This is a genomic window from Maritimimonas sp. 2405UD52-3, from assembly GCF_056591715.1.
On the sequence record NZ_JBWQOL010000001.1, the window covers coordinates 288358 to 519043 of the forward strand.

Sequence of the window (230686 nt, forward strand, 5' to 3'; positions counted from 1 at the left end):
CTTTTTCAGAAAAAGACTTCATTTTTTGAAGTGATTTTTCAACTTCAGGCATTACATTTTCACCTTCTACATAAACCGCAATATCAGATTGATTTCTTAAAGCGGTATGAAGGACCGCTCTATTTTCAGTGGCATTGATTTTTTCTCCAGAAAATAATTGTGAAATCCCATCTTTTAGATCAACCTCGTTGGCAAGATCAACAAGAAGTTCCAGAGTTCGTTCATTAATTCTATTTTTGGAAAAATCTAATTGAATAGCACCACTTTTTACGGAGAATTTATCCTTACGATCTTCATCTTTGAGAAATAAAGATTGCATGTTGATAGATTTAATCTCATTAAAATGATCAGTTAATGATCGCCAAGCTTTTGTGTTGGTAGGGTTTATTGATTTCAGGGCCATATGAACAAAATTGTTTTGCCAAAATTAAGATAAAAAGGGCACGAAAAATGAAGTCAGCAAAAAATTAATTTACGATAACGTTATCGTTAAATGTAATTATTCAAGAGGCATGTCATCTTCTGGAACTGTAGCCAAAGCTGAAGGTTCTTCTTCTAAAGTAAGTAAATCTAATTGTTGCTTTATAGGAGAAATAAACTGAAAATATTGATCTTTTAATGCCTCTTTTATAGGCTCTGCCGAAGGCAATTTTTGTTTGAATGGATCAACTTGTGAACCATTTTTCCAGAAACGATAACATACATGAGGCCCGGCAGTCGACCCTGTCATGCCTACAGTGCCGATAACATCGCCTTGTTTTACATAGTCGCCTCGTTTTACCAGACGCTTTCGCATATGCAAATATTGTGTACTGTAGGTAGAATTATGCTTTACCTTCACATAATTACCATTACCACCTCTTCTAGCGGATTCTACTACAGTTCCATTCGCTGTGCTTAGAATAGGAGTACCAATAGGTGCTGCAAAATCTGTACCCCTGTGAGGCTTCACGCGACCATAATACCTGATATATCTTTTTAAATTATATCGAGAGGAAATCCTGCTGAATTTTAAAGGTGCTTTTAAAAATTGCTTCCTTAGATTTACAGCTTTTTCATCATAAAAATCAGAAATGTTTTTCGTTGAATCAGTAACATAATTAAAGCCATAAATAGGTGTATTCTTATGTTCAAAATATGCAGCTTTTACATCACCAATACCTACATAAGTAGTGTCATCTACAAATTTTTCTTCATAAATAATCTTAAAATTATCACCTTTTTGTAAGTGAAAGAAGTCTACAGTCCATGCGTATATATCCGAAAGCTCATTTACAATATTATAATCTAACCCTTTATCACTTATAGCTTCAGAAAGTGTAGTTTCAATCTTTCCGGTAGCTGATTTAATAACTGTTTGAATTTCTTTTTTGTGATTTTGAGCCATGATAGAATCTCTAAAATCAATCACCACATATTCTGTTTTTCTAGGTTTGTAAATGAAAACCTGAGCCTTTTCAGTGGTGTCTTTAGAAGCTAAAATAGTATATGGTTTTCCGGCTCTTAGACGTCTCACATCAAAAGAGTCTTTAATTATCTCGGCAATCTTATATACTTCTGGTGAAGCTACATGGTTTCTGTCCATTATTTCTCCAAAACTTTCACCACTGCGAATGGTATCTTCAAGAACCTTGAAATTATTTAAAGTATAACCGTATTTTTTTTTAATCTTGGGTTTGATGACCTCAGCTTTCAGGGGAGCTTTTTCTACTTCTTTTTTACATGAAAAGAAGACAAATAAAAGCAGTAGGGGGAATAGTCGCCTCACAATTATTTGAATATTAGGGATAGAGTTGCGGCAAAGCTACTATTTTAAATGTAAATCTAAAAACAGGTGATTGTTAAAATATAACAGGGAAAGAATTAGCAAGCCCTTTGAACCCATCTAAATCAGCTCTTAATGAACCTACTGCCAGAGATGCCTTTACCCTTAATGGAATTTTATTTTTATCTGCACTTACCCAAACGGTTAAACTTTCACTTTCTTTAAAAACACGACCAGATTGTACCATAGGCCTAAATTTTAAAGAAGCTACTTTACCAAATTTGGTTTTGATGGTTTCTTTACCCAAAAAACGTAATCTAAAATTATAATTTTCCTCATCAAAAAACATAGTCAGAGCAATTTCGTTGCCAACTTTTAAATTGCTGAGATCCTTGTTTCTCATATAATATAAGGTTGAAACCATATCTTGAACCCCCTTTTTTGTACTAAAGTATTTTTCGGTTTTACGCTTATGATTTTTGACCAACGCCTTTTGATTAGGTTGATCAAAAAAGATCTCTTTGTTCTTCTTATACCCACCCTCATCTATTTTTCTAATGAAATGATAGGGTAGGATGTTGTCCTTATAAAAATAAGACTGGTAGTCATCTTTCACTTTAAAAAACCAACTGATGACACCAGTAGTTTTACCTTTACCTACAACATGGAATGCTTCTTGCCCTTTATGCCTTGCATTTTTTATTTGCAATGTCGCATTACCGGCATTTAAAAAATTGCTGTAGCTAATTCTAAATTTTAACCATTCCCCCTTTTTAAATGCGGGTACTTCAGATTGCGCTGAAGCCCCAATCGTTATTAATGATAGTATAAATATGAATAATACCCTTTTCATAATTTTCCCTTTTAAAATAGGAAATACAATTACTGTTCCAAAAATAAAAAACTCCTTTAAAGCATCGCTTTGAAAGGAATTTAAATTTATGTGATTAATTTCGTTTATTGTCTTTGATAAACTGTTGTATAGGTACCCTCCTCATCCGTTTCTGTAACACGGAATGTATTCTGATCTACGAAAATAACATTAACTGTGGTTGAAAAATCATCAGAGGAAGTAACAGTATAAGTACTATTGCTGTTCTTTAACCAAACTCCATCTATAACTTCCACTAAAACGCAGTTTTCTTGACCATCCTCTTCATAATCCTCAATAGTAAATGTAAAGTCAGATTTGAATTCTAAAATACCTTGTGAAGAGCAATCAAGTTCAATTTCTTGATCATTTTCAAATTCCTGTATAATTTTCCATTCACCTATTAATAGGTCAGCACTTGGAGAGTCATCATCACTACTACAAGAAGTAAAAAATAAGGATACTGACACAAATAAAAATAAGATTAATTTTTTCATAATTAGGTAGACGTTTTTTGATTTAACATAAAAATTCAAATATAATAGTTATGATAATATTTCGTAGGATGTCAAATTTGTAATACCCCAATTTTCTAGTTCTTTTTCAGACCATAAATAGGGGAAGAAGATTCTTTTTTGGAATTTAGGATGCATATACTTACCCCATTCACTGCCACCGGTTGAATCTTCACCGCCAATATATTTTATGGCTGTACGATAATGTGCCATCACCCATTTTACATTTACGGTATAATCGTAATGTCGCATGGCATTTTTTAGAGTTATATTTTCCTGATCTTTTTGAGGTAAAGATTTAAACTTGGTATATAAATTAACCGTATTATACTCCTGCATGGTTCTCAAAAACAGGTCTTTGTACTTTTCTTCAAATTGTTCAATTAGAAAAGTTTTTTTACCGGTCTTATGGTCTTTTCCTGCCGCTTGCCAGTATAAATGCTCAAAAGCGTGCTCAAAAGGTGTATCTCTATCAATAGAAGCTCTAAACCTATAATCAATTAAATTAATTAATTCAGTAGAGCAGAACTCAATGAGCCGGTATTGGGCGCTTTGAAATCCACTAGCTGGAGTCAGCGTATCTCTAAATTTCACATACTGCTCTAAATCCATACCCTCAGTCATAATATTAAATGACTCGGTAAGCATATCAAAATAACGACTGATACGCTTTAAGCGTGAAACGAAGAAATCAGTAGTAAGATTCTCGTTATATGATACCTGGCGGATTTCCCACAAGATCATTTTAAAAATTAGTTCATTGATTTGATGATACATAATAAACACCATCTCATCTGGATGAACAGTACGTTGTACTTGAAGATTCAATAATGCATCTGTTTGAATATAATCCCAATAAGTAATGGGTTTACTTTGCAATAAACCATCTAGATGTGTGTCGAGGTCTTGGCCTATGGCATCATATTTTTCTTTAAGAAGGCCAATACGTTTTTCAATTTCTTTATCCATCAATGGGAGAATTTATCGAACAAATATAGAAGAAAAACAAAGCTTATTTGTGATTTATTAACTCTATTTGCAAAGCTTTTTTTGAAGAAGAAGTTATTTTAAAACGATTATCTATTCGCCTTCCAACTATCCAAATGATTTTATCATCTGAGCAGAGTAACCATGTTGCTTCTTTTTCTAATAACGATAACTTTTCATCTTTAAAATACTTGCTTACTTTCTTCTTTCCCTGCATGCCTAAAGGATAAAAATAGTCACCTTCTTGCCATTTTCTAAGAACTAACGGGAAGTTAAGTTTGTCTAAATCTACAAAAATACTATGATCGTTTAGCGATAACTTAAATGAATTGTCTATTGATTTAAAACGTAAACTAAAATCATTCGTTTTAAGAATAGATTGTTCTTCTTCAATTAATAATGAAGTATTATTTTGATTGACGTGAATTTTGGATAATAATAAATAATCTCTATCCTTTAACAATCTATGCGTTTGACTAAATACTTGTTTCCCTGATTGACTTTCTAAAAGGTTGGTTACGTCTGTCCATTCACTAAAACCATAATCTTTCAATAATTCAAACAAATAAACTTTAGGATTTGGCAATTCTTTGACCTTTTGAATATCTATTTTAATAAGATTTTTCTCTTCATTGAAAAAGACATTTTTTTTAAGTTCAGAAACAGTGTTATTTATTATTTCTTGACTTTGTTGTAAATGTTGTAGGGTTTTTTGAAAAGAACCCTCAAAACCAGGGTTTAATTCTTTGAACAAAGGAATAATTTTATGCCTGATTTTATTTCGCACATATTTCGTTTCTTTATTGGACGCATCTTCACGCCACTTAAGACTATTTTGCTTTGCATAGTGTTCAATTTCAAGTTTTGAAAATGTTAGCAAAGGTCGGATGATATTATTGTTTGTTTCAGGAATTCCAATAAGTCCTTTTAAGCCAGTACCACGAGAGAAATTAATCAAAAAAGTTTCAATACTATCATCTAAATGATGGGCAGTAGCAATATAACTCAGGTTATGCTGCTCACAAATTTTTTGAAACCAATCATATCTAAGTTCACGTGCTGCCATTTGAGTGGATAATTTGTTTTTTTTGGCATATTCACTGGTGTCAAAAGAAAGAGTATAGGTTTTCAGTGATAATTCTTTTCCCAGCTCTTTAACAAAAACTTCGTCTGCATCGCTCTCTTTTCCGCGTAAGTGAAAGTTGCAATGTGCAAGTTCAATTTGATAACCAGATTCTTTCAGCAAGTAAGTAAGGGCTACACTATCAATCCCTCCGGAAATAGCAACAAGTAGTCTCTTATCTTTTAGAAAAGGAAATTTTGAATTAATATGTTTTTGAAATGTGTGTAACATCAAGACAAAGGTAAAATAATTCAATTGGCATTTTGAATGTAGAACGAATCTAAGAGAGAGGCTAAAGATTAATTGCGCACATCTAGAGCATCACGCAAGGCATTGCCAATTAGCATAAAAGCCATTACTAAACTCATAATTGCAAGACCTGGAATGACTGCCAAGTATGCCTTTCCCAGAATAATATAACTATAATGATCTTTGATCATCGCACCCCATGAAGGTGTTGGAGGTTGAGCACCTATACCCAGAAAACTAAGTCCACTTTCAATTAAGATAGCTGCAGCAAAATTAGCTGCTGAAATCACAATTACCGGAGCCATTATATTGGGTAAAATGTGCTTAAAAATGATACGCATATCTGAAAAACCTAAAGCTTTTGCCGCTTCTACATACTGCTGTTCTTTAGCACTAATAATTTGACCTCTTACTACTCTGGCAACTTCTACCCACATGGTTAAACCTACAGCAACAAAAACCTGCCAAAATCCTTTTCCTAAAGCCAGGGTAATAGCAATAACTAATAAAAGCGTAGGAATTGACCAGGTTATATTAATAATCCACATAATAAAAGTGTCTACTTTTCCACCATAATAACCAGCGATTCCACCAATAGTAATACCAATAACCAATGAAATGAAAACAGCTATAAAACCAATAAAAAACGAAATACGAGCACCAATGAGCATCCTACTTAATAAATCTCTTCCATACTTGTCTGTGCCGAGAATAAACTTTTTTGTTGAAACGTAATCCTTAGGGTTATTCTTAAATAAATTCAAGGAGTAACTTTTTATCTGCTGTATATTTTCACTATCAGAATAGGGTCTAATTTCTAAGCTATTGCCAGTTATTTGATAGTTTGAAATGGGAATTTCTGTTGAGGTATTTTGTTTACCCAACAAGAGTGTTTTCAGCCAATATTGTGTTTGAGTTTCCTCAGAAGGAATGGTCAGCATTTGAACTTCAAATCCTGGTTTTTTAGAATGAATTTCTAAATGCATCTGATTGGCATTGCTTGTCTTATCAGGAGAGAAGACATAGGCAAAAATTGCAACAATACCACAAAGAGCAATATATATTAAACTAATGAGCCCTGAACGATTCTTTTTGAATCTCTTCAGGGCTAATTGTGTAAGTGAATTTGACACTAGTATGTAAGTACTTTAGTTCTTAACTAGCGTTTGATATTTTTTTACTTTTAATTCAGAAAGCACATTTAAACCTTCCTCAACATAAATATCTTTGCTTAAATTTTTATGCCAAACTTCACGCTTTTTAGCCAGAACAGAGTCTTGCTCAATCAACGGAAGTTCATACTTAGGAGATTTAAATGTCAAATTATTTGAGTACTCATAAATAGGTTTGAATTCTTTACTTTCAGTCTCTCTTTTTTCTATATCCTTTGCATATTCCTCAAAGTTAAGAGATACAACATCATCTTCACGACCTTCTTTTAGCCACTTAGCATTTTTATCAATTAAGATGAAATGAGAGTTCGTACCTATACGCTTTTTGCTGTTATTTACCACCTGATCAAAATTCTCGTACCTATCCCAAGTCTTGTAATTAGCTCTTTCAATTTTATCCCATGCTAATGGGTTTTCTTCGTCACGCTCACCTATTTCTAAATAGGTATACCTGGTTGGCATAGCAACATCAGACACCACACCTTTTAACTGAGTAGAACCTCCATCAATTCTATAGAATTTTTGAATTGTCATTTTTAAAGCGCCTAAATCCTTGTCATATTTATGATAGTTATTCAACGGTAATAAATTTTGAACGGTGCCCTTACCAAAGGTTTGCTTACTACCAATAATAACTGCTCTATTATAGTCTTGCATAGCCGCTGCAAAGATCTCTGAAGCAGAAGCTGATAGTTCATTTACAAGAATTACTAATGGTTTGTTCCATCTAATTTTAAAGTCTTTGTCTTTTCTGATCTTTGGTTTACTTTGTCTGTACTTCACTTGAACAATAGGGCCTTCTTCAATAAATAGTCCGGCAATGGCAATGGCAGTTTCTAAAGATCCTCCACCATTATTTCTTAAGTCAATTAATAGACCTTCAACATTTTCTTGCTCCATTCGCTGGATTTCTCTAGCCATGTCTGTTGCAGAATTTCTAAAATTCTTTTGACTGAAGTCTATATAGAATTTTGGAAGATTAATGACTCCAAATTTTCGTTTGTCTTTTTCAACAACGCTTGTCTTTGCAAAGGTTTCTTCAAGCTCTACAATGTCTCTTATAATTGAAATAATTTGAGTAGAGCCGTCAATCTTCTTAACAGTTAAACGAACTTCGGTTCCCTTTTTCCCTTTTATGAATTCTATAGCATCGTCTAAGCGCATACCAACAATATCAAGGGGTTCACCATCTGCCTGAGCCACTTTTAAAATAACATCACCAACTTCCAATTCACCGCCTCTCCATGCAGGCCCGCCAGAAATTAATTCTGCAACAGTAGTATAATCTTCTTTTTTCTGCAATCTTGCTCCAATGCCTTCTAACTTACCAGACATCTCTACGTCAAAGCGTTTTTTGTTTCTTGGCGCAAAATAGGTTGAATGCGGATCAAAATTTCCAGAAATACTATTCACAAAAACTGAAAACCAATCAGTATCGTCTAGGTCATCCATAAAATTGAAGAAATCAGCTGTACTTTTCTTGGTTGCTTCTCTAGCTTCTTCTTCAAGTACTTTCATTGATTTTATTTCATAAGAAGCGTCTTCTTTCTTTTTATCCTCTTCAATCTCTAGTTTATTATGTAAACGAGAAATGGTATTTAGTTTTAACTGTTTTTTCCAGTTACGCATCAACTCAACTTTATTCTTAGCAAAGGCTTTATTTTCATAATCAATATTGATCTCTTCATCTTTTTCAAAGTCAAATGGATACTTCAATATTTCAGGATAGAAATTTCTAGCCTCACGCAAACGTTTGGCATATCTTGAGTAGACCATATTGTAAAAAGTAAGGTCTTCATTTTTTATTTGGTCGTCAATTTTATCTTTAAAAAATAAAAATTGGTTGATATCTTCTTGCGTAAAGAAACGTTTGGTAGGATCTAATCCTTGAATAAAATCGTCAAAAACACGTTCTGAAAATTCATCATTAATATCTTGAGGTTCATAATGCCCTTGAGTTAAGGCATATCGCACAAGACCCATGAGTATTTTGTCTTTTTCAGGATCAAAATTTCTTTTGATATTAAAACTCAATAGAACTCCTGCTAATAGCACCAACGGTACTATAATCTTATAATTTTTTTTCATAAACGTTTCTAATCTTTTCACTTAAATCTATCTACTGAACTACTAAAATAGTGCCATTTCTTCAATATACTGGCTATTTAACAGTTTTTTTGTATATCCCTTTAAAAAGTTGCTGAACCTTTTCGTTCTTTTTATTCAACACATCCCAAGTTTGAGTAACAGTGCCATCTTTGTTATTTTCCCAAGTGATTTGGTTGTAAAACTCTCCTTTGTCATTGGATTGTAAATCACTTTTTAACACCATCTTATTGTCAATATAACTACCTTTTAACGTTAAACTGAAGCCAGAATTGTCCACCCATACCTGATTCCATGTTTTTTCTTTAGAATTATAATAATTATAGCTGGTACCTCTATTCTTTCCTGATGATGTCCATTGTTCTTTGAGTACACAATTGTCATATTCTTTGGTAATTAGATTTTTCCCCACAATTTTTCCATCAACATCGTATACCATCCAGTCACCTAACCAAAAATCAAATGAATTATAATTGTCAGTACAACATGGGCAGGAATTCTTTGAAGCATCTTGTGCAAATGCACTGAAAACAAAAGATAAAAATCCTAGAAAAAGGAGAATTTTTCGCATAAATGTAGGGATTAAAGGCAGGTAAAAATACTGATTTTCAAATGGTATTTGTCCTAATGAAATGTTAAACCAAAATTGCTTTGCTTCCACTAAAAAAATGGTAGTTTTGTTACTTTAATAAAATTCTATGGCTGACAAACCTTTAATTCTGGTTACTAATGATGATGGAATTACCGCTCCTGGTATTAGAACTCTTATCTCTGTAATGAATGAAATTGGTGATGTGGTAGTTGTGGCTCCGGATAGCCCACAGAGTGGTATGGGTCACGCTATCACTGTAAATGATGTGTTACATTGCAATCCTTTGAATGTAGATGATGGTCCTCAACTAGAATATAGCTGCTCTGGCACCCCTGCTGATTGTGTGAAAATGGCAGTGAATGAGATTCTAAATAGAAAGCCTGACCTATGTGTTTCTGGAATTAACCATGGCTCTAACTCTTCTATTAATGTTATTTATTCTGGAACAATGAGCGCAGCTGTAGAAGCCGGTATAGAAGGCGTTCCTGCTATTGGGTTTTCATTATTAGACTACAATTTGAATGCTAATTTTAGACCCGCAAAAGAGTTTGTAAAGCGAATCACATTAAGTGTTTTAGAGAACAAATTACCCGAAAGTGTAGTGTTGAATGTTAATATTCCAAGGCTAAAAAAAGATGAAATTAAAGGCATTAAAATATGTCGTCAAGCCTATGGTCTTTGGAAAGAGGATTTTGACAAAAGAACCAATCCGCTTGGTCAAGATTACTACTGGTTGAGTGGTAAATTTGTAAACCTTGACCATGGTGAAGATACTGATGAATGGGCATTGGCCAATGGCTATATTTCTGTGGTGCCCGTTCAATTTGACTTAACGGCACATCATTATATTCAAAAATTAAACAACTGGGATCTGTAATGCGAAAGGAAATTTTAATAGGAATATTAGTTGGCTTGGCCGCCACCGCTTGTGGTTTTTATTTATATGTTGAGTTTGCATTGGATGGAACTTTTAATGAAGCTTTAAGCGTGATAAAGCAAAAGAAATTACTAGGAATGGTATTGAGTATTGCTGCTATACCAAATCTTGCGGCTTTTTTTCTGTTTATAAAGAAGCGACAAGATTACAGAGCCAGAGGTGTTTTGATTGCTACTTTTTTTACTGCTTTTTTGATTTTGATTGCCCAGTTTTTATAACAGATGAAGTACTATATCCTTGCCGGAGAAGCTTCTGGTGACCTTCATGGTTCTAATCTGATGAAGGCTTTACAACAACAGGATGCAAAGTCAGATTTCAGGTATTGGGGAGGTGATTTGATGCAACAAGTAGGTGGAGAACTTGTTACTCACTACAAGGAACGTGCGTTTATGGGGTTTGCAGAAGTCATAATGAATCTACGCAAGATATTCGGACTCATTTCCTTTTGTAAAAAAGATATTGCACAATGCAAGCCTGATGTGATTATTTTCATTGATAACTCTGGGTTTAACTTACGAATTGCCAAATGGGCGAAAAAATCAGGATTTAGAACGAACTATTATATCTCACCACAAGTATGGGCTTCGCGAGCCGGAAGAGTTGAAGCGATAAAACGAGATATTGATCAGATGTACGTGATCTTACCATTTGAAAAAGATTTCTACAAGAAGTATAATTATAATGTGAACTTTGTAGGTCATCCTTTATTAGACGCTATTGCAGATAAGCCTCAGGCAGGCGAGCAAACGATTAGGAAGGAATATGAATTGGGCGATAAACCCATTATAGCACTGCTACCGGGAAGTAGAAAACAGGAGATCACAAAGATGCTATCAGTAATGCTTCAAATGGTTGCAAAATTTGAAGAGTATCAATTTGTAATTGCAGGCGCACCAAGCCAAAACTATGAGTTTTATAAACAGTTTATTAAAGATACAGATGTAAAGTTTGTAGATAACAAAACCTATGATTTGCTATCAATAAGTCATGCTGCACTGGTTACCTCAGGAACTGCTACTTTAGAAACAGCGTTGTTTAAAGTTCCTCAAGTAGTATGTTATAAGGGTAGTGCTATTTCGTATCATATTGCCAAGAGAATTATCACATTAGATTATATTTCTTTGGTGAATTTAATTATGGATAAAGAAGTAGTAACTGAACTCATTCAAAATGATTTTAACAGTAAACGATTAAAAGAAGAACTTGCCAAAATATTAGATCAGAAACATAGAAGCCAGCTTTTTGAAGATTATAATGAACTTGAGCAGAAATTAGGAGGAAAAGGAGCAAGTGCAATAGCGGCAAAGCTGATTTACGAATCTATTTCTTAGATACTTACCTAATCCAAAGGTTAGGCGCTTAGAACTAACAACGTTCTAAGCTTTAATTTTCAACTAAATATTTCTTTCTAAACATAACAACAAGAATACCCATACGCAAAAGCATCCAAACGGTAAAGGCAATCCAAATACCATGCAATTTCAGATTAAAATAATCACCTATTAGAAGTACAGGAATAAACCCTAGAAAGGTGGCAACTAACAAAGTGTTACGCAATGTAACTGCTTCTGCTAATCCTTTAAATAGGCCATCAAACACAAAGGCAATAGCGTTAAGTGGTTGCATGAGAATAACAATCCAAAAAATGGCATAGAAAGAGTTTAAAACAAGATTATCCTGAGTAAAAAGTTGTCCAATAGGAAGATAAAAGATGAAACAAACAGCTCCTAAAATAATAGCTATAACTACGGCATATTTGGTAAGGTCTATACTCAGTAACCATAAATTTTTATAATCACGTTCACCTAGAAGCCTTCCAGAAATTATGTTACCAACACTGGAATAGCCATCAATAAAGAAGGCAAAGAAGAGCCATATTTGAAACGCAATAGTCTGCGCGGCTATATTATGATCACCATATTTTGTAGCATAGGCATTGGCAAAATAGAGCGCAATATTGAGCGCAGCAGCTCTGATAAATAGATTAAAACTAAGACTGATTAATCGTTTTATTTCTTTATTAAAAGGGAGTTTTAACTTAAGGGTAAAAGGAGTTTTTTGTAGCATCAATACTAAAGCAATAATGGCCATAACTCCTTGGGAGATAACACTAGCATACGCCGCTCCTTGGATATGCATGGCTGGAATAATATCTTTTATACCAAAGACAAGCGCAAAGTCTAAACCAATATTTAAAGTAGTACCAATAATGCTGATCACCATGGGCCAAAAGGTGTTTTGCATACCTCTAAACACGCCAAAAACAGAAAAGGTAAATAAAGTTAGAGGTAAACCAATAGCCCTAATTTTATAATAATCTGTTGCATAATTTAAGATTAACCCTTCTGCATTATAGAGCCTAAAAATACCTTCAACAAATAGAATAGTAATACCATAGATAAGAATACTTAGCACAACATTTATGGTAATGATCTGAGCAGGTAATGTTTTTACTTCTTCAAGTCGTTTGGCGCCTAAATATTGAGCAATAATTGCTGAGATAGCCGATCTAGTTTGAGCGAGTATCCAGAATAAAGCAGATAAAAAAGACCCGGCAATACCAACTGCGGCCAACGACTCTACTGGGTTTAATTCTACATTTCCCACAATAGCAGTATCAGTAATTGAAAGCAGCGGTTCTGCAATACCAGAAATAATTGCCGGAATGGCTAATTGATTTATTTGCTTAAATGAAATTTTTGATTTCAAATAAAGGTGCTTCTTTAAGCAAACGAATTTCGTAAATACAGATGGGATAAAAAAAGAAAGTCTCAATGACATGAGAAGCATTGAGACCTTAATTTAATAACTCTAAATTTTATCAGTAACTATGGGAACTCCTACATAACCATAGCACCAAATAGTTTTTGAATACTTCAAATGTAAGGGATGAACGCATTCAAAGGAGATGAAAACAACGATTCTAAAAGTTTTCCTAACAAATGGTTTGGTTTTTCAAACAAACGGTAATTGAAGGCCTTGAATACATAAAATGACTATTTTTAACTTAATGAAGCCATTTCAATATATTCCTTTACAGCTAACAATAAGTCTGGTTATCGGTATTATTATTGGATATTTTTTCAATATTGAAATAAAAGTAATCAGTACTATAGTTGGTTTTACCTTCTTATTGCTAATTGGGGCATACGTGATTTCAAAAAAGAAATCACAGAAGAGCTTTTTATTTATTGGTTTTACATATCTAACTTTTTGTTTGATAGGATTGGCATTGATGTCATTAAAGAATGAACGGAATTATAAGGACCACTATTCTCATTTTTCTTTAAGCGAACAACCAATTAATTTGGGATTAAGAATTAAGAAAGTCTTAAAACCGAACGATTATTATGATAAATATGTTGCCGAAGTGTTTCAAGCAGATTCATTTGAGGTTAAAGGTAAGTTGCTTATTAATTTTAAAAATAACTCTATTTATAAACAATTAAGAGTTGATGATTTTATTGTAACAAAAACTGAATTAGTAGAAATCAATGAGCCTAAAAACCCATATCAATTTGACTATAAAAAGTACTTAGAGAAACAGCAAATCTATCATCAAACTTACATTGGTCAAGAAGATGTTCTTAAGTTGGATAAGCGCGAGGTAAGCCTAAAAGGAATAGCACATCAATTTAGAGAGAACGCAAATAAGGCATTGAAGAATAACGGATTTTCTGGTGATGAGCTAGCCATTATCAATGCATTGCTGTTAGGGCAACGTCAGGAAATATCAAAAGACCTTTTAGACAACTATGCAAAAGCTGGAGCAATACACATATTAGCCATTTCTGGCTTACATGTTGGTATAATTTTGTTATTACTAAACTTTTTATTTAGGCCTATTGAACGGATCAAAAATGGAAGATATATCAAGCTGGCATTGGTTGTTATTTTATTATGGTGTTTTGCAATTATAGCAGGTTTGTCAGCTTCAGTAGTGAGGGCTGTCACTATGTTTACCGCTGTTGCCATAGGTCTTGCTGTGAAAAGAAAGAATGGTGTGTTTAAGAACTTGATCATTTCAATGTTCTTTTTACTACTATTCTATCCATATTACCTTTTTGAAGTCGGATTTCAATTGAGCTATTTAGCTGTATTTTTTATTGTTTGGCTACAACCTATCTTGTATAGTATTTGGAAACCTAAATTAAAACTTGTTGATTGTTTTTGGCAACTGTTTACAGTTTCAATAGCTGCTCAAATAGGCGTGCTCCCTTTGAGTCTGTATTATTTTCATCAGTTTCCAGCCTTATTCTTTGTGGCAAACTTGATTATTGTTCCAGCTCTTGGGCTTATCCTAGGAATGGGAATCGTCACTATTCTATTATCGTTATCTCAGCTACTACCCCTGTTTTTTGCTGACATTTTTGAAAAAGTAATTGCAATGATGAACAATATAATCGACTGGATAGCTCAACAAGAATCATTTTTATTTCAAGAGATTTCTTTTTCAATTGCATTAGTAGTTATTAGCTATATGGTGATTATCACTTTTTTTAAATTTTTTGAACATAAAGATGTCAAAAGATTAAGTTTTATGCTGATAAGTATTTCATTATTGCTTTCTGTTTTTCTTTATGAAAAATTTACATTGAACAGTAAAAGAGAGCTCATCATTTTTAATAAAAACAAGGAAACGTTGATTGGAATAAAAGAAAGAAATACTTTGAACTTATTCTCATCTGTAGATTCAGTAAATATTAGCATTTATACACCATATAAAATTGCTAACAGGATAAATACAGTACAAACAAACTCAATTCAAAATGTTTACCAGTTTAATGATCGAAAACTTATGATTATAGACAGTTTAGGAGTCTATCAAAATATTAAGAAAATAAAACCAGAGGTCTTGCTATTAAGTCATTCTCCTAAAATAAATTTAGATAGGTTATTGAACCTCTACCAACCTCAAAAAATTGTTGCGGACGCATCCAATTACAAAAGTTATGTCAAAAAATGGAAAGAATCCTGTAATAATAGAAACATTAAATTTCATTATACATATGAAGATGGCGCATGTATAGAAAGCTGGTAAGGAGTTAGAATTTGTTCTTTAGCACAAGATAAACAAGATGCTATCGTTACATAGTAAAGCCATTAAATTTGTGTAGCTTTGTGCGACTATAAAAAAGAGATACTTTCATGAAGATAATTGTACCTATGGCGGGCATTGGCTCGCGTTTAAGGCCACATACATTAACAGTGCCTAAACCATTGACTTTAATTGCTGGAAAGCCAATCGTACAGCGTTTGGTTGAGGATATTGTAAAGGTATTGAATCAAGATGTAGAAGAGATTGCTTTTGTTATTGGCCCTACTTTTCCTAAGGACACAGAAGAGAAATTATTGAATATTGCCTCAAGTTTGGGTGCAAAAGGTGTAGTTACTGTTCAGGAAACTGCATTAGGAACTGCTCATGCTATTCAGTGCGCTAAACAATCACTAGAAGGACCTTGTGTAGTGGCATTTGCAGATACCTTGTTTAAAGCTGATTTTACATTGAATGCTGACGCGGATGGCGCTATTTGGGTAAGGCAGGTTGAAAACCCAAGTGCTTATGGAGTTATCAAATTAAATGACGGTATAATCACTGATTTTGTTGAAAAGCCGACAGAATTTGTATCTGATTTAGCCATCATTGGTATTTATTACTTCAAGAATGGTGCTATACTAAGAGATGAGATACAGTATTTGTTAGATAATGATATCAAAGAGAAAGGCGAATATCAGCTAACCAATGCCTTAGAGAATATGAAGCAAAAGGGCATGCAATTTGTTCCTGGTAGAGTAGATGAATGGATGGATTGTGGAAACAAGGAGATTACTGTTGAAACGAATGGTAGGATTTTAAAGTTTGCGCATGCAGAAGGTCAAAACTTAGTTTCTGACTCTGTAATGTTAGAGAATTCAGAAATAATTCAACCTTGTTATATAGGCGAAAATGTAAAACTTGTTAATACAACTGTTGGCCCCCATGTTTCTATTGGAGATAATAGCACAATAGAGAACTCAACTATTAAAAATTCTATGATCCAAACAAATACAACTGTTAAAAATGCAAAGCTAGACAATGCAATGATAGGTAATAACGTTGTATATAATGGTAATTATACTTCTGTGAGTATAGGTGATTACTCTCAATTGGTTTAGAACAATGTTTGGGCGAATTATATATCTGTTATTTTTCTGTGTTTCCTTTATGGGATTTTCACAGAATGATTCGCTTGTACAAGCCTATGCTACTCAAAAGAATATAAAAGAACTTCAGGAAGAGCAACGGCTCTTAAATTTTGAGAAGAATTTTTTTAAAGCATTAAGTCAGAGGGCGATCGGTAATTATGATAAAGCTATTATGGCTTTAGACATCTGCCAATCTATAAAGCCAGATGATGTAGCAGTTAATTTTGAATTGTCAAAAAACTACTACGCTTTAGAAAAAAGCTTTGAAGCTACCTCTTATGTTAAAAAAGCGCTGATTGCAGAACCTCAAAATATCTTCATGTTGCAGCATTTAAAGGATATTTTAGTAACGGAAAGAAAATATCGAGAAGCTTTAGGTGTTCAACAGCAAATAGTTGCCCAAAACCCAATATATCAAGAAGATTTGATTATACTTTATATCAGAAATAATCAGATTGAAGAGGCTAGAAACTTATTGATTGAACTTGAAGAAAAAGGAATGCTCACAGAAAACCTAGTACCCTTCAAGCAATCACTTATGCCATCATCTAACAAGACAGGAAAAGTTGCAAAAACAGGTAAGCCAGTAAGTAAACAGACATTGGTTGAGTTAAGAGCTTCATTTAAAGAAAAAAAGACTTTTCAATTACTGAGTGAAATACTAATCAAAGAGTTTAAAGAAGAAGATTACCTTTCCTTGGAAAAGCATGGAGAACAAGGTATAGAACTATTTCCTGCACAACCCTTAGTTTATTTAATGTACGCAAAAGCATTAAATAAGTTAAAGAAATATGACAAAGCGGTCACTATTTTACAAAATGGTATAGATTATGTTATTGATGATTATATTATAGAAGCTGAGTTTTATGACCAATTGAGTTTATCTTATAAAGGTTTGGGGCAAAACATTCAAGCTTCTAAATATTATAAACAGGCGGCACAGGCCAGAGAAAAAGAATCACAATAAAATGATTAGAAAAATTACATATCTATTTATAGTCATTCTTTTCGCGGTATCTTGTAAGTCAAAGAAAGTAATCACAGATTCAACAATTAAAGCTATGTCAGCCAATAAGGTGATCAAAAATCATTATGCCAATAATTTTGATAAAGAAACCCTGACGGCAAGAATGCGAATCAAATATAAAGGGAAGAATGAGTTGCCAGGGGTTACAGCTTCATTGCGCATTAAAAAAGACAATACCATTTGGATAAGCTTATCTAAACTTGGATTTCCTATCGGCAAGGCTTTAATAACTAATAATAAAGTAAGTTATTACGAAAAAATCAATAAGACATATTTTGAAGGCGATTTTAGTTTGCTCAGTAGATGGTTAGGTGCAGACCTTAATTTTGAGAAAGTTCAGAATTTGTTATTAGGCCAGGCAATTCTTAATCTAAAAAATGAGAAATATGAAGTTGATTTAAAAGAGCGTGATTTTGAATTAACACCAAGGAAATCAGATGAATTTTTTGATTTTTTGTTTAGTATAAGCGGAGACCACTTTAAAGTTAATAGACAGCAAGTAACACAACTAGATAACGATACTACGTTGCAGGTTGATTATAAAAACTATGAAACAATAGAAGGGGAAACCTTTCCAAAGACCTTACGTATTGCTGCCCTTGATGGTAAATACAATACTACAATTGATGTTGATTACCGAACGGTGGAGTTCAATAAATCAGTAAATTTTCCTTTTGCTATTCCTGCTGGATATAAAGAAATCAAGCTAAAATGAGTTTCTTTTTAAGAAAAAAAATATTTTTGCATACATGAAGCTTCGATTGATTCTCTTCATGCTACTATCGCTAGCAGTTTCGTTCTCGTCTTTTGCTCAAACTAAAAAGGAGCTTGAGCGTAAGCGTAAACGTCTCCAAAAAGAGATGAAAGAAATTAATAATCTTCTATTTAAATCTAAACAACAAGAAGAAGCTTTATTATCTGAATTGGGCGATTTGAATAAAAAAATTGCCACGCGTTCAAGATTAATTAGAACCCTTGACCAAGAAGAGAAAAAGCTCACCTTAGAAATCACAGAAAATGAACTTAAGATAGTTGAACTTGAAACATCTTTAAAAAAATTACAAGATGAATATGCCAATATGATTGTACACTCTTACAAAACTAAGGCAAAACAAAACAATCTAATGTTCTTGCTTTCTTCTAAGAGTTTTGCGCAAGCATATAAGCGAATGCAGTATATCAAACAGTACAATAGTTATAGGAAATCACAAGGTGAGCAAATTAAGAAAAGACATCAACAAATAGCAACTCTCAATGACTCATTGACTAATAAAAAAGATGAAAAAGTATTACTCTTAGCCTTGCATACAAAAGAACAAGACAGCGTTAAGAGAGAAAAGAACTCACAAGAGCGTATGGTTCGGAGAGTTAAAGACAAAGAAAAGAAGTATATAGCTAGGGTACAACGGATTCAGAAACAAGAAAATGCCTTAAATAGGCAAATTGAAAAATTGATAGCTGAAGAAATTGCCAGATCTAAAAAGAAAAACACAAAATCACGTACATCGGGCATTGCCATGACACCTGAAGAAAAGCTAATAAGTAACGATTTTGTAGCGAATAAAGGTCGTTTACCCTGGCCCACAGAACGCGGAATTATTGTAAGAAAGTATGGCAAGCAAAAGCACCCTACACTAGCTGGAATTACTATTCAGAGTCATGGTTTGCATGTTGCTACAGAAGAAAATGCAAAGGCTCGCTCTATTTTTAAAGGCAAAGTATTAGCAATTCAGTTGCAGCCTGGTAGAAAGAAGATGGTTCTGGTTCAACATGGGAACTACATTTCTGTATATAAGAACCTCAAAAATGTAGTAGTAAAAAGAGGTCAAATATTAAAAACCAAACAAGAAATTGGTACCGTTCATACAGATGCTGTTACAGGGAAAACTATTCTAGAGTTTGGATTGTTTAAAAATACCAGTAAGCAAAATCCAGAACCTTGGATCAGTAGAGGCGGTGCAGTGGCATTAGCGAGTAAATAAAGCTCTTAATTCTGTAGCTTCGCTAGGGTTCATTCTACCCGATAAGACCAGACTCAATTGTTTTCTTCGCAAAGCACTATCATAGCGATCTTTTTCTAATTCAGTTTCCGGTTCTATAGCAGGAACTTTTACGGGTGTTCCGGTTCTATCTACGGCAACAAAAGTATAAATACCTTCATTTACCTTGGTTTTTTGCCCACTTTCACGGTCTTCTGTCCATACATCGGCATATACTTCCATTGAAGAAGAAAAAGCCCTTGATACTTTAGCTTCTACAATAACAACGCTACCAACTGGCACAGCCTTGTTAAATGCTACATGATTTACAGAAGCAGTAACTACAATGCGCTTAGAATGTCTTCTGGCAGCTATACTACAGGCTCTATCCATCCGTGCTAATAACTCACCTCCAAATAAATTGTTGATAGGGTTGGTTTCACTTGGCAAAACCAAATCGGTCATTACAGTTAAAGATTCTTTTGGCGTTTTTGCCTTCATAAAATAGATGTGTTTTTCGCTTTCGCGGAATGAAATAATTGGTCAAAAAATCGGGACAAAGATAGTTAAATCTAACGGAGATATTAAAGGTCTTGTACTAACAACCAGGCTTCATCATTCATAGTTTTTCTAACTACTTCTAATGACTTTAATGCTTCCCAACGATCGTCAAAACTGTCAAAGCATACTTGGGTAAGTCCCCATTGATTTACGCCTAAAATTCTGGCATTTTCAAAACCTTGCTCCTTCAATATGCGTACTTTTCTATCGGCATTTTCAGGAAAACGAAATGCACCGGCAATTACATGAAAAGGTAAAGATGCTCTTTTGGCATTTAAAGTAATTGAGGGTAATTGATCACTCACAATAAATGTAGCCTCTTGAATTTTAGCGTTTACTTTTTCCTGTTGCTTTTTCAAAGAGATAACCTGTTGTTTATTTTGATAGTCTTTATAAAGCACATTACCAAGCAAACCAATCAATGACAGGCCAATAACGAAAATAGCGGCATATTTTAGATAATCATGAGATTTTTTCTTTTCTTCAGTAACCAATATAGGAGGGACTTTTTCTTCAAGCTCTTCTACCTCTTTTACATAAGTCTCTCGTTTAATTTCAGGAGCAACAAATGAATCCAAACCAAAAGATTGTGTGAGGTAGTTGATCTTTTTTTGCGGTTCAAAAATAACATGCTCATTTTCTAAACTTAGCGTACCCACATTGTCTATGACAATATCTTCTTTTTGAAGCGTTTCTTTCCATTGCTGCACTTCAAAATTGATGAAGTTTATGGCAGATTTATAAGGCATCTTATCAACAGAAGCAATATAATTGGCTAGCAGACCATCATTGTTCTTAAGGTGATTATTAAATGATAATTGTTTAGAAGGAGGGTAAAAAGTCTTAGAATTTTCACCAATATAAGCTGACTTAGAATTGGCTACAAAGCCACCAAATTCGGGTACAATCACACACTCATAACGATAGAGTAAGTCACTAATATATTCGGCTAGCTTCATTACGAACAAAAGTAAAAAAAAATGAAAGCTAGTCAAGAGGTATACCTAATTTTTATTAACACAAACTTTACATACATTTGAGGTAATACTATGGCTTTAGGTACTGAAGAACTTTTTTATTTAATGGCACTTTCACAGATAGAAGGTGTTGGTGATGTCAATGCCAAGAAACTTATAAGACATTGTGGAAGTGCCGAAGCCGTTTTTAAGGAAAAGAAAGCTTATCTACGAAGGATTCAAGGCATAGGAGATAACATTATCAAAGCACTAAAGGATGAAGCTGTTTTTGAAAAAACTACCCAAGAGTTAAAGTTCATTGAAAAAAATAGCATTGAAGTACTCTCTTTTTACGACAATCATTATCCTGAGCGTTTAAAGCAATGTTATGATGCACCACTAATTCTATTTCAAAAAGGCAGGATGAATTTAGGTAATCCTCATATTATAAGCGTGGTGGGGACAAGGAAAATCACGGCCTATGGCAGAGATTTTCTAAAAGATTTATTTAAAGATTTAAAAGAGTTCAATCCAATAATAGTAAGCGGATTAGCATACGGGATTGATATTTTTGCACATCAGCAAGCTTTGGAATATAATTTACAAACCATAGCGGTCTTAGCACATGGCCTAGATAGAATTTACCCTCCCACACATCAAATAGAGGCAAAAAGAATGCAAGAATTCGGGGGATTATTTACTGATTTTTGGTCTGGCTCAAAACCAGATCGGGAAAACTTCGTAAAAAGAAATAGAATTGTAGCTGGTTTATCACAAGCAACATTAGTTATTGAATCAGCTGAAAAAGGTGGGTCGCTTATTACTGCCGATATTGCAAACTCTTATAATAGAGATGTATTTGCGCTTCCAGGAAGAGTTACTGATGCGTATAGCTTAGGTTGTAATAACTTAATCAAAACAAATAGGGCATCAGTACTAACATCAGCAAAGGATTTAGCGTATATTTTGAATTGGAAAAACCCTAAAGAGCAAAAAGAAAAGTCAGTTCAAAAACCACTGTTTATAGATCTAAATGATGATGAAAAACAAATCTATGAGTATTTGTTGAAGGAAGGGAAACAACAATTAGATATTATCGCTTTGCACTGTAATCATCCTATTCATAAAACAGCAACAGTATTGTTGAATCTTGAACTAAAATCTGTTATAAGACCTTTACCTGGAAAAATTTTCGAAGCTATTTAAATACTGTCATTCTGATCATAGTGAAGAATCTAAAGCAAGATATTTCGCTTTGCTCAATATGACATTCATATCACCTCTTTCTCTAAAAAATAGTTGACGATGGCTTCTTTCATGAGAATACTCTGTTCACCAGGTTTTAAAAAGGGTAATTCCTCTTTTACTTTATAATGAGGCCAACCATCACTATCAAAAAAATCAAATTCATAATAACCAAGAGGCTCTAAAAGTCTACAAATGGCAATATGCATTAGGTTAAGCTTTTCATCCTTTTTAAAAGTGCGATATCCTTGTCCTAATTCCTGAACACCAATCATATAAATGATACCATCAATATCTAGGTCTTCACCATCAGAAAATCTATCTGATAAAATGGCAACTAATTGTTCCCAGCGTTCTTTTAAAATCTCGTCTCTTGCCATAGTCAAATTTCTGACGGACAAAGTTAATCCTTCCTGATCAATTAGTCTCAGATTTCAATTACCTTTGTGCTAAGTAATTGACTAATTAAGAAAATCTAAATAGTATATGTACGGAAGTATACAACAGCACTTACAAAATGAAATTCAAGGTATTAAAGATGCCGGTTTATATAAAAAAGAGCGAATTATTACTTCACCCCAAGAAGCAGTGATTAAGATTTCTACAGGGGAAGAGGTCATTAATTTTTGTGCAAATAATTATTTAGGATTATCAAATCATCCAGAGGTAATTCAAGCAGCAAAAGACGCTATGGATACCCATGGTTTTGGAATGTCGTCTGTAAGATTTATCTGTGGCACACAAGATATTCATAAGGAGTTAGAGCAAAAAATCGCGAATTTTTATGGTTTTGAAGACACCATTTTATATGCAGCTTGTTTTGATGCCAATGGTGGAGTTTTTGAACCATTATTAACAAAGGAAGATGCTATTATTTCTGATTCATTGAACCATGCATCCATTATTGACGGCGTACGCTTATGTAAGGCTGCTCGCTACCGTTATGAAAATAATAATTTAGAAGAACTTGAGGCTCGATTAAAAGAGGCTAATGAAAATGGTGCTCGTTTTAAAATTATTGTGACGGATGGGGTGTTTTCTATGGACGGCATTGTAGCAAATCTTGATGGCATTTGTGATTTAGCAGATAAATATGATGCATTGGTGATGGTAGATGAGTGTCATGCTGCTGGGTTTATCGGCAAAACGGGAAGAGGAACACTTGAGTTAAAAAATGTTTTGGATAGAGTTGATATAGTTACCGGAACCTTGGGTAAGGCATTGGGTGGTGCTATGGGTGGATATACAACTGCTAAAAGAGAAGTTATTGATATTTTACGTCAAAGATCTAGACCATATTTATTTTCTAATTCTTTGGCTCCAGCTATTGTGGGTGCGTCTATTAAGGTTTTTGACCTGTTAGCAAATGACACATCATTGCGCGATAAATTAGAGTGGAATACTAACTATTTTAGAAAAGGAATGGAAGCTGCAGGTTTTGATTTAGTAGGTGCAGATGCAGCTATAGTTCCGGTAATGTTATATAATGCAAAACTGTCACAAGATATGGCAGATGCTCTTTTAGAAGAAGGTATTTATGTAATTGGCTTCTTCTACCCAGTGGTACCTAAGGAAAAAGCAAGAATCAGGGTGCAACTATCGGCGGCCCATGAAAAAGAACATTTAGATAAAGCCATCGCTGCCTTTATTAAGGTTGGGAAACAATTAAATGTTATATAATAGAAAATGAACCTTCAATCAAAATCTATAAGAGCTTTTATTGGGTCAAAGAATTATGAAGAGTCTAGATCTTTTTATAGAGAGTTAGGCTTTGAAGAGATTGAAATAGATAAAACTATGTGCTTTTTTATGGTAAGTGAAAAACTGGGGTTTTATTTACAAAACTATTATGTAAAAGATTGGATAGATAACTCTATGATTTTTTTAGAAGTTGACAATGTAGAGTCTTGTTTATTAGAATTGTCAAAAAAAGAACTTCATAAAAAATATAAGCGTGTTCGGTTTACTGAAATAAAGGAATTTGATTGGGGAAAAGAATTCTTCATGCACGATCCATCAGGAGTTTTATGGCATTTCGGTAAGTTTAATAAATAGGCTATTATGAGTATTATACGTATCACTAAACATTTTGACTTTGAAACTGCACATGCCTTGTATGGTTATGATGGTAAATGCCGTAATGTGCATGGTCATAGTTATCAGTTATATGTTACTGTTATTGGCAGTCCTATAAATGACCCTGAACATGTAAAAAATGGCATGGTACTGGATTTTGGAGATTTGAAGCATATCATAAAAACGCAGATAGTAGATGTATTTGATCATGCAACCATCCTGAATAAAAACTCACCACATGCAGAACTAGCTGAAGACATCAGGAAACATTCACCGAAAGTTATTTTGGTCGATTATCAACCTACCAGTGAAAATATGATTGCTGATTTTGCATCTATCATTCAACAACATTTACCGCAAAGTGTTAAATTGCATTCATTGAAATTATATGAAACACAAAATTCTTATGCTGAATGGTTTGCTTCTGATCAGCATTTAGATGAATATCAAAAAGCCTTAAACGTCTTTAAGTAAAGATGACCATCAATCTTCCAGCCAACAAGAAAGTATATATCGCTTCTGACCAACACCTGGGTTTACCTAACCATAAGGATAGTTTAGTACGTGAGAAAAAATTTGTTGCTTGGTTAGATGAAGTTAAGCAAGATGCACATACTATTTTGTTGTTGGGTGATCTATTTGACTTTTGGTTTGAATACAAAACCGTAGTTCCTAAAGGTTTTGTTCGTGTACTTGGAAAGTTAGCTGAGTTGAAAGATAGTGGAATAGAGATTCATTTTTTTGTAGGAAATCATGATTTGTGGATGCATGATTATTTTCAAATTGAACTAGGGATACCGGTGTATCATGAACCTAAAGAATTTGTCATAAACAATAAAGTTTTTTTGATAGGACATGGCGATGGATTAGGTCCGGGAGATAAAGGATACAAGCGCATGAAAAAGGTATTTACAAATCCTTTATCAAAATGGTTGTATAGATGGTTACACCCTGATTTTGGGATGAAATTGGGAGTGTATTTGTCTACTAAGAATAAGTTGATCTCTGGAGACGAAGACGCCAAATTTCTAGGAGAGGAAAAAGAATGGCTGGTACAATACTGCAAGCGAAAATTGGAAACCAAGCATTATGATTATTTCTTGTTTGGGCATCGGCATTTACCAATGACCATTGAGTTGAATAAAACATCAACCTATATCAATACCGGTGATTGGGTAACTCATTTTACCTTTGCAGTTTTTGATGGAGAAAAAGCTGAGTTGAAAAGGTGAATGTATTCAGAAACATAGAAACTAAGCTTAAAAATTTAGCTTTTAGATTAGGCGCAAAGCATTCAAAAGATAGGCCTCATTATCCTAATGAATTAATCAAATTTGAAGAAAGAAGGTTGGATTGGAATGATGAGGAAATTAATAAGGCGATTATTATACAACCGGTTTTTGAAGCCAAAGGAGTAAACCAAAAATTATGGAATTTCTATAATTTTGCTTGGACCAATGAGTTTAATGAATGGGGCAAGAGACCTGTCGTTGAAAAATTTTTAGTTGAAGAAGAAGGGTTTAAGTCAATTGAAAGTAACATTGATTCTTTGCTTAATTTATCTTTGGAAAATCTTTCTTCAATCAAAAGGGAGGATTTAAAATACTGAGTTGAAAAAGATTAATATTTGTCATTCCTGCGAAGGCAGGAATCCATTATAGAATTTGATATGGATTCTGAATCGAGTTCAGAATGACAAAGAACAAATTTTCGAGTAAATAATTTAACAGCCATAAATGCCTAAAACCAAAACTTCTTTTTTTTGCCAGAATTGTGGTACACAATATGCGCAATGGATTGGGAAATGCACTTCATGCAATGAATGGAATACCATTGTAGAAGAGGTTATTCAAAAAGAAGAAAAACGAGAGTGGAAGCAAAGTACTATTGCTAAAAAAGTTGCCAGACCTATCAAGATCAACGAGGTTGTAGCTTCAGAAGAAGATAGGGTCCATACTCAGAATAACGAATTAAATAGAGTTTTAGGTGGTGGCTTGGTAAAAGGCTCAGTTACATTGTTAGGAGGAGAACCGGGTATTGGTAAATCTACCCTATTATTACAGGTTGCATTGGCAATTATTAAAAAAGTACTCTATGTTTCAGGAGAGGAGAGTCAGTCGCAGATTAAAATGCGTGCTGATAGGTTGAGCAACCAAAATTCAAATTGCCTGGTACTTACAGAGACCAAAACCCAAAATATTTTTAAATCAATAGAGGAAAAGCAACCTGATGTTGTGGTAATCGACTCCATTCAAACACTGCATACTGATTATATTGATGCATCACCCGGAAGTATTTCACAGATTCGTGAAACTACTGCTGAGCTCATAAAATTTGCGAAGGAAACTGCTACTCCTGTTATTTTGATAGGTCATATTACCAAAGAAGGCAATATTGCGGGACCAAAGATTTTAGAACATATGGTAGATGTAGTTTTGCAATTTGAAGGTGATAGAAATCATACATACAGGATTTTGCGAGCTCAAAAAAATCGCTTTGGCTCAACTGCTGAGTTAGGTATTTATGAAATGCAAAGTGCCGGATTGAGAGAGGTAGAAAACCCTTCAGAAATCCTCATTTCAGAAAAAGATGAATCTTTAAGTGGCACGGCCATAGGAGCCACTTTAGAAGGGATGCGTCCGCTTATGATAGAAGTACAAGCCTTGGTGAGTACAGCAGTGTATGGCACACCACAGCGCTCTGCAACCGGATATAATATCAAACGACTACATATGATCTTGGCTGTTTTGGAAAAACGTGCCGGTTTCAGATTGGGTGCCAAAGATGTATTCTTAAATATTGCTGGAGGTATTTCTGTAGATGATCCGGCCATTGATTTGGCAGTGGTAGCTGCTATTTTATCCTCTAATGAAGATGTGGCAATTCCACAAGATATGTGTTTTGCAGCTGAGGTTGGTTTGGCAGGAGAAATTAGGCCAGTAAACAGAATTGATCAACGTATTTTGGAGGCAGAAAAATTGGGCTTTTCAACGATAGTGATTTCTAAATTTAATAAAATGGCCAAGAACAATTATAAGATAAAGGTTGTTTTAGCCTCAAAAGTTGAAGAGGTCTTTCAGCGGTTATTTTAATTTCTTCTCTGCCTTAACTACTTTACTCTTTAACTTTTCAATTTTTTCTTCCCAATTTTTATCATCTACAGGAGAGAGTTTCCCTTTCCCTTTTAATTTCTCATATTTTTTCTGAGCTTTTTCTAAACGATTTTGAGCATCTTTATAATTGCCTTCTAGTTTCTTTTGTCTCTTAGCTTCTTTCTCTGCTTTCTCTTGCTTTTTTTCTTTATTCTTTTCCTTTTTAACAGCCTTTTTTTCTTCTTTTTCCTTGTTTTTCAGGCTCTTGAATTTAGTAAAAATGGATTCCTTTTCTGAGTTGGAGAAAGTATCGGTTACATCCTTTCCGTCTAATAATATCTTTTTCCCCTTAATTTTATATTCCTTTCCCGCAAAGGTTACCTTTTGAGAGAAACATAGAGTTACAGCAAAGAATAATAAAATTGAAAGTGTAAACTTTAGATATTTCATAATGATTAAATTTATTGGTCAAACAAATGTAAATTATTTTCAGAAGATATATTTATGGGTATTACATTTAAAAAATGTGATGTAACTGATTATCAAAAGTTAGCTGAATTGTCCAGGTTAACTTTTATTGAAGCTTTTGAAAAAGACAATAACCCAGATGATTTTAAGATATATTTAGAGAGTGCTTTTAATAATACGATTATAAAAGAGCAATTAAAAAATGACAATTGCGAGTATTATTTTTATTATGTATGATGCCGTACTGACGGGATATTTTAAGCTAAATACTAGAGTTGCACAAACTGAACAACTTGAGGCTAACACAATAGAATTGGAAAGATTGTATGTATTAAAGGAATTTCAAGACAGGAAAATAGGAAAGAAAGCGCTCTTTAAAGCAATTGAGTTAGCTAAAGCATGTAAAGTAGAATTTTTATAGTTAGGTGTTTGGGAGCACAATAAAGCGGCAATTCGCTTTTATGAAGGCCATGGGTTTATAAAATTTGGAGAGCATGCATATATGCTAGGTAACGACAAACAAACGGATTGGCTAATGAAATATGAATTTAAAGTTAGTCATTCTTGACAGGTTCTGTACCCCACCCATCATAAGTTCCATAAAGTGCATTAGAAATAGTTTTTATAGTTCTAGTCAGTTTTGAAATAGCAGCAGGCGTTATAGAATCTTTTCTGGAAATTTTCACCTCATAAGGCAGTGACTTACCAACGTTATATTTAGCAGAGTCTATTTTAAAATTCAAAACCTGTATTTTATCAATAAATTTTTGCCTCCGCTTTTCACGTCTAAAATAAACCCAATGAGAAACCTCTCTTTCTTTAGCTAAATTATCACCTTCATAAAATAACTGACTTAAATATTCATGGTTGGCAAAGAAGTCATTTGAGATATCTTTTGGCCATAAGTTTTTAACGTAATAATCCCAACGTCCGTCTCGCTGTAACAGTAAATAATTTTTTGAATTTTTATAATTAGAGCTTAAAAATGAACTAAGATTATCTCTTAAATTTACCGTATCTTTCACATAAAACACATCAAAACCGGCACATTGGTAGGTTAAGATTCCAGCTAATTTAGCCTTGGTTGTTTTTCCAATAATGTTAGAAATAGAGTCAGAGAACGTATATAGATCTTCAAGACCTTCTTCTGTTGGATAGCCATTATTCAGACATTTAGTAGTATGTGTACCCACAATCAGTAGGTTTTTATAGTTAGGCCTTGCAAAACCAAGTTCCATATCTACTGTTATGGCCATATATCCTTTTTCCTTTTTAGCAATATAGGTTTCCCAACTTTCTTGTTGCTGTGCCAAAAAATGACCGGGCATTACAAAAATGAAAAAAGCAATGAATAGTAGCTTGAGGTAATTTCTATGCATAGAACTAAATTCTGTTAACATTCCATAAAGTTATCAAAAATGATGCCTTTATTTACGCTATTACAAGGAATTTAATTTTTTAGTTTTTGCATACTAAAAGGGTCTCTTTTTGAGTTATAATAGTTACTAAATCAATCTTTTATGAGAGCACTGTTACTATTTTCTACTATTTTGTTCTTGTCGTTCAATCAAGCAGACACCTTCGATAAGTGCATGTTGAACCTCACTGCTGAAGAATTACAGGCAGAAAAAATTGAATTGTATTGTGGCAATTTTAATGATAGCTACGCCTTTAATATCAAAGACTTTAGCATTAAGTTTCCTGGAAAACCTCCTTTAGTGGTTAAAGGGAGTAAGTTAGATTCGGAAACAAAGGTTTACATTAAGGAATTAAAACCGAATCATGTAGTCACTATTTTTGATATAAAAGAAGCCTATGAAGATGGCAAACTAATAGGTAAGGATAATATTCCTGCTTTTCATATTAAAATTGTTGAATAATATAAATCCCGAGTAGAAGACTCGGGGTTTTTCTTTTAGATTTTATTCAAAATTTCAGCAGCACGTTTTAATGTTCCATCTGTTTTAGCAAAACAAAAACGAAGCATTTTATCATCCTGATTATTTTCATTGAAAACAGATAACGGAATGGAAGCTATTTTCTTTTCAATTGTAAGTTGCTTTGCAAAATCTATGTCTGAATCATTTGTGATTTTAGAGTAACTGAGTGATTGAAAGTATGTCCCCTTAGACGGAATGAATTCAAATCTTGATTCTTTGATTAACTCCAAAAAGAGATCACGCTTTTGCTGATAAAACTCTGGTAAATATCTATAATTTCTAGGATCATCTAAATACTCTGCTAAAGCTACTTGCGTAGGATGATTGGCTGAAAATACATTAAATTGATGTACTTTTCTAAATTCTTGTATGAGCTCTTTAGGAGCGCAACAAAAGCCGAGTTTCCACCCTGTATTATGAAATGTCTTACCAAAAGACATTGTAATGAAGCTTCTTGATTTAAGCCCTGGAAATAAACAAGCTGATTGATGTTGCTCTCCATCAAAAATGATATGCTCATATACCTCATCACTCAAAACAATGATATCAGTACCATCTGTTAATTTCTGAAGTTGTAACATATCCTGATGAGTGAAAATGGTCCCGCAAGGATTTTGAGGTGTATTAATGATGATCATTTTTGTTCTATCATTCATCTTTTTTCTTACTTCTTCCCAATTAACAGAATAGTAGGGAGCGTTTAACTGAACTGAAATTGTTTTGCCTCCATTGAGTTTAATAGCTGGTTCATAGCAATCAAAGGCAGGCCTGAAAATAACAACCTCATCTCCCTCTCTTATGTAAGTTGAAATTGCAGTAAAAATAGCCTGGGTTGCTCCGGCTGTTATTGTGACCTCAGATTCGGGATGATAGGATGAATCGTATAGCAGTTCAAACTTTTTAGCAATGGCTTTACGTAAGGCTAAAACACCAGGCATGGGGGTGTACTGATTGTATCCATCGTTCATAGCTTTGGTTACCAAATCAATTAATTTTTGATCACTTTTAAAATTCGGAAAACCTTGTGATAAGTTAATGGCATTATGCTCTTTGGCTAAAGAGCTCATCACTGTAAAAATAGTAGTACCTACATTGGGGAGTTTTGAGGTGTGCCGCATAGTATAAAGCTAATAAAAAATCCCAAGTGTAAGCTTGGGATTTAATTATTTGAGTTAAGATTCTTCGTTTTCTCAGAATGACATTTATCCTTTTAAACTGGCAGCCATATATTCACGATTCATTCTGGCGATGTTTTCCAATGAAATCCCTTTAGGGCATTCAACCTCGCAAGCCCCAGTATTGGTACAATTACCAAAGCCTTCTTCATCCATTTGCTTTACCATATTCAATACACGGTCAGCTGCTTCTACTTGCCCTTGAGGGAGCAAAGCGAATTGCGATACTTTTGCAGAAACGAATAACATGGCGCTGGAATTTTTGCAAGTAGCTACGCAGGCACCACAACCAATACACGTAGCTGCATCAAAAGCTTTATCTGCATTTTCCTTTTCAATAGGTATGGCATTCGCATCTTGCGTATTTCCTGATGTATTTACAGAAATATAACCACCAGCTTGTTGAATACGATCAAAAGCCGAACGATCAACCACTAAATCCTTAATTATAGGAAATGCCTGTGCTCTCCATGGTTCAATATAAATAGTGTCACCATCTTTAAAACTACGCATATGTAACTGACATACAGTAATTTTGGTATCAGGTCCATGAGCACGGCCATTAATATATAACGAACAAGTACCACATATACCTTCTCGGCAGTCATGATCAAATGCCACGGGTTCTTCACCTTTATCTATGAGTTGTTGATTTAATACATCTAACATTTCAAGAAAAGACATATCAGGTGAGATATTGCTAAGGTTGTAATCTACAATTTTACCTTTATCGTTTGCATTTTTTTGACGCCAAATTTTTAATGTAAGATTCATAATCTTTTAGCTTTATAACTTCTTAAAAAGATTTTCAAACTTTTTAAATTTTATTTATAACTTCTTTCTTTTACCTCAATATTTTCATATTCAAGGGCTTCTTTATGATGCTTAGCCTCGCGAGGCTCGCCTACATATTCCCAAGCAGATACATATTGATACTTTTTATCACGTAAGGCCTCACCTTCTTCTGTTTGGTATTCTTCACGGAAATGCCCTCCACAAGACTCATTACGCTCTAAAGCATCTTTGGCAAATAACTCTCCTAGCTCTAGGAAATCAGCTACACGCCCGGCTTTAGCCAATTCTTCATTGTATTCATTTTCGGTACCTGGAACTTTTACATCTTTCCAGAATTCCTCACGTAAAGCTTTTATATCATCAATAGCTTCTGCTAAGTCTTTCGCATTTCTAGACATACCACATTTATTCCACATGATCTTACCCAATCGCTTATGAAAATGATCTACAGACTTCGTTCCATTGTTATTGATCAGTTTATCTAGACGCTCTCGCACATTTTTTTCTGCTTCATCAAACTCAGGAGTATCAGATGGAATAGGTCCTGTACGAATATCATCAGCAAGATAATCTCCAATGGTATATGGCAGCACAAAATAACCATCAGCCAAACCTTGCATTAATGCTGAGGCCCCTAAACGGTTTGCCCCATGATCAGAGAAATTCGCTTCACCAATACAGTACAACCCTGGAACGGTAGTCATTAAATTATAATCTACCCAAAGTCCACCCATGGTATAATGCACTGCAGGATAGATCATCATTGGGGTTTCATATGGATTTTGATCTACGATCTTTTCATACATCTGAAACAAGTTTCCATATTTATTGGCAACGACTTCTTTACCTAATTTTTGAACTGTAGCTTTATCGTCTTCGTTCAGGCCTTTAATATGTGCTTGCTCTTTACCATAACGCTCTATAGCCGATGCGAAATCAAGGTAAACAGCCTCGCCGGTTTTATTCACACCATAACCGGCATCACAACGTTCTTTGGCTGCACGAGATGCCACATCACGAGGCACTAAATTTCCAAAAGCAGGGTAACGTCTTTCTAAGTAATAATCTCTATTTTCTTCTGGTATTTCCGTTGGCTTTAGGCTTCCATTTCTAATTTTTTCAACATCTTCCTTATGCTTAGGAACCCAAATACGCCCATCATTACGTAGGGATTCGGACATCAATGTTAATTTTGATTGATGATCACCAGAAACGGGAATACATGTAGGGTGAATTTGCGTATAGCAAGGATTGGCAAAATAAGCACCGCGCTTATGTGCTTTCCAGGCTGCAGTTACGTTAGAACCCATAGCATAGGTAGATAGGTAAAAGGCATTACCATAACCTCCTGTACCCAAAACCACAGCATGTGCTGAATGACGTTCTATTTCTCCTGTTACTAAGTTTCTGGCTATTATACCACGTGCTTTACCATCAACAATAACCACATCAAGCATCTCATGACGGGTATACATTTTTATTTTACCACGACCAATCTGGCGGTTCATAGCCGCATAGGCACCTAATAATAATTGTTGACCTGTTTGCCCTTTAGCATAAAAAGTTCTGGACACCAATACACCTCCAAAAGAACGGTTATCTAAAAGCCCTCCATATTCCCTTGCAAAAGGAACCCCTTGCGCCACACATTGATCAATAATATTGGTAGAAACTTCAGCTAAGCGATATACATTTTCTTCCCGTGAGCGGTAATCACCTCCTTTTACGGTATCATAAAATAGACGATAGGTAGAGTCACCATCACCTTGATAATTTTTTGCGGCGTTAATTCCACCTTGAGCAGCAATAGAGTGTGCTCTACGAGGAGAATCTTGAAAGCAGAATGCTTTTACATTATAACCCAACTCAGCCAGGGTAGCGGCGGCAGAACCTCCGGCCAAACCAGTACCGACAACTATAATATCGATCAAACGTTTATTAGCTGGGTTTACTAGGTCAATTTTATTTTTATAATTGGTCCATTTATCTGCTAATGGGCCTTTAGGTACTTTAGAATCTAAAACAGACATATTTCTAATTTTTAATGCGTAAAGTGATGATAAATTGCAATGAAAATGAACAAAGCAGGAATACCAATTGAATATACTTTACTAAATCCTTTAATGGCTTGTGTGTATTTGTTGTTAAGTCCAACAGACTGAAATGCTGAGTCAAATCCGTGAAGCAGGTGTAGCGCTAATAGTACAAAAGCAATAACATAAATACCAACACGAACTGGGCTTACAAACTTTTCCCTAAGCTCTTCATAATATCTAAAACCAGAATCTGCGTTATCAGGATCAATGAGCCCTGACATATCGCCTTGTAGATACTTTACAGTCATTTCATGTACCCAGAAGTCATAAAAATGTAACACGAGAAAGGCAAGTATGACAATACCGCTTAATAGCATATTTCTAGACATCCAGCTAGAATTAGCACTTCCCTTGTTCACAACGTATTTTACATTTCTGGCTTGTTTGTTCTTGACTTCTAAAACAAATCCAAGAACAAAATGAAAGATAACACCAATTACCAGAACAGGTTGCATCAACCCTTGAATCAAAGGATTGGTACCCATAAAATGTGATAGGGTATTAAACAAATCTTCACTAAAGACTGATGTAAAATTTATGGAAACATGTACGATGAGAAAAATCATCAGGAAGAATGCTGAAAGAGCCATGGCAAATTTTCTTCCTATAGTAGAATTTAAAATTCCGCTCATTTTGATTAGTTTATTATGGTATACAAATGTAAGACTTAGGTTTTGCTATTGAAAATGAGAATAATCATTTTTTGTTATTTAGAACCGTTTTAAACATAAAAAAGTTTTAAATTCATATTTTTTACTAAAACAGGCAATCATGTACAGCCAGAAGATTCAATTTAAGAACAAACAAGGATTATCCCTAGATGGAAGTATTGACTTCCCAATAGATCATAAACCTATAGCTTTTGCTTTGTTTGCCCACTTTTTTACCGGAAACAAAAATTTCACAGCGGTTAGAAATATTTCAAGGGCATTGACAAAAAAGCGAATTGCAGTCATGCGTTTTGATTTTATGGGTTTAGGAAACAGTGAAGGTAATTTTGCAGATTCAAATTTTTCTACAAATGTTGATGACCTTGTATCTGCCTCAGAATACTTGAAAGCTAATCATCAGTCACCAAAAATTATTATAGGTCATTCCTTGGGCGGCGCAGCAGGAATTTTTGCAGCAGATACTATTGATTCTATAGAAGCTATTGTAACTATTGGTTCCCCTTCAAGACCATCTCATGTTGAGCACTTGTTTGAAGAGCATCTTGAAGATATAGAATCAGAAGGTGAGGCTATTATTGATATTTCAGGACGTCAATTCACCATTAAAAAACAGTTTTTAGAAGATCTTGGGAATAAAGATTTACAACAGTTATTGGGTAAAATGCGAAAACCAATTCTTGTGTTGCATTCACCTCAAGATAAGATTGTAGAAATACAAAATGCCAAAGAAATTTATAATGCCGCACACCATCCTAAAAGCTTTGTTTCTTTAGATGGTGCAAATCATTTGCTGACCAATAAAGATGATTCGTTTTATGTGGGTGAAGTCGTTTCAAGTTGGGCAAAGCGTTATGTGTCTTTTAGAGAAGATAAAGATTTGGAAACAGATAAACAGACGGTGGTCAGGATAGGCCGCTCTAAATACAGAACAGAAATTGCAGCACGCACCCACGCTATTATTGCTGATGAACCTAAGAAGTATGGTGGTCAAGATGCTGGGTTTACGCCATATGAATTATTGCTTTCTGCTTTGGGTTCATGTACAGCGATTACTTTACGCATGTATGCGGATAGAAAAAAATGGGATTTAGATGAAGTGTTGGTACACCTTGAACATTTTAAACAACATGCTGAAGATTGTAGAACGTGTAGTGATGATAGAACCTCAAAAATCGATAAGTTTGTCAGAACTATTGAGTTAGTTGGTAATTTAACTTTTGAAGAACGAAGACGACTGCTAGAAATTGCCAATAGATGTCCTGTACATAGAACACTTGAAAACAAAATTGAAATAGACACAGTACTGCGCTAATCTAACCCGATGAAGATATTTGTACTTTCTGTAGGCGAAAACATTTATTCTACCAAGCGTTTGGTTGACGAGGCCGAAGAACGTGGTCATGACGTGCGCGTTATCAATCATACCAAATGCTCAGTGTATTTAGGTAAAGGAAGGCCTCAAATTATTGTTGCCGGAGAGAATGTAATAGACAAAGTTGATGCCATTATTCCTAGAATAGGCGCCTCAGTAACTCGACATGGAGCTGCAGTTGTAAAGGAATTTGAAATGAACGGTGTTTTTAGTACTGCGCGTTCCTTGGGAATTTTAAGAGCAAATAATAAGGTGCGCACACTACAGATTTTAAATAGAAAGAATTTGCCAATTCCTCAAACGGTGTTTTCAACGGATGCTAAAAGCATCAGTGAGCAAATAGAGTTGTTAGGTGGGCCGCCAATTATTATAAAACTGCAGGAGGGAACACAAGGCTTAGGAGTTATTCTTGCTGAGACTAAAAAGTCGGCTAAGTCTATTATGGATACCTTTTATAATATGAATGCCAGTTTTATGATGCAGGAATTTATAGAAGAATCAAATGGTGAAGATATTCGAGCGATTGTTGTTGGTAACCAGGTTGTAGCTGCAATGAAACGTAAAGGAGAAGTAGGTGAATTCAGATCAAATATTCATCGTGGAGGAACAGGTGAAATTGCAGATATTACTGAAAAGGAAAAGAAGATAGCTGTGCGTGCCGCCAAGTATTTAGGCTTACCTGTGGCCGGAGTAGATATGATTCGTTCAAAACGCGGGCCATTACTGATTGAGGTAAATGCTTCTCCCGGATTTCAAGGAGTAGAGGCCTACACCAAAGTGAATGTAGCGGAGCATGTAATAAAATTTTTAGAAAAGAATGTTCGATACAAATTTTCGAAACGAACCCGTTGAAATTCGTGGACAGGTAGTACAGTTAGGTGAAGATAAGCTCATAAAAGTAGAGATTGATCGGTTACCTACAGGTACAGTTATAGAAATTCCGGTATACGTTTTTAATGGTAAAGACCCTGGACCTACGGTTTTGGTTCAAGCAGGATTGCACGGTGATGAAGTAAACGGTATTGAGTCAGTTAGGCGCATGCTGTCACGAAAGTATTTTAAGGTTCAGCAGGGCTGTGTTATTGTTTTGCCACTTTTGAATGTTTTTGGTTTTTTGAATATGTCTAGAGATTTACACGGTAAAGACCTGAATAGAAGTTTTCCAGGTAGTAGAACAGGCTCTTTAGCAAGTAGAATAGCTTATTTTCATATTCGTGAGATTGCCAATAATGTTGATTTTGGTATTGATATACATACCGGAGGAGCGCAGCGAAGTAATTATCCTCAAATACGATATACACCTAATTGCGAACGGAGTAAAAAATTGGCAGAGATTTTTAATGCACCATATCAATTTCCGTCAAAGCTGATTCCTAAGTCTTTTAGAAAAGAAGCACATAAGCATGATGTACCTATTATAGTTTATGAAGCCGGAGAATCCTTGAGATTGGATAAAACAGCCGTAAAACATGGTGTTGAGGGTATCCTAAATGTGCTGGAATATTTTGAAATCATCCCAGAAAGGGAAGATAGACCCACACCTAACAAAACGGTTAAGCTTACGCAGAGAAAATGGATTCGCGCCAAGATAGCCGGAATGTTTAACCTAAGAATAAAGAATGGGGAGGCTGTTGAAAAGGGCCAAGTATTAGGATATATAACAGATACCTATGGAGAAACCGCAACAAGTGTAAAGGCTCCTTTTGATGGTTATATTTTTGCTGTGAATCACTTCCCGATAGTGAATAGAGGAGATGCTTTAATGCATATTGGTAAAAAAGTGTAAAGGTTTGTATTTTTAACGTCTAATAGCAATATTTTTTTATGCCAGAAATCAAAGAACATATATTGAATCCTGATAAATGGGTAGATCTACATTCTGATTATTTATTTAACTATACCATTACACGTATAGATAGTCAGGAAGTAGCTAAAGATATTGTTCAAGAAACATTTCTTTCTGCTTTAAAAGCAATGAAGAATTTTAGAGGTCAGGCAGCAGAACGCACTTGGTTAATCTCTATATTGAAGCGTAAGATCATAGATCACTACAGGAAGATCAATTCTGCTAAAGGCAAGGCCGAAGTGAAAGTTAATTTTTATGAGGAAGGAGATAGAAAGGGTAGTTGGATAGAAGAACGAGTGCCTAAAACATGGGATAATGAAGCAGAGAAAGACATTGAAAATGTAGAATTAAAAAATGTAATTGATGCTTGTATTGCAAAGCTACCAGAAAAGTACCGCTCAGTTTTTTTATTAAAAAATATACAGCAATACGAAACCGAAGAAATATGTAATGAACTAGGCATTACGGCGTCTAACCTCTGGGTGATTATCCATAGAGCCAGGCATCAATTAAGAAAGTGTTTAGAGAGTAACTGGTTTGCAAAGTAAATTAGAATGAGTAAATTATTTATTAGTTGTGATGAGGCAACCACTATTTGTACAAAAAATCAGTACAAGGAAGCCACATTCTGGGAAAAGATTAAGTTAAACATTCATTTGTTGACTTGTAAAATATGTGGTTTGTATTCAAAACAGAATGCAAAACTAACTGAAGTATGCAACCAACATGTACATAAAACCGAGTGCGAGCATAAACTTTCTAATGAAGATAAAGAAGTATTAAAAAAGAAACTCACAGAGGTAGACAAATAAATAAAAATTACTACAAGCTATGGAAAGCGGTACTGAAAAGTGCCGCTTTTTTATTATAATTTTGAATTAAAAACAAAGAACTATGCATTTCTTACCTGATAATATTGACACCTACGCTGTAAATCATTCTGAAAATGAACCTGAGTTGCTCAAACAATTGTCGAGAGAAACTTGGCAAAAGGTTTTAGCTCCCAGAATGTTGAGCGGTCATTTTCAAGGAAGAATTTTATCAATGCTTTCAAAATTAATGCAACCTTCGTCAATTTTAGAGATTGGCACTTATACTGGATATTCAGCATTGTGCTTGGCTGAAGGCTTACAAAAAGAAGGAGTACTTCATACCATAGATACAAATGAAGAATTATTTGATCTTCAAAGAAGATATTTTGATACATCTGATTATAGCCATCAAATCAAACAATATTTAGGGAAAGCTTTAGATATTATTCCTGAGCTGAATACAACTTTTGATTTGGTGTTTATTGACGCTGATAAAAGCAATTATATTAATTATTTTCATGCCGTTATTGATAAAATGAATAAAGGAGGTATCATCTTATCTGATAATGTGCTGTGGAGCGGGAAAGTAGTAGAAGAGGTAGATGAAAAAGATTTAGATACCAAAGCAATTGTGGCTTATAACAAATTACTGAAGGAAGATGATCGTGTTGAAACGGTGTTATTACCTATTCGAGATGGTTTAACAATTTCAAGAGTTAAATAAGGGTAATATTGAACAGATTACTTTATTTTGATATTAGCCGCTAGGAACTTTATTAAGAAGGACCACGCTAACTTTATAGAACGTGTAACCAATTAGTATACCTAATAACATTCCTATAAAAATATCTACCGGAAAGTGTACGCCAACATAAATACGACTATAGGCAAAAAGAATAGGCCAAATGAGTAATAATTGTGGGTGCTTGTAAAATTGGCGAAGGGTTAAGATCATAAATGTAGTAATCGCAAAAGAAGTGGTAGAATGCCCAGAAACAAAGCTAAAACTGCTGGGTCGTTTTAAGATGCGTATTATCTGATTGATACTAGGGTCATTATTAGGGCGCAGTCTACCAAAATAGTCTTTTATAAAATTCACAAACTGATCAGAAAAAGTAACCAATAAAGCAGCAACAATTACAAGTGCTACCCCTTTTCTCCATCCGTAAGCTCTGAAAATGAGGTAGAACAATAGAGCGAACAAAGGAATCCAGCTAAACTGATTGGTAACGATCATCCAGAATTGATCCCAAGATTCTACACCCATAGCATTTAAATACACAAAGAGTTCTTTGTCTTTAACCAGAATATCTTCTACAAGTTCCAAGCCTAGAGATTTCGTTTTATAGGGCGAGTAATTTCTTCTACATCTTCCTGAATAGTATTTACCTGTTCTTCTATGTTTTTGGTGAGTTCGGTATCAATACCATGTTGCTCAGCAGTATCAGTAATCTCACGCTTAATTTCATTGGTAGCATCTTTTAATTGACGCATACCCTTACCCAAACCACGTGCAATTGTTGGTATTTTATCTGCACCAAAGAGCATAAGTACGATCACTAAGATGACGAATATTTCAGCACCGCTGATAAATAGAAAATGCATAGGTTTATCTCTTACGTCATTGCGAGTGATAGCGTGGCAATCTGTTTGTTAAGAGATTCCTTCACTTTGTCCGGAATGACGATTTTATTGTTTGTAAAGATAGGATAATTGAGGTATTAAATATTGTTAAAATTACTTCCCTGTCAACATCCGTTTAATTTCATTCAATTTCATTAAGGCTTCTATAGGAGTTAAGGCATCAATATTTGTGGATAGAATTTCTTCTTTAATATCTTCTAACAACGGGTCATCTAACTTAAAAAAACTTAGCTGTAGATCTTCATCTACAGCTTGCTGTAGTTTGTCTTTAATTTCATCAGAAGTATGACTTTGCTCTAATTTCTTTAGCATTTTATTAGCTCTGTGAATTACTGATCCAGGCATACCTGCTAATTTGGCCACATGAATACCAAAACTATGTTCACTGCCACCAGGCACTAATTTCCGCAAGAAGATGACATTGTCTTTTAGTTCTTTGACGGAGACGTTAAAGTTTTTAATACGGTCAAAAGTTTCGGTCATATCATTGAGCTCATGATAATGCGTAGCAAAAAGTGTTTTTGCTTTTGTTGGATGCTCATGTAAATATTCGGCAATGGCCCAAGCAATAGAAATACCATCATAGGTGGAAGTACCACGGCCAATTTCATCTAGCAACACCAGGCTGCGTTCAGAAATATTATTTAAAATACTGGCAGTTTCATTCATTTCTACCATGAATGTTGATTCACCCATAGAAATATTATCACTGGCACCTACACGTGTAAATATCTTATCAACAACTCCAATCCTCGCCTGCTGAGCGGGGATATAACTGCCCATTTGCGCCAATAATACAATCAAAGCCGTTTGTCTTAATATAGCAGATTTACCACTCATATTAGGCCCCGTAATCATAATTATTTGTTGTTGATTTCTATTAAGTACTACATCATTAGCTATATATTCTTCACCAATAGGCAATTGTTTTTCAATGACAGGGTGACGCCCATTTTTAATTTCCAGATCAGTACTATTATCCAGCACAGGACATACATAGTTGTGATCTTTTGCAGTTTGTGCAAACGAACATAAACAATCTAAATATGCTATCAGTTGCGCATTTTGTTGTACTTCCTGAATGTAACCTAGCATGAAATGAAGTAATTCTCCGAATAATTGCTGTTCTAATTGGGCTATCTTTTCTTCAGCGCCTAAAATTTTGGTTTCGTATTCTTTTAGCTCTTCAGTGATATAGCGTTCAGCATTTACTAATGTCTGCTTTCTAATCCATTCTTCTGGCACTTTGTCTTTATGTGTATTTCGCACTTCAATATAGTAGCCAAACACATTATTAAAAGCAATTTTGAGACTAGGGATGCCCGTACGCTCTGTTTCTCTGGCGAGCATAGCATCTAAATAATCTTTACCGGAAGTAGCAATATTTCTAAGCTCATCTAATTCGGTTGAAACACCATTGGAAATAGTATTGCCCTTGTTGATGTTAACCGGAGCATTGTCATCTATAGTGGTTGAAATTTTAGCAATAAGTTCCTGACAGGTATGTATCTTTTTGCCTAAACTTTGAAGTGTTTTGTTGTCACTTTTAGAGGCGAGTTCTTTAATAGGAAGAATGGCTTTTAAGGAATCTTTAAGCACAACCACTTCTCGTGGATTGATCTTCCCGGTAGCCACTTTTGAGATCAAACGTTCAATGTCACTAATCTGCTTGATTTGATAGGTTACAGTTTGATAGAAATCGTCGTTATTGATGAGGTATTTTACTATCTCATGACGCTTTTGAATCTGTTTAAGATTTTTTAAGGGTAAAGCCAACCATCTCTTTAGAAGTCTTCCGCCCATGGGTGAGATCGTTCTGTCAATAACATCTAGCAAGGTTACTGCCTCTGGTGAAGACGAAAAATACAATTCAAGATTTCTGATGGTAAATCGGTCCATCCAAACATAGTGATCTTCCTCAATTCTATGAATGGATGAAATATGCTCAAGTTTGGTATGTTGTGTTTCTGACAGATAATATAAAACAGCTCCTGCCGCTAAAATACCTTGTTGTAAATCATCAACACCAAAACCTTTTAGTGATTTAATCTTAAAATGATTGGTCAAGCTTTCATGTGCATACACTTCTTGAAATACCCAATCATCTAAATAAAAAGCATAATACCCTTCACCAAAATGTTCTTTAAATTTTGACTTGTATTGCTTTTGAACCAATACTTCGCTTGGTTGAAAATTTTGAAGTAGCTTATCTATGTATTCATCATTACCTTCAGCTACTAAAAACTCTCCTGTAGACACGTCCAAAAAAGAGATGCCAATCAATTTTTTACCAAAATGAATAGCAGCCAAAAAATTATTAGACTTTGAAGATAAAACCTCGTCATTTAATGCCACCCCTGGAGTCACTAATTCAGTAACACCGCGTTTTACAATTTTCTTAGTGAGTTTCGGGTCTTCTAACTGGTCACAAATGGCTACTCGTAAGCCCGCTTTTACCAATTTTGGCAAATAGGTATTTAAAGAATGATGCGGAAATCCTGCAAGAGCTGTTTCACTTTCACTACCATTACCACGTTTGGTAAGTGTAATGTTGAGAACTTGCGCCGCTTTAATGGCATCTTCACCAAAAGTTTCATAAAAATCGCCTACTCTAAATAACAACATAGCATCAGGATATTTCGCCTTAATACTATTGTATTGCTTCATTAAAGGAGTGACTTTTTTAGCCGTGGTTTTTGCCAATTGTAGCGTAATTAGATTAGTTTTGCGAAGTTAAATATTCAGATGTAAACTAAGCATTTTTTATGCGAAAATTGAAAAATAGTGAGCTGGAACGATTAGACAATGAGCGTTTTAAAAAAGCGAAAAAAACGCCATTAATTGTTATTCTTGATAATATTAGAAGTTTAAATAATATTGGTTCTGTTTTTAGAACCAGTGATGCCTTTTTGATTGAAAAAATCTATTTGTGTGGTATTACGGCTACACCACCACATAAAGATATTCATAAAACAGCTTTAGGCTCTACAGATTCTGTTGATTGGGAATATGCTGAAGACACAATTACATTAGTAAAACAATTACAACAAAGTGGTATTCTAATTGCTTCTATCGAACAGGCAGATAAAGCTACCATGTTGCATGAATTTTATCCAGAAAAGAACAAGAAACTAGCTGTTGTTTTTGGTAATGAGGTTAGAGGCGTGCAACAAGAGGTGGTTACTGCTTCAGATTTTTGTATTGAAATCCCGCAATTTGGCACCAAGCATTCTTTAAACATTTCAGTGAGCTGTGGTGTGGTGCTTTGGGATTTATTTAACAAACTAAAGTATTAGATTTTATTACTTTTGGGTGTGGATGATTTCAAACTATTTCTTGAGTTAGCATTTCGTCATGTACTTGATTGGAATGCTTACGATCACATTCTTTTTTTTATTGTACTAGCTGTAGTATATACTTTTAAAGATTGGAAAAAAGCGTTGTGGCTTATTACTTTTTTTACCATTGGTCATACCATTACCTTAGCATTATCAGTCTATGAAGTTGTACAGATCAAAACTTCTTTGGTTGAGTTTTTAATTCCCTTGACCATCTTTATCACAGCTTTTGTTAATCTGGTTACCATTAAAAACAAAAACTTTCACCAATCGAATATCAATCAAATTTTCGCTTTATTTTTTGGTTTGATTCATGGTTTAGGCTTATCGAGTTTGTTAAAAATGACCATAGAAACCGCTGAAAGCAAATTAGGACCAATACTTTACTTTGCGCTGGGCGTAGAATTAGCGCAAATAGTGGTAGTTATTGTCATTTTAATTGCAGGATTTATCGCACAAGATTTCCTTAAAATCAAAAAAAGAGATTGGGTACTAATTTTATCCTCAATAGTGATAGGTATTGTGTTGCCTATGCTTTTTGAGCGCAAATTTTGGTAAAACTTTAACAATCAAGCTCTAAAAATTCTGTGTACTTTGCTATTACAAAATAAACGGCTATTTTAGAAGTTTAATTTACACTGACCAAAGGGGAGTAAAACCAAGCATATTTTAATGACGGAAGAGAAACAGCGTAAATACGATGTAGCATATTTGAAGATGGCGAGAGAATGGGCAAAGTTATCGTATTGTAAGCGTAAGCAGGTGGGCGCATTGATCGTAAAAGACAAAATGATCATTTCTGATGGTTATAACGGAACACCTACCGGCTTTGAAAATATCTGTGAAGATGATGATAATTACACCAAATGGTATGTATTGCACGCCGAGGCCAATGCCATTTTAAAAGTAGCTTCTTCTACTCAAAGTTGTAAAGGTGCTACCTTGTATATTACAATGTCTCCATGTAAGGAATGCAGTAAATTAATTCATCAATCAGGTATTAAACGGCTAGTATATGCTGATGCGTATAAGGATGACTCCGGATTAAAATTTTTGAAAAGAGCAGGTGTAGAATTGGTACATATTAATGAACATGAATAAAAAGAATATATATATTCCTTTATTACTTTCAGTGGCTGTAGCCTTGGGTATTTTTATTGGGAGCACTCTTAATTATCCTAAGAAGAAGAATGTAATGCTCTTTAATCAAACACCACAGGAAGAGAAGATCAAACGACTTATAGATTATATTCAATATGATTATGTAGATAAAGTAGATACTGATAGCCTACTTGATGGTACTATTAAACAAATTTTAGGAAAGTTAGACCCACATTCTGTGTATATCCCTGCTAATGATGCTGACGATATCGCCGAACGCATGAATGGCGAATTTGTAGGTATTGGAGTTCAATTTAGAATTTATAGAGATACCATTGCTGTTATAAAAGTGTTGGATGATGGTCCGAGTAAGCGGGCGGGATTATTAGCAGGAGATCGTATTTTGATAGCTGACCTTGATACCCTTTACGGAAAGAAGCTCAATAATGATTATATCATTAGTAAACTGAAAGGAAAACCAAAGACCAAAGTAGACCTTACCATTTACAGAAAAGCTGAAGATAAACTGCTAAATGTAACTATTAAACGGGGTAAAGTTCCTATTAAAAGTGTGGATGCAGCCTATATGATTAATGATTCATTGGGGTATATTAAGGTAGACCGTTTTGCTGCAACTACCTATAAGGAATTTAAAGAGGATTTGGATGAAATGATTGACAATGATATGAAAAGCCTTATTCTTGACCTCAGAGGAAACCCAGGAGGGTATTTAGGAGTTGCCACAAAAATGGTAGATGAATTTTTAGAGGATGATAAACTCATTGTTTACACCAAAAATAAAGGAGGTAAGGTTGATAAATCATTCGCTACCTCAAAAGGTGATTTTGAAAATGGTAAAGTGTATGTGTTGATTGATGAAAACTCAGCATCGGCAAGTGAGATCATTGCAGGTGCTTTACAGGATAATGATAAAGGTATTATCGTTGGACGACGCTCATTTGGTAAAGGATTAGTACAGCAAGAAATGGGCTTAGGAGATGGCTCTGCAGTTCGTTTAACAGTATCAAGATACTATACGCCTACCGGACGCTCTATTCAAAAACCTTATGAAGGTGATGATACTAAAGAATATTATAATGACAATTTTAGAGAACGCTATTTGAGTGGTGAATTGATGACAGCTGATAGCATAAAAGTGGATGACTCTTTAAAATATACTACACCGAAAGGAAAGGTTGTATATGGCGGTGGCGGTATTATTCCTGATGTGTTTGTAAGCATAGATACCACAGCTTTTTTTGCTACATTTCATGTACGTGTGATGAATAATTTTGTATTCAATTATGTAGATAATCACAGAAAAGAATTAGAGCATTTTACTTTTAAATCATTTTTAAAAGATTTTGATAAGGATGAAAAAATCTTGAATGAGTATTTGAATTTAATCCGTCAGGATATTAAAGGTGAAATAGATAATATTCCTTATATCAAACGCTATTTAAAATCACTATTTGCGCAATATTTATTTGGCGATGATGAGTTTTTTCTGGTTTTGAACCAGAATGATAAAATGATTGAGCAAGTAAAAGAACTAGAACAGAAAATAAATTTTGTCAAACACTAAAGTTTGTCATGTATCTTAACATGTTCACCATTGTTCCACAATGTAAGAATATCAGTGGCAACAGCTGCTCCGCTTCCAGAAGCAATGGCAAACTGACTTCGCCATCCAGCTAAAGTACCAGCAACGTAAATACCATTGGCTACCAAATGATCATTATTTTTTAGTTGAATACGATCTTTTTCAGGCCTTGCTTTTTGATGAGGCTCTATATATTGGACAAGACCTTTAATATGAAAAGTGTTGGTATAACCTACAGCAACAACAATGATCTTAGTCTGAAAGGTATCTTTATTTGTAGAAAGGGTAAAATGATCATTTTTTTCTTGAACCTCAAGCACTCTTTGATTTAGAATTTGATCTACATGTGGGTAAAGACTAGAAAGCTGATCCAATCCGTTTATAAGAATAATTTCACCCAATGTCTTAGGTGAAAGCCCCAGCACATTATTAAATAATGCGGTTTGTAAATGAGAAGCTTTTTGATGAGCGATGACACCTATTTTTTTTCCTTGTGCAAAAGGCTTGTTGACAGCCGAACCTAGAACCAAAGCACAAGACATGCCTGCTGCTCCACCTCCTATGATCAGCACATCATACATCAAGCAAAAAGTAATTTTATATTGGCAGCAAACAACTTAACTGAAATTGCTAATAAAATGACCCCAAATACTTTACGAACAATTTTAATACCATTAGATCCTATCAAACGCTCAATTTTAGCTGAGGTTTTAAGTACTATATAAATTAAAAGCACATTTACTAAAACGGCAATAATGATATTTTCTATGTAAAATTCAGCACGTAAAGAAAGTAATGTAGTCAAACTTCCTGGGCCTGCAATTAAAGGAAATGCTAATGGAAAAACCGAGGCGGTGATATTTCCTTCATCTTCATCCTTATATAAAGTAATACCCAATATCATTTCAAGAGCTATAAAGAATAAAATGAATGCACCGGCAACCGCAAATGAATTTACGTCTATGCCAATGAGGCTTAATAAGCTTTGTCCTAAAAACAGAAAAATGATCATAATTACACCAGCTATAAGCGATGCTTTTTCTGATTCTATATGTCCTACTTTTTTACGTAAATCTATAATGATAGGTATATTACCTATAATATCTATCACTGCAAATAACACCATAAAGGCCGTAAAAATTTCTTTAAGATCGAAGTTCATTATATCCCTTTTATTTTCGCGGCAAATGTAGGTAAACCCATCTATTTTTTCATATTAAATTAGTGTAAAGTTACATAGAAAAAATAAGTACTTTTGAAGCATGTTTCAGCTAGGAAAAACCATTGTTTCAGAAGAGATTCTAGACAACGAATTTGTCTGTAACCTATCGGCATGTAAAGGTACTTGTTGTATTGACGGAGAGGCCGGCGCTCCATTAGAAGAGGAAGAATTAAAGATCCTAATGGATATCTACCCTAAGGTAAAACCTTTTTTAACCCAACAAGGTATTGAAACTATAGAAGATCAAGGTCTTTTTGTAACAAGAAATGGTGAGTATGAAACCAATTTAATCCCTGAAGATGATAGTTGTGTGTATATTAATTATGATGAAAAAGGCATTGCTCAATGTGGTATAGAACAAGCCTATAACGAAGGAGAGGTAAGCTGGAAAAAACCTATTTCGTGCCACCTATATCCAGTTAGGGTACAACAATACTCTGAATTTGCAGCTGTGAACTACCATCAATGGAGTATTTGTGATGATGCCTGTACTTTAGGCAAAGAATTACAGGTACCCGTCTATAAATTTGTAAAAGAAGCGCTCATTAGAAAGTTTGGAGAAGATTGGTATGAGGAACTTGAAAAAATAGCCCAGAAACGAACAAAAGGTTGATCAACTTTTTGGTTACCTAATCTCATTTTAAGAAGAATTTTAAGAACCCCAGTAAATACTGCTTGTGAGCGAATGTTTGATATTTTAAAATATTGATAATCAATATTTTAAATGTTAACTTAATGTTAAGAAAAATAGCACATTTTTAATTTTTTGTTAAAAACTTGCCTTGATTTGTGGATAATTAGGAGTTTTTTTTCTCAATGAAAAAATGAATATTTGTCAATGTCAATTTTATCTCAAATTTTAGAGAAAAATTACTAGCGTTTATTTGTAAATGATCCTTAAAACTCAATTATTGATTCCAATTTTTGAGTCTCGAAATTGTTTTGCTTAAAATGTCGCTTTACCCTTTTTAACTACTGAAATTATGGAAATAACTGAAATTATTAAAAGAGATTATAAAACAACTCCTTTTGTTTTAAAGAAAATTACAGATGCCATTGAAAGGGCAATGAAATCAGTAGAGAATGGTACAAGAGAAGATGCCGAAGCAATTTCTGATACAGTACGTGAAGCGCTTATAGAACGAAAAATAAAAGACGCCAACTACATCCCTACAGTAGAAGAAGTGCAAGACATTGTTGAAGATAAGTTAATGGACAGTACTTTTCACGATGTAGCTAAAGCCTATATACTTTATAGAGACGAGCGCGCTAGAAATAGAAAGACAAATATTTTTGAAAAGCGGGTTAATTTGAAACCGTATGAATACCCTCAGTTGTATGAGTATGTAGACGCCATAAGACATTCGTATTGGATTCATACTGAATACAACTACACAAGCGATATTCAAGATTTTAAGACAGGCCTTGATGATGTTGAAAAAAGCGCTATAAAAAATACGATGTTGGCTATTTCACAAATAGAAGTAGCGGTAAAATCATTCTGGGGCGATATCTATCATAAAATGCCAAAACCCGAAATAGGATCTGTAGGCGCTACTTTTGCTGAAAGTGAGGTAAGACACCATGATGCCTATTCGCACTTACTAGAAATTCTAGGACTCAATAATGAGTTTAAAAAATTAAAAAAGAACCCGGTAATCATGAGAAGGGTTCATTATTTAGATACAGCATTGAAAAATGCCAAAAGTGAAGATATTAAAGAATACTCTGAGTCTATTTTACTGTTTTCATTGTTTATTGAGCATGTATCACTTTTCTCGCAGTTCTTAATAATCATGGCATTCAACAAACACAAAAATGTATTGAAGGGTGTTTCTAATGTGGTTGAGGCAACTTCAAAAGAAGAGCAAATTCATGGTGATTTTGGTATTGATGTCATTAAGATAATTAAAGAAGAAAACCCATCTTGGTTTGGTGAAGACTATAACTTAATAGTGCAAGACTTATGTAGAGAGGCTTATGATGCAGAACGCAGAATTGTTGATTGGATTTTTGAAAAAGGAGAACTAGAATTCCTGCCAAAAGTGGTAATTAATGAGTTTATAAAGAATAGATTTAATAATTCACTAGAAAGCATTGGCATTGATAAGGTATTTGATATTGATGAAAAACTATTAGAGTACACAGAATGGTTTGACGATGAAATTATAGCTACCAAACATGGAGATTTCTTTGTGAAACGATCTATTAACTACAGTAAAAGAACAAAAAGTATAACTAGCGACGACCTATTTTAATGATGAACCAACAAAAAACCCTGCAAGAGCAGCAACTTACTGACGAAGAACTCTTATTGAAGGCAAGACAAGAAGCCCTCAAAAAAAACCAAGAAACACCTGAAATTAAATGGCTGACAGAAAATAGCCGAAAATTTTTAGAATCTGGTTATTTAACAGAAGGAACAACGCCAGAACAACGAATAAAAGAGATAGCTGACAGAGCAGAGGAAATACTTAAAATTGATGGTTTTTCTAAAAAGTTCTATAACTATATGGCAGAGGGCTATTTTTCATTAGCTTCCCCTGTATGGTCAAATTTTGGTAAAGAAAGAGGCTTACCAATTAGCTGCTTTGGTTCGCATATTGCTGATGATATGGGTGATATTTTATTCACACAATCTGAAGTGGGTATGATGTCTAAATTAGGCGGGGGTACCTCAGGATATTTTGGTAAGATTCGCCCAAGAGGAGCAGAGGTAAAAAATAATGGTTCATCATCAGGATCGGTGCATATTATGCAGCTATTTGAAAAAATGGTTGATGTAGTAAGTCAAGGTTCTGTAAGAAGAGGAAGATTTTCTCCGTATTTACCAATAGACCACAAAGACATCAATGAATTTTTAGAAATAGGAACAGAAGGAAACCCTATTCAGGAATTGACACATGGTGTAACCGTGGGGAATGAATGGATGCAAGAAATGATTGATGGAGATACTGATAAAAGGGCTATTTGGGCTAAGGTTTTACAGCGTAGAGGTGAAATAGGCTATCCGTATATTTTCTTCAGGGATAATGCAAACAATCAAACGGTAGATGCTTATAAGGACAAGAATCTAGAAATTTTTGCTAGTAATTTATGTACTGAAATCATGTTACCTTCTAATGATGATTGGTCATTTGTTTGCTGTTTGTCTTCTATAAATGTATTGCATTATGATAAATGGAAAGATACCGATGCTGTAGAGACGTTGACCTATTTCTTAGATGCGGTGATGGAGGAATTTATTACGAAGCTAGAGGTATATAAAGACTCTGATAATCGTGATGACAAACAGACCTTCCTTTTCATGGAAAAAGCCTATAATTTTGCAAAGAATAACAGGGCACTAGGTTTAGGCGCCTTAGGATGGCATTCATTTTTACAATCTAAAATGTTAGCATTTGATAGCCAGGAAGCCTATAATTTAAATAATGAGATTTTTAAAACCATTAAAGAAAAGTCATATAAGGCTTCAGAAGAACTGGCAGAACTTTTAGGTGAACCTGAGGTTTTAAAAGGTTACGGAAGACGTAATGCAACATTAAATGCTGTAGCGCCTACTACTTCTTCAGCGTTTATTTTAGGACAAGTATCTCAGGGTATTGAGCCTATTTGGTCCAATTGTTATGTAAAGGATATAGCCAAGATCAAGACAACAATCAAGAACCCGTTCTTAGTTGAACTTTTAGAAGAAAAAGGTAAAAATACAAATGAAGTTTGGAGAAGTATTCGTGATCGTGATGGTTCCGTTCAGCATTTAGATTTCTTATCTGATCATGAAAAGGATGTCTTCAGAACCTATTCTGAATTAGATCAATTAACTATTGTTTATCAGGCGGCAACGCGCCAAAATCATATTGACCAAGGACAGTCGGTGAATTTAATGGTACATCCTGATATGCCGGTAAAAGACATTAATAAAATCTATGTAACCGCTTGGAAACTTGGCTTAAAGTCATTATACTACCAACATAGTATGAATGCAGCACAAAAGTTTAAGCAAAAGAAAGAGTGTACCTCTTGTGAAGCGTAGTAAAAAAATAAAGTGATCATTGCCATTGTAAAATTAACAAAGCAATGATTGCTTGATGTGTGGATCTTAATATAAGATTGAATTTAGTTTTAAATAGACGTTCATTTTTGAACGTCTATTTTTTTGTTTTGAATCTTGTGCCTATAGTTGTAGTTAACGATTTATTTACATTATATTTACACTAAGCTAACTTTAAATTAACATTTAACTTGGATTACGGGTTTTATGATGTACTGCAGCTTTTAGGTGCTTTAGGGTTATTTCTTTTCGGGATGAAAGTCATGAGTGATGCCCTTATGGATCTGGCTGGAGACAAAATGCGGAGTATCCTGGCTAGAATGACTTCTAATAGGTTCTTCGGGATACTTACGGGGTTTTTTATTACTTCTATCATTCAGTCTTCATCAGCTACCACCTTAATGGTGGTAAGTTTCGCTAATGCCTCACTTTTAACATTAACAGAATCTATAAGTGTTATTATGGGTGCCAACATTGGTACTACCATAACAGCTTGGCTAATTACTATATTAGGGTTTAAAGTAAGTATGAGCACCATTGCATTACCCTTAGTAGGTTTGGGTTTTGGATTGACATTTTTAAAAAAAGAGAACCTACAGAATTGGGGGAATTTCATTATAGGTTTTGCAGTATTATTTATTGGCCTGCAGTTTTTAAAAGATGCTGTACCAGATATTAAAAGTAACCCAGAAATTTTAGAATTTTTGAAGCGTTATACAGATCTTGGTTTTGTTTCTGTATTGCTTTTTTTATTCATTGGCACCTTGCTTACTGTTATTATACAATCATCAAGTGCTACTATGGCATTAACTTTAATTATGACAGCACAAGGATGGATTCCGTTTCCGTTGGCGGCGGCAATGGTATTAGGCGAAAATATAGGTACTACTATAACCGCAAATCTAGCGGCTATTGTTGCTAATTATCAGGCTAAACGTACTGCGAGAGCACACCTAATTTTTAATATTATTGGAGTTATTTGGGTATTGATATTATTCTATCCTTTTCTAAAGTTCATTGAGAAAATAGTAACTAATTTAGGTTCAGATTCACCTTATGTAAGTGCAGCAGCAATACCCGTGGCTCTATCACTATTTCATACCGTTTTTAATATTACAAACACATTTTTACTAGTATGGTTTGTGAAGCCTATAGCCAAAATAGTAGAAAGAGTGGTTCCTGAAAAAATAGAACCGGAGAAAGCTATTGATGAACCAAAATATTTAAGCAAAGAGGTTGCTAAATATCCAGAAACCTTGATCACATCGCTGGTTAAGGAATCTAAGTACTTGTATAAAAACGCCATTTTTGAGATTGTTGCCCATGCTCTGAATATTCATCGAAGCGATATCAAGTCAGATTTGAAGATCAAAAAAATAGTTAAGCAATCTAAAGAAGATATGGGTATAGATGTAGAAGAATTATATTATACTAAAGTAAAAAACATCTATGGGCAAATAATTAGTTATGCCACAAAAGCACAAAGCAAACTGAAATTAACAGAAGTACAGAACGATCATATTTCAGAAATTAAACTAGCAAATCGCTTGATGGTTGAAATCTTGAGAATTCTTAAAGAGCTCAATAAAAATGTAACAGGATATTTGAATTCTGATAATGCTAGCATTCGTAAAGAATACAATAAATTTAGAAAAAAGGTAGTAAAGGTACTTCGTGTTATTTACCTCTTTAGAACGAATGATGAAAAAGAAATATACTTTGAAAAGTTGATGCAATTAAAAAGCGAAGCTAAGGAAGCAATTCATAATAATAATAAATCTATTGATAAATTGATTAGAGATAATTTGATTACAGTAGACATGGCATCTTCATTGGTAAATGACAATGATAATGTGAATGATTTGATAAAAAAATTGATTACCGTGGCAGAATTACTTTATGTTGAAAAAGATGCCTTATTAGAAAACAACGATAAATAAAAAAGCGTCTTTAAAGACGCTTTTTTATTTAGTATTATTCAGCTGTTGAAGATTCTGAAGTCCTATTAAACTCATCATAATATAAATTCAGAAGATTTATATTTGATTTTATTAAATCTTTTGTTTCTAATAGAATACTAAAGTAAAGTGTTGTGTTTTTTGGACTTGATTCTTCAGTTCTAGTCCTTTCAACTTGATGTTGAATTGACTCTTCAACACTTTTCAGCAATTCTTGTTTTTCATCAACGATAGTCGGAACGATTCTGTCAAAACTTCTTGAGTCAAACACCTGTCTTATTTCATCAAAAAGATGTTTCAATCTATTATTAATTTCAAGCAATTCAGCTGCTTGCTTTTTCTTTAACTTCTTATGATTATTATTAACGTGTTTATGACTTACTTTGGCAATTAAACTAGACGATTGTGCCACATCTTGTAAACTTCCAATAACATCAATATAAAATTTACTAGCCCCCAGATAAGAATCATCTAAATCTTTAATAAAATAGAAAATATCACTTTGCAGATCTTCAATTTCTGATTCTAATTTTATAACAGTTTCTTTTGCCTTTTTAAGCCCTGATAAATCCTGATTTATTAACCCAGAAATAGTTGTTGTGTTAATTTTACTTACTCTTTTTAAAGCTTTAGAAATATTATCAGCACTTTCTTCAATAACCCCCTGAATTGAGCTGCTTTCAGCCTTGGTAAGGCGGTCTTCGGCTTTTAATTCTTTTGATTTTTGAGAGTGCTTAATATAATTTCTAGCTAAAAGTAAAATAGCAATTAATAGCAGTACAGCTATAGCCGCTGCCCCACCTAATTTAATAATGAGGGCCATAGTTCCCGATGCAATAAACGCAATTATAGCGGTACCAAACCAGCCTCCAATAACATTAAACACCCCTGCCACTCTATAAACAGCACTTTCACTTCCCCAGGCTCTATCAGCTAAAGATGTACCCATAGCCACCATAAAAGTAACATAGGTTGTAGAAAGAGGTAATTTCATTGAGGTAGCAATAGAAATTAATACACCTGCTACCATTAAGTTTACAGAAGCTCTTACTTGGTCAAATGCAGGTAATTCATGCATTTTATCTTTAGAAACAGTAACTACAGGTTTTTCAAACTGCTTTTCAATTTTGTTAAGTACTGAACTAGGAACCACTGTAGCAGTATACTTTGAAGCTAGCATTGTAAATCGTACAACTGCTCTTGATAGCATATTAGGTTGAAATTTTTCAGCACCTTCACCTTGACGAGCTAAGTTGATTTCAGTATCGGCTACTGTTCTTGCTTTTTTTGAAAACCAAAGAGTAAGTACCATAATACCACCTGCAATGAATAATAATAGTGGCTCTGTTGGAACTTTTTTATCTAGAACATCCATTGAAAAAGCTGTGGCCTCTACTCCTGAAGCTGACCATGCTTCATAAGAATGCCATGCAGCCATGGGTACCCCAATAAAGTTTACCAAGTCATTTCCAGCAAAAGCGAGTGCTAAACCAAAAGTACCAATAGCGATAATCGGAACGAAAATATTTTTCTTTAGCACGCCCATATAAAGTTGTGATAGCGCAGTCCATACAACAAAATTAATAGCAATGATCATGATTTCATTCCCCTCCAATAAACCTTTTAAATCACCGTAATAAGGTGTTCCTTTTAGGCCTTTCATAAAAATGAAATAGGTAATAGCAGTTAATGCACCTCCACCAAATAAAGCGCCGAGGTATTTTATCTTTTTATCATACTGAAAGGAAAAAATCAACCTCGATACATATTGTACAAATGCACCAATACTAAATGCAAAAACTACGGATAAAAGAATACCTGAAATAATTTCAAATGCTTTTTTAGTATTAATATATGTTGTTAAATCGGCAAATGTTTGAGTATCAGAAGCCCCTATTTTTATTAAAGCCATTGCTACGGCGGCACCCAACAATTCAAATACGATAGACACCGTCGTAGAAGTAGGCATACCGAGTGTATTAAAAAAATCTAGCAGTAGGATATCTGTGATCATCACTGCCATAAAAATGATCATGATCTCATTGAAGTAGAACTCACTTGGAACAAAAATTCCTTTACGGGCAACTTCCATCATACCACTTGAGAAAATGGCACCTAAGAAAATACCCAAACTAGCTACAATCATTATGGTTCTAAATGAAATAGCTTTTGAGCCAATTGCAGAGTTTAAAAAGTTAACAGCATCATTGCTTACACCCACCACCAAATCTGCAGCGGCTAAGACAACAAGTGCAATAATCATGATTAAGTAAATATTTTCCATCTTCTAAATTTTGTGTTGCAAAAATCTTGATTAAACTTTATTGGTATATTATCTAATTGTTATTTTTCATTAAAAATGAATATCAAATTGCAATCTGAACATGAGCTCATCCGTTCCACCGTCTACATCTAGATAACTTAGATCAGATTGGACTTTCAATTTATGACCAACAAGATATTTTGATACCCCAAAAGTGTACTGTGCTTCCGGATTTCGTTCTGTAAGAGCATCAAGATCTATTCCAGTATATCTACCCGAGATCTCCCAATTACTTGGAAACAAATAACCTGTTTGTATATTCAAACCACTGCCAACCAGCACTTTAGTTCCTGTTTCAGAACCATCACTGTTTTTAGCTATAGGGTCATCAGCTGTTCTATCAGCATATTCTACCATTAGAGAATAACCACTATATTTAAACATAGCATCAATAAACCAAGTATTTATATCCGTTTCATAAAAACCAGTGTCATTCACCATATACGATCCCTGATTACTTCTATTTTTAACTGCGTTATCGTTGTGGTCAAAAGTAGCGGCAAGCATTAATTTTGGAGTCTTTTCCCTTTTTAAATCGGCTCCACTATAATCACCTTTACCTTCAAACTTGCCAAAAGGTAACAATTCTAGTCTAGCGGTATATTGATGACCTCCTAAGTTACCTGAAGTAACATTTCTACCTTCACCTTGCGAAAATGCAATTTTTTCTCGCATAAAGAATTTTTCACCAATGGTTGTATGGTGCCTTAATTGAAGTCCCATATCGCGGTCAATATTAAATCGACTATTCACCAATGAGCGATCAACTTGCTGCATGTTTCCTGAAGAAATCACGCGCTCAATATTGCCTGGAAGCTTCGTTTGCCCAACCCATAACTCAAAATTTTCATAGAAATTCCACATTACAACGGCGTCTAAAATAATACGCGAGCCATTATTGGTGAACTGAGAAGCTCCTCCAATATCTCTATTAGAAAGACCTAGCTCCATTTTATATTTTAGTTTTGGTGTTAAAGCAAAACCATCAAATTTTAAACGTGCTCTTCTAACTAAAAAGTTGGCATTAGGGTTTACATAATTTCCATCTTGTCTTTCCCATTCAGCTATTCCCAAAAATTGCATTCGCGTTGCAATTTTCATGGTAAAAGAACTATCTTTTCCAACTAAATTAAAAAGACCTTTGCCAAATTTAGAAGTGTTAATTTTTTGTGCGGAAATGTTGAAACCCGTAAAAAGGACCAACAGTAGTAAGGTAACTTTCAGTTTCATAATCTTATATTAGTTTTTGTCGCTGCAAAGAACTAATACTAATGTTAACTTAAAGTTTCCTCTAGGTTATTTTTAAATCATTTTTATTAAAAAAAATAAAGGCTACTTAAAAAAGTAGCCTAATTATTTCAAAATCTAGTTGACAAAAACTAATTGATTGTTGAAACAATGAACGTCATTTAGACAAGTACAAAAATAAAGGAAACGCAATGCTTTCATGTAAACGGAATATTATGTAATTATTAAATTATTTTTATTTCCATTATTGGTTAGTATCAAAAGTCTTTAGTCTGTGGAGTATAAATAATTAAAAGTCAATTAATTAATGTCGCAATGTTAATTTAAGGTTAATTTAATATTTATTTAATGTAAAATAATTCTTAACTTAGTGGCGTTAGAAGATTGTATAAAAGAAAAGATTATGAAGCAAATAGTGCTATTAATATTAGTTTTTTTTGTTGGTGTTACTAATGCCCAAAAGGATAATGTAAAGTATGAACAAAAAGGTGACTTAGTAGAAGCAACCATATATGATGATAACGGAAATGTAGAACAACATGGTTTTTTTAAAGATAAAAAATTGCATGGCACCTGGACTTACTTTAATAGTAAAGGAGAAAAAGTTGCTATTGGAGAATATGAGTTAGGAGTAAAGACGGGAAAATGGCTTTTTTACAGTGAAAAGGGAGTAAAGGAGGTAAATTACTCTAATGGCAAAGTGGTAAATGTGGTTCAAACGGATAAAAAAAGTTTAGGATAACCTATTAAATGATATATAAAAAGCCTGCTTAAAGCAGGCTTTTTCTTTTATTTTTTACTGATTAAATAGTTATTGTCTAGTCCAGACAGCACCCCAAGTTACAAAATCGGTACCTGTGGCCTCTGAAGAACCATCAATAAAATCTCCTTGAGAAAATTCTACATCAGTGTCATTTTTCAATATAGTTATAACATCTTCAAATTTGGTGTCGGTTACATTTAAATCACCGCTCACAACCCCATTTCCTGTTGGGCTGTCTCCAGCATCACCATCCAAATCAAAAGCTTCTTCAAAGCCTTGAATAAATACATTACTGAATTGACCCTGTGTACCAGCTCTTAATCTTACAGCCTCATTACCTGTACCAGAACCCAAACCAATTATTGTTAAATTAGTAATAGTAGGTTTGGAGAAAAATTTAGGGTCGGCATTATTCCCAATATCGGTATTAAACCCATCTGCTTCTATACCTTTATCATGCTGAGTTCCATGTTTTATATAAACATCAGTTAATGTACCTGAATATCCTTCCGTCCAATCTACAGAGTCATCCTGAGAATTTACTACAACGGCATTATTTACATTCACGGTACCTCCAAAGAATTCAATGCCATCATCTAGGCCTTCATATGCCTGAATATATTCTATGGTGGTTCCGTTACCAACTCCATAAAAAGAAAATCCATTATTTTCTGATTGTCCATCCGCCTTACCACCTGAATATTCTACACGCACATAACGTAATATACCAGAATCATCATTTTCATCTGAGCCTCCGTAAGGTAAGCTTGCTATTTCAGAAGTTGCTGTTGCATCTCCACCAGTTACAGAATTAATAGGTGCCTTGCCCAATAAAATTAATCCGCCCCAATCACCGGCATTTGGGGTATTGGAATTAGATGTAAATACAATTGGGTTATTTGAATTTCCTTCAGCAATAATTTTAGCGCCTTGAGCTATGGCAATATAAACATCAGAACCAGTCGCTGCTGCTTTTACTGTCATTCCTGAAGGAATAGTAAGGGTAGTGCCGGCTTCCATAATGAGTGGACCATCAATTAAATATTCGTTACTAGCTTCAAGTGTAAGATCAGAAGATTGATTACCAGATAAAGCTATTGCATCAGAGTTCTGTGTTTCTCCGTTTATATTAATTATGATATCAGCAGTGTCATCTTCTCCGCAAGAAGCAAAGAGTAATGAAACTAAGGCAAGGCTTAAAAATGTTTTTCTCATCTTTTGTAGTTTTAAGTATTCCGTTTTTTATAAGTTGTTTAGAAATTATATTTCAATTGTATACCAATATTCATCCCACGTTGATATTCCAAGATTACAATATCACCCAACCCTGTATTTTCTCTTACATATTGAATTTTAGGATCTAGCAAATTTTTAGCACTTAAGTTTACTTGGAGGTTTTCACCTATTTTATTTTTCCAAATAAGATCTAAAGCAGGCACTGCTTTTTCAACAATATTTCCTAATTGGCCAGAACCAAGAGCTTGAATTCTATCAGCGAAATATGAAAAAACCAAATTGAACGTTGGTTCATAATTGTTGAAAATGGGGCTATAATTAATATCTGCATTCATTATAATTGGAGAAGCACCTTGTAATTCATCATTGTCACGATCAAAAGTGGAGGTATACAAACCGGTAGAATTTTTCAAATCCTGATCAGTATGCATGTAGGTAAAATTAAAGCCCGCAGTTAATTTAGGTTCCTCTTCCTGATTTAATAGTAATGTTTTTCTTAATTCAAATTCGGCGCCTAAAATGGTAGCTTTATCACCCGTTCTAAAATAGCGCTGTGTTCCAGTGGCATCATTCGCAACAACTAGATTTACAGGATCAAAAATTTGTTTGGCAAATCCACCAATAGAAATGATTTCTCCACGTCCAAAGAACCACTCATACTTAAGGTCAAAATTATTTACCTCAGAAAATGAAGGGTCATTTAAAAGATCAGGGTTACCACCAATACGTTGTGTTACACCTTCATAAACAAAAGGAGCCATTTCTTTGAATTCCGGATTAGAAACCGTTTTACTATAGGCCGCTCTAATATTTTGATCATCATTAATTGCAAATCGAACACTTAAACTTGGTAAGTAAAAAGATTCATTAGATTCCCTAAACCCAGGATCACTAGGCGGCAAATTAATAACATCATATTCAATGCGTTGTTCAAAAGCTTCTATTCTAAAACCTGGTACAAAAAGCCATTTATCACCAAAATTTAATTCTGCATTAGCATAACCTGCGTAAATATCAAGTTTACCATTATAAGTATTTTCGGGTAGCCCCGGAAGGTTCAGGCGGCCAATTTGAGGGTAAACACCTCTAAAAACATCTGTTTGAAATAAGCCTGACACGCCATCTAAAGAAAGATTGTTAATACTAAAAATGGCATCTAAATTATTTACATCTGTAGTAGGTTGATTATTAGTTATGAATTTGTAGCCATAACGTATATTGTCAAAATCACGTGTTTTTGTCCTACCATTATAACCAATGTTAAGCTTTACTTTTTCAGAAGGAGTATACTCAAAATGAATACGACCATTTAACTCTTCATCTTCAATATTCTGAAAATAGCGTTGATTGTCAAAAGAAACATTGCTAAAAAAGGAAGGATTTGTAGAAGGATCATTGTCTAAAGCAAATTGATAGTTCTCTAGGCTAATTCGTTTTCTGTCGGGCTCATGTGAAAAAACATTGTTGTAACCCAATCCCCAATCTAATTTGACTTTTTCACTTATTTCATGGGTTCCGGTAAGCTGGTTAACAAATATTAAGTCTTGATTGAATTGTACATTCATTTGGTAAAAACCGGCATCAGTATTTAAAAAGGCATCTCTATTGGTACCTAAACCTTTTGCGCCATAGTAACCCACTTGGTCAGCCGATTTGTTAATAAAGAGTGAATTGAATTTAAAGTTATGTTGATCATTAAACTTAAAACCTATATTCCCCATAAGAGTGGTAGTAGTACCATATTCATATTCTTCAACATTTGGAAAACTTTTGTCTTCAACTATGGTAAAATCTACTGCTTTACCTCCTCTAAATTCATAATTACTATCAAAAGACGTGGAAAAGAAAAGATTTAATCTTGATTCTTCTCCAAAATCGTATGATTTTCCTGCATTTATACCAATACCAAGGTTGATAGGAGGCATTGGCGAATCTATAGGGTCAACCCCATGGGATAATATAACGGCAAAAGGGTTGTGATCATAACGGCCATAAAAACCAAATTGCCCAGTACCAGAATTCTTGACGAAAGATTTATCAATGGCTCTTGTATTTATTCCGCTATTTATGTTAACCTCTATAAAACCCTTTCCAGTATAATTTTTAGAAGAGATATCTACATTACCTGCAGCAAAATCACCATAAAACTTTGAAGAAAATGCCTTACTGATTGACACATTTTCTATAACATCAGACGCAAAAATGTTAAGATCAATGTTTTTCTTATTAATATCATTAGAAGGTAATGAAAGACCATTTAGGGTAGTATTTAAGTAACGGTCACCTAGCCCACGTACATATACATTACTAGATCCCTCTTGCTTAGACACGCCAGAAATTTTAGAAACTGCACCTGCAGCATCACTTATGCCCTTAGCTGAAAGCTCTTCCGCACCAATAGCTACTTTTATTTCCGTAGCTTTTTTTTGTTCAGTTAATAATGCTGCAACACTTTCTTTTTTCGTAGAAGCTTGAATTTGAACTTCTTCTAAAGTAACACCTTGTTCAGGGCCCATTACCACATTTTCTAAAGTAGTAACTTCACCGGCTTTTATTATAATATTAGGAACTTGCACTGTTTGATACCCCACAAAACTAAAAACCAGCGTATAAGTTCCTGGGTCTGCCTTGAAAAGATATACTCCTTCCATATTTGTGGTAGTACCCGTTTGGGAACCTTTAATGAACACATTCGCAAAAGGCAAAGGCTCATTATTAGCATCTTTATCTAAAACTACACCTTGAATGGTTCCTTTTTGTGCGAACACCATTCCAACCGTAAATAATAAAACTATAGAAAGTATTTTTTTCATTCTCTATCAGTTAATATATATGGGAAATAAGTGGGTTTACCTTTTATCTTTTGATTCTGAAGCTTCTGCAAAGGAACCTATTTGAAACACGCCTAAGCTAATTTCTTTTATGGAGGTAATGATTCCTGGTCTAACAACTACCTGAGGTACTTCTATTTTTTGATACCCTGGAACGTTGATTATTAAAGTATATGTTCCTGAAACAACCTCTAAGGCATAAGCGCCATCTATATTTGAAGTGGTAGTTTCTCTTAACTCTTTTAAACTTATATGTGCAAATGCTAAAGGCTCCTCATTCATCTCACCATCCACTACCAAACCTTCAATAAATCCTTTGTCTTGAGCCGTAACCATTCCGGCGATTAAAAGAAAGAAGATGATTGCAATTTTTTTCATAAATCCTTTTCTATGATTTCATGGCAAAGAAACGCATGGTATGTAAAGGTTGAGTTAACTAGAGATGAAGGATTCGTAATTTTTAAGTTAGTTTAATGTTAACAAAGCGAAGCTAATTTTAAGTAAATGTAAAGAGGTAAATTTTAAAATTAATGTACATTGCACGGACTAAAAATTTTACACATGAACTGGAGTCAGCTGCTCTCCTTAAAACGTTATGGCGATACTCAGAAAAGATATAGAAAAGATCAGGATGAAACCCGCATTGGTTTTGAAGTAGACTATGACCGCATAATCTTTTCTGATTCATTTAGAAGCCTACAAGATAAAACTCAGGTAGTACCGCTTTCAAAAACTGATTTTGTACATACACGTTTAACACATAGTCTTGAAGTATCTGTAGTTGGGCGTTCTTTAGGAAGAATAGTTGGTAAAAAACTTTTAGAGAAATACCCAGAGCTTAAGAATGAAGGATATCAGGCCAATGATTTTGGTGCTATTGTAGCTAGTGCCTGTTTGGCCCATGATATTGGGAACCCCCCTTTTGGACATAGTGGTGAAAAAGCTATAGGAGAATATTTTAAAAGGGGAAAAGGATTGCGGTTTAAAGAGGAACTTACAGACAAGCAATGGCAAGACTTGATAGATTTTGAAGGGAACGCCAATGGGTTTAAAATACTGACTGAAAGTAGAAAAGGTATTAAAGGAGGCTTACGGCTTTCATATGCTACATTGGGGACTTTTATGAAATATCCTAAAGAGTCACTACCTAAGAAACCTACTAATAGTATTATTGATAAAAAATATGGGTTTTTTCAGTCTGAAAAAAACTTGTTTGTAGATGTTGCGCACGAATTAGGGCTACGACAAATTAGAAGAGGAGAGGATATTACCTTTAGTAGGCATCCACTGGCCTTTTTAGTGGAAGCTGCCGATGATATTTGTTACACTATTATTGATTTTGAAGATGGTATTAACTTAGGTTTGATAGAAGAAGAATTTGCACTGGAATACCTAATCAATTTGGTAAGAGATACTATAAATACTGAAAAATACTATCAATTAAAAACCAAGCAAGATAGATTGAGCTATTTAAGAGCATTGGCTATTGGTAACTTGATACAGGAAGCAGCAAATATTTTTCTAAAGAATGAAGAAGCTATTTTAATAGGAAACTATCACGAATCATTACTAGATAAATGTAAATATGAGGCACAAATCAGTGATATTATAAAAATAAGCGTCAATAATATTTACCAAAGCAAGGAAGTAGTTGAAAAGGAAATTGCAGGCTATCAAATTTTAGCTGATTTATTAGATGTATTTATCAATGCTACAAATAATCATTATGCTAAGACGAGTTCAAGTTATGATGATTTAATATTAAACGTGTTTCCCAAAAAATATGATTTAAACCAAAATAGTTTGTATGATAGAATTTTGATGGTATGTAACTTCATTGCCAGTATGTCTGATAGTGCTGCTATTCTTCTGCATAGAAAAATAAAAGGCGTAGAAATTTAAAATGTTCGACAGCTAACATTTTGGTAAATCATTTATCCTTAAATTAGCAACCCCTTTATTTATAAGCTTTTATGAGGAAATCGATTCTTTATTTTGTAGTTGCCATATTTTCTTTTGCTCTGCTAGTATTAATTTCAAAGTCATATCATAAAGATGATTATGTAACGCTCAGAAAACAACATCTTGATTTATATGACAATCACCCTTTTCAGGAAAAACTAAAATTAACTAAGGAACAAAGAAAAGCCATTGGAATACCACCTAATAAATATTTTGAGCAGCAATATTTACTAGAAATGAATCCTAGGACAGGTAGACCGGAGTTTGAAAAAAAGTTTGCAATACAAGAATCCCTATTAAAGAAGGTCCGTTTAAAAAATGTACCTGGAACAGATACCAATGCATGGGTAGAGCGAGGCCCGGATAATGTGCCCGGTAGAACAAGGGCTATATTATTTGATCCTAATGACCCTTCAAACAGACGTGTATTTTCCGGCGGAGTAAGTGGAGGTTTATGGGTGAATAATAATATTACAAATCAAAACTCTGGCTGGACACGAGTTGGCATTCCTGAAAACCTTGCGGTTTCTAGTATTACTGCTGATCCTAATGATTCAAATATCATGTATTTGGGTACAGGGGAATCATATGTACAAGGACAAGTGAATGGCAATGGTATCTGGAAATCCACCAATGGTGGTACAACTTGGTCTAGAGTTTTTGGCCAAGATCAAGGGACAGCTTTTTTCAATGGAGGAGCAAATGTAACTATTAATAGTCCGGGAAATATAGCAGGTGATATTACTGCAGTAGTCGCTTCTTTTGGGCCAAATTTTGTAAATCAAATTACAGGCAATCTGGTATTAGTAAATGATGGAACAGGAGCGCCAACGGAAGGATGTAACTCTTTAGTAAATGGTTCAGCTATTAATGGAAATATTGCGGTTATAGAAAGGGGTACATGCAATTTTACTGTGAAAGTGAAAAATGCACAAGATCAGGGGGCTATAGCCGTCATAATGATTAATAATGTGGCGGGAAATCCATTTGCCATGGCTGGGACTGACAATACCATTACTATTCCATCTTTAATGATCTCTAGAAATGAGGGAGTTGCTATTTTAGACATCATAGATTCTCAAACAATCAATGCAACTTTAGCCGAAGAGACTACCAATTTACCTATAGGTGTTACGTTGGTGCCAGGTATTTTTCATGTAAATGATATTGTAACAAGAAATAATGGAGGTACAACGGAAATATACGCGGCGGTGGCGGATGCTATCTATCAAGAAGCGCCTGGAACGCTTTTAGGTCAGGGTAGTGAATATGGTTTATATAGATCAATAAATGGAGGCACTTCTTGGACTAGAATTAACTTACCCAATACCCCTGGTGGAAACCCTTATGAACCTAATGATATAGAAATAGGCCCTGATAATACTATTTGGTTATCAACTACCAATAATTCTAGTTTTGGCGATGGAGGAGGCAGAATTTTTTCTTCTTCTAGCGGAGTATCTTTTGTTGAAAGACATGTCATTTCAGGAGCAAGTAGAACAGAAATAGAAGTTTCTTCTACTAATGCGAATAAGGTATATGCGTTAGCTCAACAGAGCCCTATTACTATTATTAGAACCTCAGACGGATTTGGCTCTACCGAGACATTGGCACTTCCAGATGACGCAGACAATGGCATTGACCCTGATGATTTTACCAGAGGGCAAGCCTTTTATGATCTTATGCTGGAGGCTGATCCTAATAATGATGATATAGTATACGTTGGCGGAATCGATATTTTTAGAAGTTCAACTGGAGGTGTTGGAACACCTTCTGAAGCTTGGACACAGATATCAAAATGGTCTAACAACCCAAATCTAAATACTTTGGATGTTCCGTTTGTGCATGCAGATATTCATGAAATGGCTTTTGACCCTTCTGATTCTGATAGAGCCATCATTGCAACAGACGGAGGAGTCTACTATGCTAATTCATTAGAAGCAGATGGAATTTCAGCATCGTCAGCTATATTTAGCAGCTTTAATGATCACAATACGACACAATTCTATTGGGGTGCCATAGGTCAAAATGTATCAAATGACCAATTATTAGGTGGTTCTCAAGATAATGGCACAAATTTTATTGATGGAGCTTCTCCGAATATTAATGGTTGGGATGAAATTTTTGGAGGAGATGGGGGCTATTGCTTTATAGATAAAGATGGTCAATATTTAATCGTTTCATTACCATTTAATAGTTATAGAAGGTTTAATATGCCAATAACTCCTTCGAGTACCGCATCTACTATTGTATCTAATAGTGATGAAGGCGCATTTATAAATCCAGCTGAATTGGATGATAATTTGGATATTTTATATACAAACGGATCTTCTAATACTGCTATTCAAATTGCGCGCTTTGAAGATATAACAGCAAGCCCTTCAAGAACAGATCTATCAAATAATTTACTTACAAGACCTCCAACTGTATTGAAGGTTTCGCCTTTTACTTTAAGTAGCACAACACTTTTTGTAGGAACCGACTCAGGTACGTTGTTAAAGGTTGAAAATGCAGACACAAATCCGATTTGGTCAGATGTTTCAGGGCCGGAATTTTTAGGAAGCATTTCAGCAATCAATTTTGGAGCTAATGAAAATGAAATTATAGTGACGTTTCATAATTATGGAGTTACAAATATTTGGTACACCGAAGATGGAGGAACTACCTGGCAAAATAAGGAGGGAGATTTCCCTGATATTCCCGTAAAGGCGGTGATGATGAATCCTTTGTTAAATGATGAAGTCATTATAGGTACGGATTTAGGTATATGGAGAACCGGAAATTTTAAAAACTCCAGTCCTAATTGGGAGCAATCACAAAACGGTATGCAAAACGTAAAAGTCACCAGTTTTGATTTAAGAACAGCTGATAATACTTTGCTAGCAAGCACCTATGGTAGAGGAATGTTCACAGGTATATTTACTGATGTAGCATTAAGTGTTGAAGAAATTGCCTCTAATGATAATAGAATACAATTGTACCCTAATCCTTCTAACGGAGTTGTAACATTAAACTCTACCATTGATTTTGGCAAAGCTCAAATAGCAGTCTACGATTTAAACGGAAGAAGAGTCTATTCTAAAACCAAAGATGTCTTTGGAAAACAGGAATTAGATGTTTCTAAACTTTCAAAAGGGCTTTATATTTTAAGAGTAGAAGGCGAGAAGTACGGATATGATAAAAAATTCTTTGTGCAATAAAATAACATGAATATTTTTATAAGTACGTCACTTCGAGTGATCCGAAATGTGCGGATTGTATCGAGAAGTAAATTCTTCAATTCATTCTCATAGTGCTTATTAAAAGTTAAATGCCACACCTATACCTAAAAGCTGCTTTAATTGTAGCCTGGGCCCCAGAATTTCTAAAGTGCCATCTCCGTTAGTGTCTTCTTTAAATTTAATATCGTCGTCGTAAATTAGGTGAGCACTCAAATTTGCGCGCATCCATTTATTGATAATAAAATTGAAAGCAATATCCCATTGAACGTCTGTATTTCCAAAATTTTGTAAGTAATCAGAATACAGGCTAATGTCATTTTTCATAATAACATTTTTAATGAGTTCAGTATCCCAAGAACTTCGTATTAAGAATCCAAATTCATTTCTTGATTTTTTCCCAGGATCTACACCAAAAGCGCCTTCATCAGAAAGACGTTCATCAAATACCAAAGTTGATTTTAGTGTAATAGGCGATAAATAGATATAAAACTGTTTCTTTTTCAGATCATACTGAGCGCCAGCTCCCAAGAAAAGATAGGCAGGAGCAAACAATCTTGAAATAGGTGTATCTGTATCAGGATAACTATATCCATCGGTAAACTGCGTATTAAAATTGAACTTAATAGAATAATACCAATTTGAGACGGAATCTGTTCTGTAACCAAACGTAGAGTTTATCTGCAATTTATCATCTGTTTTTCGCAACTCTTGATCTTCCTGGCTGTTTAAACCGTATCGTGCTAAAATCTCGTTTTTCCAGAGCATGTAGACTTTTTTATAATCCCTGTAAAAGGAAACCTTAACAAGCCCAGAAATAGAGTTATTACCACCGGCATTCCAATTCACAAAAGCTGCTTCACTGATATCAAAAGCAAAGTTGTTTTTATAAGACCACCATACCGGATCAGCGGCTTTTTTTAAGGTATCAATAGCTGAAAGTTGAACAGCATTTAAAATTTCGAGCGTGTCTATAGCTAAGTTACTTTTAGCGCTTATATATTTCGCTTTTTTTGGTACCGGAATATAAGAAGTGTCTTTGCTGATGTCACTTACAAATGGTCTGTACTTAGGATTATACCGTAGAGAATTTGACGAAGAATCAAATTGCGAGATATAAAAAGGACGCGCTAGAGAGTCTAGTTTAAATAAAAGAGAGTCAACGGCGCTAAATGATGCTTTAGGATATACTTTTGGAAATTGAATAGGTTCAATTTGTATGCTTGTCTGCAATGAATCAATACCCTTAATAGGGGGGGTTATTTTCTCTTGCGAATAGCCTACAACATATGAAAAACTCAAAAGTATAAAGATCAAAAACTCCTTCATACAAACAATTTTAAAGCTGCGAATGTATAACTTTAACAATTTCATCAGTGCTTAAACCTATCAGATCAAACAATTCTTCTGTAGATCCATGTTCAATAAACTGGTCAGGTACTCCTAATCTTTTAATGCTTATATGGTAATTGTACTCTTGCGAAAATTCCAGAATGGCACTTCCAAATCCACCTATTATGGTGCCATTTTCAATAGTTAAAATACGATCAAATGTATTAAAAATTGTATGAAGTAGTTCTTTATCTAAAGGTTTTACAAAACGCATATTATAATGTGCGATCTTTTCCTTCTCAGAGATATTTTTGCAAATTTCTTGAATTCTGTTTCCAATATGGCCAATAGTTAATATTGCTAACGTATTACCTTCTTTGATACATTCTCCTTTTCCTATCTCTACTATTTCAAATGGTTGTTGCCAATTTTTGGTAACACCTCGCCCACGAGGATAACGAATGGCAATAGGCTGATCTAAACCTAGTTGAGCGGTATACATCATATTTCTAAGCTCCACTTCATTCATAGGAGCACAAACAATTAAATTAGGAATACACCGTAAATAGGCCAAATCAAAAACGCCATGGTGCGTAGCACCATCTTGCCCAACGATACCTGCCCTATCCAGACAGAAGATAACAGGTAAATTTTGTAGTGCTACATCATGGATTACCTGATCATAGGCGCGTTGTAAAAATGTAGAATAGATATTACAAAATGCAATCATGCCTTGGGTAGCTAACCCGGCAGCAAATGTCACCGCATGCTGCTCAGCAATACCTACATCAAAAGCTCTCTCAGGAATTTCTTCTAACATAAATTTTAATGAGCTGCCTGTTGGCATAGCGGGTGTGATACCCACAATTTTTTCATTTTGTTTTGCAAGCTGTACCAAGGTTAAGCCAAAAACATCCTGGTATTTTGGTGGCAAATCAGAAGATACTTTTGGTACTAACTCACCCGTTTTTGCATCAAACTTCCCTGGGGCGTGGTATTTTACCTGATCTTTTTCTGCTTTCTGAAGCCCTTTTCCTTTGGTAGTAATGATATGTAAAAACTTTGGACCTTTTATTTTTTTGAGCCTGATTAATTCTGTTACTAAAGCATTTAAATCATGCCCATCTATAGGCCCTGAATAATCAAAATTCAAGGCTTCAATAATATTGTGCTTTCGTACGCGCTTATCTTTTTTAATATTGGTCAGATATTCCTTAAGAGCGCCTACACTAGGGTCTATACCCATGGCATTGTCATTTAAAATTATCAGTATATTGGCATCGGTTACGCCAGCATGATTGAGTCCTTCAAAGGCCATACCACTTGCTATGGACGCATCACCAATAATAGCAATATGATGTTTTTCTTTTTTCCCTTTTAGAGCTGAGGCTATAGCCATTCCCAACGTAGCCGAAATAGAAGTTGATGAATGTCCAACACCAAAAGCATCATAGTCACTTTCACTTCTTTTTGGGAAACCAGAAATGCCGCCCAACTGTCTGTTTGTTTCAAAAATTTCTTTACGACCAGTCAAAATTTTATGCCCATATGCCTGGTGGCCAACATCCCAAACTAATAGGTCTTTAGGCGTGTCAAATACATAATGCAAAGCAATGGTCAATTCTACCACACCTAAACTTGCACCCAAATGACCTTCCTTGGCAGCCACAATATTGATGATAAATTCACGTAATTCCTCTGCCAACTGAGGTAACTTTTCAACTGAAAGTTTCCGTAAATCTTTAGGGTAGCTTATATGGTCTAATAATTTTTTGGGCATAAACAGAAGGTAAAAATACTTCTTTTTAGAATGATTTAAAGCAGCTCCATATCTCTTATATGTAATTCACGTCATTTTTACTGCTATTCGCGACATTTTTTTTTACAACATGTTGATTATAGGTATTTTAGAGATCAAATGATAAATTATATACAATGAAAATAAAAGTTATTAAAATCTTACTTTTCTGCTTAGTTCCACTAATGAATTATGCTCAGAACTCGGTGGAAAGATCTAAAAAAATTACGGAACAATTAAAAAGTGAGGGAATACTTTTTAGTTATGATAAAATGGTTGAATTTCATAAGCAAAGAAATGATGACATTCTTCTAAAAATCAATGAAAGAACAAAAAAGGATTCTCTCTTTTTTAACTCTGAAAAAAATATAGATCATGTGGCTCTTATGTTAAAATTACTTTCCAAAACCAAAAAAATTGACAATCAATTAAATGTTTTAAAAACATTTAGTGAACAAGGATTTTATTCAAATTTTGACAATATCGATTGTGATGAAGGGCCTTATCAAATTGTTGTTGTTTATCAGAACAATTGGAGAATAGCTTCAGATAGCCTTCAAAAACTACAGGCGATTACTACTATTTACCCAATAAAAAGTATCAACGAGAGTATAGGTTTAATTAAAGAAACCTATAGCGATATTGATAAAACTAGTATTGAAGAGACAGTACCTATTGATGTAGATGTTATAAAAAAATATATTTCTGCTCGAAATGGAGCTATACCAAGAAATTCTTTAAAAATTATTGATATCTCAAAAGAAGTAAGAAAACTAGAAAATCTAATAATCTCTCACTTATCAAATTTGCCTCAAATAGAAACATTAACCTTAAAATAATATTTATTATGAAAACTAAAACTGTAAAGTTCTTGCTGCTGGTATTGATGGTATCCAATACTGCAAGCGCACAAATTAACCCCCTAGAAATTATAGATAAAATTGCTGGAACCTTGCTCCCAAATGTAGTCGAAGGTGTGAAAGACATTAGTAGTTCAAAAAGAAAAGATAAAGATGAAGCTGCCAAAAAAATGGAAGAAGATTATAAAAAGAAATTAGAAGAAACGATTAAAAAATCCAAAAATGAATTGGTTGCTCAATTTGCAAGAGATATTGAATATCTCGAGGCGATAAATCAAGTGCAACTCAGGATTGAACGTGTTGGAAATGATGTCGGAAGACTTTCAATCTTCAAGGATATTCAATTTATAAGTACCTTAAGAGACCGAAATGCTGTAAAAGTTAAAAACGAAATTGTAAGAAAATTTCAAAATGCGTTTGAACAGGTTTATGGAAATAAATCTTCATTAATGGCTCTAAGGGAAAGTATAGGTTCTAATAATATTCCATCAAGTGGTAAGGCAGCTGTTTATATTGGGAGTATAATATCAAAACTTGAAGAAATTAATGCTTCCTATAATGATTGCCCAAAATTGAATAACTTAGAAACGACAAATAAAGCAAAAGCAAGTACTAATGCCTGCTTAGATGCTATTAAGTCAATCTCATTTGACATTGCGACGCTTGAAGCTCAAGTAGAAAACTTGAACATCGAAGTCGCCGCAATGCTAAGGGCTTATATTTTACAATTCAAACTAATTCGTAATTCAGTAAATAAATAAAATTGTTATGAAAAATAAAAATTTAATACTAGTAGTAATAATTGTTGGTATGTTTATAGTAATTCTAACGATGCTATTTAAAATTAATCACGATATGAAGAACTACTGTAAAGATGATACGGACACTCCTGAACCATGTATTCCAGCCGAAGTTCCAAACTATTTAAGTTTGGTAAAAGCTGTTCTTTACTATAAAATAGATGACAGTTGTAATTTTCAAACATTGCGTTATCAGTTTTGTGATTCAATTTTATCTTTTACAGCTTTAGGTAGATTCAATGCTGATAAGCTAGCTTCTGGAAAATACCAGATTAATTCTTTGGAAACAAAATTAATAAGCCGTTCAGGTAGTCCAATTAAAATATCTAGAGTCTCTTTAAATAAAGAATCGAATGAAGATAAAGTGATTTTTAGACTTGAAATTAAAGAGGGCGAAACGGGTGATAATACCGATTATGTTTATGGTCGCAATCTTAACGAAAAATCAATATTAGTAAATAACGGCGCAGAAATGATCTTTGAAGTGGTTGATAAGACCGAATCTCAAATTTTGGAATCATGTGCTCAAGTTTACAACAATGATTATAACTTATCAGAGAAAATAGATAGTGGTGGCTATGAGTGTGATGGTGTTGTGATTGTATCTAGCAACCCATAGAATTCAATAGAAAATTTGAGAAATTATTTATTCATAAGCTTATATTTTTTTATAATATCGATAAATAGTCAAAACTATGTTGACTTGGTGAATCATGCGCTGAAGATGAATGAATACGAAAAAGCAAGTTTATATACTAAAAAAGTAGAAAATAAAGAAATAAGAAACCTTTTTAAGTATCAAATAACTTATTATTCAAATGGAGTTCAAAATAAATTGGATACGCTTCTCAATTTTGATAATATTAATAATGCAAAAGATTCGATAGTATATTATTATTTATTTGCAGATGCCTTATCAATTAATAAAAAATTTAAGAACAATAAGAAAATCTTTCAATTTTATTTTGACAGTTATAAAAAAGCTTCTATAGCAAAGGATTCTACTCTAATTAATGAAAGTTTAAGACGTTTAATTTCTCATATTAATTTCAGAGTAAAAGATACTATCGTTTCTGAAAAATACCTAGAAGAATTTGATAAATATAAAATAGACGAGGCTGATAATTTTTGGTATACTTATCAAACAATAAAACACCATTTCATATTAAAGGATAATAAATTGAAATGTAATTCGCTGGATAGTGCTCAAGTAAAGTTCTTTAAGAAGGATACGCTGAATTTTTTATTTAAGAAATTATTTTCACATTCAAAGAATAACCGATTTCACAGAGCAATCTATTTTCAGATCCTTGGGGTGTATCAGGCTGATTGGTTAAATGACTATAAAAATGCGAATTTTAATAATTTAAAAGCAAAAACTATATATGTATCATTACCATTTTGGCATGCTAAATTTAAAACAGAAGCTGTTGACTATAATACTGCGATTAATTACTATAAAAGTGGAGAGCCGAAAAAGGCAATTCCTTTTTTTATTAAAGATTTAAATAGAAATAAAGAAAAAGTGTTAATAATGTATACTCATGAGTGGTTGTATAAATGTTATGAAGACTTAAATCGATATGATAGTGCACATTTTTATTTTAAAGAAATGATACGTGTCAAAGATTTGTTAGATCAGAAAGCACATGCGAGACAGATAATGGGAATTGAAAAAAAATACAATTTAAAAGTAAAAGAGAAGGAACTGGAAGAATTATCAAAAGATAATCAAGAAAAAGAAAATATTATAAATTTCGTAATTCCCATTCTAGGTATTCTGAGTTTAATATTGTTTTTAACATATTTTCTTTATGAAAGATATAAAAAGAAGAGTGATAAATTAGAAAGAGAACAATCTCAAACCCTTCAAAAACTAGATGAACTCAAAAATATTGTGATTAAAAACCATATCATTCTAAAGGATAAAACCAAAGTTTATATTTCTGACCTGCTGTATATTAAATCGGATGATCATTATCTCAATGTTTTTTTAAGTGATGGTAAAAACCATTTTGTAAGAGGTAGATTGAGTCAAATCAAACAAGAATTACCTCCTAACTTTATACAATGTCATCGCTCGTACATTGTGAATTCTAATTTTATCAAGCAGGTTAATAGTACTTCACTTACGTTACTAAATAAAACACAAATACCTTTATCACGTTCGTATAAAAACAAATTTTGATAGCTTTGCTTTTCGTAATTTAGTGAATGGTAAATCCTTTTGATGATAATTACTTTATGAAACGCGCTTTGCAAGAGGCAGAATATGCTTTTGAAAAAAATGAAGTACCTATAGGAGCGGTTATAGTGATAAAAGACAAGATTATTGCCAGAGCACATAATCTTACAGAACAATTGAATGATGTTACTGCACATGCTGAAATGCAGGCGTTTACAGCAGCAGCGGATTACCTGGGAGGAAAATACCTAAAAGACTGTACTTTATATGTAACCTTAGAGCCTTGCCAAATGTGCGCGGGTGCCAGTTACTGGACGCAAATAGGAAAAGTTGTTTTTGGAGCGCATGATCCGCAACGGGGGTTTCAGCATTACAAAACACAATTACATCCTAAAACGAAAGTAGTTGGTGGAATTTTAGAAAAAGAATGTAGTGAGTTGCTGACTCGTTTTTTTATTCAAAAACGAAATCTAAATTGACTTGTCATTCTGAACCCGAGATTTCGGGTGAAGAATCTTATAGTCGATTGTTTAGAAATTTCCAATCAGGATTAAATTCTGATATTAACTTTTCCTTTTTTATTCGTAGCCAATCTTTTATTTGTTTTTCTCTTTTTATAGCAAGTTCAATTTCAGAAAAATGTTTGTAATAAATTAGATAGAAGCCTTTATATTTAGACTGGCACTTTCTTTGTGGAATCGAATTCGATTTGCTAAATCATTCGTAACTCCTGTATATAAAACGGTTTTATTTTTATTAGTAAGGATATAGACATAGTAATTATGAGTTCCTTTCGTTTTCATTTCATGAGATTCTTCATTTCGCTATGCTTCATTCAGAATGACATTAAACCATTTTATCCTCATCTATCTTAAACGGATTTTTCTTATTAGGATCTAGCACATACTTCTTATACTTACCTTGCTGATATCTGTGATAAATAAATAGTGGCATCAAAATAAATGACAGAAAAAGAATATCAATACCAATTACAACATCTGCTTTTTCATGATGTACACTATATTTTAGGTAAAATCCAAATACTAAGACTCCTAAAAATAAAAAGAAAAGTATTTTTAACAGTAACTTCATTTTATTGATTCATAAATACAAAAACGAAACTACTAAATTTATAACATTAAAATCTTAAAATGAAGTTATACCTACTTTTAGTTGTATTTTTATTTCAGGGTTGTGATCAGTTATCTCAAAAGAACATGAAATCTAAAAAAGTTGTTATCGCGCATCGCGGAGCCTCAGGTTATTTACCTGAGCATACTTTGGCTTCCAAGGCTATGGCCTATGCCATGAATCCTGATTATATTGAACAAGATGTTGTGCTAAGTAAAGATGATATACCTATGGTAATCCATGATATTTATTTAGAGGATGTGACGGATGTTTCAGAAAAATTTACGGATAGAAAACGAGAAGATGGACGTTATTATGTAATTGATTTCACTTTTCAAGAACTGAAACAACTTAAGATGACAGAGCGTTTTGATCCTGAATCGGGAAGACAAGTATACCCTAAACGTTTTCCAAAAGGAAAAAGTAGTTTTCAACTACATTCGTTACAAGAGGAAATAGAATTAATTCAAGGATTAAATCAAAGTGCTGGGAACTCTATTGGTATTTATCCGGAGATCAAAGAACCTGCTTTTCATCAAAAGGAAGGCAAGGATATTTCAAAGATAATACTCAAGATTCTAGCGCATTATGGTTATACAACAAAAGTAGATAAGTGCATTTTGCAATGTTTTGATTCTAGAGAATTGAAGCGAATACGCAAAGAATTTAATTCCAATTTATTTTTAGTTCAGCTCATAGAGTCAAAAAAAGAAGAGCAACTATTTGAAGAGTTTAGTACGTATGCTGACGGAATTGGTCCTTGGTACAAGGAAGTATCACCAAAATTTATATTTGATGCTCAATCAAAAGGTTTAAAAGTACATGGCTATACTTTCAGAGCAGATGATCTCGATGAATTTGATGATTTTAATGCTTTACTGAATTATGGTTTCAATGAATTAAATCTAGACGGCGTTTTTACGGATCACCCAGATAAAGCAGTCATTTTTTTGAATAAATAAAATAAGAGTATGGAAGTTAAATATGACAAAATAGGAGTTGGTTATAATGAAACAAGAAAAGCGGATCCTTATTTAACCAATAGGCTTTTACATCATTTAAATCCCGTTGAAGGGCATTTATATCTTGATATAGGTTGTGGAACGGGAAATTATACAGATGTACTTTCATCAAAAGGGTACAGCTTTGTTGGGATTGATCCCTCTCAAGAAATGCTTGAGAAAGCGCAATTGAAGAATGACATAATTGAATGGAAACTTGGCACTGCTGAGGAAACAGGATTAAGCAATGAATCGGTTGATGGGATTATGGCAAGTTTAACAATTCATCACTGGAAAAACCTTGAGAATGCTTTTAGAGAATTGTATAGAGTTTTAAAACCGCAAAGCAGTATTGTTATTTTTACCTCTACACCAAAACAGATGAAGGGATATTGGCTGAATCATTACTTTCCTAAAATGATGCTCAATTCCATAGAGCAAATGCCCGCATTTAATGACCTGAAATTAGCTCTAACTAATAATGGGTTTTCAATGTGCAAAGAAGAAAAATATTTTATCCAACCAGATTTGCAAGATCTGTTTTTATATGCCGGAAAACATAATCCTGAGTTGTACTTTGATTTTAATGTACGCAGGGGTATTTCATCTTTTTCTTCACTGGCGAATAAAGAAGAAGTAGAGCTTGGTTTGGTGGAAATGAAAAAAGATGTTAAAACGGGAAAAATTAATGAGCTAATAACATCTTATGAAAATGACTTAGGAGATTATTTATTCATAGTTGCTGAAAAGAGCTAAGAGTTAACTTCAATCAATTTATTTCTATAAACAGTCAACATTTTCGATTTTGATATGAAACCATAATATTTTCCATCTTTTACCACGGGTAGGTTCCAGGCTTTACTCTGCTCAAATTTGTCCATTATAGCTTGCATACTATCTTCATTATAAAAAATAATTGCCGGAGCGTTTTCCATTAAATCATTTACAGAGATCACATTATAGAATTTTTGGTCAAACATGATCTTTCTAATATCATCTAACAATAGAATACCAAGAAATTGATTTTTTTCATTCACTACCGGAAAGATATTTCTATTTGATTTTGCCACAGCATTGTTTAATACCTGACCTAATTTCATTCTAGGAAGAATACTCACAAAATTATCTTCAATTACCTTGTCAAGATCCATCATCAATAGAGTATTCTTGTCCTTGTCATGTGTAATTAACTCTCCGCGATCCGCAAGCTCTTTGGCATAAATAGAATGTGACACAAAGTATTTTGTAATAGCAAAAGAAGTAGCTGCCACTAACATTAAAGGGACAAAAAGGTCATAACCTCCAGTGATTTCTGCAATCAAAAAGATAGCAGTTAATGGAGCATGCAATACACCAGCCATTAATCCAGTCATACCAATCAACGTGAAATTGGATTCCGAAACTTCAAAGCCAAGTCCAACATTATTAATCGCCATTGCCAATGCATTTCCAAGGGCACTGCCCATAACCAGTGTAGGGATAAAGATACCACCCACACCGCCGGCAGCAAAAGTAGTAGTCATGGCTACGGCTTTAAAGATGGTAATTCCTATTAATAAAGTAATAACTATCCAGGCATTGTTTAGATCGAGGTTAAAAGGAGTTTCTCCAATAGCAGCTTGTTGGTTTCCTTCAATTAAGTTGTTGATCAGTCCGTAACCTTCTCCAAAAAGTGGCGGAATAAAATAAAGCATGGTACCAATGGCAAAAGCGCCAACCACCAATCTTGCCTTCGCCGATTTAAAACGCTTGAAAAAGTTGATAATGGCAAAGTACATTTTTGAAAAATATACGGAAGCAAAACCGGTACCCACTCCCAGAATCACGTAGAAAAGTATATCCTTAATTTGAAATTTATCGACTAATTCAAAGCGCAGTAATACATCTGTTCCGGTAAAGAAATATGAAGTTACCACCGCTGATACTGATGCTAATAACAATGGTACTAAGGAGGTAAAAGCAATATCAAGACTAAAGACTTCTAAAGCAAAAACCAATGCTGCAATGGGCGCTTTAAACATGGAAGCCATAGCACCAGCAGTAGCACAACCAATCAATAGCATTCTTGTTTTTGAATTCATTCTAAAGAGTTGTGCCACATTAGAGCCAAAAGCAGCTCCTGTACTTACAGCTGGACCTTGTAACCCTACAGACCCACCAAAACCTGCAGTAATTGGTGCGGTGATCAGACTAGTTAAAATATTTGAACTGTGAATGATACCACTTCGTTTTGAAATAGCATATAGTGTGGTAGAAATGCCATGGCCAATCTCCTTTTTAAGTAACTTCTTTTTGATATAATAAACAAGTACTAAACCAATAATCGGTAAGATAAAATAAAGTGAAGCCCTAACGGATTTAAACAGCTGTAAATCTAGAATGGATTGAATGTAATACGTGAAGTTTTTAAGTAATACGGTACCAATTCCAGCTAGGAAACCAACCAAAATACTCAAAACATAGATAAACTGCCTTTCGGGAATGTGCTTATACCTCCAGACTAAAAATCTGTTTAAAATGGCTTTGAGTTTTGACATAGTTGATATAAAAAATCCTGCAAAAGCAGGATTTGAATTTTATAGATCTAATTTTAGATTTAATTCTTTTAATTGTTCATGATCAATAGGAGCTGGTGCATCAATCATTACATCGCGCCCTGAATTGTTTTTTGGGAAGGCGATAAAATCTCGAATGGTTTCTTGCCCTCCTAAAATGGCTACCAATCTATCTAAACCAAAAGCAATGCCACCATGAGGGGGTGCACCATATTCAAAGGCATTCATTAAAAAACCAAACTGTGCTTTGGCTTCCTCAGGGGTGAACCCTAAATGATCAAACATTAATGCTTGGGTTTTTTTATCGTGAATTCTTATAGAACCTCCTCCAATTTCATTTCCATTCAATACCAGGTCATAAGCATTGGCTCGCACTTTTCCCGGATCAGTATCTAATAAGGCAATATCTTCTGATTTAGGAGAGGTAAACGGATGGTGCATGGCATGATAGCGCCTTGTATCTTCATCCCACTCTAACAATGGGAAATCAAGAACCCAAAGCGGTGCAAACTCGTCAGTTTTTCGTAGGCCCAAACGTTCTGCTAACTCCATTCGCAAGGCTGATAACTGAGCACGTACTTTTGAAGTATCACCAGAAAGTACGCAGATCAAATCTCCTTCTTTAGCACCTGTTGCTAATGCCCAATTTGCCAGATCTTCTTGATTGTAGAATTTATCTACAGATGATTTATACGAACCATCTTCATTACAGCGACAATAAACCATACCTAAAGCACCAATTTGAGGGCGCTTTACCCAGTCAATTAACTTGTCAATTTCTTTTCTAGTAAATGAGTTTCCCCCCGGGACGGCAATTGCCACTACCAATTCAGCGTTATTAAATACATTAAAATCTTTGTGCTGAGTTACTTCATTCAGTTCACCGAACTTCATCTCAAAGCGAATATCAGGTTTATCATTTCCATACTTACGTATGGCTTCATCATAACTCATTCTGGGGAAATCACCAATTTCAACACCATTAATTTCCTTTAATAAATGACGTGTCAATCCTTCAAAAGCATTTAAAATATCTTCCTGTTCAACAAAAGCCATTTCGCAGTCAATTTGCGTAAACTCTGGTTGTCTGTCAGCACGTAGATCTTCATCTCTAAAACATTTCACAATTTGAAAATACTTGTCCATGCCACCTACCATTAGCAACTGCTTGAAAGTTTGTGGTGATTGAGGTAGCGCATAAAACTGCCCCTCATTCATGCGGCTTGGCACTACAAAATCACGAGCACCTTCAGGAGTAGATTTGATCAAGTAGGGGGTTTCTACCTCTATAAAGTTTTGATTTGATAAGTAGTTACGAACCTCTTGTGTCACTTTATGGCGAAAGATCAAGCTCTCTTTAACAGGGTTACGACGAATGTCTAAATAGCGATATTGCATACGCAACTCTTCACCACCATCAGTCTCATCTTCTATAGTAAAAGGAGGTGTTATAGATTTGTTTAATATGTTTAATTCGGTAACTAAAACTTCTATTTCACCTGTAGGGATATTCGGATTCTTTGACTGCCGTTCAATAACTTCCCCGGTTACTTGAATTACAAATTCACGTCCTAAAATTTTTGCTTTTTCAAATAGTGATGTATCTGTGCGTTCTTCATCAAGTATCAATTGGGTAATACCATAACGATCACGAAGATCTATCCAGATCATAAAACCTTTATCACGTACTTTTTGCACCCAACCGGACAAGGTTACTTTCTCACCAACGCTTGCTATACGAAGTTCACCATTTGTATGTGTTCTATACATCATTTTCTTTTTAGGATGGGCAAATTTAATGATTAAAGACCTGTTGTAAAAGATAGTTTCTATATTTGTTTTAATGAGCAAACTCTATATAGTGCCCACGCCTATTGGCAACTTAGAAGATATGACCTTTCGAGCTGTCAAGGTATTAAAAGAAGTTGATCTTATCTTGGCAGAAGACACGCGCACTTCTGGAAAACTATTAAAACATTTTGAAATTGAAACGCCTATGCAAAGCCATCATATGCATAATGAACATAAGATGGTCGAAAGACTGGTCGAAAGATTAAAGTCGGGTGAAACAATTGCTTTAATTTCTGACGCAGGAACTCCTGCAATTTCGGACCCAGGGTTTTTATTGACCCGAGCCTGTGTAGAAAATAAGATTGAAGTAGAATGTCTACCAGGCGCTACGGCTTTTGTACCGGCCTTGGTGAATAGTGGCTTACCAAATGATAAGTTTGTTTTTGAAGGCTTTTTACCTGTTAAGAAAGGTAGGCAAACCCGACTAAAGTTACTATCGGAGGAAACCAGAACTATGATCTTTTATGAAAGTCCTCATAAGTTGATCAAAACCTTAGGTCAGTTTGTGGACTATTTTGGTGAGGACCGTCCAATTTCGGTATCACGTGAATTAACCAAGTTGTATGAAGAAACCATAAGAGGCACCGCAAAAGAAGTATTGGCTCATTTTGAGCAGAAATCTCCTAAGGGTGAAATAGTTATTGTTGTTGCTGGTAAGAAGTGACTGTCATTCTGAGCTAAGAGAAGAAACTTATTTTTTTGGAAATTTAGATAAGAATTCTCTCTTTGAAGAGGGAAAGATAGCGGAGCTATCAAGGAGATGTTGTAAAAAAGATACCCTTGAAGTCCCCTCAAGGGGACAATTCATAAGTAACAAAAAAGTAATTGATGCAAAAACTACTATTAGACATAAAAAACTGCACTATCTGTGAAAAACATCTGGCTTTAGGTCCCAGACCAGTGGTGAGGGCACACAAAGATGCACGAGTGGTTATTATTGGTCAAGCACCCGGCACTAAAGTGCATGCTTCAGGAATTCCTTGGGATGATGCAAGTGGTAAACAACTACGCAAATGGATGAATGTGACTGATGAAGAATTTTATGATACTTCTAAGTTTGCTATTATACCAATGGGATTTTGTTATCCCGGTAAAGGAAAATCTGGAGATCTCCCACCTAGAGCAGAATGTGCACCGCAATGGCATCAATCTTTATTTGATGCGATGCCTATTTTAGAGTTCATAATGCTCATTGGTATGTATGCACAGAAATACTACTTAAAAGAAAAAGCTAAGAGAACTTTAACTGAGACAGTGGCAAATTATAAAGAATATTTACCTGAGTATTTTGTGCTACCTCACCCATCGCCAAGAAATCGGTTTTGGCTCACAAAAAATCCTTGGTTTGAAGAAGAAGTTACCTCACATCTTAAAGATATGATTGCAAAATTTAAACATTTATAGGAGGAATAAAAGATTCTTTTTCAAGCATTTGGATTATCCCTCTAATAAGAAAATTATTGGTAAATGAAATATGATATCTTCTAGTATTAAGTCTCTCAGACTCTAGCATCTTTTTTTGCTTCAAATCTCTTATCATTCGAGAGATAGCTGGTGAGAGCTTATTTGGAAAAATCTTTTGTATATCTTGGTTCTGTATACTCTTTTTTTCAACTGCTAGTTTCAATATTTTTAGCTCATCAGGCGTTATATATTTCATTTCAGAGGCATGCTTAAGTGTTGGTAATAGAATTTTACTTTGAAGATAATAGTAATTGGCAAGGTCATCTATTTTTTCAATTTCCTTTTTAAGACCTTGAAGAACATAAATGCACCATTTCTCTATTCCTTTTTTACTGCCATCATCTGCGTAAGATAAATACTCATTATATAAATTTCTATCAAAACAAAATACCGCAGTTGGATTTAAAATCTTTCCCACGCTTACGTTAAAACCTTGATTAATTAACATAGCATAACTCAACAGTCTTCCCGTTCTTCCGTTACCATTTGAGAAAGGGTGAATCCACATAAAGCGATGATGTGCTATGGCAATTTTAAGTAAATCATATTTTGGAGTATGAGAGTTATTAATAAAAATAAATAACTCGTCCATGTATTCTTCTATTTGAGATTTGGTTTGTGGAGGTAAGTGATTAGAACCAGTAATGCTTACAGGCTTATCTCTAAAAATCCCTGGTGTAAAATCGCCTTCTCCTTTTGGAGGAAGCGATAAATTCTTAACAACCATAGAATGAATATCTTTTATAAGAGATTTAGATATTCCTCTTTCAGGAACATATTCCTCTACATATGACATTGCTTCTTCTATATTTTCAATTTCTTGAATTTTTTCATCAACCCCACTTTTTGGACCTTCGATTTTAGTTTCTATAAATTCAGCGATAGTTGTATTATTACCCTCAATGCGAGCGGATCCATGACTTTCAAGCATATGAAAGATTCTTTTCAATTGAAAAAAAATTGGAGGCGGAGTTGTACCCTTTAAACGTTTACTTCGTAAAGATTCTAAGTCTAAAATTAAATCTGTTAATTCAGATTCAAAATCAGGTTGAGGTAATGAAATACTAAAATGAAGAAACCGTGCCATTTATTAACAAAATATTCAATTTATCAAAAAAAAATGTAACAAAATTAAAATCACAAAGTAACAAAAATTTTTGTTATCTACTATAAATAGAGGTGAATAGAATTTAAGTATACAAAAAAAATATAACAAAAATGTAACAAAAATGTAACAGAATAATATAAAAAAAAGTAACAATCAGACATGTTTCCCTTTATTCCAACCATGTTTTCCTAAGTAGTGCTCTCCACTTTCAACCGCACCATCTTCAATGGAAGTCCCCATAGAGTCATTCCAACGGTTGAGGTAACCAAATAAAGCAATAACGCCTAACATTTCTACAATTTCACCTTCATTCCAATGTTCATGCAAGCGTTGTTTGATTTCCTCATCAACCATATTGGGCACACTTGAAGCGGCTAATGAAAAATCTAAGGCTACACGTTCAGCTTCAGAAAAAGCCGGATGTGTTCTATATTCCCATATGTTATCTAATTGTTCTTGCTCTGCGCCATAGCGCTCGGCTGCACGAATGGCGTGTGCTTGACAATATCTACACCCTGTAGCATTACTACTTACCCAAGCAATCATTCTTTTTAATGCCGCAGTTACTCGACCGTGATTAGCCATTACGGCTTTATTCAAATTAATGAACGCCTTTGAGATTTCTGGTCTTCGCTGCATTGTGAGTACCGAATTTGGACAAAAACCTAGTGTTTCATTATAAAAATCAGCTAAGCGTTTTGTCTCAGCATCATGATTGGGGTCTAAAGGATTAACTAAGGGCATATTCTGTGTTTAAAATGAGTTTCCAAAGATATAATTTTAGTACTTTTATTCATATAAAGTGTCATTTTTATGGAACTTATCTTACGTGAGTTTAACCTTAAGCTGGAACATACATTTACAATTTCTCGCGAATCTTTTGATACACAACCCGCTTTGGTGGTTGAATTAAAGTATGGTGGACATTCAGGTTTTGGAGAAGCAACTTCAAACCCTTACTATGGTATTACGGTTTCAAACATGATTAATGATCTAAAAAAAGTTGAAGATCAAATTAAACAGCACAATCAATTGCCGCCGAATGAATTTTGGAGTGTTATGCAACCTTTACTAAAGAATAACACATTTGCTTTATGTGCACTTGATCTTGCCTATAATGACCTATATACCAAAAGGATAGAAAAAAAATTATTTGAATATTGGAAATTTTCAACAGAAAATAATCCTTTAACAAGTTATACCATTGGAATTGATACTATTGAAAAAATGGTAGCGAAACTTAAAGAGAAACCTTGGCCGATTTACAAGATAAAACTCGGCACAAAAGAAGATATTAAAATAGTTTCAGAATTAAGAAAACACACCAATGCTATTTTTAGGGTTGATGCCAACTGTGGGTGGACACCTGAGGAAACTATTCAAAATTCTATTGAATTAAAAGCACTGGGAGTTGAATTTATTGAGCAACCTTTAAAAGCTGATGATTGGGAAGGTCACAAGTTAGCCTACGAAAAATCGGTACTACCCATCATTGCAGATGAGAGTTGTTTAATTGAATCTGATGTTGAGAAATGCCACGGTTTTTTTCAGGGTATTAATGTGAAACTGACCAAATGTGGTGGAGTGACACCGGCGAAACGGATGCTTGAAAAAGCCAGGAGTTTAGGAATGAGAACCATGGTAGGCTGCATGATAGAATCAAGTATTGGTATTTCGGCCATAGCACATTTATTACCTCTGTTAGATTATGTAGATATGGATGGTGCTATTTTACTCAAAGAAGATATTGCAATGGGAGTGACAATTGAAAATGGAGTAATACGTTACAGTGATTTGAATGGAACAGGAGCTTCTTTAAATCATGAGCATGACCGTTGATAGCTTTCCCGACAGGACTGTTGAGATTGAAGGTAAAGAGTATCTATATTTTGGAGGTACTTCATATTTGGGATTGGCTACTCATCCTGATTTTTTGGAAATTGTATCAAGAAATCTACAAAAATGGGGTTCTTTTTATGGTAGTTCTAGAAACGCCAACATTCAACTTTCAATTTACGATAAGTGTGAATCTTTTTTCGCAAATCAAGTGGTTACTGAAGCCAGTGCAATGGTCTCATCAGGAACCTTAGCCGGAAATTTAGTATTACAAAGCTTATCAAAAGAAGATGTTACTTTTTTTCACCATCCAAAGACACATCCAGCGATTCTAGCAAAAAACAGTCAGTTATTATTCAAAGATGGAAGTCTGCATCCACAACTACTGGATCCTAGAAATGAAAAAGTAGTAATTACCTTAGATGCTATTTGTGGTTTGGAAGTGACTCCAACTCCTTTTGATTTCATTGAAGAAATTCCTATAGATAAAAAAATCACCATAGTAGTTGATGAATCACATAGTTTAGGGGTTTTAGGCGAGCAAGGCGAAGGAATTTTATCGTCAATTCCGAAAGAAAGACTGCATCGAATTATTATGATAGCATCTTTAGGAAAAGCGATGAGTTTGGCTTGTGGGGTAATTGCTTCAGACGAGGAATTTATTGATCAGATAAAAAAAGAAGATGACTTTGTATCATCTTCAGGTGCAAATCCTGTGTATTTACAAGCCTATTTAGATGCTCAAAATATATTTAAGAAACGTAGAAATAAACTAAAGCGACACTTAGAATTTATTTCTGACCATTTGGAAATGAAACCATCTCTTATATTTGATCAAAATTATCCGGTAATTTATAGTAATAGCGAGATTGTTTTTACGACTTTACTAAAAGAAAATATTGTAATTACTAGTTTTAAGTATCCCACATATAAAAAGCCAATGAACAGAATAGTGATTACCCCTAATCATACAAAAGAAGATTTAATTAAATTGATAGAAATTTTAAACCATGACAAATAAAGTACGAACTACCTGGCAAGGAGAAATGCAGTTTGAATCAGAGAATCCTGGCGGCCAATTATTTATAAATGATGGGCAAGAACCTAGTAAAGAAGGCTATAGACCAAAAGCTTTAATGCTTTCTGCCTTAGGTGGCTGTACTGGATTAGATGTGGCTTCTTTAATCAAAAAAATGCGTGTTGAAGTTGATGGATTTAATATTGATGTGGAAGGAGAATTAACTGAAGAGCATCCTAAATATTATCATAAGGTTTGGGTAACTTATAATTTTTATGGTAAGAATTTAGACCAAAAAAAACTTCAAAAAATAGTTGACCTTTCCCTAGATAAATATTGTGGAGTAACTGCAATGTTTGAGAAATTTGCTGACCTAGAGATAAAATTTAATTTTATAGAAAATTAGAAGAATTATTGGGTCAAACTTCTAAATAAGCTTTCAAGATCTTCATTTTTTTGTTGCGATTGTAAGAGCTTTAGGCCATTGTCATGAGCAAAATCAAAAATGGCAGGTCTCATATCTTTACTGGTATTAAAACTTAGCTGCCAAGTATTAGCATGTAAGTTGATGACCTTGGTAACTTTTGGCAATTGTTCTAGTAGTTCTTTTTCAACACGCAGATCGAACTCTATTTCCAGCACTTGATCTTTACCACCTTTTAATTCATTAAGCTTTTTGTCGGTAACAATTTTTCCTTTGTTAATAATAATCACTCTATCACAAACAGCTTCTACTTCTTGCATAATATGTGTAGAAAACAACACAGTTTTTGTTTTCCCGATTTCTTTGATGAGGTTTCTGATTTCAACTAATTGATTCGGGTCTAATCCTGTGGTGGGTTCATCTAAAATCAATACTTCAGGGTCATGTAAAAGTGCAACTGCTAATCCTATACGTTGTCGGTACCCCTTTGAGAGTTGTCCTATTTTTTTATGGGCTTCAGGAGTCAACCCTACCTGTTCAATGACCTCTTCAACTCTTACTTTAGGCACTTTATGAATCTGAGCATTAAAAGATATATACTCTTTTATGTACATATCTAAATAAAGTGGATTATGTTCCGGAAGGTAACCAACGGAACTTTTCACTAATTGTTGCTCAGTGGCAACATTATGTCCGTTAACTGTTACTACTCCTTCACTTTGTTGAATATAAGTAGTGATGATTTTCATCATAGTTGATTTTCCGGCACCGTTAGGGCCTAAAAAACCAACGATTTCTCCTGAACCAATAGTAAAGTTAACAGTATCTAAGGCTTTTTGAGCTCCATAGAATTTAGAAACATTTTCAACAGTAATAGACATTTAGATATTTTTGTGAGGCGTCAAAATACTTCGGCTAATTTAAGTACTTTTGAGTTAACAAATTGTCTTAAGAATTGTGTCACTTCGGTTACTTCAGTATTATCGATTCTTATCCTATTATTTAGCAATTATGATTCTTGGTACTGCCTGTGTTTCCTTTAGGGAAAGTGATAAAAAAATGTTTCGAAAATTTAAAGAAACATCTATTACTCCTGTTATTGATTACGCAGATTATAATGGTAAAAAGATCAGATACATTTCTAGTGGAAAGATTAACAGTGCATTACCCACTATCATTTTTATTCACGGCGCTCCAGGTTCGGCCGGGAATTATTTAAGGTATCTAAAAGATACAGATTTAATAAAACAAGCAAACCTTGTATCAGTAGACCGACTGGGATATGGTTATTCTGAATTTGGTAATGCAGAAACTTCTATTGAAAAACAAGCGGAAGGGATCTATGCTATTGCAGAAAAGTATAGTTTGAAAAAAATACTACTTGTAGGGTGGTCTTATGGGGTGCCAATAGCGGTAAAGATGACGTTAAAATATCCTGAAGTAAAGCATAGTGTATTAGTTGCAGGGGCCATCTCACCAGAGGATGAAAAATTTTTTGGCATTGCAAAAATGGCACGATGGAAATTGACCAAATGGATGGTGCCAACAGCATTAAAAGTTGCAGACAAAGAAAAAATGGTACATGTTGAAGAACTTACCAAAATGTTAGACGATTGGCAACAAATTAACACACCCATAACCTATTACCATGGTAACAAAGACAAGATTGTACCCTATGAAAACATGGAATTTATTAAAGAAAAAGTGTCAAAAGATATTTTAAAAGATGTTACTATTAATGGCGCTGATCATTTTATTTTATCCAAGCATTTTGATTTGGTCAAAGATGAACTACTTAGTATAGTAAACTCTTTAAAGAATCATTAATAATTTAATTTTGATGTAGATTCTATTACTGCCCAAGTATCCCAAATCTTCTTTAGTCTGGGTTTAAATACACTAGAATCTTTACTTTTCTCAATGCGATCAAACAAATCATGCATTTCACCTCTGAGGTCCGTATAATTATCGGTTACTTCTATCATTTCATTCCAGGCAGCAATATGTTCATTAAAAGCATGAGAAAAATTATCAGAGCATCCGGAAAAATCCAATTTATTAAGATTAGAGGTATATTCTTGAATAGTTTGACTTAAGCTTATTTTTTCACAAGCATGATTTCTTATAGTTCCCAATGAATCATCTTGCTTTAGAACATAATTGATACACTCTTGAGAAGTAGGGATGAATTTACTTGACTTTTTCTTTTTGCAGGAAACAGCAAATAGAAAAGTTATGAGAGCAATTAAAGCTATATACTTTCTATACTGAAACATATATTAAAATTAAGAATGATTTAATGAACTGTTCAAAACCTCAGGTTTCATTTACTCTTTAGTGGTTTAGATTTTACTTTTTTCACACATATGTAAATGTTCAATAGTACTTTTTATTTACAAGATTAACGCATGGCATTACTAATGAACTGAAGTCCAACGGGTAGAGAATCGCGCCAAAAACTCCAAGTGTGCGCTCCATCTCGCATTCTAAATTCATGAGGAATGCCTTTTTTGGTGAGGTCAATGTGCAATTGTGAATTACCTAAGGTCAGAAAATCATCATCACCACAGTCAAAATAAATGGCGACCGTTTTTAGTAACTCAGCATCCTTAGTTTTTATCAAATGTAAAACATCATAATCTCTAATGGTCTTTGTAAGTCTCTCTTTACCCTTTTTTCCAACTATTGATGGCGATATACGACCAAAATAATCTTCAAAACTACCTGTATTTTCTGAAACTATTTCTTCTTCAGTAGATATACCAGAACTGAACCCAGCGCATGCACCAAAAGTGTTGTGGTATTTGAGGGCAAGCCTTAAACTACCAGAACCTCCCATTGAAAGCCCACTTATTGCCCTATATTTCTTTTGGCTTTTTATGCGATACTCTTTTTCTATATAGGGTATAAACTCCTTAATGAACATGTCCTCATAAGGATAAGTGCCATCATCTTTATTCATATATAGTCTGTCATCGCCATCAGGCATAATTAGTACCATTGGAATTATTTTTTTTCCTCTAATAAGTTCATCGGTAATATCTCGTACAAGTCCAATTCTTATCCAGTCAGTTTCATTACCTGTGAATCCGTTAAGAAGATAAACTACAGGGTATGAGTTGCCTGAACTTTCGTAACCATCAGGTAAATACACCGAGTATTTGACTTCTGAGTTAAGAAGCTTGCTTTTCATAGACAGGCTTTCAACAACTTTACTCTGAGCGGAAATTAAAAATGTTGAAAATAGGAATATAACAATAGATAGAAGTGTTTTCATAAGATTGAAAAAAAATATAATAGGCTTACTAAGATATTAAATATCAAGATGCTGAATGACAAAGGCATAAGTTTTTAAGTGTGAAGAGAGTGTTAAGAGTAGTGTAAGCGGTCTGGAAAAATTAATTAAACCAAACGGCATACCGTTTTCTATGAAGTTCAAGAGCCAAGGCTTTTTCTTTTTTTAATGCTTCTGCTCTAGACGCAATTGGCCCTATGTGATTGTAAAGACTTGGTCTTAGGTAAGAGCCATATTTTTCAACAATAGAAGACGATAATTTGTGCCCTTTACGATTTCTATACCCCGTTTTGTGTTGGAGAAAACGTTCCTTAGGTGTTTTGCTGGTCATGCCAACGTAAAGACATTCTAAAACACCGTTGAATTGCGGATTCGCCTCACGGAATCTTTTGTTTTCCGTAAAAATACGTTTAGAGAGTTCTACAACATAAATATGGTAAGGCATTCGATGAGTTTATCTAATTGAACTAATAAACTTGTCTATACTAGCTACCCTATTTTCGGTCAAGTGTTTTATAAAAGCAGACCCAATAATGGCCCCTTTAGAAAACTCCGTAGCTTGAGTAAAGGTTTCATTATTTGAAATACCAAATCCCACAATTTGTGGATTTTTAAGATTCATTTTCGATATTCTTTTGAAATAATCGGTTTGTTCATTTCCAAACCCACTTTTCGCTCCAGTTGTACTTGCTGAACTTACCATATAAATAAATCCATTAGAAACAGAGTCGATAAAATGGATGCGCTCATCACTTGTTTGTGGTGTAATTAAGAATACGTTGATTAACCCGTATTTTTCAAAAATAGCTTTGTATTGTTCATCATACACATCTACTGGCAGATCGGGTAGAATTAATCCGTCTATCCCTATTTCTTGACATTTTTTGCAAAATGCTTCTACTCCGTATTGCAAAACAGGATTGAAATACCCCATAATTATTAATGGAATTTGAATATTTTCACGGATATTCTTTAACTGATTGAATAATAATTCAGTTGTCATTCCATTTTTTAAGGCTTGGGTTGAACTGGCTTGTATGGTTGGGCCGTCTGCCAAAGGATCACTAAATGGCAAGCCAATTTCAAGCATATCTACTCCCGCTTTTTCAAGATTTTGAATGATATCTACAGTGTCGTTTAAGCCAGGATAACCTGCTGTAAAGTAGATGGATAATAGTTTCTTATCTTCCTGTAATTTTTTTTGTATTCTATTAGTCATTCTTTTTGTCATTTCGTAGGAGTGGAACGACAGAGAAATCTCCAAAAAGATTCTTCGCTTCGTTCAGAATGACACCCCTCTATAATTTAAAATAGTCTATATAATTCTGTAAATCTTTATCACCTCTTCCCGAAAGACTTATGACCACTAGACCCCCAGGATTGAATTGCTTGTGCTTAAAAACAGCTAGTGCATGACTCGATTCTATTGCAGGGATAATACCTTCGAGTTTTGCTAATTCCAAGCCTGCTTGCATGGCTTCATCATCAGTGGCTGAATAAAATTCACCACGCCCTGTTTTATACAAATGTGAATGCAAAGGCCCAACTCCTGGATAATCCAATCCAGCAGAAATAGAATAGGGTTCCGTAATCTGACCATCGTCGGTTTGCATTAAGAGTGTTTTGCAACCATGAATAATACCTTCTTTTCCTAAGACAGATGTTGCTGCACTTTCGCCAGAATGAATACCTTTTCCTGCTGCTTCTACGGCAATAATCCCTACATTTTGGTTATCTAAAAAGTTGTAGTAGGTACCTGCAGCATTACTCCCCCCACCGATGCATGCAACTACATAATCAGGATTTTCTCTACCCTCTTGTTCTTTTAATTGCCATTTGATTTCTTCTGAAATTACTGATTGAAAACGTGTTACCATATCGGGATATGGATGCGGTCCAATTGCAGAACCTATAATATAATGCGTGTCAACGGGATTATTGATCCAATCACGAATCGCTTCATTGGTAGCATCTTTCAAAGTTCTACTTCCTGATAAGGCCGGACGCACTTCTGCTCCCAGCATCTTCATGCGTGCAACATTTGGTGCCTGACGTGCGATATCAATCTCACCCATGTAGACTATACATTCAATTCCCATTAATGCGCAAACGGTAGCCGTGGCGACTCCATGTTGTCCAGCACCAGTCTCTGCAATAATTCTGGTTTTACCCAAACGCTTCGCCATTAAAATCTGGCCAATCGTATTATTGACTTTATGAGCTCCTGTATGATTTAGATCTTCTCGTTTTAAATATACTTTCGTATTGTATTTTTCACTTAAACGCTTGGCAAAATATAAGGGTGAAGGACGTCCAACGTAATTTTTTAATAACTGGTTGAACTCATCCTGAAATGAGGGCTCGGCCATTACTCTTAAGTAGTTCTGACGTAATTCTTCTACGTTAGGGTATAGCATTTCAGGAATGTAAGCTCCTCCAAACTCTCCGTAATATCCTTTTTCTGTTACGTGATAACTCATAATTTAGTTTTGTCTGGTCGAGTGAAATTCTGAAAGAATTTTGTATCGAGACCTCATTACTTCTTGATACAATTTTGTTCCACAAAATCACTCGAAGTGACGTATTTTTTCTTTAAACTTTTTTAATTTATTTATATTCTTTAAGCCTGGTTCAACTTCAAATCTGCTATTTACATCGATAGCATAACAGTACCTGGATTCCTGTCTGCGCATGAATGACAGGACATCGTCGACCTCATTCAAACCAATACCACCGCTTAAAAAATAAGGTTTTGTTGATGTATATCCTTTTAAAACACTCCAATCGAAAGCATATCCATTTCCTCCAGGTAATTTGCCTTTGGTGTCGAATAAAAAATAATCGACAACATCTTCATAAGGTTCTAAAACGGAAAAATCGAATTCATCTTTGATTGAGAATACTTTAATCAATTTAAAATTGCCATTGTGAGCAGAGTGCGGCAATCTGTTTGTTGAGATTACTTCGTCACTTTGTTCCTCGTAATGACGTTTCAATTCTTTACAATATTCAGAAGATTCGTTTCCATGTAATTGAATGGCATCCAAAGAATATTTTTTGACTTTTTCCAGAACAGTATTTATTTCGGCATCCACAAAAACACCTACTTTTTTGATTCCATCTGGCAATTCAGGAATTACACTATTAAAATTGCGAGGCGACTTGTCATAAAAAATAAAACCCAAATAGTCTGGCTGAAGTGCTGCTACCTCAGCTATATTATATTTCATACCGCAGACTTTTAGTTTCATTCTTCTAAATCTTTTATAAATTGAGCGGCACCTTTGCCGGGGCTATCAGTCTTCATAAAATTTTCACCAATTAGAAAACCTTGGTAGCCATATTCTTTTAAATCTTTTATAGCGTCTACAGAACTAATACCGCTTTCAGAAACTTTTACGAAATTTTCTGGAATCAAAGCACTCAAATTTTTACTTACTTGTGTACTTACTTCAAAAGTTTTTAAGTTTCTATTATTAACCCCGATCATATCTAAACTTGACATGATTGATTTTTCCAATTCTTCTTCATTATGCACTTCCAGTAATACATTCAAATTTAATGATTGAGCAAATTCCGAAAATCTCTTGATCTCCTTTCGATCCAAAATTGCAGCAATAAGCAATATCACGTCGGCACCATAGGCTTTCGCTTCCAACAGTTGATATTCATCAAGAATAAACTCTTTTCGCAGCAATGGCAAATGGCAACTTGCTCTGGCCAGCAGTAGATCATCTAAAGAGCCTCCAAAATATTTACTATCAGTCAATACTGACATTCCGCATACACCAGCTGCTTCGTAACCCAAAGCAACATCCTGCACGTTTAAACTTTGATTAATCACCAATTTAGATGGCGACCTTCGTTTATGTTCAGCAATAACTCCAGACGTACTTTTTCGCAATCTTTCAGCTAAGGAAATTGTTTGCCTTTCAAATAATATGGACTCTTCAAGTTTTTTTTCAGGAATGAGGTCCTTTTTTAAGTCAACTTCTTTGCGTTTATCAGCAACTATTTTATCAAGTATTGTCATTTACTTAATGTTATCAGTTTTTCTAATTTCTGCTTTGCTTTTCCTGATAATAGAGATTCTTTAGCCAACTCAAAACCCTCTTTTGGTTGTAACCCTTTTATGGTGGCTATAGCCATACCGGCATTTGCAGACACAACATTATTTTGAGCTTCTGTTCCATTACCAGAAATTACCTTCATAAAAATATCGGCCGATTCTTTAATAGAATCACCACCGAAAATATCTTCCTGCTTAATAGTCTTTGCACCAAAGTCATCCGGAGCTAACATATCCTCGGAGCTGTTAGAGATCATTTTTGTTTTCCCCGTAAGGGAGATTTCATCATAACCATCCAACGTATGTAAAATGGTGAAATTCTTATCCGATTTTTGATAGAGATATCCGTACAATCGGGCTAATTCCAGACTAAAAACCCCCACCAGTTGATTTTTAGGAAAAGCGGGATTTACCATAGGTCCTAACATATTGAAAAATGTTTTTACACCCAATTCTCTTCGAATGGGCGCTACATTTTTCATAGCTGGATGAAACAAAGGTGCATGTAACACACAAATATTTGCCTCATCTAAACAACGTTTTAAAAAACCGCTTTCGTTGCTAAACCTAATTCCTAAATGTTCCATTACATTGCTTGAGCCAGAAATAGAAGAGACACCATAATTACCATGTTTCGTAACGTGAATATCAGTACCAGCAGCAACAAAAGAGGATAAAGTAGAAATGTTAAAAGTATTCTTGCCATCTCCACCTGTACCGCATAAATCGATCGTATTGTAATCAGAAACATCCAACGGAATACATAACTCTAATAAAGCATCACGAAAACCTTCTAATTCTTCAACAGTAATTGTTCGCATCATATATACCGTTAAAAAAGAAGCGATTTGACTCTGATTATATTCTCCTTTAGAAATGTTTACCAGAACATTTCTTGCTTCTTTTTTAGAAATGGTTTCGTGATTGATCAATCTATTTAAAAGTGCTTTCATAATTAAGAATTGATCCAGTTCTTTAATATTTGTTTTCCGTTAGGTGTTAAAACCGATTCGGGATGGTATTGTACCCCTTTTACATCATATTCTTTATGTCGCAACGACATAATCTGCCCATTTTCATCAAAAGAAGTCGCCTCTAAAATATCTGGCAAATCTGTGTTTACCACCCAAGAATGATAGCGCCCTACTGCAAATTCCTTCTCAAGACCTTTAAACAAGTCTTCATCATCTACATTCAGCGTAACATTGGTAGCAACTCCATGATAAACGGTATCTAAATTGGTAATACTCCCACCAAAAACCTCACCAATAGCCTGCTGCCCTAGACATACCCCTAGTATACTCTTAGTGGGCGCATATCTTTCAATAATGGCCTTTAATAATCCAGCTTCATCAGGAATTCCTGGTCCAGGAGATAATACAATTTTCTCATACGCATCTACCTCCTCAAGGGTTAACTTATCATTTCGTTTTACCGTTACCTCACAATCTAGATCTTCTAAATAATGAACCAGATTGTAGGTAAAACTATCATAGTTATCTATTATTAATACTTTCATATTCATTTCCCATGAAAATGGGAATCTTTTAATTATTAATTTATATTTCTGGATTCCTGCCTTCGCAGGAATGACATTTATTATTATTTTATCCGTTCTGCCGCCTCCAAAGCTTTGGTTAAGGCCCCTAATTTATTATACAATTCCTGTAACTCATGTTCAGGATTCGATTTTGAAACTAATCCAGCACCTGCTTGCCAATGTAGCGTATGATTTTTACTTAAAAATGTCCTGATCATAATGGCATGATTGAAATTGCCTTCAAAATCCATAAAACCAATAGCACCTCCATAAAATTCACGACTCGTTTTTTCATACTTTTCAATCAATTGCATCGCCATATGCTTTGGTGCACCACTTAAGGTTCCTGCCGGAAAGGTATCGGCAACTACTTGCATTGTGGAAGTTCCTTCATGCTTCTTTCCAGTTACCTTACTTACCAAATGAATAACATGCGAAAAGAATTGTACCTCACGATAACGATCGACAGTCACTTGAGAGCCATGACGGCTTAGATCATTACGGGCTAAATCCACCAACATGACATGCTCAGCATTTTCTTTTTCATCTTGTGATAATTTTTCCGCCAATTCAGCATCCTTCAAATCATCACCTGTTCTTTTAAATGTACCTGCTATTGGATGAATTTCTGCTTGTCCATCCTTAACAACCAATTGTGCTTCTGGAGAACTACCAAAAATTTTAAAGTCACCAAAATCAAAAAAGAATAAATAAGGTGACGGATTAATAGTTCTTAAGGCGCGATATACATTAAACTCATCTCCTTTAAACTTTTGAGAGAATTTTTTTGATAATACCAATTGAAAAACATCGCCACGTGCACAGTGTTTTTTAGCCAACACAACATGTTCCTTATATTCCTCGTCGGTAAGATTTGATGCAATATTTCCATCAGTTGAAAAATCAAATGTTGCATAATTTTTTGCCTTTAATAACTGGTGTATTTCATCAACGTTATTACTACCATCAAAGCTATTAGAGAATATGTATGCAACATTTTCAAAGTTACTAATGGCAATGATATTTTGATAAACGGCATAATACATATCCGGAATTCCCAGAGAACCATCTTTTTTTGAGATTTCTAAGTCTTCAAAGTATCGAACGGCGTCATACGCTGTATACCCGAAAATTCCATTGGTAATAAACTTGAATTTTTTATCAAGATTTACACTAAACCTTCTTGAAAATTGATGAAATAATTCAGGGACATTGGTTGTTTCATTTATTTCAATTTGTGATGATGTATTATCAGGAAATGTTTGAGTGACTTTTTCATCAGCTACCTTAATGGAAGCAATAGGATTAAAACAGACATAAGAAAAGCTATTATCTGTAGCCCGATAATCACTATTCTCTAATAATATACTATTAGGGAATTGATCACGGATTTTTAGGTAGATACTTACTGGAGTAATGGTGTCAGCTATGATTTTTTTATAACTTGATTTTAATAGGTAGTGCTTCATTTGATAAATTGAAAAAGGCTTGTCGTGAATGACAAGCCTTTTAGATATTATTTATTTTAAATATACGCAGGTGTTACTTCACGAATTTTACATTTCGAAAGTTCCACCACCAAGTATTATTTAAATTGTTATTCATTTTTTATTCTAATGAGACAAATGTAATAACTTTATTTTATTATTAAAAAATATTTAGAATTATTTAAGGTGTTGTTAGCTGCACTTGCTGCCAATCAATCCCATTGTGAAAGTATAGATTGCCATCTGTACCTGCATATAAATCACCAAGATTTCCGGCTGGAGGTGAGGTTGGGTCCTGTGGTTCAAGACGCATAACACCACTCACATGTAATTGTTGTTGTGGAGCATCTGTACCTAAACCTAAATTACCTTCTAAATAAGAGTCAGCAGGAGTACCTGAATGAATGGCAAAATTTTCATTGGTACCATCATTAAAATCTGGATGTATAAAAAGAGCATAACTATCAGTAGCAGTCCCTTGATTAGCATCCCAGTAGTCAAGATAAAGACCATACACCTGATTCATTGTAGCAAAATTACTAATAAAAATGTAGCCGCCACGGGCATCATTAATTTGGCCATTGTTACCAAATAAAGTATAATGACCATAGCTATTTGTAATTGTGCCGCTATTGTCAATTGTTGATCTTAACCCATGAGCATTGGTCATAACATTTTCATTAACGATAGTCTGCCATGAACCAACACCTTGGCTTATAACACCGGTACTGGCATTCTCTACGGTTCCAAGTACAGCAGTAGCATTACTAATAGTTCCAGTATTGGCATTCTGCGCTAATGGGGCAAAACCGGTTGCGGTTGTAGCTGTACCAGTACCATTATAGATAGCATCAAACCTTACAGCAGTATTAACTGCATCAATATCTTGCTCGCTAGTTACATGTAGCTTATGGGATGTGTCTGTTCTACCGATTGCTACATTACCTTGAGTATAAGCTGCTATTGTTGGGTCATCACCATCAACAAATTTACCGGGTCCACCTGTGCCATTAACCCAAGCGGCGCCATTATAGATCCAAACTGAATTTGTATCTGTATCATAAGCCTGTAATCCAATCGCAGGCGAGGCAATTGCCTCTCTTTGTGCTGTTGTCATTCTTGGTATCAACACCCCTTGAGTAGTAGACGTCATATCCAATATTGAAGATGCGTCTGGCGAAGTTGTTCCTATTCCTATTTGAGCAAAACCAAAAGATGTACTTGCTAAAAATCCTAATATGAGTAATTTTATTTTCATAGTGAGCGTTTATTCTAAGATTATTTTTTTTGTTCCTTGTTTTCCTTCATGAAGGAATTTTAAGAAGTAAATTCCGCTCCTAATAGAATTTCTACTTAAAGAGCCTAGACCATTAAAAGTGTTAATGTTTTGATATGATCTTACTTGTTTTCCTGTAACATCATATAGAATCGCCTTTAATCCATCAAGATCGTTTTGAGATACAAATCTGATATTTTCAGAGGCGCTTATAGGATTTGAAAGTATAGAAATTCCATTGGTTATAAACAGATCATCTGTTCCTAATACAACTTGATTATCTATACCAAAAGTAAATTGAGTAAAACCATTAAGGTCAACAGAATTACTTGTATCACTTGTGACAGTTCCGTTTGATAAATCTCCGGTAATTGTATTTGTTTGGGGAGCACTCACCAGATTCCAAGTGTCAGTGTTATAGCCAACAATAGCTACAGAACTTAAAACACCACCATTGTTATTAACCAGATTGGTGATATCACTATTCTCATTCCATGGCAAAGTAATAATTGCATTACCGGTTAACTCCCAATATTCAACATCAGAAACGGCATTTACATTTGTACCATTTGTTCCAGAATTTGGAGTATTATTAAAATAAGAGGCAAAAATATCACCAGTATGGTTAGCAATCACAGGAGCATAAACACTGTTGTTACCAACGGGAAGTTTTGTTTCACCAGTACCAATGGCAGTAACAGCACCATCTACATATTCTGTGGCACTTCCCCAATCATTATCTGCTTCAACAGAAAAAGCACCTGACCCACCCAAAGTTACAACCGTATTACTGGTTGTAAATGGCAAGTCTATTTTTAAGTAGAATTCTGCGCCATCACCCACAAACAATTGTTGAGCAATAGTATATTGAAATACAAAGAATAAGAAAAAGCAACTAACTAAGATTGGTCGAATTGATTTCATAACACTCAAAAATAATAAAAACAGGTAAACTGAATGTTATAAAATGATATTATTTGTCTTTTATTTTGTAGTAAATGATCATCAACACCAATAAAATGCTGACTGTATTTGCTAATTTGATTGAAATACTATTCATTAAAATTCCGTAAATCAGCCATAGAATTAAACCTGTAAGCATCACCAAATACATGGTTAGTGAAACTTCTTTAGCAGACTTTTCTTTATAAATTTTATAGGCTTGAGGTGCAAACGCTGCCGTTGTACAAAGAGCTGCTACAATACCTATAATTTCGGCATTGAAATCCACTAGCCAACAATATTTACAATCTTACCGGGCACTACAATTACTTTTTTAGGTGTACGCCCTTGCAGTTGCGCTTGTGTTCTCTCATGTGCCATTACTGCCTCTTCTATCTGCTCTTTATTTAGGTCTAAACCTAACTCCATAGTAAAACGCATCTTACCATTAAAGGAAATAGGATAATTCTTAGTATTTTCTACTAAATGACTTGCATCAAACTCTGGGAATTCAGCAAATGCAATCGATTCTTCGTGGCCCAATCTGCTCCATAGTTCTTCAGCTATATGCGGTGCATAAGGAGAAATTAAGATTAACAAAGGTTCAAGAATTTCTCTACTCGAACATTTTTGAGCTGCTAATTCATTTACGGCAATCATAAACGTGGAGACTGAAGTATTGAACGAAAAATTCTCAATATCTTCTTCAACCTTTTTAATGGTTTTATGTAGCGTCTTTAAATTATCTTTTGTCGGTTCTTCATCGCTTACGCGGAAGCTATCACCTTCATGGTACAATTTCCATAATTTTTTTAGGAAACTATGTACTCCCGTAATACCAGCTGTATTCCAAGGTTTTGATTGCTCTAAAGGGCCTAAGAACATCTCGTACAAGCGCAAACTATCTGCTCCGTAATGCTTGCAAATATTATCAGGATTTACAACATTGTATTTTGACTTCGACATTTTTTCGACTTCACGGCCAACAACATATTTACCATTCTCTAAAATGAATTCTGCTTCTCTATATTCTGGTCGCCAATCTTTAAATGCTTCAATATCTAATTCATCTGATGCATTTACAAAGGCAACATCTGTATGTATTTTATTGAAAAATAATTCTGGTATTTTGTTTAATTTTATTTCGGATCTTCCTTTTTCTATTAACAAATTATTTATTTGATCGACAATAACATTTCCAATAGTATTAACGTCTCCTGAATTGTTTTCTTCAAATATTTTTTTAGAAACAAAAGCATTTAGTCTCAAATTTTGCTGTTCATCTGTTATTATCAAGTTATAAACAAAAGCACTTGTCCCAGTAATCATTCCCTGATTAATTAGTTTTTTGGCAAACTCTTCTTTTGGTACATACCCTTTATCAAACATAAATTTCTGCCAAAAACGAGAGTATAATAGGTGCCCTGTTGCATGTTCTACACCTCCGATATATAGGTCAACATCTTGCCAGTATTTAATGACTTCTTGTGAGAAGATTTCGACATCATTATGCGCATCCATATACCTATTAAAGTACTGCGAACTCCCTGCCCACCCAGGCATAGTATTCAATTCTAATGGAAACACATTCGAGTGGTTTATTAGTTCATTAGAAACCACTTGGTTTTTCTCAACGTCCCAGGCCCACACTTCAGCATTCCCTAACGGTGGTCTACCATCTTCAGTAGGTAAGTATTTTTCTACCTCCGGTAATACAATCGGTAAATGCTCAGCATCGATCATTTGAGGTATACCATCTTTATAATACACCGGAAAGGGCTCTCCCCAATAACGCTGACGACTAAATACCGCATCACGCAATCTATAATTCACCTTACCATAACCCAAACCACGTTTTTCGATTTCATAGATAATGGTTTTCATAGCTTTTTTATACTTCAAACCATTTAAGAAATCTGAGTTGGCAATCACCGTATTTTCTTTATCAGAAAATGCCTCTTCAGAAACATCTATGCCTTCAAAAATATTAGGGATAGGAATATCAAAATGTTTGGCGAAAGCATAGTCGCGCTCATCACCACAAGGTACGGCCATAACTGCACCGGTACCGTAATTTGCTAGCACGTAGTCACCAATCCAAATCTGTACTTTTTCTCCTGAAAATGGGTGAATCGCATACGCGCCTGTAAATACTCCAGAAATGGTTTTTACGTCTGCCATTCTATCACGTTCGCTACGTTTAGCAGACGCTTCTACATAAGCATCAACCTCATCCTTTTGTCCTTTAGTTGTAATTTTTGAAACTAGCTCATGTTCAGGTGCCAACGTCATAAAACTTACTCCAAAAATAGTATCAGGCCTCGTGGTAAATACGTCAATTTTGGCATCATACCCGTCTACTTCAAATGATACCATGGCACCTTCTGAACGGCCAATCCAATTCGTTTGAATATCTTTTAATGGCTGTGGCCAATCAATGGTATGTAGACCATCTAACAATCTTTGAGCATAAGCAGAAATACGCATACTCCATTGTTTCATTTTCTTACGAACTACCGGATGACCGCCACGTTCAGAAACACCATTTACAATCTCATCATTCGCCAAAACAGTACCTAAAGCTGGCACCCAATTCACTTCGGTTTCTGATAGGAATGTTAATCTATACTTTAAAAGTATTTCCTGCTTTTCAACTTCAGATAAATCATTCCATTCATTCGCGGTAAAAGTTTCAACATCATCATCCGCGGAAGCGTTTACATTTGAATTTCCATCTTTCTCAAATATTGAAATTAAGGTGGTAATATCCTCAGCTTTATCAGTGTCTTTGTTGTACCAAGAATTAAACAGTTGAATGAAGATCCATTGTGTCCATTTGTAATAACTTGGTTCTGAAGTTCGTACTTCACGACTCCAATCAAAAGAGAAACCCAACTGGTCTAACTGCCTGCGGTAGGTCTTAATATTTTCTTCTGTTGTAATAGCTGGATGCTGTCCTGTTTGGATGGCATATTGTTCTGCCGGTAAGCCAAACGAGTCGTACCCTTGAGGGTGTAATACATTGAATCCTTTATGGCGTTTATAACGCGCATAAATATCACTGGCAATATATCCTAGAGGATGACCCACATGCAGCCCTGCTCCTGAAGGATAGGGAAACATATCCAACACATAATATTTAGGCTTATCTGAAGTATTTTCTACCTTAAAAGTTTCGTTTTCTGCCCAAAACTTTTGCCACTTAGCTTCTATTTCATTGAAATGGTAACTCATTTACTCTAATTCTAAAATCTTAGTAATAATGTATTTCTTTAAAAAATGGATTCCGCATCAATCTTGATAACTGGCGGGACGGAATGACAAAGAAATACCTCGCTACGATCATGCCGTTTTGAAGTGGCAAAGTTATAATTAATATGGTTATCTTAAGTAGTTATTTTGCATTAAAAAAGCGAGGCAAAGCCCCGCTTTTTAACATTATTTTATATAATTAATACTTGATAGGAACAGTAATAATTGTATTTCCCCAACCTAAAAGCATATTTACATTTCCTTCCTCACCATCGAAAGCAATAGAAAAAGCTTCGATATGAGCTTCACCTTTAGATACTGCTCCTTTTACACGAACAACATCTTCAGATTCTTTGTAAGTATAAGCACCCCAGGCATTTTTAGCGGAGTTTAAAATTAGTGTCCACTCAGTCTCGCCAGGAATTGTAAAAAAGGCATAAGTTCCTACTTTTACATTTTCACCGCCAAAATTAACATCTTGGAAAAATGTGATTTCCGCTGCTTCATTAGCACCTGTTCTCCAAACTTTTCCTGCTGGAGCTAATGATTCTAGTTCTCTTTTTCTTAGTTGTGGTCTACTATAAATAACTTTTATTGATTTGTCTAACACTTTATAATCTTTAGGAAACCATGCTGCATCCATTGGGCTAGGATTTAGGCCACTAAATATATGATTTGAGGTGTTGTCTTTAGGTTTTTCGGTACAAGATGACATTGCAAATACCATCGCCAAGATTATAACTAATTTTTTCATGATTACTTTTTAGATGTTCGCTATTTGTTTTAAAGAGATACAAGTAACAAAAAAATATATAAATGATAAACTGTTTTATTTCATTTATTTCTCGCTAGTTTTTCTTGAGGGAGTAAACAATTATAAGTAAAATTATTTAGAGGAGTTGATATCCCAAGAATGTTGCCTTGATCAACAATGTATCCATTAAAATTTTCGAGCTCGCTAGGTTTTCCTTCCATAATATCACGTTGCATAGATGCTGTAGTATTAGGCCCCATACTTAAAAACATGGCAATTGCTCTTTCAACATCTTTTATGGTTAAATTGATCTTTTTAGCATTGGCAACAGATTTTATCTCATGAGCAGTAGTTCTAATGAGTTGCATAATATTAGTATCATGTTGAAGTTGGCCAAAAGGCACCCTGGTTAAAGCACCAATACCACTAACTGTGGCAATAAACAAAAATTTTCTCCAGATATCTAAGTGAATATCATTTGATACTTTGTTTTTTATGTTTGATTGTGAAAAAATGGTATGAATTTTTTGAATTCTTTCGGTTTGACTATTGTCATATTCACCAAAAATAATTTCAGGTTCATATACAAAATGATTGATGATACCAGGAGCCTCAATTTTACTGACGATCTTACACAAGCCGGCCAAAACATTTTTATGAGGAAGTACTGCTCTTAATTTATCAGCATTATCCGCCCCATTCTGTAATGGTAAAACCATTGTTTTTTCGGTAAGAATAGATTTGATCTGTTTTGCTACATTAGCAACCTGCCAAGACTTTGTTGCCAAAATAATTAAGTCAGGATTTTGAATTTCCTCAATAGTATTAGTGGCTTTTGGATGCACCTTAAAATCTCCATTAATACTTTTTACTTGCAATCCATTTCGTTGGATTGCTTCTAAATGTTTTCCTCTTGCAATAAAAGTTACATCATACCCAGTTTTGGCTAATTTCCCTCCAAAATAGCCACCTACACCACCGGCACCAATAACAACAATATTCATGTGAATTGTTTTAAGTTTAAAAGTACGCTTTTTTTGTACTTTTAGACTGCTTAAATCCAATACATGAAGAACTTAATTTTTATTGCCAGTATACTTTTGATATTAACCTGTCAAAAACAAGAAAAAGCAGATCTTTTGGTTATAAATGGAACTATTTATACAGTTGATGATGACTTTGCAATGGCGGAAGCTTTCGCAGTAAGTGATGGTAAAATCATAGCTGTTGGCAGCACTTTTGAGCTTCAAGAAAAATTTACCGCAATGGAAACCATAGATGCAAAGGGGAAAGCAATATATCCCGGGTTTATAGACGCCCATTGTCATTTTTACCGGCTAGGATTACAGCAGCAAAAAGTGGATTTAATGGGCACAAAAAGTTATGATAAAGTTTTAGAACGATTGATAAATTTTCAAAAAGAAAAGAATGTAAACTATATTACAGGAAGAGGATGGGATCAAAATGATTGGGAGGTTAAAAAATTCCCCACTAAAGAAAAATTAGATTCACTGTTTCCGAATACCCCCGTTGCCATTCGAAGGATAGATGGTCATGCTTTATTAGCAAATCAGGCCGCTATAGATTTGGCTGGAGTAACTATTGATACTGAATTTTCGGGCGGTGATATTCTCAAAAAAGAGGGGAAGCTAACAGGTATTTTTATAGATAGGCCTATGAATTTAATTGGAGCTACAATTCCAGGCCCAAGCCTAAAAGAATCTGTACAGGCCCTTAAAGATGCAGAGAACATTTGTTTTGATCTTGGCTTAACCACTGTGGATGATGCTGGACTTTCTAAAGAAACTATTGAGCTAATAGATAGCTTGCAACAAGTTGGAGAATTGAAAATGCGTGTTTATGCAATGGCATCGGCATACCCTGAAAATCTAGATTATTACTTAAATAAGGGCATTTATAAAACTGATCGCTTAAATGTACGCTCATTTAAAGTATATGGAGATGGTGCTTTGGGGTCTCGAGGTGCGGCTATGCGAAAACCCTACAGCGATCAATCAGGTCATTATGGAGCTATGGTAAATACTATTGATTTTTTGGAAGATACGGCTGAACGTATAGCCAATTCCGAATTTCAAATGAATACGCATGCTATTGGAGATTCGGCAAATCATTTTTTATTAGAAACATATAAGCGCGTTTTAGAAAATAAGAAAGATAGACGCTGGAAGATTGAGCATGCGCAAATAGTGTCTCCTGAAGATTTTAAGTTGTTTGATAATATTATTCCTTCAGTACAACCTACACATGCAACGAGTGATATGTATTGGGCGGAAGATCGAGTGGGGCCAGATCGCATAAAAGGAGGTTATGCTTTTAAGGACTTATTAAAACAATATGGCAAAATAGCTTTAGGGACTGATTTTCCTGTTGAAAAAGTGAGCCCGTTTTTAACCTTTTATGCAGCTGTTGCGCGGAAGGATTTAGATAATTATCCTGAAGGAGGTTATCAGATGGAAAATGCTCTTTCTCGGGAAGAAGCGTTGAAAGGAATGACTATTTGGGCAGCCTATTCAAATTTTGAAGAAAACGAAAAAGGAAGTATTGAAGTAGGTAAGTTTGCCGATTTTATCATTTTAGATCACGACATAATGACGGTTGGTATAGATAAAGTGCCTGCCACAAAGGTATTAGAGACATATGTTAATGGTGAAAAAGTGAAATAAAAAACCCGAAACTAAGTTTCGGGCTTGTTTGATGTTATCTTTTAGCAACATAATGTTGCGGTTTGAATTTCAGAGGCACTGATACGCGCGTGGCGTCCCAACCTAAATTCATTTGAACGAGATCATCTTTTTTGTTAAAGCTTATTGAAAATACATCTAAACTTTCTGCAGTCTTAGTAGGAACTTTTATACGAGCAACATCATGTTCAGAGTTATATTGAAATGCACCCCAAACATCTAGATCATCACTCAAGATCAACTCCCATTCATTTTTATTTGGAATAGCATATAACACATAGGTTCCTGCAGCTACTTTTTGGTCACCAAAATATACATCTTGATAAAATTTCACTTCAGTAGCTTCATTATGTCCTGTTCTCCAAATTTGATTGTAAGGAACAAGGTTTCCAAAAACCTCTTGATTTTTTTTTGAAGGTCTGCCATACAATACTTTTACTAATGGAGGTGTAACTCTTGACTCTCTATAGTATGAGATATCATGAGGTATTTTATCTAAATCTTTGAAACTTTGCGCATTACCATCAACAACAAAAAATGCCGAAAATAGTGCTAGTACGATAAGTGATGAAATGTAAGTTTTCTTCATAGTTTCATTTTTGACAAAAAATAAAACGACACATTCTTGGTATTATTATACTTTGTAATTATAAGTTATTAACAAACCGGTACTGATTATTGTTTAATTAATGAGGGTAATAGATCTAAAATGTTTCAATTTGTAAGCAAAAAACGATTTTTGTTTTATAAATGGATAGAATGAAGAACATTTGCATCTTAATTTAAAAGAAAAGATATGTGTGGAATTGTTTGTGCATTTGAATTGAAGCAGAAAACAGAGGATTTACGCCCTCAATTATTAGAAATGTCTAAGATTATACGTCATCGTGGTCCGGATTGGAATGGAATTTATGACAATGAAAAGGCAATTTTGGCACATGAGCGTTTGGCGATAGTCGATCCTGCATCTGGAAAGCAACCATTGTATAGCGAGGATAAGAATCTTATTCTCGCGGCTAATGGCGAAATTTATAATCATCGTGAGTTGCGTAAGCAATTTGAAGGCACTTACAATTTTCAAACACAATCTGACTGTGAGGTAATTTTAGCATTGTATCAGAAAAAAGGTGCTGATTTTTTAGATGATTTAAATGGAATTTTTGGTTTTGCAATTTATGACGTAGAGAAAGATGCTTATTTAATTGCGAGAGATCATATGGGTATTATTCCACTATATATGGGCTGGGATCAACATGGTACTTTTTATGTGGCTTCTGAATTAAAAGCATTGGAAGGTACCTGTACCAAGATTGAATTATTTCCTCCAGGGCATTACCTTTTAAGTTCTGATGGTGAAGTGAAGCAATGGTATACCAGAGATTGGATGGATTATGAAAATGTAAGGGATAATGAAACGAGTATAGAAGATCTAAGAGAAGCATTGGAAGCCGCGGTACATAGACAGTTGATGTCAGATGTACCTTACGGTGTGTTACTTTCCGGAGGATTGGACTCCTCGGTTACTTCGGCTATAGCAAAGAAATATGCACAAAAAAGAGTGGAGTCTGACGATACTAAAGAGGCTTGGTGGCCACAACTGCACTCATTTTCTGTGGGACTGGAAGGATCTCCTGATTTGGCGGCGGCTAAAAAAGTTGCAGATCATATTGGTACAGTACATCACGAGATAAAATTTACAATTCAAGAAGGTCTAGATGCCATTAAAGATGTAATCTATAAGTTAGAGACCTATGATATTACCACAATTAGAGCTTCCACACCTATGTATTTAATGGCACGGGTCATTAAGTCTATGGGTATTAAGATGGTACTTTCTGGTGAAGGCGCAGATGAACTATTTGGTGGGTATTTGTATTTCCATAAAGCCCCAAATGCGCGAGAATTTCACGAAGAGACAGTACGGAAATTGAGTAAATTACATATGTATGATTGCCTAAGAGCTAACAAAAGTTTGGCAGCCTGGGGAATTGAAGGGCGTGTACCTTTCTTAGATAAAGAATTTATGGATGTAGCTATGCGTATCAATCCTCAAGATAAGATGATCAATAGTGAGCGCATGGAAAAATGGGTAGTACGTAAAGCTTTTGAAGATATGTTGCCAGAAAGTGTTACCTGGAGACAAAAAGAACAGTTTAGCGATGGGGTTGGCTATAGCTGGATTGACACATTAAAAGAGTTGGTAGAAGAAGAAATTACCGATGAACAAATGGCAAATGCACATTTTAGATTCCCAATTCAAACACCTCAGAATAAAGAAGAATATTACTATCGCACTATTTTTGAAGGGCATTTCCCAAGCGATACAGCGGCCTTAAGTGTTCCTCAGGAACCTTCAGTGGCGTGTAGCACTAAAATAGCTTTAGAATGGGATGAAGCTTTTAAAAATATGAATGACCCTAGTGGCAGAGCTGTGGCGAAGGTTCATGAAGACGCTTATTAGATTAAGTAATAGTTTAAGTTTCTGTGCGCTCCTAAAATGTTTTTTAGGAGCGTTTTTATTTTGTTCAATAGTTATCCTTAATTTAGCCTTCTCTACAAGCATCAAAAACTCTATTTAATATGAAAATCCTTATTGTAGAAGACGAAAAAGAGCTGATAGATAGCATGGCTACCTATCTTGAAAATGAAGACTATATCTGTGAAAAAGCAACTAATTTTTTTGATGCAGAAGATAAGTTGATAAGCTTTAAGTACGATGTGGTCATTCTTGATATTACCTTACCCGATGGTAGCGGTATTGATTTATTAAAGCTCTTGAAAGAACAAGACCCTGATATAGGAGTACTCATAGTTTCCGCCAAAAACTCTTTAGATGATAAGCTAACAGGATTGGATTTAGGAGCTGATGATTACATTACTAAACCTTTCCATTTGGCAGAATTAAACTCTAGAATTAATTCATTATTACGTAGAAGAAAATTTAACGGAAATGATAAAATCATTTTTAATGAGATTGAAGTAGATCCTGGCTCAAAAGAGGTAACTATCAATAACAGATTAATAGAGCTTACCAGAAAAGAATATAATCTGTTGCTATATTTTATATCAAATAAAAATAAAGTGGTGACCAAAGAGTCAATAGCAGAGCATTTATGGGGCGATGAAATAGAAATGGCAGATAGTTATGATTTTATCTACACTCATTTAGGGAACTTACGAAAGAAAATGAAAAAGTTTGGAGCTAATGACTATGTTAAGACCATGTATGGCCTGGGTTATAAGTTTTCGGAATAATAATGAATGAAATTAATAGCACGTACAAGTAGGGCTTATTTATTACTTTCCATCATCATTTTTGTATTTGGAGGTATTCTTCTATATACCATTTTAACAAATGTTATGAATCGTAGGTTAGACGAAAAGTTATTATACAACAAAGAAGTTATAGCCAAGCGAATAAAGTACGACTACCCATTAACTATTTTTGATGAACCAGAGGAGCTTACTGAAGCTGAAGATAAATTATTTCCTAACGACACCATTATTTATAAAGATACACTGATTTTTCATGCTATAGACGATGTAGAGGGAGCAGAGTATTATGAAAAATATCGTCAATTGACATCATATGAAACGCTACAAGGTGTGCGTTATAAAATTGTGGCGAGAAATTCATTGGTAAGAAATCAAGATTTTGTTACTATCATCACTGCATCTACAGCGCTGATTATTCTATTAATATTAACGGGTTTGTGGTTCTTTAATACTAGGATAGCCAGAACTTTATGGAATCCATTTCATAACAACCTAAATAACTTAAAGAACTTCTCTATTCAAGAACAAAAACCTATTGAATTACAAGAGTCGACTATTGATGAATTTAAAGATTTGAATAGTTCTATCAGAAGTTTGACTGAAAAAGTAAGCTCGGACTTCAATAATTTAAAAGAATTTACAGAGAACGCTTCTCATGAAATGCAAACACCTTTAGCTATTATGCAATCTAAGGTAGAATTATTATTACAGTCAGAGAATTTAAATGAAGAAGAAATAGGCCAATTACAATCTATATATCAGGCTGGAAAGCGACTGTCTAAACTGAACAAAACATTATTGACCTTAGCTAAGGTTGAAAATAGGCAATATAGTGACAAAGAAGATGTGAACCTTAGCAGTATGGTTGAACATAAGTTAGAGATATATGAAGATTTTATTGAACAAAGAAATCTTAAAGTGGAAAAAGAAATAGATAAAGACGTTATTTTACATACCAACAGCACAATGGTTGATATGCTTATAACAAATCTTATTTCCAATGCAATTCGCCATAATTTAGAATCAGGTAAAATGTTGATTATGCTTTCAGATAAACATTTTCAAATTTCTAATTCGGGAGATCCTTTAACTGTATCACCCGAAGATTTATTCAATCGCTTTAAAAAAGCGAGTACTTCTGTTGATTCTTCAGGTTTAGGTCTTGCCATCGTTAAGAAAATATGTGAGATCAATGAATGGAAAATTAACTACACTTTTTTAGATGATCAACATCTAATAATTGTACGTTTCTAAAAAGACTCATCTTCTAAAAATTCTTCAGATTTCCTTTAGATTCTTATACTACATTTGAATCATCAAACAAACAAAAACTAAATTTTTAAACATGAGAAAACTAGGAGTAATTCTTCTATTTGCAGCTTTCGGATTATTTTCAATCAATGTTACTGCACAAGAAGTAAAAGAGGAGGCAAAAGAAGTCGTTAAAAAAGAAGTTCAAGAAAAGGTTGAAGTAAAATTAAGTGAACTTCCTGAAGCGGTAACTAAAACATTAGGTGAGCAATATGCTGACTATACTGCTGAAAAAGCATATAAAACTAGTAAAGAAGGTAAAGAAGTATATTATGTAAAACTATCTAAGGATGGTGAAATGAAAAAAGTACTTCTAGCTGCTGATGGTACAGTTATTAAAGAAAAAGACGGTACTGATTCCTAAAAAAAATAAAGCTAATTCGGTTAATGGCTTGTAGGGTGAAATAGCCTAAAATCACTGCAACATATTTTAGGCTATTTCTTTAAAAAACCAAGACCAACGGTTAGGTAAAATATACTCTAAATTTTGTTAATAACTTCCGTTATTATGCATATGAAAAACACGCCCAAACAGGCGTGTTTTCTTATATTTGTATGTTTTTGAAAATTCATAAAAAGAGAGAAGAATAAATATGAGCGAAGAGGCAAAAAAACCGAATTATTCTGCAGATAGTATTCAGGCTTTAGAGGGAATGGAGCATGTTAGAATGCGTCCTTCTATGTATATTGGAGATGTAGGTGTTAGAGGGCTGCATCATTTGGTTTATGAAGTGGTTGATAATTCTATTGATGAGGCCATGGCAGGTCACTGCGATGCCATAGATGTATGGATCAATGAGGACAATTCTATTACCGTAAAAGATAATGGTAGAGGTATACCCGTGGGCTTACACAAAAAAGAAGGCGTATCGGCTTTACAAGTGGTAATGACCAAGATTGGTGCTGGAGGAAAGTTCGATAAAGATTCTTATAAAGTTTCTGGAGGGTTACACGGTGTTGGGGTATCTGTGGTTAATGCTTTATCAAACCATTTAAAAGCAACTGTTTATAGAGAAGGTAAAATTTGGGAGCAGGAATATGAAAAAGGGAAGACCTTATATCCTGTAAAAACAGTTGGTGAGTCAAATGAAAATGGTACTGTTGTTACTTTTTCACCAGATGATACAATATTTCAAGCAGAAATTGTCTATAACTATGATACTTTAGCTACGCGTTTACGGGAGTTATCATATCTAAATAAAGGGATTAAGATATCCATTACGGATAAGCGCAATAAAGATGATGAAGGGAATTTCATTCATGAGAAATTTTATAGTGAAGAAGGACTAAAAGAGTTTGTTAGATATCTTGATGGCACTCGAGAACAATTGATTGCAGATGTTATCTCTATGGAAGGAGAAAAAAATGGTATCCCTGTAGAGGTAGCAATGGTTTATAATACTTCATATACTGAGAACTTACACTCCTATGTAAATAATATAAACACGCATGAAGGAGGTACCCATTTGTCAGGCTTTAGAAGAGGATTGACGAATACTTTAAAAAAGTATGCTGAAAATTCAGGTATGCTTGATAAATTGAAATTTGAAATTGCTGGAGATGACTTTCGGGAAGGATTAACAGCGATTATTTCTGTAAAAGTAGCTGAACCCCAATTTGAGGGACAAACAAAGACCAAACTTGGTAATAGGGAAGTGACATCAGCAGTTAGTCAAGCTGTTTCAGAAATGTTGACAGACTATCTTGAGGAAAACCCGAATGACGCCAAAACAATTGTTCAAAAGGTCATTTTAGCTGCTCAGGCTCGACATGCTGCACGTAAAGCGCGAGAAATGGTGCAACGTAAAACTGTAATGACCGGTGGAGGTTTGCCCGGTAAATTATCAGATTGTGCTTGGACAGAGCCAGAAAAATGTGAAATTTTCTTAGTTGAGGGTGACTCAGCAGGTGGAACAGCCAAACAAGGTAGAGATAGAAATTTTCAAGCCATTTTACCATTAAGAGGTAAAATATTGAATGTGGAAAAAGCCATGCAGCATAAAGTTTTTGAGAATGAAGAGATCAAAAACATGTTTACGGCTTTAGGTGTTACTATTGGTACAGAAGAAGATAGTAAAGCTCTAAACCTTGAAAAGTTACGTTACCATAAGATTGTTATCATGTGTGATGCCGATGTTGATGGTAGTCATATAGCCACATTAATATTGACATTCTTCTTTAGGTATATGAAAGAATTAATTGAAGAAGGCTATGTATATATTGCAGCCCCACCTTTGTATTTAGTCAAGAAAGGAGCAAAGAAAGAATATGCATGGAATGATGAAGAGCGTGATGCCATTGTAGAACGTTTTGGAGGAACCGCTGGTATTCAGCGTTATAAAGGTTTGGGGGAAATGAATGCTGAACAGTTATGGGATACCACTATGAACCCAGAATTTAGAACCATGCGTTTAGTAACTATAGATAACGGTGCTGAGGCTGATAGAATTTTCTCAATGTTGATGGGTGATGATGTTCCACCAAGAAGAGAGTTCATTGAAAACAATGCTGTTTATGCCAATATAGATATTTAATAGAATACATAAATTAAAAAATAAGCGGGTGTTAGGAAAATAAATTTTCTTAATGCCCGTTTTCTTTTTGTTAAAAATCAAAAATCAATTTTAATGAAAACCAAATTTTTATTCGTTGCATTGCTTATTAGTGCAATAGGATTGGCTCAAGAAAATAGCCATGAAGAAAAAGTACAAACCTTAAAAGAAAAAGAAAAAATTGCAGCTTTTGATCAAGCTTTTAATTCGTTTTCAAGAAAGAAACCAGCTTACCTAACTTTAAAAGATGGTACTGAATACGAAGGTACAATCAAAGGATTAGGACGAAAAAAAGGCCAAATTAGAGAAGTGAAAATTGAAATATCAGAAGACGAAGTATTAAAAATTCCTGCGAGTGATATTAAAGATTTATATATGGCTCCTTCTGGATTGGATAAACTTTCTAAAATGAATAGCTATTTTACAGATGCTACCAAATGGGGAAGAAATGATGTGAATGATGTAGTAAATAAAGGTTATACATATTATACAAACCAGATGGTTTCTTTAAAGAATAAAAAAGAAGAAAAGGAATACTTAATGCAAGTTGTAAATCCTAGATATAGTGGTGTGATAGAAGTGTTTTCTGATCCGTTTGCTAAAGAAACTTCAAGTTTTGGTGTTGGTGGTTTAAAAGTAGCCGGTGGTATTGCTAAATCTTATTACGTAAAGAAAGGAGATAAAATAATTTGGTTACACAAAAGTGATTTCAAAGATAATTTTGAATCTTTATTTTTAGATAATGAAGAATTCAAAAAAACGTATGCAGATAAAAAACTTAAATGGAGCTTACTTGGTGTATATATTTTAGATTATACCCAATTTTCTAAATCTTAGTTTTCCAGAATATAATAAATAAATAAAAAGAGGTTGTCTAAAAGATAGCCTCTTTTTTTTTAAACAATTGAAAGTCTTTTATTTTTAGTAAATCGTTTTTATATCGTATTCATTGTTACTACCTTTGTTAGGAGTAGAATTTAATAATTAAACAACACAAAAAATGAAAGTAACTGTAGTAGGAGCCGGTGCTGTAGGCGCCAGTTGTGCAGAGTATATAGCTATCAAAGATTTTGCATCAGAAGTAGTTTTATTAGATATAAAAGAGGGTTATGCAGAAGGGAAAGCGATGGACCTTATGCAAACAGCTTCTTTAAATGGATTTGATACGAAAATTGTAGGAACTACCAATGATTATTCTAAGACTACAAATTCAGATATTTGTGTCATTACTTCTGGTATTCCTCGCAAACCAGGAATGACGCGTGAGGAATTAATAGGTATTAATGCAGGTATTGTAAAGTCTGTTTCAGCAAGCTTGATAGAACATTCTCCAAACACTATTATTATAGTAGTATCTAATCCTATGGATACAATGACCTATTTGGTTCATAAAACGACTGACTTACCTGAAAATAGAATTATTGGTATGGGAGGTGCTTTAGATTCTGCTCGTTTTAAATATCGTTTGGCGGAAGCATTAGGAGCACCCATTTCAGATATAGACGGAATGGTAATTGGAGGTCATTCTGATAAAGGTATGGTGCCTTTAACGCGTTTAGCAACTAGAAACTCGGTACCAGTTTCAGAATTTATTTCTGATGAACGATTAAATCAAGTAAAAGAGGATACAAAAGTGGGTGGTGCCACGCTTACAAAATTATTGGGCACTTCTGCATGGTATGCTCCAGGGGCAGCTGTGTCAGGACTTGTGCAAGCTATAGCTTGCGATCAGAAAAAAATATTCCCTTGTTCTACATATCTAAACGGTGAATATGGTTTATCAGATCTTTGTATTGGTGTGCCGGTTGTTTTAGGAAGAAATGGTATTGAAAAGATTGTTGAAATAGAATTAAGTGATGCCGAAAAGGCTCATATGACCGAAAGCGCCAATGGTGTTTCTAAAACAAACGGTCTTCTAGACATTTAAAAAATAGTATCTTTACAAATGAAGCCTCTTCCATATCTTTATGAAGCTAGAAGAGGCTTTTTTAATAATCAAAAAACGAATAATATGAAAAAAATTATCTTATTCTTAGTAGCAATAGTAAGCTTAAATACTTTTGCACAGAATGAACTTAAGGAAGGAGTTATTATGATGAAAATGACAATGTCTAGTGACAATGAAGAGGTAAATGCTCAACTGGCTATGGTGGGTGATATGACTATGACTACTTATTTTAAAGGAAAAAAATCGAGGGCAGAAATGCAAAATCCAATGGCGGGCAATACAACCACTATTGTGAATGATGAATCTAAGAAAATTTTAGTACTTCTAGATAACCCTATGATGGGAAAGAAGTTTAGAAAAAGCGATATTGAAACATCTGATGAGGATTTAGAAGGTTTGACAATAACCCCAACAGGTGATACAAAAACCGTTGCAGGTTATAAATGTAAAGGGTATACCATAGAAGGCAAAAAGGAAGGGATTGATACAAAAATGACAATGTATACCACTGAAAAGATTTCTGCACCTACTCAGAATAGTGTAGGCTTTGGGGGTAAAATTAAAGGATTTCCCATGTATTTGGTGACACATGTTTCACAAGGGGGAATGCCTATGACTGTAACTATGGAGGTAACAGGTGTAAAAAGCGAAAGCGTGTCGGATGATAAATTTGAAATGACAGTACCTGAAGGATATTCCGAAATGACATTACCAAAACCAGCTACAGTTGACTAATTAGTCAATCTACTATAAACAAAAACCCAGCCTTTTGGCTGGGTTTTTTAGTTATTAATGCTTTAAAAAAATTAACCTTTTATCCAGAACTTTCTTAACTCTTTTTGATTTTCTGTAGCATCCATTTTTGAAGCTAACTTTTTACCTTTAGTGTAGGGCTGACTTAACGCCGTTTTTATAATAACTTCTTCTCCTGCGCTATCAATTTTCACCTCAATTTCCTGTCCTGGTTGCCAACCAAACACTTGCCCTAAGATCTGATTCGCATTTTGAATACTAACTTCAGTCCCATTAACCGATTTAAGCACATCTTTTGGTTGCACACCTTGTTCATTCCAAAAACTATTATCTTTAACCAAATCATTAAAATAGATTGTTCCCTTTTCTTGATCCGCTGCAAAAATTATAGCACCCGCATTTTGAACATAGTTCGTTTTTACTTTAGATTCTTTAACCTCTAAGCCAACTTTTTCAAAAAACGTATTATAGTCAATAGGTGTGTCTCCAATAACATGAGTTTTAAAGAATTCTCCTACTGATGGATAGGTCATTGCCACTATTTCATCAATAATTTTATCATCTTCAAAAGGTTTATTCTTTCCATATTTTAATGATAATTCTTTCATTAAGCTTAAGACTCCTCTGTTACCATTACTTTCTTCTCGCATTAAAATATCTAAACACATACCAATCAAAGCTCCTTTTTGATATACATTACCATAGTTATCAGCATATTCTTTGTCAAGAATATTTTCACTCATTTTGGTAAAACTCATGGCATCATTATAACCTAAAGATGAGTTTATTTTATTCATAACCTTTGCATAGAACTCATCCTCAGAAACCAGATCCTGATTTATTTGAAATAAGGTTGCAAAATATTCCGTCATTCCTTCATACATCCATAAATGTTTGGAAAATGTAGGCTGATTATAATCAAAATAATGAACATCTTCAGAATGAACACTTAAGGGTGTAACAATATGAAAGAACTCATGTGATACGATATCTATCAAACTTTTAGCCAGTGCTTCTTCCGCCATAGACTCAGGCATTACTACTACCGTAGAAGTATGATGCTCTAGTGCACCAAACTTTGTAGGAGCGTCTTTACCATTTCTGGCCAAATAAACATAGATATCATAACGAGGTGTGCTGTTGACGTCGCCTAAGTATGCTTTTTGAGCTTTCATCATGGTATACATGGTCTCTTTTAACGAGGCTGCAGAATATTTTTTACTTGGCGAATACACGCTTAAAACAATCTTAATATCACCTACTTGAAATTCTTCTACGGTTAAATTACCATACATCATTGGGTTATCAGTAATATCAAAATAACGCTGTGCAAAATAATTTGAAGTTATTGACTTTCCGTCTTCACTGGTTGAACTACCAACTTGTTGAAGTGCAGAAGTACGTACAAAATCGGCAGGAGCAGTAACGTTTAACGTATATTGACTATTTTTTAGTGAATCAAAATAGCCAATAAAACCGTGAAGATTTAATACATAATTATCAGGTTCAATATTTGTTCCTGCCATTGAATAGGGTGTAGTAATTTCTTTGTTGTTTTCGACATCAAAAGTGTCATTTACCAAATAAGTGATCTTATCCATTTTAGTGGCATCCGTAATAATCCATGTATTGGTATCTGCTTTGGTAGCATTTAGTTCTTCCCCATTATAATCAAGTGCTTTAAAGTCATCCACAAAATATCCAAAGTCACTTACTTCATAAGTTCCTTGAACTACTCTTGGTAATCTATAGGTTACGGTATCAACAGTAAACCTTCCAGGATTAATAACAACAGGAACTTTATCATCTAGTACCTTTGTTACGTCAATAGATGTCTCTATAGGAACTTGTGAAGCTAAATCATTTGTAGTTGTCTTCACACTACTACAACTTATAAAAACTAAAGTTAGTAGTGCTAATATGATTCCATTTTTCATTGTATAAAATTTATAATTTTATAGTTAGTAGCAGAAAGCTAAAATGTGTTACAGTTTTTAACGCACCTTTAAGACAGGCCTGAAATTATTCCATCTTTATCAATGGTCATATGTTCTGAGGCTGGTTGACTAGGCAATCCTGGCATGCGCATCATTTTTCCTAAAATAGGAATCAAAAACTGGGCGCCGGCCGCAATTTCAATTTCACGAACGGTAACTCTAAATCCTGTGGGGCGACCAATTAATTTTTCATTGTCAGAAAATGACTTTTGGGTTTTAGCCATACAAATAGCAAAATCATTAAAGCCTAAACGGTCTATTCGCCTGATATTTAACTTAGCCTTATTATCAAAATCTACTCCTTCTGCACCATAAATTTCTTTAGCTATGATCTCTATTTTTTCTACTACTGGTGTTTTCCAATCGTATAAAGGCTTGTATTGAGTTGCTTTATTCTCTACAATGTCTACTACTGCCTTAGCCAAATCTTGAGTACCATTACCTCCTTCAGCCCACCCTTTAGAAACTACTGCATGTACACCTAATGAAGCGCATTGTTGTTTTACAAAAGCTACCTCTTCATCAGTATCATTTACAAAAGAATTAATTGCCACTACTGGTTCAATGTTGAATTTTTTAATGTTTTCTATATGTTTTTCAAGATTGGCAAAACCTTTAGTCACTCTTTCAAGACTAGCAGTAGTATATTCTTCTTTAGGAGATCCGCCATGATGACGTAACGCTCTAATTGTAGCAACCAGTACAACACATTTAGGATTCAATTCAGCATAGGCTGATTTGATATTTAAGAACTTCTCAGCACCCAGATCAGCTCCAAATCCGGCTTCGGTCACTACATAATTTGACAATGATAAGCCCATTTTAGTGGCTATAATAGTATTGGTTCCCTGAGCAATATTGGCAAAAGGTCCACCATGAATTATGGCAGGATTATGCTCAAGGGTCTGTACTAAATTTGGCTTAACAGCATCTTTTAATAAGATAGCCATAGCATTTTCAGCTTTCAAGTCACTCGCAAAAATGGGTTTTTTGTCAAAGGTGAATCCTACAAAAATATCACCTAAACGCTTTTTGAGATCATCAAAATCTTTCGCCATACACAAAATAGCCATCACTTCTGATGCAGGGGTGATGTTAAACCCATCTTCACGTGGTATTCCATTAGAAATACCCCCCAAACCAATAGTGATTTCCCGCAAGGCTCTATCATTCATGTCAATTACACGCTTCCAGGCTATGGTACGAGGATCAATATTTAGATTATTAACCTTACTTTGAAGATTATTATCGATCAATGCTGATAATAAGTTATTGGCTTTCTCTACCGCATTAAAATCACCTGTAAAATGCAAATTGATATCCTCCATGGGTACCACTTGAGAATAGCCACCTCCGGCAGCTCCTCCTTTAATTCCAAAAACAGGTCCTAAGGAAGGTTCACGCAAAACAACAGTAGCTTGCTTGCCAATTTTATTTAAGCCTTCTGTTAGTCCAATAGAAACCGTAGTTTTCCCTTCTCCGGCAGGAGTTGGTGTTAAAGCAGTAACCAAGACAAGATTATTTAGCTTGATCTTTTCTTCATCAATCAAGCGCAAAGGCAACTTGGCTTTGTACTTCCCGAAAAGGATAAGATCTTCTTCAGTAACATTAATTTTAGATGCTACTTCTCTAATATGATGTTTCTTGTTCTGCTGCGCAATTTCTATATCAGAAAGATGAGACATAAATTTTAAGATTTAGTAGAACGAATATACTAAAAATAGCATCGTAAAATGATTGAAAAATGATTGATAATGAGCAGATTTTCAATCTATTTTATAAAAAAAGGACCTTCTGCAAAAAAGTGTAAAACAATTGGCTATTCTTATTCGAAATACTATATTTGCGCGTTAATTACAAATTGAAGATTTAAACAGAAAAGAGCATGCAGAATAAAGGACTTATAAGAACATTTGCGATCATTTTTGGTCTGATTTGTTTGTATTATTTATCATTCACTTGGGTAAACAATACAATTGAAAATGATGCAAAGGTTTATGCTAACGGTGATGCTGTAAAAGAGAAAGCATATTTAGATTCAGTTGCTAACTTACCAATTGCCAATTACCTATTTACAAAATATACCTATAATGAAGTACGTGATAAGGCTATAAATTTAGGTCTTGACCTTAAGGGAGGTATTGATGCTACATTGGAAGTATCTGTAAGAGATATTTTAGTTGGTCTATCTAACAAATCAAAGAATCCAGTTTTTAATAAGGCCTTAGAGGATGCTACTGCGGCACAAAAGAATAGTGATCGTGACTATGTAGATCTATTTTTTGATGCTTTTGAGGACGCTAGCAATGGTTCGGTAAAATTAGGAGACCCAAGTATTTTTGGAAATAAGTCTCTAAAAGATAAGATCAACTTTAAAATGTCTGATAATGAAGTTCAGCCAATTCTTAGAGAAGAAATAAAAGGATCTATCAGTACCGCATTTGAAGTTTTAAGAAGTAGAATTGACCGTTTTGGGGTCACTTCTCCCAACATTTCTCAGATAGGTGAGTCTGGTAGAATCTTAATTGAATTACCAGGTGCTAAGGATATTGATCGTGTAAAGAAATTATTGCAGAGCACAGCTGAATTACAGTTCTGGGAAGTATACGATAACTCAGAAACTACCAATTTCTTTATTCAGGCAGATGCTACTTTGGCAGACTTGCTAAAAGATCAGGTTGAAGAAGAAGTTCAAGATTCTACAATATCTAAAGATGCAGAATTAGATGAACTATTAGGAGAAGTACAGGATTCTGTAGATACCAAAGCTGCAAGCCCACTAGGAAGCATATTTTCTATTACAAATCCTCAACAACGTAGTTCTGCAGTTGGATATGCTAGTATAAAAGATACTGCAACAGTAAATAAGTACTTAGCAATGAAAGAAGTAAGAGCTTTGTTACCATCAGAAATGGTGTATACAAAGTTTTTATGGGATGCTAAGCCGATAGAAGAGACTGAGATCATTAATTTATATGCCATCAAGTCAAATAGAGAAGACGTAGCACCTATACAAGGTGATGTCATTTCTGATGCTAATCAAGTGTTTGACCAATTGGGTGTGAACCCAGAGGTAAGCATGACAATGAACAGTAAAGGTTCAAAACAATGGGCAAAGATGACAGAGACTAATGTTGGTAAATTTGTAGCTGTTGTTTTAGATGACTATGTATATTCTGCACCTAATGTAAATGAACCTATTACTGGAGGTAGAACTTCTATTTCAGGACAATTCTCTATTGAAGAGGCTCAAGATTTATCAAATGCGTTGAAATCTGGTAAGTTACCGGCAGCTGCAAGAATTATTCAGTCATCTGTTGTAGGACCTTCATTAGGTCAAGAAGCTATAGATAGCAGTTCAAAGGCCTTTGCAATTGCCCTTATATTGGTGTTAGTTTGGATGATCTTTTATTATGGTAAAGCAGGTATTTTTGCAGACATTGCCTTAGTGTTAAACATTCTGTTCATTTTTGGAGTATTGACATCTTTTGGTGCAGTATTAACCTTGCCAGGTGTTGCAGGTATCATTATTACCATTGGTATGTCTGTAGATGCCAACGTAATTATTTATGAGCGTATTAAGGAAGCCTTGAATAGAGGGAAAATGTTGAAGGATGCCATTGCTGAAGGGTTTAGTTTAAAAGGAGCACTTTCTGCAATTATAGATGCCAATGTAACTACTTTCTTAACCGGTATCATTTTATATATATTTGGTTCAGGACCTATAAAAGGTTTTGCAACTACCTTAATGATAGGTATTGCTACTTCATTAGTTTCAGCTGTATTTATTACACGTTTATTGGTTGATTGGTTTGCTGATAGAGATAGAAGTATGACCTTTAATACATCACTTACTAAAGGTTGGTTCCAAAATATTAATGTAGAATTCTTAAAAAAACGCAAACTTGCATATGTTATTTCTGGTGCAATTATCATCTTAGGTTTAGGGTCAATCTTTACACAAGGTTTTAACTATGGTGTTGACTTCACAGGAGGTAGAACGTATACTGTGCGGTTTGATCAAAATATTAGCCCAACGGAAGTAACAACCTCATTAAAAGAGGTATTTGGTGATGCTCCTGAAGTGAAGACATACGGTTCTTCTAACCAGTTAAAGATTACTACTAAATATAAGGTTGATGATGATGGTATTAATGTAGGTGATGAGATTCAAGAATTATTGTTTAACGGATTACAATCATATTTACCTGACGGAACTACCTTGGCAGATTTTAAAGTAGGTACAGAAGATACGGCAGATAAGGTTGGTATTATGCGTTATTTTCAGGTGGGGCCTACTATTGCAGATGATATTAAACAAGCTGCAGTATGGGCCATTTTAGGGTCGTTGATTGTAGTATTCTTATACATTCTATTCAGGTTTAGAAGATGGCAATACAGTTTAGGTGCTGTAATGGCGGTTTTCCATGATGTACTAGTAGTATTGGCGGTGTTCTCGCTATTTTGGAAAGTATTACCATTTGATATGGAAATAGGCCAGTCATTTATCGCTGCATTATTAACCGTAGTGGGTTACTCTCTGAATGATACAGTGGTAATTTTTGATAGGATTCGTGAATTTGCTGATAAGCATCCATCATGGCAATTTGCAAAAACGGTAAATAGCGCCTTAAGTACTACCTTAGGTAGAACGATTAATACATCACTAACTACCTTAATCGTATTATTATCAATTTTCATTTTTGGAGGCGATTCTATTAAAGGATTTATGTTCGCGATGATTATTGGTGTTATAGTAGGTACGTATTCATCTTTGTTTATTGCTTCTCCAATTATGTATGATACGACTACAAAATTGACCAAGAAGAAGTAATTTAAATCAACAATATGAATAAGCCGTTTTACATATACTGAACTGGTTTCAGTAGTTATGTAAAACGGTTTTGTTATTTTTAGATATGAGTATAATTAAGCTTCATGACAAATACTTTAAGCCTTTCATTTCTGAAGAGAGAATTCAGGAAACAGTTGTGCATATGGCGAAAAGGGTTGAAGATGAACTCAATGGTGAAGTACCTATATTTGTAGGGATCTTGAATGGTTCCTTTATGTTTGCTGCTGATTTTATCAGGAATTTTAAAGGAAACTGTGAAGTGTCTTTTGTAAAATTAGCTTCTTATGAAGGTGAAAACTCTACCGGAAGTGTCAAACGTTTGGTTGGCATTAATGAAAGTCTAGAAGGAAGAACGGTTGTTATCCTTGAAGATATTATTGATACAGGAGTGACTCTTGAAGAAATTTACGAAATATTCAGATTTCAAAAATTAAAGCAATTAAAAATTGCTACATTGTTCTTTAAACCAGATGTCTTCCGAAAAGGGCTACCTGTAGACTACATAGGTATTTCTTTGCCTGATAAATTTATTGTTGGGTATGGATTAGATTATAATGGTTTAGGACGTAATTTAAGTAGCGTATATCAATTAACAACACAACAGATGACGAACATCGTTTTATTTGGCCCTCCAGGAGCAGGCAAAGGTACCCAGGCAGACATTTTAAAAGATAAATACAACTTGATACATATTTCAACAGGTGTTGTATTTAGAGAAAACATCAAAGGTGAAACTGAGCTGGGAAAACTAGCTAAAAAATACATTGACGCCGGTGACCTTGTTCCTGATGAAGTTACTATTAATATGCTAGAAGCTGAAGTAGATAAAAATCCTAATGTAAACGGATTTATTTTTGATGGGTTTCCGCGTACTAAAGATCAGGCAAAAGCCTTGGATACTTTTTTAGCTAAAAAAGGAGAAAGTATTAGTGGTATGATCGCGTTAGAAGTATCTGAAGATCTTTTGGTAGAACGTTTGTTAGAGCGCGGTAAAACTTCAGGACGTTCTGATGATACTGATGAAGCCAAGATAAGAAACCGCTTTAACGAGTATAATACCAAAACTGCAGTGTTACAACACTATTATGAAGACCAGAATAAATATTTTGGTGTGAATGGCGTAGGTGGTATTGAAGAGATTACTGAGCGATTGAGTGCTGTGATTGATAAACTTTAATTGTCATTCTGAGCATAGCGAAGAATCTCTTTTTAGATATTTCACTTCGTTCAATATGACATAAAAACTTCATTTGGAGTAAGTAAACATGACTGAAGGCAATTTTGTAGACTATATTAAGATTTTTGCTGCTTCCGGAAAAGGAGGTAAAGGTTCTGTGCATTTACACCGTGAAAAGTATATTCAGAAAGGTGGCCCTGATGGTGGTGATGGCGGTAGAGGTGGTCATGTCATTGTTCGTGGAAATAAGAATATGTGGACACTCTTCCACATGAAATTCAAAAAGCATTTCAAAGCTGAGCATGGTGGTGACGGAAGTAAACAGCGTAGTACTGGTAAGGATGGCGAAGATATCTATATAGAGGTTCCATTAGGAACCATTGTACGCAATAGCGAGACGAATGAGCAATTGTTTGAGATCACTGAAGAGGCAGAGGAGAAGATATTAGTTGAAGGAGGAATGGGCGGTCGTGGTAATTGGCATTTTAAATCTTCTACAAATCAAACACCACGTTATGCGCAACCTGGCATATCAGGTCAAGAAGGCTGGTTTCAAATAGAATTAAAATTATTAGCCGATGTAGGGTTAGTAGGTTTCCCTAATGCAGGTAAATCAACATTATTGTCAGTTATAACAGCCGCAAAACCAAAGATCGCCGATTATGCCTTTACTACATTAAAACCCAATTTAGGAATTGTTGAGTACAGAGATTTTCAGAGTTTTGTAATGGCTGATATTCCTGGTATTATTGAAGGAGCAGCTGAAGGCAAAGGATTGGGCCATCGTTTTTTACGTCATATTGAGCGCAACTCTACCTTATTATTTTTAGTTCCGGCAGATTCATCAGATATTTCTAAGGAATATGATATTTTGTTGAATGAATTAAAAAAGCATAACCCAGAGTTACTAGATAAGGATAGATTATTAGCAATCTCAAAGTCTGATATGTTGGATGATGAATTGAAAGAAGAGGTAGAAAAAGAGCTTCCAAGTGATATTCCGCACCTTTTTATTTCGTCTGTGACGCAATCCGGCTTGACCGAATTAAAAGATAAATTATGGGAAATGCTTAATAATTAAAAGGCTTGTGCGTATTACCTTGTCGTTAAGAAGTCAAATTATTTTAAAAAAATCCATTTTATTGAGTTTCAATAAACTACCTTTGCACATTATTAATTTATTTATTTTTTTATTATGGGTAGAGGTACCGTAAAGTTTTTTAATGATTCAAAAGGTTTTGGATTCATTACCGAAGAAGGATCAGGAAAAGAGCATTTTGTACATGTCTCAGGTTTAATTGATGATGTTCGTGAAGGTGATACAGTAGAGTTTGAATTAACTGAAGGCAGAAAAGGATTGAACGCAGTAAACGTAAAAGTAGTATAATATTTTAGATTACCGTATTTCAATTGAAAGCCTATCATTTAGTTGATAGGCTTTTTTTATGTTGAAAAGTTAGTATTTTAGTAGTACAAACCAAAGCTATTTTGAATTCAGACCATAATAACCCCGCCTTTAAAAAACTATTACAAAAACTTCAGGAAGAAAGCTGGCAATTGGAGCTGTTAATATCTGGTTTTGCCATTTTCGGCCTCTTCAGTGCTCAAGAACCAGTTGAATTAATAATTAAAGAGGCACAAAGTAGCGACCTTATGTACCGCGCTCAAGTCTTTCTTTTTTTATGGGTATCAATCTCTATCTTGCTGTTTAATTTATTATTACACGTGATTTTAAGAGGTTTATGGATAGGCGCGTTAGGCTTGAGATATGTGTCAGGAGATATAAATTATGAAGCATTAAAATACAGTCCTAAATTCACGAACTACCTAAAGAAAAAAATAGGTTCTTTTGACAAATACATTGCCTCCCTTGAAAATTACTGTAGCGTTATTTTTGCTATTTCATTTTTGTTAATATTCTATATTTTGGCTTTTGCACTCACCACGTTGGCAATAGCTTTTACTGCAGAATTTTTAATTGAAAATGAGTCATTACCAAAATGGTTACGATTAGGGCTTGGTGTGCCTATTATTATTTTTATAATCTTGGGTATATTACTAACCCTGATAGATTTTATAACTCAAGGCTTTTTAAAAAGAAAGAAATGGATATCTAAGATTTATTTTCCGTTTTATTGGGTGTTTAGTTTTTTAACACTGTCTTTTTTATATCGACCGTTAATCTATAATTTCTTAGACAATAAATTTGGTAAGCGTATTAGTATTATACTGATTCCATTTTATATTTTATTATTAGTTATTACCTCCATTGAACACAGACAGTCTAATTACTTTATTAAATCTAACACTAGAAGTATATCAAAAGAATATTTCGCAAGTAATAATAATTATGAAGATATGCTGATTGAAGATGGAGAGTTTATAAAGATGGTAGCCATTCCATCTAAAGCTATAAAGGAGCCTATTCTTAAAGTATTTATGCCTTTTTCAGATAGGATTGAAGATAGAATGTATGAAAGAAATGAAGGGTTAAAACCAGAGAAGGACGGAAGAGGTCTTAAGTCTAAAATACGATTCGGACGGCAAAATATTGATTTTGGAAGATTGGATAGTCTAAAAAGAGAGTATATAAATACCTTTAATAGCACCTACAGAATTTTTATTGATACGGTTCAATACCCATCAGATTTTATTTTAGGTGAAAGTAATACCGAACAACTAGGCTTTGAAACGTATCTTGATATAAAAAATCTTAATCAAGGACGACATACGCTTACACTTAGAAGAGATTCGTATGGCAAGAAAGATACAACTGAAGTAACTTTTGCAACAGTACCCTTCTGGTATTTTAAAGAATAAATTCTTCTACTGAAGCTGTTTTTCAGGAAAAATGTAATAAAATTATTGCCTTTTTTCTTTTTATGACCTACCTGAAAGTTTTTAACTAATTATTAAAAAAGTACTAAACCCATTTTATCTGCGTTATAAGTGTTTAATTAATAGGTTGTTGTATCAATTTATTAATTATAACCTAACCGAAACCGTACAACCATGAATAATTTAGTTCAAAAGCTAGTAATCCTTATAATTTTTGGTATTTTTTTAAGCTCATGTGTCTCTACAAATTTAATGACGTTGAGTGTTAAGGAGCCACCTCCAGTAATTATACCCAAAGAAATTCAACGTGTAGGAATTATAGATAGAAGTGAATCTTCTGAAGAAAATCAGGCTGCTGATGAAATAGATAAAATCTTATCTGTTGAAGGAAAATTGTTAGATAAAGAAGGCTCAAAAAAAGCAATACTTGGTTTGTATGATGAACTAGATTCAAACAAATCTTTAAAGGATGTTGTCCTTATTGAAAATGAATCTTTAAGAAGCCCTGGAATGGGAATTTTTCCGGCAACATTAAACTGGAAAATAGTTCAAGAATTGTGTGATAAGTATCAGGTAGATGTTTTATATGTACTATCATATTATGATACAGATGCAAAAGCTACTTACAAAGCAACTCCGGGTTCACAAGAGACCCCTCTTGGTGTTGACCTACCGTTGATAGAGCATCAAGTAACAATTTCTACAATTGTAAAAACAGGATGGCGTATCTATGACCCCTCTGTAAAAGTTATTCATGATGAGTTTACTATCAACAGACAACTTACTTCTAAAGGTAAAGGACTGAATCCTATAAAGGCTTTAAAAGCTGTTATAGGTAGAAAAGAGGCAGTTATAGAAGCAAGTAATACTATAGGCCATAAAATAGGTAGAAGAATAGTACCGTACTGGAGACGTGTATCACGAGACTATTTTGTAAGAGGTACAGATAATTTTAAAGTAGCACAAAGAAGAGCACAAGCTGGTGATTGGGATGGCGCTGCAGAATTATGGAACCAGGAAACAGAAAATGCCGATGCCAAAATTGCTGGAAGAGCATATTACAATATGGCTATTATTAATGAAATTAATGGCGATTTAGAAACTGCTGTTGATTGGGCATCAAAGTCGTATGCCGATTATAACACCAAAATAGGGTTACGTTATTCAAAAATTTTAAGGAATAGAATCAGAAAGAGAAGTATCTTAAAGCAAAGTAACTGATAAACAAACCAAATTCGGTTTTTAAGTTGCTGAGAATAGCAAGAGATTCCTTAAATTGCTTGTTCAACTAACCTCTTTATGACGGCAATGACCCCTAGGTTTACAGCCCTTGATGTTTTTCGAGGCTTGACTATTTGCTTTATGATTGTAGTGAATACGCCAGGTAATTACGCTACGACCTATGCTCCTTTACTACATGCCGATTGGCATGGTTTTACACCTACTGATCTAGTGTTTCCTTCATTTCTATTTGCTGTTGGAAATGCTATGAGTTTTGTACAAAAAAAGTGGCAACATAAAACCAATGCGCAAATTCTTAAGAAAATATTTAAGCGCACGTTTCTAATTTTTTTACTTGGTTTTTTAATGTATTGGTACCCGTTTGTGCGCGTTGACAGCTTAAATAATATTACCGCATTTCCAATTAGCGAAACACGAATTTTAGGTGTTTTGCAACGGATAGCACTTTGCTATTTGGCCGCATCACTTATGATTTTATACCTGAAACCAAGAATGATACTCATCCTTAGTGGTATTTTATTAGTAGGTTATTGGGCTTTATTGTATGTTTTTGGAGATACAGGGCAAGAGTTGACATTATCTGGAAATGCTGCTTTAAAACTAGACCGCTGGATCATGGGTGAAAATCACATGTATAAAGGTGAAGGTATTGCCTTTGACCCAGAAGGATGGTTAAGTACATTACCTGCAATAGTAAATGTTATTGGAGGTTATTTTGCAGGTGTATGGATTCAGAAGAAAGGAAGCTCGTATGAAAGTCTGGCTAAATTATTGTTAGCTGGATTTGCCTTCATATTTATTGGATATCTATGGGATATGAGCTTTCCGATTAATAAGAAATTATGGACTAGTAGTTTTGTAATTCTAACCATTGGTTTAGACCTAATTTTGATCGCTGCTTTTATGTATATCATTGATTATTTTAAAAATAATAAATGGACCAATTTTTTTGAAATAGTAGGTAAAAATCCCCTATTTATTTATCTACTTAGTGAAATTTTATTAATAAGCATGCTTACCATACATATGTCTGATGGCACCACATTGTTTTCATGGATATATGATCACTTTTTTGTACATGCTGGAGCCTATTTTGGCTCATTCCTTTACGCCATTACATTTATGTTATTATGTTGGAGCGTAGGATGGTGGTTAGATAAAAAGAAAATCTATATTCGAGTTTAACAGGTTTTTCCTATCCCATATAAATAGTCTGGTATTTAAACAGGTGTCTGTTAAAACTTTCTGTAAGTAGTTCCTAAATATTGATTTGCTTCTTTCTCTGCAAACTCAGCAGTTTTATTATTCCAATGAAGCGTTTGATTAGGAAAGCGCCCGGCAATTACACCTAACAAAATGGTTTCTGTGAGTCGCGCTGCATACGAAAAGGGTGCCGTACATTCATCTTTCCCTAAACAGGCATCAATAAACTGATGGTAATGTTTTGGACCTTCAGAAGCATAATCTCGTATAGGTTTCCCCATATTATTTACCTTTTCAACTTCCATAATTTCATTCGATATATCAACATATTCACCATCAACAATTTTTCTGGGTAGCTCCATAAAATGGGGTAATAACAGACGTCCTTTTTCACCTATAAACATGGCTCCTTGCTCAGGCAAGACACCTTCTTTAGTAATTTTAGTCTCCAAAGAAATTTTACCTTTAACCGTACCTTCTTTTTCTGCTGACTTTTCTATTTCTGATGTGGCATTAGGGAGTTCTAAATCTTTATGTTTTTTTGGAGCACCAGGCCCATCATACCATACCCACTTTAAGGTTTCAGTTGTATATTTAGTTCCAGGAAACTCATAGGTAACTATGTTGTTTTCAGGATATCCAAACCCATTGGGTTCTCTACATTCATTTTTTATGGTCATTGGCACATCTAAAGCTAGTGCATTATAAGGTGTATCAAAAATATGTACACCCATGTCACCCAAGGTTCCACAGCCATAATCCATTAATTTACGCCAGTTCCCGGGGTGATATATATCCTTTTTATATGGACGCTCAGCCGCAGTACCTAGCCAGAGATTCCAATCAAGATTTTCAGGAATAGGATCGTTTCCTTCAGGTGCAGGGCCGTCATAACCCCAATTTTTTGGTGACCATGCTCTCACCGTATGTACCTTTCCTATTATACCCGATTGAATAAGCAAAGTGGCTAGTTTGTAATCGTAAAAAGAGTGCACCTGAATACCCATTTGGGTAATAAGGTTCTTGGTGGCAGCTAATTTATTCATCTCTCGTGCCTCAGTCACATGATGCGTTAATGGTTTTTGGCAATAAACGTGTTTGTTCATATTCATTGCCATTAATGAAGCAGGAGCATGTGTATGGTCGGGAGTAGATACAATTACGGCATCTATTTCATTGCCCATTTCTTTGAGCATTACTCTATAATCAGTATATGTTTTTGCATTAGGGTGTAGTTCTTTTGCTTTTGTCAAATAACTACTATCAACATCACATAGCGCCACTACATCAACTTTTTTATGCGATGAAATATCGCGAAGGTCTTCACTCCCCATATTGCCCACACCGATATGTGCTGTACGCACACGTTGAAGAGGAATAGTATTGGTTGCTTTTCCTTCTTCATTAAACGACATTAAGAACGAAGGAATTATCGCAGTTGATGAAGCAAGAATGGCTGATTTTTTTAAAAACTCTCTTTTCTTCATGACGTATTATAGTTTTCTAATTTTAATATTTCTGAACCATATAGGACTTGCATGGTCTTGTAAGCCTATATATCCTTTTTTAAACTTACCATAATCCGGGCTGTTTTTCCATTTGTCAGAGTTCTTTTTTTTATGCCATTCCTCATCCCATGGAACAAACGATAACACCATTTTTCCGTTGAGCCAATGTTCAACTTTTTCTGGTGTAAACACAATTTTTGTGCTGTTCCACTCACCAATAGGATTCAAAACTTTATCTTCACTTGCAGGATGCATTGCATAATCAGAACCTGTTTTTTGCAAAGGTTTAAGTTCTTCAGGTTTTTCTGTATAGCCTAAACTTTTATTGTACTCTGTTAAATCATGTATTTTTGCATAATTAAAATCATCTATTAATTGGTATTCAGGTGAAGTTACATAAGGAGCATCGTACCCTTCTTTAACATGATAAAAAATACCACTATTTCCACCTTTGGGTAATTTCCATTCAAGGTATAGCTCAAAATTATCAAATTCTTCAAGAGCGTAAATAATATCTTTCCCTCCTTCATAGTTTTGCTCAAGGCCTAGTTTCGTATCAAAAGTTAGCTCGCCATTCTTAGCAATCCAACCTGGAGGTAAGGAATCACCGTTATACGCTCTCCATCCTTTGGTGGTAGCACCGTCAAAAAGTGAAATCCAGTCAGAGGTTTCTTCAACTATACTTTCCATATCTTTAGGGTCTTCATTTTTTATTTTCTCCTTACATGAAAGCAATGCAATTGAAAAAACTAGAAGCATAAATAAACTACGCATCGTACCCATTTTAATATTAAAATTTGTCATTATAGCTCTTTTAAGTATATATTACGCCATCGTACTTTAATACCACCACCATCGTGAATCTGTAATGCAATGCCTCCTTCACCTTTTCCTATTTTTTCATCAGATATGCGTACCATTTCCACATCATTTAACCAAGTGGTCACTTCATCACCTTGAACCTTTATTTTCATGGTATTCCATTCCCCCATTTTTAAAGCTTTATCTTTTTCCGGGTCAGGCTTAATTAGCCACCCTCTTCCATAAGACTCATAAATACCCCCACTATCTTTTCCTGGAGGTGCCACTTCTACTTGCCACCCACTAACTTTCGTGCCATCTACCGTTGACCTAAAAAACACACCGCTATTACCATCAGCTTCTTGCTTAAACTCAAGTGTAAGTATAAAGTCTTTATAATGTTTATCAGTTCCTAAATATCCATATTGGGCATCAGGGCCGCTCTCGCAAATAAGTTCTCCATTTTCTACATACCATTTTTCAGTACCATAGTTAGTCCAACCATCAAGATTTTTTCCGTTAAAAAGTGATATCTCTTTTTGAGCTGAACAGGTTATACATAGAAAGAATAGAATAAAAGAAAGAACAGAACTAATTTTTTGATTTGATATTGAAAACACACTCATATTTTATTAGATTTTGAAGTAACAGTTTTAAAGATACATAACTATAAGTTTGAGTATGAATAATTTCGACAAATGACGTTAAATTGAATTCAAAAGGCATCGTTGAAGATGCTATAAACATTTAAATATAAAGCTAATTTTCTTTTGTTAACTTTAAGCTCTGTAAATCTTAAACCATGCGAAACTTATTATTTTTATGCTTTTTTCTTATTGCAATGGCAATTCAATCTCAAGAAAAATCAACCTTTAAAAACCTTGATGTTTTTGAATTAGAATGGGCACAGAACCCTCAAATTTCTCCAGATGGAACCAAAATTGTCTACCAACGAAGCGGATTTGACATTATGAATGACAAGCGTACTTCTCGTTTGTGGGTCATGAATTCCAGTGGTCAAGATCACACTAAATTAACTAGTAATGACGTCAATGAGTCAAATGCAACTTGGTCTCCTGATGGCAGGCGTATAGCATTTACCAGTAGTACCAGACAGGGTTCAGAGATTTTTGTGTACTGGCTCAATACCAATAAGATTGCACGCTTAACGCAATTGGAGAAATCACCTAGTGGGTTGACTTGGTCTCCTGATGGGAGGCATATTGCTTTTACGATGAAAGTAGAGAGTAAACAGCCATCACTTGTCAAACCTCCAAAAAAGCCTAAAGGAGCTAAATGGGCGGATCACCCGAGAGTGACTACAAGGTTGAAATATGAAGCAGATGGTTCTGGGTATACCAAACCAGGATTCAGACATCTTTTCATCATTAATGCTGAAGGAGGTTCTGCAAGGCAGATTTCCAGTGGAGATAAAAATTATGGAGTACCACAATGGTCAAAAGATGGTAAGTCGCTATTTTTTAATGGTAATCATAACGAAAATTGGGAATATGAAACCAGAAATTCTGAAATCTATACTATAAATATTGCTACAGGAAAAGTAACAGCATTAACTGATAGGGATGGTCCTGATTATGGACTAGAGGTTGCTCCAAATGGAAAGCAAATAGCTTATCTAGGCTATGATGATAAAATACAGGCCTATCAGGTAAATAAGATCTACTTAATGAATACTGATGGTTCTAATAAACAAATGATCAGTACCAATTTAGACCGTAGTAAATCAAATTTAAAATGGAGTAAAGACGGTAAGGGTTTATATTTTACCTATGATGATAAAGGCAATACCAAAATAGGATATGTTGCACATAGTGGAAAGGTAACAAAAATTGCCGATGATTTGGGAGGCACTTCTATAGGTCGCCCTTATGGAGGAGGCTCTTATTCAATTTCTAATACTGGGAAGATAACATATACGTATTCCACACCCTATCACCCAGCAGAAATAGCCATTATTTCAAAAGGACAAAAACCAACAATAATTTCAAGATTGAATGAAGATATTTTAGCCTATCGTACCCTAGGAAAAACAGAAGAGATTTGGTATGATTCCTCAATCGATGGTAATAAAATACAAGGTTGGATTGTCTATCCGCCTGATTTTGATGCATCAAAAAAATACCCTTTATTGGTAGAAAACCATGGAGGTCCTATTTCTAATTATGGCGACCGGTTTTCACCGGAAATTCAATTGTATGCAGCAGCGGGGTATGTGGTTTTTTATCCAAATCCTCGTGGTAGTACAGGTTATGGAGAAAAATTTGCAAATCTACTGTATCATAATTATCCTGGTGAAGATTATAATGACGTTATGGATGGTGTTGATGCTGTTATTGCCAAAGGATTTATAGATACTGATGAGTTGTATGTTACCGGAGGTAGTGCAGGTGGTATTATGACGGCGTGGATGATTGGTAAGAACAATAGATTTAAGGCCGCTGCGGTGGTAAAACCGGTAATGAACTGGATTAGCAAAACCCTAAGTGCAGATAACTATTTTTATTATGCCGATTATAGATATCCGGGGCAACCCTGGGAAAATTTTGAAACCTATTGGAAATTCTCACCCATTTCACTGGTTGGAAATATTAAAACCCCAACCCTGGTTATGGTAGGCACTGCTGATTTGCGTACACCACTATCTGAAGCGAAGCAGTTATACGGTGCTTTAAAAATTAGAAAAATTCCTACGGCATTGGTTGAAATACCGGGAGCATCTCATGGCATAGCCAGACGCCCAAGTCAATTAATTACCAAAGTAGATCATGTGTTAGCCTGGTTTGAAAAATATAGAAGTAAATAAAGCTTCTTTATGAATAAACTAGTAATTATAGGTAATGGTTTTGATTTAGCTCATGGTTTACCAACATCTTATAAGGATTTCCTTAATCATTTTTGGAGAAATTTACAGTCTAGTTTTGAGGATGATTTAATTAAGGACTTTGTCTATTTAAAATCTGGACATGATTTCTTTAATTATAGAAAGCCAACAAATAATTATAACGATTTTATTGATAACGTAATTGAGTATGCAAATGAAAATGGTTATATTTATAATGAAGCTAAAATTGATTTGCATACTTACTCCTCTCGATTTCATCCAATTTTTAAATTTAATAACGAGTTTTTTAAACAAATCAACAATAGAAATTCTATTCATAATTGGGTTGATATTGAAAGTGAATATTATAAAGAATTAAAGAAGATAGTCAAAGATAATTCTGAAGCAGAACAGAAAATTTCTAAAGCTAAAGAGTTAAATAATGAGTTCAATTCTATAAAAGAATTATTCGAAAAATATTTGATAAGTGAAGTTATTGAAGGTTTCAGTTTTAATCAAATAGAAAACCATAAACATTATTATGATACTTATAAAATTTTAATTCCAAATCTATCTTCTGATTTTTTGAACTTAAATAGTGAAAATGTAAAAAAGTACATTAGAGAGTTTTCATTTAAGAAAGATAGAGACTCAATAGAAAATTATGTGTCTAACTCAACAGATTTAGAAAACTTTCAATCTTATTTGCTTTCATTTAACTATACTCCAACAATAAGTGTACACAATTTTTTCTTAAATGAACAAAGGAAATATAAGATTAGTATTAATTATATACATGGCAAAGTAGGTGACGTAAATAATCCGATAAATTTTGGGTTTGGAGATGAAACAGATGAAGATTATAAGCTTATTGAAAACATAAATGAAAATGAATTTTTAAAAAATTTTAAATCATTTCGATATTCTCAAACTATAAATTATGACAATTTACTATCCTTTGTGGAGAGTGATGCATTTCAAGTAGTAATAGCCGGACACTCTTGCGGTGTATCAGATAGAGTATTGTTAAATACGATTTTTGAACACGAAAACTGTAGATCAATAAAAGTCTATTATTATGAGCAAGAAAATGGAGATGATAATTATACTGATATTGTTCAAAATATTTCACGACACTTTAATGATAAGAAATTAATGAGAAGAAAAATTGTTAGTAAGCAATATTGTGAACCGTTATCTCAAAAAATAGGATTTAAAAAGATTGAGGATCAATGAAAACTTATATTTGTTTATTACGCGGTATTAATGTTAGTGGCCAAAAGAAAATTAAAATGATAGAACTAAAAGCTTCTTTTGAAGCTTTGGGTTTTACTGACGTTGTGACCTATATACAAAGCGGCAATATTGTCTTTAAGTCCGAAAAAAGTGATATAAAAGAATTGCAAGATAACATTCATCAAATGCTGTTGAATAATTATGGCTTCGAGGTTACCGTTATTGTACTAACTCCACCAGAGGTAAAATACGCCTTTGCTAATAATCCTTTTGAGAAGGATGCTTCTAAAGATCCTAAAAAGTTTTATGTAGTGTTTTTACAAGAAGTACCGCTACAGGAAAATATTGATGTTTTGGCTACCTATGATTATAGCCCAGAAGAATATGTTTTAGATAAAAAACTTATTTATTTTTATGCTGCCAATGGAGCTCATAAGGCAAAGATGAGTAATAATTTTTTTGAAAATAAATTGAAGGTAAAGGCTTCTACCAGAAATTGGCGGACAACGAATAAACTGGTTGAGCTTTCAAGTTGACATTTGTCATTCCCGTGAAAACGGGAATCCAGAAATAGGTTATAATGGATTCCTGCCTCCGCAGGAATGACAGTTTAATCATAAATATTATTGAGGGTTTTATCTATGTCTTCAAATTCAAATTCAAATCCTGCCTCTTTAATTTTATCGTTTTTTAAATACTGACTTTCTAAAGTAATGGCAGCCATCTCACCGAATAACAACTTCATGGCAAATTTGGGCACATTAGGTAAAAAGATAGATTTATCTAAGCTTTTCGCAAGTGTTTTTGTTAATTCTTGATTGGTTACAGGGTTTGAGGCCACACCGTTGTAAATACCTTCAAGGTTATTTCCCAATACATATAAAAACATGTTTGCCAAGTCTTTAATATGAATCCATGATTGCCATTGTGCACCGCTACCAATGGCAGCACCAATGCCTTGATTGATAGGTTTGGCCATTTCTACCAAGGCACCACCTTGATCAGATAACACAATACCTATACGTATTTTACTAATAGAGACCCCCAGCTTTTCTATGATGTCTGTTTCCTCTTCCCAAGCATTAACTACTTTACCTAAAAAACCAGAGTTTACTTCTGTTTCAGTTTCAATATATTTTCGTGTGAGTGATGAAGGGTAAATACCCAACGCAGAAGCGCAACAAAACTGATCAACTTGATGCTCATTTTGATAAAGTAGTTTATACAGTGTTTGAACAGAGTTTATTCTACTCTTTAAAATTTCTTTTTTGTAGCTACTCGTCCATCGTTTAGAGATCGTAGCTCCCGCTAAATTGATGATCTTTGTCACCCCTCTAAGGCAATCTCCATCTATTTCTCCGGTTTCAGGATTCCAGTAAAAACCTTTGTAATTATCCTTTTTTAAAATTTTATGCTTGCTGGTAGAGAGGTAATGAATGGTATGACCTTTTACCAATGCCTGTTTTACAATCTCAGAACCTATTAATCCGGTAGCTCCTGTAATCAGTAGATGCATCTCAAAAGAATTTACTCATAATAGATTCAGCATTCATCCATAAATAAATGGCAATAAGCAATAATATGAGTAGAAATAACGACCTCTTATTATTGGGCTTTTTTCGTTTTCTGAGGCGTCGGAATTCCATACAAAACTTAATTTTGGTATTACAAAAATACGGATTATCCTATTGCTAATTTAAGTATCTTTGTCCTCTTATTTTAAGGGATGAAGAACATTCGTAATTTTTGCATTATTGCGCATATTGACCACGGCAAAAGTACCTTGGCAGATAGATTGTTGGAGTATACAGGTACCATTACTGATCGTGAAAAGCAAGATCAATTGCTAGACGATATGGATCTGGAGCGGGAACGTGGTATTACCATAAAATCACATGCCATTCAAATGGATTATGAATACGAAGATGAACAATATACCTTAAACTTGATTGACACTCCTGGTCACGTAGATTTCTCATACGAAGTATCACGTTCTATTGCCGCTTGCGAAGGTGCTTTATTGATAGTAGATGCGGCGCAAAGTATTCAGGCGCAGACCATTTCTAATTTATATTTGGCTTTAGAAAATGATTTAGAGATTATCCCTGTGTTGAATAAAGTGGACTTGCCTAGTGCCAATCCTGAAGAAGTAACTGACGATATTGTTGATTTATTAGGGTGTGATCCTGAAGAGGTAATTCCCGCTAGTGGAAAAACGGGTTTTGGCGTTGAGGCTATTTTAAAAGCCATTATTGAGCGTGTTCCTGCTCCAAAAGGAAATGCTGAAGAGCCCTTGCAAGCTTTGATTTTTGACTCTGTTTATAATTCGTACCGTGGAGTGGAAACCTACTTTAGAGTGATGAACGGTGAGATCAAAAAAGGGCAACAGATCAAGTTTATGGCTACAAGCAACACTTATTTTGCAGATGAAATAGGCACTCTAAAATTAAAGCAAGAGCCTAAGCAAATTATAAAAACTGGCGACGTAGGGTATTTAATTACAGGTATTAAAGCGGCCAGTGAGGTAAAAGTGGGTGACACCATTACAGATGCAAAAACACCTACTCAGAGTGCCATTGAAGGATTTGAAGATGTAAAACCTATGGTTTTTGCTGGGATTTATCCTGTTGATACTGAGGATTATGAAGAGCTCCGAAACTCTATGGAGAAATTGCAATTAAACGATGCTTCTTTAGTTTTTCAACCTGAGAGTTCGGCGGCTTTAGGTTTTGGTTTTCGTTGTGGGTTTTTGGGAATGTTGCACTTAGAGATCATCCAGGAGCGTTTAGAGCGTGAGTTTGACATGACTGTTATTACAACAGTGCCAAACGTATCATATCATGCTTACACCAATAAAGAACCTGGTGATGTTATTTTGGTGAATAACCCAAGTGACCTTCCTGACCCTTCAAAATTAAATCGCGTAGAAGAACCTTATATCAAAGCATCTATTATTACCAAATCAGACTTTGTGGGTCCGGTAATGAGCTTATGCATTGAAAAGCGTGGAGAAATTACGAATCAAACATATCTGACCACTGAGCGTGTAGAATTAAATTTTGATATGCCATTGGCAGAGATTGTTTTTGATTTTTATGACAGATTGAAAACAGTATCAAAAGGGTATGCATCATTTGATTATTCACCTATTGGTATGCGCTCCTCAAAATTGGTAAAAGTAGATGTACTGTTAAATAGCCAGAACGTAGATGCTTTATCTGCACTCTTACATGCCGATAATGCCTATACCATTGGTAAGAAGATGTGCGAAAAATTAAAAGAATTGATTCCGCGTCAACAATTTGATATTCCTATTCAGGCAGCGATTGGTGCAAAAATAATTTCTCGTGAAACGGTAAAAGCGCTACGTAAAGATGTGACTGCTAAATGTTACGGTGGTGATATTTCCCGTAAACGTAAATTATTAGAAAAACAGAAAAAAGGTAAGAAACGTATGCGTCAGGTTGGTAATGTAGAAATACCACAACAGGCATTTATGGCTGTATTGAAGTTGAATGATTAAAATTCAACGTAACGAAAACGTTTGCTTAAAAATAATGACGATTTAATATCTTACGTCAAATCATTTTGTAAATTTATAGGACTTTTAATCGTATATGCTGATGAAAGTCCTTTTTTATACCCGAGAATTCCCTCCCTATGTTTATGGCGGCGCTGGTGTGCACGTAGAATATCTTGCAGCTGAACTAACTAAATTGATGCAGGTAGAAGTGCGCAGTTTTGGTGATCAAGATGTTCAAGGTGAGAACCTATCTGTGAAAGGATACCCATATGATATTTCTGATTTTGATTGGGTTGATGATAAACTAAAAGCGGTTTTCAAAACTCTGAATACTGGTATTCAAATGCAAAAAGATGCTATTGATGCTGATGTAGTACACTGTCATACCTGGTATGCGCAGTTTGCCGGAATAGTATCAAAATTATGTTATGGTATTCCTTTAGTAGTAACCACACATTCCTTAGAACCATTGCGCCCATGGAAACGTGAGCAGTTAGGCAGAGGGTATGATGCTTCATCATGGGTTGAAAAAACGGCCATAGAAATGGCAGATGCGGTAATTGCTGTATCTAACGAAACTAAAGATGATGTATTGACACATTTTGATGTTGATCCTGATAAGGTAAAAGTCATTTATAATGGCATCAATCTAGAAGAATATCAGTCAACAACAGAGGATAGTGCCTTAAAAAAATACAATATTGACCCTTCAAAACCTTTTGTGCTATTTGTTGGGAGGATTACACGCCAAAAAGGAATTATTCACTTGGTAAATGCCATTAAATATATTCATCCGGAAACCCAGATAGTACTTTGTGCTGGTGCGCCGGATACTGATGAGATCGCCAAAGAAATGGAAGCTAGTGTAAACGCTGCCAAACAATCCAGAGATAATATTATATGGATTTCTGACATGCTTCCTAAAGAAGAGGTAATTCAGTTATATTCACATGCTGCCGTGTTTTGCTGCCCTTCAATCTACGAGCCTTTTGGTATTATCAATATAGAGGCCATGGCCTGCAATACAGCGGTGGTTGCAAGTGCTGTGGGTGGCATTAAAGAGGTAGTTCTTGATGGTCAAACGGGTATTTTAGTGCCTTTAGAGCAACAGCAGAAAGCTCCTTTTGAACCGGTAGATCCAGATCAATTTTCAAGAGATATGGCTTTAGGCATTAACACATTAATTGAAGATAGTAAATTAAGAGATATGATGGCTGCAAAAGGAAGAAAACGAGTTGAAGATTATTTTGACTGGAAAGCCATAGCAAAACAAGTAGAACAATTATATAGCACACTCATTAGTCATGGTAAATAGTAAAGTTTTAGCAATTATATTAGGTGGTGGTCAAGGTTCTAGACTATACCCACTTACAAAAGACAGGTCCAAACCTGCGGTGCCTATAGCAGGAAAATATAGACTGGTTGATATACCAATTTCTAACTGTATCAATTCAGACATAAAACGGATGTATGTATTGACGCAATTCAACTCTGCCTCACTCAATAAGCATATTAAAAACACCTATCATTTTAGTTTTTTTAGTACTGCTTTTGTTGATGTATTAGCGGCAGAACAAACACCTGAAAATAAGGGGTGGTTTCAAGGAACTGCTGATGCTGTGCGTCAAAGTATGCATCATTTTTTGCGTCATGATTTTGATTATGCTTTGATTCTCTCAGGAGACCAACTATACCAGATGGACTATAATGAAATGCTAAATGCCCATGTAGAAAGTAAGGCAGAGATTAGTATCGCTACACTGCCTGTGGCTGAAAAAGAAGCTACAGCATTTGGAATATTGAAAACAGGTGATGATAATTTTATTTCTTCATTTATAGAGAAGCCAGAAAAAGAACTCTTACCGGAGTGGACTTCTGAGGTAAGTCAGGAAATGAAAAATCAAGGACGAAATCATTTAGCATCTATGGGTATTTATCTTTTTAATAAAGACCTGTTGGTTAAGCTAATGAAAAAGAAAGATACCAATGATTTTGGTAAAGAAATCATTCCTCAGTCCATCGAAAAACATAAGGTTATGAGCTATCCTTATGAAGGGTATTGGACAGATATAGGAAATATTGATTCTTTTTTTGAAGCAAATATTGGTTTAACCGATAATATTCCTGATTTTGATCTGTATAGTAAGGCCAGAAGAATCTATACGCGTGCCCGTATGTTACCCACATCAAAAATTTCAGGTACTACCTTGGTTAAAACGGTCATAGGAGAAGGATGTATAGTGAGTGCTGCAAAAATAGAACGATCGGTCATAGGTATTCGTTCACGTATAGGACATGAGTCCACTATCATTAATACATATATGATGGGTAGTGATTACTATGAGACTTTAGAACAAATTGAAAAAGATCAAATTGATATTTTAATGGGTATTGGTGAACGCTGCTTTATAAAAAATGCTATTATAGATAAAAACTGTAGAATTGGTGATGATGTTAGAATTAATGGTGGACCTAGACTTAAAGAGGAAGAGACTGATTTATATATGGTGAAAAATGGCATTGTGGTCATTAAAAAAGGCGTAACAATTCCCCATGGGTTTGTTATCTAAATGCTTATTTTACCTTTATCGATAGTGTTTCTTATAGGTTGCATCAATTTTTCTTAATTTTAAATCTTTCAACTAAAAAAACCTGATCTCAATGTTCGATCAAAGAAGAGTCGTTATTGACTATGTTTCGCCTCAAATAAATGGCGGCGAAGTTTTTATTAAACGTGTTATAAATGAAATAGTTAATGTAGATGCCCATATTGTTGTTGATGGTCATGATGTCATTGCTGCTTCAGTATTATATAAACATGAGAAAGAGCGAAAATGGAATGAATCACGGATGCAATTGATAGAAAATGATGAATGGAAATCTTCTTTTATCGTTGAGAAACAAGGTTTTTACACGTATAAAGTTGAAACTTGGGTTGATCATCCGTTAAATTGGCAGCATGGCATTGAACGAAAAATTGATGATGATCAGCATGTAAAATCTGAATTGTTAGAAGGTATTACTTATTTAAAACCACTCCTAAAAAAAGTAGGTAAAGAAGATAAAGGTTATCTGGAACATTGCATTGCTATTTTTGATGATGAATCTAAATATGAAGAAGCCATTCAAGAGTCTACAAGTGAGCGATTGCATAATATCTTTGTAAGTTATCCTGACAAATTTTTAGCGAATACGTCTCAAGATTTTCAAGTGTATGTTGACCGAAAAAAAGCTAGGTTTAGTACCTGGTATGAATTTTTCCCCAGATCAACTTCAGAAACTGAAGGAAGGCATGGTACATTTAAAGATTGTCATCGTCTATTACCAAGAATAGCTGAAATGGGTTTTGATGTATTGTACCTGCCACCTATTCATCCTATTGGAGAAGTGAATAGAAAAGGAAAGAACAACACTACCGAAGCTTTTGAAGGAGATGTTGGTTCCACCTGGGGCATAGGCTCTCAGTTTGGCGGACATAAAGATATTCATCCACGGTTAGGAAGCTTAGATGATTTTAAAGCACTAGTTCAAGATGCTAAAAATCAAGGTATAGAAGTGGCTATGGATTATGCCTTACAGGCCGCACCTGACCATCCTTGGGTTAAGGAACATCCAGAATGGTTTAAATGGCGGCCAGATGGTACGGTGCAATATGCAGAGAACCCCCCGAAAAAATATCAGGATATTCTCCCAATTTACTGGGAAGGAACAGACCATAAAAATCTATGGAAAGAATGTCTGGATATTTTATTGTATTGGATTGATTGTGGTATTACCACTTTTAGAGTAGATAACCCACATACCAAGCCATATTATTTCTGGCATTGGGTAATTGCTGAGGTGAAGAAAAAACATCCTGATGTTATATTTTTAGCAGAGGCATTTACAAAACCTAAAGTAATGGCACGTTTGGCCAAAGAGGGTTATACGCAATCATATACATATTTTACTTGGCGCGATACTAAACATGAACTGATTCAGTATATTAATGACTTAACGCAGACTGATCAAAAAGAATATATGCGCCCTAACTTCTGGCCAAATACACCAGATATTAACCCATATCATTTACAAGGAGCCAATGAAGCTAAATACATTCAGCGTTATGTTTTAGCGGCAACATTGAGCTCAAATATTGGCATCTATGGACCTGTTTTTGAACAAATGATCAATGATGCCATCCCCGGAAAGGAAGAATACTTGAATTCTGAAAAATTTCAGCTATCCCATTACGATTGGTTTGTTCAAAATAAGTTAACCACCATTATCACAAAAGTAAACCGTATTCGTCATGAGCAGGAGGCCTTGCAGCAAACAAACAATATTCAATTTTGCCATGTAGAAAATGATCAATTATTGGCATTTTATAAATGGAATCAAGAAAGAACAAATGAGGTGTTGGTAATTGTAAATCTTGATCCATATTATATGCAGCAAGGGCATGTGCAGTTACCTTTGCAAGACTTAAACATTGAGCAAGGTCATAAGATACAAGTTAATGATTTGGTAACAGGGAGTAGTTACAACTGGTATGATGAATGGAACTTTATAGAATTACCACCGGCATTACCATTTCATATTTTCAAGATCAATAAGTAAGTATGGGTAAAAAGAGCACGAAAACACCACTAAAATCATACAATTTTGATAGCTCTTGGGAAGAGCTATTAGAAAATGAAGCTTTTGTCAAAGCTTTTTTATCTGATGTGCTTGAAGATTATATCATTAGGCAACGCTGGTATGGCGGTAAAGCCAGTAAAATGAAATATGTTGAGCTGTCTGAATATTTTAAGATACAACAGCATGGTGAGGTCTATTATGGGTTGATTCTTGAGGTGAATTTTGTGGAGGCTTTTTACCAACATTACTTTTTACCGATTGCCTTTGTTTCTGATGAGACCTTTGCTAAAGAAGATAGAATACTGCCTATAAGTATCAAAGATCAGGAAGGATTTATCATAGATGCAGTAAACCTTGAAGCCTTTAGAAAGTTGGTGTTTGAACGTATTGCCACGGCATTACCTAATGATAGAACACGTGTACAATATCATAAAAGTGATCTTTTTCATAATGTTGCATATGAGTCTTCCAGGTTTATGGGACTTGAACAAAGCAATACCTCTATTGTATATAATGAGAAATATGTACTGAAATTCTTTAGACGCATTTATGCGGATAAGAATCCAGACTATGAAATGAGTCGATTCTTATCTGAAAAAAAAGAGTTTAAAAATACACCGGCTTACCTAGGAAGTGTAAATATCGTAGACTCTGAAAATATCAATATTACAATTGGGTTAATGCAAGAAATGGTAGCAAATGAAGGTGATGCTTGGGATTATATGCTCAAAGAACTGCATAAGGTTTTTATGAATATTGAATATAAGAGAATTGATATTCATGGCTTACCAGAAACAAATTTATTTTCGCGATTGAGCATTCAAGATGTACCACCCGAGTTAATAGATTGGGTAGGGTTAAACCTCTTTCTGAAGGTTCAAAAACTTGCTTTACGAACCGCAGAAATGCATGTTGCTTTAGGTAGCGAATTTGAAGAAACTGCATTTACACCAACACATTTTAATGGTGATTATGAGGTTTGGTTAAAGAACCGTCTTTTATATCAATTTCAAAATAGACTTAACACCGTCGAAAATAATCTTCATAAACTAGATGGGCTTGCTTTAGAATTGGCAAATCAACTCTTAGAACAGAAAAACGAAATTAGAAAGCGTTTTGTTGATTTTAATTGGACAAAGCTTAAAGGAGAACGTATAAGAGTACATGGTGATTATCACTTAGGACAGGTATTGGTAAAAGATGACGATTTTTATATTCTTGACTTTGAAGGTGAGCCAGAAAGTACCATTCGTGATCGTAAAGTCAAACAGCCACCACTAAAGGATGTGGCCGGATTGTTTAGAAGTTTTCATTATGCTATTTATGCAACCATTTTTAATCACATAGAAGATTATGAATCCTCCCAAGAGGATTTATTTAAGGCAGGTGAGCTATTGTATACGTATTTTATAGGCGTGTTTTTAGGTTCATACATGATAGAAATTAAGAATGCAAACCTTAATATAGGTTACAGGCAAGAGCGTATCTTTTTATTAAAATATTCATTGCTTGAAAAAGCAGTATATGAATTGGGTTATGAACTTAATTCACGCCCTTTATGGGCCGTTATCCCTTTAAAGGGCATTTCTAACATTATCAATCATTCATAATTTATGGCAAGCGTACTACCACATAGTCTTTTTACAGATTTTGATATTAATTTATTTAAAGCAGGAAAACATTATCGCTTGTATGAAAAATTTGGGTCACATATCATGACCTTAGATGGAATTGGAGGCACATACTTTGCAGTATGGGCTCCTAGTGCTAAGACAGTCTCTGTGATTGGAGATTTTAATTATTGGATTGAAGGCGAGCATGCTTTAAATGTACGATGGGATGCCAGTGGTATCTGGGAAGGTTTTATACCCCATGTAGGAAAGGGAACGGTTTATAAATATAAGATACAAAGCCATAATAATGACATAAAGACAGAGAAAGCTGATCCGTATGCCAGAAGAGCTGAGCACCCGCCAAATACGGCTTCCATTGTTTGGGATGATGAAAATTATAAGTGGAAGGATTCTAAATGGATGAAAAAAAGGAAAAAACACAATGCTATTGATTCACCGTTTTCAGTATATGAAGTTCATTTAGGATCATGGAAGCGACATGTAGAGGAAGATAGATTTTTATCTTATTATGAATTAGCAGACGAATTGGTGAACTATGTAAAGGATATGAATTTTACACATGTTGAACTAATGCCAGTAATGGAATATCCGTTTGATCCTAGTTGGGGATATCAATTAACAGGATATTTTGCACCTACATCAAGATTTGGTTATCCTGAAGAGTTTAAATATTTGGTAGATACGTTACATCAAAATGATATAGGAATTATTTTAGATTGGGTGCCTTCGCATTTTCCTGAAGATGCACATGGTCTAGGTTTTTTTGATGGATCTCATTTATATGAGCACCCAGATAAACGTAAAGGTTACCACCCTGACTGGAAGAGTTTGATTTTTAACTACGGACGTAATGAGGTAAAATCATTTTTAATTAGTAATGCTATTTTTTGGTTAGATCAATATCATGCTGATGGATTGCGAGTTGATGCTGTGGCTTCAATGTTGTTTTTAGATTATTCACGAGAAGATGGTGAATGGGAACCCAATCAATTTGGAGGTAGAGAGAATTTGGATGCTATTGCTTTTATGAAAGAAATGAATGAAGCAGTTTATAGTAGTTTTTCAGATGTGCAGACTATTGCCGAGGAGTCAACCTCATTCCCAATGGTGTCTAAACCTACTTTTATTGGAGGACTTGGTTTTGGTATGAAATGGATGATGGGTTGGATGCATGATACACTGCAATATTTTTCTAAAGAACCCATCTATAGAAAGCATCATCAAAATGACCTGACATTTTCAATGACATACGCTTTTACAGAAAATTTTATGCTACCCTTGAGTCATGATGAAGTAGTATACGGTAAAAGATCAATATTAGGAAGAATGCCTGGTGATGAATGGCAACGCTTTGCCAATCTTAGATTGTTATATAGCTATATGTTTACGCACCCGGGTACCAATTTGTTATTTCAAGGTGCCGAATTTGGGCAATCAGAAGAATGGAATTTTCAAGGAAGCTTAGACTGGCACTTATTGCAATATAAAGTGCATAAAGGAGTACAAACACTAATCAAAGATCTGAATACACTTTACAAAAAGGAGCCTGCTTTATCTGAAAAACAATTTTCTGCAGAAGGTTTTGAGTGGATAGAACATAATGATGCTGAAAACTCAACATTGGTATATATTCGTAAGGGTAATGATCCTGAAAATGATTTAATAGTGGCTTGTAATATGACTCCAATACCCAGAGAAAACTATAGAGTCGGTCTTCCGCGAAAGGGAAAACTGAAGGAAATTTTTAATAGCGATTTGAAAAAATATGCTGGAAGTGGTGAGTATAAAAATAAGGCATTTACCACAGAAGAAAAAGAATGGCATTATAGAAATCAATCTGCAGAGATTACTATACCACCTCTCGGAATGATAGCTTTTAAGTATGCAAAGTGAAATATATTACCGTTTCAGTAGGTGTGCTAATACTTATTTCATTACTATATCGTTTTCGTTAAAATTTATTAATACTCAATCTTTTGATTAACTAAACTTTTCCGTTTTTTTGTTGATCTATCTGTAAAAGAATCAATTAATGATAACCAATACCGAATTAGAAAAAAAAGGAAATCAATTTCCAACTAAAATTATTGATTTTAAAAAAGATGTAGATAGACTCTATTTTTATACAGAAAATGATGTAGTACTACAACTAACGGTTATAAGAGATAGTTTACTACGTTTTAGATATACTACTACCGGAAATTTCAAGAAAGATTTCTCATATGCCATCACTAAATATGCTAATAGTGGTTATAATTATTTAGAGATAAAGGAGGAAAAGAGTTACTATAGTGTTATTACCAAAAAATTAATCTGCAATATCTCTAAGACAGATTTAAAAGTTTCTATTTATGATGCCATAGATAATACTTTAATTAATCAGGATGAGTCTGGTTTTCATTGGGAGGAAAGTTATGAGTTTGGTGGTGATATTGTAAAAATGAGCAAAATTTCTCATGATGGGGAGAGCTATTATGGTCTTGGTGATAAGCCGGTTCATTTAAATTTAAAAGGGAAGCGACTAGAAAATTGGGTAACTGATTCATATGCCTATGGTCGTGGTACGGATCCATTATATAAGACCATTCCCTTTTATACAGGTTTACATCACAAAAAAGCATATGGTATTTTCTTTGATAATACATTTAGATCATTTTTTGATTTTGCCAGTGAGCGTAGACATGTAACCAGTTTTTGGGCGCAAGGAGGTGAGATGAACTACTATTTTATCTATGGTCCTAAGGTAGAAGACGTAGTGGTAAGTTATACTGACTTAACAGGACGCCCACATCAATTACCACCATTATGGGCATTGGGTTATCACCAATGTAAGTGGAGTTATTATCCAGAAAGTAAGGTAAAAGAAGTTACCTCAAATTTTAGGAAGTTAAATATACCATGTGATGCTATTTATTTAGACATTGATTATATGGAAGGGTTCAGGTGTTTTACCTGGAGCAAGGAATATTTTCCGAATCCTAAAAAAATGGTCAAAGAGCTATCAGATGATGGTTTTAAAACAGTAGTGATTATCGATCCGGGTATTAAAGTAGATAAAAATTATTCTGTTTATCAGGAAGGAATAAAAAATGACTATTTCTGTAAACGCGCTGACGGCCCTTATATGAAAGGTAAAGTATGGCCAGGAGAGTGTTACTTTCCTGATTTTACCAGACCCGATGTTCGTGAATGGTGGTCAGGTTTGTTTAAAGAACTTATAGAAGATATTGGTGTAAAAGGCGTATGGAATGATATGAATGAGCCTGCTGTGATGGAAGTGCCTAATAAGACCTTTCCGGATGATGTTCGTCATGATTATGAAGGAAACCCTAGCAGTCATAGAAAGGCACATAATGTGTATGGTATGCAGATGGCAAGAGCTACATATCATGGGCTAAAGAAATTTGCATATCCTAAACGACCATTTGTCATTACTAGAGCCGCATATTCTGGTACACAACGATATACATCAACATGGACAGGAGACAATGTTGCTACCTGGGAGCATTTATGGATTGCTAATGTACAAGCACAGCGTTTAGCTATGTCTGGTTTTTCATTTGCAGGAAGTGATATTGGTGGATTTGCAGAACAGCCAGATGGAGAATTATATACCCGATGGATTCAACTAGGTGTGTTTCACCCATTTTGTAGAACACATTCTTCAGGAGATCATGGTGATCAAGAACCTTGGTCATTTGGAAAAGATGTAACAGATATTGTACGTAAATTCATCGAACTTAGATATCAGTTATTACCATATTTGTATACTACGTTTTGGCAATATCAAAGTGAAGGAATTCCAATGTTAAAATCTTTGGTAATGTATGATCAAGAAGATGTACAAACGCACTTCAGAACGGATGAGTTTATGTTTGGAGATAAAATATTGGTATGCCCAATTAATGAACCAAACTCAAAAGGAAGGCGTATGTACATACCAAGAGGTAAATGGTATAGCCATTGGGATGATACTATAGTAGAAGGAGGTAAAGAAATGTGGGTAGATGCTGATCTTGACTCAATGCCTATTTATATTAAAGCAGGAGCTATTATCCCTAAATATCCTGTGCAACAATACATTGGTGAAAAAACAATTGATGAGTTAACTTTAGATGTATATTATACGCAAGGAAAAGAGCAATCACAGTTATTTGATGACGCTCATGATGGTTATGACTATACAAAAGGAAGGTATAGTTTCCGCTCATTTAAGTTAACAGGAAAATCTAAAGAACTTATTATTCAACAACATAAGGAAGGTAAGTTTATTACGGAATATGAAAGCTTTAAATTAACAATTCATGGCTTGCCGTTTGACATAAAAGAGATTCAGTTAGATAATGAAATTATACCATTAAAGCATGTGAAAAAGAATGGTACGCATACCATGACCGTAAAGAAAGATTTTACAGAAATTCACATTATAGGGAAGAAATAATTTCACTTATTAGCCAATTCAGGAGCTAGTTTTTTACCCATATAGACCAAATGTGTCTTGTTCGTTATTTCAGTACCATTGTGAGAGGCTTGAATGATCTCAAGATCACCAGATTTTGTTTTTATAAATAGCGGTACCGCATGATTGTCTCCTTTTGTTAATTCAAGTAACTCTTTAAAGTGGTCTTCTGATTCAACGGCTATTTCATTTATTTGAGGGTATTTTTGTACTACATCTGTTAATTTTATAAAGTCATCTGTTTGTGAAAATAGCCCTTCTTTTGGATTATTTTCCGGATCATTCATTTCAGCCGAGGAAATTAATCGAAAACTTCCGTGCTCACCGAACTGATCTTTATACTTATTAATAGCGTATGTATTAATTTCTGCATTTCCAGTTAGAGCCAATAAAAATCCAATATCATTTAATTCAATATTGTTGTTGAGGTCATCGGCGAAAATATCCTCCTTAGAAGCTTCCAACCCCATGTCTTTTGCTTTTTGAATGTTGCTCGAGTTACTGTCTACTAATACTACATGTCTATCATTTTCTTTTAAATATTCTGCAATTAACCTTGACAATTGACTAGCCCCAACAATTAAAATACCGCTAGATTTTGTTAAGAATACCCCTAATAATTTAGCAATGAGTCTTGCTGTTGTTGCATTTAAAAGTACAGTGCCTAGCACAATCATAAAAACCAAAGGCGTAATATATTCAGCCCCTTGTACTCCTTGTTTGATCAATTTTGATCCAAAAAGAGAAGCAATACCGGCTGCTACTATACCGCGTGGACCTACCCAACTAATAAAAAGTTTTTCGTTGGCCTTTAATTTTGATTGCCCAGTACTTATAAAAACGGCCAATGGTCTTATAATAAAAACAACTATGGCAAATAAAATAGCTGTATTCCAATTGAATAACAGCATCATATCTTCCATATTGATATTTGCAGCCAATAAAATGAACAAAATTGAAATCAGCAGAACACTCAAAGACTCTTTAAAATAAAGAATTTCTTTAAGGTTATTCAACTTACTATTACCTAATACCATCCCCATAACAACAACGGCCAAAAGACCGGATTCATGTGCAAAAATATCGGATTCTACAAATACTAAAAGTACAGTAGAAAGTGATACTACATTCAATAAATAATGAGGAATGAGATTTTTATTAATAGCAAACTTTAGTGCATGGGCGAATGTAAAACCAAACGTAGTACCGAATAATAAAATCTTACCAAATTCAACTAGAGCGGTTTTGGTAAAGCCTCCGCCTCCGCCAACACTAATAAATTCAAAGACCAATACGGCTACTAAAGCGCCTATGGGGTCTATGAGAATTCCTTCCCATTTAAGTACTGCTGAGACATCTTTTTTTAAAGGAATATTTCTTAGAATAGGTGTAATAACTGTGGGTCCTGTTACTATAATAAGTGCAGAAAATAAAAATGATATTTCCCAATTCAAATTAAAAATATAATGAGCAGCTACCGCAGCCCCAAAAAAGGTAACAATAGAACCCAAAGTAATGAGTTTGGTAATTACTGGCCCTACATTTTTTATCTCATCTTTTCGCAGAGTTAGCCCCCCTTCAAACAGAATAATACTTATTGCTAAAGAAACAAAATAATACAAACCATCACCTGGGAATAGACCTTTGGTACCATTCCAAATAGGTTCAATCCATTTTGAGCCATCTTCAGAAAGATATTCGGCAGCTATAGGTCCAACAAGTAAACCTATTAGTATTAATGGTAATATGGCTGGTATTTTAAACCTCCACGCCACCCATTGCGCTAATATTCCTAAAATAATGATGCCTGCTAACTCTAGCATATTCTCAAATTTTTGTGAAAATAAGCATTTATAGTTAAAGTTGTTCCGATTAGAATTTTTTAATAAAAATTGCCGTAATTTTTAGCGATATAAACTACTCAATTTTTAAGAGGTAAGCTCTTTCTCTTTTTAGTACTGCAGGACGTTTATAAAAAGAAAAATATGAATTGATATTTCACCAAATTATGTTTTTTCATAAATAAAGATTCTCGATTTACTTGTCTCCCTTTTTCTATAAATTATATGTAACCGTAAATATTGCATAACGCGGTTGTACTATATAAGCCGAGGTGCTATTAAATACATTTTCGATTGTGTTATCACTATTAAGTGACTTAGTATCTAAAATATTGGTAATACTTAATTTAAACTCCCAACTACTATCTTTCTTTTGATAGCTTAGATGTGCATCCCAAAAACTATAATTATTAATTGTTCTATCTTCAGTTCTATAATTATTATAGGTATACTTTGTATTAAAAATAAAGTCTCTTGAGATATATGCGTCAAAATTTATGGAAGGGCTATGCGTAAAAAATTTGTTTTGGATAGCTCCTTGGTTATAATCATTAACCATAAATGTATAAGCTATATCAAAATTTGGAGCATTCCTAAAGTTTGAACTTACTTTAGTTCTATAAGATTGTGTAAATGATTTTGACACTCTATTCTCAGCCACTTGGTTTTGAGAAGATGTAAATAAATTATTGCTTTTATTATAGGATACATTTCCACCTAAATCAACTTTTACTTTTCTAAAACTCTTCTGAAAATCTACATTAGCAGAAATACTTTCATCTGGAAAAGCCGAATTAATTGAAGTTGACATTTGATCTACACCCAATTGTTCTGTATTCAGTTTTATACCATCAATACGCTTATTATAATTTAGAGAAGCAAATACGTTGGTATAATTAAACATACTAAAGCTAGAGTAGTTTAAATTGATATTATGAGATAATGAATTTTCAAGAGTTCGGTTACCAGCATAGAGTTGATTGTAATGATTCAACACATAACCCTCGGCTAATTGATTAATATCTGTAAAACCTACTTGCATATTATACGCTAAGCGTAAAGTTTCAGATTTTTTAAGGTTTATTTTTATAAAAGCATCAGGTAATAGCTTGGTAAACTTATTGATAAAAGAACTACCTAATTGCGTATTTTTAGCTGAATATGTATGTAAAGTAGCGCCTTGGTTAAAGGTGAAAATACCCGTAACAAATTTGTAATGTAAGCCTGTATACAGATCACTAAAAGTATACTCAACATTATTCAAAGTTTCAGTACCTAAATCTTGGTTTAAACTACCGTTTTCTAAAATTTGAAAAATGGTTGAGTTGAATTTTTGATTACCGAGCGTTGAACCCAAGCTCACGTTTAAATTACTCTTTTCATTTATTACGTAGTAGTAATCTAAATTGGTATCAAGCTTATTCGTTTTTACACGATTGTTTTGTGCAACATTAAATAGATTCTGATTTAAGTCTAAATTCAACGTATTTGCAAACGATAATTGTTCTAATTGAGCATTGTAAAAAGGATCTTCTTCTTGCCAAAGATGCTGCGTTTCTAAAGCAAAAATGTGTCTGTCACTTAGTGTATAATAATAATTTAAATTCTGGTTGATAGAAAATGGTGATTGTGTTTTATCTTCTAAAATTGTTCCTAGTTCTGATGAAAAGAAATTCTGCTCTTGACTAAGTTTAGAAATTTTACCAAAAATGTCATAATCTAAATGATTATTGCTGTTAGGTTTATAAGTAGAACTTAGTTTTAATAAGCCTAAGTTATTCTCTTGCTGAGTTAAACTATTGGTTGTTTCTGTAATATCAGTATTAATATAATTCCGTTCACTTGTTTGTTCAATATCAGTTTTCATACCTGAATAAATGGCGAATCCACTTATATCCCAAGATTTTTTTGGTGAATAGCTAAAATTTAAAGCTCCAAATTCTGCATCAATATCTTTAGCCCTGTTGTTCCGCATTACCAAAAAACCTAAATCGTCTGTTACGTTAATTGAAGTACCTCCATTGTCAAGGTTTCTAAAGCCGCCTGTAAACTTAAAATAGTCTCGCCATGTAAATGACACATCGCCTATATTATTTACGTTAGCCATTACATTTAAACTATACTTTGGGCTGTAATAAAATAATTTAGGATTTATAACATGTCTCGATTCATCTTTTCCATCGCCTCCACCAACTCTTACATTACCAAACCAGAAGTTCTTTTTACCTTCTTTTAGTTTAATATTGAGTGCAATATTATCCTCATTATCTGTTACATTACGTAGCTGCCCAACTTCATTAAAATTCTTCAATACTTCAACTTTATCAATTGCATTTGCAGGAATATTCTTTGTGGCCAATTTAGAATCCCCATCAAAGAAATCTTTACCCTCAACCATTACTTTGTCTACCGTTTTTCCTTCTACTTTTATTTCACCCTCATCATTAATTTCCATACCTGGCAGATTTTCTAAAACATCACCCAATTTTTTTTCACGACCCGTTTTAAAGGAATCAGCATCGTAAACAATCGTATCTCCTTTAATGGTAACCGGCATTTTATAAGTAAGGTTTACTTCTTCCAGAGTGTTATCTTCTTTCAAAATAACATCCTTCACAAGATCTTCTTCTAAAGTTTTTAAAGGAATCTCTGCAGTTTTCATGCCTACATAACTTACCTTAACAAGGTAACCTGTGTTCTTGTTTAAATTTAATTTATAGCGCCCTTGACCATCTGTAAACCCATAAGAATCTACCTCTTTTGTTGTCTGGTTGAGCGCAATAATATTGGCCATTTCTAATGCATTACCAAGACTGTCTTTTACTGTGCCGCTTACAGTAATTTGTGCATTAGCAATCCAGGCAGTCATGAGAATGACTACTAACAAAAATCTTTTCATTGATGTTTATTGAAGATTTAGAATCTATTCCGCTATAGCGAAAAATGTAATACTATTAAGATGATATATTAAAATCTAGACCATATAGCTACTAGCCTTGTATTTCTATACTCATCCTTTCACCGTTACCAGATTTTCTTCTGTTTCTAAAGCGCTCCATCATTTCTTTGCTATGGTCATCCATAATCTTGTCAAACTTTTCTTGGCTTATTTTTTTGCCTTTAGTTGGTTCTTCAATAGTTATTTTTTCAGAAGGATTTAAAACAATCTCTGTACAAACAATGGTTTCATTACCCTCTTGAATTTCTAAGATCAACCCTGGCAACCCCCAATATTGCCTTGGGCCATTGTTTACAGGTATGTCTGGTGTATACCAAGCTGTAGTCACTACTGTTACCGTTTCTTTATTCTCTTTTTCTTCTCCATTATTTACATTTAAAGAAATACGTTGTTCTTCTCTAGATCGTGATGCTTTGTAACAGGTATAGTTACCAATGTTTTTGGTTTCACCAGACATTTTCCAGCCAGAGTCTTCAAGTGTATCTTGTATTAAAAAACGCTTTCCACTTATTTCAGTTTTGTTTGTATAGCGTTTTTCGGCAATATTTTTATACAAAATATCAGTTCCGCCACCACCGCCAACTTCCATTACCATTACTCGAGCACCACCAACCTGAGCTTGTGGAGCCTCTAGTTTTTCATTTTGTTTGAAAGTTGACTCAGTTTTTGTAAAGTTTAAAGTATATGTTCTTTGAAATTGTTTCTGCAACTGTGTCGTTAGTTGTTTTTGAACATCTGCACTTGGTCCATTACCTGAACTATCTATTTTAATATCTACTTTTCTGTGAGTTTTGTAAGTTGCTTTTCCATAAAAATCTTGTGCATTAATTAGTGAAGAAAAAATTAGAGCTAAAAAAGTGAGTGTATTTTTCATAAGTTTAAAGTTTATTTTATACTGCAAATATGAATTATGAAAAACACCTTTTAGGTTAATGAGTGTTAACGAGTGTTAAGCAGTCATTTTTATAGTTTATACTGGCTATATTTGACCCATGAACACCAAAAAATACAATTGGATTCTTTATCTAATCGCAGCAACAATTATTGCAACTATTGCTGTGCAATTGTATTGGAATTATAAAAACTTTCAGCTTAATCAGAAACGTGTTCAAAATGAAATTCAGTTAAGTTTAGATAATGCCTTAGAACAGTATTTTGCTGATCTTTCTAAAAAGAATTTTTTAGCAATTGTTGAATCTGATACTATAATGGGTACTAGCTCTAATAGAAAAAGTACTGTTAATTCCGTTTTTAAACGTAATCAAAATGATGCAACAGATGTTGAAATTTCAACTTTAGAAATCAACACAGATACCGAAACTGATTTTAAAGGAATTGATTCCCTTTTTAAGGGAGTAGAAGATAGACTAAGAAGAAGTATGAAGGATACTTCTGGGCATTCTTTTTCTAGAATTAAAAAATTTACTCAATTTTCAAAAGATGGTAAAACAGGGCTTCATTTTGATACGGAAAAAGGTGTTACTGATGTAAAGGTCTATAAGGGAAAGAAAGCTACTGATAGTCTAAAACTAATTACTGGTTTAAGAACTATTTTTGTCGCACTTGAAAACGATTCTTTAGATCATCATAAACTAGATTCAATATTAAAAAAAGAATTAAGAAATAAAAGTATCTCTACATCCTTCTATTTTAATCATAAAAAGGCAGATACTCTTTTTTACACCTCTAAGATGGCTTTGCAACCAGAGTTTGACCTTTCTAGCACTGCAAAATCAACATATTTAAAACCGGGTGAACAATTTACACTTCTATATAGTAATCCTACTTATGAAGCCTTTAAACGAAGTTTAACAGGTATTTTGCTTTCCCTTTTATTATCTATTGCTGTGATATCAAGCTTATTCTATTTATTAAAGATCATCAATCAGCAAAAAGAGTTAGCTAAAATAAAAAATGACTTGATCAGTAATATTACTCATGAATTTAAAACGCCTATAGCTACAGTGTCTACTGCTGTAGAAGCACTTGAAAGTTTTAATGTGGTAGATGATAAAGAAAAAACGAAAAAGTATCTTAATATATCTTCAGCGCAATTAAAAAAATTACATGGCATGGTTGAAAAACTATTGGAGACTGCCACCTTAGATAGTGAGAAATTATTGCTTAACAAAGAAACCCAAGATATTATTGGTTTAACTGAAAAAATTGTACAGAAACATAAACTAGTTGCTAACGAAAAGAATATGCAGTTCTCAGCAAATGTGTCTGCTCTAAATATCGAAATTGATCCTTTTCATTTTGAAAATGCCATTTCAAACCTTATTGACAATGCCTTAAAATACGGTGGTAATGACATTCAAGTTACCATTACATCTATTTTGAATACTTTAGAAATAACTGTAGCAGATAATGGAGCAGGTATAGACAAACAACAGCGTGAAAAGATTTTTGATAAGTTTTATAGAATTCCAAAAGGAAACACACATGATGTTAAAGGATTTGGTATTGGGCTGTATTATACTAAAAAGATTGTTGAAAAGCATGGTGGTTCTATTGATTTAAATTCTAATTCAAAGAATACCTCTTTTAAAATCTCTTTGCCAAATGAGTGATTTTGTAAAAATTATCTTGGCTGAAGATGAACCTAGTCTTGGGCAAATAATTAAGGAAAGCCTAGAAACTCGAAATTTTGAAGTCTTCTTAGCAACAAATGGTGAAGAAGCCTTACAAGCTTACAAAAAAGAAATACCCGATATTTTAGTGCTAGATGTTATGATGCCTAAGAAAGATGGATTCTCATTAGCAAAAGAAATTAGGGAAGAGAACCCTATCATTCCTATTATTTTTCTAACAGCTAAGTCACAAACTAAAGATGTAGTAGATGGTTTTAATCATGGTGGAAATGATTATTTAAAAAAACCATTTTCTATGGAAGAGTTGATCATTCGTATTAGTTCATTACTAGATCGTATTAACTTGAAACAAGACCTTTCAAATATTAAAATAGGCGCTTATCAGTTTAATTATAAAAAACAGACATTATACTTTAACGAAGAGTTAGAGTTATTAACTCATCGCGAATCAGAATTGTTGTTGCACCTCAGTCAGAAAAAAAATGAGGTGTTAGATAGAGCGTTTATTCTTAATAAGTTATGGGGGAATGACGATTTTTTCAATGCCCGTAGTATGGATGTTTTTATAACTAAACTGCGTAGAAAACTTAAAAAGGATAGTAATATACGAATCGTTAACGTTAGAGGTTATGGCTATAAATTGATTTATTAAGCAAATAATTTAGTATTTTGCCTTTTGTGAGATTGCTACTATTCTTTTTCCTTTTTTACTCGAGTCAAGCATTACTTTCACAAGAAGTGATCACACTAAAAATTATAGACTCTATTTCAGTTAAAGCCAATGAGTTTATTGGCGTTGATAGTTTTGAAAATTACTACTATACCAAGGACAATACACTATATAAAAAAACAACTTCAGATACCTATGTATATACCAATACTCAATTGGGGATTATCACAAGAGTTGACGTTACAAACCCAATGAAAATTCTGGTTTTTTATCAGAATTTTAACTCTATCGTTATTTTAGATAACAGGCTGAATGAATTGACGGACATTATTAACTTATCAGAAGTGTCTTTTGGTAAAAATGTAGCTTTAGCAACGGTTTCATCTAACAATAACCTATGGCTGTATAGTTTAGATGATAATATACTTTCTTTATGGGATTACGAATTGAGAAAAACCATTTTTGAATCGCAACCCTTAACATTTTATACTGACGATTTTGAAGCTGAAAAACAGGTGAGTAATTATGAGTATTGTTGGTTGGTTTCAGAAAAAGGATTATTACAATTTAATGAGTTTGGTAGCTTCATGAAGCTATATAATAAAAAGGGTATTGAAAAGGTGGTAAGTTATCAAAATGGAGTGTTAGCTAAAGCGGAGGAAGACTTTTATTATATAACAAATGAAACTGATTTTCAAATAGATGTAAGTGAAATACGTCATAAAACAAACGATTTTTTTGCAATAAAAGAGCACCTCTACTTTTTTGATGTTAATGAGGTTTATAAATATGCTCTTTTAAAAAAATAATTTTACCTTTAAGCTCTCAAAAACTAACAAACAAAAACTGAACAAATGCATGTTGCAATTGCCGGCAATATAGGTGCCGGAAAAACTACTTTGACCAAACTTTTAGCAAAACATTATAAGTGGAGGCCTCATTTTGAGTCGGTAGAAGAGAACCCATATCTAGATGATTTTTATTCCGAAATGGAACGCTGGTCTTTTAATCTTCAGATCTTCTTTTTAAACAGCCGTTTTCGTCAAATACTTGAAATAAGAGAGAGTGGAAAGAATATCATTCAAGATAGAACCATCTACGAAGATGCTCATATTTTTGCCCCCAACTTACATGCTATGGGCCTTATGACAAATCGTGATTTCAGTAACTACTCTTCATTATTTGAATTAATGGAAAAGTTAGTAGCACCACCAGACTTATTGATCTACCTACGCGCCAACATTCAGACATTGGTAGGCCAAATTCATAAGCGCGGCAGAGACTATGAAAACTCAATAAGCATTGATTATTTAAGTAGATTAAATGAGCGCTATGAAGCTTGGATTTCAACGTATACCAAAGGTAAATTATTGATTATTGACGTTGATAATCTAGATTTTGTTGACAAGCCTGAAGATTTAGGCTCTGTAATTGATAAAATAGATGCTCAGATTCATGGATTATTTTAAATTTAATTACCTAACAATTTAGCTAAATTTCTCCTATAACCTTTTTTAAAAAACTATGTATCTTTATTAGGCTTGTAATAGATATTATTTTTTCCGACTTAAAGTTGTAAATTAGAAGTTCACTTTTCTAACCAAACAACTTTTTATGTCAACTACCAAAATTGAAATTGCCAAGATTTCTGATCTTCGAGATAAGCAACCTTCATACGCATTAGTTAAAAGCACAGATTTAGTAATTATTAAACATGAAACAGGTATTTCTGTTTTGTACGGCCGCTGTCACCATAGAGGAGCTTTATTAGCAGATGGTCATATAGATGGGAATAACTTGATTTGTGGTGTTCATGGATGGGATTATCGATACGATACGGGAATCAGTGAGTATAATAATGATGAACAGCTTCATAAATTTCAGGAATATATTGATGGTGATGCATTATTAATTGATACGTCAGAAATTGAAGCTTTTGAAGAGGAACACCCACAACCTTTTCATCGTGATGAATATTTAGGAACCTATGCCGACACACATCCTGAAGATACTGAACCTTATATAGGCTATATAAAAGAGCTTGCGAAAAACGGATTAAAGAATCTGGGTCATCATGGGTTTTCTGCCTCTATGGGTGTAGATAGAAATACGTTGCCCAAGTGGAGTGATATTCAATTTTTACCTGCCCAATTGGCAACCTTGCCTTTATTGGATCATGAAGAAGTGGCTACTAAAGTGGTGATAGGCCCAAATGCTAAAAGACCTTTAGAACTTGATATCCCTTTATTTGTTTCTGATATGAGTTTTGGTGCGCTTTCGCGTGAAGCCAAAATAGCATTGTCTAAAGGAGCAGAGTTGGCAGGTACAGGAATTTGCTCTGGTGAAGGAGGCATGTTACCTCAGGAACAAGCAAATAATTCAAGATATTTTTATGAATTAGCATCGGCACAATTTGGTTTTTCTTGGGATAAATTAGATAATGTTCAGGCCTTTCATTTTAAAGGAGGACAAGGAGCAAAAACAGGAACTGGCGGCCATTTACCAGGTAATAAAGTAAGTGCAGAAATAGCAGAAGTTCGAGGGCTTAAAGAAGGAGAAGCTGCGATTTCACCTGCTGCAAATCCTAATTTTAAAAATGTACAAGATTTTAAAGATTTTTCCGAAAAAGTGCGAGAGCGCACTGGTGGAATTCCCATTGGTTTTAAAATTGCTGCCAGTCATATAGAAAAAGACATTCAATTTGCATTAGATGTTGGTGTAGATTACATCATCTTAGATGGACGAGGTGGAGGAACAGGTTTAGCTCCTACTATTTTAAGAGATAATATTAATGTACCCACCATTCCAGCTTTAGCTAGAGCAAGAAGATATTTAGATAAAGTCGGAGCGCAAGATATTACACTGGTAATTACCGGTGGTTTGCGCATTGCTGAAGACTTTGCAAAAGCAATGATGCTTGGTGCCGATGCTATTGCGGTATCAAATTCAGCTATACAAGCTATTGGCTGTTTAGGTATGCGTGCTTGTGGAACCAATAATTGCCCGGTAGGAATAGCCACTCAAAAAGAATCTTTACGAAGTAGATTGATTATTGATTCATCTGCAAAACAGCTTTATAATTTCTTTACAGCCACTAACGATCTGATTAAAGTGATTGCAAGATCATGTGGTTATAATGACATTTCTAAATTCAATCATAATGATTTATCAACCTTTGACTTTGAAATGCATCAATTATCAGGAATTAATTATGCAGGAGTAACTCTATAGTTAAAAGGTAATTTTTATTTGTAATATTAATTTAGATGAACCGTCAAAGTTTTTAAACAAATAATATTATGAATAAAACACTTATACTTTTTAGCCTATTTTTCCTTTCATATATAGCTAGTAACGGTCAACAAGTAGATTATAATAAAGAAACTGGATTTGTTGCCAACGGTTATGATGTTGTAGCCTATTTTTCGAACAAGGCTATTAAAGGGAAGAAGGATTTTACATTTACGTTTGATAATGCGAAGTATAGATTTTCTTCAAAAACCAATTTAGAAAAGTTTAAAGCGAATCCGGCAAAGTATGTACCTCAATATGGTGGGTGGTGTGCTTATGCCATGGCAGACAAGGGGGAGAAGGTGATCATAAACCCCAAAACATTTGAAATTAGAAATGGGAAACTTTACCTGTTCTATAATAAGTTTTTCACTAATACTTTTGAAAGCTGGTTAGAAGAAATGCCAAATAAATTGGTTTTAAAAGCAGATTCTAATTGGAATAAGATAAAATATAAATCCTAGTTACTTTCTAGTATTATATAAATAAAAAAAGCGAACAGTCATGCTCGCTTTTTCGTTTATAAACTTAAGAGTTTTTACTATTCGTGTTTAGCTAATAATTCGTCAACTTCATCACCTTCAACTGTTTTTACAGTTACTTCTTTTTTACCATCTACTTCTGTAGTTGTGATAACTGTAGCATTCTTTTTGCCGTTTTCTTTCTTTACCAATACTTTCATTTCAGTATTTGATGCAGTGTTAGCGGCAACCACTTCATTCACAACCACCTCAGTTGAAGCATGAGCTTCTTCAGTAGTGTGACCTCCTAAAATTGGCGCAATTACCAATCCTACTAAACAAGTAAGTTTGATTAAAATATTCATAGAAGGACCTGAAGTATCTTTGAACGGATCTCCAACAGTATCTCCTGTTACAGCAGCTTTATGAGCATCAGAACCCTTATAAGTCATTTCTCCATTAATTTCTACTCCTGCTTCAAAAGATTTTTTAGCATTATCCCAAGCACCTCCAGCATTGTTTTGGAAGATGGCCCACATCACACCACTCACACAAACACCTGCCATATAACCACCTAATGGTTCAGCACCAAATACCAATCCAATAATAATTGGAGTGATAATAGTAATTAAACCAGGTAATATCATTTCTTTTAGTGCTGCTTTTGTAGAAATATCAACACACTTGGCATATTCAGGAGTACCTTTACCTTCCATAATACCAGGAATTTCTCTAAACTGACGGCGAACTTCTTCAACCATTTCCATGGCAGCTTTACCAACAGATTGCATTGCCAAAGCAGAAAATACTACTGGTATCATCCCTCCAACAAATAACATTGCTAGTACATCAGCCTTAAAAATATTAATTCCATCAATTCCCGTAAAGGTAACATAGGCAGCAAATAATGCTAGTGCTGTTAAAGCAGCAGAAGCAATTGCAAATCCTTTACCGACTGCGGCTGTGGTATTACCTACTGAATCTAAAATATCAGTGCGCTCGCGCACATGAGGCTCTAATTCACTCATTTCAGCTACACCACCTGCATTATCAGCAATAGGACCAAAAGCATCTATTGCTAATTGCATAGCTGTAGTTGCCATCATTGCTGAAGCAGCTAATGCTACGCCATAAAATCCTGCTAATGCATATGAACCAAAAATGGCTGCAGCAAATAAGATTACTGATGAAAATGTAGATTTCATACCTACAGCAAGACCAGCTATAATATTAGTGGCAGCACCTGTTGAACTATTTTGAACAATATCTAATACCGGTTTTTTACCTAAACTAGTGTAGTAAGCAGTAACCATAGAAATAAGTGCACCTACTGCTAAACCAATACATGCAGACCAGAATACGTTCATAGAAGAGACTTCTTTAGCACCTTCACCGAAAAAATTCATAGTCATGGTTTCCGGTAACATATAATCTATTAAGAAATAACTAGCAGCCAGTGTAATAATGATAGCTACCCAGTTACCCATATCTAATGCTTTTTGTACTTGTGCTTCTTTAGCATCATTATTTGAAATTCTTACTAAGAAGGTTCCAATGATTGATGCTAAAATACCAACACCAGCAATAACCAATGGTAATAAAATAGGTCCCATGTTATTGAATGCATCTGTAAAAGGTGTAACAGAAGACATATCTCTAATCACGTAATTACCTAAAACCATAGCTGCTAAAACAGTGGCTACATAGGAGCCAAAAAGGTCAGCACCCATACCCGCAACATCACCCACATTATCACCTACATTATCAGCAATTGTAGCCGGATTACGAGGGTCATCTTCAGGAATTCCTGCTTCTACTTTACCAACTAAATCAGCACCAACATCAGCAGCTTTAGTATAAATACCACCGCCTACACGGGCAAATAAAGCAATAGATTCAGCTCCTAAAGAGAATCCTGCTAATGCTTCTAACACGACAGTCATATTATTATAGAATGATCCTTCGGCGCCCATAAATTGATTGGTGAAGAATAAGAAGAATAAACTTAATCCTAATACTGCAAGACCTGCAACACCTAATCCCATAACAGTACCACCACCAAACGATACTTGTAAAGCTTGCGGTAAGCTGGTTTTTGCAGCTTCAGCAGTTCTTGCGTTAGCTTCAGTAGCCACACGCATTCCTATGTTTCCTGCTAAAGCGGAAAAGAAAGCTCCAAATATAAATGCGGGAACGATCATCCAGCTAGTTGTATCTACAATCTGAGAAATGCCGAAAAGAGCGGCAGAAGCAATTACAACAAATATTAAAAGTAAGCGATATTCTGCATTCAAAAACGCCAACGCTCCTTCTTTTATCGCTTTAGAAATACCTTGCATTTTTTCGCTTCCTGCAGCCTGCTTTTTCACCCAAGACATTTTCACGAACATAAATAACAACCCTAAAATTGCCAATGCAATAGGTATAAAGATCATATTTGATTCCATTCTATAATTTTAATTAAGTTAACTTTTGTTTTAAGCCGTGCAAAAGTAATGAAATTGACACGATTAAAAAATAAAAAAACCAAGTAAAAACTTGGTTTAGGTAGATAAAGTTAATAGTTTTTTCTTATTCGACTACTTTATAATTATCATCCCAATTTTTCACTTTAGGCGCACCTAATTTACCAATAGACTTAGCAACAAGCATTGAAACAGCGGCATCACCTGTAACATTAACGGAAGTTCTACACATATCTAAAGGACGGTCTACAGCAAATATCAAAGCAAGACCCGCTTCAGGAATACCGGCATACCCCAATACACCTACCAGCATAACCATTCCAGCTCCCGGCACCGCAGCCGATCCTATTGAAGCTAAGGTTGCTGTTGCAATAATTCCCAATTGTGTTGAAAAAGAAAGGTCCATCCCAAAAGTCTGTGCAATAAAAACTGCTGCTACAGCTTGATATAAACTCGTACCATCCATATTAATAGTAGCCCCAATTGGTAACACAAAACTCGCAGCTTCCTCCTCAACTCCTAAATGCTCAGTCACTCGTTCCATGGTAACAGGTAATGTTGCTGCACTTGAGCTTGTAGAAAAAGCTAATAGTTGTGCAGGGGAAATACCATTGATGAAAAAACGTGGTTTTCTACCTGTAAATATAAAAACAAGAGAGGTGTAGATAACAATCATTAAAAGTAATCCAAGTACGACAGTGAGTGCATACCAACCCAGCGCTTTAAACAAATCTACACTTGGTGATTCTACTACTAAAGCTGCTAACAAGGCAAAAACACCATAAGGTGCTGCTAGCATAATAAGATCAACCATTTTTAGAATGACCTCATTAAACCCATCAAAAAAATGCTTCACTGTTTTTCCCTTCTCTTCGGGAATTAAAATCAGACCTATTCCAAAAAAGACAGAAAAGAATATCACTTGTAGCATATTTCTATTGCTGGTGGCAGAAGCAAAAATATTATCAGGCACTAAATCTTCAAGAGGCTTCAAGGGCCCTGCTTCTTTCTGTGTTCTGGCTGTTTCTTTATATTGAGTAGTACTATCGGTATAGTTTCCAACCATTTCTGTTCTGGTATCTTCTGTAATAGAATTGCCAGGCTTTACAATATTTACCAATAATAAACCTATAGATACAGCAATTATAGTTGTAGAAATATAGATACCAATAGTTCTACCTCCCATTTTAGAGAGTTTAGAGATATCCTTCAAATCAGAAACACCTTTTATTAAGGCAGCTAATATTAAGGGTATAGCAATTAATTTTAAGGAGTTAATGAATATTTTTCCAAAGGGCTTCACCCAATCTTGAATCAGTTCTTTTCCTCCCTCAAAGTTTGTCATTATTAAGCCTAAGATTACTCCGAAAAGCATTCCTAATAGTATTCTCCAATGTAGTGCTAGCTTTTTCATTTTTATTATATATGGTTAGTTAAAAACGTTACTTAGCGCATTACTCATTTTAGCCCATCCGGTTTCATTGCCTCTTAATTTTGTGCGTTCTTGCTCCACATGTATAAATCGCCCTGAAGTATTTGTTGCAGAAACAGAACAAGCATCAGATGAATTATTAATAAATCGTCCTTGGGTGTTTGTAAATCCAATTAAACGAGTCCAATCAGTATCTAAATGTGCAATTTTGAAGGTTAAAGAGTTGTCTTCTGTTAATAGCGCATCTCTTATTAAGGTAGCATAATCCGTTGAAGGTGTTTCTCTAGTACCATTACTTAAAATAACATAGGGATCGGTAGATTGTTTTCCGAAACCATGAAGCTGAATAAATACTGAATTAGAAATTGTATTAAATACTACTTCTGTTGTTTTTTGAAAAGCAGCTTGCGCATTATGGGCAAGATCTGAAACACGATAAGGTTGAGAACCCGAGTTGCACGTGCTTGTAGTACCAGAACAAGAGGATGTATTAGAATTATTACAACGATGCGTGCCACTTATAAAAACAGCTTTGGCTAAATTGTTTTTGAAACAATATATAGCTTGTTTACCCGTATTAATATCGTTTTTAATATGTGGCGCCATTAGCACAAGTGTTTCTCTTTCTGGTGTTTTGCTAAAAACGTATGTCCCCCAATAATTAGTTTTAGTGTCTTTCTCTTCAAGAACATAAAATATCTGATTGGGAGATAATGACGTATCTGTAAATTCTGTTATTTGATAATTAACCTCAGAAGATTTTTGCACTGCCTCATTTATATTATCTGATAAAAGAGTACTTACAGCATCTTCCCAAGTGTTTAAATCATTTGTAGAAGGAACTCTATAGTTATTTCCTGAATCACCAGGCACATTATCAATAAAACTACCAAGATAGTTTTCTATATCACCCGAGGCAAATTGTAACTCAGCAGTTACATCAAGAGTTGTAATGTTTACTTCATTACTAAACCCTGAGGTATTACCAGCAGCATCTTTTGCTTGAACTTTAAAAGCATATGATGTATTTGGTTGCAGCCCAGAAACGTTTCTTGAAGTAGAAGTATTTGAAACTAAATTAGTGCCATTTTGAAAAATAAGATAGGTTTGTATACCAACATTATCTGTTGATGCTCCCCATGATAAATTGACCGAAGTTTCTGAAATATCTAAGACTGAAAGATTAACAGGTGTAGATGGAGGTTCTGTATCTTGAGTAGAATCAGGCGTATCATCCCCAGAAGAACAATTGACTAAAAAAAATAAGGAGAGACTCAATAAAATGATAAGATTTGACTTCATGTTTCTTATATTTTACTTTTCTCAGAAAGCTGTTTAGTTTTAGAATTTGTATTATTAAAATTCTGCATCAACTGATACACATGTGGAATTTGTTTTTGAAAACGTGTTAGTATATCATACGAGATATTCTGACGGCTAAAAGGCACTATTTTTACATATTCTTGAATCTCTCCTGCATTTCTTCCATATTTATAATTATAAGGAAAACGGCCTTTTTCATCTATTCTATTATTCTCATTATCCTTATTGGCCACGCTTATGTAGAATTCACTATCTTTTATATTTCCACTTGGGTTAAATAAAGATTTTTCCTTTAAATGTTCATGTAATTCTTTAGCCGTATCTACAGCAGGGTCTATCAACTTAACATTTTCAACCATAAGATCTCTGTAAAGGTATTTTCCGTCATTACCTCTATAATTATATAATTCTTTTAAGATTAAATCAATTTCTTCAGTCATATAGGGATAATGCGTACAACCTAAGATCAACGATTTTAATTTGTTCTTTGTGCCGGACTTACGGATTTGTTCCATTAAAGTCACTAAATGGTAGCGTACATAGTTTTGCGCATCATTAATTTGAAGTATTGAACAGTCATCTGCTTTTTCTGAATCACAAAGCATTTTGCTATTATCAAAATCAAAATTATAAATATCAAATAAGGTTTTGTCTATTTTAACATCGCCTTCTAGGTCTGGTCCTTTATAAGTTTTTCTAGGTTTTTTCAAATTCTTATCAAAATAATCAGGGTCTTCATCAACCGCTTCTGCAATACCAATTCCGCCCTGTGAAAACACTTCTATATTACCTTTATAGCCTAACTCCTTTTTCATTTTTAAGATGGTGTTGTGATAACCTTTGGAAGCCACTGTTCCGGCCGTTGCCAGTACTCCAATAATAGCATTTTCATCTTTTTCAATGGATTGCAAAGTTCCTCTTACTCCAGCATCAATAACACCTATCACTTTAATATTAGCATTGGCTTTTTGTAAGAATTCTTCTATATATTCTTTACCGTATGCTGTGGCGGTATTACAAGCAATAACTAATGCTTTTACAGGTTGTTTGTCTGTATTTACAGTAGCATCATTCTTATCAGAATAATATTTGTTACTCAATAAAAATTGAGCATCTTTTATGATGTGTTCATTTAAAAGATCAACCTTATTTTCTTTCGAATAATTACCATATGGCATGTTGGCTTGATCTCCTAAATAAATAAATGATTCTTTGTCAAAATCTATTGTACCATCTCGTCCGCTTTCATAAGTTGAGTTATTGTTTTCGTCATAATTTACAATGGCCTTTAATACCGTTAACCCACCAGTACCTGAATCAAAAACACCTATTGGCAGACTATTGTCACCAGAGGGATAATTTATAAAATCAATATGATAAAAACTGTCTTCATCATTAATAATGGTTTCAATAATGTCACCTTGATGTGCTTCTACTTCAGCAACTTTATCCTTTTTAGTATTTTGTTTACACCCAATGAATAATAGAATCGCTAGAGTTGTGATACTTAAATTAAATCGTTTCATAATTTATTTTTTTGTTATAACCTTACCATTCAATTGTTCTGTAAAATTTCCATTTTCTACAGAAAGTTTTCCGTTAATAATGCTATACTCTAGACCTTCAGCTAATTGAAAGGCATCTTTATAGTCCGCCTTGTCTTTAAAGGTTTTAGGATTGAATATGATAATATCTGCATAGTAACCTTCTTTTAACTTTCCTCTTTTTGGAATTCTAAATATTTCTGCTGTTTTAGAGGTACTATTATTAATAAAGGAGGCGAGATCGATTATTTTATCTTGCTTTACATACTTGTGATACTTTCTTGGAAATGATCCATACTTACGAGGATGCCCGGTATTGCCATCTGAACCAGTTACCACCCAATCTTGTTTCATAAAATTGTAAATATCGTCTGGATTCATATTAAATGAGGCAACCCGAACATAGCTTGTTTTTAAAACTTCAAATACAGCTTCTTCAGGTGAAGTTTCAAGTAGTTCAGCAACTTCTAATAAATTCTTGTTTACAAAAGTTGAATCTGATGCTTTTACCAATAATAATTTATCAGGCCCACCACGACGCGAAATGTTTTTCTTGGTTTCTTCAAGAATTTGCTGTTTTAGTTTGGGGTTATTATAACGAATGAATAGCGAATCCTTTCCTCCGCTTTCTGCCCATCTGGGTACAACTGCTGATTTTAAACCGGTTGCAGAGGCGTCATAAGGATATTGATTTGCTGTAACCTCTATACCCTCTTTCTGAACTTTTTCTACTAGCTTGATTATTGAGTCACTTTGTTGCCAGACATCAACTCCTAAACATTTTATATGTGAAATATGAATGGGTAATTTTGCCTGTCGTCCTATTTCAATCGCTTCTTGTATAGCAGGAATTAATCCTACAGTATATGAGCTTTCATCCCTAAGGTGCGTATCATAAATACCATTATTCTTAGAAACGGTTTTTGCCAACGAAATGACTTCTTCAGTATTAGAATAACTTCCTGGTGCGTAAAATAACCCTGTTGAGATTCCAAAGGCTCCGGCATCCATTTCTTGTTGCACCAACTTTTGCATTTCAGCAATGTCCTCTTCATTAGCCTTTTTATCACTTTTACCCATGACTTGTTCCCTGATAGTTCCATGACCGACTAATGGAATGGCATTGGTGCCAATACCATGCGTTTCATATAATTTGATGTATTTAGAAGTTGGATAAAAACTATCTCCATCATTTCCTGTTACAACTGTAGTTATTCCTTGAAAAAGAAAAGGTTTATTATGTGATTTAGTTGCATTTTTTAATTCTCTATCAGCATGCGTGTGCGGATCAATAAATCCAGGAGAAACAATCAAACCTGAAGCATCAATAGTTTTATTAGCTGATATTTCTATTTCTTTCGCATTTCCAATGAATACAATTTTGTCATCTTTAATGGCGATGGAAGCGCTACTGGCAATTGTGTCTATGCCATTATAGATGGTCCCATTTTTAATGAGAATGTTTGCTTCTATTTTCTTCTTTGAACAAGAAGCTAATATCAATGAGATAACTACTAGATTTAGTATGCTTTTTAAACTCATTTTTTTGAATCTATTGTTAGCATTGTTTTCATTAATTCTTGAGCGTAGGTTTTAGCTCTTGCTCTAATTACATCTCGATCTATTTCATCACCATCCTCATAAGTAACTGCCTCACATTCAATCTGATTAAAAAAATAATTGTAACAATAAGGTAATTCTTGACTACGCCTTCTTGCTTCTACTTTAAATTGAGAGTTACTTTCTATATTTTGAATCCATTTGGGTATGATTCCTTTTGTTTTAATCTCATTAACAGAATCTAGTACCAACATATAAGGTCCGGAATGTGATGTGTGAAAATCTACAGCAAACTCCATTTTATCACCTTCTTTTATTCTATTTTCTATATAAGCTTTTACCATTTGTGTTTCTGGCTGTGTAAAATCAACCCAATCCCTATTAAGATCAACCCCATTTGCATTATGGCGCCAATTGCCCATATCTGCTCCGTCAGGATTTAATAGCGGAAAAGTGATAATATTATAATGAGATCTGAATGAAACAGATGTTTCTGAATCACTCAATAATTCTTCATAAAAAGATTTAAAACCTATTGTGCCCCCAGGAATTTCTGGTGGGTGTTGCCTAGCGATTAATACAATAACTTTTTTAAGGCTATCATTAGATGTTACAACATAATTATTGTTTTTAGACGCTGTTTTTCCAGCTATACCTTTCTTTAAAAAAGGATGAATTTTTAGAACATCGTCTAACCATTTATAGGTTTTTTCACTTGGTTCCAGTTCTTGGGCCGCTGTATAAAGCTTGCTGGGTGATACAAATAGTTTTAAAGTAGCTGTTCCAGACGTGGTATCAATCTTAATATTTGAATCTGTAATTTTTCTCCATGATTTTTTATCTGAGCTTAATTTTGGTATGTAACGATGTTTGTATTTACCATAGTTAAGTACAACTTCAATTTCTTTTTCAGTTTCGGCACTAATTCCAAAAGCAAACCAAGGACTTTTATTCACGGGTTCAAACGCAGGATTGATATACGCTACATATTTGTCATTTCCTTTAAAAACAACGCTATCTAATCTTGCACCGGGAAAAGATGAATCAAAAAGAACTTCATCTTTTGATTTTTTTTCTGAACATGATGCAAAAACTAATAAAGTAAGTAATATGAAATTATATATTTTCAAGTATAATTATCTAATTTATATATCCTGGTACTGAAATGTCTGCCATAGTATGCAAACCCGGATGTGCTTTTAATACACTTTTAATACTGTTAATAGCAATGGCACAGGTGGCTATGTCACCATTTACACCACCATCAATTTCTGAGGAGAAAGAGGGAGTGCCCTTTATATAAATGCGATCAAAAGATTTAGGTTCACCAATGGCAGCTTTAAAACGCATTTTGATTTTACAATCTCCGTTTACATAACCGTAAGCTATTTGTTCAACACCTCTTGCGTCACCTTTTTCAACTTTAATAGCTTCGGTTTGAATTAATTTTTCTGATACTACGGGTCCAAGTTCTTCTGTTACTTTGTCTAGTTTAAAACCAACACTATTTGCAAGCAAATGGACTGATTCTGGTAACCCAACATGCCGTAATGTGCCCTCTTCTTCTTTTGCTTTAAAGGCTTCTATAGATAACCCAGCACCAATTTTTCTTTGAAATGGTATTCTTCTAGGTGTAGCATCTTGTATTCGCTCTACAGTAATTAATTCTACATCTTTACATATAGAAGTCATTACAGAAGGTAGATAATCCATTAAAAAACCCGGGTTCACACCTGTACCTAGACAAGCGATATTGTTTTCCTTACAAATTTTATCCAGCTTTTTACTAGCCATTGGTTGTGTTTCCCAAGGATAAGAAAGCTCTTCACATGTAGAAATTACGGGAATACCGCATTTGGCAACCTCTTCAACTTGCGGGATTAGTTTTTCTAAACTAGAAACGGTAGTGATAATAGCAATATCAGGTGGATTGGTTAAATCTCCTATAGCTTCATCTATGGTACTTGCTATTTTTATTGAATCAGATAAATCGTTATCAAAATCTTTTAACGCTTTTTGATGAAAGTTCGGAGCTATATCTACTACTGCCACAGTTTTGACGGATTTCTTTTTTGAAATATACTTGGCGATTTGAACACCAAGGGGCCCAAAGCCAATTTGTAAAATGTTAATCATTGCTTTAATTTTTAATTTTCTCTTTCCAACTTACACCATCTCTTCTTGGGTCAGCTGCTGCATTCCATTTACCATTTTTAAATTCAATAGCATGTACTCCGCCAAAGTATGCGTTCAATCCTGATTTAGTTAAATCATAATTAGGGAAAGCCAGTTTAAATCCATTACTTCTTATCTTCTGAATAGTTTGGGTGCTTAATTTTTCATCTTCCAGATACACACTGCCTCTGATTGCATGTACTCTTGGGAGCTTTATTATTTCTTGAATTCCCATATCACTATCAATCCATAATTGAATTAATTGGGCTATGGTTGAGACAATTCTCTTACTTCCAGGAGTTCCTATAATCAATACATTTTTTCCATCTTTCCTAATCAAACTAGGGCTCATAGAAGAAGGGATCAAGGTCTTTGATTCAAGTTTTTTTCCTAATCCAAATCCCATTAATGATTTGAGATAGCTATTGAAAAAGAATCCTAGACTTTTTGTGGAGGTCAATGAGCCAAAATATGCTCCTATACTTGAAGTAACACTCAATGCCATTCCATCATTATCAACCACAGAAAAGTGGGTAGTTTCTCCCTCTTTACTTTTAGAATCTGTAGCTTCTTGTTGAGGGTCAGCTACTGATTTTAAGAGTTTATGAGTATACTCTTTAGAGAGTCTTTTCTTAATTTCTTTATCATAATTTTTATAATCGGTAATAGCATTTTCAAGTCGGTCATTATGACAAAGATTAAGAGCATTAGCTATAGCTACAGTTCTCTCGTGATCATACGCATCTATCTTTTCTGTTTTAACTTCTTCTAACAAATTCAATGTTTGAAGTACTTGCCAACCACCGCCAGGAGGAACAAATGAATACACATCGTAGTCCCTAAAAGTAATATGTAATGGTTTGTGTTCCTTAGGCTCTGGAAAATTTGCAAGGTCATCATAGGTTATCCAACCTCCATTGGTTTTAAAATCAGCAGCAATTTCCTTTGCTATTTCACCTTTATAAAAATCCTCAGCTCCATGCTTTGCTAACCTTTTTAAGGTGTTTGCTAATGTTGGCTGTTTCACAAGATCTCCTATGGCTGGAATTTGCCCTTCAATTAATAACTCACGATTATGATACGGGGTTTTCTTGAATCGTTCTTGCCATCTTTTAAACACATGATGTCTGTGTATACCGACTATAAATCCGTTTTCAGCATAATTAATAGCTGGCTGTAATAATTCAGCCCAAGTTAATTTGCCACTTCCGTATTTTTTCCACACATAATGCATCACTTTAACTTGTGATGGAATTGATACCTGCTTATAATATGTTAGGGAATCCTTTTTTATATCTGTTTCAAGCACCGAAGGTGTTAGAGAAATACCTCCTATAGCCACGGGTTCCTTGTCCGGAGCAGAAAGCAATAACATCGTTCTGCCTCCAATACCTGACATAGCTGGTTCTGTAACTCCTAATGTAAAAGTTATAGCTACAGCCGCATCAGCTGCATTACCTCCCTTTTCAAAAATCATAGCACCCGCTTCCGTTGCTTCAGGTGTTGCAGAAGCTATAAGATTTGCATTTGATTTCTGGGCGTTTAATATGCCAATGAAAAACAAATTCAATAGTACTGCAATGTTAACAATTGCTTTCATATGAAGGACTGAAAGAAGAGGCTGCTTAAAAAGCAATTAAACAACCTCTTTGCTTAAACAAAATTTAGTGGTCAATAGAATATTAATTTTCATAAGCTGTAAAGCTTAGTCAAATTAAATATCACTTTAGCTACTCCGTAAAAGTGATGTCAAATTCAACAGCATCATTTAAAGCAGTAGGCTTTAAACGTACAGTTGTATCACCTCCTTGATTCACATTATTGTCATCAAAGTCAGGAGATAAACCTGAAAACACACCCGTTGGAGTGGTAATGGTAGCAACTAACGTAATTTCAGAATCAACGGTTAAATCTGCACTGGTGATACCAATAGCACTAAGCACATCAGCAACTGGTAGTGATAAATCTGCAGGAAATGAAGTGATCTCTAGCACATTATGTGTAGCAGATCCTTCATAAATGGCAGATAGCGAATAATTTGTGATATTATTATTCGGATCTATAATCCGGGCTGAAATCACAGCTGTATTTACCTCTGATAAACTAAAGCTTAAATTTGGAAGCTCCTCAAACTGTGCATACCCTCCTCTAAAAGTGATATCTTCCAGCAGATTATCATCGTTTGAACATCCTACAATTGTCAGAAATACGATTAAAATTTTTATAATTCTTTTCATTGTTGTGATTTTAAAATTTAATTAATAAACCCATCAGGGTTTGTATCCCAAAATACCTTCACAGTATTTAACTTCTGAGTCAACGAGGTATTTGAAACTACTGCCTCATTAGGATAAGGGAAACTTCTTGGAAACTCTGGATTGTCTTCACCAATAGGTGTTTGAATATTTGATGGGAATCCTGTCCTTCTATAAGCATTATAGGATTCTATGGAGTTTCCAAAAGATGCTAAATAATACTCGGTAATAATAATATCTAATCGTTCTTCATCTGAAGTTGCGGCATTGTAATTAGCAATGACTTCATTTACATAATCATCTACATCTGTAGATGTAGGTTCAAATGAAGAAGAAACACCGCCAAAATTTAAAACTAAATCCATTGAGCTTCTTATAGCTTCTTCTAGTAGAGCAGCAGGATCTCCATTCGTACCTAATGTTAAAGCCGATTCAGCTAATAAGAACTTTACATATGAAGATGTAAGTACTGGAAATATTCCTGACCCGATTAAATTATTGGTTGTTGGTAAACTGGAAGATGAAGCTGAGATAAAGTCATCTTCATCAAACTTCCCCCCGCCAGGATAAATGCCATATGTTGTTCGTAAAAAGTCATCACCCCTACCTGTTCTACCTTCACCATGGTCCAGACCCCAATATTGATCGCCTACATAACAAAAATCTACTGTAGGGTCATCCTGACAAAGTAAGTATACTGGGGGGTCTTGAAACGGATCTTCGTCTGATTGACGGTACAGGTAATAGCGTATTCTGGGATCCTGAAGTGACTTAGAGTCTTTGAGCATAAACATAAAATAGTTTCCTATATATTGAGAAAAACCACTAATATATCCTCTGGTGTAATATGGGGATCTGCTTTCAGGTTCATTTACCGCAGCATATGAAAAAACGAAATCTTCATCATTAGAATCAATTAAGTCTTGCCCTAATAAATTATTTATTTCTGTGGTAACATCACCTATATTGAGAGATGAGCTTGCTAAACGAGATTGAACTAATAATCTAAGTTTAAATGAATTGGCAAAAGCAATCCATTTATCTTTATCGCCGCCATAAAATAGATCATTCACAACGAAGGTTGAAGCATTAATATCGGTAATGGCTTGATCTATGTCAGCAAGAACAGTATTGTATAGAGTTGTACCACTATCAACATTGGGTGCTATAAATTCTTCAGGGTTAGCTGCTTCAGTATAAGGGATATCCCCAATATAATCTACAAAAGTGACTGTTAAATAACCCATTAACAATTTATTGACCGCATTTTGAAATAATAATGTTTCATCATTAACCGCTAAAGACTCTATAGTATTAGATAATCTAAGAGCTCTATAATATCGTTCCCATTCAAGAGTTAGAACATCTACATCTACAACATTATTATAACTGCTAGTTAATGCTTCATAACGCATCACATCATCCGTATTTAAAGATAAATCTGACATGATATTCTCAAATAAAAACTGCATTTCATTTAATAAGAATTCAGGATCAGAGCTTTCAGGTGATAAAAGATTCGGATTTTCTTGCAAATCAAAATCATTTACTTCACATGCTACAAAAAGCATGGAAGTGATGATTCCTAAACCTAAGTATTTAAATATTTTTTTCATTCTTCTTACTTTTATTTTTGTTTAAAATGTAGCCGAGATTCCTAAGGCAAACCTTTTGGTGGATGGAACATTATTTCTACCTAAACCACCATCATTTTCTGGATCATAGTTCACATGCTTAGGGAAATTTGGTGCTACATACCACAAATTCCTACCAGTCAACGTAAAGTCAATTTGATTAAATGGTAATTTTTGACCTTCCTTTCTCTTAAACGAATACCCTAGAGATACCTCTCTGATTCTGAAAACAGAAGCATCAAATACTGCCAGGTCATCTGCCCTATAATAATTAGAGAATACAGTTCTTAATCCATTAAATTGTATGGTATTAGGAATGGTATTACCATTTGGGTCTAGTAATGGCAATCCTGTACTAGGGTCACCTAAAACTCCTGGAATAACAAAAGAGCCTTCTCTGTTTTCTGTATCTCTGGTTACACCACGCTCTACCATATCTATAACTGATTGCGATCGAATATCACCACCATGTGTATATTCGATTTGTGTTGAAAGTGTAAAATTTTTATAACTTAAGCTATTGATATTTGTTAAGCTCCAATCTGGATTGGGATCTCCTATAACTGCATCGGGTAACCTAGGATCATCACTTGTTAGCACTTCAAAAGCTTGTGCTGCACTGGTGTTAACTCCATCCAACAACAAATTACCCTGATCATCTCTTAAGGCATAGTTGCCCATAATGACACCAAAAGGTTGTCCTGGTACCGCAAACCTATCAGCTACAATATTAAATATTGCTCCATCAACGGTTTCTATTACCTCAGATTCAGTTGCGGTAAAAATATTTCGTAAGTTCCAGTTGAAGTTTTCATTCTTAACTAAATCAATTCCTAAATCAATCTCTATTCCTTGATTGTCTACCCTACCTAAATTCACAAACCTAGTTTCAAAACTTGTACTTGGTGCTAATGGTGCTTGTAAAATCTGATCTTCTGAAACACGCTTGTATAATGAAGTTTCCAGAGTAACTCTGTTTTTAAATAACTTGGCTTCAACCCCAATTTCAAATTCACGGTGTAGCTCTGGTTTCAGGTCTGGATTGGCAAAAACCCTACCGAATCTATTTGTAATAGGTAAGGTTCCGTCTGCTGTTGCAAACCTATTCGCATCAACAATTAAGGTGTTTCTAGTTCTAAATGGTTCTGGAAAACCAGAAGATGTGGCATAAGCCGCTCTAAACTTTAAATAATTTATATAATCACTTCTAAAACCCTCAAATGCTGATGTTGGAACAAAGGATAGTGAAGCACCTGGATAGAACAATGATTGATTATCACTCTCGACTGTGCTTCCCCAGTCATTTCTTCCGGAAAGTGTTGCGTATAAATAATTTTTGTAAGCAAATTGAAATTGACCAAAAACACCCGCTATATTTATATCTTCCTCATAAAAACTACTTTGTGAAGTACTATAATTGCTAGGTCTTAAAAACCCATATACAATTTGGTTTTGTGAGTCAGAAGAAATACGTTTTAACTTTGTTAATTTAGAATTCACACCAACTTGAGCTTCTAAATTTAAATCTTCAGTTAAATCTTTATTATAACCCAATATTAGCGTTTGATCTATCGTAACTTCCTTTTGATAATCCAGATTCAGATAACCTGTCCTAAAGACATCATTATTGTTTCCCCCCCTATTGGAGTAATCAAAAGTATCCAGCTGTTCACTATCAACACCAACTCTGTAGGCAAGATTAAAATTATCGTTAAACTGATAGGTGCCATTAAGTGTACCAAAAATACGAACGATGTCATCACTTACTCCTGAATTATTCAAAACCCAAAGAGGATTTGTATCATTTCTATAATAAACAGACTCTCCCGTTGCCGGATTTTGAAATGGAAGCTCAGTAATGTCTATATTCCTTGGTAAATAAAATATACGTCTAAAAATTTCTCCCGATTGAATACGATCAACCTTACGTGTTGAGTAATTTAAAGTAGCAGCTAAATTTAACTTATCTGTTACCTGGGCATTACCACCAATTCCAACATTAAAACGTTTTAAATCGTTATTTCCAATAATTCCTTCTTCAGCAGTATATCCTGCAGACAGATTAAAGGCTACTTTCTCCTTTGATGACGAAACAGAAAGTGAATAAATAGTTCCTATTCCAGTATCAAAAAGGTTCTCTACATTGTCTGGCTTCGCTACATAGGGAACAGTTGCATCTTCAAATTCAGGAAAAATGTCACTTAAGCCGGCATAGGGATGCACTACTTCATCTATAGAGTTGAAAGAAGGCCCCCAAACAGATAAGAATGTTGGAATAAAACGGCCTTCTTGTCCCTGCCCATATGAATTTTGATAATCTGGTAGTTGTGAAACAGAATTGGCATAAACAGTTGTTGAAAAAGAAGCCGTTACCCTACTTTCACCCAAAGCAGCATTACCGCTTTTAGTTTGAATTAAAATTACACCATTTCTACCTTCACTACCATACAATACAGCGGCATTAAAGCCTCTCAAAACATTTAGACTTTGAATATCGTTTGGATCTATATCAGACAATTGACCATTGAAAGGAACATTGTTAACCACAATCAATGGAGAATTATCTTGGTTGATAGATATATTACCACGAATACTAATATTTGCATCTGAACCTGTTTGACCATTTGCTGTACTAATATTTACCCCAGCAATTTTACCTTGTAATGTTTTAGCTAAATCTGCTTCTGGTCGTTTTTCTACTTCATCTGCATCTAATTTAGTAATTCCATAACCTAGGGCTTTTTTAGATTTTTTAATACCCTGAGCAGTAACTACAACTTCTTCTAAAGATTGAGAGTCCTCTTCTAGAATTACATTTATAGCTGTTTGGTCAGCCACAACAACTTCTTTAGTGGCATAGCCGACAAAGCTGAAAACCAAGGTAGCATTATCATCAGGTACTGTAATTGAGTAATTACCATCAAAGTCTGTGGTTGTTCCTGTGGTTGTTCCTTTTACAAAGACATTAGCACCTGGTAAAGGACCTGAAGCATCGCTCACAGTACCAGTAATTTCTTTTTGTGCATTCGTATAGCTAATTGAAAGCAGTATGGCACAAAAACATAAAAATAGTTTCCTAATCATAATTGATTGCGTTTAGTTAAAAATTATTTGTTTAGTAAAATATTCATCATTTGTTCGGCGGTAACTTTGCCTATTAATTTGATTCTATCTCTTGGGGTTGCATCGCCAATTTCGTAGGTTATTCCTACCGCATTATGCCCGTATAAAAACCATCCTTTTGAAACAGGCTTTGTGCTATTACCTGCGGCTTCATTTACTTTGTAATTAGGAATATTGGCTTCTAATGCCTGAAACCAATCATCAATGAAGTTTGGCAAGGCAGTGCCCTCTCGTATCTTATTTGTATAGAATACATCCTCATATGTTGAATGAAAGTCAATACCTAAAAGTAATTGGGCATTATTCTTTTTCATTTGCTTTGTAATATATGCAACCTTTTGTTTAACCTCTGGTTGATGGTATTGTGACCAATCTCTATTTGTATCGACCCCTCCAGCATTATGACGCCAATGCCCCAAATCAACACCGTCAGGATTCATGATGGGAAATGCTAAAACACGGTAATTATTTAAAAATCTATTTGAAAGTTCAGAGCCATTTAAGATAGTTTGCAAGAATTCTTTGAATGCAAAAAAACCAGTGACTTCTGGCGGATGTTGTCGAGTCAATAATATAATTATAGGTTTATTCTCTTTCTCCCCCTTGTAGATATCTAGAACAGGCAAGTCTCTTCCTAGTTTAGATTGGCCAAAATTTTTAAAATGCACGTAATCCTTTCCTTCAATTAAATTGGCAAACCAATTTCTTACATCTGCGGTGGTTTGCAATTCTTGAGCAGAAATAGTTAAAGGCTGCTTATCTAGTTGTACCTTGATAGTTACTATAGTGTCTTGTTTGAATATGCTAGTAGAATCTATGACCTTCCATTCACCATTCTTTTTTAGCTTCGGAATGTATCGATGTTTATGCCCTTTTGGATATTGAAAAGTAAAATAAAAGTCTTTTGGGGTTTTTGACCATGCTTTGAAAGCGTAGTAGGCACTATGATTAACTGGCTCGTTTTCTGGATTGATAATCACAACAGCCGTACTGTCATTTTGTTTTTTTAATCCATTCAAGCGAGCTCCATCAAACTCATTACTAGCATATACATCTAAATCATTTAACGTATATGTCTGCTTCGTTTGTAATCTAATAGGCTTTGTTGTGGTATCAACAGGGGTTTTAAAATCAACTTCTTTAACACTAGAACAAGCAGCTAAAAGAATAAAACACATACAAACTAGTATGTTAAAAAGAGATTTCATTTTGAGTTAGTTAGGCTTTCGAATAATAAAACTATTAATGTATTGTGGTATATTGCGCATACCAATTTTTAACTTAACGACATACCAATTTTGCATTTTAACATCAAAAGCATACTAAAAAAGAATGGTTTTGGCAATAAAGAAGACTATGAAAATATCTATATAAACCTTTATACTGCTATAAAAAATGCCGTGATGAATAAGTCATTAGAAGAAGGAATGAAGTTGCCACCTTCAAGGGTATTGGCTAAGGATTTAAAGATTTCGCGTAGCACGGTTTTAAAGGCTTATGACCTATTGGTTTTAGAAAAGTATATACGTTCTATAAAAGGCTCAGGATATTATGTGTTATCATCTAGAGATAAGAAGATCTACTATAAAGTACAAGCCAAGAATCGAAAAGGAAAATATCCACCTATATCTAAAAGAGGGAGAGCATTTGCCAAAAATATTCACATCATTAATAAAACATCAAATAGTGGAGTGGCCTTTAGACCTGGACTTCCTCCCTTAGATATTTTTCCGGTGCACATATGGAAGAAATTGATTGATGAATATTGGAAGTCTATTAAACCTTCAGAACTTTCATATTCTAATGCTATTGGACTACAATGTATTAGAGAAAACATAGCCAATTATCTAAAACTATATAGAAATATTAATTGTAGCCCAGATCAAATAATAATTACTTCTGGATCTTTGCATTCATTGTATTTAATTTCTAATGCTTTGTTAAACAAAAAGGATGAAGTCGTTATTGAAAACCCAACATATCCACATGCCTATGGTTTGTTTGATAGTTTAAAAGCTACCATATGTTCAGTTGATGTTGATCATGAAGGTATTAATGTAAAAAGTATAAAATGTAAAAAGCCAAAACTGATTTACACTACTCCTTCAAATCAATATCCTACAGGTATTAAAATGAGCATGAAGCGTAGGTCGGAATTGCTGAAATGGGCTTCAGCAAAAAACACTGTTATAGTTGAAGACGATTATGATCATGAATTTAGTAATTGGGAAAATCCTTTTGCTTCTCTATATAGTTTAGATCAACAGCAAAGGGTAGTTTATTTAGGTACATTTAATAAGTTATTACATCCCTCAATCAGGTTGGGTTACATGATTGTTCCTTATTACTTCCTTGACACAGTTATAGCTCTCTATGAACAATCAAGTAGATTTGTTTCAAGGTCCTTACAAAAGACAATGAGTACATTTATTGAAAGAGATTATCTAAATAAGCACCTGAGAAACGTAATAGAAGCGTCCCTTGAGAGAAAAGAAGTATTTGAAAGACTTTTTATAGAAAATTTAAGTCATCAATTTTTACTAGACACATCAAATACAGGCCTACATGTTATAGCCAATGTGATAGGTGATTTTAGAGATATTGACCTTGCTAATCACTTAAATCAGAAAGGTGTTATTACGCACCCGTTAAGCAAATATTTTTTAAACAATAAGAGCAGAAAAAATGGTCTTGTGATGGGATATAGTTCTGTAAATACAAAATCTATTAGAGACTATTTATTTAAAATGAAAGGAAGCTTAGAAAAGTATGTTAAAGACTTAGCATAAAAAACCTCAACTTAAAAGTTGAGGTTTGTACCAAAGGTGGGACTCGAACCCACACGCTATTGCTAGCATTGGATTTTGAATCCAACGTGTCTACCAATTCCACCACTTTGGCAAATGGGATGCAAATCTAAAAAATATTTTTCTTCTACCGTAGAAAATATATGGTTACTGTGGTAAATAATTTTACTTTTGTGATGATTTGAAAATCTACTTTAATATCTACCAAAACACCACAACACAATCATGAAACAAAAAGTGCCTAAGCCCAAACTTTTTGCTTGCTCACAATCAATTGAATTAGCCCAAAAAATTGCCACTTCTTATGGTAGTAAACTAGGGAAATCAAGGAAGAATGTCTTTAGTGACGGCGAATTTCAAGTATCATTTGAAGAATCTATTAGAGGACGTAGAATTTTTATCATTGGTTCTACTATACCACCAATGGATAATTTAATGGAAATGCTCTTAATGATAGATGCTGCAAAAAGAGCGTCGGCTCGTCATATTACTGCAGTTATTCCTTATTTTGGATGGGCTCGTCAAGATAGAAAAGATAAGCCTAGGGTGCCAATAGCAGCAAAAATGGTAGCAAATTTACTACAGGCAGCGGGAGCGACGCGAATTATTACAATGGATTTACATGCCGATCAGATTCAGGGATTTTTTGAAAAACCCGTAGATCATTTATATGCATCCACGATCTTTTTACCTGAAATTCAGAAAATGAACCTAGACAATTTGACAATAGCTTCACCAGATATGGGTGGTTCGAAACGAGCTTATGCTTATTCGAAATTTTTAGAAAGTGATGTTGTTATTTGTTATAAGCAGCGTAAGAAGGCTAATGTGATTGCACATATGGAGTTAATAGGAAATGTAGAGGGGAAGAATGTAATACTTGTTGATGATATGATTGACACTGCAGGTACGCTCACCAAAGCGGCAGATTTAATGATTGAAAAAGGGGCCAAAAGTGTACGTGCTATATGTACGCATGCAGTGCTTTCAGGAGAGGCCTATGACAGAATTGAGAACTCAAAGTTGGAGCAATTAATTATTACAGATACAATTCCATTGGAAAAAGAATTATCTAAAATAAAAGTTGTATCTTGCGCGCCCTTATTCGCAGACGTGATGCATAAAGTGCAGAGCAACAAGTCAATAAGTGATCAATTTTTAATGTAAATAAATTTTAAGTAATGCAATCAATTACGATCAATGGATCTCAAAGAGAAAGCGTAGGAAAGTCATCGACAAAAGCCTTACGTAATGCTGGAAAGGTTCCTTGCGTGTTATACGGAGGAGACAAACCACTACACTTTTCAGCTGATGAATTATCATTCAAAAATTTAGTGTATACTCCAAATGTTTACACAGCGTCAATTGAATTAGACGGGCAAAAATATGCTGCTATTATGCAGGATATCCAGTTCCATCCTGTGTCAGATAGAATATTACATGTTGACTTCTATCAATTATTTGATGATAAAGAAGTTACTATGAATATTCCGGTTAAATTAGAAGGAAATGCTCCTGGTGTTATAGCCGGTGGTGTGTTGCGTTTTCCAAACAGAAGTTTGAAAGTACGTGCTTTACCTGCTAATTTACCTGATTTTATTACTACTGATATATCAAAACTAAAAATTGGAGATAAAATATATGTTTCTGATGTATCTAGTGAAGATTTTGCAATTCTGCATCCTGAAAACATGGTTGTATGTCAAGTAAGAATGGCTAGAGCCGCCTTGACAACTGCTGTAGATGAAGATGAAGATGAAGAAGGAACTGAAGAAGGAGCTGAAGGAGCTGCGGCACCAGAAGCTGAAGCTGCTCAGGAATAATATTCATTTCAAGATAAACATAAGAAGAGCTTCGCTTAACGCGAAGCTTTTTTCATTTTAAGATTATCTTTGCCGCTATGCAAAGAATCATTTCTTTTTTTAAATCCCTTTTCGGGAAGAAAATTACAGAAGCAGATCTTATGAAAAAATATCTAATAGTAGGTTTAGGTAATATAGGTTCAACATATGATGAAACACGCCATAATATTGGGTTTAAAATACTTGATAAATTAGCTAAAGCTGAAGATGTAACTTTTGAAACGCAAAAGCTAGGTGCCATTACCAGATTTAAGTTTAAAGGAAGAACATTTATTCTTTTAAAGCCATCCACATTTATGAATTTAAGTGGTAAAGCAGTAAAGTACTGGGTGGATAAAGAAAAAATTCTATTGGAGAATTTACTGATAGTTACTGACGATTTGAATATCTCTTTTGGAACATTAAGATTAAAGGCTAAAGGGAGTGATGGAGGTCACAACGGTTTGAAGAGTATTAATGAAGTGTTGAATACGCAACAATATGCCAGATTTAGATTTGGTATTAGTAATGAGTATTCTAAAGGAAGGCAAGTAGACTATGTTCTTGGAAAGTGGGATGAAGAAGAACGAAAAAAATTACCTGAACGACTTGATAAAGCAATTCAGGTAATTAAGTCTTTTGGAACAGCAGGTATCAAAATTACCATGAACGAGTTCAACGGTAAATAATTACTATTCTACAGTAACTGATTTTGCCAGGTTTCTTGGCTGATCAACATTACAATTGCGCATAACGGCAATATGATAAGATAATAATTGTAATGGAATTGTAGTTAACAAAGGTGTTAATGCTTCTTCAGTTTCAGGTATTTCAATTACGTGATCAGCAATTTCCTTTACTTGTACATCCCCTTCAGGAACAACAGCAATAATTTTTCCACTGCGAGACTTAATTTCTTGAATATTGCTTACTACTTTTTCATAGTGCCCTTTTCTAGTAGCAATTACAATTACTGGCATTCTATCATCTATTAAAGCAATGGGTCCATGCTTCATTTCAGCTGCCGGGTAACCCTCAGCATGTATATATGATATTTCTTTTAGTTTTAAGGCTCCTTCAAGCGCTACTGGAAAATTAAAACCTCTACCCAAGTACAAACAGTTTGTTGACAGCAAATACTCTTTTGCTATTGCTTTTACGTGATCATCAATTTTCAGTAATTGCTCAATTTTGTTCGGAATTAATTCTAATTCTTGTAAGTGCATACGATAATCAGAGCTGGACATTGTACCTTTAGCTCTAGATAGGCGTAATGCCATTAGAGTCAATACAGTAATTTGAGTAGTAAATGCTTTGGTAGAAGCTACTCCAATTTCTGGTCCCGCATGTGTATAAGCACCTGCATCTGTTTCACGTGCTATGGAAGACCCCACTACATTACACACTCCAAATACAAAAGCACCTTTGGACTTTGCCAATTTAATAGCCGCTAATGTATCTGCAGTTTCACCTGATTGAGATATGGCAATCACAACATCTTTTTCTGAAATAACGGGGTTTCTATATCTAAATTCTGAAGCATATTCTACTTCAACAGGAATTCTTGCAAAATCTTCAAAAATATACTCCGCCACCAAACCTGCATGCCATGAAGTACCACAAGCTACAATGATAATACGTTCGGCATTCAGGAACTTCTTCATATTATCTTCAACTCCTGCCATCTTAATAATAGCTTGATTTGATAACAAACGACCTCTATACGTATCTGTAATGGCTCTTGGTTGTTCATGAATTTCTTTTAGCATGAAATGCTCATAACCTCCTTTTTCAATCTGCTCCAAATTCATTTGAAGCTCTTGAACATCAGGTGTAACTAAAGAATCATCCTTTATTTTTCTGATTTTCACCTCTTTTCCAACACGAATGATCGCCATTTCTTCATCTTCCAGATAAATAGCATCTTTCGTATATTCGATAAAAGGAGAAGCATCAGAAGCAACAAAAAATTCTTTTTTATCTTTTCCAATACCAATTGCAATTGGGCTTCCTAAACGTGCAACTACAATTTCATTAGGTTTTGTTTTGTCAAAAACAGCAATAGCATAAGCGCCTATAACTTGTTGTAAAGCTATTTGAACCGCTTTACCAAGCTTTACATCATTTTGCTTTTTTACTTCTTCAATTAAATTTATAAGTACTTCTGTATCTGTATCGCTTTTAAAAGTATAACCTCGTTTGAGCAACTCTTTTTTAATAGTATCATAGTTTTCTATAATACCATTATGAACAATTACCAAGTCGCCAGATTGTGAAGTATGAGGGTGTGAATTAACATCATTAGGTACACCATGAGTTGCCCATCGTGTATGACCAATGCCTATAGTACCATCTGTAGAGATTTCTTTTTCAACGCGTTCAAGTAAATTACTTACTTTTCCTTTTGTTTTTGATAGTTTAATGTTTTCTCCATCAAATAAAACAACACCGGCACTGTCATAACCTCTGTACTCTAAGCGTTTAAGCCCATTAATAATAATAGGATAAGCGTCTCTATAGCCTATATAACCTGTAATTCCACACATAGCAATTTTATTTAATTTTCAGTATAATAGATAGTTAACTTAAATCGCTCAGGATCTAATTCACTACTACTAGGCAAAGTTAAATTATTTCCTTTTAAAATGACACCTTTGTTTATCCAGCTAAAGTTTCTTACGATGGTATCGTTAACATTTTGTGGAGCATCAGTTGAGTGATAAGTTTTAATTGCAAATTTAGTGGCCAAAAGGCTATCATTAAAGTCAGAGCCGAGCACTCGAGAAATATAATCAGTAATACTGAATCTATAGCGAAGAGGTGTATTATCATCGTTACGTTCAAGAAAACCTCCTATTCCAGTTACCGTTGCCTCTGATATTACATCTATAATTATAGAATTGTCTTCGGAATTATATAAATACAATCTATCAGGGACATCTTGTGTTGATTCGTCCACATATAAATCCAAAATAGCACCGTTAATTAACCAATTATTAGCTCTTAATTCTTCTAAGTCAATACCTTTAAATAATTCAAATTCTGCCACTGATCCAGCTGATCCTTGTACAAACAGTTTTTCTGATCCTTCTATTTTATTAGGTGATGTAATAAAACTCTCAATTGTCGCACCATTATAATTTCTATTATAAATACTGGTTCTAATGCCCGAGAAAGGGAGAGAAAGAGTTTCTTTAGTTAAAACAGGCACATCTGTATCATCCGTATCACCATCATCATTTAAATCTGTACCATTTTCATCAGTAGGGTTAGTATAAGTATAGTAAATATTGAATGTCGCATTTGACATTGCAAGTGTCATTAATGAACCATTATCGCCTTCAGGTGTAATTATTAAACCTCTAAAATAATCAATGAAAGCTTCATTGTTTGAGAAATTGGAAGGGCTGGCTTCGTCTCTAAAAATTTTCTTTATTTCAGCCTTATTTAAGGGTAATTTTATTGATGGACTTTTGTCATCTTTAAGAATCGTGTCTATACTTTCAGCCCCCTCAAATAAAGTTCTATTAACATAAAGTACAGTGTCATTTGCACTAGGAGAGAATTCATCAGAATATAATTCTTCTAGTATGTCATAACCCTCATTAGAATAATAAACCTTGTTTTTTGTTGGATCATTAGGGTCAAGCGTATTTAAAAAAGTAGAAAGCCTATTTATCTTTAATGTAAATTCTGGAGGGTTTTCTGACCCACTAAAAATAGAATCAAGGGAGAAACTTGGTTTTCCATCAGATAAATTATCTTCTCTAGTAGAAAAATAAGGTACATCAATAATTATTGTATCAATAACTACATCCTGTCTTGTTCTAATACTATCTATGCCAGAAGCAAAACCTAGTTGAGATATAAAGGAAGATCTTAGAATACCAAAATTAGGGTCATTTAAAATACCTAAATTATACAATGGCATATTATCTACTCTTGATGAATCTACATTCCTTGTGTAAGAGATAACTTCGAAAACAGTGTCTTTTGTATTGAATAAATTATTATCAACAATATTTACACCTATGTTTTCAAAATCTTTTTCGCAGGCTACAATACTTAGTAATACCAAACTAAATACACATGCAGCCTTTATGCTGCTTAAAATCTTATTTGTCATGAACAAGTAACTATTATAAAACTTTTGTTAAATAAAAATTTGAATAGGCTTCAGTAAAATTGTCGGAAGGTTGGTAGTCTAAAACCGGCGTGCTTGTAGTGTTAATATGATCTTCTATTTCTTTAGAAAGGTTTTCACTACCTCTTATTACTGCATCAGAATTTTCAATAGCAATTTTTATAAGGTTATTGTGATTTGCTTTGTTTAATGATTGTAATTTATCTTCAGAAATAGAGTCGAACTTAATTTTTTCAACAATTTCTTCTCCTAAAGATCCTTTAAAAGCATTATTATAAAGAGAGGTAACAATTTTACTTTCAGAAAATAAAGGATCATTTTTATAGTATTCCCTTAAATATAACGGTAAAAGCGAAGCCATCCAACCATGCACATGAATAATATCCGGTGCCCAGTTTAATTTCTTTACCGTTTCTACGACTCCTTTAGCAAAGAAAATAGCTCTTTCATCATTGTCGGAAAATAAATTTCCGTCTTCATCAGTATACAGTGCTTTTCTTTTAAAATACTCATCATTATCAATAAAATATACCTGCATTCTTTCTTTAGGAATGGATGCTACTTTAATAATTAAAGGCATATCCATATCATTGATAATCAGGTTCATACCTGAAAGTCGAATTACCTCATGCAATTGATGCCTACGTTCATTGATCACTCCAAAACGAGGCATAAAAATACGAATCTGCGCCCCCTTGTTATGCATCTCTCTTGATACTTCAAAAGCCATATTAGCTGTTTCATTTTCAGGTAAATACGGTACCACTTCTGAGGATACAAACAATATTCTCTTATCTTTCATAAATCTGGCTAAAATTAGGAATATGCAAAATTACAAAAATTTGACTAGAATTGAACTTAAAGTATTAAGTTTACGCGCTTTTAACGTGTAATTAACATCTTTTCATGCAGGTTTTTACGTCATCTAATTCAATTAATAATTATTTAGCGGTTCTAAGAAGCAAAAAGTCTATTGGTTTTGTGCCTACTATGGGTGCTTTACATGAGGGACACCTATCTTTAATTAAGATGGCGCAGCAACATAATGACCTAATTGTTGTCAGTATTTTTGTGAATCCAACGCAGTTTGATAATCAAGAAGATTTAGTGAAATATCCTCGAACTTTAAATGAAGATGTAGAGCTATTAAAAACTATTAATTGTGATTATGTTTTTGCCCCGTCAGCAGAAGAGATCTATCAAGATACTATTAAGTCACAAAAATTTAATTTTGATGGGCTTGAGTATGAAATGGAAGGTAAACACAGAAAAGGGCATTTTGATGGTGTTGGAACTATTGTAAAGCGTTTATTTGAAATCGTGCAGCCACAAAATGCTTATTTTGGAGAGAAAGATTTTCAACAATTACAGATTATTAAAAAACTTGTTGAGAAATATCAACTTCCGGTAGAAGTAATAGGTTGCCCTATTCATCGCGAAAAAGATGGTTTAGCTATGAGTTCTAGAAATACACGCCTTACTAAAAAGCATAGAAAAGCAGCTCCTTTTATCTACAAAATGCTTCAAGAATCTAAGAAAAAATTTAAAGTTATGTCAGTTTCAAAGCTTGAAAACTGGGTAAAGGAACAGTACGAAAATAATCCTGACTTAGAACTAGAATATTTTGAGATAGCCAATGCCAAAACATTAAAACCTGCTCAAAGAAAGTTAAAAAGGAATAAATACCGCGCTTTTGTTGCTGCTTATGCAGGAGATATTCGTTTGATAGACAACATCGCTTTAAATTAACTATTTTTGCTGGCGAAAATCCAGCATGTGAATTCAAAACTTAAAAAAACTCTTTTTTCTATAGTTCCCATTGCCATAGGTGTTGCTGTTATATGGTATTTTTTGGAACAATTAACACCTAAAGATAAGCATGCTATTTTGAATTCCTTTAAAACTGCCAATTATTGGTGGGTAGCTTTGTCATTATTTTTTGGAGTTTTAAGTCATTTATCCAGAGCTTATCGTTGGCAATTTTTGCTGAAACCTTTAGGATATCGGCCTAAATTTGCAAATAGTGTGATGACAGTTCTGGTGGCTTATTTAGTGAATATAGTTTTACCTCGTGCTGGAGAGTTTGCAAGAGGAACTGCTATTTCTAAGTATGAAAATATTCCATTTGAAAAGGCTATGGGAACCATTGTGGCGGAGCGTATCGCAGATGTTATTATGCTTCTTTTGATTATCTCTATTGCCTTTTTTGCACAGGCAGAGCTAATTGAAAGCTATTTATTTAAAAATGGTGGCTCAAAGAGTTTATTGACAATCCTTCTTATGCTTGTTGCAGTAATTTTTGGCTTTATTGGTTTTAAACTAATTCAGAAAGCCGAAAGCGGCTTCTTATTGAGAGTTAAAACTTTTTTTAATGGCTTAATTGAAGGAGCATTGAGTATATTAAAGATGAAGAATAAATGGGCGTTTATTTTTCATACTGTCTTTATTTGGGTAATGTACGTAGCCATGTTTTATGCATGTACTTTTGCGATTCCTGAGACCTCAGACTTATCATTCTCTGCGATTATTGTTGGTTTTGTAGTTGGAGGTTTGAGTATGGCACTAACCAATGGAGGATTGGGAACCTACCCTGTTTTTGTAGCTAGTGCATTGGCATTATATGGTGTAGCAGAAAATCCTGCCAATGCCTTTGGATGGATTATGTGGACTGCCCAAACTCTAATGGTAATTGTTTTTGGCGGTCTTTCTATGCTTTTTCTTCCTATTTACAATGGAAATCGTAATTCATGACAAAATTCTACAGTAACGGCAAATTGTTAATTACCGGGGAGTACGTAGTGCTTGACGAAGCCCAATCATTAGCCTTACCTACAAAAAAAGGACAGGCGTTAACCATTCAATCTATTGAAGAACCCAAATTGATTTGGGAAAGTTTTGATGAAAATGAACATCAATGGTTGCAAGTTGAGTTTGAGTTGCCAAAACTTAGGATTGTATCAGAAACTTTTGATTCAAAAGTAGAAGATGGAAGCGATTCATTGGCTTTAAAACTACAAGAAATCCTCTTGCAGGTAAAAAAACAAAACACTGACTTTCTTTCAAATGAAACTGGCTGGTATGTAGGTACCAATCTTGATTTTTCAAGAAATTGGGGCTTAGGCTCTTCATCAACCTTAGTGAATAATATAGCGCAATGGGCGCAAATAGATGCATTTAAGTTGCAATTTGACACCTTTGGGGGTAGTGCGTATGATATTGCGTGTGCTCAAAATAATACACCAATTGTGTATCAATTAAAAAATAAAAAACCGACTGTTCAGTCTGTTTTGTTTGATCCGAGTTTTAAGGATCAACTTTTTTTTGTACACCTTAATAGAAAACAAAATAGTAGGGAAGGAATTACACAATACCAAAAATTTAAGGGTAATAAATATGCGTTTGCAGATGAAATATCAAAATTGACAAATGAGATTTTGAAAACAGAAACATTAAAAGATTTCGACCCAATTCTGGCAGAACATGAACGAATTATTGCTTCAATAATTAGTCAAGAATCTATTCAACAGGTTTTATTTGCTGATTATTTCGGACAAACAAAAAGTTTAGGCGCTTGGGGAGGTGATTTTATTTTAGCAACAGGAAATGAAGATACGCCTGATTATTTCAAAAATAAGGGATTTCATACGGTAGTATCATATCAGGAAATGGTATTATGAGTAAAAATGTAATTATTATTGGTGGCGGTGCAGCTGGGTTTTTTACTGCCATTACTATAGCTGAAACCAATCCTGATCTACATGTAGTTATTCTAGAAAAGGGGAATAAAGTTCTACAAAAAGTAAAAATTTCAGGCGGTGGGCGGTGTAATATTACACATGCTTGTTTTGATCCTAAGGAATTGGTAGAATTCTATCCCAGAGGAAGAAAAGAGTTATTAGGTCCTTTTCATCAATTCATGACGAGTGATACCATGCAATGGTTTGAAGAAAGGAGTGTTCCGCTAAAAATAGAGGGAGATAACCGTGTCTTCCCCGTTTCAAATTCATCACAAACTATCATTGATTGCTTAACGAGTAGTGCTCAAAAGGCGGGAGTTGAATTAGTACTGAATCAAAATGCAAGGAGCATATCAAAACTTGGACAACAATTTACTGTGGTTACAGATTCACAGCAATATAAGGCAGACAAACTAGTGATAACATCAGGTAGCAGTCCAAAATTTTGGAAAACCTTGGCTAGTTTAGGTCATACTATCGTTCCACCAGTGCCTTCGCTATTTACATTTAAGATCAATGATTCAAGAATAAAAGAAATTCCTGGCGTATCCGTTCCAAATGCCAAAGTTCAATTGATTGGATCTGACTTTATCAGTTCAGGACCTTTATTAATTACTCATTGGGGAATTAGTGGACCAGCAGTATTGAAATTGTCAGCTTTTGGTGCTTTATTTCTAGCACAGAAAAATTATCAATACAATGTCTTGGTTAACTGGATTTCTCAATCTAGAAATGAGGTCTTAGAACGGTTAAAACATACAAAAGTGCAACTGGCTAAAAGTTTTGTTTCTCAAAAAAGTGTTTTTGAACAAATACCAAGACGATTATGGGAGAATTTAGTGGTCGCATCAGAAATTAATTTACATCAGCGATGGGCGGATTTAACTAATAGACAACTTGAACATCTTTCAAACCAGCTGACGCGCACAGTATTCAATGCCAATGGAAAGTCAACTTTTAAAGAAGAGTTTGTTACCGCTGGAGGGGTAGATTTAAAAGAGGTAAACTTCAAACGTTTTGAGAGTAAACTAAACAAAAACCTTTTTTTTGCTGGCGAAGTATTGAATATTGATGCTGTAACAGGTGGTTTTAATTTTCAGAATGCTTGGACGGGCGCCTATATTGCCGGAAAAGCAATTGCAGAATGACAGCACAATTTTTATTTTAGTGTTTTATGTAAATACGAAGCCAATACACCTCCTAAAACAGGTGATAGCATATACACTGTTAAAAAGCTAAATGAAACAGATGGAAAAGCTGCAGATTTCCACCCTCCAAAATAAGCAATGATCCTAGGTGAAAAATCACGAGCAGGATTAAACCCTCCTTGTGTAAATGGTGCGATTAAACAGATTAAAATGGTTACAGTTAGTCCAATTAAGAGTGGCGTTGCATTGTTAATTTGTGTTGATTTTTCCGTCAAACGAAAAATTACGAAGACTAAAATAAAAGTTCCCAATCCTTCCATAAAACAAGCCAATCTATGTGTAATAGTAAATTTATCGGCAAAACCGGGGTTTGGGAAATATTCACCAAACATCATTGCAGAGCGATAAGAAACTTCATTACCTCTAATGATATTATTTGCTTCTTCATAATTGATAATTGCATCATTAAAAATAAAGAATAACAACAAAGCTCCAAATAGACCTCCTAAAAATTGAGCAATCAAATAAAAAGGTAGTTTTTTGGTAGCAAGTTGCTTTGCAAATACCATGGCAATGCTCACGGCAGGATTCAAGTGTGCAGGGCATATATTTCTTACTGCAAAAATAGCCATAGATACGCCGAGACCAAAAATAAGAGCTACACCTAAAAGATTTAAAGCTCCAAAAACTACTGAAACTGCAACAGCACCACATCCAAAGAAAACTAATAAAAGGGTGCCTAAAAATTCGCCTAAATATTCTCTAAAAGAGATCAATGTATTATTTTTGAGAAAATATACTTCATCTCGGTTGCTATTTGTATGTTTCGCTCTTCATATTTTTCAGCTTTTTGAGGAGTGTCATCAAATGCTTTTGGATCTTCATATGTAATCGCAATTCGTTTCTCTACTCCAGGAATTAAAGGACAATTTTCATCAGCATGAGCGCAGGTCATTATTGCGGCGTAATCAGATGAGGGATTAAAAGGATTATCAAACGTCTTTGAAAAACCTATAACAGGGTATATACTCTCGCCAAAGTGAATAACATAAACTGGGTTTTCTCCTTGAGAAATTTTGTGTATCTCAAACCCTGAATTTTTTAAAGTTTCGGCTACCATGGGATACATTTCAGTGGCCTCCGTACCTCCTGAATAGCAAAAAACTCTTCTAACTCCGTAGTAACGAGACATTGTTTGCGCCCAAACCTGAGAAAAATGACTTCTTCGTGAGTTATGAGTGCATATAAAATTTAAGTGCACAAATTTCTTAAAGTCTACTTTGTTTTGAATATGATGAATTAATGGTTGTAGCACTTCTTTACGCTCATCACTAACGGCATTTATATCAAGTTCTGCTATTGTATCTTTTAGCTCATTGAACAGTCTATTTTTTTTCTTCATATTATTTTTTGCAATCTATATTTAAGTTTATTTTTAAATTAACAACATCCTGAATTAGGTGTACAACACCCTTCTGCTGCGTCAGCCAGTACCGTTTCAGGCACACCACAATTGTCTTTGGCTTTGCAATCTGTTTGAGGTACAAATAACTGAATTAGTACCTTATTTTCAGTTAACTCAAAGTTATGAATTTCTAGGTTAGCTTTATGGAAATTAGAATTACTATATTCAAATTTTAGAACCGCACTGCGGTCAATTTGATAAATTTTATCAACTTTTTCAAGAATAGAGAGCGCTTTTCCTGCTTCCATAAAATTTTGTTTCCCTATTTCCTTAGGACTTTCCCATAGTTGAACAATGGTTTCATTCCAGGCATCTGAACGGCCACCGCAGTCAACAGATTTGATCACTGTATTTTTTACCTCTGTTATGTGATAGTTAGCACCCACAAATTCACCTTCTCGGTATTCAAAAACTAATTCTTTTCCTTGATTTTCGCTTAATACGTTTAAAAATTCTTGTGTTTTCATAATTTTAATGTTTGTGTCATTTCGAGTGAAATTCTGCAAGAATTTAGTATCGAGAAATCTTATTTTCGATACAATTCCAAAAATTGAAATCACTCAAACTGATAATTTTATTTTAATCTATTCCTATTATTTTACTTCTTCTTTCTAGTAGCACATTATCATACCAAATGCCTTTGAGTTTTCCTACTTTTTCTCGGTGACCAATTTTCCGAAAAGCCATTTTTTCGTGTAATTTGATGCTTACTGTATTTTGAGGGAAAATGCCTGATTGTAAGGTCCAAAATCCGGATTGCTCGCTTTCGTGAATGAGTGTTTCAAGTAAGCTCGAACCTATTCCGTTGCCATTATAATTTGAGTCAACATATACACTTACTTCGGCTACACCACCATATACACATCTGCTGGAAACTGGTGAAAGCGCTGCCCAACCCACTAATTGATCATCCACCCATGCGGCTAGCCTGCAAGATTGGATATGTGAGTTATCCCAGTGCTCCCATGAAGGCACTTTTGTTTCAAAAGTGGCGATACCGGTTTCAATGCCTTGATGGTATATGTCAGCGACTTGTTGCCAGTCTTCAGGTTGTATGTATTTAATAATTACTTTCATTTTTAGATGTCATTGCGAAGTAAATCTTTGATTTACTGTGGCAATCTCATTAAAGAGATTCCCACGCTTCGCTCGGAATGACGATAACTTATCGTAATTTTACGATGATTTGTTTCAAATTTTTTTAACAGCATTGTATAGATTTAAAATCTTCTTTGAATAAGGTTTCAAAAAGCTCTTTGGCCTTTTGCCAATTTGCTTGATGGATACAATATTTAATTTTTGGCGGATTTACCTCACCTTCAATCAGCCCGGCATCTTTTAATTCTTTTAAATGTTGTGAAATGGTTGATTGTGCCAACGGCAATACATCTACCAGGTCACCGGTATAACAACAACTCTGATTACTCAAATGCTTTAAAATGACTAGACGTACCGGATGCCCTAAGGCCTTGGCATAACGAGCCAACTCTTTAGAGTCTTCTGAATATTCAATATGTTGTAATGATTTATTCATAGTTAATCGCAAATATACGATTAATATTTAAATTGACAATTTTTCTTCTAAAAAATTGCAAGGCTACTTTATTTGAAAATTAATAAATGGATAACAAGTATATTTGATTTAAGTTAAGAAATTAATCATTTATATAAAGTTTTTGACAGCACAAGTCAGCTGACAAGCTAATAAATAAGTGAATGTAAACAAGAAGTAGTATTATATGATTTACTTTCAACAACAAGCTCATCAAGATCTTAGGGATTATGTAAGATGCTACTGGAAGATTGAAAACAAGAATAAAGACTTTCAATATTACACTATATTTCCCGACGGATTTTTCGATTTATTGATTTGCTATCATAATGAGGATCTGGACAGTGTGTTTTTAACTGGTTTATGGGATCATAAAACCAATGTAGTTATCTCACCGGAAACTACCATATATGGAATACAGTTCAGATTGCTTGCCATTGAAAATATAATTCAAGAGAATATCAGCTCAATGCTCAATAAGATAAAGAGGTTGGAAAAATCTCATTTGAGACTTAATGAATTCAATAAAAATGTTGACGCAAATTTTTTTGAATTTCTGGACCGTTGCTTGTTATCTCGTATTGAAGAACACGACCCAATTGACCCAAGAAAATTGATTCTTTTAAAATCGATCGATCAAACAAAGGGAAATAAAACTGTTGCATATTATTCGGAAAAAGCCAATTGGTCAAAACGACAAATAAATCGATATTTTCAATCTAATTTTGGGCTTTCCTTAAAAGGTTATTGTAGTATTCGAAAAGGTGCCGCCACATATAGTCAGATAAAAAAAGGACAGTTATATCCTGAACAAGGTTATTTTGATCAACCACATTTCATAAAAGGAATAAAGAAAATAACAGGACTTACGCCAAAGGCATTACTGAAAAATGAAAACGACCGATTTTTACAATTTTCAATCATTAAGAATGAATAGATTGCGATTTTAAAAATCAAAATTTCATTCATATGATATTGCAAATTATTAAGTTAAAATCGGATTTACCAGAAGAAGAATTATTAAAAAGAGCAAGAGAAAGAGAATCAAACTTTAAATCTATCCCTGGCCTTTTGCAAAAATATTATGTAAAAACAAGTAACGAAGGAGAATATGGAGGGGTATATATCTGGGATTCTGCACAATCGCTACAAAGCTACCAATCATCTGATTTAGCCAAAAGTATACCATCTGCCTACGCTATTAATGAAACCCCAGATATAGAGATGATGGATATTATTTTTCGATTGAGAAACAAGTAGGCTTTTATATCAATCGATTTTTCATAAAAAAAAGAATGTAACTTAGAATAAATCAATGTTTTTATATTGTATTTAAAGCACATAAATCACTCCAAATATCAGACTATGACAAAAGCAGAAGCATCAAACACTGTATGAATGGCTTAGAAATCATCCAGATCAAAATTGGGTAAAAGGTCCTTATGGTAAGTGGAATACTGGTGAGCACATTGTTCATTTGATTCAAAGTGAAAGAGCTTTGAACAAGGTATTATGGCTACCGAAATTTTACTTGAAGTATAAGTTCGGAACTAATAATAGAGACAATCGAACTTATGAGCAGATCGTCAAAAAGTACCAAGCTAAATTAGCTGATAATCCTGGTGCAGTTGCCAATATATCCAGAGAAATGCCAACAATTACGCTCACAAATAAAACTTCTTATATCTCTAAATTGGATAAGGAAAAGGTAAAACTGATTAAAAAGTTCCAAAAATGGACCGAGCACGATTTAGATACATACCTGCTTCCTCACCCGCTTATGGGAAGAATGACAATTAGGGAAATAGTAATTTGGACGGCTTATCATACTGAGCATCATTACACTATTTTAAAATCAAGTTATTGAAGCCCATCGCAACCCCTAAAAATCAAAATCAATGTAGGCACTAGAAATTAATCTAAATTGTAAATACCATTACAGAGTAAGAGAAACATTAGCATGGATAAAGGAATAAAACTTATACGTAACAAGGACCTTTCAAAGTCTAAAACCTAGTTCAACCTTTTACTCAATCACCGTAAACTCCTTAATGGCTTGGTTAGGTTCAATAATAGTATAACCATCCCAAAAACTAGGGTCGTATTTAGCAATATAGGTAGGTAACACCTTATTATGTTCTTTAAATCCATCAAAAGTGCCGGAAGAAATAATATCAGTATCAAAAACAACCACTTCTTTTTTGTTTTTAAAGCCCATCAACATATCCATTTTCATAGACAGCTCATTTTGTTTGCGTCTTCCGCGTACATTTTTATTCTTTTCAATAATTTTAAGAGGTCTTTTTATACCAAACTGACTGCCATCTTCTTGCTCTAGGTATTTTAAGGAATACTGTTTTTGATCATCTTCTTTTGAGAAGATCATTTTTCCTTTCATTAGGTAAATTCTAAATGAAATGCCCAGTAACTTAAAACTCTTTACTGTTTTTACATTCTCATAATCAGCTCTGATTACAGCGAAGTCATTGATGTCAACGTACAAGGTACCTTGATAGTCTGCAGAACCTTTGGGTTTAAATGTTAATACATATACTGGGTTATTTCCTAAATATGTGATATCAGCTATTTCATAATTATAACGCCCAGATTTTCGTATAAAATTGATTTTGGTCTTGTCTTGAAAGAAAAGATCATCAAACATGGCTGCTAAGTTTCCTTTTTTGTACTTGGCAAAATTCTTTCGCTTCTCTATTTCTTTCTTCTTTTCTTCTTCAAATTTACTCTTCAGCGCATTACTATCTGTAGAATCAACCTTTTGCTCTTTAAACTCATCAGGATCAAGTTTCTGGCCGAAAATACCAGACTTTACCTTAAAGTAGGAGTCTGGTTTTACATTATTCTCTATGATCTCATTGAATCGTTTTTCAAGAGACATCAAACCTACCTGGTTCTTTTTGTCATACATCTCTGAAGCCTTCACCAAATCAATTTTTTGTTGCTCTTTGTCGTAATTACCATAAAGATCACATAAAATTTCTGTGTAATATGAATTCCTTCGCGGAATACTATTCATTGCACTATCTAAAAACTTTTTGTTTAACTCTTTTATGGTTGATTTCTTAAGTTTTAAATTGGTTCTCAATAAACTTTGATGATTCGATTCTCTAAAAAATAGTCGTTTTTTGGTTTGATCAAAACTGTAATTTTTATTAAGATTCTCTTTTACTTTTTTAATGATCTCTTCAGCGGTGTACTCTTTATTGGTCAAAATAACCTCACGAATCTCATTCACCTTAGGAACCATATAAATCACGCTATCCTTAAATTGATTTAAGGGTTTGGCAATGGTTTCAAAACCTATACAAGAAATTTGCAGGGTATCAGTGGGTTGTGCATTTTTTCTATAAATAATGGTAAAACGCCCTTCTTCATTACTAATGGTGCCTCGTTTATTAAAAATAATATTGGCATATGGGATAGGCTCCTTACTAATGGAATCAATAATTTTTGAGCTGATATCTTGCCCATATCCAGTAATAGAAAAGAAAAATAAGAGTGCTAAAGATAATTTAGCGGCGATTGAATTCATGCAGTTGAATTTAACAGTTCACGAAATAAAGAATTCTTATTAGTATAACCATAATTATAGCATTGTATTATGGTAATTTTATTCTTTTTTTAACTTTTAGGTTTTTGGTCAAGTTTTAGACGAATAAGAATCTGAAAAGTAACAAGGGGTTTTAACTAGCTACAGTTGCGCGATGTGGTTTCAAGGAGTCGCGAAGTATAAGCATATCTTTTTCATCAACTATCATAAAAGCTATAGTATGAAAATCAGAGATGATTTCAGAAGTAATCTGATGGGTTTGTGTTTGTTCAGTTTTGGCATATTCATTTAAATGAACAACATGATGCTCGGCTGTTTTCTGCGCATTTGGTCCTCGGAAATCCCAAATAAGTTTAATTTTTCTGTTCATAAAGCAAAAGTAGTGGTTGGTTTTTAATTTTTCCAGTTGAGCATCGTAATCGTATCTGTCATTTGTAGTATTACAAAGTTTGATAAAATACATTTGAAGATGCAGTTTTCTAATCTCAAAAATTCTGGAGTTCTCATTGCTATTTTAGGTATTGTGCTGTTTTCTGCAAAAGCAGTTATGGTAAAATTGGCATATCAGTACGAAGTCAGTTCACTTCATTTACTCTTGTTTCGTATGTTATTTTCTTTACCCTTTTATATCATAATTGCCATTTTTAGTAAGCCCTTATATCCAGATAAGATCAAAAATGCAGATTATGTTTGGGTATTTTTCTTTGGTTTCATTGGCTATTATTTAGCAAGTTACTTTGATTTTTTGGGTTTACAATATATTAAAGCGGGCCTTGAACGGATTATTTTATTTATATACCCAACATTGGTCATTATAATAGGAAGAATATTTCTGCGCACCACTGTAACTTCAAGACAAATTATTGCAATTGTTATTACGTATCTTGGGGTTCTGGTAACTTTTTGGGGAGAAATTCGGTTTGAACAGCAAGATTTATTGCTGGGAAGTTTTCTAATTTTTTTGAGTGCGCTGACCTACGCATCGTACATAGTGGGAAGCGGTTGGTTAATTCCAAAATTTGGTGTAACCATCTTTACGTCATATGCTATGATTGTTTCCTCACTTTGTGTGATTTTGCATTATTTGATTATCGATAGAGGTAACCTGATGAACTACTCATATGAAGTTTATGTGTTAGGAATACTAATGGCCATTTTATCAACTTTGGTTCCTTCTTTTCTGGTTTCTTTAGCGATTAAAAAATTGGGAGCTTCTAATTTTTCTATTATAGGGAGTATTGGGCCGATTTCAACAATTATTCTGGCCTATTTGTTTTTGGATGAGAGACTCACTTTTTTACAAATTGTGGGGTCGATTATCGTCATATTGGGTATTACATTTGTATCCTATAATAAATCTAAAAAAGTAGAAAAAACTTAATACCTAACAATTATCTTTGCCTTAAATCAATGATCACTTGGAAAGCAGCGAACTCATTTTCAAAAAAGATAGCACCAATAAAATTTTAGAAGACGGCAGCTTTACCTGGAAAGCGCCTAGTAATATTGCATTGGTAAAGTATTGGGGGAAACACGGTATGCAATTACCGAAGAATACCTCTATAAGTTTCACACTAGATGCCTGTCACACGATTACAACATTAGAGTTTACAAAGAATAATAGTGTTCCAAATGTTGGAGTTTTGGATAATCAAATCACAGGTGATGAGGACAATGAGCCCTTTCAACAAACACTTATTCAAAGAACTTTTAAAGTGGATATTTTTTTGGATGGTCAAAAAAAACCGGAGTTCTCTGAAAAAATAAATACTTTTTTGTTGAGAATCATTAAAATTGTTCCTTTTCTTAGTGATTATGATCTCATCATAAAAACCCACAATTCTTTTCCTCATAGCAGTGGTATTGCATCATCTGCTAGTGGTATGGCAGCATTAGCACTCTGCATTATGAGTATGGAAAAAGCATTGAACCCTGAAATGACAGATGAATTGTTTTATAAAAAAGCATCTCTTTTAGCACGGTTGGGCTCTGGTAGTGCAGCAAGGAGTATTAAAGGTAATTTGGTGGTTTGGGGTGAACACACGATAATTGAAGACAGTTCTGATTTATATGGTGTAGAATTCCCATATAAAGTGCATGAAAGTTTTAGAAATTTTCATGACACTATTTTATTGGTAGATAAAGGTGAAAAGCAAGTATCAAGTACGGTAGGTCATGGATTGATGCATGAACACCCATTTGCGGAAATACGTTTTGAACAGGCAAATGAAAATATTGAGAAGCTAAGTCAGGTATTACAGAGTGGTAGTCTAAAAGAGTTCATCAATATTGTTGAAAGTGAAGCATTGACCTTGCACGCTATGATGATGACCAGCAATCCATATTTTATTTTGATGAAGCCTAACACCCTTCAAATTATCAATAAAATTTGGGAGTTCAGGGCAAAAACAGGCTTACATGTTTGCTTTACGTTAGATGCGGGTGCTAATGTACATGTCCTTTTTCCTGAAAAAGAGAAAAAAGAGATCAATGATTTTATTGTGAATGAACTGGTTCAGTTTTGCCAAAACAGACACTATATATGTGATAGAGTGGGCGTTGGAGCAAAAAATTTAACCATTTGAAAACACCTAAATGTATATTTAAGCGTTATATTTGTATGTTTTTATTGATTAGACATATAAAAATCTATGAAGGGACCACTGTTTTATGCTAAAATACTGCTCTTTGGAGAGTATGGAATTATTAAAGATTCTAAAGGCTTAGCCATACCGTATAACTCTTATCAAGGAGCGCTAAAAACTTCTAATTCACCTAATGAAATTGCTAGAAAATCAAATGAGAATTTAGCGAAATTTCATCAATATTTAAGAGATTTAGACCAAAAGTTAGTGTTGTTCAGACACGATGATTTAGAACGAGACATCAATGCGGGAATGTATTTTGATTCAAGCATCCCACAAGGTTATGGTGTAGGAAGCTCAGGCGCCTTAGTAGCTGCCATTTATGATAAATATGCCGATAATAAAATAACGGTTCTTGAAAATTTAACCAGAGAAAAGTTATTAAAGCTTAAAGAAGTTTTCTCAGCTATGGAATCCTTTTTTCATGGAAAGAGCTCGGGACTGGATCCTCTTAATAGCTATTTAAGTATTCCAATTCTTATCAATTCAAAGGATAATTTAGAACCTACAGGTATTCCTTCACAAAAAGAGGGAAAAGGCGCCGTATTCTTGTTAGATTCTCAGCAAGTAGGTGAAACAGAGCCTATGGTAAATATCTTTATGAATAAAATGAAGAATGAAGGTTTTAGAAAGATGTTGAATGAAGATTTTGCAAAATATACAGATGCATGTATTGATGATTTTTTACATGGAAATGTAAAATCACTGCTTGGTAATGTAAAGCAGCTGTCTAAGGTAGTGTTAAAGAATTTCAAACCAATGATTCCTAAAGCTTTTCATACACTTTGGCAGCAAGGTATAGATACCAATGCGTACTACTTAAAATTATGTGGATCTGGTGGCGGCGGTTATATTTTAGGATTTACCCAAGATTATAAAAAAGCTCAAGAGTTACTAAAAGACTATAAGTTAGAGTTGGTATATAGATTTTAATCCTTTGGTATGGATAGTCTTAGTGCCAATAACAGCAATTCTAACTATTCTATTTTCTATAAATTTTTTAGTTTACTTTCTGTAGTTAGAGGATATAATGTTCTTATGGTTGCTATCGCTCAATATTTAGCCGCCATTTTCATTTTTTCTCCCAATAAATCACTGAAAGAAGTTCTTCTGAATATTGATCTTTTTTTAATTGTATTAGCTTCTGCCTGTGTAATTGCAGCAGGGTATATAATTAATAATTTTTATGACGCAGAAAAAGATCGAATCAATCGCCCTCAGAAAGCAAGAATTGACAGTATTGTCAATCAGAAAACCAAGCTGAATATTTATTTCTTTTTGAATTTTTGGGGCTTTACCTTAGGTTTTCTAGTTTCATGGAAAGCAGCTACTTTTTTTGGTATATATATCTTTTTGATCTGGTTTTATTCACATAAATTAAGTAAATACCCTTTAACTGGATTGATCTCAACAACTATTTTATCATTGTTGCCATTCTTTGTAGTCTTTGTGTATTACCGTAATTTTTCAAAAGTAATCTTTGTTCATGCCTTGTTCTTAGGAATAATTCTCTTGATTAAAGAGCTCATCAAGGAACTAGAAAATATTAAAGGTGATTTGCTACAGAATTATAAGACAGTGCCTGTTGTATATGGAGAAAATTTCACAAAAAAACTAATCAGCTTTTTAGCAGTTTTAATAGCATTACCTACCTATGTATTGTGGAAGTATCCTGAAATAGGGCATATGAAATATTATTTTTACTTCACAGGATTGACCTTGGTTTTAGTAACACTTATGCTATGGTTTGGTTCTTCTAAAAAGAACTATGTTTTTCTGCATAATATTATTAAGTTCATTCTCATTTTAGGAGTTTTTAGTTTGGTATTAATAGATACTTCTGTTATCATAAATCGTCTATTGTAATTATGGATCATCTTCTTAAGGTTGCATTAGCTCAGATTGCTCCGGTTTGGTTAAATAAAGCAGAGACTTTGGCAAAAGTTGAAGCAGCTATTCTAGAGGCTTCAAAAGAGAATTGCGAGCTGGTAGTTTTTGGAGAAGGACTTGTTCCAGGATATCCTTTTTGGTTAGCCTTAACAGGAGGTGCTGAATGGAACACGAAGATCAATAAAGAAATCCATGCACATTATGTGAGAAATGCCTTGACTATAGAAAATGGAGATTTAGATACTATTTGTGAGCTAGCTAAGACCTATAAAATTGCAGTGTACCTAGGCGTTATTGAAAGACCTTTAGATAGAGGTGGACATAGTATTTATGCTTCATTGGTGTATGTTAATGAACTGGGTGAAATAAAATCGGTTCATAGAAAATTGCAACCAACCTATGATGAGCGCCTTACTTGGTCGCTTGGTGATGGTCACGGTTTACAGACACATACATTAAAACAATTTACTGTTGGTGGATTGAACTGTTGGGAAAATTGGATGCCTTTACCTAGGGCTGCTCTCTATGGACAAGGTGAAAATCTGCATGTTGCTGTTTGGCCTGGCAGTGACCATAATACGAAAGATATTACGCGTTTTATTGCCAGAGAGTCCAGATCTTTTGTAATATCGGTTTCTAGTCTAATGCATAAAAACGACTTCCCTAGAGAAACCCCACATTTAGATGTAATTCTACAAGAATCACCTGAAATTTTAGCTAATGGGGGCAGTTGTATTGCAGGTCCTGATGGGGAGTGGATTCTAGAACCAAAACTTCATAAAGAAGGATTGATTATCGAAACGTTAAATTTTAATAGAGTTTTAGAAGAACGCCAAAACTTTGATCCTGTAGGTCATTATTCGCGCCCAGATGTGACCCAATTGAACGTGAATAGAGAACGGCAATCTACAATTTCAATAAAGGATTAATTCTCAAAATTCCATTGCACTTTTTTGAGGCCTGACCAATCACTATACAAGGGTATGCCAGCTTTAATATAGAGTAAATAAATATCATTATTTTGCATCGTCATCCCCCAAGTAGCTTGTGTGTCGTCAAATACTCCGTAAGATGCCTTTAAATTAGGCATGTTAGGATCAGAAACATCTAAAATTGAAAGATCACTTCTGCCTGTGCTAACGAATAAAAGGTTGTTTGTTTTATCAAAAACTTGCTGATTAGAATGCCCTGGGCTATTAAACCACAAATTTTCTAGTGTTTCGCAATTCCATGGGTTCCACCAACCTATCATTTCAGCATTTTCTTTATCCTCAATATTCCATATTTCAAATCCACAATAGTCAACTGCGATATAGGCCAGATTACCATCTATTATAATAGTATTATAAGCCTTTGGAGTATTTTGTTGATTGGTTTGATTGGCAAATTTTCCTATTTCTTCAGGGCTATCTTTTTGACTAACATCAATAATTCTTATACCTCCGGCGTCATTACATAAATATACCAAGTCTCCAACGACATCCATACCTCTGGCATTAGGTACTTGAGTTGGTGGTGGGTCATTAATAGGGAAATTTTGATCAGGTAAAAAATTTGAAAGTTCTTTTATTTCTTTTGGATTTGAAACATCAAAAATAAATAAGCCATGCTTCATTGCACCCAGATACGCATAATTGCCTTCAACATGTACAATAGCACTGCCTTCAATTACTTCCTCACTATCCCAAACATCCTCAATAATAGGATTTTCGGGGTCACTAACATTAATAATGGCTAGCCCGGCTTTAGAGTCTTCCCCAAAAAAATCACCTAAAGATAAATATAGATAATTGCCTTGCTGAAATATATTCATTGCATGAAGTGTTTTTAAGTCTCCTATTGAAACACTTGCAATTTGACTAGGTTGGTTATTTCCATTATCTCTAAATATTAGAAGTCCTCCTCCTTTGGCAGCAAGAAATAAGTAAGGCCTGTTTAATTGATCATAAACCATTCCTTGCGGTAGAAAGGAAGCAATTTCTGTTTCCCATTGAAATGTAAGAATGACTTCTTTGGTGTTTGTAGGAGGTGTAGAGTTGTCATCATCAGATGAACAAGCGATAAATAGTAGAATTATAAAAAGGCGTATTAGCTTCATAACTTTCCTTTAAAAGGTTTTAGTTTTAGGAACAGTTAGCATCCATAAATATATGAAATTACAATTTATCTGAATTATAACCCTTTAAAACAATATCTTTGCCGAAAATTTTAAAATGGCAACAAAAAAAAACTCGTCGAGAGGACGACACGCCAGCGGAACTTCTCGAAACTCGAATTCTCAAAAAAAATCATCATATACTAACAAAAAGAAACCTTTTAAAAAGGAAATAAGTGTTTCTAAAAAAAAGTTAGAAGACCCTACTGAAATTCGCTTAAATAAATATATTTCTAATTCTGGTATTTGTTCTAGAAGAGAGGCTGATACGTATATTAAAGCTGGTAGTGCTACAGTTAACGGTAAGGTAATTACCGAAATGGGGTATAAAGTAAAACCAACAGATGAGGTGCGGTTTGACGGCACATTGATCAATCCGGAAACCAAAAGGTATGTGCTATTGAACAAACCTAAAAATTATATTACTACCATGGATGATGAGCGCGGTAGAAATACAGTGATGGAATTAGTATCAAAGGCAACAAAAGAGCGTGTTTATCCTGTAGGTAGATTAGACCGACAAACTACTGGTTTATTATTGTTTACCAATGATGGAGAAATGGCAAAGAAGCTTACGCATCCAAAACATAATGTTAGAAAATTGTACCATGCATCATTAGATAAGAAATTGGCAATGAAAGATCTTCAAAAGATTTCTGAGAATTTTATGTTAGAAGGTAAAATGGTGTATGTAGATGCTATTTCATATGTTGAAAACCAATCTAAAACAGAAATTGGCATTGAAATTCACTCGGGTAGAAATAGAATAGTGCGCAAAATCTTTGAACATTTTGGCTATAAAGTTATAAAGTTAGATCGTGTTATTTTTGCAGGATTGACAAAAAAGAACTTACCAAGAGGTTATTGGCGTCATTTGACCGAACAAGAAGTAAATAATCTAAAAATGTTATAACCAAAAAACCCGAACTAATTGTTCGGGTTTTTTATGGTGGTGCCTCCAGGAATCGAACCAGGGACACAAGGATTTTCAGTCCTTTGCTCTACCAACTGAGCTAAGGCACCAGTTGCTCCCGATAGCTATCGGGATTGCGGATGCAAATATAAATCCATTTTTAAAATTGACAAAAGGAAATTTTATAAAAATTGCTTTCGTAAATTTATCACCTTTATGCGTACTATGAATCTAATTATAGATGTTGGTAATACAAGAACAAAGCTTGCTGTTTTTCAGGATGCTCAGTTATTAGAAATTGTAATTAGTTCTTATGAAGAAACCAATAAAAAGATCAAATCACTAATCAGGAAGTACAAAATTAGTAATGTGATTATTTCCTCGGTTGGTCATAAAGAGATTATAGATGAAAAATTATTTAAAAGTATAGAAAAGCTAATATCACTTGACTACACTACTAAAGTTCCTTTTAAAAACAGGTATAAAACACCAAAAACACTAGGTGTAGATAGAATTGCTTTGGTTTCGGCAGCAGCAAGTCAGTTTCCAGAGGATAATGTACTTATAATTGATGCCGGTACTTGTATCACCTATGATATTTTAAATAGAAGGAATGAATATTTAGGAGGAGCCATTTCTCCGGGAATCAAAATTAGATTTAAAGCATTGCATGATTATACAGCTAACCTTCCTTTGCTAGACATCGAAAAATTTTCCGTTATAGGAAAAAACACAAACGAATCCATACAGTCAGGTGTTTTGAACGGTATTGTGCTAGAAATAGAAGGTGCTATAAATCAATATATAGCTAAATACTCAACTTTAACAGTAGTTTTAACAGGAGGTGATACTAATTTCTTGGCTAGAAAGCTAAAAAGTGTCATATTTGCCAATCCAAATTTTTTGTTGGAAGGATTGAACAGTATTTTGACATACAATACAGACGGATGATTAAAAAGATTATAGGAGTTCTTTTTCTATTAACTTCCCTAAATAGCTTAGCACAAAGAAATAACATTTCACCATATTCTTTTTTTGGAATTGGAGAGGATACTGCTAGCAGAACAGTAGAAGAAATTGGTATGGGTCAGATAGGGGGATCCTTTATGAGTACTTATCAATTATCATTTACCAATCCTGCTGCTTTTTCCGCTTTACGCTTTACTACGTTTGCTATAGCCGGAGAAAACAGAGCTATTCAAGTAGATGATGGTATAAATAAAGATAATGCTTCTACGGCTTCATTTTCATACTTAGCTTTAGGATTTCCTATTAGCCCAAAAGGAGGTGTAGCATTTGGTTTACAACCTAGAACCACAGTAGGTTATTCGTTACTGCAAGAATTCATGGATGATGAAGGTAATTTAACCGAAACAAATTTATTTACTGGTGAGGGAGGTTCTAATAAAGTATTTTTAGGTTTTGGTCATATGATTGGCAAAAATTTCTCGGTTGGTGTTGAAGGTGCTTATACTTTTGGAAGTATAGAAAATAATATTTTGAATAGAAGGGATGGTGTGCCATTAGCTACCATTCAAAAAACAGATGCTGATATAACAGGAACAAGTGTGAAATTGGGAGCTCAGTATTATACAAAAGTTTCTGAAAAATTACGATTACGATCAGGGGTAGTGGTGGATCTATCGAATGAAATAGAGACAGATGGTAACCTATATAGATTTTCATTGGTAAATACCGGAGATGACCTTGTAAGCCCGAGAGATACGATTGTGAATGAATCTTTTACCAGAAAATTTAAAAATCCACTTCAGACTACGCTTAGTGTATCTATTGGAGAAGAGAATAAATGGTTTGCTGGGGTAGAATATGCCTTTCAAGATGCACTAGAATTAGAAGATGGATTGGCTGATAATAATGCTAATTTTAGTTATGTGAAGTCAAATAGAATTTCAATTGGTGGATTTTATACACCTAAGTTCAATTCTATCACAAGTTACTGGAAACGAATTACTTATAGAGCTGGATTTACGTATCAGCAATTAGGTTTGAGAGTTAATAATACAGATATTGATGACTTTGGCATATCTTTTGGTTTAGCTTTACCGATGGGTAAACAACTCTCCAGAATAAACTTAGGTTTTGAGTTGGGACAAAGAGGTGATACAACCAATGACTTAGTTAAAGAAAATTATTTTAACTTTAGGCTCGGTTTTTCATTTAGCGATAAATGGTTTAGAAAACGAAAATTAGATTAACAATAAACATAACCAAGATGAAGAGAAATGTTACAAATTTAGTGATGGCTATATTACTAATTGCCGGAGTTAGCTCGGCATTTGGACAAGCAAAGTACGGTGCTGAGCCCGAAAAATGTAAAACTAATTTGTCTATATTTTATGAATATGCAAAGGCAAAAAATTATGATCCTGCTTATGAACCATGGACATGGGTTGTTGAAAACTGTCCGAAAGGATCAAAAAATATCTATAAGTATGGTTTAAAAATAGCCGAAGATAGATATAGTAAAGCTGCAGGTGCTCAAAAACAGACTGAAAGCCAGCTAATAGATAAAGTATATGAAATGCGTATTGAGCATTTTCCAGATAATCTTGGTAAAGTATATAGTGACTGGGCAACATCTCTAGAAGAAAGAGGTGCATCAAAAGAAGATGTGTTTGCTAAATTAGAGAAAGCATTTAAAGAAGGGCCTCAAAGTATGAGTATCAAAAACCTGGCGAAGTACTTTCAAGAGGTGACTGATAGAAATAAAGATGGTAATACGCAGTTGGTGTTTGATACTTATGATGATGCACTAGACGCGGTGAATAAGAAGATTGAAACTCATACAAGATCAAAAGATAAATTAGAGAAGAAAGGTGAAGCTAATCTTACAAAAAAGGAAAAAAGAAAGCTTAAAAATGATGGCATAAACTTAAAAGGTTTAGGTCAGGTTGAAGGTGTGCTTGATCAAATTTTAGGTGAAGTAGCAACTTGTGACCGATTAATTCCACTATATAATAAAAATTATGAAGCGAATAAGTCAGACGCTAAATGGTTAAGAAGAGCAGCATCTAGATTGAATGCTAAAGAGTGTACTGAAGATCCTATTTATCCTAAGTTAGTAGAAGCATATGTTGCCGCAGAACCTTCTCCAGAAGCATATATTCTAATTGCAAGTATCTTAGAAGGAAGGGGTGATAAAACAAAAGCAACAGACTATAGAAAGAAAGCAGTTGATTTAGAAACAGATCCATACAAGAAGGCAAAATACTTATATAGAATTGGCCAAACATATAGAAGAAGAAGTCCTTCTACAGCTGTTAAATATGCTAGACAGGCACTTACGCATCAGCCAAGTATGGGCAAAGCATATTTATTAATTGCAAGCGCATATGCAGCAAGTGCTAACGGTTGTGGTACAGATGAGTTTAGCAAAAGAATGGTATATGTTGCTGCTAGAAACAAGGCAGCAATGGCAAAAAAGGTAGACCCAAGTTTAACCTCTAGAGCTAATAAGTATATCAAGAGTTACAATGCAAGTGCACCTAATAAAAAGTTAATCTTTACTTTAGGTAAAACTTCAGGAGCTTCGCACAGAGTAGGTTGTTGGATTGGTGAAACCGTGAAGATACCATAAACTTGGAATGTTAACTCTTTTTTTGAATACTATAAAATATAGTGCTGCTATTCTTTTAGCGGCACTATTTTTTTCTTGTGAAAACAACATTAAAGAGGTTCAAGATTTTTTAGCTGATAAAAACTTGCCCGTTGGTGTCGTCAAAAATGTAAATTTGGTACATACAGATTCCGGAAAGATCAAAACCAGGTTGATAACGCCATTATTGCATGATTTTAATAATAGAAAAGAACATCCCTATCAGGAATTTCCTGAAGGTGTTCAAATCACGTCTTATGATCAATTAGGTGACTCCGTAACACTTACTGCTAATTATTGCAGAACCTATGGTAAAACGGCTATCTCAGAAGTGAAAGACAATGTTATTGTGATCAATCATAAAGACCATACCAGATTATATACAGATCAGTTGTTTTGGGACCAGAATACACATTATATTTACACTGAAAAGGCTTTTAAATTAATTACCGCAACAGATACTATTAAAGGTAAAGGCTTTGAATCTAATGAAGATTTAACTAAAGTGGTGATGAAAGATATTAGTGGTACTATTTATGTAAATGAAAGTAATTAATCATGAACAAATTCTATAAATTTATTGAACTAGGTTATCTTGTTATTTCTGCAGTTTTTTTATACGAAGGAATATCTAGATTCAATACCGAAAGACAAAAGGCGTATATTTTTATTGCTTTTGCCATACTTGCCGTTTTCACATTTTTTTTCAAACGTAAATATAGAAGACGTTTTGAGCAAAGAAGAAAAGAACGGGAAGACAATCAAAATTAATTGTAATTTAGTTTGCTAACTGAATTATATGAAATGAAAAGAAAATTCTTCTTTACACTGTTTTTAACGTGTTCCTTTTTACTTTTTTCCCAAATTTTACCTTTAAAAGAGCGCTCTAAAATTGAAGATGAGGTCTTAAAAGATCGATTTGACAATCTACTTCCTGAGCTTATGGATAGATCAGGTATTGATATGTGGATTCTTATTTCAAGAGAGTACAATGAAGATCCTGTATTAAGAACCATGCTACCGTCTACTTGGTTGAACGCTAGAAGGCGAACTATTCTTGTCTTTTATAGAGATCAGCAGAAAGATAGTATTGAGAAATTGGCTGTTGCCAGATATAATGTAGGTGAGAATATTGTATCTGCATGGAAAAAGGAAGAAGAACCTGATCAATGGAGAGCTTTGTTTAAGATAATTGAAAAGCGAAATCCAAAAAAAATAGGTCTAAATCAATCAGAGTATTTTGGAATTGCTGATGGACTTGTTAAGACCGATTATGATTGGTTTGTTAAAGACCTTCCTCAAAGTTATAAGAACAAAATTGTTTCGGCTGAAAAGCTTGCTATTGCTTGGATAGAAACCAGAACAGAAAAAGAAATGAGGCTATTTGAGGAATTAACACAAATAACCAGAAATATTATTTATGAAGCGTTTTCAAATAAGGTTATAATTCCTGGAGAAACTACCACAGAAGATGTAGTTTGGTTTATGCGTCAAAAAGTAAATGATCTTGGATTAAAAACATGGTTTCACCCTACTGTAGATATCCAACAGAATAAAGAACAGTTAGGGAGTCATATAACATCATTTTCTAAGAGACCAGGAGAAAATATCATCCAAAAAGGAGATTTACTGCACTGTGATTTTGGGATAACCTATTTACGATTAAATACTGATTGCCAACAACATGCATATGTTTTAAATGATGATGAAACCAAAGTACCTGAATTTTTAGAAAAAGCTTTTAAAAAAGGTAATAGACTGCAAGATATTCTTACTTCCAATTTTATTGAAGGTAAAACAGGTAATGAAATTCTATTAAAGGCATTAAAAGAAGCTAAAAAGGAAGGCTTACGACCTTCTATTTATACGCATCCTTTAGGGTTGTATGGTCATTCTTCTGGGCCTACAATTGGTATGTGGGATGCCCAACATGGGGTTCCTGTAAATGGAGATTATCCGTTGTACAAAAATACAGCCTATGCCATTGAATTGAATACAACGGTATTTATTAAAGAATGGAATAGAGATGTTCGAATAATGCTGGAAGAACCTGGTTTTTTTGGTGAGCAAGGTTTCAGATATATTAATAAAAGACAGGAAGCTATCATTCCAATAGCATTAGAACCATAGAATTTTTATCTCATTAAAATTATTTTTTTGGAATTACAAGTTATCATCATTCTTATTTCAATACTGCTTTCCGCCTTTTTTTCAGGAATGGAAATAGCTTTTGTGTCCGCCAATAAGATGCATATAGAACTAGAGAAAAAAAGAGAAAATTTTCTTTCTAAAATTTTAAATAAGCTTACTGAAAACCCTTCAAAGTTCATTACTACAATGTTGGTTGGTAATAACATTGCATTGGTGGTTTATGGATATTTTATGGGTGAAATGTTAATGCGCTTTTTAGCACCATATATTTCTAGTGAGTTTTTAATGCTACTAGTACAAACCATTATTTCTACATTGATTATTCTAGTAGCAGCTGAGTTTATTCCTAAAGCAATTTATAGAATTTATTCAAATGAAGCTTTGAAATTTTTTGCATTACCTGCCTATCTTTTCTTTTTACTTTTTTATATAGTTTCTGAGTTTATCATTGCAATATCAGATTTTATACTAAAGGTATTTTTTAATACTAAAAGAGATGATACTGAACTTGCGTTTAGTAAAGCAGAATTGGGTAATTATATTTCTGAACAGTTAGAAACAACCAACGAAGAAGAAGTAGATACTGAAATTCAAATTTTTCAGAATGCCTTAGAGTTTCATAATGTTAAAGCTAGGGAAGCGATGATTCCCAGAACAGATATTTGTGCTATTGAAGTGCACGAAAGTATTAAGACGCTACAAGAATTATTTGTAGAGACTGGTTATTCAAAGATAATAGTCTACAGAGATTCTTTAGATGATGTTATTGGTTATGTTCATGTTTTTGATCTTTTTAAAAAACCTAAAAGCATTCGCTCCATCATTTTACCAATTATGTTTGTGCCTGAAACTAGGATGATCAATGATGTGATGAATGATCTTACCAAGCGCAGAAAAAGTATTGCAATAGTATTGGATGAATATGGAGGCACTTCGGGTTTAATAACCATAGAAGACATAGTAGAAGAATTGTTTGGTGAAATAGAGGATGAGCATGATAGCAATGAATTGAAAGAAGAGAAAATTAATGACAGAGAGTTTGTTTTTTCAGCAAGGCTAGAGGTTGATTATGTTAATGAAAATTATGATTTAGAGCTTCCTGAAGATGATGCCTATGAAACGTTAGGCGGACTTATAGTACATCATACCGAAAACATTCCTGAGAAAGAGGAAATTGTAGAAATAGAAAATTTTGAATTTACCATTCAAGAAGTATCTTCTTCTAAAATTGAAAATATATACCTAAAGGTTTTATTTAAAGAGGAATAGGTATATAAATCTACAAGTAATTTCCTTTCATTTATCCTTTTATTATTTAAGCGGATATTGTATTTTCGCACACTGAATTTTAAAAAAGAAAAGAAGAATGGCAATTTTAGGAAAGATTAGAGAGCGGTCTTTATTTTTAATAATCATTATAGCAATGGCATTATTTGCCTTTGTACTTACAGGTTTATTTGACGCTAACAGTCCACTTTTTAATAAGAATGTTAATGTAATTGGTGAGATTAATGGTGAATCAGTTAGTCGTGAAGAATTTGCCCAATTGGTTGAACAACAGCGAGCAAGAACAGGTAATAGAGGATCTCAGTTACAAAGCGTAAAAACTGCTTGGGATAATTTAGTACGAGAGAAAGTATATGAAACACAATTAAAAAAATCTGGAGTTATTGTAGGAGAAAAAGATGTTTGGGATGAAGTCATTAAACAGCCATTTATTCAGAACAGTCCTTTGTTTAAAAATGAAGCAGGCCTATTTGACGAAGAGAAATTAAAAGAATATATAGCTACTTTAAAAGATAATGCTGCAGAAGATGAGCAAGGAATGAATGCATGGTTAGGTTGGTTAAATTATGAACGAAATATTAAGGCTAATCTTAAATTAAATACCTATTCTAACCTTATCAAAGCCGGTCTTGGTGCTACACTAAAAGAAGGTGAACGTTATTATAAAGATCAAAATACAAAAATGGATATTCAATATGTGTATGTTCCATTTACTTCAATTTCTGATAGTCTAGTCAAAGTTTCTGATGATGAAATTAAGGATTATGTTCGTACTCACAAAGATGATTATGTTATAGAGCCTACCGTAAACTTAAGTTTTGTTAAGTTTGACGTAAAGGCTACAGAAGAAGATGAACAAATTATCAAAGATGATTTAGCAAAACTTATTGAAAACAGAGAAGAGTATAGCACAGCTGCAAAGAATAATGTAGAAGTAATTGGTTTAAAGAGCGCTTCAGATTATCAAGAATTTTTTAGAGACAATCAATCTGATACGCCTTATGATGATAAGTTTTTCACTAAGAATTTATTGACTAAAGCTTTAAGCGATACTATTGGCGGTTTGAAAATAGCAGATGTATTTGGTCCTTATAAGGATGGAGAATTTTTCAAACTGACGAAAGTGGCAGATATTAAAAAAATGCCTGATTCTGTAAAGGCTAGACATATCTTATTAGCTTTTGTTGGTTCAAGGAGTGCTGATGCGTCAACAACACAAACTGAGGAGCAGGCGAAAAAATCAGCTGATAGCATTTTAACTATTATAAAAGCTGATAATTCAAAATTTGCTGATATTGCAAAAAGCATTTCAGTAGATAAAGGTAGTGGTGCTAAAGGAGGTGATTTAGGTTGGTACCCGTATAATAGAATGGTGCCTGAATTTAGAGATTATACATTTGAAGGTCAAAAAGGTGATATAGGTATTGTTAAAACACAGTTTGGTTTTCATATTATTGAAATAGAAGACCAGAAGAATTTTCAAGACGCATATAGATTAGCTACTTTTTCTAGAAAAATAGAACCTTCAGAGAAAACGGAGAATGAAGTTTTTGAAAAGGCTGAAACCTTTGCATCTCAACTTTCTAATAATAATATGACTGAAGTTGCTAAAGAAAATAAATATACTATTCAACCGGTAAATAGTATTAAAGGCTTAGATGAGAAAGTGTCTTCTTTAGGTAATCAAAGACAAATTGTTACTTGGGCTTTTGACAATGCTACAAAAGAAGGAGAAATAAAAAGATTTGATACCGATAATGGTTATGCCGTGGTTCAATTAAATAAGAAAAACAAGAAAGGTTTAAGTATAGGAAGCGCTAAGTTTACTATCAAGAATATTTTAATGAATGAAAAGAAAGCTGATTTGATAGAAGCAAGAATGAACGGTGAATCTCTTCAAGATATCGCGAAGGAATTCAGTGTTTCAGTAAATAGTTCAAAAGCAGTTTCTTTAGGAAGCCCAACATTACCTGCTGTTGGTAGATCTCCAGAATTAGTTGGAGCTCTAAACCTAGCTAAGGAAAATGATATATTAAAGAATATTGTAGGAAAGAATGGGGTTTTTGCGGTGAAAATTGATAAAATTGAAAAACCAGCTGAAATAGATAATTTTAAAAGTTTTGCTTCTAATGTAGCTGTTAAAACACAAAATAAAAACTCTAAAGCTTATGATGTGTTAAAGAAGTTTGCTGATATTGAGGACAACAGAGCAAAATTTTATTAAAAAATTAAGATTAAAAATAAAATATGTTAAAGTTCGTTATTAAACACGATTTTATATATTTGCACTTGATATAATTAGAATTAAACTTAAAACAGAAACTATAAATTTAAATTATTTAAAATGAAACATTTGAAAAAAGTACTGTTCGTTTTAGCTTTTTTTACAGCTTTTGCAATACAAGCACAGGACGAAAATAACCCTTGGTCAATTGATGTAGGTATCAATGCTGTTGATACATACCCTACAAATCAACCCACTCAAGGTAAATGGTTTGATGAATTTTTCAATGTCAATGACCATTATAATATTATTCCTTCAATTTCTAGAATTAGAGTTGGTAGGTATTTAGGAGATGGTTTCTCTTTAGGTCTTGCTGGATCTATCAATAGAATAGAACAGTATGGAGACATTAATGTTGATGATTTAGCTTACTATGCTGGAGATTTAGATATTCGATACAATCTAAACAATCTTATCGGTAAGTCTAAATGGTTTGATCCTTACTTAAGTGTTGGGGGAGGATATACTTGGATTGATGATTTAGGTGTTGGAACATTTAACGGTGGTGCTGGTTTCAATGTTATGTTTACTGATTTCGTTGGCTTAAATATACAGTCAATGTATAAGCATTCTTTTGATGAAGATCGTACTGCTCCTCATTTTCAACATGCTTTGGGCGTTGTAATTAAATTTGGAGGTAAAGACACAGATAAAGATGGTATATACGATAAAGATGATGAATGCCCTGAAACATTTGGTTTAGAAGCATTCAACGGTTGTCCTGATACTGATGGCGATGGTATTAAAGATGGTGATGATGCTTGTCCTAATACAGCTGGTTTAGCTGCTTTAAATGGTTGTCCAGATGCTGATGGTGATGGTGTTGCTGATAAAGATGATCAGTGTCCAAACGAAGCTGGTACTGCTGCAAATAATGGTTGTCCGGATGCTGACGGAGATGGTGTATATGACAAAGACGATGAATGTAAAGATGTTGCTGGTCCTGCTGAGAACAAGGGTTGTCCTTGGCCAGATACTGATGGCGATGGCGTTCTTGATAAAGACGATAACTGTGTTAGCGAAGTTGGCCCTGCTTCTAATCAAGGTTGTCCTTTAGTAATTATTACTGAAGAAGCTAAAGCCAAGTTAGATGAGTTTGCAAAAGCTATTTATTTTAATAGTGGTAAGTCTTCATTCAGAACTGGTGTTGATGAGAAATTAGATTTGATTGCTGATATCATGAAAGAATTTAAAGATTCTAACTTTAGCGTTGAAGGTCATACCGATAGTGTTGGTTCTAAAGAATTGAACCAAGGTTTATCTGAAAAGAGAGCTAAAGCTGTTTTAGATTACTTAGTATCTAAAGGTATAGCTGCTAGCAGATTGACTTCAAAAGGTTTTGGTGAAGACAATCCAATTGCTTCTAATAGAACTAGAGCTGGTAGAGCTAAAAACAGAAGAACTGAAATCAATTTAGCTGAATAAGGTTAGATTAAAGAATAAACTAAAAGCCGCACAAATGTGCGGCTTTTTTTATGCGGTAATATTTGTATTTTCGTTTTATGCAAACTTTTATTGGAGATGTACTAGATGATTTATTAGCAAAGAGTTTGCCTCTTTCCGAATATACTTTTGTTCTTCCTAGTAAAAGAGCAGGTGTTTTCCTAAAGCAAGAAATAAAAACCAAAGTTAAGAGCATTTCCTTGCTCCCAGAAATTTTAAGCATTGAAGATTTTATTGAGGATCTATCTTCGCTTACATCTATTGATGCTACGAAACTCTTGTTTGAATTTTATTCTGTTTACATTAAATACACGTCAAAAGACAAATTAGATAGTTTTGATAATTTTTCTAAATGGGCGCGTATAGTCTTGCAAGATTTCAATGAAATAGATAGGCATAGAGTAGATGCGAATCATATTTTCAGTTATTTACAAGATATCAATAGGATAGAAAATTGGAATGTTGAAAAGCAAACAGAAATTACTGTAAGTTACCTTGCTTTTTTTGAAAAGCTTAATATCTATTACAATGTTCTTTATAATACGCTATTAAGCAAGAACATTGGTTATCAAGGAATGCTATATAGGGAAGCAGTTGAGAATATTGATTTTTTTATAGAAAACAATCAACATGCAAAATTGGTTTTTTTAGGGTTTAATGCCTTAAATACTTCTGAAGAAATACTTATAAAACAGCTGCTAGAAAATGACCTTGCTCTAATTTATTGGGATTGTGACACAACCTATTTTAATGATCATCAAGCATCTACTTTTTTAAATAGGTATAGAGAATCTTGGAAATACTTTGAAAAACAGTCGTTTAATTGGATTAAAGATCACTTTCAGGGGCACAAGAATATTCAAATTATTGGGTCTCCAAAGAATAACACACAATTAAAATATGTAGGGGAGATTCTCTCAAAACAAGCTGAGACAGATTTTCAAAATACGGCACTTGTATTGGCAGATGAGTCCTTATTATCTATAGCTTTGAACTCATTACCAAATGAGGTTGAAAATATAAATATTACCATGGGTTATGATCTAAAGAACATGGCCATAAGTAAACTCTTTCATTATATACTGAAACTTCATGTTAACGCTAAAAAAGGAAATCATTATTATAAAGAAGTACTTAGGATATTGAATCACTCTGCTATAAAAGGAACCTATAAAAGTGACTTTCTAATTGACAATATCATTAGAAATAATTATACATACGTTAGTAAAGAAACCTTACAAAAATTGGCAGGTAGCAATAAGCAAATCAAATCTTTATTGACCGTTTTTTCACCAATAGCATCCAATGAAGTTTCTCGCTTACTCATGATATGCTCCGATCTGTTAAATGAACTAAAAATAACTACTAATAATCATATTGAGAAAGAGTTTTTATTTAAAACACATACTATTTTTACTCAACTCGAGACCTTAAATAATGAGTATGGCTATATAAAAGATATAAAAACGTTATTTCAGCTTTACATACAATTGCTCCAAAATGAAAAGTTAGCATTCAAAGGTGAACCATTATCAGGGTTACAATTAATGGGAGTTTTAGAAACGCGTGTTTTAGATTTTGAAACCGTCATTTTAACATCAGTTAATGAGGGTATTTTACCAGCTGGTAGGTCAGAAAACTCATTTATTCCTTACGATGTAAAAAGAGAATTCAGATTAGCTACTTATCAAGAAAAAGATGCTATTTTCTCCTATCATTTTTATCGGTTGCTACAACGTGCCAAAAATATCTATCTACTGTATAATACTGAAAATGATCAATATGGTTCTGGCGAGAAAAGTAGATTTATCACACAACTTGAGGTTGAAAATCCTAATAACATAAAAAGTTATGTAATTAGCCCTAAGGTTAAACCTGCAAATATGTATTCTAAAGCTATTGAGAAGAATACTTCAGCTATACAAAAACTGAAAGAAGTGGCTAAAAAGGGATTCTCTCCAACAGCACTCACTTCATATATGTATAATCCAGTTGATTTCTATAAGCAGAAAGTCCTTCAGATAAAAGAAGTAGATGAACTGGAAGAAACTTTGGCTGTAAATACATTGGGAACAATAATTCATCAAACCCTGGAGATTCTTTATACTTCAGTAGTGGGCAAACTCTTGACGCAAGAGTTTATTCTTAAAATGAAATCGAGAGTTGATAAAGAGGTTAAAAAGAGATTTGAAGAAGAATATACAAACGGAGATATTTCAACAGGTAAGAATCTTATGATTTTTAATATTGCTAAACAATATGCTTATAATTTTTTAGACAAAGAACTTGAACTAATAAAGAAAGGGAATGAAATTAAAATCGTGGCTTTAGAACATAAGGTTGAAACGAATATCTTTATTGAAGAGTTAAATCTTAATGTTAAATTAAAAGGTGAAATTGATCGCATTGATCAACTTAATGGGTTGACCAGAATTATTGATTATAAAACTGGTAATGTACAGCAAAATAAAATGACTGTTGTAAACTGGGAAGATATTATAACTGATTACGACAAGTACAGTAAATCATTTCAAGTGCTAGTGTATTCATATTTATTATATAAAAGTGAACAAGTTGCGCAGCCAATAGAAGCAGGGGTGATATCTTTTAAAAATCTTAATAGCGGTTTTTTAAAATTTACAAAAAAGGACAAAGAAGGAAGAGGTGCAAAAAAAGATACCTTTATAAATCAAGATATACTGGAACAATTTGAAGTACAATTAAAGAAATTGATTGTAGAAATCTTTGATATGGAAGTACCTTTTCGAGAAAAACAAATAAGTAATGTATAAATGAAAATTATCAAGAACCATGCTATCCCTGGTAAGCACGAACGCCCCATTGTAGTTGATCTTTTTTTTAAAAAAGATGCAACAAAAAAACCAATTGTGATATTTGCTCATGGTTATAAAGGGTTTAAAGATTGGGGTTGTTGGAACTTGATAGCCCAGCAGTTCGCAGCTCAAGGATTCTTTTTCTTAAAGTTTAATTTCTCACATAATGGAGGTACTGTTGAACAACCCATAGACTTTTCTGATCTTGAGGCCTTTGCGGAAAACAGCTATACTAAAGAACTTGATGATTTAGATGCTGTTATTGATTGGATTTTACAAGAAAAGCAGTTTAAACAAGAACTAAGTAAAAATGAAATTATACTTATTGGCCATTCACGAGGAGGAGGTATTGTCACCATAAAAGCCTCAGAAGATAACAGAGTTACAAAAATAATCTCTTGGGCTGGTGTATGCGACTTCGGTAAAAGAACTGCAACCATTGGTGATTTAGCAGAATGGAAAAAAGAAGGGGTTAAGTACGTTATGAATGGAAGGACTAAACAACAAATGCCACATAATTACCAATTTTATGAAGATTTTATAGTGAATGAAGAACGCTTGAATATTGAAAGAGCTGCTAAAAAAATAAGAATACCTCATTTAATTATACATGGAGATGAAGATCCTTCCGTAAAATTTGATGAAGCGTTGTCTTTACATACTTGGAATCCTAAAAGTGATCTTATTACCATTAAAGGAGCCAATCATGTTTTTGGCGGAAAACACCCTTGGGATGAAAAAAGCTTGCCTAATAACCTGCAAGAAGTGGTAAATGAAACTATTGGGTTTTGCTACCTTTGAATTAATATTATAAAATGAAAAAGAATATTCTTTTTTAACTATTTGTTTTCTTTTGTTATTTACGTTGAGATTGTATTCGCATGAATTTTATCAAGGTGGACTTCTTGTATTCAGGCACTCTAAAATTAAAATTTGGGGTCAAGAAATAAGAAAAACTAATGAGGAATTATTTGAGTTGCCTGGCAGAAATATCTTTTCAGACATTTTTATTTATGACGTTGCTAAATATAACCGACCTGAATATAAAGGCAAAATAACAGATACTCGAGCAGGTCATTATAAAGTAGATGGTTTGTATTTACAAGGAATTTCAAAAATAAAAACTCAAATTATAAAAGGTAGACCGCAATCAACGGGTATTAGATTTCATAATTCAACAATAAAATGAAGAATTTAATTTCCATTACAATTTTATTTTTTTCATTAGTTAGTTTGGGTCAACAATCGATAAAAAAAGAACATTCTGTAACAGGTTCTAATAAATACGTTGATTTGTTAGAATTTACTCAATCAAGCAGATATGAAATGTATATTGGTGAAGCTTTAGAAATGCAGCAAGAAAGATATTCTAAAGATATAGAGTATGAATTGCTTCATTTTTTCCCAAAATCAACATTTGAAATAAAAAAGCCTAAAGGTAAAACTACAATTGATATTTCAAAAAATGTAGGTCAATTAAATAAAATTTTGGTTTTTGATGGTACCACTAAAACCTTAAAAAAAGCAATCGATTCTTTAAATGGTGAAGGCATTATTCATATTCAGGGAAATATAAAGATTGATTCTAATTTGGTGATTCCTTCAGAAATTATTTTAGAAACAGATAGAGCGATTTTATTAGAATCAAATACAACTTTGAATTTAACCGGAACTATTGTTTATCCAACTAAAGATTTTAAGGGCTTATCAGTATTTAAAAACGCCAATACTTCTGATTCTAATATTAAATTAATTGGAGGAGAAATAGATGGTTCTAAGGCTAAAAACATTGCATATGATGGGGTACAGTTTAGCAATGTGGATAACGCATACATAAAAAATACCTTTTGCAGAGATGTTCATACCACAGTAAGTAAAGATTCTGGTAATTTTCATTTGATCAACTGTACAAATTCTACTATTGAGAACGTTGAGTCGCACAATACATGGAAAATGGGTATTAAAATAGACTACGGAAATAATAATACTATTCTTGGTGGTTATTTTTCAGGCACACATGATTCAGGTGTAGGTGCCATAAATAGTCCTGGTTTAAAAGTTGATGGTGTATTTGTAGATAATTGTGGCACTAGCGATGCGTCAGGGGTAGCTATTAATTTGCAAGATGCAGAGTTTATAAACTCTATTGTTATCAATAGTTTGGGTTCAATTAATGGAAACGGTATAACTGTTGGTCATGAGGGATATTTTGCTTATAATTCAAGAGTGCAGCATAATCTTTTTATCAATAATGGTACAAAAGGAGTTTTTATTCAAGGTACTAACACTAGAAATATTTCAGTGGTTAACAATATTATTCTTGACAACGGTGTTAATTCAAAGCATCCAAATTCGGCTGGCGTAACTACTTATTTTGGAAACGATTATACCCTTATAGAAAATAATGAGATTATAGGAAATATTAGGGGTGTAAATATGACCAATACGTCTAATAATACTACAATAAAAAATAATAGAATTACTTCAAATATGTTGTATGGTGTAGATAGTGATGGTATGAATTCTAGACTTGAAAAGAATGTATTAGCTAATACTGTGAATATTTTTCATGATCAACAAGAATTCAATTTCACGGAAGCAAATAATACAAAAAAGGTTGCCCCATCAACTGTTGATTATTCGTATTTGTTATATGTTTCCTGGCTTACTAAATTGCAAAAGCGAGTATTATCAAATTACTTATCAGAAAAAAAAGAATAACCAAATTACATAACACTAATAATATTAACAGCTTTTGGTTAGAATGTTATTTTAAAGAACAAAATGTATAAGCACATTTTTTTATTAGTTGATTTCTTCTTCCTTTATTTCTGTTAGAGATGTTTCTCAGATACTATACTAGATAATTTTCTTTATCTAAGATTTTAAAATCGGCAATTCAAATATTTGAATAAATTAAAGTGGAGAAGATGGGACTCGAACCCACGACCTCTTGACTGCCAGTCAAGCGCTCTAGCCAGCTGAGCTACATCCCCAAAATAGGTGGGCTAAGATACATCTTTTAGCACCAACAGAGGTAGCCGGCTTTCAAAATTTGCTTTTTTAACGGCATCTTCTTGCCATAGCCTTGTAAAGAAACCTCTCTTTCTTCTAATAACACATAAAAGATCAGGATCAGTAATATGTAAATGCTCTAAAACACCTTGAAAAACGGTAGCATTTTCGCTAGTTTTAAACGTAGAAGCCATTGATTTTAAGTCGGCATTGATTTCTTTATCGGCTTCAGAACAGTCTGGTGTAATAATATGAATAAGATCTAATTCTACATTAGAGTATTTGTTCAAGATATTTTTAAGAGGGTTTAATGATGTATTTGATTGAACACTACAAACTTTCATAGCCATCAAAACCTTTGTAAAATCTTTATACCTATATTGAGAAGGAATAATCAATATTGGTATTGTAGTGTCTTTTACTAAACTACCTGGTACTTTTCCTAAAAATAGAGTTTCATCTTTTGAAAGTGGTTTGGCGGAGCAAATAATTAGATCAGCTTTAATATGTTGCGCTAAAGCTTCAATACTGTCAATAATTTTTCCTTTAACTGAGGCTGTGGCTATTTCAACATTCTTCTTGTCAACTTGATTGATAATCTCATTTAATTCATTGGTAGTATCCCCTTCTAAAATAGCATCAAGATTTTTTAGTGAACCCGAAATTCGTGTACTTTCATACACTTGAGCAACATATACTTTGGCACCAAAATTCTGAGCAAAATCTATTGCATATTGCAATGTGTTTGGACCGTTACCACTTGAACCTAAAGGAACTAATACATTTTTCATTGAACTAAAATTTTTATAAATATACGCCAATTAAACTTAAAAACCCTTACTAACGCTAGCAAGGGTTCTTTAATATTTGCTAATTAAAATAAATCTTTAGTACCTGTAATATTCTGGTTTATAGGGACCTTCAACAGTCACACCAATATATTCAGCTTGTTCTTGATTTAGTGTTTCTAATTCTACTCCAATCTTTTCTAAGTGTAATCTTGCTACTTTCTCGTCAAGATGCTTTGGTAGCATATATACTTGATTTTCATACTTATCAGAATTATTCCAAAGCTCTATTTGTGCTAATGTTTGATTGGTAAAAGAGTTACTCATCACAAAACTTGGATGACCAGTAGCACATCCAAGGTTTACTAAACGTCCTTCAGCAAGTACAATAACATCTTTTCCGTTAAGCGTATATTTATCAACTTGAGGCTTGATCTCTATTCTAGAACCTCCGTACTTATTGTTCAACCATGCCATATCAATCTCATTATCAAAGTGACCAATGTTACAAACAATGGTTTTGTCTTTCATAGCCTCAAAATGACGACCCACAACAATATCTTTATTACCAGTTGTAGTGATCACAATATCAGCTTTACCAACTACAGTATCTAATTTTTTTACTTCATAACCATCCATGGCCGCTTGTAACGCACAAATTGGGTCAATTTCAGTAACTGTAACAATAGCGCCTGCACCTCTAAAAGAAGCTGCTGTACCCTTGCCAACATCACCATAACCACAAACTACAACGCGTTTACCGGCTATCATAAGATCAGTAGCTCTCTTAATAGCATCTACCGCAGATTCTCTACAACCATACTTATTGTCAAACTTTGATTTAGTTACAGAGTCATTCACATTAATCGCTGGCATAGGCAAAGTTCCATTCTTAACACGGTCATATAAACGATGTACTCCAGTAGTTGTTTCTTCTGATAATCCTTTAATACCAGAAGCCAATTCAGGATATTTATCTAATACCATATTTGTTAGATCTCCACCATCGTCCAAGATCATATTCAATGGTTTTCTGTCTTCACCAAAGAATAAGGTTTGCTCAATACACCAATCAAACTCTTCCTCCGTCATTCCTTTCCAGGCATATACTGGAATATCAGCAGCAGCAATAGCAGCAGCAGCTTGATCTTGTGTAGAGAATATATTACAAGAACTCCAGGTAACATCTGCACCCAGCTCAATTAATGTTTCAATCAAAACGGCTGTTTGAATGGTCATATGCAGACATCCTGCAATGCGTGCACCTTTTAATGGTTGTTCATTTTTATACTCTTCACGTAATGACATTAAGCCTGGCATTTCAGCTTCAGCTAATTCTATCTCTTTTCTACCCCAATCAGCCAAAGAAAGATCTTTAACTTTAAAAGGAACATAAGTGGCAGTTTTTGTACTCATATTTGTATCTTTGTTTTACTCTAAATTCAGCGTACAAAGGTACGGAATAACTTTTTAATATGCCTCTTTATAAGACCATTGCAGTAAACAATACTACCAAAGTTTATATCTGGAAGATAGAAGAGTCACTGGAAGAACTTACTAAAGAAATTACACTCACAAAGCCTTGTCAAGATAGAGTAGATAATATGAAGTCTATTTTGCATAAAAGAGGGTTTATGAGTGTACGTCATTTACTGGCAGAAGCTGGTTATGTGGATGCCGATTTATACTATGATGCAATGGGGAAACCTCATTTAAAAGATGGTAACAGTATTTCAATTACACATTCTTTTAATTTTTCAGGCATCATTGTGAGTAGTTCAACAGATGTAGGTATAGATATTGAAAAGCAACGTGATAAAATAGTAAAAATAGCACATAAGTTTACCCCAATTAAAGAATATAGAACATTGGCTAATCATGATGCGTTGGTAAGAAAACTCACTATTGTTTGGGGTGCTAAAGAATCACTCTTTAAAATTTATGAAGAAGAAGGTTTAAGCTTTATAAAACATATAAATATCCATGATTTTTCTTTTGAAGACACAGAAACTACCGGAATTATAAGATTCAAAGGAAAGTCCTCTTCATATTTCATTGATTTTTTAGAATTTGAAGGCTTCACTTGTGTATATGCGCAACACTAGTTATGACCACAATTTATCAAAGTATTCTTGCTGCAAGTTTGGCTAATAAAAAATTATTGGCAGTTTTAATTGATCCTGAAAAAACGGTTTTAGAAAACCTACCGGACCTTTTAGCCAAAATAAATGCATCTACAGCTACGCATATTTTTGTAGGAGGAAGTACTGATGCATTGAAGCAAACGGAACAAGTGGTTAGTGCTATTAAGCAATTGACCCAATTACCTGTTTTACTGTTTCCGGGAGATTATACGCAGATAACCAATACTGCTGATGGTATTCTCTTTTTAAGCTTAATATCAGGGCGAAATCCTGAATATTTAATTGAGCAACAATTAAAATCGGTTCCGCTTTTAAAAGATAGCAGTTTAGAAATTATTCCTGTCGGATATCTTCTTATAAATGGAGGTACTAAAACGGCAGTTGAAAGTGTAAGTAAAACGCAGCCGATCTCTCAAAATAATGTAGAATTGATAGTTAGGACAGCTTTGGCAGGACAATATTCAGGCAAACAATTAATCTATTTAGAGGCTGGCTCAGGAGCAACGATTTCAGTTGACACGAGTATTATTACTACAGTAAAAAAAGAACTTCGTATTCCACTTATTGTAGGTGGTGGTATTAGAACCAAACAACAATTGGATAAAACTTATAAGGCTGGAGCGGATTTGGTAGTAATTGGTACAGCTTTTGAAGAGAATGAAAGCTTCTTTAATGAATTACAAAAATGAATGAACTTCTAGATTTTTTCATTGAGCCCTATAAGAATGCTGAAACGATAAATGTGTTTTTAGAATTTATTGCCGCTTTATTCGGAGTAATCAGTGTTTTTTACGCCAAAAAAGAGAATATTTTAGTGTACCCAACTGGTATTATCAGTACTGGACTTTATGTGTACTTACTATCTCAATGGGATCTCTATGGTGATTTGATTATTAATATTTACTACACTGCAATGAGTATATACGGCTGGTATATGTGGAGTAAAATAATTGACGATAAGAAACACCACATCCCAATTACTAGAATTCATAAAAATGATAAGCTAAAAACTTTCGGAATTTTTGCATTTACTTCAGTGTTTGTTATAATAGTCTATAGATATTATAATGTGATGCCTAATAACTTAGGATTTTCAGATAGCATTGATTATGCTATTGGAAATATGTTTTCAGGTAGTTTAGAAAACTTTAGAAAAATTACTCCTTTTCTTGACACATTTACTACCGGCATTTTTTTTGCAGCCATGTGGCTAATGGCTAATAAGAAAATTGAGCATTGGATATTCTGGATCGCGGGTAATATTGTTTCTATTCCGTTATATTTTGTAAAAGGATATGGATTTACGGGAATTCAATACACAATTTTCTTAATTTTAGCTATCCAAGGATATATAGCATGGAAAAAAAGCTTAAGCAGTCCCGAGGTGTCGGGACAAACATTATAAGAGTCGTTTTATTTGGCCCTGAATCTACAGGAAAGACAACACTTTCAAGGCAGCTGGCACGTTATTACAATACGGTATGGGTACCAGAATATGCGCGAGAGTACTTGCAAAACAAATGGAACAATGAGCGAAAAACCTGTGAGAATAAAGATCTTTTACCCATTGCAGAGGGGCAAATGCGACTTGAAAATGATTTAGTGAAGAAGGCAGACAAGGTGTTGATTTGCGATACCGATTTGCTGGAAACCAAAGTGTATTCAGAAGAATATTATGGAGGTTTTGTTGACCCTAAATTAGATGAAGCTGCTTTAAATAATACCTACGATCTATATTTTCTAACATACATAGATACACCTTGGGAAGAAGATGACCTTAGAGATCGCCCTGAACAACGTTTGGAAATGTTTCAGGCTTTTGAAGCAGCTTTAAAAAAATACAATCGCCCATATATTTTATTGAAAGGAGATAAAGAAACACGTTTGAATATAGCAACCAATGCTATTGATAAATTATTATTGGAGAGAGATGATCTCGATAGTTTTTCAGAAACATTAATTGATCTTGATCTTCATTTTTTACATCAGAATACTGATCATCAGCATATAAATCCTGAAAATGGATTTTAATGCCGTTAAAAAAGAATTTCAATTCAAAGCAACACGAAGTTCGGGTGCAGGTGGGCAACATGTCAATAAAGTAGCGTCAAAAATAGAACTGACTTTTGATATCCCTAACTCTTTTTCATTAAGTGAAGAACAAAAAGAATTACTATATAAAAACTTGGCAACCAAGCTGACTAAAGAAAAGGTGCTTATTTTATTTTGTGATGAAAGCAGAAGTCAACATAGAAATAAAGAGATTGTAACTGAAAGATTCTTGAAGTTGCTTAAAAACGGATTGAAAAGAGAAAAGAGTAGAAAAGCTACCAGACCTACCAGAGCCTCAGTAAAGAAACGTTTAGACAGTAAAAAGAAACAGTCAGACAAAAAGAGCAGTCGTAAAAAGCCAAACATTGATTGATCTATTGTAGTATATTTATAGGCAACAATCTATTTACAATGAAAACTGCCTTATCCGCCCTATTAATTTGCTTTACTTTATTCACTTTTGCTCAAAAGAAAGTATTAACTCATACTGATAAAGAGCTTTGGAGTACCATTCAAAATAAATCTATTTCTCCTAATGGAACATTTATTATGTACTCTTTAGAAAAAGGAGAAAAAGACAACTTTCTAAAAATAAAAAGACCGAATGCCTCATTAGTTTTTGAATATGCCAGAGGCCAAAAAGGTCAATTTTCATATGACTCAAAATTTGCTTTTTTTTCAATTAGGCCTTGGAAAGATAGTATCACTGAAATGAAACGTAGAAAAGTAAAGAAAACTAAACTGCCAAAAGATTCGCTTGGCATTTTTGATTTAACAAGTAAATCATTAACAAAGATTGCGAATGTAAAATCTTATAAAACTCCTGAAAAATGGTCAGGGTATTTGGCCTATCTTTTAGATGAGGTAAAACCAAAGAAGAAAGAAAAAAAGGACTCATCACAAGCAAAGGAAAAGAAAAAAAAGAAGATCAAAAAAGTTGGAAAGGAAAATGGTTACCATCTTGTTTTACATAGTCTTACTACTAAAAAACAAGATACCTTTAAATATGTTACCAATTTTTCCTTTGCTAAGGAAGGAAAACGTTTTGCATTTTCAACCACAGGTGAAAAAGACAAAGCTAAAGCTGGAGTTTATGTGATAAACCTGGATAAAGATGAGCTAAAACCAATATATACTACAGAAAAAGCCAAGTTCTATCAGTTAAATTTTAGTGATTCTGGTAAGAGTTTAGCTTTTGTAGTAGATACAGATACTACTAAAGTTCAAGTACGGCCTAATGAACTCTATTATTGGAAAGAAAATGATTCTCAAGCTCAAAAATTGATCGATAATACGTCTTCACCTAAAGGATATCGAGTTTCATCAGATGGTAAAACAAGTTTTTCGAAAGATGAATCGAGATTATATTTTGGTTTAGCTACACCTCCAATAGTAAAAGATACAACTCTTATCGATGATGAAATTGTAAATGTAGAAGTATGGACCTATGATGAACCTAGACTATATACGGTGCAAGAACTACAAGTAAAAAATGATAAAAAGAAATCATATCAGACAGTTGTTCACCTAAACTCAAATAAAAATTTAGTTCAACTCAGCAATAAAGAATATCCCAATATTAAATTAGCTGATGAAGGTAATGCCAATTATGCATTACTTGATAACCCTCGACCCCATCAACTCGAAAGTCAATGGGATGGTTTGTGGGCTAGAGAATATGCTATTGTGAATATTAAAAATGGTAATCGTAAAAAGATATTAGATAAAGTAGCTGGAAATGTAAATCTCAGTCCAAAAGGATCTTATGTTTACGGTTTTAATCGTATCGACTCAACTTGGTTCGTTTTCAACATTAATACCTCAAAATATCAAGCTTTAACTAAGGGAAAAGTCTTTTATAACGAGTTACATGATAGTCCAACACCGCCCTATCCTTATGGTATGGCTGGTTGGACAAAGGATGATAAGCATATTATCTTATATGATCGTTATGATCTGTTTAGATATGATCCTAATACTAGTGAAAGTACACGACTAACTAAAGGAAGAGAAAACAAAACAGTTTATAGATATTTAAATCTTGATGATGATGAACTTTTTCTAGACACCAATAAAAAGTGGTTGTTGTCAACTTTCAATGAGGATACAAAAGATGGTGGTTATTATCAATTTAATCCTAAAAATAATAAAGGAAAGCAGCTTTTAAAAAGTCCTAATCGATATTCAAGACCTGTAAAAGCAAAATTAAATGATGATCTTATTTTTACCAGAGAATCCTTCAAGGAGTTTCCCGATCTTTGGTATACAGACGTAGGTTTCAAAAACAAAGTAAAGATTAGTAATGCAAACCCT

At 34.0% G+C, this 230686-nt stretch carries 205 protein-coding genes and 3 tRNA genes (2 of these 208 running past the window's edge); 116 read left to right on the forward strand and 92 right to left on the reverse strand.

The features are described from left to right. From pgi to AC1EU5_RS01360, 9 genes are all read right to left on the reverse strand, one after another. Nucleotides 1-403, reverse strand: the start of a protein-coding gene (gene pgi, locus AC1EU5_RS01320; RefSeq protein ID WP_480190539.1) for a glucose-6-phosphate isomerase. The gene continues 1163 nt to the left of window position 1, outside the view; the window shows 403 of its 1566 coding nt (coding positions 1-403); its start codon is at nucleotides 401-403; the stop codon falls past the left edge of the window. Nucleotides 404-499: 96 nt separating this feature from the next. Continuing rightward, a complete protein-coding gene (locus tag AC1EU5_RS01325; protein WP_480190540.1) occupies nucleotides 500-1768 on the reverse strand; it encodes a peptidoglycan DD-metalloendopeptidase family protein in 1269 nt (422 codons plus the stop codon). A gap of 73 nt (nucleotides 1769-1841) precedes the next feature. Continuing rightward, on the reverse strand, nucleotides 1842-2618 hold the full coding sequence (locus AC1EU5_RS01330) for a DUF3108 domain-containing protein (protein WP_480190541.1): 777 nt from the start codon (nucleotides 2616-2618) through the stop codon (nucleotides 1842-1844). A gap of 104 nt (nucleotides 2619-2722) precedes the next feature. Next, nucleotides 2723-3133, reverse strand: coding sequence for a lipocalin-like domain-containing protein (locus AC1EU5_RS01335; protein WP_480190542.1), 411 nt, complete (start codon nucleotides 3131-3133; stop codon nucleotides 2723-2725). A gap of 48 nt (nucleotides 3134-3181) precedes the next feature. Further along, the gene (locus AC1EU5_RS01340; protein WP_480190543.1) at nucleotides 3182-4120 is read right to left on the reverse strand and encodes a tryptophan 2,3-dioxygenase family protein; all 939 of its coding nucleotides are present in this window, start codon (nucleotides 4118-4120) and stop codon (nucleotides 3182-3184) included. Between the two features lie 43 nt (nucleotides 4121-4163). Further along, nucleotides 4164-5492, reverse strand: a complete 1329-nt coding sequence (tilS, locus tag AC1EU5_RS01345) for a tRNA lysidine(34) synthetase TilS (RefSeq protein ID WP_480190544.1) — start codon at nucleotides 5490-5492, stop codon at nucleotides 4164-4166. Nucleotides 5493-5560: 68 nt separating this feature from the next. Then, nucleotides 5561-6649, reverse strand: a complete 1089-nt coding sequence (locus tag AC1EU5_RS01350) for an ABC transporter permease (protein ID WP_480191082.1) — start codon at nucleotides 6647-6649, stop codon at nucleotides 5561-5563. Between the two features lie 9 nt (nucleotides 6650-6658). After that, nucleotides 6659-8770 carry a carboxy terminal-processing peptidase gene (locus AC1EU5_RS01355; RefSeq protein ID WP_480190545.1) on the reverse strand — a complete coding sequence of 704 codons (2112 nt, stop codon included), beginning with the start codon at nucleotides 8768-8770 and terminating at the stop codon, nucleotides 6659-6661. Between the two features lie 73 nt (nucleotides 8771-8843). Further along, entirely contained in the window at nucleotides 8844-9359 is a 516-nt protein-coding gene (locus AC1EU5_RS01360) for a hypothetical protein (RefSeq protein ID WP_480190546.1), read from the reverse strand. A gap of 127 nt (nucleotides 9360-9486) precedes the next feature. Here AC1EU5_RS01360 and surE point away from each other — a divergent pair, with 127 nt between their 5' ends. Genes surE through lpxB form a run of 3 tightly spaced genes read left to right on the forward strand, consistent with a single transcriptional unit; the run spans nucleotide 9487 to nucleotide 11648 of the window. Then, nucleotides 9487-10257 (forward strand): 5'/3'-nucleotidase SurE, encoded by a 771-nt coding sequence (gene surE / locus AC1EU5_RS01365; RefSeq protein WP_480190547.1) that lies wholly within the window; start codon nucleotides 9487-9489, stop codon nucleotides 10255-10257. Further along, entirely contained in the window at nucleotides 10257-10535 is a 279-nt protein-coding gene (locus tag AC1EU5_RS01370; RefSeq protein WP_480190548.1) for a hypothetical protein, read from the forward strand. The genes surE and AC1EU5_RS01370 overlap by 1 nt, the downstream gene beginning before the upstream one ends. Before the next feature lie 3 nt (nucleotides 10536-10538). Beyond that, the gene (gene lpxB, locus AC1EU5_RS01375; protein ID WP_480190549.1) at nucleotides 10539-11648 is read left to right on the forward strand and encodes a lipid-A-disaccharide synthase; all 1110 of its coding nucleotides are present in this window, start codon (nucleotides 10539-10541) and stop codon (nucleotides 11646-11648) included. Between the two features lie 52 nt (nucleotides 11649-11700). Here lpxB and AC1EU5_RS01380 read toward each other — a convergent pair whose 3' ends face one another. Then, the gene (locus AC1EU5_RS01380; protein ID WP_480190550.1) at nucleotides 11701-13026 is read right to left on the reverse strand and encodes an MATE family efflux transporter; all 1326 of its coding nucleotides are present in this window, start codon (nucleotides 13024-13026) and stop codon (nucleotides 11701-11703) included. A gap of 301 nt (nucleotides 13027-13327) precedes the next feature. Here AC1EU5_RS01380 and AC1EU5_RS01385 point away from each other — a divergent pair, with 301 nt between their 5' ends. The 5 genes from AC1EU5_RS01385 to AC1EU5_RS01405 all read left to right on the forward strand — a co-directional run bounded on the left by AC1EU5_RS01385 (nucleotide 13328) and on the right by AC1EU5_RS01405 (nucleotide 19512). Then, complete coding sequence (locus AC1EU5_RS01385; RefSeq protein ID WP_480190551.1) at nucleotides 13328-15358, forward strand: ComEC/Rec2 family competence protein; 2031 nt, start codon at nucleotides 13328-13330, stop codon at nucleotides 15356-15358. Nucleotides 15359-15465: 107 nt separating this feature from the next. Beyond that, nucleotides 15466-16473, forward strand: coding sequence for a sugar nucleotidyltransferase (locus AC1EU5_RS01390; protein WP_480190552.1), 1008 nt, complete (start codon nucleotides 15466-15468; stop codon nucleotides 16471-16473). Between the two features lie 49 nt (nucleotides 16474-16522). Beyond that, the gene (locus AC1EU5_RS01395) at nucleotides 16523-17470 is read left to right on the forward strand and encodes a tetratricopeptide repeat protein (RefSeq protein WP_480190553.1); all 948 of its coding nucleotides are present in this window, start codon (nucleotides 16523-16525) and stop codon (nucleotides 17468-17470) included. Nucleotide 17471: 1 nt separating this feature from the next. Continuing rightward, nucleotides 17472-18245 carry a lipoprotein insertase outer membrane protein LolB1 gene (lolB1, locus tag AC1EU5_RS01400; RefSeq protein WP_480190554.1) on the forward strand — a complete coding sequence of 258 codons (774 nt, stop codon included), beginning with the start codon at nucleotides 17472-17474 and terminating at the stop codon, nucleotides 18243-18245. 34 nt (nucleotides 18246-18279) lie between these two features. Continuing rightward, entirely contained in the window at nucleotides 18280-19512 is a 1233-nt protein-coding gene (locus AC1EU5_RS01405; protein WP_480190555.1) for a murein hydrolase activator EnvC family protein, read from the forward strand. Here the strand turns inward: AC1EU5_RS01405 and AC1EU5_RS01410 are convergent. Both AC1EU5_RS01410 and AC1EU5_RS01415 read right to left on the reverse strand, forming a co-directional pair. Next, complete coding sequence (locus tag AC1EU5_RS01410) at nucleotides 19498-20010, reverse strand: acyl-CoA thioesterase (RefSeq protein WP_480190556.1); 513 nt, start codon at nucleotides 20008-20010, stop codon at nucleotides 19498-19500. The genes AC1EU5_RS01405 and AC1EU5_RS01410 overlap by 15 nt on opposite strands. Before the next feature lie 83 nt (nucleotides 20011-20093). Next, on the reverse strand, nucleotides 20094-21029 hold the full coding sequence (locus tag AC1EU5_RS01415) for an HU domain-containing protein (protein ID WP_480190557.1): 936 nt from the start codon (nucleotides 21027-21029) through the stop codon (nucleotides 20094-20096). A 90-nt stretch (nucleotides 21030-21119) separates the two neighbouring features. Here AC1EU5_RS01415 and dprA point away from each other — a divergent pair, with 90 nt between their 5' ends. Further along, nucleotides 21120-22232, forward strand: coding sequence for a DNA-processing protein DprA (gene dprA, locus AC1EU5_RS01420; protein WP_480190558.1), 1113 nt, complete (start codon nucleotides 21120-21122; stop codon nucleotides 22230-22232). Between the two features lie 65 nt (nucleotides 22233-22297). On the opposite strand, the gene AC1EU5_RS01425 is transcribed toward dprA, so the two are convergent. Beyond that, nucleotides 22298-22651 (reverse strand): hypothetical protein, encoded by a 354-nt coding sequence (locus AC1EU5_RS01425; protein ID WP_480190559.1) that lies wholly within the window; start codon nucleotides 22649-22651, stop codon nucleotides 22298-22300. Nucleotides 22652-22757: 106 nt separating this feature from the next. Between AC1EU5_RS01425 and kbl the strand changes: the two genes are divergently transcribed. The 6 genes from kbl to radA all read left to right on the forward strand — a co-directional run bounded on the left by kbl (nucleotide 22758) and on the right by radA (nucleotide 27439). Next, a complete protein-coding gene (gene kbl / locus AC1EU5_RS01430) occupies nucleotides 22758-23951 on the forward strand; it encodes a glycine C-acetyltransferase (RefSeq protein WP_480190560.1) in 1194 nt (397 codons plus the stop codon). 6 nt (nucleotides 23952-23957) lie between these two features. Beyond that, the gene (locus AC1EU5_RS01435) at nucleotides 23958-24326 is read left to right on the forward strand and encodes a VOC family protein (protein ID WP_480190561.1); all 369 of its coding nucleotides are present in this window, start codon (nucleotides 23958-23960) and stop codon (nucleotides 24324-24326) included. Between the two features lie 6 nt (nucleotides 24327-24332). After that, nucleotides 24333-24821, forward strand: coding sequence for a 6-pyruvoyl trahydropterin synthase family protein (locus AC1EU5_RS01440; protein WP_480190562.1), 489 nt, complete (start codon nucleotides 24333-24335; stop codon nucleotides 24819-24821). Nucleotides 24822-24823: 2 nt separating this feature from the next. Next, the gene (locus AC1EU5_RS01445) at nucleotides 24824-25579 is read left to right on the forward strand and encodes a UDP-2,3-diacylglucosamine diphosphatase (protein ID WP_480190563.1); all 756 of its coding nucleotides are present in this window, start codon (nucleotides 24824-24826) and stop codon (nucleotides 25577-25579) included. After that, on the forward strand, nucleotides 25576-25956 hold the full coding sequence (locus tag AC1EU5_RS01450; RefSeq protein ID WP_480190564.1) for a hypothetical protein: 381 nt from the start codon (nucleotides 25576-25578) through the stop codon (nucleotides 25954-25956). Before AC1EU5_RS01445 ends, AC1EU5_RS01450 begins: the two co-directional genes overlap by 4 nt. A gap of 127 nt (nucleotides 25957-26083) precedes the next feature. Continuing rightward, nucleotides 26084-27439 (forward strand): DNA repair protein RadA, encoded by a 1356-nt coding sequence (gene radA / locus AC1EU5_RS01455; RefSeq protein WP_480190565.1) that lies wholly within the window; start codon nucleotides 26084-26086, stop codon nucleotides 27437-27439. On the opposite strand, the gene AC1EU5_RS01460 is transcribed toward radA, so the two are convergent. Continuing rightward, nucleotides 27431-27889: a hypothetical protein gene (locus AC1EU5_RS01460; protein ID WP_480190566.1), complete on the reverse strand. Its 459-nt coding sequence runs from the start codon at nucleotides 27887-27889 to the stop codon at nucleotides 27431-27433. The two genes, radA and AC1EU5_RS01460, sit on opposite strands and share 9 nt — an antisense overlap. 54 nt (nucleotides 27890-27943) lie before the next feature. Here AC1EU5_RS01460 and AC1EU5_RS01465 point away from each other — a divergent pair, with 54 nt between their 5' ends. Beyond that, a complete protein-coding gene (locus AC1EU5_RS01465; RefSeq protein ID WP_480190567.1) occupies nucleotides 27944-28144 on the forward strand; it encodes a hypothetical protein in 201 nt (66 codons plus the stop codon). Beyond that, nucleotides 28110-28328 carry a GNAT family N-acetyltransferase gene (locus AC1EU5_RS01470; protein WP_480190568.1) on the forward strand — a complete coding sequence of 73 codons (219 nt, stop codon included), beginning with the start codon at nucleotides 28110-28112 and terminating at the stop codon, nucleotides 28326-28328. The genes AC1EU5_RS01465 and AC1EU5_RS01470 overlap by 35 nt, the downstream gene beginning before the upstream one ends. A gap of 133 nt (nucleotides 28329-28461) precedes the next feature. Here AC1EU5_RS01470 and AC1EU5_RS01475 read toward each other — a convergent pair whose 3' ends face one another. Next, nucleotides 28462-29307 carry a DUF695 domain-containing protein gene (locus AC1EU5_RS01475; protein ID WP_480190569.1) on the reverse strand — a complete coding sequence of 282 codons (846 nt, stop codon included), beginning with the start codon at nucleotides 29305-29307 and terminating at the stop codon, nucleotides 28462-28464. Nucleotides 29308-29427: 120 nt separating this feature from the next. Between AC1EU5_RS01475 and AC1EU5_RS01480 the strand changes: the two genes are divergently transcribed. Next, complete coding sequence (locus AC1EU5_RS01480; RefSeq protein WP_480190570.1) at nucleotides 29428-29787, forward strand: GldM family protein; 360 nt, start codon at nucleotides 29428-29430, stop codon at nucleotides 29785-29787. A 35-nt stretch (nucleotides 29788-29822) separates the two neighbouring features. Here AC1EU5_RS01480 and AC1EU5_RS01485 read toward each other — a convergent pair whose 3' ends face one another. The 4 genes from AC1EU5_RS01485 to AC1EU5_RS01500 all read right to left on the reverse strand — a co-directional run bounded on the left by AC1EU5_RS01485 (nucleotide 29823) and on the right by AC1EU5_RS01500 (nucleotide 34545). Further along, entirely contained in the window at nucleotides 29823-30965 is a 1143-nt protein-coding gene (locus AC1EU5_RS01485; RefSeq protein ID WP_480190571.1) for a methionine aminotransferase, read from the reverse strand. An 84-nt stretch (nucleotides 30966-31049) separates the two neighbouring features. Beyond that, entirely contained in the window at nucleotides 31050-31796 is a 747-nt protein-coding gene (locus AC1EU5_RS01490) for a succinate dehydrogenase/fumarate reductase iron-sulfur subunit (protein WP_480190572.1), read from the reverse strand. 50 nt (nucleotides 31797-31846) lie between these two features. Further along, complete coding sequence (locus tag AC1EU5_RS01495) at nucleotides 31847-33847, reverse strand: fumarate reductase/succinate dehydrogenase flavoprotein subunit (RefSeq protein WP_480190573.1); 2001 nt, start codon at nucleotides 33845-33847, stop codon at nucleotides 31847-31849. Between the two features lie 11 nt (nucleotides 33848-33858). After that, nucleotides 33859-34545, reverse strand: coding sequence for a succinate dehydrogenase cytochrome b subunit (locus tag AC1EU5_RS01500; protein ID WP_480190574.1), 687 nt, complete (start codon nucleotides 34543-34545; stop codon nucleotides 33859-33861). A gap of 139 nt (nucleotides 34546-34684) precedes the next feature. Here AC1EU5_RS01500 and AC1EU5_RS01505 point away from each other — a divergent pair, with 139 nt between their 5' ends. The 6 genes from AC1EU5_RS01505 (at nucleotide 34685) to AC1EU5_RS01530 (ending at nucleotide 39338) form a co-directional block, all read left to right on the forward strand. Continuing rightward, nucleotides 34685-35896: a bifunctional alpha/beta hydrolase/OsmC family protein gene (locus AC1EU5_RS01505; RefSeq protein ID WP_480190575.1), complete on the forward strand. Its 1212-nt coding sequence runs from the start codon at nucleotides 34685-34687 to the stop codon at nucleotides 35894-35896. Between the two features lie 9 nt (nucleotides 35897-35905). After that, nucleotides 35906-36808 (forward strand): RimK family alpha-L-glutamate ligase, encoded by a 903-nt coding sequence (locus AC1EU5_RS01510; protein ID WP_480190576.1) that lies wholly within the window; start codon nucleotides 35906-35908, stop codon nucleotides 36806-36808. After that, nucleotides 36774-37742: a succinylglutamate desuccinylase/aspartoacylase family protein gene (locus AC1EU5_RS01515; protein ID WP_480190577.1), complete on the forward strand. Its 969-nt coding sequence runs from the start codon at nucleotides 36774-36776 to the stop codon at nucleotides 37740-37742. The genes AC1EU5_RS01510 and AC1EU5_RS01515 overlap by 35 nt, the downstream gene beginning before the upstream one ends. Nucleotides 37743-37780: 38 nt before the next feature. Further along, the gene (locus AC1EU5_RS01520) at nucleotides 37781-38350 is read left to right on the forward strand and encodes a sigma-70 family RNA polymerase sigma factor (RefSeq protein WP_480190578.1); all 570 of its coding nucleotides are present in this window, start codon (nucleotides 37781-37783) and stop codon (nucleotides 38348-38350) included. A 6-nt stretch (nucleotides 38351-38356) separates the two neighbouring features. Beyond that, complete coding sequence (locus AC1EU5_RS01525; RefSeq protein ID WP_480190579.1) at nucleotides 38357-38614, forward strand: hypothetical protein; 258 nt, start codon at nucleotides 38357-38359, stop codon at nucleotides 38612-38614. Nucleotides 38615-38696: 82 nt separating this feature from the next. Further along, complete coding sequence (locus tag AC1EU5_RS01530) at nucleotides 38697-39338, forward strand: O-methyltransferase (RefSeq protein ID WP_480190580.1); 642 nt, start codon at nucleotides 38697-38699, stop codon at nucleotides 39336-39338. 33 nt (nucleotides 39339-39371) lie between these two features. Here the strand turns inward: AC1EU5_RS01530 and AC1EU5_RS01535 are convergent, their stop codons facing one another. From AC1EU5_RS01535 to mutS, 3 genes are all read right to left on the reverse strand, one after another. After that, a complete protein-coding gene (locus AC1EU5_RS01535; protein WP_480190581.1) occupies nucleotides 39372-39941 on the reverse strand; it encodes a phosphatase PAP2 family protein in 570 nt (189 codons plus the stop codon). Between the two features lie 2 nt (nucleotides 39942-39943). Then, nucleotides 39944-40219 carry a Sec-independent protein translocase subunit TatA/TatB gene (locus tag AC1EU5_RS01540; RefSeq protein ID WP_480190582.1) on the reverse strand — a complete coding sequence of 92 codons (276 nt, stop codon included), beginning with the start codon at nucleotides 40217-40219 and terminating at the stop codon, nucleotides 39944-39946. A gap of 132 nt (nucleotides 40220-40351) precedes the next feature. Then, nucleotides 40352-42961 carry a DNA mismatch repair protein MutS gene (gene mutS, locus AC1EU5_RS01545; RefSeq protein WP_480190583.1) on the reverse strand — a complete coding sequence of 870 codons (2610 nt, stop codon included), beginning with the start codon at nucleotides 42959-42961 and terminating at the stop codon, nucleotides 40352-40354. A gap of 62 nt (nucleotides 42962-43023) precedes the next feature. On the opposite strand from mutS, the gene AC1EU5_RS01550 reads away from it, so the two are divergent. The 4 genes from AC1EU5_RS01550 (at nucleotide 43024) to AC1EU5_RS01565 (ending at nucleotide 46282) form a co-directional block, all read left to right on the forward strand. Continuing rightward, nucleotides 43024-43554 carry an RNA methyltransferase gene (locus AC1EU5_RS01550; RefSeq protein ID WP_480190584.1) on the forward strand — a complete coding sequence of 177 codons (531 nt, stop codon included), beginning with the start codon at nucleotides 43024-43026 and terminating at the stop codon, nucleotides 43552-43554. 18 nt (nucleotides 43555-43572) lie between these two features. Further along, nucleotides 43573-44154, forward strand: a complete 582-nt coding sequence (locus AC1EU5_RS01555; protein WP_480190585.1) for a HupE/UreJ family protein — start codon at nucleotides 43573-43575, stop codon at nucleotides 44152-44154. Nucleotides 44155-44268: 114 nt separating this feature from the next. Further along, a complete protein-coding gene (locus tag AC1EU5_RS01560) occupies nucleotides 44269-44697 on the forward strand; it encodes a deoxycytidylate deaminase (protein WP_480190586.1) in 429 nt (142 codons plus the stop codon). After that, nucleotides 44690-46282 (forward strand): S41 family peptidase, encoded by a 1593-nt coding sequence (locus tag AC1EU5_RS01565; RefSeq protein WP_480190587.1) that lies wholly within the window; start codon nucleotides 44690-44692, stop codon nucleotides 46280-46282. Before AC1EU5_RS01560 ends, AC1EU5_RS01565 begins: the two co-directional genes overlap by 8 nt. Here the strand turns inward: AC1EU5_RS01565 and AC1EU5_RS01570 are convergent. Beyond that, nucleotides 46279-46881: an FAD-dependent oxidoreductase gene (locus AC1EU5_RS01570; protein ID WP_480190588.1), complete on the reverse strand. Its 603-nt coding sequence runs from the start codon at nucleotides 46879-46881 to the stop codon at nucleotides 46279-46281. The genes AC1EU5_RS01565 and AC1EU5_RS01570 overlap by 4 nt on opposite strands. After that, a complete protein-coding gene (locus AC1EU5_RS01575; RefSeq protein ID WP_480190589.1) occupies nucleotides 46881-47462 on the reverse strand; it encodes a MarC family protein in 582 nt (193 codons plus the stop codon). The genes AC1EU5_RS01570 and AC1EU5_RS01575 overlap by 1 nt, the downstream gene beginning before the upstream one ends. A 100-nt stretch (nucleotides 47463-47562) precedes the next feature. Between AC1EU5_RS01575 and AC1EU5_RS01580 the strand changes: the two genes are divergently transcribed. The 4 genes from AC1EU5_RS01580 (at nucleotide 47563) to AC1EU5_RS01595 (ending at nucleotide 53513) form a co-directional block, all read left to right on the forward strand. Continuing rightward, nucleotides 47563-48135 carry a DUF3109 family protein gene (locus AC1EU5_RS01580; protein ID WP_480190590.1) on the forward strand — a complete coding sequence of 191 codons (573 nt, stop codon included), beginning with the start codon at nucleotides 47563-47565 and terminating at the stop codon, nucleotides 48133-48135. A gap of 370 nt (nucleotides 48136-48505) precedes the next feature. After that, the gene (locus AC1EU5_RS01585) at nucleotides 48506-49780 is read left to right on the forward strand and encodes a ribonucleotide-diphosphate reductase subunit beta (RefSeq protein WP_480190591.1); all 1275 of its coding nucleotides are present in this window, start codon (nucleotides 48506-48508) and stop codon (nucleotides 49778-49780) included. Between the two features lie 2 nt (nucleotides 49781-49782). Beyond that, nucleotides 49783-51555 carry a ribonucleoside-diphosphate reductase subunit alpha gene (locus AC1EU5_RS01590; RefSeq protein ID WP_480190592.1) on the forward strand — a complete coding sequence of 591 codons (1773 nt, stop codon included), beginning with the start codon at nucleotides 49783-49785 and terminating at the stop codon, nucleotides 51553-51555. Nucleotides 51556-51764: 209 nt separating this feature from the next. Continuing rightward, complete coding sequence (locus tag AC1EU5_RS01595) at nucleotides 51765-53513, forward strand: Na/Pi cotransporter family protein (RefSeq protein ID WP_480190593.1); 1749 nt, start codon at nucleotides 51765-51767, stop codon at nucleotides 53511-53513. 34 nt (nucleotides 53514-53547) lie between these two features. Here the strand turns inward: AC1EU5_RS01595 and AC1EU5_RS01600 are convergent, their stop codons facing one another. Together AC1EU5_RS01600 and AC1EU5_RS01605 are read right to left on the reverse strand one after the other, a co-directional pair. Beyond that, on the reverse strand, nucleotides 53548-55815 hold the full coding sequence (locus AC1EU5_RS01600; protein ID WP_480190594.1) for an inorganic phosphate transporter: 2268 nt from the start codon (nucleotides 55813-55815) through the stop codon (nucleotides 53548-53550). Between the two features lie 69 nt (nucleotides 55816-55884). Next, nucleotides 55885-57084, reverse strand: coding sequence for a porin (locus tag AC1EU5_RS01605; RefSeq protein ID WP_480190595.1), 1200 nt, complete (start codon nucleotides 57082-57084; stop codon nucleotides 55885-55887). A gap of 421 nt (nucleotides 57085-57505) precedes the next feature. On the opposite strand from AC1EU5_RS01605, the gene AC1EU5_RS01610 reads away from it, so the two are divergent. Then, complete coding sequence (locus tag AC1EU5_RS01610; RefSeq protein ID WP_480190596.1) at nucleotides 57506-57844, forward strand: toxin-antitoxin system YwqK family antitoxin; 339 nt, start codon at nucleotides 57506-57508, stop codon at nucleotides 57842-57844. Nucleotides 57845-57913: 69 nt separating this feature from the next. On the opposite strand, the gene AC1EU5_RS01615 is transcribed toward AC1EU5_RS01610, so the two are convergent. Genes AC1EU5_RS01615 through AC1EU5_RS01625 form a run of 3 tightly spaced genes read right to left on the reverse strand, consistent with a single transcriptional unit; the run spans nucleotide 57914 to nucleotide 62310 of the window. After that, entirely contained in the window at nucleotides 57914-59080 is a 1167-nt protein-coding gene (locus tag AC1EU5_RS01615) for a multidrug transporter (RefSeq protein ID WP_480190597.1), read from the reverse strand. Between the two features lie 38 nt (nucleotides 59081-59118). After that, on the reverse strand, nucleotides 59119-61914 hold the full coding sequence (locus AC1EU5_RS01620) for a TonB-dependent receptor (protein ID WP_480190598.1): 2796 nt from the start codon (nucleotides 61912-61914) through the stop codon (nucleotides 59119-59121). A 36-nt stretch (nucleotides 61915-61950) separates the two neighbouring features. Further along, the gene (locus AC1EU5_RS01625) at nucleotides 61951-62310 is read right to left on the reverse strand and encodes a carboxypeptidase-like regulatory domain-containing protein (RefSeq protein ID WP_480190599.1); all 360 of its coding nucleotides are present in this window, start codon (nucleotides 62308-62310) and stop codon (nucleotides 61951-61953) included. Nucleotides 62311-62493: 183 nt separating this feature from the next. Here AC1EU5_RS01625 and AC1EU5_RS01630 point away from each other — a divergent pair, with 183 nt between their 5' ends. Continuing rightward, entirely contained in the window at nucleotides 62494-63834 is a 1341-nt protein-coding gene (locus AC1EU5_RS01630; protein WP_480190600.1) for a deoxyguanosinetriphosphate triphosphohydrolase, read from the forward strand. A 71-nt stretch (nucleotides 63835-63905) separates the two neighbouring features. Beyond that, nucleotides 63906-67094: a PA domain-containing protein gene (locus tag AC1EU5_RS01635; RefSeq protein ID WP_480190601.1), complete on the forward strand. Its 3189-nt coding sequence runs from the start codon at nucleotides 63906-63908 to the stop codon at nucleotides 67092-67094. Between the two features lie 99 nt (nucleotides 67095-67193). On the opposite strand, the gene AC1EU5_RS01640 is transcribed toward AC1EU5_RS01635, so the two are convergent. Together AC1EU5_RS01640 and dxs are read right to left on the reverse strand one after the other, a co-directional pair. Next, nucleotides 67194-68441 (reverse strand): DUF3078 domain-containing protein, encoded by a 1248-nt coding sequence (locus AC1EU5_RS01640; RefSeq protein WP_480190602.1) that lies wholly within the window; start codon nucleotides 68439-68441, stop codon nucleotides 67194-67196. Between the two features lie 10 nt (nucleotides 68442-68451). Next, the gene (gene dxs, locus AC1EU5_RS01645; RefSeq protein ID WP_480190603.1) at nucleotides 68452-70224 is read right to left on the reverse strand and encodes a 1-deoxy-D-xylulose-5-phosphate synthase; all 1773 of its coding nucleotides are present in this window, start codon (nucleotides 70222-70224) and stop codon (nucleotides 68452-68454) included. 155 nt (nucleotides 70225-70379) lie between these two features. On the opposite strand from dxs, the gene AC1EU5_RS01650 reads away from it, so the two are divergent. From AC1EU5_RS01650 to AC1EU5_RS01670, 5 genes are all read left to right on the forward strand, one after another. After that, nucleotides 70380-71081: a hypothetical protein gene (locus AC1EU5_RS01650; protein ID WP_480190604.1), complete on the forward strand. Its 702-nt coding sequence runs from the start codon at nucleotides 70380-70382 to the stop codon at nucleotides 71079-71081. Nucleotides 71082-71089: 8 nt separating this feature from the next. After that, nucleotides 71090-71863: a hypothetical protein gene (locus AC1EU5_RS01655; protein ID WP_480190605.1), complete on the forward strand. Its 774-nt coding sequence runs from the start codon at nucleotides 71090-71092 to the stop codon at nucleotides 71861-71863. 94 nt (nucleotides 71864-71957) lie between these two features. Beyond that, nucleotides 71958-72521: a hypothetical protein gene (locus AC1EU5_RS01660; RefSeq protein ID WP_480190606.1), complete on the forward strand. Its 564-nt coding sequence runs from the start codon at nucleotides 71958-71960 to the stop codon at nucleotides 72519-72521. An 87-nt stretch (nucleotides 72522-72608) separates the two neighbouring features. After that, nucleotides 72609-74090: a LytR/AlgR family response regulator transcription factor gene (locus tag AC1EU5_RS01665; RefSeq protein ID WP_480190607.1), complete on the forward strand. Its 1482-nt coding sequence runs from the start codon at nucleotides 72609-72611 to the stop codon at nucleotides 74088-74090. Nucleotides 74091-74116: 26 nt separating this feature from the next. Further along, complete coding sequence (locus tag AC1EU5_RS01670; protein WP_480190608.1) at nucleotides 74117-74566, forward strand: nucleoside deaminase; 450 nt, start codon at nucleotides 74117-74119, stop codon at nucleotides 74564-74566. A 174-nt stretch (nucleotides 74567-74740) separates the two neighbouring features. Here AC1EU5_RS01670 and AC1EU5_RS01675 read toward each other — a convergent pair whose 3' ends face one another. Next, complete coding sequence (locus AC1EU5_RS01675) at nucleotides 74741-74890, reverse strand: GIY-YIG nuclease family protein (protein ID WP_480190609.1); 150 nt, start codon at nucleotides 74888-74890, stop codon at nucleotides 74741-74743. 43 nt (nucleotides 74891-74933) lie between these two features. After that, nucleotides 74934-75179, reverse strand: a complete 246-nt coding sequence (locus tag AC1EU5_RS01680) for a hypothetical protein (RefSeq protein WP_480190610.1) — start codon at nucleotides 75177-75179, stop codon at nucleotides 74934-74936. A gap of 59 nt (nucleotides 75180-75238) precedes the next feature. Between AC1EU5_RS01680 and glpQ the strand changes: the two genes are divergently transcribed. Together glpQ and AC1EU5_RS01690 are read left to right on the forward strand one after the other, a co-directional pair. Next, entirely contained in the window at nucleotides 75239-76180 is a 942-nt protein-coding gene (gene glpQ / locus AC1EU5_RS01685; RefSeq protein ID WP_480190611.1) for a glycerophosphodiester phosphodiesterase, read from the forward strand. A 9-nt stretch (nucleotides 76181-76189) separates the two neighbouring features. After that, nucleotides 76190-76975, forward strand: a complete 786-nt coding sequence (locus tag AC1EU5_RS01690; RefSeq protein ID WP_480190612.1) for a class I SAM-dependent methyltransferase — start codon at nucleotides 76190-76192, stop codon at nucleotides 76973-76975. Here the strand turns inward: AC1EU5_RS01690 and AC1EU5_RS01695 are convergent. After that, nucleotides 76972-78756 carry a chloride channel protein gene (locus tag AC1EU5_RS01695; RefSeq protein ID WP_480190613.1) on the reverse strand — a complete coding sequence of 595 codons (1785 nt, stop codon included), beginning with the start codon at nucleotides 78754-78756 and terminating at the stop codon, nucleotides 76972-76974. The genes AC1EU5_RS01690 and AC1EU5_RS01695 overlap by 4 nt on opposite strands. Before the next feature lie 39 nt (nucleotides 78757-78795). After that, the gene (aspS, locus tag AC1EU5_RS01700) at nucleotides 78796-80544 is read right to left on the reverse strand and encodes an aspartate--tRNA ligase (RefSeq protein ID WP_480190614.1); all 1749 of its coding nucleotides are present in this window, start codon (nucleotides 80542-80544) and stop codon (nucleotides 78796-78798) included. A gap of 73 nt (nucleotides 80545-80617) precedes the next feature. On the opposite strand from aspS, the gene rsmI reads away from it, so the two are divergent. Next, nucleotides 80618-81289: a 16S rRNA (cytidine(1402)-2'-O)-methyltransferase gene (gene rsmI, locus AC1EU5_RS01705; RefSeq protein WP_480190615.1), complete on the forward strand. Its 672-nt coding sequence runs from the start codon at nucleotides 80618-80620 to the stop codon at nucleotides 81287-81289. Nucleotides 81290-81453: 164 nt separating this feature from the next. After that, nucleotides 81454-82029: a uracil-DNA glycosylase family protein gene (locus AC1EU5_RS01710; RefSeq protein WP_480190616.1), complete on the forward strand. Its 576-nt coding sequence runs from the start codon at nucleotides 81454-81456 to the stop codon at nucleotides 82027-82029. On the opposite strand, the gene AC1EU5_RS01715 is transcribed toward AC1EU5_RS01710, so the two are convergent. Both AC1EU5_RS01715 and AC1EU5_RS01720 read right to left on the reverse strand, forming a co-directional pair. Next, a complete protein-coding gene (locus AC1EU5_RS01715; protein ID WP_480190617.1) occupies nucleotides 82016-83038 on the reverse strand; it encodes a Fic family protein in 1023 nt (340 codons plus the stop codon). The genes AC1EU5_RS01710 and AC1EU5_RS01715 overlap by 14 nt on opposite strands. Before the next feature lie 312 nt (nucleotides 83039-83350). Continuing rightward, nucleotides 83351-83941: a carboxymuconolactone decarboxylase family protein gene (locus AC1EU5_RS01720; protein ID WP_480190618.1), complete on the reverse strand. Its 591-nt coding sequence runs from the start codon at nucleotides 83939-83941 to the stop codon at nucleotides 83351-83353. Between the two features lie 69 nt (nucleotides 83942-84010). Between AC1EU5_RS01720 and AC1EU5_RS01725 the strand changes: the two genes are divergently transcribed. From AC1EU5_RS01725 to AC1EU5_RS01735, 3 genes are read left to right on the forward strand one after another with little or no spacing between them, the layout of a single operon-like run. Beyond that, the gene (locus AC1EU5_RS01725) at nucleotides 84011-85036 is read left to right on the forward strand and encodes a dipeptide epimerase (protein WP_480190619.1); all 1026 of its coding nucleotides are present in this window, start codon (nucleotides 84011-84013) and stop codon (nucleotides 85034-85036) included. Next, the gene (locus AC1EU5_RS01730) at nucleotides 85026-86054 is read left to right on the forward strand and encodes an aminotransferase class I/II-fold pyridoxal phosphate-dependent enzyme (RefSeq protein WP_480190620.1); all 1029 of its coding nucleotides are present in this window, start codon (nucleotides 85026-85028) and stop codon (nucleotides 86052-86054) included. The genes AC1EU5_RS01725 and AC1EU5_RS01730 overlap by 11 nt, the downstream gene beginning before the upstream one ends. Beyond that, entirely contained in the window at nucleotides 86044-86457 is a 414-nt protein-coding gene (locus AC1EU5_RS01735; RefSeq protein WP_480190621.1) for an OsmC family protein, read from the forward strand. Before AC1EU5_RS01730 ends, AC1EU5_RS01735 begins: the two co-directional genes overlap by 11 nt. A 5-nt stretch (nucleotides 86458-86462) precedes the next feature. Here the strand turns inward: AC1EU5_RS01735 and gldA are convergent, their stop codons facing one another. Further along, nucleotides 86463-87356 carry a gliding motility-associated ABC transporter ATP-binding subunit GldA gene (gldA, locus tag AC1EU5_RS01740; RefSeq protein WP_480190622.1) on the reverse strand — a complete coding sequence of 298 codons (894 nt, stop codon included), beginning with the start codon at nucleotides 87354-87356 and terminating at the stop codon, nucleotides 86463-86465. Between the two features lie 178 nt (nucleotides 87357-87534). On the opposite strand from gldA, the gene AC1EU5_RS01745 reads away from it, so the two are divergent. Then, entirely contained in the window at nucleotides 87535-88302 is a 768-nt protein-coding gene (locus AC1EU5_RS01745; protein WP_480190623.1) for an alpha/beta fold hydrolase, read from the forward strand. Here AC1EU5_RS01745 and AC1EU5_RS01750 read toward each other — a convergent pair. The 16 genes from AC1EU5_RS01750 to AC1EU5_RS01825 form a co-directional block, all read right to left on the reverse strand. Then, complete coding sequence (locus AC1EU5_RS01750) at nucleotides 88299-88751, reverse strand: hypothetical protein (RefSeq protein ID WP_480190624.1); 453 nt, start codon at nucleotides 88749-88751, stop codon at nucleotides 88299-88301. The genes AC1EU5_RS01745 and AC1EU5_RS01750 overlap by 4 nt on opposite strands. 125 nt (nucleotides 88752-88876) lie before the next feature. Further along, on the reverse strand, nucleotides 88877-89668 hold the full coding sequence (locus AC1EU5_RS01755) for an alpha/beta hydrolase (protein WP_480190625.1): 792 nt from the start codon (nucleotides 89666-89668) through the stop codon (nucleotides 88877-88879). A gap of 205 nt (nucleotides 89669-89873) precedes the next feature. Continuing rightward, the gene (locus tag AC1EU5_RS01760; RefSeq protein ID WP_480190626.1) at nucleotides 89874-90215 is read right to left on the reverse strand and encodes a GIY-YIG nuclease family protein; all 342 of its coding nucleotides are present in this window, start codon (nucleotides 90213-90215) and stop codon (nucleotides 89874-89876) included. 9 nt (nucleotides 90216-90224) lie between these two features. Further along, the gene (gene trpA / locus AC1EU5_RS01765) at nucleotides 90225-90989 is read right to left on the reverse strand and encodes a tryptophan synthase subunit alpha (RefSeq protein WP_480190627.1); all 765 of its coding nucleotides are present in this window, start codon (nucleotides 90987-90989) and stop codon (nucleotides 90225-90227) included. 79 nt (nucleotides 90990-91068) lie between these two features. Continuing rightward, nucleotides 91069-92250, reverse strand: coding sequence for a tryptophan synthase subunit beta (trpB, locus tag AC1EU5_RS01770; protein ID WP_480190628.1), 1182 nt, complete (start codon nucleotides 92248-92250; stop codon nucleotides 91069-91071). A gap of 87 nt (nucleotides 92251-92337) precedes the next feature. Then, nucleotides 92338-93021: a phosphoribosylanthranilate isomerase gene (locus AC1EU5_RS01775; protein ID WP_480190629.1), complete on the reverse strand. Its 684-nt coding sequence runs from the start codon at nucleotides 93019-93021 to the stop codon at nucleotides 92338-92340. Continuing rightward, complete coding sequence (trpC, locus tag AC1EU5_RS01780; protein ID WP_480190630.1) at nucleotides 93018-93803, reverse strand: indole-3-glycerol phosphate synthase TrpC; 786 nt, start codon at nucleotides 93801-93803, stop codon at nucleotides 93018-93020. Before trpC ends, AC1EU5_RS01775 begins: the two co-directional genes overlap by 4 nt. Further along, entirely contained in the window at nucleotides 93800-94792 is a 993-nt protein-coding gene (trpD, locus tag AC1EU5_RS01785; RefSeq protein ID WP_480190631.1) for an anthranilate phosphoribosyltransferase, read from the reverse strand. The genes trpC and trpD overlap by 4 nt, the downstream gene beginning before the upstream one ends. Nucleotides 94793-94794: 2 nt before the next feature. Beyond that, entirely contained in the window at nucleotides 94795-95358 is a 564-nt protein-coding gene (locus AC1EU5_RS01790) for an anthranilate synthase component II (RefSeq protein ID WP_480190632.1), read from the reverse strand. Nucleotides 95359-95441: 83 nt separating this feature from the next. Next, complete coding sequence (locus AC1EU5_RS01795) at nucleotides 95442-96848, reverse strand: anthranilate synthase component I family protein (protein ID WP_480190633.1); 1407 nt, start codon at nucleotides 96846-96848, stop codon at nucleotides 95442-95444. Nucleotides 96849-97047: 199 nt separating this feature from the next. Beyond that, nucleotides 97048-98124, reverse strand: coding sequence for a hypothetical protein (locus tag AC1EU5_RS01800; RefSeq protein ID WP_480190634.1), 1077 nt, complete (start codon nucleotides 98122-98124; stop codon nucleotides 97048-97050). A 9-nt stretch (nucleotides 98125-98133) separates the two neighbouring features. Then, nucleotides 98134-99066 carry a T9SS type A sorting domain-containing protein gene (locus AC1EU5_RS01805; RefSeq protein WP_480190635.1) on the reverse strand — a complete coding sequence of 311 codons (933 nt, stop codon included), beginning with the start codon at nucleotides 99064-99066 and terminating at the stop codon, nucleotides 98134-98136. A 49-nt stretch (nucleotides 99067-99115) separates the two neighbouring features. Then, entirely contained in the window at nucleotides 99116-99373 is a 258-nt protein-coding gene (locus AC1EU5_RS01810; protein ID WP_480190636.1) for a SemiSWEET family sugar transporter, read from the reverse strand. Further along, a complete protein-coding gene (locus AC1EU5_RS01815) occupies nucleotides 99373-102318 on the reverse strand; it encodes a leucine--tRNA ligase (RefSeq protein WP_480190637.1) in 2946 nt (981 codons plus the stop codon). The genes AC1EU5_RS01810 and AC1EU5_RS01815 overlap by 1 nt, the downstream gene beginning before the upstream one ends. A gap of 217 nt (nucleotides 102319-102535) precedes the next feature. Further along, nucleotides 102536-103090: a DUF2911 domain-containing protein gene (locus AC1EU5_RS01820; RefSeq protein ID WP_480190638.1), complete on the reverse strand. Its 555-nt coding sequence runs from the start codon at nucleotides 103088-103090 to the stop codon at nucleotides 102536-102538. 80 nt (nucleotides 103091-103170) lie between these two features. Then, the gene (locus AC1EU5_RS01825) at nucleotides 103171-104094 is read right to left on the reverse strand and encodes a ketopantoate reductase family protein (protein WP_480190639.1); all 924 of its coding nucleotides are present in this window, start codon (nucleotides 104092-104094) and stop codon (nucleotides 103171-103173) included. 63 nt (nucleotides 104095-104157) lie between these two features. On the opposite strand from AC1EU5_RS01825, the gene AC1EU5_RS01830 reads away from it, so the two are divergent. Beyond that, complete coding sequence (locus AC1EU5_RS01830; RefSeq protein ID WP_480190640.1) at nucleotides 104158-105774, forward strand: amidohydrolase; 1617 nt, start codon at nucleotides 104158-104160, stop codon at nucleotides 105772-105774. A gap of 34 nt (nucleotides 105775-105808) precedes the next feature. Here the strand turns inward: AC1EU5_RS01830 and AC1EU5_RS01835 are convergent, their stop codons facing one another. Continuing rightward, nucleotides 105809-106381 carry a DUF2911 domain-containing protein gene (locus AC1EU5_RS01835; RefSeq protein WP_480190641.1) on the reverse strand — a complete coding sequence of 191 codons (573 nt, stop codon included), beginning with the start codon at nucleotides 106379-106381 and terminating at the stop codon, nucleotides 105809-105811. Between the two features lie 207 nt (nucleotides 106382-106588). Between AC1EU5_RS01835 and asnB the strand changes: the two genes are divergently transcribed. The 8 genes from asnB to AC1EU5_RS01875 all read left to right on the forward strand — a co-directional run bounded on the left by asnB (nucleotide 106589) and on the right by AC1EU5_RS01875 (nucleotide 115614). Beyond that, nucleotides 106589-108253, forward strand: coding sequence for an asparagine synthase B (gene asnB, locus AC1EU5_RS01840; protein WP_480190642.1), 1665 nt, complete (start codon nucleotides 106589-106591; stop codon nucleotides 108251-108253). Nucleotides 108254-108372: 119 nt separating this feature from the next. After that, entirely contained in the window at nucleotides 108373-109047 is a 675-nt protein-coding gene (locus AC1EU5_RS01845; RefSeq protein ID WP_480190643.1) for a response regulator transcription factor, read from the forward strand. A gap of 6 nt (nucleotides 109048-109053) precedes the next feature. After that, on the forward strand, nucleotides 109054-110322 hold the full coding sequence (locus tag AC1EU5_RS01850; protein ID WP_480190644.1) for a sensor histidine kinase: 1269 nt from the start codon (nucleotides 109054-109056) through the stop codon (nucleotides 110320-110322). 91 nt (nucleotides 110323-110413) lie between these two features. After that, on the forward strand, nucleotides 110414-110743 hold the full coding sequence (locus tag AC1EU5_RS01855; RefSeq protein WP_480190645.1) for a hypothetical protein: 330 nt from the start codon (nucleotides 110414-110416) through the stop codon (nucleotides 110741-110743). A gap of 229 nt (nucleotides 110744-110972) precedes the next feature. Then, complete coding sequence (gene gyrB, locus AC1EU5_RS01860) at nucleotides 110973-112913, forward strand: DNA topoisomerase (ATP-hydrolyzing) subunit B (protein ID WP_480190646.1); 1941 nt, start codon at nucleotides 110973-110975, stop codon at nucleotides 112911-112913. A gap of 93 nt (nucleotides 112914-113006) precedes the next feature. Continuing rightward, the gene (locus AC1EU5_RS01865; protein WP_480190647.1) at nucleotides 113007-113768 is read left to right on the forward strand and encodes a hypothetical protein; all 762 of its coding nucleotides are present in this window, start codon (nucleotides 113007-113009) and stop codon (nucleotides 113766-113768) included. 163 nt (nucleotides 113769-113931) lie between these two features. Next, complete coding sequence (mdh, locus tag AC1EU5_RS01870; protein WP_480190648.1) at nucleotides 113932-114858, forward strand: malate dehydrogenase; 927 nt, start codon at nucleotides 113932-113934, stop codon at nucleotides 114856-114858. A gap of 84 nt (nucleotides 114859-114942) precedes the next feature. Further along, nucleotides 114943-115614, forward strand: coding sequence for a DUF4412 domain-containing protein (locus AC1EU5_RS01875; protein WP_480190649.1), 672 nt, complete (start codon nucleotides 114943-114945; stop codon nucleotides 115612-115614). A 71-nt stretch (nucleotides 115615-115685) separates the two neighbouring features. On the opposite strand, the gene AC1EU5_RS01880 is transcribed toward AC1EU5_RS01875, so the two are convergent. Together AC1EU5_RS01880 and AC1EU5_RS01885 are read right to left on the reverse strand one after the other, a co-directional pair. Then, nucleotides 115686-117569: a M61 family metallopeptidase gene (locus tag AC1EU5_RS01880; protein WP_480190650.1), complete on the reverse strand. Its 1884-nt coding sequence runs from the start codon at nucleotides 117567-117569 to the stop codon at nucleotides 115686-115688. A gap of 68 nt (nucleotides 117570-117637) precedes the next feature. Beyond that, entirely contained in the window at nucleotides 117638-119314 is a 1677-nt protein-coding gene (locus tag AC1EU5_RS01885; protein ID WP_480190651.1) for a formate--tetrahydrofolate ligase, read from the reverse strand. A gap of 200 nt (nucleotides 119315-119514) precedes the next feature. On the opposite strand from AC1EU5_RS01885, the gene secDF reads away from it, so the two are divergent. The 7 genes from secDF (at nucleotide 119515) to AC1EU5_RS01920 (ending at nucleotide 128926) form a co-directional block, all read left to right on the forward strand. Continuing rightward, complete coding sequence (secDF, locus tag AC1EU5_RS01890) at nucleotides 119515-122463, forward strand: protein translocase subunit SecDF (RefSeq protein WP_480190652.1); 2949 nt, start codon at nucleotides 119515-119517, stop codon at nucleotides 122461-122463. An 85-nt stretch (nucleotides 122464-122548) separates the two neighbouring features. After that, nucleotides 122549-123661, forward strand: coding sequence for an adenylate kinase (locus AC1EU5_RS01895; RefSeq protein WP_480190653.1), 1113 nt, complete (start codon nucleotides 122549-122551; stop codon nucleotides 123659-123661). Nucleotides 123662-123749: 88 nt separating this feature from the next. Then, a complete protein-coding gene (gene obgE / locus AC1EU5_RS01900; RefSeq protein ID WP_480190654.1) occupies nucleotides 123750-124742 on the forward strand; it encodes a GTPase ObgE in 993 nt (330 codons plus the stop codon). A gap of 114 nt (nucleotides 124743-124856) precedes the next feature. Beyond that, nucleotides 124857-125048, forward strand: a complete 192-nt coding sequence (locus tag AC1EU5_RS01905) for a cold-shock protein (protein WP_480190655.1) — start codon at nucleotides 124857-124859, stop codon at nucleotides 125046-125048. Between the two features lie 101 nt (nucleotides 125049-125149). Then, entirely contained in the window at nucleotides 125150-126481 is a 1332-nt protein-coding gene (locus AC1EU5_RS01910) for a hypothetical protein (protein WP_480190656.1), read from the forward strand. A 192-nt stretch (nucleotides 126482-126673) separates the two neighbouring features. Then, on the forward strand, nucleotides 126674-127720 hold the full coding sequence (locus AC1EU5_RS01915) for a DUF6340 family protein (protein WP_480190657.1): 1047 nt from the start codon (nucleotides 126674-126676) through the stop codon (nucleotides 127718-127720). A 78-nt stretch (nucleotides 127721-127798) separates the two neighbouring features. Beyond that, nucleotides 127799-128926, forward strand: coding sequence for an acyltransferase family protein (locus AC1EU5_RS01920; RefSeq protein ID WP_480190658.1), 1128 nt, complete (start codon nucleotides 127799-127801; stop codon nucleotides 128924-128926). A 50-nt stretch (nucleotides 128927-128976) separates the two neighbouring features. On the opposite strand, the gene AC1EU5_RS01925 is transcribed toward AC1EU5_RS01920, so the two are convergent. Genes AC1EU5_RS01925 through AC1EU5_RS01935 form a run of 3 tightly spaced genes read right to left on the reverse strand, consistent with a single transcriptional unit; the run spans nucleotide 128977 to nucleotide 131879 of the window. Beyond that, nucleotides 128977-130431, reverse strand: a complete 1455-nt coding sequence (locus tag AC1EU5_RS01925) for a Gfo/Idh/MocA family protein (protein ID WP_480190659.1) — start codon at nucleotides 130429-130431, stop codon at nucleotides 128977-128979. A gap of 6 nt (nucleotides 130432-130437) precedes the next feature. Continuing rightward, nucleotides 130438-131256 (reverse strand): 3-keto-disaccharide hydrolase, encoded by an 819-nt coding sequence (locus tag AC1EU5_RS01930; protein WP_480190660.1) that lies wholly within the window; start codon nucleotides 131254-131256, stop codon nucleotides 130438-130440. Next, nucleotides 131256-131879, reverse strand: a complete 624-nt coding sequence (locus tag AC1EU5_RS01935; RefSeq protein WP_480190661.1) for a 3-keto-disaccharide hydrolase — start codon at nucleotides 131877-131879, stop codon at nucleotides 131256-131258. Before AC1EU5_RS01935 ends, AC1EU5_RS01930 begins: the two co-directional genes overlap by 1 nt. Before the next feature lie 176 nt (nucleotides 131880-132055). On the opposite strand from AC1EU5_RS01935, the gene AC1EU5_RS01940 reads away from it, so the two are divergent. Genes AC1EU5_RS01940 through AC1EU5_RS01950 form a run of 3 tightly spaced genes read left to right on the forward strand, consistent with a single transcriptional unit; the run spans nucleotide 132056 to nucleotide 135867 of the window. Then, nucleotides 132056-134077, forward strand: a complete 2022-nt coding sequence (locus AC1EU5_RS01940) for a S9 family peptidase (RefSeq protein WP_480190662.1) — start codon at nucleotides 132056-132058, stop codon at nucleotides 134075-134077. Between the two features lie 9 nt (nucleotides 134078-134086). Further along, complete coding sequence (locus AC1EU5_RS01945; protein WP_480190663.1) at nucleotides 134087-135331, forward strand: AbiH family protein; 1245 nt, start codon at nucleotides 134087-134089, stop codon at nucleotides 135329-135331. Next, complete coding sequence (locus AC1EU5_RS01950) at nucleotides 135328-135867, forward strand: DUF1697 domain-containing protein (protein WP_480190664.1); 540 nt, start codon at nucleotides 135328-135330, stop codon at nucleotides 135865-135867. Before AC1EU5_RS01945 ends, AC1EU5_RS01950 begins: the two co-directional genes overlap by 4 nt. Nucleotides 135868-135941: 74 nt before the next feature. On the opposite strand, the gene AC1EU5_RS01955 is transcribed toward AC1EU5_RS01950, so the two are convergent. Further along, nucleotides 135942-136847, reverse strand: coding sequence for a TIGR01777 family oxidoreductase (locus AC1EU5_RS01955; protein ID WP_480190665.1), 906 nt, complete (start codon nucleotides 136845-136847; stop codon nucleotides 135942-135944). 210 nt (nucleotides 136848-137057) lie between these two features. On the opposite strand from AC1EU5_RS01955, the gene lepA reads away from it, so the two are divergent. From lepA to AC1EU5_RS01990, 7 genes are all read left to right on the forward strand, one after another. Next, entirely contained in the window at nucleotides 137058-138854 is a 1797-nt protein-coding gene (gene lepA / locus AC1EU5_RS01960; protein WP_480190666.1) for a translation elongation factor 4, read from the forward strand. Nucleotides 138855-138954: 100 nt separating this feature from the next. Beyond that, nucleotides 138955-140169, forward strand: coding sequence for a glycogen synthase (gene glgA, locus AC1EU5_RS01965; protein ID WP_480190667.1), 1215 nt, complete (start codon nucleotides 138955-138957; stop codon nucleotides 140167-140169). After that, complete coding sequence (locus AC1EU5_RS01970) at nucleotides 140159-141424, forward strand: glucose-1-phosphate adenylyltransferase (RefSeq protein WP_480190668.1); 1266 nt, start codon at nucleotides 140159-140161, stop codon at nucleotides 141422-141424. Before glgA ends, AC1EU5_RS01970 begins: the two co-directional genes overlap by 11 nt. Nucleotides 141425-141515: 91 nt before the next feature. Then, nucleotides 141516-143453: an alpha-1,4-glucan--maltose-1-phosphate maltosyltransferase gene (locus tag AC1EU5_RS01975; RefSeq protein ID WP_480190669.1), complete on the forward strand. Its 1938-nt coding sequence runs from the start codon at nucleotides 141516-141518 to the stop codon at nucleotides 143451-143453. Nucleotides 143454-143455: 2 nt separating this feature from the next. Next, nucleotides 143456-145084 carry a trehalose synthase gene (locus AC1EU5_RS01980; protein ID WP_480190670.1) on the forward strand — a complete coding sequence of 543 codons (1629 nt, stop codon included), beginning with the start codon at nucleotides 143456-143458 and terminating at the stop codon, nucleotides 145082-145084. Between the two features lie 3 nt (nucleotides 145085-145087). After that, nucleotides 145088-147001, forward strand: coding sequence for a 1,4-alpha-glucan branching protein GlgB (glgB, locus tag AC1EU5_RS01985; RefSeq protein ID WP_480190671.1), 1914 nt, complete (start codon nucleotides 145088-145090; stop codon nucleotides 146999-147001). Nucleotides 147002-147140: 139 nt separating this feature from the next. Continuing rightward, nucleotides 147141-149549, forward strand: coding sequence for a glycoside hydrolase family 31 protein (locus tag AC1EU5_RS01990; protein WP_480190672.1), 2409 nt, complete (start codon nucleotides 147141-147143; stop codon nucleotides 149547-149549). Nucleotides 149550-149551: 2 nt separating this feature from the next. Here the strand turns inward: AC1EU5_RS01990 and AC1EU5_RS01995 are convergent, their stop codons facing one another. The 3 genes from AC1EU5_RS01995 to AC1EU5_RS02005 form a co-directional block, all read right to left on the reverse strand. Then, nucleotides 149552-151390, reverse strand: coding sequence for a cation:proton antiporter (locus tag AC1EU5_RS01995; RefSeq protein WP_480190673.1), 1839 nt, complete (start codon nucleotides 151388-151390; stop codon nucleotides 149552-149554). Nucleotides 151391-151622: 232 nt separating this feature from the next. Then, complete coding sequence (locus AC1EU5_RS02000) at nucleotides 151623-154307, reverse strand: carboxypeptidase regulatory-like domain-containing protein (protein WP_480190674.1); 2685 nt, start codon at nucleotides 154305-154307, stop codon at nucleotides 151623-151625. A gap of 91 nt (nucleotides 154308-154398) precedes the next feature. Next, complete coding sequence (locus AC1EU5_RS02005) at nucleotides 154399-155241, reverse strand: GLPGLI family protein (protein ID WP_480190675.1); 843 nt, start codon at nucleotides 155239-155241, stop codon at nucleotides 154399-154401. Nucleotides 155242-155359: 118 nt separating this feature from the next. Between AC1EU5_RS02005 and AC1EU5_RS02010 the strand changes: the two genes are divergently transcribed. The 6 genes from AC1EU5_RS02010 to AC1EU5_RS02035 all read left to right on the forward strand — a co-directional run bounded on the left by AC1EU5_RS02010 (nucleotide 155360) and on the right by AC1EU5_RS02035 (nucleotide 161386). After that, a complete protein-coding gene (locus tag AC1EU5_RS02010) occupies nucleotides 155360-156940 on the forward strand; it encodes a sensor histidine kinase (RefSeq protein WP_480190676.1) in 1581 nt (526 codons plus the stop codon). Then, on the forward strand, nucleotides 156933-157613 hold the full coding sequence (locus AC1EU5_RS02015) for a response regulator transcription factor (RefSeq protein WP_480190677.1): 681 nt from the start codon (nucleotides 156933-156935) through the stop codon (nucleotides 157611-157613). The genes AC1EU5_RS02010 and AC1EU5_RS02015 overlap by 8 nt, the downstream gene beginning before the upstream one ends. 86 nt (nucleotides 157614-157699) lie before the next feature. Beyond that, nucleotides 157700-158440, forward strand: coding sequence for a hypothetical protein (locus AC1EU5_RS02020; RefSeq protein WP_480190678.1), 741 nt, complete (start codon nucleotides 157700-157702; stop codon nucleotides 158438-158440). A gap of 45 nt (nucleotides 158441-158485) precedes the next feature. Further along, nucleotides 158486-159100: a deoxynucleoside kinase gene (locus tag AC1EU5_RS02025; protein ID WP_480190679.1), complete on the forward strand. Its 615-nt coding sequence runs from the start codon at nucleotides 158486-158488 to the stop codon at nucleotides 159098-159100. A gap of 145 nt (nucleotides 159101-159245) precedes the next feature. Further along, on the forward strand, nucleotides 159246-160862 hold the full coding sequence (locus AC1EU5_RS02030) for a glutamate synthase-related protein (RefSeq protein ID WP_480190680.1): 1617 nt from the start codon (nucleotides 159246-159248) through the stop codon (nucleotides 160860-160862). Between the two features lie 68 nt (nucleotides 160863-160930). Next, on the forward strand, nucleotides 160931-161386 hold the full coding sequence (locus tag AC1EU5_RS02035) for a YHS domain-containing (seleno)protein (RefSeq protein ID WP_480190681.1): 456 nt from the start codon (nucleotides 160931-160933) through the stop codon (nucleotides 161384-161386). Between the two features lie 77 nt (nucleotides 161387-161463). Here the strand turns inward: AC1EU5_RS02035 and AC1EU5_RS02040 are convergent, their stop codons facing one another. From AC1EU5_RS02040 to AC1EU5_RS02095, 12 genes are all read right to left on the reverse strand, one after another. Then, nucleotides 161464-163830, reverse strand: coding sequence for a sodium-translocating pyrophosphatase (locus AC1EU5_RS02040; RefSeq protein WP_480190682.1), 2367 nt, complete (start codon nucleotides 163828-163830; stop codon nucleotides 161464-161466). A 124-nt stretch (nucleotides 163831-163954) separates the two neighbouring features. After that, a complete protein-coding gene (locus AC1EU5_RS02045; protein ID WP_480190683.1) occupies nucleotides 163955-165262 on the reverse strand; it encodes a dicarboxylate/amino acid:cation symporter in 1308 nt (435 codons plus the stop codon). A gap of 15 nt (nucleotides 165263-165277) precedes the next feature. Further along, nucleotides 165278-166582, reverse strand: coding sequence for a fibronectin type III domain-containing protein (locus AC1EU5_RS02050; protein WP_480190684.1), 1305 nt, complete (start codon nucleotides 166580-166582; stop codon nucleotides 165278-165280). 5 nt (nucleotides 166583-166587) lie between these two features. Beyond that, nucleotides 166588-168129 (reverse strand): glutamate racemase, encoded by a 1542-nt coding sequence (locus AC1EU5_RS02055; protein ID WP_480190685.1) that lies wholly within the window; start codon nucleotides 168127-168129, stop codon nucleotides 166588-166590. Between the two features lie 3 nt (nucleotides 168130-168132). Beyond that, a complete protein-coding gene (locus AC1EU5_RS02060) occupies nucleotides 168133-169689 on the reverse strand; it encodes an N-acyl-D-amino-acid deacylase family protein (protein WP_480190686.1) in 1557 nt (518 codons plus the stop codon). Further along, nucleotides 169686-170837 (reverse strand): M14 family metallopeptidase, encoded by a 1152-nt coding sequence (locus tag AC1EU5_RS02065; protein ID WP_480190687.1) that lies wholly within the window; start codon nucleotides 170835-170837, stop codon nucleotides 169686-169688. The genes AC1EU5_RS02060 and AC1EU5_RS02065 overlap by 4 nt, the downstream gene beginning before the upstream one ends. Nucleotides 170838-170847: 10 nt before the next feature. Next, nucleotides 170848-171843 carry an NAD(P)H-dependent amine dehydrogenase family protein gene (locus tag AC1EU5_RS02070; RefSeq protein ID WP_480190688.1) on the reverse strand — a complete coding sequence of 332 codons (996 nt, stop codon included), beginning with the start codon at nucleotides 171841-171843 and terminating at the stop codon, nucleotides 170848-170850. Nucleotides 171844-171847: 4 nt separating this feature from the next. Beyond that, nucleotides 171848-173482 carry a gamma-glutamyltransferase family protein gene (locus tag AC1EU5_RS02075; RefSeq protein ID WP_480190689.1) on the reverse strand — a complete coding sequence of 545 codons (1635 nt, stop codon included), beginning with the start codon at nucleotides 173480-173482 and terminating at the stop codon, nucleotides 171848-171850. A 130-nt stretch (nucleotides 173483-173612) separates the two neighbouring features. After that, nucleotides 173613-174119, reverse strand: coding sequence for a hypothetical protein (locus AC1EU5_RS02080; protein ID WP_480190690.1), 507 nt, complete (start codon nucleotides 174117-174119; stop codon nucleotides 173613-173615). Between the two features lie 17 nt (nucleotides 174120-174136). Continuing rightward, nucleotides 174137-175753 carry a SusD/RagB family nutrient-binding outer membrane lipoprotein gene (locus AC1EU5_RS02085; protein WP_480190691.1) on the reverse strand — a complete coding sequence of 539 codons (1617 nt, stop codon included), beginning with the start codon at nucleotides 175751-175753 and terminating at the stop codon, nucleotides 174137-174139. Between the two features lie 21 nt (nucleotides 175754-175774). Next, nucleotides 175775-178855, reverse strand: coding sequence for a SusC/RagA family TonB-linked outer membrane protein (locus tag AC1EU5_RS02090; RefSeq protein ID WP_480190692.1), 3081 nt, complete (start codon nucleotides 178853-178855; stop codon nucleotides 175775-175777). A 23-nt stretch (nucleotides 178856-178878) separates the two neighbouring features. Beyond that, a complete protein-coding gene (locus AC1EU5_RS02095; RefSeq protein WP_480190693.1) occupies nucleotides 178879-180102 on the reverse strand; it encodes a M14 family metallopeptidase in 1224 nt (407 codons plus the stop codon). A gap of 90 nt (nucleotides 180103-180192) precedes the next feature. Between AC1EU5_RS02095 and pdxR the strand changes: the two genes are divergently transcribed. Then, entirely contained in the window at nucleotides 180193-181683 is a 1491-nt protein-coding gene (pdxR, locus tag AC1EU5_RS02100; protein ID WP_480190694.1) for a MocR-like pyridoxine biosynthesis transcription factor PdxR, read from the forward strand. 28 nt (nucleotides 181684-181711) lie between these two features. Here pdxR and AC1EU5_RS02105 read toward each other — a convergent pair. Further along, nucleotides 181712-181795: transfer RNA gene (locus AC1EU5_RS02105), tRNA-Leu, on the reverse strand. A 131-nt stretch (nucleotides 181796-181926) separates the two neighbouring features. Between AC1EU5_RS02105 and AC1EU5_RS02110 the strand changes: the two genes are divergently transcribed. From AC1EU5_RS02110 to pth, 3 genes are all read left to right on the forward strand, one after another. Further along, nucleotides 181927-182868 (forward strand): ribose-phosphate pyrophosphokinase, encoded by a 942-nt coding sequence (locus AC1EU5_RS02110; protein WP_480190695.1) that lies wholly within the window; start codon nucleotides 181927-181929, stop codon nucleotides 182866-182868. 14 nt (nucleotides 182869-182882) lie between these two features. Then, complete coding sequence (locus AC1EU5_RS02115; protein WP_480190696.1) at nucleotides 182883-183524, forward strand: 50S ribosomal protein L25/general stress protein Ctc; 642 nt, start codon at nucleotides 182883-182885, stop codon at nucleotides 183522-183524. A 140-nt stretch (nucleotides 183525-183664) separates the two neighbouring features. Continuing rightward, nucleotides 183665-184231: an aminoacyl-tRNA hydrolase gene (gene pth, locus AC1EU5_RS02120; RefSeq protein ID WP_480190697.1), complete on the forward strand. Its 567-nt coding sequence runs from the start codon at nucleotides 183665-183667 to the stop codon at nucleotides 184229-184231. A gap of 3 nt (nucleotides 184232-184234) precedes the next feature. On the opposite strand, the gene glmS is transcribed toward pth, so the two are convergent. Genes glmS through AC1EU5_RS02135 form a run of 3 tightly spaced genes read right to left on the reverse strand, consistent with a single transcriptional unit; the run spans nucleotide 184235 to nucleotide 188488 of the window. Continuing rightward, nucleotides 184235-186088, reverse strand: a complete 1854-nt coding sequence (gene glmS, locus AC1EU5_RS02125; RefSeq protein WP_480190698.1) for a glutamine--fructose-6-phosphate transaminase (isomerizing) — start codon at nucleotides 186086-186088, stop codon at nucleotides 184235-184237. Between the two features lie 11 nt (nucleotides 186089-186099). Further along, nucleotides 186100-187668: a DUF4270 domain-containing protein gene (locus AC1EU5_RS02130; RefSeq protein ID WP_480190699.1), complete on the reverse strand. Its 1569-nt coding sequence runs from the start codon at nucleotides 187666-187668 to the stop codon at nucleotides 186100-186102. A gap of 13 nt (nucleotides 187669-187681) precedes the next feature. Next, complete coding sequence (locus AC1EU5_RS02135) at nucleotides 187682-188488, reverse strand: glycogen/starch synthase (protein WP_480190700.1); 807 nt, start codon at nucleotides 188486-188488, stop codon at nucleotides 187682-187684. Between the two features lie 104 nt (nucleotides 188489-188592). On the opposite strand from AC1EU5_RS02135, the gene panC reads away from it, so the two are divergent. The 4 genes from panC to AC1EU5_RS02155 are packed head-to-tail and all read left to right on the forward strand — an operon-like array spanning nucleotide 188593 to nucleotide 192571. Beyond that, nucleotides 188593-189435 (forward strand): pantoate--beta-alanine ligase, encoded by an 843-nt coding sequence (panC, locus tag AC1EU5_RS02140; protein ID WP_480190701.1) that lies wholly within the window; start codon nucleotides 188593-188595, stop codon nucleotides 189433-189435. Nucleotides 189436-189462: 27 nt separating this feature from the next. Next, nucleotides 189463-190437, forward strand: a complete 975-nt coding sequence (locus AC1EU5_RS02145; protein ID WP_480190702.1) for a lysylphosphatidylglycerol synthase transmembrane domain-containing protein — start codon at nucleotides 189463-189465, stop codon at nucleotides 190435-190437. Further along, nucleotides 190434-191363: a GYDIA family GHMP kinase gene (locus AC1EU5_RS02150; RefSeq protein WP_480190703.1), complete on the forward strand. Its 930-nt coding sequence runs from the start codon at nucleotides 190434-190436 to the stop codon at nucleotides 191361-191363. Before AC1EU5_RS02145 ends, AC1EU5_RS02150 begins: the two co-directional genes overlap by 4 nt. Next, nucleotides 191360-192571 (forward strand): BaiN/RdsA family NAD(P)/FAD-dependent oxidoreductase, encoded by a 1212-nt coding sequence (locus AC1EU5_RS02155; protein WP_480190704.1) that lies wholly within the window; start codon nucleotides 191360-191362, stop codon nucleotides 192569-192571. The genes AC1EU5_RS02150 and AC1EU5_RS02155 overlap by 4 nt, the downstream gene beginning before the upstream one ends. A gap of 11 nt (nucleotides 192572-192582) precedes the next feature. Here the strand turns inward: AC1EU5_RS02155 and AC1EU5_RS02160 are convergent, their stop codons facing one another. The 5 genes from AC1EU5_RS02160 to AC1EU5_RS02180 form a co-directional block, all read right to left on the reverse strand. Beyond that, nucleotides 192583-193347 (reverse strand): MIP/aquaporin family protein, encoded by a 765-nt coding sequence (locus AC1EU5_RS02160; protein WP_480190705.1) that lies wholly within the window; start codon nucleotides 193345-193347, stop codon nucleotides 192583-192585. Continuing rightward, nucleotides 193344-193973, reverse strand: coding sequence for an arsenate-mycothiol transferase ArsC (locus AC1EU5_RS02165; RefSeq protein ID WP_480190706.1), 630 nt, complete (start codon nucleotides 193971-193973; stop codon nucleotides 193344-193346). The genes AC1EU5_RS02160 and AC1EU5_RS02165 overlap by 4 nt, the downstream gene beginning before the upstream one ends. A 38-nt stretch (nucleotides 193974-194011) precedes the next feature. After that, nucleotides 194012-194503, reverse strand: a complete 492-nt coding sequence (locus AC1EU5_RS02170) for a DUF6428 family protein (RefSeq protein WP_480190707.1) — start codon at nucleotides 194501-194503, stop codon at nucleotides 194012-194014. Between the two features lie 112 nt (nucleotides 194504-194615). Continuing rightward, the gene (locus AC1EU5_RS02175; RefSeq protein WP_480190708.1) at nucleotides 194616-195113 is read right to left on the reverse strand and encodes an N-acetyltransferase family protein; all 498 of its coding nucleotides are present in this window, start codon (nucleotides 195111-195113) and stop codon (nucleotides 194616-194618) included. Between the two features lie 124 nt (nucleotides 195114-195237). Next, nucleotides 195238-195570 carry an ArsR/SmtB family transcription factor gene (locus AC1EU5_RS02180; RefSeq protein ID WP_480190709.1) on the reverse strand — a complete coding sequence of 111 codons (333 nt, stop codon included), beginning with the start codon at nucleotides 195568-195570 and terminating at the stop codon, nucleotides 195238-195240. A 205-nt stretch (nucleotides 195571-195775) separates the two neighbouring features. Between AC1EU5_RS02180 and AC1EU5_RS02185 the strand changes: the two genes are divergently transcribed. The 3 genes from AC1EU5_RS02185 to AC1EU5_RS02195 all read left to right on the forward strand — a co-directional run bounded on the left by AC1EU5_RS02185 (nucleotide 195776) and on the right by AC1EU5_RS02195 (nucleotide 197455). Then, nucleotides 195776-196525, forward strand: a complete 750-nt coding sequence (locus AC1EU5_RS02185) for a DUF6597 domain-containing transcriptional factor (protein WP_480190710.1) — start codon at nucleotides 195776-195778, stop codon at nucleotides 196523-196525. 32 nt (nucleotides 196526-196557) lie between these two features. Beyond that, nucleotides 196558-196848 (forward strand): YdhR family protein, encoded by a 291-nt coding sequence (locus AC1EU5_RS02190; protein WP_480190711.1) that lies wholly within the window; start codon nucleotides 196558-196560, stop codon nucleotides 196846-196848. A 130-nt stretch (nucleotides 196849-196978) separates the two neighbouring features. Further along, nucleotides 196979-197455 carry a DinB family protein gene (locus tag AC1EU5_RS02195; protein ID WP_480191083.1) on the forward strand — a complete coding sequence of 159 codons (477 nt, stop codon included), beginning with the start codon at nucleotides 196979-196981 and terminating at the stop codon, nucleotides 197453-197455. Nucleotides 197456-197614: 159 nt separating this feature from the next. On the opposite strand, the gene AC1EU5_RS02200 is transcribed toward AC1EU5_RS02195, so the two are convergent. Together AC1EU5_RS02200 and AC1EU5_RS02205 are read right to left on the reverse strand one after the other, a co-directional pair. Further along, nucleotides 197615-199138, reverse strand: a complete 1524-nt coding sequence (locus tag AC1EU5_RS02200; protein ID WP_480190712.1) for a carboxypeptidase-like regulatory domain-containing protein — start codon at nucleotides 199136-199138, stop codon at nucleotides 197615-197617. 151 nt (nucleotides 199139-199289) lie between these two features. Then, a complete protein-coding gene (locus tag AC1EU5_RS02205) occupies nucleotides 199290-199526 on the reverse strand; it encodes a hypothetical protein (RefSeq protein ID WP_480190713.1) in 237 nt (78 codons plus the stop codon). A 99-nt stretch (nucleotides 199527-199625) separates the two neighbouring features. On the opposite strand from AC1EU5_RS02205, the gene AC1EU5_RS02210 reads away from it, so the two are divergent. The 5 genes from AC1EU5_RS02210 (at nucleotide 199626) to AC1EU5_RS02230 (ending at nucleotide 204620) form a co-directional block, all read left to right on the forward strand. Beyond that, nucleotides 199626-200537 carry a DMT family transporter gene (locus AC1EU5_RS02210; RefSeq protein WP_480190714.1) on the forward strand — a complete coding sequence of 304 codons (912 nt, stop codon included), beginning with the start codon at nucleotides 199626-199628 and terminating at the stop codon, nucleotides 200535-200537. A gap of 37 nt (nucleotides 200538-200574) precedes the next feature. After that, complete coding sequence (locus tag AC1EU5_RS02215) at nucleotides 200575-201741, forward strand: diphosphomevalonate decarboxylase (protein WP_480190715.1); 1167 nt, start codon at nucleotides 200575-200577, stop codon at nucleotides 201739-201741. Between the two features lie 66 nt (nucleotides 201742-201807). Then, the gene (locus tag AC1EU5_RS02220; protein WP_480190716.1) at nucleotides 201808-202734 is read left to right on the forward strand and encodes a mevalonate kinase family protein; all 927 of its coding nucleotides are present in this window, start codon (nucleotides 201808-201810) and stop codon (nucleotides 202732-202734) included. A 9-nt stretch (nucleotides 202735-202743) separates the two neighbouring features. Beyond that, nucleotides 202744-203667, forward strand: coding sequence for a geranylgeranylglycerol-phosphate geranylgeranyltransferase (locus AC1EU5_RS02225; RefSeq protein WP_480190717.1), 924 nt, complete (start codon nucleotides 202744-202746; stop codon nucleotides 203665-203667). A 2-nt stretch (nucleotides 203668-203669) separates the two neighbouring features. Continuing rightward, nucleotides 203670-204620, forward strand: a complete 951-nt coding sequence (locus AC1EU5_RS02230) for a carbon-nitrogen hydrolase family protein (protein WP_480190718.1) — start codon at nucleotides 203670-203672, stop codon at nucleotides 204618-204620. On the opposite strand, the gene AC1EU5_RS02235 is transcribed toward AC1EU5_RS02230, so the two are convergent. Next, the gene (locus AC1EU5_RS02235; RefSeq protein WP_480190719.1) at nucleotides 204617-205789 is read right to left on the reverse strand and encodes an LVIVD repeat-containing protein; all 1173 of its coding nucleotides are present in this window, start codon (nucleotides 205787-205789) and stop codon (nucleotides 204617-204619) included. The two genes, AC1EU5_RS02230 and AC1EU5_RS02235, sit on opposite strands and share 4 nt — an antisense overlap. A gap of 115 nt (nucleotides 205790-205904) precedes the next feature. Here AC1EU5_RS02235 and AC1EU5_RS02240 point away from each other — a divergent pair, with 115 nt between their 5' ends. Next, nucleotides 205905-206759, forward strand: a complete 855-nt coding sequence (locus AC1EU5_RS02240) for a pseudouridine synthase (RefSeq protein WP_480190720.1) — start codon at nucleotides 205905-205907, stop codon at nucleotides 206757-206759. A 34-nt stretch (nucleotides 206760-206793) separates the two neighbouring features. On the opposite strand, the gene AC1EU5_RS02245 is transcribed toward AC1EU5_RS02240, so the two are convergent. Next, nucleotides 206794-206869, reverse strand: a tRNA-Phe gene (locus tag AC1EU5_RS02245). Between the two features lie 115 nt (nucleotides 206870-206984). On the opposite strand from AC1EU5_RS02245, the gene AC1EU5_RS02250 reads away from it, so the two are divergent. From AC1EU5_RS02250 to AC1EU5_RS02310, 13 genes are all read left to right on the forward strand, one after another. Next, the gene (locus AC1EU5_RS02250) at nucleotides 206985-207710 is read left to right on the forward strand and encodes a type III pantothenate kinase (RefSeq protein ID WP_480190721.1); all 726 of its coding nucleotides are present in this window, start codon (nucleotides 206985-206987) and stop codon (nucleotides 207708-207710) included. Beyond that, nucleotides 207707-208975, forward strand: coding sequence for a BamG family beta-barrel-assembly machinery protein (gene bamG, locus AC1EU5_RS02255; RefSeq protein ID WP_480190722.1), 1269 nt, complete (start codon nucleotides 207707-207709; stop codon nucleotides 208973-208975). Before AC1EU5_RS02250 ends, bamG begins: the two co-directional genes overlap by 4 nt. A gap of 17 nt (nucleotides 208976-208992) precedes the next feature. Beyond that, on the forward strand, nucleotides 208993-210357 hold the full coding sequence (locus AC1EU5_RS02260; RefSeq protein WP_480190723.1) for a tetratricopeptide repeat protein: 1365 nt from the start codon (nucleotides 208993-208995) through the stop codon (nucleotides 210355-210357). A gap of 22 nt (nucleotides 210358-210379) precedes the next feature. Further along, entirely contained in the window at nucleotides 210380-210931 is a 552-nt protein-coding gene (gene lptC / locus AC1EU5_RS02265) for an LPS export ABC transporter periplasmic protein LptC (RefSeq protein ID WP_480190724.1), read from the forward strand. A gap of 2 nt (nucleotides 210932-210933) precedes the next feature. Further along, nucleotides 210934-211146 (forward strand): hypothetical protein, encoded by a 213-nt coding sequence (locus AC1EU5_RS02270; RefSeq protein WP_480190725.1) that lies wholly within the window; start codon nucleotides 210934-210936, stop codon nucleotides 211144-211146. Between the two features lie 33 nt (nucleotides 211147-211179). Then, nucleotides 211180-212505: a M24 family metallopeptidase gene (locus tag AC1EU5_RS02275; protein WP_480190726.1), complete on the forward strand. Its 1326-nt coding sequence runs from the start codon at nucleotides 211180-211182 to the stop codon at nucleotides 212503-212505. Between the two features lie 27 nt (nucleotides 212506-212532). Continuing rightward, nucleotides 212533-213795: a hemolysin family protein gene (locus tag AC1EU5_RS02280; protein ID WP_480190727.1), complete on the forward strand. Its 1263-nt coding sequence runs from the start codon at nucleotides 212533-212535 to the stop codon at nucleotides 213793-213795. A gap of 97 nt (nucleotides 213796-213892) precedes the next feature. Further along, nucleotides 213893-216037 (forward strand): peptidylprolyl isomerase, encoded by a 2145-nt coding sequence (locus tag AC1EU5_RS02285; protein WP_480190728.1) that lies wholly within the window; start codon nucleotides 213893-213895, stop codon nucleotides 216035-216037. Nucleotides 216038-216157: 120 nt separating this feature from the next. Then, nucleotides 216158-217522 carry an OmpA family protein gene (locus AC1EU5_RS02290; RefSeq protein WP_480190729.1) on the forward strand — a complete coding sequence of 455 codons (1365 nt, stop codon included), beginning with the start codon at nucleotides 216158-216160 and terminating at the stop codon, nucleotides 217520-217522. A gap of 77 nt (nucleotides 217523-217599) precedes the next feature. Then, nucleotides 217600-220332 (forward strand): PD-(D/E)XK nuclease family protein, encoded by a 2733-nt coding sequence (locus AC1EU5_RS02295; RefSeq protein WP_480190730.1) that lies wholly within the window; start codon nucleotides 217600-217602, stop codon nucleotides 220330-220332. Further along, the gene (locus tag AC1EU5_RS02300; RefSeq protein ID WP_480190731.1) at nucleotides 220333-221175 is read left to right on the forward strand and encodes an alpha/beta hydrolase family protein; all 843 of its coding nucleotides are present in this window, start codon (nucleotides 220333-220335) and stop codon (nucleotides 221173-221175) included. A gap of 64 nt (nucleotides 221176-221239) precedes the next feature. Then, the gene (locus AC1EU5_RS02305) at nucleotides 221240-221563 is read left to right on the forward strand and encodes a hypothetical protein (RefSeq protein WP_480190732.1); all 324 of its coding nucleotides are present in this window, start codon (nucleotides 221240-221242) and stop codon (nucleotides 221561-221563) included. After that, a complete protein-coding gene (locus AC1EU5_RS02310) occupies nucleotides 221560-223095 on the forward strand; it encodes a right-handed parallel beta-helix repeat-containing protein (RefSeq protein ID WP_480190733.1) in 1536 nt (511 codons plus the stop codon). Before AC1EU5_RS02305 ends, AC1EU5_RS02310 begins: the two co-directional genes overlap by 4 nt. A 201-nt stretch (nucleotides 223096-223296) precedes the next feature. On the opposite strand, the gene AC1EU5_RS02315 is transcribed toward AC1EU5_RS02310, so the two are convergent. From AC1EU5_RS02315 to ahcY, 3 genes are all read right to left on the reverse strand, one after another. Next, nucleotides 223297-223370: transfer RNA gene (locus AC1EU5_RS02315), tRNA-Ala, on the reverse strand. Between the two features lie 12 nt (nucleotides 223371-223382). Continuing rightward, nucleotides 223383-224180 (reverse strand): universal stress protein, encoded by a 798-nt coding sequence (locus AC1EU5_RS02320; protein ID WP_480190734.1) that lies wholly within the window; start codon nucleotides 224178-224180, stop codon nucleotides 223383-223385. A gap of 96 nt (nucleotides 224181-224276) precedes the next feature. After that, nucleotides 224277-225593 (reverse strand): adenosylhomocysteinase, encoded by a 1317-nt coding sequence (gene ahcY, locus AC1EU5_RS02325; RefSeq protein ID WP_480190735.1) that lies wholly within the window; start codon nucleotides 225591-225593, stop codon nucleotides 224277-224279. A gap of 59 nt (nucleotides 225594-225652) precedes the next feature. Here ahcY and AC1EU5_RS02330 point away from each other — a divergent pair, with 59 nt between their 5' ends. The 6 genes in view from AC1EU5_RS02330 to AC1EU5_RS02355 are tightly spaced (at most 38 nt apart) and all read left to right on the forward strand, a layout consistent with a single transcriptional unit that may run on beyond the window. After that, on the forward strand, nucleotides 225653-226282 hold the full coding sequence (locus AC1EU5_RS02330; protein ID WP_480190736.1) for a 4'-phosphopantetheinyl transferase family protein: 630 nt from the start codon (nucleotides 225653-225655) through the stop codon (nucleotides 226280-226282). A 2-nt stretch (nucleotides 226283-226284) separates the two neighbouring features. Next, nucleotides 226285-227010 (forward strand): phosphoglycerol geranylgeranyltransferase, encoded by a 726-nt coding sequence (locus AC1EU5_RS02335; RefSeq protein WP_480190737.1) that lies wholly within the window; start codon nucleotides 226285-226287, stop codon nucleotides 227008-227010. Further along, nucleotides 227007-227726 (forward strand): nicotinamide riboside transporter PnuC, encoded by a 720-nt coding sequence (gene pnuC / locus AC1EU5_RS02340; protein ID WP_480190738.1) that lies wholly within the window; start codon nucleotides 227007-227009, stop codon nucleotides 227724-227726. Before AC1EU5_RS02335 ends, pnuC begins: the two co-directional genes overlap by 4 nt. Continuing rightward, on the forward strand, nucleotides 227678-228352 hold the full coding sequence (locus AC1EU5_RS02345) for an AAA family ATPase (RefSeq protein WP_480190739.1): 675 nt from the start codon (nucleotides 227678-227680) through the stop codon (nucleotides 228350-228352). The genes pnuC and AC1EU5_RS02345 overlap by 49 nt, the downstream gene beginning before the upstream one ends. Next, a complete protein-coding gene (arfB, locus tag AC1EU5_RS02350; protein ID WP_480190740.1) occupies nucleotides 228342-228746 on the forward strand; it encodes an alternative ribosome rescue aminoacyl-tRNA hydrolase ArfB in 405 nt (134 codons plus the stop codon). Before AC1EU5_RS02345 ends, arfB begins: the two co-directional genes overlap by 11 nt. A 38-nt stretch (nucleotides 228747-228784) precedes the next feature. Further along, on the forward strand, nucleotides 228785-230686 hold the 5' portion of the coding sequence (locus tag AC1EU5_RS02355; RefSeq protein ID WP_480190741.1) for a S9 family peptidase. The gene runs 894 nt beyond the window's last position; the window shows 1902 of its 2796 coding nt (coding positions 1-1902); its start codon is at nucleotides 228785-228787; the stop codon falls past the right edge of the window.

Bases quoted from the DNA above. Each gene is read 5' to 3' on its own strand.
- AC1EU5_RS02200 (WP_480190712.1), bottom strand. From the start codon at position 199,138: ATGAATTCAATCGCCGCTAAATTATCTTTAGCACTCTTATTTTTCTTT.
- AC1EU5_RS02005 (WP_480190675.1), bottom strand. From the start codon at position 155,241: ATGAAAAATACACTCACTTTTTTAGCTCTAATTTTTTCTTCACTAATT.
- AC1EU5_RS02010 (WP_480190676.1), top strand. From the start codon at position 155,360: ATGAACACCAAAAAATACAATTGGATTCTTTATCTAATCGCAGCAACA.
- AC1EU5_RS02130 (WP_480190699.1), bottom strand. From the start codon at position 187,668: ATGACAAATAAGATTTTAAGCAGCATAAAGGCTGCATGTGTATTTAGT.
- AC1EU5_RS01460 (WP_480190566.1), bottom strand. From the start codon at position 27,889: ATGAAATATCTAAAGTTTACACTTTCAATTTTATTATTCTTTGCTGTA.
- glgA (WP_480190667.1), top strand. From the start codon at position 138,955: ATGAAAGTCCTTTTTTATACCCGAGAATTCCCTCCCTATGTTTATGGC.
- AC1EU5_RS01830 (WP_480190640.1), top strand. From the start codon at position 104,158: ATGAAGAACTTAATTTTTATTGCCAGTATACTTTTGATATTAACCTGT.
- AC1EU5_RS01390 (WP_480190552.1), top strand. From the start codon at position 15,466: ATGAAGATAATTGTACCTATGGCGGGCATTGGCTCGCGTTTAAGGCCA.
- AC1EU5_RS01820 (WP_480190638.1), bottom strand. From the start codon at position 103,090: ATGAAAAAATTAGTTATAATCTTGGCGATGGTATTTGCAATGTCATCT.
- AC1EU5_RS01605 (WP_480190595.1), bottom strand. From the start codon at position 57,084: ATGAAACTGAAAGTTACCTTACTACTGTTGGTCCTTTTTACGGGTTTC.
- AC1EU5_RS02225 (WP_480190717.1), top strand. From the start codon at position 202,744: ATGGATAGTCTTAGTGCCAATAACAGCAATTCTAACTATTCTATTTTC.
- AC1EU5_RS01370 (WP_480190548.1), top strand. From the start codon at position 10,257: ATGCGAAAGGAAATTTTAATAGGAATATTAGTTGGCTTGGCCGCCACC.
- AC1EU5_RS02335 (WP_480190737.1), top strand. From the start codon at position 226,285: ATGACCACAATTTATCAAAGTATTCTTGCTGCAAGTTTGGCTAATAAA.
- AC1EU5_RS02220 (WP_480190716.1), top strand. From the start codon at position 201,808: ATGAAGGGACCACTGTTTTATGCTAAAATACTGCTCTTTGGAGAGTAT.
- secDF (WP_480190652.1), top strand. From the start codon at position 119,515: ATGCAGAATAAAGGACTTATAAGAACATTTGCGATCATTTTTGGTCTG.
- AC1EU5_RS02170 (WP_480190707.1), bottom strand. From the start codon at position 194,503: ATGAAAACACAAGAATTTTTAAACGTATTAAGCGAAAATCAAGGAAAA.
- AC1EU5_RS01480 (WP_480190570.1), top strand. From the start codon at position 29,428: ATGAGAGCACTGTTACTATTTTCTACTATTTTGTTCTTGTCGTTCAAT.
- lolB1 (WP_480190554.1), top strand. From the start codon at position 17,472: ATGATTAGAAAAATTACATATCTATTTATAGTCATTCTTTTCGCGGTA.
- AC1EU5_RS01470 (WP_480190568.1), top strand. From the start codon at position 28,110: ATGACAATTGCGAGTATTATTTTTATTATGTATGATGCCGTACTGACG.
- AC1EU5_RS01815 (WP_480190637.1), bottom strand. From the start codon at position 102,318: ATGAGTTACCATTTCAATGAAATAGAAGCTAAGTGGCAAAAGTTTTGG.
- AC1EU5_RS01610 (WP_480190596.1), top strand. From the start codon at position 57,506: ATGAAGCAAATAGTGCTATTAATATTAGTTTTTTTTGTTGGTGTTACT.
- dxs (WP_480190603.1), bottom strand. From the start codon at position 70,224: ATGCCCAAAAAATTATTAGACCATATAAGCTACCCTAAAGATTTACGG.
- AC1EU5_RS02310 (WP_480190733.1), top strand. From the start codon at position 221,560: ATGAAGAATTTAATTTCCATTACAATTTTATTTTTTTCATTAGTTAGT.
- AC1EU5_RS01405 (WP_480190555.1), top strand. From the start codon at position 18,280: ATGAAGCTTCGATTGATTCTCTTCATGCTACTATCGCTAGCAGTTTCG.
- AC1EU5_RS01945 (WP_480190663.1), top strand. From the start codon at position 134,087: ATGAATAAACTAGTAATTATAGGTAATGGTTTTGATTTAGCTCATGGT.
- AC1EU5_RS02025 (WP_480190679.1), top strand. From the start codon at position 158,486: ATGCATGTTGCAATTGCCGGCAATATAGGTGCCGGAAAAACTACTTTG.
- AC1EU5_RS01495 (WP_480190573.1), bottom strand. From the start codon at position 33,847: ATGTCTGTTTTAGATTCTAAAGTACCTAAAGGCCCATTAGCAGATAAA.
- AC1EU5_RS02260 (WP_480190723.1), top strand. From the start codon at position 208,993: ATGAAGAGAAATGTTACAAATTTAGTGATGGCTATATTACTAATTGCC.
- AC1EU5_RS02230 (WP_480190718.1), top strand. From the start codon at position 203,670: ATGGATCATCTTCTTAAGGTTGCATTAGCTCAGATTGCTCCGGTTTGG.
- AC1EU5_RS02150 (WP_480190703.1), top strand. From the start codon at position 190,434: ATGACAAAATTCTACAGTAACGGCAAATTGTTAATTACCGGGGAGTAC.
- AC1EU5_RS01725 (WP_480190619.1), top strand. From the start codon at position 84,011: ATGGAACTTATCTTACGTGAGTTTAACCTTAAGCTGGAACATACATTT.
- AC1EU5_RS01550 (WP_480190584.1), top strand. From the start codon at position 43,024: ATGCGAAAATTGAAAAATAGTGAGCTGGAACGATTAGACAATGAGCGT.
- AC1EU5_RS01530 (WP_480190580.1), top strand. From the start codon at position 38,697: ATGCATTTCTTACCTGATAATATTGACACCTACGCTGTAAATCATTCT.
- AC1EU5_RS01580 (WP_480190590.1), top strand. From the start codon at position 47,563: ATGTTTCAGCTAGGAAAAACCATTGTTTCAGAAGAGATTCTAGACAAC.
- AC1EU5_RS01520 (WP_480190578.1), top strand. From the start codon at position 37,781: ATGCCAGAAATCAAAGAACATATATTGAATCCTGATAAATGGGTAGAT.
- AC1EU5_RS01505 (WP_480190575.1), top strand. From the start codon at position 34,685: ATGTACAGCCAGAAGATTCAATTTAAGAACAAACAAGGATTATCCCTA.
- AC1EU5_RS01880 (WP_480190650.1), bottom strand. From the start codon at position 117,569: ATGAAAAATGGAATCATATTAGCACTACTAACTTTAGTTTTTATAAGT.
- AC1EU5_RS01990 (WP_480190672.1), top strand. From the start codon at position 147,141: ATGATAACCAATACCGAATTAGAAAAAAAAGGAAATCAATTTCCAACT.
- AC1EU5_RS02290 (WP_480190729.1), top strand. From the start codon at position 216,158: ATGAAACATTTGAAAAAAGTACTGTTCGTTTTAGCTTTTTTTACAGCT.
- dprA (WP_480190558.1), top strand. From the start codon at position 21,120: ATGGCTTTAGGTACTGAAGAACTTTTTTATTTAATGGCACTTTCACAG.
- AC1EU5_RS01850 (WP_480190644.1), top strand. From the start codon at position 109,054: ATGAAATTAATAGCACGTACAAGTAGGGCTTATTTATTACTTTCCATC.
- AC1EU5_RS02185 (WP_480190710.1), top strand. From the start codon at position 195,776: ATGATTTACTTTCAACAACAAGCTCATCAAGATCTTAGGGATTATGTA.
- AC1EU5_RS02300 (WP_480190731.1), top strand. From the start codon at position 220,333: ATGAAAATTATCAAGAACCATGCTATCCCTGGTAAGCACGAACGCCCC.
- AC1EU5_RS01735 (WP_480190621.1), top strand. From the start codon at position 86,044: ATGACAAATAAAGTACGAACTACCTGGCAAGGAGAAATGCAGTTTGAA.
- AC1EU5_RS02235 (WP_480190719.1), bottom strand. From the start codon at position 205,789: ATGAAGCTAATACGCCTTTTTATAATTCTACTATTTATCGCTTGTTCA.
- AC1EU5_RS01720 (WP_480190618.1), bottom strand. From the start codon at position 83,941: ATGCCCTTAGTTAATCCTTTAGACCCCAATCATGATGCTGAGACAAAA.
- AC1EU5_RS01805 (WP_480190635.1), bottom strand. From the start codon at position 99,066: ATGAAATCAATTCGACCAATCTTAGTTAGTTGCTTTTTCTTATTCTTT.
- AC1EU5_RS01410 (WP_480190556.1), bottom strand. From the start codon at position 20,010: ATGAAGGCAAAAACGCCAAAAGAATCTTTAACTGTAATGACCGATTTG.
- AC1EU5_RS01955 (WP_480190665.1), bottom strand. From the start codon at position 136,847: ATGCATCTACTGATTACAGGAGCTACCGGATTAATAGGTTCTGAGATT.
- AC1EU5_RS01465 (WP_480190567.1), top strand. From the start codon at position 27,944: ATGGGTATTACATTTAAAAAATGTGATGTAACTGATTATCAAAAGTTA.
- surE (WP_480190547.1), top strand. From the start codon at position 9,487: ATGGCTGACAAACCTTTAATTCTGGTTACTAATGATGATGGAATTACC.
- AC1EU5_RS02085 (WP_480190691.1), bottom strand. From the start codon at position 175,753: ATGAAAAAAATATTTAAATACTTAGGTTTAGGAATCATCACTTCCATG.
- glgB (WP_480190671.1), top strand. From the start codon at position 145,088: ATGGCAAGCGTACTACCACATAGTCTTTTTACAGATTTTGATATTAAT.
- AC1EU5_RS01635 (WP_480190601.1), top strand. From the start codon at position 63,906: ATGAGGAAATCGATTCTTTATTTTGTAGTTGCCATATTTTCTTTTGCT.
- AC1EU5_RS02090 (WP_480190692.1), bottom strand. From the start codon at position 178,855: ATGATTAGGAAACTATTTTTATGTTTTTGTGCCATACTGCTTTCAATT.
- AC1EU5_RS01775 (WP_480190629.1), bottom strand. From the start codon at position 93,021: ATGAAACTAAAAGTCTGCGGTATGAAATATAATATAGCTGAGGTAGCA.
- asnB (WP_480190642.1), top strand. From the start codon at position 106,589: ATGTGTGGAATTGTTTGTGCATTTGAATTGAAGCAGAAAACAGAGGAT.
- AC1EU5_RS01865 (WP_480190647.1), top strand. From the start codon at position 113,007: ATGAAAACCAAATTTTTATTCGTTGCATTGCTTATTAGTGCAATAGGA.
- AC1EU5_RS01330 (WP_480190541.1), bottom strand. From the start codon at position 2,618: ATGAAAAGGGTATTATTCATATTTATACTATCATTAATAACGATTGGG.
- AC1EU5_RS02180 (WP_480190709.1), bottom strand. From the start codon at position 195,570: ATGAATAAATCATTACAACATATTGAATATTCAGAAGACTCTAAAGAG.
- AC1EU5_RS02080 (WP_480190690.1), bottom strand. From the start codon at position 174,119: ATGAAAAGAATTATAAAAATTTTAATCGTATTTCTGACAATTGTAGGA.
- AC1EU5_RS01660 (WP_480190606.1), top strand. From the start codon at position 71,958: ATGAAGAACTACTGTAAAGATGATACGGACACTCCTGAACCATGTATT.
- AC1EU5_RS02205 (WP_480190713.1), bottom strand. From the start codon at position 199,526: ATGAACAGAAAAATTAAACTTATTTGGGATTTCCGAGGACCAAATGCG.
- AC1EU5_RS01730 (WP_480190620.1), top strand. From the start codon at position 85,026: ATGACCGTTGATAGCTTTCCCGACAGGACTGTTGAGATTGAAGGTAAA.
- AC1EU5_RS01995 (WP_480190673.1), bottom strand. From the start codon at position 151,390: ATGCTAGAGTTAGCAGGCATCATTATTTTAGGAATATTAGCGCAATGG.
- AC1EU5_RS02110 (WP_480190695.1), top strand. From the start codon at position 181,927: ATGAAACAAAAAGTGCCTAAGCCCAAACTTTTTGCTTGCTCACAATCA.
- AC1EU5_RS02270 (WP_480190725.1), top strand. From the start codon at position 210,934: ATGAACAAATTCTATAAATTTATTGAACTAGGTTATCTTGTTATTTCT.
- AC1EU5_RS01655 (WP_480190605.1), top strand. From the start codon at position 71,090: ATGAAAACTAAAACTGTAAAGTTCTTGCTGCTGGTATTGATGGTATCC.
- AC1EU5_RS01435 (WP_480190561.1), top strand. From the start codon at position 23,958: ATGAACCTTCAATCAAAATCTATAAGAGCTTTTATTGGGTCAAAGAAT.
- trpA (WP_480190627.1), bottom strand. From the start codon at position 90,989: ATGACTAATAGAATACAAAAAAAATTACAGGAAGATAAGAAACTATTA.
- AC1EU5_RS01355 (WP_480190545.1), bottom strand. From the start codon at position 8,770: ATGAAAAAAAATTATAAGATTATAGTACCGTTGGTGCTATTAGCAGGA.
- AC1EU5_RS02035 (WP_480190681.1), top strand. From the start codon at position 160,931: ATGAATAAAACACTTATACTTTTTAGCCTATTTTTCCTTTCATATATA.
- AC1EU5_RS01790 (WP_480190632.1), bottom strand. From the start codon at position 95,358: ATGAAAGTATTAATAATAGATAACTATGATAGTTTTACCTACAATCTG.
- AC1EU5_RS02250 (WP_480190721.1), top strand. From the start codon at position 206,985: ATGAATCTAATTATAGATGTTGGTAATACAAGAACAAAGCTTGCTGTT.
- AC1EU5_RS02155 (WP_480190704.1), top strand. From the start codon at position 191,360: ATGAGTAAAAATGTAATTATTATTGGTGGCGGTGCAGCTGGGTTTTTT.
- aspS (WP_480190614.1), bottom strand. From the start codon at position 80,544: ATGTATAGAACACATACAAATGGTGAACTTCGTATAGCAAGCGTTGGT.
- AC1EU5_RS02175 (WP_480190708.1), bottom strand. From the start codon at position 195,113: ATGAAAGTAATTATTAAATACATACAACCTGAAGACTGGCAACAAGTC.
- AC1EU5_RS01395 (WP_480190553.1), top strand. From the start codon at position 16,523: ATGGGATTTTCACAGAATGATTCGCTTGTACAAGCCTATGCTACTCAA.
- AC1EU5_RS01915 (WP_480190657.1), top strand. From the start codon at position 126,674: ATGAATAATTTAGTTCAAAAGCTAGTAATCCTTATAATTTTTGGTATT.
- AC1EU5_RS01510 (WP_480190576.1), top strand. From the start codon at position 35,906: ATGAAGATATTTGTACTTTCTGTAGGCGAAAACATTTATTCTACCAAG.
- ahcY (WP_480190735.1), bottom strand. From the start codon at position 225,593: ATGAGTACAAAAACTGCCACTTATGTTCCTTTTAAAGTTAAAGATCTT.
- AC1EU5_RS02000 (WP_480190674.1), bottom strand. From the start codon at position 154,307: ATGAAAAGATTTTTGTTAGTAGTCATTCTCATGACTGCCTGGATTGCT.
- AC1EU5_RS01750 (WP_480190624.1), bottom strand. From the start codon at position 88,751: ATGTTTCAGTATAGAAAGTATATAGCTTTAATTGCTCTCATAACTTTT.
- AC1EU5_RS01975 (WP_480190669.1), top strand. From the start codon at position 141,516: ATGTTCGATCAAAGAAGAGTCGTTATTGACTATGTTTCGCCTCAAATA.
- AC1EU5_RS01895 (WP_480190653.1), top strand. From the start codon at position 122,549: ATGAGTATAATTAAGCTTCATGACAAATACTTTAAGCCTTTCATTTCT.
- pth (WP_480190697.1), top strand. From the start codon at position 183,665: ATGAAAAAATATCTAATAGTAGGTTTAGGTAATATAGGTTCAACATAT.
- AC1EU5_RS01385 (WP_480190551.1), top strand. From the start codon at position 13,328: ATGAAGCCATTTCAATATATTCCTTTACAGCTAACAATAAGTCTGGTT.
- AC1EU5_RS01575 (WP_480190589.1), bottom strand. From the start codon at position 47,462: ATGAACTTCGATCTTAAAGAAATTTTTACGGCCTTTATGGTGTTATTT.
- trpD (WP_480190631.1), bottom strand. From the start codon at position 94,792: ATGAAAGCACTTTTAAATAGATTGATCAATCACGAAACCATTTCTAAA.
- AC1EU5_RS01445 (WP_480190563.1), top strand. From the start codon at position 24,824: ATGACCATCAATCTTCCAGCCAACAAGAAAGTATATATCGCTTCTGAC.
- AC1EU5_RS01560 (WP_480190586.1), top strand. From the start codon at position 44,269: ATGACGGAAGAGAAACAGCGTAAATACGATGTAGCATATTTGAAGATG.
- trpC (WP_480190630.1), bottom strand. From the start codon at position 93,803: ATGACAATACTTGATAAAATAGTTGCTGATAAACGCAAAGAAGTTGAC.
- AC1EU5_RS01670 (WP_480190608.1), top strand. From the start codon at position 74,117: ATGGTAAATCCTTTTGATGATAATTACTTTATGAAACGCGCTTTGCAA.
- pnuC (WP_480190738.1), top strand. From the start codon at position 227,007: ATGAATGAACTTCTAGATTTTTTCATTGAGCCCTATAAGAATGCTGAA.
- AC1EU5_RS01570 (WP_480190588.1), bottom strand. From the start codon at position 46,881: ATGTATGATGTGCTGATCATAGGAGGTGGAGCAGCAGGCATGTCTTGT.
- AC1EU5_RS01930 (WP_480190660.1), bottom strand. From the start codon at position 131,256: ATGACAAATTTTAATATTAAAATGGGTACGATGCGTAGTTTATTTATG.
- tilS (WP_480190544.1), bottom strand. From the start codon at position 5,492: ATGTTACACACATTTCAAAAACATATTAATTCAAAATTTCCTTTTCTA.
- AC1EU5_RS01600 (WP_480190594.1), bottom strand. From the start codon at position 55,815: ATGGAAAATATTTACTTAATCATGATTATTGCACTTGTTGTCTTAGCC.
- panC (WP_480190701.1), top strand. From the start codon at position 188,593: ATGCAGGTTTTTACGTCATCTAATTCAATTAATAATTATTTAGCGGTT.
- AC1EU5_RS01640 (WP_480190602.1), bottom strand. From the start codon at position 68,441: ATGAAGGAGTTTTTGATCTTTATACTTTTGAGTTTTTCATATGTTGTA.
- AC1EU5_RS01425 (WP_480190559.1), bottom strand. From the start codon at position 22,651: ATGGCAAGAGACGAGATTTTAAAAGAACGCTGGGAACAATTAGTTGCC.
- AC1EU5_RS02165 (WP_480190706.1), bottom strand. From the start codon at position 193,973: ATGAAGAAAAAAAATAGACTGTTCAATGAGCTAAAAGATACAATAGCA.
- AC1EU5_RS01690 (WP_480190612.1), top strand. From the start codon at position 76,190: ATGGAAGTTAAATATGACAAAATAGGAGTTGGTTATAATGAAACAAGA.
- AC1EU5_RS02330 (WP_480190736.1), top strand. From the start codon at position 225,653: ATGCCTCTTTATAAGACCATTGCAGTAAACAATACTACCAAAGTTTAT.
- AC1EU5_RS01695 (WP_480190613.1), bottom strand. From the start codon at position 78,756: ATGTCAAAACTCAAAGCCATTTTAAACAGATTTTTAGTCTGGAGGTAT.
- AC1EU5_RS02050 (WP_480190684.1), bottom strand. From the start codon at position 166,582: ATGAAGTCAAATCTTATCATTTTATTGAGTCTCTCCTTATTTTTTTTA.
- AC1EU5_RS01335 (WP_480190542.1), bottom strand. From the start codon at position 3,133: ATGAAAAAATTAATCTTATTTTTATTTGTGTCAGTATCCTTATTTTTT.
- AC1EU5_RS01680 (WP_480190610.1), bottom strand. From the start codon at position 75,179: ATGAAGTTACTGTTAAAAATACTTTTCTTTTTATTTTTAGGAGTCTTA.
- AC1EU5_RS01825 (WP_480190639.1), bottom strand. From the start codon at position 104,094: ATGAATATTGTTGTTATTGGTGCCGGTGGTGTAGGTGGCTATTTTGGA.
- AC1EU5_RS01440 (WP_480190562.1), top strand. From the start codon at position 24,333: ATGAGTATTATACGTATCACTAAACATTTTGACTTTGAAACTGCACAT.
- AC1EU5_RS01565 (WP_480190587.1), top strand. From the start codon at position 44,690: ATGAATAAAAAGAATATATATATTCCTTTATTACTTTCAGTGGCTGTA.
- AC1EU5_RS01970 (WP_480190668.1), top strand. From the start codon at position 140,159: ATGGTAAATAGTAAAGTTTTAGCAATTATATTAGGTGGTGGTCAAGGT.
- AC1EU5_RS01855 (WP_480190645.1), top strand. From the start codon at position 110,414: ATGAGAAAACTAGGAGTAATTCTTCTATTTGCAGCTTTCGGATTATTT.
- AC1EU5_RS01650 (WP_480190604.1), top strand. From the start codon at position 70,380: ATGAAAATAAAAGTTATTAAAATCTTACTTTTCTGCTTAGTTCCACTA.
- AC1EU5_RS01950 (WP_480190664.1), top strand. From the start codon at position 135,328: ATGAAAACTTATATTTGTTTATTACGCGGTATTAATGTTAGTGGCCAA.
- AC1EU5_RS01615 (WP_480190597.1), bottom strand. From the start codon at position 59,080: ATGAGAAAAACATTTTTAAGCCTTGCCTTAGTTTCATTACTCTTTGCT.
- AC1EU5_RS01745 (WP_480190623.1), top strand. From the start codon at position 87,535: ATGTTTCGAAAATTTAAAGAAACATCTATTACTCCTGTTATTGATTAC.
- kbl (WP_480190560.1), top strand. From the start codon at position 22,758: ATGTACGGAAGTATACAACAGCACTTACAAAATGAAATTCAAGGTATT.
- bamG (WP_480190722.1), top strand. From the start codon at position 207,707: ATGATTAAAAAGATTATAGGAGTTCTTTTTCTATTAACTTCCCTAAAT.
- AC1EU5_RS01800 (WP_480190634.1), bottom strand. From the start codon at position 98,124: ATGAAAATAAAATTACTCATATTAGGATTTTTAGCAAGTACATCTTTT.
- AC1EU5_RS01675 (WP_480190609.1), bottom strand. From the start codon at position 74,890: ATGAAAACGAAAGGAACTCATAATTACTATGTCTATATCCTTACTAAT.
- mdh (WP_480190648.1), top strand. From the start codon at position 113,932: ATGAAAGTAACTGTAGTAGGAGCCGGTGCTGTAGGCGCCAGTTGTGCA.
- AC1EU5_RS01340 (WP_480190543.1), bottom strand. From the start codon at position 4,120: ATGGATAAAGAAATTGAAAAACGTATTGGCCTTCTTAAAGAAAAATAT.
- AC1EU5_RS01415 (WP_480190557.1), bottom strand. From the start codon at position 21,029: ATGAAGCTAGCCGAATATATTAGTGACTTACTCTATCGTTATGAGTGT.
- AC1EU5_RS01360 (WP_480190546.1), bottom strand. From the start codon at position 9,359: ATGCGAAAAATTCTCCTTTTTCTAGGATTTTTATCTTTTGTTTTCAGT.
- AC1EU5_RS02045 (WP_480190683.1), bottom strand. From the start codon at position 165,262: ATGAAAAAGCTAGCACTACATTGGAGAATACTATTAGGAATGCTTTTC.
- obgE (WP_480190654.1), top strand. From the start codon at position 123,750: ATGACTGAAGGCAATTTTGTAGACTATATTAAGATTTTTGCTGCTTCC.
- gldA (WP_480190622.1), bottom strand. From the start codon at position 87,356: ATGTCTATTACTGTTGAAAATGTTTCTAAATTCTATGGAGCTCAAAAA.
- AC1EU5_RS02320 (WP_480190734.1), bottom strand. From the start codon at position 224,180: ATGAAAAATGTATTAGTTCCTTTAGGTTCAAGTGGTAACGGTCCAAAC.
- AC1EU5_RS02095 (WP_480190693.1), bottom strand. From the start codon at position 180,102: ATGAAATCTCTTTTTAACATACTAGTTTGTATGTGTTTTATTCTTTTA.
- lpxB (WP_480190549.1), top strand. From the start codon at position 10,539: ATGAAGTACTATATCCTTGCCGGAGAAGCTTCTGGTGACCTTCATGGT.
- AC1EU5_RS02070 (WP_480190688.1), bottom strand. From the start codon at position 171,843: ATGATTAACATTTTACAAATTGGCTTTGGGCCCCTTGGTGTTCAAATC.
- AC1EU5_RS02030 (WP_480190680.1), top strand. From the start codon at position 159,246: ATGTCAACTACCAAAATTGAAATTGCCAAGATTTCTGATCTTCGAGAT.
- glmS (WP_480190698.1), bottom strand. From the start codon at position 186,088: ATGTGTGGAATTACAGGTTATATAGGCTATAGAGACGCTTATCCTATT.
- trpB (WP_480190628.1), bottom strand. From the start codon at position 92,250: ATGAGTTATCACGTAACAGAAAAAGGATATTACGGAGAGTTTGGAGGA.
- rsmI (WP_480190615.1), top strand. From the start codon at position 80,618: ATGAGCAAACTCTATATAGTGCCCACGCCTATTGGCAACTTAGAAGAT.
- AC1EU5_RS01485 (WP_480190571.1), bottom strand. From the start codon at position 30,965: ATGCGGCACACCTCAAAACTCCCCAATGTAGGTACTACTATTTTTACA.
- AC1EU5_RS01525 (WP_480190579.1), top strand. From the start codon at position 38,357: ATGAGTAAATTATTTATTAGTTGTGATGAGGCAACCACTATTTGTACA.
- AC1EU5_RS01925 (WP_480190659.1), bottom strand. From the start codon at position 130,431: ATGAAGAAAAGAGAGTTTTTAAAAAAATCAGCCATTCTTGCTTCATCA.
- AC1EU5_RS01795 (WP_480190633.1), bottom strand. From the start codon at position 96,848: ATGAAGCACTACCTATTAAAATCAAGTTATAAAAAAATCATAGCTGAC.
- AC1EU5_RS01980 (WP_480190670.1), top strand. From the start codon at position 143,456: ATGGGTAAAAAGAGCACGAAAACACCACTAAAATCATACAATTTTGAT.
- AC1EU5_RS01760 (WP_480190626.1), bottom strand. From the start codon at position 90,215: ATGCCTTACCATATTTATGTTGTAGAACTCTCTAAACGTATTTTTACG.
- AC1EU5_RS02275 (WP_480190726.1), top strand. From the start codon at position 211,180: ATGAAAAGAAAATTCTTCTTTACACTGTTTTTAACGTGTTCCTTTTTA.
- AC1EU5_RS01845 (WP_480190643.1), top strand. From the start codon at position 108,373: ATGAAAATCCTTATTGTAGAAGACGAAAAAGAGCTGATAGATAGCATG.
- radA (WP_480190565.1), top strand. From the start codon at position 26,084: ATGCCTAAAACCAAAACTTCTTTTTTTTGCCAGAATTGTGGTACACAA.
- AC1EU5_RS01475 (WP_480190569.1), bottom strand. From the start codon at position 29,307: ATGTTAACAGAATTTAGTTCTATGCATAGAAATTACCTCAAGCTACTA.
- AC1EU5_RS02345 (WP_480190739.1), top strand. From the start codon at position 227,678: ATGGAAAAAAAGCTTAAGCAGTCCCGAGGTGTCGGGACAAACATTATA.
- AC1EU5_RS01625 (WP_480190599.1), bottom strand. From the start codon at position 62,310: ATGAAAAAAATTGCAATCATCTTCTTTCTTTTAATCGCCGGAATGGTT.
- AC1EU5_RS01585 (WP_480190591.1), top strand. From the start codon at position 48,506: ATGGAAATAACTGAAATTATTAAAAGAGATTATAAAACAACTCCTTTT.
- AC1EU5_RS02285 (WP_480190728.1), top strand. From the start codon at position 213,893: ATGGCAATTTTAGGAAAGATTAGAGAGCGGTCTTTATTTTTAATAATC.
- AC1EU5_RS02210 (WP_480190714.1), top strand. From the start codon at position 199,626: ATGCAGTTTTCTAATCTCAAAAATTCTGGAGTTCTCATTGCTATTTTA.
- AC1EU5_RS01905 (WP_480190655.1), top strand. From the start codon at position 124,857: ATGGGTAGAGGTACCGTAAAGTTTTTTAATGATTCAAAAGGTTTTGGA.
- AC1EU5_RS02190 (WP_480190711.1), top strand. From the start codon at position 196,558: ATGATATTGCAAATTATTAAGTTAAAATCGGATTTACCAGAAGAAGAA.
- AC1EU5_RS01755 (WP_480190625.1), bottom strand. From the start codon at position 89,668: ATGAAAAGCAAGCTTCTTAACTCAGAAGTCAAATACTCGGTGTATTTA.
- AC1EU5_RS01500 (WP_480190574.1), bottom strand. From the start codon at position 34,545: ATGAGCGGAATTTTAAATTCTACTATAGGAAGAAAATTTGCCATGGCT.
- AC1EU5_RS01710 (WP_480190616.1), top strand. From the start codon at position 81,454: ATGCAAAAACTACTATTAGACATAAAAAACTGCACTATCTGTGAAAAA.
- AC1EU5_RS01940 (WP_480190662.1), top strand. From the start codon at position 132,056: ATGCGAAACTTATTATTTTTATGCTTTTTTCTTATTGCAATGGCAATT.
- AC1EU5_RS01490 (WP_480190572.1), bottom strand. From the start codon at position 31,796: ATGAATCTTACATTAAAAATTTGGCGTCAAAAAAATGCAAACGATAAA.
- AC1EU5_RS02240 (WP_480190720.1), top strand. From the start codon at position 205,905: ATGGCAACAAAAAAAAACTCGTCGAGAGGACGACACGCCAGCGGAACT.
- AC1EU5_RS01590 (WP_480190592.1), top strand. From the start codon at position 49,783: ATGAACCAACAAAAAACCCTGCAAGAGCAGCAACTTACTGACGAAGAA.
- AC1EU5_RS02135 (WP_480190700.1), bottom strand. From the start codon at position 188,488: ATGAAAGATAAGAGAATATTGTTTGTATCCTCAGAAGTGGTACCGTAT.
- AC1EU5_RS02015 (WP_480190677.1), top strand. From the start codon at position 156,933: ATGAGTGATTTTGTAAAAATTATCTTGGCTGAAGATGAACCTAGTCTT.
- AC1EU5_RS01885 (WP_480190651.1), bottom strand. From the start codon at position 119,314: ATGTCTCATCTTTCTGATATAGAAATTGCGCAGCAGAACAAGAAACAT.
- arfB (WP_480190740.1), top strand. From the start codon at position 228,342: ATGGATTTTAATGCCGTTAAAAAAGAATTTCAATTCAAAGCAACACGA.
- AC1EU5_RS02075 (WP_480190689.1), bottom strand. From the start codon at position 173,482: ATGAAAGCAATTGTTAACATTGCAGTACTATTGAATTTGTTTTTCATT.
- AC1EU5_RS01920 (WP_480190658.1), top strand. From the start codon at position 127,799: ATGACGGCAATGACCCCTAGGTTTACAGCCCTTGATGTTTTTCGAGGC.
- AC1EU5_RS01935 (WP_480190661.1), bottom strand. From the start codon at position 131,879: ATGAGTGTGTTTTCAATATCAAATCAAAAAATTAGTTCTGTTCTTTCT.
- AC1EU5_RS02055 (WP_480190685.1), bottom strand. From the start codon at position 168,129: ATGAAACGATTTAATTTAAGTATCACAACTCTAGCGATTCTATTATTC.
- AC1EU5_RS02060 (WP_480190686.1), bottom strand. From the start codon at position 169,689: ATGAGTTTAAAAAGCATACTAAATCTAGTAGTTATCTCATTGATATTA.
- AC1EU5_RS01540 (WP_480190582.1), bottom strand. From the start codon at position 40,219: ATGCATTTTCTATTTATCAGCGGTGCTGAAATATTCGTCATCTTAGTG.
- AC1EU5_RS02040 (WP_480190682.1), bottom strand. From the start codon at position 163,830: ATGGAATCAAATATGATCTTTATACCTATTGCATTGGCAATTTTAGGG.
- gyrB (WP_480190646.1), top strand. From the start codon at position 110,973: ATGAGCGAAGAGGCAAAAAAACCGAATTATTCTGCAGATAGTATTCAG.
- AC1EU5_RS01875 (WP_480190649.1), top strand. From the start codon at position 114,943: ATGAAAAAAATTATCTTATTCTTAGTAGCAATAGTAAGCTTAAATACT.
- AC1EU5_RS02115 (WP_480190696.1), top strand. From the start codon at position 182,883: ATGCAATCAATTACGATCAATGGATCTCAAAGAGAAAGCGTAGGAAAG.
- AC1EU5_RS01620 (WP_480190598.1), bottom strand. From the start codon at position 61,914: ATGAAAAAAATACTTTCTATAGTTTTATTATTTACGGTTGGAATGGTG.
- AC1EU5_RS01835 (WP_480190641.1), bottom strand. From the start codon at position 106,381: ATGAAGAAAACTTACATTTCATCACTTATCGTACTAGCACTATTTTCG.
- AC1EU5_RS01630 (WP_480190600.1), top strand. From the start codon at position 62,494: ATGAACTGGAGTCAGCTGCTCTCCTTAAAACGTTATGGCGATACTCAG.
- AC1EU5_RS01515 (WP_480190577.1), top strand. From the start codon at position 36,774: ATGTTCGATACAAATTTTCGAAACGAACCCGTTGAAATTCGTGGACAG.
- AC1EU5_RS02295 (WP_480190730.1), top strand. From the start codon at position 217,600: ATGCAAACTTTTATTGGAGATGTACTAGATGATTTATTAGCAAAGAGT.
- glpQ (WP_480190611.1), top strand. From the start codon at position 75,239: ATGAAGTTATACCTACTTTTAGTTGTATTTTTATTTCAGGGTTGTGAT.
- lepA (WP_480190666.1), top strand. From the start codon at position 137,058: ATGAAGAACATTCGTAATTTTTGCATTATTGCGCATATTGACCACGGC.